The organism is Stenotrophomonas sp. GD03819 (assembly GCF_029841665.1).
Lineage (GTDB): Bacteria > Pseudomonadota > Gammaproteobacteria > Xanthomonadales > Xanthomonadaceae > Stenotrophomonas > Stenotrophomonas geniculata.
In genome coordinates this window covers 1-223,942 of the sequence record NZ_JAOCEW010000002.1, presented here as the reverse complement: position 1 = coordinate 223,942, position 223,942 = coordinate 1, and the positions used below count along the sequence as shown (strand labels likewise).

The 223,942-nt window shown below is 63.4% G+C and carries 224 protein-coding genes and 4 pseudogenes (1 of these 228 cut by a window edge); 99 read left to right on the top strand and 129 right to left on the bottom strand.

Annotated features, from left to right (window positions below; translation table 11 throughout):
- From N5D45_RS02305 to N5D45_RS02220, 18 genes are all read right to left on the bottom strand, one after another.
- Positions 1-488, bottom strand: the 5' portion of a protein-coding gene (locus tag N5D45_RS02305; protein ID WP_019336599.1) for a PilZ domain-containing protein. 91 nt of this gene lie to the left of the window's left edge; only the first 488 of its 579 coding nucleotides appear in the window; its start codon is at positions 486-488; its stop codon lies off the left edge, out of view.
- Positions 485-775, bottom strand: coding sequence for a hypothetical protein (locus N5D45_RS02300; RefSeq protein ID WP_125437034.1), 291 nt, complete (start codon positions 773-775; stop codon positions 485-487). The genes N5D45_RS02305 and N5D45_RS02300 overlap by 4 nt, the downstream gene beginning before the upstream one ends.
- Positions 772-1,191 (bottom strand): flagellar export chaperone FliS, encoded by a 420-nt coding sequence (gene fliS / locus N5D45_RS02295; protein WP_049398118.1) that lies wholly within the window; start codon positions 1,189-1,191, stop codon positions 772-774. The genes N5D45_RS02300 and fliS overlap by 4 nt, the downstream gene beginning before the upstream one ends.
- Positions 1,192-1,316: 125 nt before the next feature.
- On the bottom strand, positions 1,317-2,657 hold the full coding sequence (gene fliD / locus N5D45_RS02290; RefSeq protein WP_071229195.1) for a flagellar filament capping protein FliD: 1,341 nt from the start codon (positions 2,655-2,657) through the stop codon (positions 1,317-1,319).
- Positions 2,658-2,840: 183 nt separating this feature from the next.
- Positions 2,841-4,358 carry a flagellin gene (locus N5D45_RS02285; protein ID WP_228355311.1) on the bottom strand — a complete coding sequence of 506 codons (1,518 nt, stop codon included), beginning with the start codon at positions 4,356-4,358 and terminating at the stop codon, positions 2,841-2,843.
- 221 nt (positions 4,359-4,579) lie between these two features.
- Positions 4,580-6,133, bottom strand: coding sequence for a flagellin (locus tag N5D45_RS02280; RefSeq protein ID WP_197579707.1), 1,554 nt, complete (start codon positions 6,131-6,133; stop codon positions 4,580-4,582).
- An 87-nt stretch (positions 6,134-6,220) separates the two neighbouring features.
- Positions 6,221-7,429 carry a flagellar hook-associated protein FlgL gene (flgL, locus tag N5D45_RS02275; RefSeq protein ID WP_279938409.1) on the bottom strand — a complete coding sequence of 403 codons (1,209 nt, stop codon included), beginning with the start codon at positions 7,427-7,429 and terminating at the stop codon, positions 6,221-6,223.
- A complete protein-coding gene (flgK, locus tag N5D45_RS02270; RefSeq protein ID WP_049408898.1) occupies positions 7,426-9,306 on the bottom strand; it encodes a flagellar hook-associated protein FlgK in 1,881 nt (626 codons plus the stop codon). Before flgK ends, flgL begins: the two co-directional genes overlap by 4 nt.
- Positions 9,307-9,314: 8 nt before the next feature.
- Positions 9,315-10,514, bottom strand: coding sequence for a flagellar assembly peptidoglycan hydrolase FlgJ (gene flgJ, locus N5D45_RS02265; RefSeq protein ID WP_057503499.1), 1,200 nt, complete (start codon positions 10,512-10,514; stop codon positions 9,315-9,317).
- Between the two features lies 1 nt (position 10,515).
- Entirely contained in the window at positions 10,516-11,652 is a 1,137-nt protein-coding gene (locus N5D45_RS02260) for a flagellar basal body P-ring protein FlgI (protein WP_057503498.1), read from the bottom strand.
- 2 nt (positions 11,653-11,654) lie between these two features.
- On the bottom strand, positions 11,655-12,347 hold the full coding sequence (flgH, locus tag N5D45_RS02255; protein ID WP_071306150.1) for a flagellar basal body L-ring protein FlgH: 693 nt from the start codon (positions 12,345-12,347) through the stop codon (positions 11,655-11,657).
- A gap of 22 nt (positions 12,348-12,369) precedes the next feature.
- A complete protein-coding gene (gene flgG / locus N5D45_RS02250) occupies positions 12,370-13,155 on the bottom strand; it encodes a flagellar basal-body rod protein FlgG (RefSeq protein ID WP_005409571.1) in 786 nt (261 codons plus the stop codon).
- Between the two features lie 102 nt (positions 13,156-13,257).
- Positions 13,258-14,007: a flagellar basal body rod protein FlgF gene (locus N5D45_RS02245; protein ID WP_057503497.1), complete on the bottom strand. Its 750-nt coding sequence runs from the start codon at positions 14,005-14,007 to the stop codon at positions 13,258-13,260.
- A gap of 32 nt (positions 14,008-14,039) precedes the next feature.
- Positions 14,040-15,263 (bottom strand): flagellar hook protein FlgE, encoded by a 1,224-nt coding sequence (flgE, locus tag N5D45_RS02240; RefSeq protein WP_057503496.1) that lies wholly within the window; start codon positions 15,261-15,263, stop codon positions 14,040-14,042.
- Positions 15,264-15,295: 32 nt separating this feature from the next.
- On the bottom strand, positions 15,296-15,979 hold the full coding sequence (locus N5D45_RS02235) for a flagellar hook capping FlgD N-terminal domain-containing protein (protein ID WP_099560470.1): 684 nt from the start codon (positions 15,977-15,979) through the stop codon (positions 15,296-15,298).
- A 23-nt stretch (positions 15,980-16,002) separates the two neighbouring features.
- A complete protein-coding gene (gene flgC / locus N5D45_RS02230) occupies positions 16,003-16,410 on the bottom strand; it encodes a flagellar basal body rod protein FlgC (RefSeq protein ID WP_010485892.1) in 408 nt (135 codons plus the stop codon).
- Positions 16,411-16,413: 3 nt separating this feature from the next.
- Complete coding sequence (flgB, locus tag N5D45_RS02225; protein WP_010485889.1) at positions 16,414-16,809, bottom strand: flagellar basal body rod protein FlgB; 396 nt, start codon at positions 16,807-16,809, stop codon at positions 16,414-16,416.
- A 156-nt stretch (positions 16,810-16,965) separates the two neighbouring features.
- A complete protein-coding gene (locus tag N5D45_RS02220) occupies positions 16,966-17,910 on the bottom strand; it encodes a chemotaxis protein (RefSeq protein ID WP_010485887.1) in 945 nt (314 codons plus the stop codon).
- Between the two features lie 180 nt (positions 17,911-18,090).
- Here N5D45_RS02220 and flgA point away from each other — a divergent pair, with 180 nt between their 5' ends.
- The 4 genes from flgA to N5D45_RS02200 all read left to right on the top strand — a co-directional run bounded on the left by flgA (position 18,091) and on the right by N5D45_RS02200 (position 20,775).
- Complete coding sequence (gene flgA, locus N5D45_RS02215; RefSeq protein ID WP_010485884.1) at positions 18,091-18,747, top strand: flagellar basal body P-ring formation chaperone FlgA; 657 nt, start codon at positions 18,091-18,093, stop codon at positions 18,745-18,747.
- A gap of 75 nt (positions 18,748-18,822) precedes the next feature.
- On the top strand, positions 18,823-19,128 hold the full coding sequence (gene flgM, locus N5D45_RS02210; protein WP_049408901.1) for a flagellar biosynthesis anti-sigma factor FlgM: 306 nt from the start codon (positions 18,823-18,825) through the stop codon (positions 19,126-19,128).
- Complete coding sequence (locus N5D45_RS02205) at positions 19,125-19,463, top strand: flagella protein (protein ID WP_049408902.1); 339 nt, start codon at positions 19,125-19,127, stop codon at positions 19,461-19,463. The genes flgM and N5D45_RS02205 overlap by 4 nt, the downstream gene beginning before the upstream one ends.
- Positions 19,464-19,554: 91 nt before the next feature.
- A complete protein-coding gene (locus N5D45_RS02200) occupies positions 19,555-20,775 on the top strand; it encodes an ATP-binding protein (RefSeq protein WP_164192033.1) in 1,221 nt (406 codons plus the stop codon).
- 17 nt (positions 20,776-20,792) lie between these two features.
- Here the strand turns inward: N5D45_RS02200 and N5D45_RS02195 are convergent, their stop codons facing one another.
- Positions 20,793-22,565 (bottom strand): EAL domain-containing protein, encoded by a 1,773-nt coding sequence (locus N5D45_RS02195; protein ID WP_043395614.1) that lies wholly within the window; start codon positions 22,563-22,565, stop codon positions 20,793-20,795.
- A gap of 4 nt (positions 22,566-22,569) precedes the next feature.
- The gene (locus tag N5D45_RS02190) at positions 22,570-24,672 is read right to left on the bottom strand and encodes a PAS domain-containing sensor histidine kinase (protein ID WP_164192030.1); all 2,103 of its coding nucleotides are present in this window, start codon (positions 24,670-24,672) and stop codon (positions 22,570-22,572) included.
- 131 nt (positions 24,673-24,803) lie between these two features.
- Here N5D45_RS02190 and N5D45_RS02185 point away from each other — a divergent pair, with 131 nt between their 5' ends.
- Positions 24,804-27,563: an EAL domain-containing protein gene (locus tag N5D45_RS02185; RefSeq protein ID WP_279938408.1), complete on the top strand. Its 2,760-nt coding sequence runs from the start codon at positions 24,804-24,806 to the stop codon at positions 27,561-27,563.
- Between the two features lie 143 nt (positions 27,564-27,706).
- Here N5D45_RS02185 and N5D45_RS02180 read toward each other — a convergent pair whose 3' ends face one another.
- From N5D45_RS02180 to N5D45_RS02150, 7 genes are all read right to left on the bottom strand, one after another.
- Complete coding sequence (locus N5D45_RS02180; RefSeq protein WP_057503491.1) at positions 27,707-28,213, bottom strand: hypothetical protein; 507 nt, start codon at positions 28,211-28,213, stop codon at positions 27,707-27,709.
- 67 nt (positions 28,214-28,280) lie between these two features.
- The gene (locus tag N5D45_RS02175; protein ID WP_010485869.1) at positions 28,281-28,496 is read right to left on the bottom strand and encodes a hypothetical protein; all 216 of its coding nucleotides are present in this window, start codon (positions 28,494-28,496) and stop codon (positions 28,281-28,283) included.
- 98 nt (positions 28,497-28,594) lie between these two features.
- Entirely contained in the window at positions 28,595-29,785 is a 1,191-nt protein-coding gene (locus N5D45_RS02170; RefSeq protein ID WP_010485867.1) for a methyl-accepting chemotaxis protein, read from the bottom strand.
- A 163-nt stretch (positions 29,786-29,948) separates the two neighbouring features.
- Positions 29,949-30,563 (bottom strand): high frequency lysogenization protein HflD, encoded by a 615-nt coding sequence (gene hflD, locus N5D45_RS02165; RefSeq protein WP_228355313.1) that lies wholly within the window; start codon positions 30,561-30,563, stop codon positions 29,949-29,951.
- Entirely contained in the window at positions 30,560-31,702 is a 1,143-nt protein-coding gene (gene mnmA / locus N5D45_RS02160) for a tRNA 2-thiouridine(34) synthase MnmA (RefSeq protein ID WP_228355314.1), read from the bottom strand. Before mnmA ends, hflD begins: the two co-directional genes overlap by 4 nt.
- A complete protein-coding gene (locus N5D45_RS02155) occupies positions 31,699-32,160 on the bottom strand; it encodes an NUDIX hydrolase (RefSeq protein WP_005409590.1) in 462 nt (153 codons plus the stop codon). Before N5D45_RS02155 ends, mnmA begins: the two co-directional genes overlap by 4 nt.
- A 1-nt stretch (position 32,161) precedes the next feature.
- Positions 32,162-32,635, bottom strand: a complete 474-nt coding sequence (locus N5D45_RS02150) for a hypothetical protein (protein ID WP_010485859.1) — start codon at positions 32,633-32,635, stop codon at positions 32,162-32,164.
- Between the two features lie 112 nt (positions 32,636-32,747).
- On the opposite strand from N5D45_RS02150, the gene clpS reads away from it, so the two are divergent.
- Positions 32,748-33,074, top strand: coding sequence for an ATP-dependent Clp protease adapter ClpS (gene clpS / locus N5D45_RS02145; RefSeq protein WP_010485856.1), 327 nt, complete (start codon positions 32,748-32,750; stop codon positions 33,072-33,074).
- Between the two features lie 104 nt (positions 33,075-33,178).
- Here clpS and N5D45_RS02140 read toward each other — a convergent pair whose 3' ends face one another.
- Positions 33,179-33,991 carry an APH(6) family putative aminoglycoside O-phosphotransferase gene (locus N5D45_RS02140; protein ID WP_057502846.1) on the bottom strand — a complete coding sequence of 271 codons (813 nt, stop codon included), beginning with the start codon at positions 33,989-33,991 and terminating at the stop codon, positions 33,179-33,181.
- Between the two features lie 138 nt (positions 33,992-34,129).
- On the opposite strand from N5D45_RS02140, the gene clpA reads away from it, so the two are divergent.
- A complete protein-coding gene (gene clpA, locus N5D45_RS02135) occupies positions 34,130-36,415 on the top strand; it encodes an ATP-dependent Clp protease ATP-binding subunit ClpA (protein WP_010485852.1) in 2,286 nt (761 codons plus the stop codon).
- 68 nt (positions 36,416-36,483) lie between these two features.
- Here clpA and N5D45_RS02130 read toward each other — a convergent pair whose 3' ends face one another.
- From N5D45_RS02130 to aat, 4 genes are all read right to left on the bottom strand, one after another.
- Positions 36,484-36,861 (bottom strand): hypothetical protein, encoded by a 378-nt coding sequence (locus N5D45_RS02130; protein WP_010485850.1) that lies wholly within the window; start codon positions 36,859-36,861, stop codon positions 36,484-36,486.
- Between the two features lie 129 nt (positions 36,862-36,990).
- Positions 36,991-37,263, bottom strand: coding sequence for a hypothetical protein (locus tag N5D45_RS02125; protein WP_228355315.1), 273 nt, complete (start codon positions 37,261-37,263; stop codon positions 36,991-36,993).
- A 171-nt stretch (positions 37,264-37,434) separates the two neighbouring features.
- Positions 37,435-37,653, bottom strand: coding sequence for a translation initiation factor IF-1 (infA, locus tag N5D45_RS02120; protein ID WP_005409596.1), 219 nt, complete (start codon positions 37,651-37,653; stop codon positions 37,435-37,437).
- Positions 37,654-37,739: 86 nt separating this feature from the next.
- A complete protein-coding gene (aat, locus tag N5D45_RS02115; RefSeq protein ID WP_049409900.1) occupies positions 37,740-38,480 on the bottom strand; it encodes a leucyl/phenylalanyl-tRNA--protein transferase in 741 nt (246 codons plus the stop codon).
- 72 nt (positions 38,481-38,552) lie between these two features.
- Between aat and N5D45_RS02110 the strand changes: the two genes are divergently transcribed.
- A complete protein-coding gene (locus tag N5D45_RS02110) occupies positions 38,553-39,821 on the top strand; it encodes a hypothetical protein (protein ID WP_228355316.1) in 1,269 nt (422 codons plus the stop codon).
- A 123-nt stretch (positions 39,822-39,944) separates the two neighbouring features.
- Here N5D45_RS02110 and N5D45_RS02105 read toward each other — a convergent pair whose 3' ends face one another.
- Both N5D45_RS02105 and trxB read right to left on the bottom strand, forming a co-directional pair.
- A complete protein-coding gene (locus N5D45_RS02105) occupies positions 39,945-41,069 on the bottom strand; it encodes a GNAT family N-acetyltransferase (protein WP_134958109.1) in 1,125 nt (374 codons plus the stop codon).
- Between the two features lie 102 nt (positions 41,070-41,171).
- On the bottom strand, positions 41,172-42,143 hold the full coding sequence (gene trxB, locus N5D45_RS02100) for a thioredoxin-disulfide reductase (protein ID WP_014037154.1): 972 nt from the start codon (positions 42,141-42,143) through the stop codon (positions 41,172-41,174).
- Positions 42,144-42,376: 233 nt separating this feature from the next.
- Here trxB and N5D45_RS02095 point away from each other — a divergent pair, with 233 nt between their 5' ends.
- From N5D45_RS02095 to N5D45_RS02075, 5 genes are all read left to right on the top strand, one after another.
- Entirely contained in the window at positions 42,377-44,737 is a 2,361-nt protein-coding gene (locus tag N5D45_RS02095; protein WP_010485837.1) for a DNA translocase FtsK, read from the top strand.
- Between the two features lie 39 nt (positions 44,738-44,776).
- Entirely contained in the window at positions 44,777-46,720 is a 1,944-nt protein-coding gene (locus N5D45_RS02090) for a DUF3857 domain-containing protein (RefSeq protein ID WP_049409854.1), read from the top strand.
- 111 nt (positions 46,721-46,831) lie between these two features.
- Complete coding sequence (gene lolA / locus N5D45_RS02085) at positions 46,832-47,470, top strand: outer membrane lipoprotein chaperone LolA (protein ID WP_049448152.1); 639 nt, start codon at positions 46,832-46,834, stop codon at positions 47,468-47,470.
- 219 nt (positions 47,471-47,689) lie between these two features.
- Complete coding sequence (locus tag N5D45_RS02080; protein WP_228355318.1) at positions 47,690-48,988, top strand: replication-associated recombination protein A; 1,299 nt, start codon at positions 47,690-47,692, stop codon at positions 48,986-48,988.
- A 188-nt stretch (positions 48,989-49,176) separates the two neighbouring features.
- On the top strand, positions 49,177-49,566 hold the full coding sequence (locus N5D45_RS02075; protein WP_164192012.1) for a DUF805 domain-containing protein: 390 nt from the start codon (positions 49,177-49,179) through the stop codon (positions 49,564-49,566).
- 92 nt (positions 49,567-49,658) lie between these two features.
- On the opposite strand, the gene N5D45_RS02070 is transcribed toward N5D45_RS02075, so the two are convergent.
- A complete protein-coding gene (locus N5D45_RS02070) occupies positions 49,659-50,495 on the bottom strand; it encodes a methyltransferase domain-containing protein (RefSeq protein WP_164192009.1) in 837 nt (278 codons plus the stop codon).
- A gap of 306 nt (positions 50,496-50,801) precedes the next feature.
- Between N5D45_RS02070 and N5D45_RS02065 the strand changes: the two genes are divergently transcribed.
- The 10 genes from N5D45_RS02065 to N5D45_RS02020 all read left to right on the top strand — a co-directional run bounded on the left by N5D45_RS02065 (position 50,802) and on the right by N5D45_RS02020 (position 61,283).
- A complete protein-coding gene (locus N5D45_RS02065) occupies positions 50,802-51,029 on the top strand; it encodes a transposase (RefSeq protein ID WP_164192006.1) in 228 nt (75 codons plus the stop codon).
- A gap of 151 nt (positions 51,030-51,180) precedes the next feature.
- Positions 51,181-52,209: an alpha/beta hydrolase-fold protein gene (locus tag N5D45_RS02060; protein ID WP_164192003.1), complete on the top strand. Its 1,029-nt coding sequence runs from the start codon at positions 51,181-51,183 to the stop codon at positions 52,207-52,209.
- Positions 52,210-52,331: 122 nt separating this feature from the next.
- The gene (locus N5D45_RS02055; protein ID WP_164192000.1) at positions 52,332-53,708 is read left to right on the top strand and encodes a YncE family protein; all 1,377 of its coding nucleotides are present in this window, start codon (positions 52,332-52,334) and stop codon (positions 53,706-53,708) included.
- Positions 53,709-53,759: 51 nt separating this feature from the next.
- Positions 53,760-54,806, top strand: coding sequence for an ABC transporter substrate-binding protein (locus tag N5D45_RS02050; protein ID WP_228355319.1), 1,047 nt, complete (start codon positions 53,760-53,762; stop codon positions 54,804-54,806).
- A complete protein-coding gene (locus N5D45_RS02045; protein WP_228355320.1) occupies positions 54,803-55,846 on the top strand; it encodes an iron ABC transporter permease in 1,044 nt (347 codons plus the stop codon). Before N5D45_RS02050 ends, N5D45_RS02045 begins: the two co-directional genes overlap by 4 nt.
- The gene (locus N5D45_RS02040; protein WP_049409838.1) at positions 55,843-56,604 is read left to right on the top strand and encodes a heme ABC transporter ATP-binding protein; all 762 of its coding nucleotides are present in this window, start codon (positions 55,843-55,845) and stop codon (positions 56,602-56,604) included. Before N5D45_RS02045 ends, N5D45_RS02040 begins: the two co-directional genes overlap by 4 nt.
- Positions 56,605-56,667: 63 nt before the next feature.
- The gene (locus N5D45_RS02035) at positions 56,668-57,417 is read left to right on the top strand and encodes a hypothetical protein (RefSeq protein ID WP_228355321.1); all 750 of its coding nucleotides are present in this window, start codon (positions 56,668-56,670) and stop codon (positions 57,415-57,417) included.
- A 416-nt stretch (positions 57,418-57,833) separates the two neighbouring features.
- A complete protein-coding gene (gene fusA / locus N5D45_RS02030; RefSeq protein WP_228355322.1) occupies positions 57,834-59,870 on the top strand; it encodes an elongation factor G in 2,037 nt (678 codons plus the stop codon).
- A gap of 274 nt (positions 59,871-60,144) precedes the next feature.
- Entirely contained in the window at positions 60,145-60,417 is a 273-nt protein-coding gene (locus N5D45_RS02025) for a hypothetical protein (protein ID WP_228355323.1), read from the top strand.
- Between the two features lie 110 nt (positions 60,418-60,527).
- Positions 60,528-61,283, top strand: a complete 756-nt coding sequence (locus tag N5D45_RS02020; RefSeq protein WP_010485810.1) for a SapC family protein — start codon at positions 60,528-60,530, stop codon at positions 61,281-61,283.
- Here the strand turns inward: N5D45_RS02020 and N5D45_RS02015 are convergent, their stop codons facing one another.
- The 12 genes from N5D45_RS02015 to N5D45_RS01960 form a co-directional block, all read right to left on the bottom strand.
- Positions 61,284-63,608, bottom strand: coding sequence for an ATP-binding protein (locus N5D45_RS02015; protein WP_228355324.1), 2,325 nt, complete (start codon positions 63,606-63,608; stop codon positions 61,284-61,286).
- A complete protein-coding gene (locus N5D45_RS02010; RefSeq protein WP_010485807.1) occupies positions 63,605-64,231 on the bottom strand; it encodes a response regulator transcription factor in 627 nt (208 codons plus the stop codon). The genes N5D45_RS02015 and N5D45_RS02010 overlap by 4 nt, the downstream gene beginning before the upstream one ends.
- A 173-nt stretch (positions 64,232-64,404) precedes the next feature.
- Entirely contained in the window at positions 64,405-64,923 is a 519-nt protein-coding gene (locus N5D45_RS02005) for a GNAT family N-acetyltransferase (RefSeq protein ID WP_228355325.1), read from the bottom strand.
- Positions 64,924-65,058: 135 nt separating this feature from the next.
- Positions 65,059-65,592 carry a lipocalin family protein gene (locus N5D45_RS02000; RefSeq protein ID WP_279938406.1) on the bottom strand — a complete coding sequence of 178 codons (534 nt, stop codon included), beginning with the start codon at positions 65,590-65,592 and terminating at the stop codon, positions 65,059-65,061.
- 8 nt (positions 65,593-65,600) lie between these two features.
- Positions 65,601-66,674, bottom strand: coding sequence for a cyclopropane-fatty-acyl-phospholipid synthase family protein (locus tag N5D45_RS01995; protein WP_019337465.1), 1,074 nt, complete (start codon positions 66,672-66,674; stop codon positions 65,601-65,603).
- Complete coding sequence (locus N5D45_RS01990) at positions 66,671-67,456, bottom strand: DUF1295 domain-containing protein (protein ID WP_228355326.1); 786 nt, start codon at positions 67,454-67,456, stop codon at positions 66,671-66,673. The genes N5D45_RS01995 and N5D45_RS01990 overlap by 4 nt, the downstream gene beginning before the upstream one ends.
- Complete coding sequence (locus N5D45_RS01985) at positions 67,453-68,001, bottom strand: DUF2878 domain-containing protein (RefSeq protein ID WP_228355327.1); 549 nt, start codon at positions 67,999-68,001, stop codon at positions 67,453-67,455. The genes N5D45_RS01990 and N5D45_RS01985 overlap by 4 nt, the downstream gene beginning before the upstream one ends.
- 1 nt (position 68,002) lies before the next feature.
- Positions 68,003-69,262 carry a cyclopropane-fatty-acyl-phospholipid synthase family protein gene (locus N5D45_RS01980; protein ID WP_049409825.1) on the bottom strand — a complete coding sequence of 420 codons (1,260 nt, stop codon included), beginning with the start codon at positions 69,260-69,262 and terminating at the stop codon, positions 68,003-68,005.
- The gene (locus N5D45_RS01975; RefSeq protein WP_057502826.1) at positions 69,259-70,026 is read right to left on the bottom strand and encodes a DUF1365 domain-containing protein; all 768 of its coding nucleotides are present in this window, start codon (positions 70,024-70,026) and stop codon (positions 69,259-69,261) included. The genes N5D45_RS01980 and N5D45_RS01975 overlap by 4 nt, the downstream gene beginning before the upstream one ends.
- Entirely contained in the window at positions 70,023-71,300 is a 1,278-nt protein-coding gene (locus tag N5D45_RS01970; protein ID WP_228355328.1) for an FAD-dependent oxidoreductase, read from the bottom strand. Before N5D45_RS01970 ends, N5D45_RS01975 begins: the two co-directional genes overlap by 4 nt.
- Position 71,301: 1 nt before the next feature.
- The gene (locus N5D45_RS01965; RefSeq protein ID WP_228355329.1) at positions 71,302-72,252 is read right to left on the bottom strand and encodes an acyl-CoA desaturase; all 951 of its coding nucleotides are present in this window, start codon (positions 72,250-72,252) and stop codon (positions 71,302-71,304) included.
- Positions 72,253-72,332: 80 nt separating this feature from the next.
- Positions 72,333-73,100, bottom strand: a complete 768-nt coding sequence (locus tag N5D45_RS01960) for a hypothetical protein (RefSeq protein ID WP_019337471.1) — start codon at positions 73,098-73,100, stop codon at positions 72,333-72,335.
- A 133-nt stretch (positions 73,101-73,233) separates the two neighbouring features.
- Here N5D45_RS01960 and N5D45_RS01955 point away from each other — a divergent pair, with 133 nt between their 5' ends.
- Genes N5D45_RS01955 through N5D45_RS01945 form a run of 3 tightly spaced genes read left to right on the top strand, consistent with a single transcriptional unit; the run spans position 73,234 to position 75,232 of the window.
- Entirely contained in the window at positions 73,234-73,857 is a 624-nt protein-coding gene (locus N5D45_RS01955) for a sigma-70 family RNA polymerase sigma factor (protein ID WP_019337472.1), read from the top strand.
- A complete protein-coding gene (locus tag N5D45_RS01950; protein ID WP_019337473.1) occupies positions 73,854-74,528 on the top strand; it encodes a ChrR family anti-sigma-E factor in 675 nt (224 codons plus the stop codon). The genes N5D45_RS01955 and N5D45_RS01950 overlap by 4 nt, the downstream gene beginning before the upstream one ends.
- Positions 74,529-74,539: 11 nt before the next feature.
- Complete coding sequence (locus N5D45_RS01945) at positions 74,540-75,232, top strand: oxidoreductase (RefSeq protein ID WP_049455036.1); 693 nt, start codon at positions 74,540-74,542, stop codon at positions 75,230-75,232.
- 2 nt (positions 75,233-75,234) lie between these two features.
- On the opposite strand, the gene N5D45_RS01940 is transcribed toward N5D45_RS01945, so the two are convergent.
- Genes N5D45_RS01940 through N5D45_RS01930 form a run of 3 tightly spaced genes read right to left on the bottom strand, consistent with a single transcriptional unit; the run spans position 75,235 to position 80,328 of the window.
- Positions 75,235-77,634, bottom strand: a complete 2,400-nt coding sequence (locus N5D45_RS01940) for a hybrid sensor histidine kinase/response regulator (protein ID WP_197656294.1) — start codon at positions 77,632-77,634, stop codon at positions 75,235-75,237.
- On the bottom strand, positions 77,627-78,094 hold the full coding sequence (locus tag N5D45_RS01935) for a response regulator (protein WP_010485778.1): 468 nt from the start codon (positions 78,092-78,094) through the stop codon (positions 77,627-77,629). The genes N5D45_RS01940 and N5D45_RS01935 overlap by 8 nt, the downstream gene beginning before the upstream one ends.
- The gene (locus N5D45_RS01930) at positions 78,091-80,328 is read right to left on the bottom strand and encodes an ATP-binding protein (protein WP_057502821.1); all 2,238 of its coding nucleotides are present in this window, start codon (positions 80,326-80,328) and stop codon (positions 78,091-78,093) included. The genes N5D45_RS01935 and N5D45_RS01930 overlap by 4 nt, the downstream gene beginning before the upstream one ends.
- A gap of 251 nt (positions 80,329-80,579) precedes the next feature.
- Between N5D45_RS01930 and N5D45_RS01925 the strand changes: the two genes are divergently transcribed.
- Positions 80,580-80,873, top strand: coding sequence for a hypothetical protein (locus N5D45_RS01925; RefSeq protein ID WP_010485774.1), 294 nt, complete (start codon positions 80,580-80,582; stop codon positions 80,871-80,873).
- Between the two features lie 16 nt (positions 80,874-80,889).
- Here N5D45_RS01925 and N5D45_RS01920 read toward each other — a convergent pair whose 3' ends face one another.
- Positions 80,890-81,375 (bottom strand): TspO/MBR family protein, encoded by a 486-nt coding sequence (locus N5D45_RS01920; RefSeq protein WP_029550759.1) that lies wholly within the window; start codon positions 81,373-81,375, stop codon positions 80,890-80,892.
- 74 nt (positions 81,376-81,449) lie between these two features.
- Complete coding sequence (locus N5D45_RS01915) at positions 81,450-83,645, bottom strand: hypothetical protein (RefSeq protein ID WP_279938404.1); 2,196 nt, start codon at positions 83,643-83,645, stop codon at positions 81,450-81,452.
- A gap of 180 nt (positions 83,646-83,825) precedes the next feature.
- Here N5D45_RS01915 and nudI point away from each other — a divergent pair, with 180 nt between their 5' ends.
- Positions 83,826-84,257 carry a nucleoside triphosphatase NudI gene (nudI, locus tag N5D45_RS01910; protein WP_057502819.1) on the top strand — a complete coding sequence of 144 codons (432 nt, stop codon included), beginning with the start codon at positions 83,826-83,828 and terminating at the stop codon, positions 84,255-84,257.
- 238 nt (positions 84,258-84,495) lie between these two features.
- Here nudI and N5D45_RS01905 read toward each other — a convergent pair whose 3' ends face one another.
- Entirely contained in the window at positions 84,496-85,074 is a 579-nt protein-coding gene (locus tag N5D45_RS01905) for a DUF3693 domain-containing protein (RefSeq protein ID WP_279938403.1), read from the bottom strand.
- 139 nt (positions 85,075-85,213) lie between these two features.
- Here N5D45_RS01905 and N5D45_RS01900 point away from each other — a divergent pair, with 139 nt between their 5' ends.
- From N5D45_RS01900 to N5D45_RS01865, 8 genes are all read left to right on the top strand, one after another.
- A complete protein-coding gene (locus tag N5D45_RS01900; protein ID WP_279938402.1) occupies positions 85,214-85,378 on the top strand; it encodes a hypothetical protein in 165 nt (54 codons plus the stop codon).
- Positions 85,375-85,536 (top strand): hypothetical protein, encoded by a 162-nt coding sequence (locus tag N5D45_RS01895; RefSeq protein WP_279938401.1) that lies wholly within the window; start codon positions 85,375-85,377, stop codon positions 85,534-85,536. Before N5D45_RS01900 ends, N5D45_RS01895 begins: the two co-directional genes overlap by 4 nt.
- A 262-nt stretch (positions 85,537-85,798) precedes the next feature.
- Positions 85,799-86,677 (top strand): inovirus-type Gp2 protein, encoded by an 879-nt coding sequence (locus N5D45_RS01890; RefSeq protein ID WP_279938413.1) that lies wholly within the window; start codon positions 85,799-85,801, stop codon positions 86,675-86,677.
- On the top strand, positions 86,674-86,964 hold the full coding sequence (locus tag N5D45_RS01885; RefSeq protein ID WP_182267807.1) for a single-stranded DNA-binding protein: 291 nt from the start codon (positions 86,674-86,676) through the stop codon (positions 86,962-86,964). The genes N5D45_RS01890 and N5D45_RS01885 overlap by 4 nt, the downstream gene beginning before the upstream one ends.
- A gap of 243 nt (positions 86,965-87,207) precedes the next feature.
- Positions 87,208-87,462: a hypothetical protein gene (locus N5D45_RS01880; RefSeq protein WP_279938400.1), complete on the top strand. Its 255-nt coding sequence runs from the start codon at positions 87,208-87,210 to the stop codon at positions 87,460-87,462.
- Between the two features lie 156 nt (positions 87,463-87,618).
- On the top strand, positions 87,619-88,956 hold the full coding sequence (locus N5D45_RS01875; protein ID WP_279938399.1) for a hypothetical protein: 1,338 nt from the start codon (positions 87,619-87,621) through the stop codon (positions 88,954-88,956).
- Positions 88,956-89,285: a DUF2523 family protein gene (locus N5D45_RS01870; RefSeq protein WP_182267810.1), complete on the top strand. Its 330-nt coding sequence runs from the start codon at positions 88,956-88,958 to the stop codon at positions 89,283-89,285. Before N5D45_RS01875 ends, N5D45_RS01870 begins: the two co-directional genes overlap by 1 nt.
- A 3-nt stretch (positions 89,286-89,288) precedes the next feature.
- Positions 89,289-90,524, top strand: coding sequence for a zonular occludens toxin domain-containing protein (locus N5D45_RS01865; RefSeq protein WP_279938398.1), 1,236 nt, complete (start codon positions 89,289-89,291; stop codon positions 90,522-90,524).
- A 12-nt stretch (positions 90,525-90,536) separates the two neighbouring features.
- Here N5D45_RS01865 and N5D45_RS01860 read toward each other — a convergent pair whose 3' ends face one another.
- The gene (locus tag N5D45_RS01860) at positions 90,537-90,890 is read right to left on the bottom strand and encodes a hypothetical protein (RefSeq protein ID WP_279938397.1); all 354 of its coding nucleotides are present in this window, start codon (positions 90,888-90,890) and stop codon (positions 90,537-90,539) included.
- A gap of 70 nt (positions 90,891-90,960) precedes the next feature.
- Positions 90,961-91,299 (bottom strand): DUF3653 domain-containing protein, encoded by a 339-nt coding sequence (locus N5D45_RS01855; RefSeq protein ID WP_279938396.1) that lies wholly within the window; start codon positions 91,297-91,299, stop codon positions 90,961-90,963.
- Positions 91,300-91,503: 204 nt separating this feature from the next.
- Between N5D45_RS01855 and N5D45_RS01850 the strand changes: the two genes are divergently transcribed.
- Positions 91,504-91,884: a DUF3653 domain-containing protein gene (locus N5D45_RS01850; protein ID WP_279938395.1), complete on the top strand. Its 381-nt coding sequence runs from the start codon at positions 91,504-91,506 to the stop codon at positions 91,882-91,884.
- A 562-nt stretch (positions 91,885-92,446) separates the two neighbouring features.
- On the opposite strand, the gene N5D45_RS01845 is transcribed toward N5D45_RS01850, so the two are convergent.
- The 9 genes from N5D45_RS01845 to N5D45_RS01805 all read right to left on the bottom strand — a co-directional run bounded on the left by N5D45_RS01845 (position 92,447) and on the right by N5D45_RS01805 (position 98,124).
- Positions 92,447-93,133 (bottom strand): TraX family protein, encoded by a 687-nt coding sequence (locus tag N5D45_RS01845; RefSeq protein ID WP_279938394.1) that lies wholly within the window; start codon positions 93,131-93,133, stop codon positions 92,447-92,449.
- A complete protein-coding gene (locus N5D45_RS01840) occupies positions 93,130-94,314 on the bottom strand; it encodes a zonular occludens toxin domain-containing protein (RefSeq protein WP_279938393.1) in 1,185 nt (394 codons plus the stop codon). The genes N5D45_RS01845 and N5D45_RS01840 overlap by 4 nt, the downstream gene beginning before the upstream one ends.
- Complete coding sequence (locus tag N5D45_RS01835) at positions 94,311-94,631, bottom strand: DUF2523 family protein (protein ID WP_279938392.1); 321 nt, start codon at positions 94,629-94,631, stop codon at positions 94,311-94,313. Before N5D45_RS01835 ends, N5D45_RS01840 begins: the two co-directional genes overlap by 4 nt.
- Entirely contained in the window at positions 94,631-95,857 is a 1,227-nt protein-coding gene (locus N5D45_RS01830; protein WP_279938391.1) for a virulence factor TspB C-terminal domain-related protein, read from the bottom strand. Before N5D45_RS01830 ends, N5D45_RS01835 begins: the two co-directional genes overlap by 1 nt.
- Before the next feature lie 268 nt (positions 95,858-96,125).
- Positions 96,126-96,368, bottom strand: a complete 243-nt coding sequence (locus tag N5D45_RS01825; RefSeq protein ID WP_279938390.1) for a hypothetical protein — start codon at positions 96,366-96,368, stop codon at positions 96,126-96,128.
- A gap of 240 nt (positions 96,369-96,608) precedes the next feature.
- Positions 96,609-96,905, bottom strand: a complete 297-nt coding sequence (locus tag N5D45_RS01820) for a hypothetical protein (RefSeq protein WP_049447980.1) — start codon at positions 96,903-96,905, stop codon at positions 96,609-96,611.
- A gap of 73 nt (positions 96,906-96,978) precedes the next feature.
- The gene (locus tag N5D45_RS01815; protein ID WP_279938389.1) at positions 96,979-97,728 is read right to left on the bottom strand and encodes a hypothetical protein; all 750 of its coding nucleotides are present in this window, start codon (positions 97,726-97,728) and stop codon (positions 96,979-96,981) included.
- Entirely contained in the window at positions 97,718-97,888 is a 171-nt protein-coding gene (locus N5D45_RS01810) for a hypothetical protein (protein ID WP_158229538.1), read from the bottom strand. Before N5D45_RS01810 ends, N5D45_RS01815 begins: the two co-directional genes overlap by 11 nt.
- On the bottom strand, positions 97,885-98,124 hold the full coding sequence (locus N5D45_RS01805; RefSeq protein ID WP_082587821.1) for a hypothetical protein: 240 nt from the start codon (positions 98,122-98,124) through the stop codon (positions 97,885-97,887). The genes N5D45_RS01810 and N5D45_RS01805 overlap by 4 nt, the downstream gene beginning before the upstream one ends.
- A gap of 163 nt (positions 98,125-98,287) precedes the next feature.
- On the opposite strand from N5D45_RS01805, the gene N5D45_RS01800 reads away from it, so the two are divergent.
- Together N5D45_RS01800 and N5D45_RS22550 are read left to right on the top strand one after the other, a co-directional pair.
- Complete coding sequence (locus tag N5D45_RS01800; protein WP_279938388.1) at positions 98,288-98,710, top strand: DUF3693 domain-containing protein; 423 nt, start codon at positions 98,288-98,290, stop codon at positions 98,708-98,710.
- A gap of 237 nt (positions 98,711-98,947) precedes the next feature.
- A pseudogene (locus N5D45_RS22550) lies at positions 98,948-99,130 on the top strand (hypothetical protein); the annotation flags it as partial.
- 576 nt (positions 99,131-99,706) lie between these two features.
- Here N5D45_RS22550 and N5D45_RS01795 read toward each other — a convergent pair.
- A complete protein-coding gene (locus N5D45_RS01795; protein ID WP_032966761.1) occupies positions 99,707-100,483 on the bottom strand; it encodes a hypothetical protein in 777 nt (258 codons plus the stop codon).
- 2,171 nt (positions 100,484-102,654) lie between these two features.
- On the opposite strand from N5D45_RS01795, the gene N5D45_RS22545 reads away from it, so the two are divergent.
- Positions 102,655-102,783 carry a type VI secretion protein gene (locus tag N5D45_RS22545; protein WP_001260374.1) on the top strand — a complete coding sequence of 43 codons (129 nt, stop codon included), beginning with the start codon at positions 102,655-102,657 and terminating at the stop codon, positions 102,781-102,783.
- A 55-nt stretch (positions 102,784-102,838) separates the two neighbouring features.
- Here the strand turns inward: N5D45_RS22545 and tet(C) are convergent, their stop codons facing one another.
- A complete protein-coding gene (gene tet(C) / locus N5D45_RS01785) occupies positions 102,839-104,029 on the bottom strand; it encodes a tetracycline efflux MFS transporter Tet(C) (protein ID WP_001297013.1) in 1,191 nt (396 codons plus the stop codon).
- Between the two features lie 92 nt (positions 104,030-104,121).
- Here tet(C) and tetR(C) point away from each other — a divergent pair, with 92 nt between their 5' ends.
- Together tetR(C) and N5D45_RS01775 are read left to right on the top strand one after the other, a co-directional pair.
- The gene (gene tetR(C) / locus N5D45_RS01780) at positions 104,122-104,781 is read left to right on the top strand and encodes a tetracycline resistance transcriptional repressor TetR(C) (protein ID WP_001038045.1); all 660 of its coding nucleotides are present in this window, start codon (positions 104,122-104,124) and stop codon (positions 104,779-104,781) included.
- An 832-nt stretch (positions 104,782-105,613) separates the two neighbouring features.
- The gene (locus N5D45_RS01775; RefSeq protein ID WP_001067855.1) at positions 105,614-106,318 is read left to right on the top strand and encodes an IS6-like element IS26 family transposase; all 705 of its coding nucleotides are present in this window, start codon (positions 105,614-105,616) and stop codon (positions 106,316-106,318) included.
- A gap of 52 nt (positions 106,319-106,370) precedes the next feature.
- Here the strand turns inward: N5D45_RS01775 and intI1 are convergent.
- Positions 106,371-107,168, bottom strand: a pseudogene (gene intI1 / locus N5D45_RS01770) (class 1 integron integrase IntI1); the annotation flags it as partial.
- Between the two features lie 145 nt (positions 107,169-107,313).
- Here intI1 and N5D45_RS01765 point away from each other — a divergent pair.
- From N5D45_RS01765 to N5D45_RS01745, 5 genes and pseudogenes are all read left to right on the top strand, one after another.
- A pseudogene (locus N5D45_RS01765) lies at positions 107,314-108,152 on the top strand (AadA family aminoglycoside 3''-O-nucleotidyltransferase).
- A gap of 116 nt (positions 108,153-108,268) precedes the next feature.
- On the top strand, positions 108,269-108,616 hold the full coding sequence (locus N5D45_RS01760) for a quaternary ammonium compound efflux SMR transporter QacE delta 1 (RefSeq protein ID WP_000679427.1): 348 nt from the start codon (positions 108,269-108,271) through the stop codon (positions 108,614-108,616).
- The gene (sul1, locus tag N5D45_RS01755) at positions 108,610-109,449 is read left to right on the top strand and encodes a sulfonamide-resistant dihydropteroate synthase Sul1 (RefSeq protein WP_000259031.1); all 840 of its coding nucleotides are present in this window, start codon (positions 108,610-108,612) and stop codon (positions 109,447-109,449) included. Before N5D45_RS01760 ends, sul1 begins: the two co-directional genes overlap by 7 nt.
- Before the next feature lie 127 nt (positions 109,450-109,576).
- Positions 109,577-110,077, top strand: a complete 501-nt coding sequence (locus N5D45_RS01750) for a GNAT family N-acetyltransferase (protein ID WP_000376623.1) — start codon at positions 109,577-109,579, stop codon at positions 110,075-110,077.
- A gap of 506 nt (positions 110,078-110,583) precedes the next feature.
- A complete protein-coding gene (locus N5D45_RS01745; RefSeq protein WP_001389365.1) occupies positions 110,584-111,348 on the top strand; it encodes an IS6-like element IS6100 family transposase in 765 nt (254 codons plus the stop codon).
- A gap of 562 nt (positions 111,349-111,910) precedes the next feature.
- Here N5D45_RS01745 and merR read toward each other — a convergent pair.
- Complete coding sequence (gene merR / locus N5D45_RS01740; protein WP_005413387.1) at positions 111,911-112,345, bottom strand: Hg(II)-responsive transcriptional regulator; 435 nt, start codon at positions 112,343-112,345, stop codon at positions 111,911-111,913.
- A gap of 71 nt (positions 112,346-112,416) precedes the next feature.
- Here merR and merT point away from each other — a divergent pair, with 71 nt between their 5' ends.
- The 8 genes from merT to N5D45_RS01695 all read left to right on the top strand — a co-directional run bounded on the left by merT (position 112,417) and on the right by N5D45_RS01695 (position 120,120).
- The gene (merT, locus tag N5D45_RS01735; RefSeq protein WP_003131974.1) at positions 112,417-112,767 is read left to right on the top strand and encodes a mercuric ion transporter MerT; all 351 of its coding nucleotides are present in this window, start codon (positions 112,417-112,419) and stop codon (positions 112,765-112,767) included.
- Positions 112,768-112,779: 12 nt separating this feature from the next.
- On the top strand, positions 112,780-113,055 hold the full coding sequence (gene merP / locus N5D45_RS01730) for a mercury resistance system periplasmic binding protein MerP (protein ID WP_003131987.1): 276 nt from the start codon (positions 112,780-112,782) through the stop codon (positions 113,053-113,055).
- Between the two features lie 71 nt (positions 113,056-113,126).
- On the top strand, positions 113,127-114,812 hold the full coding sequence (gene merA / locus N5D45_RS01725) for a mercury(II) reductase (RefSeq protein ID WP_003156770.1): 1,686 nt from the start codon (positions 113,127-113,129) through the stop codon (positions 114,810-114,812).
- Positions 114,813-114,829: 17 nt separating this feature from the next.
- The gene (gene merD, locus N5D45_RS01720; RefSeq protein WP_000995360.1) at positions 114,830-115,195 is read left to right on the top strand and encodes a mercury resistance co-regulator MerD; all 366 of its coding nucleotides are present in this window, start codon (positions 114,830-114,832) and stop codon (positions 115,193-115,195) included.
- Positions 115,192-115,428: a broad-spectrum mercury transporter MerE gene (gene merE, locus N5D45_RS01715; protein ID WP_003132004.1), complete on the top strand. Its 237-nt coding sequence runs from the start codon at positions 115,192-115,194 to the stop codon at positions 115,426-115,428. The genes merD and merE overlap by 4 nt, the downstream gene beginning before the upstream one ends.
- On the top strand, positions 115,425-116,414 hold the full coding sequence (locus N5D45_RS01710; RefSeq protein ID WP_003132006.1) for a DUF3330 domain-containing protein: 990 nt from the start codon (positions 115,425-115,427) through the stop codon (positions 116,412-116,414). Before merE ends, N5D45_RS01710 begins: the two co-directional genes overlap by 4 nt.
- Before the next feature lie 175 nt (positions 116,415-116,589).
- On the top strand, positions 116,590-117,150 hold the full coding sequence (locus N5D45_RS01700; protein WP_010921730.1) for a recombinase family protein: 561 nt from the start codon (positions 116,590-116,592) through the stop codon (positions 117,148-117,150).
- A 3-nt stretch (positions 117,151-117,153) separates the two neighbouring features.
- Positions 117,154-120,120, top strand: a complete 2,967-nt coding sequence (locus N5D45_RS01695; RefSeq protein ID WP_005413400.1) for a Tn3-like element TnAs1 family transposase — start codon at positions 117,154-117,156, stop codon at positions 120,118-120,120.
- On the opposite strand, the gene N5D45_RS01690 is transcribed toward N5D45_RS01695, so the two are convergent.
- Complete coding sequence (locus N5D45_RS01690; RefSeq protein ID WP_032966765.1) at positions 120,117-120,317, bottom strand: hypothetical protein; 201 nt, start codon at positions 120,315-120,317, stop codon at positions 120,117-120,119. The genes N5D45_RS01695 and N5D45_RS01690 overlap by 4 nt on opposite strands.
- A gap of 61 nt (positions 120,318-120,378) precedes the next feature.
- Here N5D45_RS01690 and N5D45_RS01685 point away from each other — a divergent pair, with 61 nt between their 5' ends.
- Together N5D45_RS01685 and N5D45_RS01680 are read left to right on the top strand one after the other, a co-directional pair.
- A complete protein-coding gene (locus N5D45_RS01685) occupies positions 120,379-120,639 on the top strand; it encodes a hypothetical protein (RefSeq protein WP_049401600.1) in 261 nt (86 codons plus the stop codon).
- 1,206 nt (positions 120,640-121,845) lie between these two features.
- Positions 121,846-122,520 carry a helix-turn-helix transcriptional regulator gene (locus tag N5D45_RS01680; protein WP_005413401.1) on the top strand — a complete coding sequence of 225 codons (675 nt, stop codon included), beginning with the start codon at positions 121,846-121,848 and terminating at the stop codon, positions 122,518-122,520.
- 314 nt (positions 122,521-122,834) lie between these two features.
- On the opposite strand, the gene N5D45_RS01675 is transcribed toward N5D45_RS01680, so the two are convergent.
- From N5D45_RS01675 to N5D45_RS01655, 5 genes are all read right to left on the bottom strand, one after another.
- On the bottom strand, positions 122,835-123,293 hold the full coding sequence (locus tag N5D45_RS01675; RefSeq protein WP_021201830.1) for a cyclin-dependent kinase inhibitor 3 family protein: 459 nt from the start codon (positions 123,291-123,293) through the stop codon (positions 122,835-122,837).
- Positions 123,294-124,562: 1,269 nt separating this feature from the next.
- Positions 124,563-125,090 (bottom strand): NIF family HAD-type phosphatase, encoded by a 528-nt coding sequence (locus tag N5D45_RS01670; protein ID WP_021201831.1) that lies wholly within the window; start codon positions 125,088-125,090, stop codon positions 124,563-124,565.
- Between the two features lie 101 nt (positions 125,091-125,191).
- Positions 125,192-125,335 carry a hypothetical protein gene (locus N5D45_RS01665; protein ID WP_153855340.1) on the bottom strand — a complete coding sequence of 48 codons (144 nt, stop codon included), beginning with the start codon at positions 125,333-125,335 and terminating at the stop codon, positions 125,192-125,194.
- Positions 125,336-125,738: 403 nt separating this feature from the next.
- Positions 125,739-126,680 (bottom strand): SseB family protein, encoded by a 942-nt coding sequence (locus N5D45_RS01660; protein WP_049401588.1) that lies wholly within the window; start codon positions 126,678-126,680, stop codon positions 125,739-125,741.
- Positions 126,681-126,682: 2 nt separating this feature from the next.
- Entirely contained in the window at positions 126,683-126,976 is a 294-nt protein-coding gene (locus N5D45_RS01655) for a BPSL0761 family protein (protein ID WP_223224794.1), read from the bottom strand.
- Positions 126,977-127,270: 294 nt separating this feature from the next.
- Between N5D45_RS01655 and N5D45_RS01650 the strand changes: the two genes are divergently transcribed.
- The 5 genes from N5D45_RS01650 to N5D45_RS01630 all read left to right on the top strand — a co-directional run bounded on the left by N5D45_RS01650 (position 127,271) and on the right by N5D45_RS01630 (position 134,093).
- The gene (locus N5D45_RS01650; protein WP_021201833.1) at positions 127,271-127,534 is read left to right on the top strand and encodes a cation transporter; all 264 of its coding nucleotides are present in this window, start codon (positions 127,271-127,273) and stop codon (positions 127,532-127,534) included.
- A gap of 137 nt (positions 127,535-127,671) precedes the next feature.
- On the top strand, positions 127,672-128,067 hold the full coding sequence (locus N5D45_RS01645) for a hypothetical protein (RefSeq protein ID WP_005413404.1): 396 nt from the start codon (positions 127,672-127,674) through the stop codon (positions 128,065-128,067).
- A gap of 73 nt (positions 128,068-128,140) precedes the next feature.
- Positions 128,141-129,445, top strand: coding sequence for a TolC family protein (locus N5D45_RS01640; RefSeq protein WP_153855341.1), 1,305 nt, complete (start codon positions 128,141-128,143; stop codon positions 129,443-129,445).
- Complete coding sequence (locus N5D45_RS01635; protein WP_005413406.1) at positions 129,442-130,956, top strand: efflux RND transporter periplasmic adaptor subunit; 1,515 nt, start codon at positions 129,442-129,444, stop codon at positions 130,954-130,956. Before N5D45_RS01640 ends, N5D45_RS01635 begins: the two co-directional genes overlap by 4 nt.
- The gene (locus N5D45_RS01630) at positions 130,953-134,093 is read left to right on the top strand and encodes a CusA/CzcA family heavy metal efflux RND transporter (RefSeq protein WP_005413407.1); all 3,141 of its coding nucleotides are present in this window, start codon (positions 130,953-130,955) and stop codon (positions 134,091-134,093) included. The genes N5D45_RS01635 and N5D45_RS01630 overlap by 4 nt, the downstream gene beginning before the upstream one ends.
- Before the next feature lie 104 nt (positions 134,094-134,197).
- Here N5D45_RS01630 and N5D45_RS01625 read toward each other — a convergent pair whose 3' ends face one another.
- On the bottom strand, positions 134,198-135,028 hold the full coding sequence (locus N5D45_RS01625) for a DUF4198 domain-containing protein (RefSeq protein ID WP_005413408.1): 831 nt from the start codon (positions 135,026-135,028) through the stop codon (positions 134,198-134,200).
- A 26-nt stretch (positions 135,029-135,054) separates the two neighbouring features.
- Positions 135,055-135,384 carry a TonB-dependent receptor gene (locus N5D45_RS01620; protein WP_223025135.1) on the bottom strand — a complete coding sequence of 110 codons (330 nt, stop codon included), beginning with the start codon at positions 135,382-135,384 and terminating at the stop codon, positions 135,055-135,057.
- A gap of 46 nt (positions 135,385-135,430) precedes the next feature.
- Here N5D45_RS01620 and N5D45_RS01615 point away from each other — a divergent pair, with 46 nt between their 5' ends.
- Positions 135,431-135,619, top strand: a complete 189-nt coding sequence (locus N5D45_RS01615; RefSeq protein ID WP_187756563.1) for an arginase family protein — start codon at positions 135,431-135,433, stop codon at positions 135,617-135,619.
- A gap of 29 nt (positions 135,620-135,648) precedes the next feature.
- On the opposite strand, the gene N5D45_RS01610 is transcribed toward N5D45_RS01615, so the two are convergent.
- The 13 genes from N5D45_RS01610 to N5D45_RS01550 all read right to left on the bottom strand — a co-directional run bounded on the left by N5D45_RS01610 (position 135,649) and on the right by N5D45_RS01550 (position 146,927).
- Positions 135,649-136,200 carry a DUF305 domain-containing protein gene (locus N5D45_RS01610; protein WP_031269107.1) on the bottom strand — a complete coding sequence of 184 codons (552 nt, stop codon included), beginning with the start codon at positions 136,198-136,200 and terminating at the stop codon, positions 135,649-135,651.
- A 74-nt stretch (positions 136,201-136,274) separates the two neighbouring features.
- On the bottom strand, positions 136,275-136,550 hold the full coding sequence (locus tag N5D45_RS01605; RefSeq protein ID WP_005413412.1) for a hypothetical protein: 276 nt from the start codon (positions 136,548-136,550) through the stop codon (positions 136,275-136,277).
- A gap of 28 nt (positions 136,551-136,578) precedes the next feature.
- Complete coding sequence (locus N5D45_RS01600; RefSeq protein ID WP_219625521.1) at positions 136,579-138,900, bottom strand: copper-translocating P-type ATPase; 2,322 nt, start codon at positions 138,898-138,900, stop codon at positions 136,579-136,581.
- A gap of 61 nt (positions 138,901-138,961) precedes the next feature.
- Positions 138,962-139,891 carry a copper homeostasis membrane protein CopD gene (gene copD / locus N5D45_RS01595; protein ID WP_017354978.1) on the bottom strand — a complete coding sequence of 310 codons (930 nt, stop codon included), beginning with the start codon at positions 139,889-139,891 and terminating at the stop codon, positions 138,962-138,964.
- 10 nt (positions 139,892-139,901) lie between these two features.
- The gene (copC, locus tag N5D45_RS01590; protein WP_005413416.1) at positions 139,902-140,285 is read right to left on the bottom strand and encodes a copper homeostasis periplasmic binding protein CopC; all 384 of its coding nucleotides are present in this window, start codon (positions 140,283-140,285) and stop codon (positions 139,902-139,904) included.
- Positions 140,286-140,463: 178 nt separating this feature from the next.
- Positions 140,464-140,814, bottom strand: a complete 351-nt coding sequence (locus tag N5D45_RS01585) for a four-helix bundle copper-binding protein (RefSeq protein WP_012480213.1) — start codon at positions 140,812-140,814, stop codon at positions 140,464-140,466.
- Positions 140,815-140,884: 70 nt separating this feature from the next.
- On the bottom strand, positions 140,885-141,250 hold the full coding sequence (locus N5D45_RS01580) for a DUF411 domain-containing protein (protein WP_019184727.1): 366 nt from the start codon (positions 141,248-141,250) through the stop codon (positions 140,885-140,887).
- Between the two features lie 173 nt (positions 141,251-141,423).
- Entirely contained in the window at positions 141,424-141,969 is a 546-nt protein-coding gene (locus tag N5D45_RS01575; RefSeq protein ID WP_223224792.1) for a nuclear transport factor 2 family protein, read from the bottom strand.
- Positions 141,953-142,723, bottom strand: coding sequence for a cytochrome c (locus tag N5D45_RS01570; RefSeq protein WP_005413420.1), 771 nt, complete (start codon positions 142,721-142,723; stop codon positions 141,953-141,955). The genes N5D45_RS01575 and N5D45_RS01570 overlap by 17 nt, the downstream gene beginning before the upstream one ends.
- Positions 142,724-142,735: 12 nt before the next feature.
- The gene (locus N5D45_RS01565) at positions 142,736-144,004 is read right to left on the bottom strand and encodes a copper-binding protein CopB (RefSeq protein ID WP_005413421.1); all 1,269 of its coding nucleotides are present in this window, start codon (positions 144,002-144,004) and stop codon (positions 142,736-142,738) included.
- Positions 144,001-145,869, bottom strand: coding sequence for a copper resistance system multicopper oxidase (locus N5D45_RS01560; RefSeq protein WP_012480217.1), 1,869 nt, complete (start codon positions 145,867-145,869; stop codon positions 144,001-144,003). Before N5D45_RS01560 ends, N5D45_RS01565 begins: the two co-directional genes overlap by 4 nt.
- 113 nt (positions 145,870-145,982) lie before the next feature.
- Entirely contained in the window at positions 145,983-146,402 is a 420-nt protein-coding gene (gene copL, locus N5D45_RS01555) for a transcriptional regulator CopL (RefSeq protein WP_012480218.1), read from the bottom strand.
- Between the two features lie 174 nt (positions 146,403-146,576).
- Positions 146,577-146,927, bottom strand: a complete 351-nt coding sequence (locus N5D45_RS01550; RefSeq protein ID WP_043033515.1) for a helix-turn-helix transcriptional regulator — start codon at positions 146,925-146,927, stop codon at positions 146,577-146,579.
- A gap of 123 nt (positions 146,928-147,050) precedes the next feature.
- Here N5D45_RS01550 and N5D45_RS01545 point away from each other — a divergent pair, with 123 nt between their 5' ends.
- Positions 147,051-147,809, top strand: coding sequence for a hypothetical protein (locus N5D45_RS01545; protein ID WP_231298593.1), 759 nt, complete (start codon positions 147,051-147,053; stop codon positions 147,807-147,809).
- A gap of 20 nt (positions 147,810-147,829) precedes the next feature.
- Here the strand turns inward: N5D45_RS01545 and N5D45_RS01540 are convergent, their stop codons facing one another.
- On the bottom strand, positions 147,830-148,882 hold the full coding sequence (locus N5D45_RS01540; protein ID WP_021201903.1) for a DNA-binding protein: 1,053 nt from the start codon (positions 148,880-148,882) through the stop codon (positions 147,830-147,832).
- Between the two features lie 274 nt (positions 148,883-149,156).
- On the opposite strand from N5D45_RS01540, the gene N5D45_RS01535 reads away from it, so the two are divergent.
- Both N5D45_RS01535 and N5D45_RS01530 read left to right on the top strand, forming a co-directional pair.
- Positions 149,157-150,737, top strand: coding sequence for an AAA family ATPase (locus N5D45_RS01535; protein ID WP_026070029.1), 1,581 nt, complete (start codon positions 149,157-149,159; stop codon positions 150,735-150,737).
- Positions 150,715-151,812, top strand: coding sequence for a UvrD-helicase domain-containing protein (locus tag N5D45_RS01530; protein WP_043033512.1), 1,098 nt, complete (start codon positions 150,715-150,717; stop codon positions 151,810-151,812). Before N5D45_RS01535 ends, N5D45_RS01530 begins: the two co-directional genes overlap by 23 nt.
- A gap of 15 nt (positions 151,813-151,827) precedes the next feature.
- Here N5D45_RS01530 and N5D45_RS01525 read toward each other — a convergent pair whose 3' ends face one another.
- The 7 genes from N5D45_RS01525 to N5D45_RS01495 are packed head-to-tail and all read right to left on the bottom strand — an operon-like array spanning position 151,828 to position 160,533.
- On the bottom strand, positions 151,828-152,103 hold the full coding sequence (locus N5D45_RS01525) for a hypothetical protein (protein ID WP_019184735.1): 276 nt from the start codon (positions 152,101-152,103) through the stop codon (positions 151,828-151,830).
- Positions 152,100-155,291, bottom strand: coding sequence for a CusA/CzcA family heavy metal efflux RND transporter (locus N5D45_RS01520; RefSeq protein ID WP_235641836.1), 3,192 nt, complete (start codon positions 155,289-155,291; stop codon positions 152,100-152,102). The genes N5D45_RS01525 and N5D45_RS01520 overlap by 4 nt, the downstream gene beginning before the upstream one ends.
- 8 nt (positions 155,292-155,299) lie before the next feature.
- Positions 155,300-156,250 carry an efflux RND transporter periplasmic adaptor subunit gene (locus N5D45_RS01515; protein WP_021201906.1) on the bottom strand — a complete coding sequence of 317 codons (951 nt, stop codon included), beginning with the start codon at positions 156,248-156,250 and terminating at the stop codon, positions 155,300-155,302.
- A complete protein-coding gene (locus N5D45_RS01510; protein ID WP_279938387.1) occupies positions 156,247-157,524 on the bottom strand; it encodes a TolC family protein in 1,278 nt (425 codons plus the stop codon). Before N5D45_RS01510 ends, N5D45_RS01515 begins: the two co-directional genes overlap by 4 nt.
- Before the next feature lie 55 nt (positions 157,525-157,579).
- Positions 157,580-157,936, bottom strand: coding sequence for a hypothetical protein (locus N5D45_RS01505; RefSeq protein WP_012480228.1), 357 nt, complete (start codon positions 157,934-157,936; stop codon positions 157,580-157,582).
- Positions 157,933-158,550 (bottom strand): cation transporter, encoded by a 618-nt coding sequence (locus N5D45_RS01500; RefSeq protein WP_005413376.1) that lies wholly within the window; start codon positions 158,548-158,550, stop codon positions 157,933-157,935. The genes N5D45_RS01505 and N5D45_RS01500 overlap by 4 nt, the downstream gene beginning before the upstream one ends.
- Before the next feature lie 24 nt (positions 158,551-158,574).
- On the bottom strand, positions 158,575-160,533 hold the full coding sequence (locus tag N5D45_RS01495; protein WP_043033508.1) for a cytochrome c/FTR1 family iron permease: 1,959 nt from the start codon (positions 160,531-160,533) through the stop codon (positions 158,575-158,577).
- 90 nt (positions 160,534-160,623) lie between these two features.
- Between N5D45_RS01495 and N5D45_RS01490 the strand changes: the two genes are divergently transcribed.
- Genes N5D45_RS01490 through N5D45_RS01480 form a run of 3 tightly spaced genes read left to right on the top strand, consistent with a single transcriptional unit; the run spans position 160,624 to position 165,323 of the window.
- Positions 160,624-161,037 (top strand): helix-turn-helix domain-containing protein, encoded by a 414-nt coding sequence (locus N5D45_RS01490; RefSeq protein ID WP_012480230.1) that lies wholly within the window; start codon positions 160,624-160,626, stop codon positions 161,035-161,037.
- On the top strand, positions 161,034-162,305 hold the full coding sequence (locus tag N5D45_RS01485; RefSeq protein ID WP_005413373.1) for a site-specific integrase: 1,272 nt from the start codon (positions 161,034-161,036) through the stop codon (positions 162,303-162,305). The genes N5D45_RS01490 and N5D45_RS01485 overlap by 4 nt, the downstream gene beginning before the upstream one ends.
- Positions 162,306-162,329: 24 nt before the next feature.
- The gene (locus N5D45_RS01480) at positions 162,330-165,323 is read left to right on the top strand and encodes a Tn3 family transposase (protein WP_043033507.1); all 2,994 of its coding nucleotides are present in this window, start codon (positions 162,330-162,332) and stop codon (positions 165,321-165,323) included.
- Positions 165,324-165,366: 43 nt separating this feature from the next.
- Here the strand turns inward: N5D45_RS01480 and N5D45_RS01475 are convergent, their stop codons facing one another.
- Entirely contained in the window at positions 165,367-165,645 is a 279-nt protein-coding gene (locus tag N5D45_RS01475; RefSeq protein ID WP_033835997.1) for a hypothetical protein, read from the bottom strand.
- Positions 165,646-165,739: 94 nt separating this feature from the next.
- Here N5D45_RS01475 and N5D45_RS01470 point away from each other — a divergent pair, with 94 nt between their 5' ends.
- Positions 165,740-165,985 carry a helix-turn-helix transcriptional regulator gene (locus N5D45_RS01470; RefSeq protein ID WP_043033505.1) on the top strand — a complete coding sequence of 82 codons (246 nt, stop codon included), beginning with the start codon at positions 165,740-165,742 and terminating at the stop codon, positions 165,983-165,985.
- Between the two features lie 968 nt (positions 165,986-166,953).
- On the opposite strand, the gene N5D45_RS01465 is transcribed toward N5D45_RS01470, so the two are convergent.
- Entirely contained in the window at positions 166,954-167,862 is a 909-nt protein-coding gene (locus N5D45_RS01465; protein WP_043033504.1) for a DMT family transporter, read from the bottom strand.
- A gap of 97 nt (positions 167,863-167,959) precedes the next feature.
- Between N5D45_RS01465 and N5D45_RS01460 the strand changes: the two genes are divergently transcribed.
- The 5 genes from N5D45_RS01460 to N5D45_RS01440 all read left to right on the top strand — a co-directional run bounded on the left by N5D45_RS01460 (position 167,960) and on the right by N5D45_RS01440 (position 171,948).
- The gene (locus N5D45_RS01460; protein ID WP_043033503.1) at positions 167,960-168,763 is read left to right on the top strand and encodes a helix-turn-helix transcriptional regulator; all 804 of its coding nucleotides are present in this window, start codon (positions 167,960-167,962) and stop codon (positions 168,761-168,763) included.
- A 151-nt stretch (positions 168,764-168,914) separates the two neighbouring features.
- Entirely contained in the window at positions 168,915-169,205 is a 291-nt protein-coding gene (locus N5D45_RS01455; RefSeq protein WP_049402761.1) for a hypothetical protein, read from the top strand.
- Between the two features lie 519 nt (positions 169,206-169,724).
- On the top strand, positions 169,725-170,234 hold the full coding sequence (locus N5D45_RS01450) for a lactoylglutathione lyase family protein (RefSeq protein ID WP_033836000.1): 510 nt from the start codon (positions 169,725-169,727) through the stop codon (positions 170,232-170,234).
- Between the two features lie 177 nt (positions 170,235-170,411).
- Complete coding sequence (locus N5D45_RS01445) at positions 170,412-170,939, top strand: SRPBCC domain-containing protein (RefSeq protein WP_223224789.1); 528 nt, start codon at positions 170,412-170,414, stop codon at positions 170,937-170,939.
- 52 nt (positions 170,940-170,991) lie between these two features.
- Positions 170,992-171,948, top strand: a complete 957-nt coding sequence (locus N5D45_RS01440; RefSeq protein ID WP_279938386.1) for an NADH:flavin oxidoreductase/NADH oxidase — start codon at positions 170,992-170,994, stop codon at positions 171,946-171,948.
- Between the two features lie 377 nt (positions 171,949-172,325).
- On the opposite strand, the gene N5D45_RS01435 is transcribed toward N5D45_RS01440, so the two are convergent.
- Positions 172,326-172,679: a hypothetical protein gene (locus tag N5D45_RS01435; RefSeq protein ID WP_043033501.1), complete on the bottom strand. Its 354-nt coding sequence runs from the start codon at positions 172,677-172,679 to the stop codon at positions 172,326-172,328.
- Between the two features lie 26 nt (positions 172,680-172,705).
- Here N5D45_RS01435 and N5D45_RS01430 point away from each other — a divergent pair, with 26 nt between their 5' ends.
- Together N5D45_RS01430 and N5D45_RS01425 are read left to right on the top strand one after the other, a co-directional pair.
- Positions 172,706-173,041 (top strand): hypothetical protein, encoded by a 336-nt coding sequence (locus N5D45_RS01430; protein WP_043033500.1) that lies wholly within the window; start codon positions 172,706-172,708, stop codon positions 173,039-173,041.
- A 5-nt stretch (positions 173,042-173,046) separates the two neighbouring features.
- Positions 173,047-173,670 (top strand): TetR/AcrR family transcriptional regulator, encoded by a 624-nt coding sequence (locus tag N5D45_RS01425; RefSeq protein WP_043033616.1) that lies wholly within the window; start codon positions 173,047-173,049, stop codon positions 173,668-173,670.
- Between the two features lie 589 nt (positions 173,671-174,259).
- Here N5D45_RS01425 and N5D45_RS01420 read toward each other — a convergent pair.
- The 3 genes from N5D45_RS01420 to N5D45_RS01410 form a co-directional block, all read right to left on the bottom strand.
- Complete coding sequence (locus tag N5D45_RS01420; protein WP_049402763.1) at positions 174,260-175,288, bottom strand: hypothetical protein; 1,029 nt, start codon at positions 175,286-175,288, stop codon at positions 174,260-174,262.
- Between the two features lie 234 nt (positions 175,289-175,522).
- Entirely contained in the window at positions 175,523-176,128 is a 606-nt protein-coding gene (locus tag N5D45_RS01415; RefSeq protein WP_033836002.1) for a hypothetical protein, read from the bottom strand.
- 148 nt (positions 176,129-176,276) lie between these two features.
- On the bottom strand, positions 176,277-177,251 hold the full coding sequence (locus N5D45_RS01410) for a DNA-binding protein (protein ID WP_049402764.1): 975 nt from the start codon (positions 177,249-177,251) through the stop codon (positions 176,277-176,279).
- Positions 177,252-177,355: 104 nt separating this feature from the next.
- Here N5D45_RS01410 and N5D45_RS01405 point away from each other — a divergent pair, with 104 nt between their 5' ends.
- Together N5D45_RS01405 and N5D45_RS01400 are read left to right on the top strand one after the other, a co-directional pair.
- On the top strand, positions 177,356-178,432 hold the full coding sequence (locus N5D45_RS01405; RefSeq protein ID WP_043033496.1) for a site-specific integrase: 1,077 nt from the start codon (positions 177,356-177,358) through the stop codon (positions 178,430-178,432).
- Between the two features lie 101 nt (positions 178,433-178,533).
- Positions 178,534-180,498 (top strand): AAA family ATPase, encoded by a 1,965-nt coding sequence (locus tag N5D45_RS01400; RefSeq protein WP_024956865.1) that lies wholly within the window; start codon positions 178,534-178,536, stop codon positions 180,496-180,498.
- A 168-nt stretch (positions 180,499-180,666) separates the two neighbouring features.
- Here the strand turns inward: N5D45_RS01400 and N5D45_RS01395 are convergent, their stop codons facing one another.
- A complete protein-coding gene (locus tag N5D45_RS01395) occupies positions 180,667-181,368 on the bottom strand; it encodes an adenylate/guanylate cyclase domain-containing protein (protein WP_197621874.1) in 702 nt (233 codons plus the stop codon).
- Positions 181,369-181,370: 2 nt separating this feature from the next.
- Positions 181,371-182,291, bottom strand: coding sequence for a TIR domain-containing protein (locus N5D45_RS01390; protein ID WP_088428977.1), 921 nt, complete (start codon positions 182,289-182,291; stop codon positions 181,371-181,373).
- Between the two features lie 133 nt (positions 182,292-182,424).
- Between N5D45_RS01390 and N5D45_RS01385 the strand changes: the two genes are divergently transcribed.
- The 8 genes from N5D45_RS01385 to N5D45_RS01350 all read left to right on the top strand — a co-directional run bounded on the left by N5D45_RS01385 (position 182,425) and on the right by N5D45_RS01350 (position 192,877).
- A complete protein-coding gene (locus N5D45_RS01385) occupies positions 182,425-183,957 on the top strand; it encodes an adenylate/guanylate cyclase domain-containing protein (protein WP_043033494.1) in 1,533 nt (510 codons plus the stop codon).
- 597 nt (positions 183,958-184,554) lie between these two features.
- On the top strand, positions 184,555-185,301 hold the full coding sequence (locus N5D45_RS01380; RefSeq protein WP_128990601.1) for a Pycsar system effector family protein: 747 nt from the start codon (positions 184,555-184,557) through the stop codon (positions 185,299-185,301).
- Between the two features lie 916 nt (positions 185,302-186,217).
- On the top strand, positions 186,218-186,457 hold the full coding sequence (locus N5D45_RS01375; protein WP_126412177.1) for a hypothetical protein: 240 nt from the start codon (positions 186,218-186,220) through the stop codon (positions 186,455-186,457).
- 720 nt (positions 186,458-187,177) lie between these two features.
- The gene (locus tag N5D45_RS01370; RefSeq protein ID WP_024956858.1) at positions 187,178-187,501 is read left to right on the top strand and encodes a hypothetical protein; all 324 of its coding nucleotides are present in this window, start codon (positions 187,178-187,180) and stop codon (positions 187,499-187,501) included.
- A gap of 375 nt (positions 187,502-187,876) precedes the next feature.
- A complete protein-coding gene (locus tag N5D45_RS01365; RefSeq protein WP_049401583.1) occupies positions 187,877-188,593 on the top strand; it encodes a hypothetical protein in 717 nt (238 codons plus the stop codon).
- Complete coding sequence (locus tag N5D45_RS01360; protein ID WP_024956856.1) at positions 188,586-190,436, top strand: hypothetical protein; 1,851 nt, start codon at positions 188,586-188,588, stop codon at positions 190,434-190,436. Before N5D45_RS01365 ends, N5D45_RS01360 begins: the two co-directional genes overlap by 8 nt.
- A 22-nt stretch (positions 190,437-190,458) precedes the next feature.
- A complete protein-coding gene (locus N5D45_RS01355; RefSeq protein WP_072167141.1) occupies positions 190,459-191,505 on the top strand; it encodes an ATP-binding protein in 1,047 nt (348 codons plus the stop codon).
- A gap of 826 nt (positions 191,506-192,331) precedes the next feature.
- Positions 192,332-192,877, top strand: coding sequence for a hypothetical protein (locus tag N5D45_RS01350; protein ID WP_126412179.1), 546 nt, complete (start codon positions 192,332-192,334; stop codon positions 192,875-192,877).
- Positions 192,878-193,276: 399 nt separating this feature from the next.
- Here the strand turns inward: N5D45_RS01350 and N5D45_RS01345 are convergent, their stop codons facing one another.
- The 4 genes from N5D45_RS01345 to N5D45_RS01330 all read right to left on the bottom strand — a co-directional run bounded on the left by N5D45_RS01345 (position 193,277) and on the right by N5D45_RS01330 (position 197,746).
- The gene (locus tag N5D45_RS01345; protein ID WP_279938385.1) at positions 193,277-193,732 is read right to left on the bottom strand and encodes a hypothetical protein; all 456 of its coding nucleotides are present in this window, start codon (positions 193,730-193,732) and stop codon (positions 193,277-193,279) included.
- A gap of 46 nt (positions 193,733-193,778) precedes the next feature.
- Entirely contained in the window at positions 193,779-195,476 is a 1,698-nt protein-coding gene (locus tag N5D45_RS01340; RefSeq protein ID WP_279938384.1) for a hypothetical protein, read from the bottom strand.
- A gap of 38 nt (positions 195,477-195,514) precedes the next feature.
- Entirely contained in the window at positions 195,515-196,633 is a 1,119-nt protein-coding gene (locus N5D45_RS01335; RefSeq protein WP_279938383.1) for a DUF4297 domain-containing protein, read from the bottom strand.
- Positions 196,634-197,029: 396 nt separating this feature from the next.
- Positions 197,030-197,746: a hypothetical protein gene (locus N5D45_RS01330; protein ID WP_279938382.1), complete on the bottom strand. Its 717-nt coding sequence runs from the start codon at positions 197,744-197,746 to the stop codon at positions 197,030-197,032.
- A 168-nt stretch (positions 197,747-197,914) separates the two neighbouring features.
- Here N5D45_RS01330 and N5D45_RS01325 point away from each other — a divergent pair, with 168 nt between their 5' ends.
- The 3 genes from N5D45_RS01325 (at position 197,915) to N5D45_RS01315 (ending at position 199,955) form a co-directional block, all read left to right on the top strand.
- On the top strand, positions 197,915-198,670 hold the full coding sequence (locus tag N5D45_RS01325) for a tetratricopeptide repeat protein (protein ID WP_345782122.1): 756 nt from the start codon (positions 197,915-197,917) through the stop codon (positions 198,668-198,670).
- A 457-nt stretch (positions 198,671-199,127) separates the two neighbouring features.
- Positions 199,128-199,484: a hypothetical protein gene (locus N5D45_RS01320; protein ID WP_279938380.1), complete on the top strand. Its 357-nt coding sequence runs from the start codon at positions 199,128-199,130 to the stop codon at positions 199,482-199,484.
- Positions 199,485-199,955: a hypothetical protein gene (locus N5D45_RS01315; RefSeq protein WP_279938379.1), complete on the top strand. Its 471-nt coding sequence runs from the start codon at positions 199,485-199,487 to the stop codon at positions 199,953-199,955. It begins immediately after the preceding gene.
- Between the two features lie 104 nt (positions 199,956-200,059).
- Here the strand turns inward: N5D45_RS01315 and N5D45_RS01310 are convergent, their stop codons facing one another.
- The 8 genes from N5D45_RS01310 to N5D45_RS01275 all read right to left on the bottom strand — a co-directional run bounded on the left by N5D45_RS01310 (position 200,060) and on the right by N5D45_RS01275 (position 207,722).
- Positions 200,060-200,686, bottom strand: a complete 627-nt coding sequence (locus N5D45_RS01310; RefSeq protein ID WP_279938378.1) for a nucleotidyltransferase family protein — start codon at positions 200,684-200,686, stop codon at positions 200,060-200,062.
- Complete coding sequence (locus tag N5D45_RS01305; protein WP_279938377.1) at positions 200,662-201,723, bottom strand: XdhC/CoxI family protein; 1,062 nt, start codon at positions 201,721-201,723, stop codon at positions 200,662-200,664. The genes N5D45_RS01310 and N5D45_RS01305 overlap by 25 nt, the downstream gene beginning before the upstream one ends.
- A 9-nt stretch (positions 201,724-201,732) precedes the next feature.
- Positions 201,733-203,937: an aldehyde oxidoreductase molybdenum-binding subunit PaoC gene (paoC, locus tag N5D45_RS01300; RefSeq protein WP_279938376.1), complete on the bottom strand. Its 2,205-nt coding sequence runs from the start codon at positions 203,935-203,937 to the stop codon at positions 201,733-201,735.
- Complete coding sequence (locus N5D45_RS01295; protein WP_099560618.1) at positions 203,937-204,887, bottom strand: xanthine dehydrogenase family protein subunit M; 951 nt, start codon at positions 204,885-204,887, stop codon at positions 203,937-203,939. Before N5D45_RS01295 ends, paoC begins: the two co-directional genes overlap by 1 nt.
- Complete coding sequence (gene paoA / locus N5D45_RS01290) at positions 204,884-205,531, bottom strand: aldehyde dehydrogenase iron-sulfur subunit PaoA (protein ID WP_197656310.1); 648 nt, start codon at positions 205,529-205,531, stop codon at positions 204,884-204,886. Before paoA ends, N5D45_RS01295 begins: the two co-directional genes overlap by 4 nt.
- A gap of 269 nt (positions 205,532-205,800) precedes the next feature.
- Positions 205,801-206,532 (bottom strand): hypothetical protein, encoded by a 732-nt coding sequence (locus N5D45_RS01285; protein WP_197656311.1) that lies wholly within the window; start codon positions 206,530-206,532, stop codon positions 205,801-205,803.
- Between the two features lie 81 nt (positions 206,533-206,613).
- Positions 206,614-207,090, bottom strand: a complete 477-nt coding sequence (locus N5D45_RS01280) for a nuclear transport factor 2 family protein (RefSeq protein WP_197578904.1) — start codon at positions 207,088-207,090, stop codon at positions 206,614-206,616.
- A gap of 62 nt (positions 207,091-207,152) precedes the next feature.
- Positions 207,153-207,722: a TetR family transcriptional regulator gene (locus N5D45_RS01275; RefSeq protein ID WP_197656312.1), complete on the bottom strand. Its 570-nt coding sequence runs from the start codon at positions 207,720-207,722 to the stop codon at positions 207,153-207,155.
- A 169-nt stretch (positions 207,723-207,891) separates the two neighbouring features.
- On the opposite strand from N5D45_RS01275, the pseudogene N5D45_RS01270 reads away from it, so the two are divergent.
- Together N5D45_RS01270 and N5D45_RS01265 are read left to right on the top strand one after the other, a co-directional pair.
- A pseudogene (locus tag N5D45_RS01270) lies at positions 207,892-208,844 on the top strand (alpha/beta hydrolase).
- 237 nt (positions 208,845-209,081) lie between these two features.
- Entirely contained in the window at positions 209,082-209,393 is a 312-nt protein-coding gene (locus N5D45_RS01265; protein WP_010485735.1) for a hypothetical protein, read from the top strand.
- A gap of 45 nt (positions 209,394-209,438) precedes the next feature.
- Here N5D45_RS01265 and N5D45_RS01260 read toward each other — a convergent pair whose 3' ends face one another.
- The 3 genes from N5D45_RS01260 to N5D45_RS01250 form a co-directional block, all read right to left on the bottom strand.
- Positions 209,439-209,738: a hypothetical protein gene (locus tag N5D45_RS01260; protein ID WP_057504097.1), complete on the bottom strand. Its 300-nt coding sequence runs from the start codon at positions 209,736-209,738 to the stop codon at positions 209,439-209,441.
- 263 nt (positions 209,739-210,001) lie between these two features.
- Positions 210,002-210,271, bottom strand: coding sequence for a hypothetical protein (locus N5D45_RS01255; RefSeq protein ID WP_197656313.1), 270 nt, complete (start codon positions 210,269-210,271; stop codon positions 210,002-210,004).
- Between the two features lie 56 nt (positions 210,272-210,327).
- Positions 210,328-210,543 (bottom strand): hypothetical protein, encoded by a 216-nt coding sequence (locus tag N5D45_RS01250; protein ID WP_044570206.1) that lies wholly within the window; start codon positions 210,541-210,543, stop codon positions 210,328-210,330.
- Positions 210,544-210,696: 153 nt separating this feature from the next.
- On the opposite strand from N5D45_RS01250, the gene N5D45_RS01245 reads away from it, so the two are divergent.
- On the top strand, positions 210,697-210,978 hold the full coding sequence (locus N5D45_RS01245; RefSeq protein WP_010485730.1) for a hypothetical protein: 282 nt from the start codon (positions 210,697-210,699) through the stop codon (positions 210,976-210,978).
- Here N5D45_RS01245 and N5D45_RS01240 read toward each other — a convergent pair.
- Both N5D45_RS01240 and N5D45_RS01235 read right to left on the bottom strand, forming a co-directional pair.
- Complete coding sequence (locus tag N5D45_RS01240; protein ID WP_228355344.1) at positions 210,975-211,295, bottom strand: hypothetical protein; 321 nt, start codon at positions 211,293-211,295, stop codon at positions 210,975-210,977. The two genes, N5D45_RS01245 and N5D45_RS01240, sit on opposite strands and share 4 nt — an antisense overlap.
- A gap of 79 nt (positions 211,296-211,374) precedes the next feature.
- Positions 211,375-214,026 (bottom strand): excinuclease ABC subunit UvrA, encoded by a 2,652-nt coding sequence (locus tag N5D45_RS01235; protein WP_228355345.1) that lies wholly within the window; start codon positions 214,024-214,026, stop codon positions 211,375-211,377.
- Positions 214,027-214,297: 271 nt separating this feature from the next.
- Here N5D45_RS01235 and N5D45_RS01230 point away from each other — a divergent pair, with 271 nt between their 5' ends.
- Both N5D45_RS01230 and N5D45_RS01225 read left to right on the top strand, forming a co-directional pair.
- Complete coding sequence (locus N5D45_RS01230; protein ID WP_043395782.1) at positions 214,298-214,552, top strand: hypothetical protein; 255 nt, start codon at positions 214,298-214,300, stop codon at positions 214,550-214,552.
- Positions 214,549-214,971: a low affinity iron permease family protein gene (locus N5D45_RS01225; RefSeq protein ID WP_019336571.1), complete on the top strand. Its 423-nt coding sequence runs from the start codon at positions 214,549-214,551 to the stop codon at positions 214,969-214,971. Before N5D45_RS01230 ends, N5D45_RS01225 begins: the two co-directional genes overlap by 4 nt.
- Before the next feature lie 15 nt (positions 214,972-214,986).
- Here the strand turns inward: N5D45_RS01225 and N5D45_RS01220 are convergent, their stop codons facing one another.
- Positions 214,987-216,480: an FAD-dependent oxidoreductase gene (locus N5D45_RS01220; RefSeq protein ID WP_057504094.1), complete on the bottom strand. Its 1,494-nt coding sequence runs from the start codon at positions 216,478-216,480 to the stop codon at positions 214,987-214,989.
- 224 nt (positions 216,481-216,704) lie between these two features.
- On the opposite strand from N5D45_RS01220, the gene N5D45_RS01215 reads away from it, so the two are divergent.
- Complete coding sequence (locus N5D45_RS01215; RefSeq protein ID WP_057504093.1) at positions 216,705-216,935, top strand: hypothetical protein; 231 nt, start codon at positions 216,705-216,707, stop codon at positions 216,933-216,935.
- Positions 216,936-216,944: 9 nt separating this feature from the next.
- On the opposite strand, the gene N5D45_RS01210 is transcribed toward N5D45_RS01215, so the two are convergent.
- Positions 216,945-217,394, bottom strand: a complete 450-nt coding sequence (locus N5D45_RS01210; protein ID WP_043395790.1) for a BLUF domain-containing protein — start codon at positions 217,392-217,394, stop codon at positions 216,945-216,947.
- 189 nt (positions 217,395-217,583) lie between these two features.
- Between N5D45_RS01210 and N5D45_RS01205 the strand changes: the two genes are divergently transcribed.
- Entirely contained in the window at positions 217,584-217,844 is a 261-nt protein-coding gene (locus tag N5D45_RS01205; RefSeq protein ID WP_228355346.1) for a hypothetical protein, read from the top strand.
- 7 nt (positions 217,845-217,851) lie between these two features.
- Here the strand turns inward: N5D45_RS01205 and ligD are convergent, their stop codons facing one another.
- Together ligD and N5D45_RS01195 are read right to left on the bottom strand one after the other, a co-directional pair.
- Positions 217,852-220,401 (bottom strand): DNA ligase D, encoded by a 2,550-nt coding sequence (gene ligD / locus N5D45_RS01200; protein ID WP_228355347.1) that lies wholly within the window; start codon positions 220,399-220,401, stop codon positions 217,852-217,854.
- A 12-nt stretch (positions 220,402-220,413) separates the two neighbouring features.
- On the bottom strand, positions 220,414-220,590 hold the full coding sequence (locus N5D45_RS01195) for a DUF3606 domain-containing protein (RefSeq protein ID WP_228354498.1): 177 nt from the start codon (positions 220,588-220,590) through the stop codon (positions 220,414-220,416).
- A 251-nt stretch (positions 220,591-220,841) separates the two neighbouring features.
- Here N5D45_RS01195 and N5D45_RS01190 point away from each other — a divergent pair, with 251 nt between their 5' ends.
- Positions 220,842-221,339 (top strand): DUF892 family protein, encoded by a 498-nt coding sequence (locus tag N5D45_RS01190; protein ID WP_019659711.1) that lies wholly within the window; start codon positions 220,842-220,844, stop codon positions 221,337-221,339.
- Positions 221,340-221,378: 39 nt separating this feature from the next.
- Here N5D45_RS01190 and N5D45_RS01185 read toward each other — a convergent pair whose 3' ends face one another.
- The 3 genes from N5D45_RS01185 to N5D45_RS01175 are packed head-to-tail and all read right to left on the bottom strand — an operon-like array spanning position 221,379 to position 223,337.
- Positions 221,379-222,113, bottom strand: coding sequence for a DNA-formamidopyrimidine glycosylase family protein (locus N5D45_RS01185; RefSeq protein WP_228354499.1), 735 nt, complete (start codon positions 222,111-222,113; stop codon positions 221,379-221,381).
- Positions 222,106-222,873, bottom strand: coding sequence for a DUF72 domain-containing protein (locus tag N5D45_RS01180; protein ID WP_279938374.1), 768 nt, complete (start codon positions 222,871-222,873; stop codon positions 222,106-222,108). The genes N5D45_RS01185 and N5D45_RS01180 overlap by 8 nt, the downstream gene beginning before the upstream one ends.
- On the bottom strand, positions 222,870-223,337 hold the full coding sequence (locus N5D45_RS01175) for a BLUF domain-containing protein (protein WP_043395806.1): 468 nt from the start codon (positions 223,335-223,337) through the stop codon (positions 222,870-222,872). Before N5D45_RS01175 ends, N5D45_RS01180 begins: the two co-directional genes overlap by 4 nt.
- 303 nt (positions 223,338-223,640) lie before the next feature.
- Between N5D45_RS01175 and N5D45_RS01170 the strand changes: the two genes are divergently transcribed.
- On the top strand, positions 223,641-223,942 hold a 302-nt coding region (locus N5D45_RS01170; protein ID WP_279938373.1), incomplete at its 3' end, for a KGG domain-containing protein.

Below are 223,942 nucleotides of genomic sequence, written 5' to 3'. Positions count from 1 at the left end.
TGGAAACGTAGCCACAGGTAGTGACCGCCGCCACCGTCCGCCGCTTCGGCGATCACTTCCACGGGCAGGTCGATATGGTCGGGCAGCCAGTCGCTGGGCTGCAGGCGTACTACGCCGGCCTGGCCGGCACTGGCACCGCTGCGCGGACCCAGTTGCAGGCGGATGCCGCGGCGTGACCAGCGTACGGGGCGCAGGGTCAGTTCCTGGCCCTGCTGGCGTACCAGCCGGCCCAGCAGCACCATCGCCAGATCCAGCTTGGCTTCCAGCCGCTGCAGCTGCAGGCTGGACTCATTGCGGTCGTCGTGCTCGTCGACACGGCTGTCCTCGACCAGGGCCAGGCTGCGCAGCAGGCCTTCGGCACTGCTGGTACGACCAGCGGCGCTGCCTGCCTGGAACTCGGCCGGCAGGGCCAGCTCGCAGCTGAGCGTTTCGTCGAACAGCTCGCTTTCGGCCGGATGATGCAGCGACGTGGTCGGCAATTGGGTCATGCCAGCGATTCTGCCTGCAGGTAGGCATGTGCCGCGCGAAGGGAGCGCCCGGTGTGCTTCAGGTGCGCGGCGGCTTCGTCGCGCAGGGAGATCATGCGGGCCAGCACACGCTGCTGATGGTCACGCAGGGCGAGGATGGCGGCGTCGCTGGGGCGCTCGACAACCAGTGACAGGGCGGCCACGGCTTCCAGGTGTTCGGCCATCAGGCGCTCGCTGGTTTCGTGATCCTCGCCCGGGAGGCTGGCTTCCAGCGTATCAAGGGCATCGTGCATTGTTTGAAGGTTCATGGGGCCACCGCTTTGGTGACCTGACGCTGGTCTGCCGGAATCGCGTTCCAGGCCGAGTCGATCTCCACCATCAAGCCCAGGGCTTCTTTCAGTGCGGTCGGATCGTTGTGCAGGTTGCCCTCGGTCAGGCGCATGATGACGAAGTCGTACAGTGCCGACAGGTTGCCGGCAATCTCGCCGCCGGCTTCGTGATCGAGCGAGCCGTTGAGGTGGCCGACGATCGCACAGGCTTCGCCGATTGCTTTGCCCTTGCGCGCCTGGTCATTCTGTTGCAGAGAGGCTTCAGCGGTGCGGATGCGTTCGCAGGCACCGGCCAGCAGCAGCGCTACCAACTTGTGTGGATCGGCATCGACGACCGAGGTGGTCACGCCGACTTTTCGGTACTGCTCGGCGAACTGCCGATTGGAACCGTACATAGGGGAAGTCTCCTGGAATGCCTGCCCATCCGCGTGGGTGGAGGGGTTCGGCACGGGTCTAACGGGTTATCGGCGCAGCCAGGGCTCTACTTGAGCGCTGACTGCGCAGGAAAAATGCCTGGAAATCAGTTGCCGAGCTGCTGGATCAGCGAGCCGCCGGCCGATTGCATCTGTGTGACCATCTTTTCCATCGCGGTGAACTGCTTGGTGTAGCGGTCGGCCACCTTTTCCATGTTCTTGTCCAGCTCGTCCAGCTGCTTTTCGAGCGCCTTGATCTGCTTGTTCAAGGTCGCCGTGCGCTGGGTGATCGTGCCGGTGGTCGCGTCCAGGCTGCTCTTCAGCAGTTCGGTCATCGGTTTGCCCAGTGCGCCCTCTGCACCGAACAGTTTGGTGGCGGCCTCGGGGTTCTTGGCCAACGCCGTGTCGAGCTTGGCGCCATCAAGGCTCATGCTGCCATCGGCAGCAATGGTGATGCCCAGATCCTTGAGATCGTTGACGTTCGCACTCAGCTGGGCGCGCAGCTGCTGCTGCAGGCCGCGGACCATGGCATCTCCGGTCATGGTCGATGCAGTGCGCGTCTCGGCGTTGTAGGCGCTGGAGCTCTTCAGTGTCGCCTGAATGCCGTTGTAGGCGGTGATGAAGGCCGTGAGGTTGGTCTTCAGCGTGCTGTTGTCCGGAGTGACGGTCAGCGTCTGCGTCTCGCCTTCCTTCGCCTTGGTCAGGGTGAGGCTGATGCCGGGCACCAGATCGGTGATGGTGTTGGAGCTGCTGGTGCGGGTGAAGCCATCCACCACGACCACAGCGTCCTTGGCGGGCACCATCTCGGTCATCTTCGACGCCGATGTGCCGTCATAGGCCAGTTCGGAGAGTCCGCCATTGCCGCCACTGGCGCTGACCTTCAGCGCGCCCTTGCTGCCGGAATCGACAGCGGTCAATACCAGGTGCATGCCATCGTCGGCGGTAACCACGGCTGCGGTAACGCCCTTGCTCTCGGCGGCGGAATTGATCTCAGCTGCGATCTTCTCCATCGTCGCGCCGGGTTCGATGTTCACGCTGATGGACTTGTCGCCGTATGCGATCGTCAGCGTTCCGTCGCCAACCACGGCGTCCTTTGTATAAGCCTTGGAGCTGAGCTTCTGGTTCTGCGCCAGGGATTTGACTTCCACCTGGTGGCTGCCAGCAGCGGCCTTGCCGGCGGTCGTGCTGGTGTCCAGGGTTGCAGTGAAGTTTGACTCGGTCGGCGTGCTGACTTTCAGGCCGGGGGTGGCCACACCCTTGACCAGAGTCTTCAGTGCGCTCTGTAGGCTGGTCATTCCACTTTTGATGGTGCCAAGTGCCGACAGCTTGGCGCTGGCGGCAACGCCCGCGGAGTTGATCTGCTTTTCCCGGGGTTCGCGTTCCTTGGCGGTCAGCTGTGCAACCAGGCTGGGGATGTCGAGGCCGGAACCAATCGTGCCGATGGCCATGAGGGGAATCCTTTTTCTTGGACGGGCCGGGCGGGTGTCCTGCACCTGCTATCGGCCTGGGAGGGGCGAGCTTGAGCGTGGAAACGCTCTCCAGCCATCTGCAAGGCCCATGCCAATCCGCCTCCGGGCACGAAGAAGGGGGCTTTCGCCCCCTTCCCGTTGTTACCTTGTACTACCGCTGGATCAGCGCAGCAGGCTCAGCACGTTCTGGCTGGACTGGTTGGCCTGGGCCAGCATGGCGGTACCGGCCTGCTGCAGGATCTGGTTGCGGGTCAGCTCGGCGGTTTCCGAAGCGTAGTCCACGTCGCGGATGCGGCTGCGGGCAGCCGACATGTTCTCCGACGAGGTGTTCAGGTTCGCAACCACCGAGGTGAAGCGGTTCTGGATCGCACCCAGGTCGGCGCGGGCGGAGTTGATCGAGTTCAGGGCTGCGTCCATCGCCAGGATGGCGTTGTCGGCACCGTCCTTCGAGGAGATGTCCAGATCGGCAAAGCCTTCAGCGGCCTTGCCTGCCGTGAACTTGGCGGTGCCGGTGGCCAGGCCGGTAGCATCCTTCAGCTTGTCAGCGGTCAGGCTGCTCTTCACTTCGAAGTCTGCCTTTTCCGAGGTCAGCTGCAGCTTGCCTTCCACCAGCGAGGCGGTGACACCCGTCTCGTGAGTCTTCGCATTGATGGCGTTGACCAGTGCGGTGCTGCGCTCACCTGCGGTCTTTGCACCGCCGACGGTAATGTCGACGTAGCCAGAGCCATCGCTCTTGCTGATCTGAAGTTCGCCAGCGGCGACGCCAGTGGAGAAGTCTGCGGCCTTCGGCAGAACGGTAGCTGCAGCAACGGTCTTCGCTGCGGTCAGATTGCCGCCGGTCATGCTGAAGCCTGCACCGGCGTTCGAGATGACACCGGAAGTGCCATCCATGGTCACGCCAGAAGCGGCCAGAGTAGCGTTGCTATTGATCGCCGTAGCCATCTTCGAGATGAGGTCGGCAGCAGCAGCGTCATTGTCCGCGCCCGTTGCAGCAGCGACGGTGACGTTCACACCGTTCACATTCAGAGTGGACTCGGCATAGCTCGTAGCTGCCGCGAAATCACCCGCTGCGACGGTCGCCGCAGCTGCATTTGGGGTGCCTGCGGTTGCGCCACCCACCGGTACGGCGCCGGTTGCGGTCGCAGCTTTCGATGCGGTGGTCCAGTTGCCCAGCTTGCTGATGTTGGCGTTGGCGACCTGCGAGATGTTGATCGTCTGGCCCTGGTTGGCGCCGATCTGGAAGGCCTGGTTGGTGAAGGTGCCGTCCAGCAGGTTGGTGCCGTTGAAGTTGGTCTGTTCGGCGACGCGCTGGATTTCCTGCTTCAGCAGCTGCACTTCGGCGTTCAGGGCCTGGCGGTCGGAATCGGAGTTGGTGGCGCTGCGCGACTGCACGGCCAGCTCGCGGACGCGCTGCAGGTTGTTGCCGATCTCACCCAGCGCGCCTTCGGCGGTCTGGGCCAGCGAGATGCCATCGTTGGCGTTGCGGGCAGCCTGGTTGGCGCCGCGGATCTGGGTGCTGAAGCGCTCGGAGATCGCCAGGCCGGCGGCATCGTCCTTGGCGCTGTTGATGCGCATGCCCGAGGACAGGCGCTGAATGGTGGTGGCCAGGTTGGCGCCGCTGGTGCCCAGGTTGCGCTGGGCGTTCAGCGACATGGTGTTGGTGTTGATGACTTGTGCCATGGTGCGGTTTCCTTGTAGGCAGTGTGTCCGGCAGAGCAGCCTGACCGGTTTCGGGGGGCAGTGGCTGGCGTCCCCCCAAGGGGTGTGCTACCGCTGCTGAAATCAATAACGGCACTACCCCTCCGGCCTTTAGCGGAGTTTCGATCCTTTTTTCTCGGGTCAAACGAAAAGGCCCCGCCATCTGCATGGCGGGGCCTGGTTCCAGCTCGGTGGTGCGGGTATTACGACTGCAGCAGGCGCAGTACGTTCTGCGGCACCTGGTTGGCCTGGGCCAGCATGGCCGTGCCAGCCTGCTGCAGGATCTGCCCACGGGTCAGTTCGGCGGTTTCCTGTGCGTAGTCAACGTCGCGGATGCGGCTGCGCGCAGCCGACAGGTTTTCCGAATTGGTGTTCAGGTTGGCGATGGTCGAGGTGAAGCGGTTCTGGATCGCGCCGAGGTCGGCACGCGCCGAGTTGACGGACTGCAGCGCGGCATCCATCGCGAGGATGGCATTGTCGGCGTTGGCCTGGTTGGAGATGTCCAGTTCGGCAAAGCCGGTCTGCGCCGTGCCTGCAGCGAACGACGTGCCATTGGTGGCGCTGCTGCCTGCCGTCAGGCCAGTGGCATTGGCCAGCGCGGTGGCGCTCAGCGAGCCACCAATGGTGAAGTTGCCTTCCTTGTTTTCCAGCTGCACCTTCCCGTCGATCAGCGATGCGGTGACGCCGGTTTCGTGGGTCTTGGCGTTGATGGCGTTCACCAGCAGCGTGTTGCGCTCCGAGGCGTTCTTGGCAGCGCCCACGTTGATGTCGACCACGCCAGTGCCGTCGGCCTTGGTCAGCGTCAGCTGGCCGGCAGTGATGGCGGGGAAATCAGCAGCGACTGCAGGTTTGCCAGTGCTGTGATTACCAATGAATGGTGCATTTGCGAAGCCCTCGCCAGCACCCGCTCCCGTCATGATGATCTCAAGATCGTTTCCGTCGGCGCGCGAAAAGTACAACGGACCGCCGGTGCTTGAGACGCTACCTGTACGCGTAATTCCCGCTGCAGCGAGTGCATCTTGCTTCTGATCGAGCGCATTCGCGATGTTTGCAGCCGTGACTACTGCGCCAGCGGGTGCAGAGTAGATCTCGATTCCACCTACCGAGAAAGTGAACCCGGTTGATCCTGCAGTCACATCCGTGAAAGCACCCGACGGACCAACAGTCGTCGGAACCGCAGCCTCGGCGCCGCCGGTTGCTGTCTTTCCTGCCACGCTTGCCGGGGTCGAGGCGCTGGTCCAGTCGCCGAGCTTGTGCACATTCGCATTGGTGATCTGCGAGATGTTGATGGTCTGGCCCTGGTCCGCACCGATCTGGAAGGCCTGGTTGGTGAAGCTGCCGTCCAGGAGGCTGGTGCCGTTGAAGTTGGTCTGCTCGGCAACGCGCTGGATTTCCTGCTTCAGCAGCTGCACTTCGGCGTTCAGCGCCTGGCGGTCCGAGGCCGAGTTGGTGGCGCTGCGGGCCTGAACGGCCAGTTCGCGGATGCGCTGCAGGTTGTTGCCGACTTCGCCCAGTGCGCCTTCAGCGGTCTGTGCCAGCGAGATGCCATCATTGGCGTTGCGCGCGGCCTGGTTGATGCCACGGATCTGGGTGGTGAAACGCTCGGAGATCGCCAGGCCGGCGGCGTCGTCCTTGGCACTGTTGATGCGCATGCCCGAGGACAGGCGCTGGATCGAGGTGGCCAGCGAGCTGCTGCTGGTGGACAGGTTGCGCTGAGCATTCAGCGACATGGTGTTGGTGTTGATGATCTGTGCCATGGTGCTTCTCCGTGGTTGCTCGGTATGTTTCGTTGTGGAAGGCGCGGGGCGCGCCGTGCTGGAAGGCGGATGGAACGGGGAAAGGGACTAGCGGATCTTGTTGAACAGGGACATCGCCTGCATCTGGCTGAAGATCGTCTGGGCGGCTTGAAGTGCGGCGGTCTCCAGCTTGTATTGGCCGATGGCATCGGCGTAGTCGAGGTCCCGCATCGTCGAGAGCGTGCTCTTGACGGTGACGGCAGTGGCTTCGCGGGCGCTGGCTGCGGTATCGATGGCGGCCAGCTGGGCGCCGCCCTTGGCGCGGGCGTCGATCATCGTTTCCGAGGCCCGGTTGAGGTCGCGGATGCTGGACTGCAGGGTGTTCTGCAACGCCGTGCGCTGGCTTTCAGTGGACGGGTCGGATTCCAGTGCGGCGACCAGTTTGTCCAGGGTGGAGAAGATGTCGCGGCTACCCGCGTCGCTGACGTTGAATTGATCACCTGCGGCTGGCTTGCCTTCGATGCGCATGCGCACGCCGCCAACGACGATGTCTTCGCCGGGCTTGTGGGTGCCGCTGCTGACCACCGTGCCGCTGCCATCAACCACCTCATAGGCGCCTTCGGCAGTGCCGGTGAAGCGGACGTTGAGCGTGCCACCGGCCCAGCTGCCGCTGCCGTCACGGCTGACCGAGGTCAACAGGCCACTGCCGGTGTTGCCGGCAGCGGCGCTGGCATCCACACGGCCATCGCCGGTGGGGATGCGCATGAAGATCTCGCTGCCGGGCAGGGCGTCGGAGACCAGCTGGCCGGGCGCAACCTCCACCTGCCGCTGGTTCTGGTCGCCGCTGTAGGTCACGGTGCCGCCGCTCCGCTGGAACGGGGCGTCAGCATCGTTGCTGCCACCGAAGAGATAGCGGCCGCTGCCGTCCCGGGAGTTGGCCAGCGACAGCAGGCTTTCCTGGATGGTCTTCAGCTCGCTCACGATGGCCTTGAGGTCACTGGCCTTGGGCACCGGGCTGTTGGCCTGGATGCTCAGCTCCACGGCGCGCGACATCAGCTCATTGACCTGTGCCAGAGCGTTCTCCTGCAGGCCAAGTCGGTTCTGCACACTGCTGGCGTTCTTGCCGAGCTGCTCGAGCCCTGCCACGACGCGGTCCAGGCCGACGGCCGTACCCGCAGCAACCGGGTCGTCCTTGGCGGAGGTGATCTTGCTGCCAGTCGCGATCTGCTGTTCCAGGTTGCTGATTTTCGACTGCTTGGCGAGCATCAGTGACACCGACTGGTTGAACATCATCCCGGTGGAAATTCGGCTGCTCATCGACGGACGGCTCCCAGGATGGTCTGGAACATGTTGTCGGCGGTGGAGATCAGCTGTGAGGCGGCCTGATAGGCCTGTTGCAGACGCAGCATGTCAGCCGCTTCCTCATCCAGATTGACGCCGGAGATCTCGTCGCGCGCGGCCTGGGCTTTGTCCGTGATGACCTGCTGTGCGTCCAGCGAGTACTCGGCCGAGCGTGCAGCGGCACCCACCTGCGTTGTCAATCCACCAAGCGCTCCGTTGAGCGTGACGGTGCCCCCGTTGAATGCCTTGGCGTCCTCGACCTTGGCCAGCTTTGCCGCATTGCTGTTGTCCGACGAACCTGCAGGGGTAGGGCTGATGCTGAAGGTGTCGCCGACCTTCGGCGCACCGTCCAGCACGAAGCTCCAACCATTGGCGCTGATGGTCTGGCCTGGGGTATAGGTCTGCGGCGGCCCACCGTTGATGGTGTAGGTGGTCGCCGAGGTGAACACGATTGCGGCGGGGTCGCGCAGGTTCGGATTCGACGCGTCGTTGACGGTGACGCCCGTCAGCTTCCCGGTGCCCGTGTTGGCCAATGCAGCCGTGCCCTTGACCGCAGCAGCGGCAGCGATGCGGGAGGGATCGGTGATGGCGGTTTCGAGGCTCCCGGCCACGCCCGCCGTGGGCTGCAGCAGAAAACGATCATTGGCCGCCGGGGTGCCACCGACCACCAGCTTGACGCCATTGATCACCAGCGGATCGGCAGCGGTGCCAGTGCCCGTCAGTGCAACGGTGGCACCCGTGTCGGCGCGGGTGGCCTGCCACTGGGTTCCATCGAACTTGAGGACGATGTTCTGTGCCTCGAGCTTGGACAGGTCGCCGTAGGTCGCGCTGAGGCTGCCGGTTCCGGTATTGCCCGCGTTGGGCGTAACGCGCGGGTTGCCGATGTTGAAGAAGTCGCCCCCCATCTTGCCGTACAGGTCGACGCCCTGGTGGTGGGCCTGGTTGAAGGATTCGGCCAGGCCGACGGCGAGCTTGCCGAGTTCGGCTTGGGCCGGGGTCAGCACGGTGTCGCGGAACTCCAGCATGCCGCCGATCTTTCCGCCCACAGCCTTGGGGTCGAGCGTGATGGTATTGCCTTGTGTCTCCAGCGCCAGCTGCAGGCGCTCGGGCTGGTACGGATCGGTCACCGTGGTGACCTTGGACGCCGTCGTGCCCACCACCAGCGCATTGCCACCAGCGGTGTAGACGTTCATCACGCCACCGTCCTGGACAACGGCGGTGCCTCCGGTGTAGCCGATCAGCTGCGAGATCAGCTGATCGCGGCGATCAAGCAGGTCCGGCGCAGCATTGGCGATGTTGGTGCCGATGGCTCCGTTGATCTGCGCAATCTCCTGCGCCAGGCGATTGACTTCCGTGGCACCGGCGATGAGTCCGTTGTTGACCTCGCTGCCGAGGTTGTTCATCTGCGTGTTGAGCTGCACGAAGCGGCTTGCCAAGGCCTTGCCACCATCGAGCAGGCTCTGCCGATCGGCCGTGCCGGCCGCGTTCGACGAGAGGCCGCTGACGGCATCGAAGAAGTTGGACCAGGAGCCGGCGACATTCGTGGCCGGGTCCGAGAACAGGGCATTCACCCGGTCGGCCATGCCGGAGAGCTGCTTCAGGCGCGCCAGCTCACCGCTGCTGTCGAGCAGGCGCGAGATGGCCAGCTGGTCGGCAGCGCGGCGGATGTCGGTGATGCGGGTGCCGCTGCCAACGTCCCCAAAGCCGTAGTTCTGCGGATCAGACGTGGCGAAGTCGACCTTCTGCCGGCTGTAGCCGGGGGTGTTGATGTTGGCGACGTTGTGGCTGGTGGTCGCCAATGCACGCTGGAAGGCGAGCAGGGCACCGGTACCGGTGGAAAGTACGCTGGACATGGGGTTCCTCAACGACGAGTGATACCCAGCGCCGCAGTTGCGGTGCTGGCGAAGGTCTGGCCAAGGCGCGAGCCGGCATCGGCGACGGCGCTGACGGCGCGCTCGATGGTCGGTCCGCCGGCGATCGCGGCGATCTTGGCCGCATAGCGTGGATCGGTGGCATAGCCGGCGCGCTGCAGGCCGCGGGCGAAGCCCTGCACGTCGGTGCCGGCCTGCAGGGCCTGCTGGTAACGCGGGCTGGTCTTCAGCAGGCGCACGTAGTCGGCGAAGCTCTCGGCCGGCGAACTGTAGGCGCGGAAGCTGGCGGTCTCGTTGCGCCGCACGCCATCGACATATTCGTGGGTGCCGGCCGTGGCGCGCTGGCCGTTCCAGCCATTGGCCTTGATGCCGAACAGATTGTGCGAGGTGCTGCCGTCGGCATGCTTGATGTGGCGCTTGCCCCAGCCGGTTTCCAGCGCCGCCTGGGCGACCAGGGCGCGGGCATCCACGCCCAGCTCCTTGGCTGCGCTCTGTGCGTGCTGCCAGATGCTGGCAACGAAACCTTCCGGGGTGTGTTCGCCCAGCTGGGCGACGGCGGTGCGCGTGGCCATCGCATCGGCTGGGCTGATGGCCGTGCCGCGGTTGCTGGCGGTGGCCGACCACTGGTCGCTGCTGGCGGCCCAGTCCTCGCCCTGCAGGCTGCCGATGTACGGATCCTCGGTGCCCAGCGAGCGGTGCATGCTGCTGCTCTCACGGCCGGCGATCAGGTCCAGGGCCTGCTCCATCGGCGCGACAGCCGCCTGTGTACCCTGCTGTGCACCGGCGGCCAACTGCTGCAGCAGGCGCACGGCCTGGCTGCCATCTTCCAATGGCAGCGACGGTGCCGGCTTGGCCGGTGCATTGAGCTGGTAAGCACGGCTGGCCTTGGCCGGATCCACGCGGGTATCCAGCGCCGGACCCTCGGCGGCCTGCCCGGACAGCTGGCGGCTGATCATGCCGGACAGGCCCAGGCCCTTGCCGCGGGTCATCGCCTCGGCAATCTTCTGGTCGTACATGTCGCGGAACATCTTGTTTTCGCCGGGGAACAGCGAGTCGCCGAAGCTGGCGTCACGCATGCTCTTGACCAGCATCTGCGCGAACTGGCCTTCCAGCTGGCGCGCGACCTTGTCGATCTTGGCCGGATCGTTCTGTTGCGCCGGGTGCAGATCGAATGCGGGATTGATGCGCATATCAGATCACCTCGAGCTCGGCACTCAGGGCGCCGGCCTGCTTCAGGGCTTCCAGGATCGCGATGAGATCACCTGGTGCTGCGCCCACGGCGTTCACCGCGTGCACGATCTCGTCCAGGGTGGTGCCGCCGCTGAACTTGAACATGCGGCTGCCGTCGTTGGTGGCGGTAATGGTCGACTGCGGGCTGGCCACGGTGCGGCCGCCGGACAGCGCATTGGGCTGGCTGACGTTGGTGTTTTCCTGGATGGTCACGGTCAGCGAACCATGCGAGATCGCAGCCGGTCCCACGCGCACCTGCTGGCCGATGACCACGGTGCCGGTGCGCGAATTGACCACCACCTTGGCCGGGGCGCTGCCGGGGGTCAGTTCCAGGTTCTCGATGCGCGCCAGCAGGCCGATGCGTGCGCCCGGATCGGTCGGCGCGGTGACCGCCACGGTCACGCCGTCGACCGCACGCGCTGCGCCTTCGCCGAAGGCATTGTTGAGTGCAGCGACCATGCGCGAGACCGTGGTGAAGTCGTTGTTGTGCAGGTTCAGGGTGATGTCGCCGCCGTTGGCCAGTGGATCGGGCAGGGCGCGTTCAACCGTGGCACCGTTGGGGATGCGGCCGACGCTGGGCACGTTCACCGAGACACGGGAACCATCCTTGCCCTGCGCACCAAAGCCGCCGACGATCAGATTGCCCTGGGCGATGGCGTAGATCTGGCCGTCGGCACCACGCAGCGGCGCCATCAGCAGCGAGCCGCCACGCAGCGAGACCGCATTGCCGATGGAGGATACGGTGATGTCGATCGGCTGGCCCGGCTTGGCGAACGGCGGCAGTTCGGCGTGGATCGCCACGGCGGCCACGTTCTTCAGCTGCGGGTTGACGTTCGGCGGTACGTTGACGCCCAGCTCGCCGAGCAGGTTCTTCAGGCTCTGCACGGTGAAGGGAGCCTGGCTGGTGCGGTCGCCGCTGCCATCCAGGCCGACCACCAGGCCATAGCCCACCAGCGCGTTGCCGCGAACGCCGCCGACCTGGGCCAGGTCCTTGATGCGCTCGGCACTGGCGGGCGCCGTCACGGCCAGCAGCATCAGCGCGGCGAACGACGCCACGCAGCGCTGCCAGGAGGAAGTGAGAAAGAGTTTCATGGCCATACTCAGAACGGCGTCAGGCCGGAGTTGAAGAAGCGGCTCAGCCAGCCCATCGCGTTGGACTGCGCGACGGGGCCACGGCCGCCGTAGACGATGCGGGCCTCGGCCACTCGGCTGGACGGAATGGTGTTGTCCTGGCTGATGTCGCCTGGGCGGACGATGCCCTGCACCTGCACCAGTTCATCACCCTGGTTCAGCCGCAGGTTCTTCTGTCCCTGTACCACCAGGTTGCCGTTGGGCAGGCGTTGGACCACGGTGACCGTGACGCTGCCCTGCAGGCGGTTGCTCTGCGCGCTGTTGCCCTTGCCGGTGAAGTCACGCGCGCCCTTGGCCGTGGCACTCAGGATGTCCTTGCCGCCGAGGGTGACCGGCGCGCCGAGAATGGACGGCGTGCCCAGGCTCAGGTTCGATTCCTTGTTGGTTGCGGTATTCGCACTGGTTTGCGCGGTGGTGTTTTCCAGCAGGGTGATGGTCAGCAGGTCGCCAACATCGCGTGCGCGGCGGTCCGAATACAGCTGCAGGGTCGGGCCGGCGGCATAGATGGCACCCGCGGTCGGCTGGGCCTGCGGCGGCATGATCGGCTGGACCGGTGCCATCGTCGGGTAGGGACGCACGTCGCCGGCGATCACGCAGCCACCGAGCAGGGCGGCCACGGCGCAGGCGAGGGCAGTGCGGGCGAAGTTGGAAATGGGCGACATGGCAGTTTCCCGGTTGGGCCGGTCAGAGCTTGTTGTTGAGGTAGCCGAGCATCGAATCGGTGGTGGAGATCGCCTTGGCGTTCATTTCGTAGGCGCGCTGGGTTTCGATCATCGACACCAGCTCTTCCACCACGTTGACGTTGCTGCCTTCCAGCGCGCCCTGCACCACAGTGCCGAGGCCGTTGAGTCCGGGGTTGCCGTTCTGTGCCGGACCAGAAGCGGTGGTCTCCAGGAACAGGTTCTCGCCGCGGGCCTGCAGGCCAGCCGGATTGACGAAGTCGGTCAGGGTCAGCGCACCCACTTCCACCGACGCCGCACCGTCGGCCATCTTCACGCTGATGGTGCCGTCGGTACCGATGGTCACCGACTGCGCGCCTTCGGGAATCTGGATGCCGGGCTGCACCGGATAGCCGCTGTTGGTGACCAGCTCGCTGTCCTGGTTGATCTTGAACGAGCCATCACGGGTATAGGCCGAGCTGCCGTCGGGCATCTGCACTTCAAAGAAGCCACGGCCGTTGACCATCACGTCCAGCGCGCGGCCGGTCTGCTGCTGGCCCCCCTGTTCGAAGTTCTTGGCGGTGGCGACCACGCGCACGCCGGTACCCAGCTGCAGGCCAGTCGGCAGCTGCGTCTGTGCCGACGAAGAGCCGCCGGGCTGGCGCACCTGCTGGTACAGCAGGTCCTCAAAACTGGCACGGTCCTGCTTGAAGCCGGTGGTGTTGGTGTTGGCGAGGTTGTTGGAAACCACCGACATGCGCATCTGCTGCGCATCCAGTCCGGTTTTCGCGATCCACAATGCCTGGTTCATCTTCGGTGTCCTGTCTGGTGAAGCCGGCCGCGAGGTGCGGCCCTTGAATGCGGGTGTGCAAGCGGTGTGCCAGCGCCGGCATCAGCCGGCGCCGGAATTCCGTCAGCTGCCCAGGCGCAGCATGCTGTTGGCGCTGCGCGCGTTCTCGTCGCCGTGCTTGATCACCTGCACCTGCATTTCGTACTGGCGCTGCAGCTGGATCATCTGCACCAGCGCGCCGGCGGCATCCACGTTGCTGCCTTCCAGCTGGCCGCTGTGCACGGCCGTGCCCTGTGCCGGCGCAAACGGTTGGCGTGGATCGGTATTGCGGAACAAGCCATCCAGGCCACGCTCCAGGCGCTCGTCCGGTGCCTGCACCACTTTGATGCGCCCGATCTGCGCCATGGTCTGCGGGCCTTCGCCCTGCGGGATGATCGAGAGCGTGCCGTCGGCACCGATTTCCATCGCCTGGTAGGGCGGAATGGCGATCGGGTTGTTGTTGTCATCCAGTACCGGACGGCCGCTGGAGGTCACCAGCTGGCCGTTCGGCGTGACCGACAACGCCGCGCCGCGCGTGTACGCCTCGCTGCCATCGCTGGACTGCACCGCCAGCCAGGTGCCGGTCTGCAGGGACAGATCCAGCGGCTTGCCGGTGATGTGCTGCGCGCCAGGCGTGCGGTTGAATCCGGCGTCGACGTGCAGCGCATCCACCCGCGAGGCAAAGCCCGGCCCCTTGATCGGGAAGGCTTCGGTGTTGGCCAGCGCTTCCTTGAAGCCAGGGGTGTCCGAATTGGCGAGGTTGTGGCTGAGCGTACCCTGCGCCTGCAGGGAGGCGCGGGCACCGGTCATCGCCACGTAGAGGGCTTTATCCATGCGGGGAGTTCCGTGACAGGGTCAGCAGCTCATCAACGGATGTTGATGACGGTCTGGGTGATCTGGTCCTGCGTGGTGATCATCTGCGCGTTGGCCTGGAAGTTGCGCTGCGCGGTGATCATGTTGACCAGCTGCTCGGTGAGGTCGACGGTGGATGCTTCCAGCGAACCGGCCTGGATCTTGCCGAGGTTGGAGGTGTCCGGCATGCCGGTGCGCGGCGTACCCGACTCGAAGGTTTCCACCCACAGGTTGTTGCCCTTCTGCTCCAGGCCCTGCGTATTGTTGAAGGTGGTCAGTGCGACCTGGCCCAATGGCTTGTCGTCGCCGTTGGAATAGCGGGCATAGACGACGCCGGTTTCCGACACGGTGATTTCGTTGAGCTTGCCGGCGGCGTAGCCGTCCTGCTGGGTGTTGCGCAGGGCGAACTTCTCGCCGTACTGGGTCGAGCCGCTGATATCCAGCGTCATGTTGAGCTGACCGGCGCCGGTGGTCGGGGTGAACGTGCCCAGGCTGACCTTGCCGCTGGCCGGAGTGGTCAGCTTGCCGCTGTTATCGAAGGCGACCGTGGTCGGGGTGCCGGCCGGTTGGCCGTCCACGTAGTTGTGCACGGTCCACTCGTTTGGATTGGCGCCCTTCACGAAGTACGAGACCTGGATATGGCTGACGCCCAGCGAGTCGTACACGGTGATGCCACCGCTGGAATGGTTGTAGCTGTTGGAGTCGGTCGGATCGAAATTTGCGACCGTCGGCTGCTTGGCGTTGGCCGGCAGGGTGAAGCCGACCTTCACTTCGCTGGTCTGCTTCGGCGGGCTGTCGGTGGTCAGCAGCTGCAGGTCGACCAGACGGCCTGCATCGAAGTTTGTGCCATCGGCATTCGGCGCGAATACCTGCAGGCGCGCGCCCTGCGGGTTGATCACGTAACCGGCGGAATCGGTCTGGAAATTGCCGGCACGCGAGTACACGCGCGAGCCGTTCATGTTCATGGTGAAGAAGCCCTCACCGGAGATCGCCATGTCCAGGCTGCGGCCGGTCTGTTCATTGTGGCCCTGAATGAACTGCTGGGCGACATTGGAAACACGGACGCCCGAGCCGGTCTGGTTCTTCGACAGGCCGTAGCTGGTGGAGGCGAACAGGTCGGCGAATTCGGCGCGCGATTGCTTGAAGCCGGCGGTGTTGACGTTGGCGACGTTGTTGGCGGTGACGCTCAGGTCGGTGTTGGCGGCATTGATGCCGGACAGCGAGACATTGAAGCCCATGGGATGCTCCTGGTAAGTACGGGGTATGCGGCTCAGCTGACGCGGAGCACGTAGTCGATCGGGGCCGTGCCCAGGCCCTTGAGGTTCAGGTACAGGCCGTCGGAACCGACGGTCACGCTCTCCACCGGGGCCTGCACGAAGGTGGACAACTTGGTGCTCTTCCCTGTGGTGTCGACGTGGTTGGCGACGATGGAGTACTTGCCCGGTTCCATGCGCTTGCCGTTGGCGTCCTTGCCGTCCCACTGAAACGCGGTTTCACCAGCGGCCTTGGCTTCTACGCTCAGCGAGGTGACCTTGGTGCCGTTGGCGTCGGTGATGTCGACGGTTACGATGCCGGCCGAGGGTGCGGCCACCGTGCCTTCGACGCTGCCTTCCTTTTCCAATACCAGCTTTTCCGACGGCACCAGCACCTGGTGACCGACCAGCGCGGCACCGCGCAGTACCTGGTCGCTGGCCATCGATTCCTGGAAGCCCTTCACCGTCTTGTTCAGATCGGTGATGCCCTGCACGGTGGACATCTGCGCCATCTGCGCGACCATCTGCGTGTTGTCCATCGGCTTCAGCGGATCCTGATGCTGCAGCTGCTCGGTCATCAGGCGCAGGAAGTCGGCCTGGTCCAGCGTGTTCTTCTTCTTGGTGGCGTTGCTGTTCGGGGCGTTCAGGCCCAGCGCGGAATAGACGTCCTGGCTGGTCTGGTTGTTGACGGCGGTGGTCATGGCGGTATCCGGTGCTGCGGGGCTCAGCGGCCCATGGTCAGGGTGGCCAGGGCCAGTTCCTTGGCGGTGGTCAACATCTCCACGCCGGCCTGGTAATTGCGCGAGGTCGAGATCAGGTTGACCATCTGTGCCACCGGATCGACGTCGGGCTGGTAGATGTAGCCATCGCCATCGGCCAGCGGGTGGCCCGGCTCATAGCGCTTGATCGGCGCGGCCTCGCTCTGGGTGATTTCCTTGACCTTCACCGAGGTGATGTTCGGATCGTTCTTGCTGGTCACGGCCTGGAAGATCGGCTCCAGCGGCTTGTACACGGCGTCGGCGGAACCGGCGACGGTGTCGGCGTTGGAGAGGTTGGAGGCGATGGTGCTCATGCGCACCGACTGCGCCTGCAGCGCGGAGCCGGCGATATCGAAGATCGGCAGGTTGCTCATGGCTTATTGCCCCGTGATCGCGGTCAGCATGGAACGCACCTTGCTCTCGACGAAGCTGAGCGAAGCGCGGTATTCGAGTGCGGCGCGGCCATAGGCGGCACGCTCGGCATCGGGATCGACGGTGTTGCCGTCCAGGCTGGGCTGTACGCCGTCGCGCGCGATCTGGAACGGATTCAGGCCACTACTGATTTCGTAGTGCTGCTCGTTGGTGGTGGTCATCAGGCCGTTGGCATCCTGCCCCTGGGCATGGCGCAGGGCGGCATCGAAGTCCAGGTCCTGGGCCTTGTAGCCGGGCGTGTCGGCATTGCCGAGGTTGCTGGCGATCAGCTTCATCCGCTGTTCGCGCAACGGCATGGCCTGGGCGTGGACGCCCAGGTAGTCGGTAATCAGGTTGCGCACGGTGCACTCCCACGGGAACGTTGCCCGGGAAGCTGCAAGGGGTGTGCCAAAGCACGCGCGACATCGCGTCCGCCGGGCATGGTCCGGCGCTAGCCCTGGGGTCGGGGAGGTTGTGGTAGCGCCGGGTCATGCCCGGCGGAGACCCGTGACGCGGCCCTACGCCGCCATCGCGACCTTGCGCAGGCGGTCCAGCACGAAGTCAGCCAGTTCGTGAGGCGAGTATTTGGCGACGAAGGCGTTGGCGCCGACGCGCTCGACCATCGCATTGTTGAATACGCCCGACAGCGAGGTGTGCAGCAGCACGTACAGGCCGGCCAGGCCCGGATGGCGCCGGATTTCCGTCGTCAGCGTATAGCCGTCCATGGCCGGCATCTCGATGTCCGAGATGACCATGGCGTAGCGCTCGGCCGGGTTCTCGCCGGAGGCATGGATCTGCAACAGGTGGTCCAGTGCCTGCTTGCCATCGGAAAGCAGGGTGGCGCCCACCCCCAGCTGGTCCAGCACGCTGCGGATCTGCTGGCGGGCTACGCGCGAGTCGTCCACCACCAGCACCTGCAGCTGCGGGCCGTCGGCCGGCATTGCCATGGTCGGGTCCAGCACCGCTTCGCCACGGACCTGGGCGATGTCGGCCAGTACGCTTTCCACGTCGATCACCTGGATCAGCTCGCCCTGGAAGCGGGTCACCGCGGTCAGGTAGCTCGATTCGGCGCCCAGTTCTGGCGGCGGGTGGATGTCTTCCACCGCGATGTTGACGATGCGCTCCACGCCGCTGACCAGGAAGCCCTGGATCGAACGGTTGAATTCGGTGACGACCAGATAGCCGGGCGAGGTGTCCGCATCGGGCTCGCGCTCGGGATGGCCGATCGCCAGCCCGAGGTCCAGCACCGGCACCGAACGGCCGCGCACGTCGGCCACGCCGGAGAACTGGCTGGGCAGCCCGGGCACCTGGAACAGCTCCGGGCGCCGCAGGACCTCCTGCACCTTGAAGACATTGACGCCAAAAAGCTGACGTCCGCCGAGACGGAACAGCAGCAGCGCCAGGCGATTGTGGCCGGCCAGTCGGGTCCGCTGGTCGATCCGGTTGAGCAGGTCATGGGACATGGCTGCTGTATCGGCGCCGCAGTGGCGGAACTTGAGGGCGCTCTGCCGCCCGCGTGGTCCGCACCGCAATTGTGGCGTCGCGCCATGTTCGACCGAGGCTCGACTCTACAGAACGCAGCTCTGCCCCTCTGGCACACCCCTTGCACGCACCAGGGCCAGATCCCATCGACAGGAGGCGCCATGCGCCGGGTCACATCTCTCTTCGCCATCGCGTTGGCCTTGGCCTCGCCGTGGGCGGTTGCCGCCGACTGGCAGCCGGTGGCCAGCATTCGCGCCGCGGCGTTGTCGACGCTGCCGGCCGGCAGCGAGGGCGAGGCCCAGGTGGCCGATGCGCTGCGCCTGCCCAGGTGTGGTGGCGCGCTGCAGGTGCAGCCCACCGCCAACACCACGGTCGAAGTCAGCTGCCCGGATGCCGGTGGCTGGCGCCTGTTCGTGCCCGTAAAGGTGCGGCGCAACCAGACCGTGCTGGTGCTCAATCGTGGAATCGGCACTGGAGAAACCCTCACCGCCGCCGATATCACTACTGCCCAGCGTGACGCCGCCCGGATTGCCGGTGCAGTGCTGGCCGATCCCAACGCGGCGATCGGCCGCATCGCCCGCCGTCCGTTGCAGGCCGGAGCCCTGCTGTCGAACAACGATCTGGTGGTGCAGCGTCTCATCAAGCGGGGAGACAATGTGGCCCTGGTATCGCGTCGCGGCTCGGTCGAGGTCCGCATTGCCGGTCGCGCGATGGGCGATGCCGGTGAAAACGAACGGGTCTCGGTAGAGAACCTGTCCTCGCGGCGGATCGTGCAGGGCACGGTCGATGCCGCCGGTGACGTAATCGTGGCGCGTTGATTTACCGCGAAATATCCCTAAAGATCACGGCCCTGCGGCCGTTATCCCTTGTGAACGGCAACTCCAGGACACCCCATGAGCCAGAAAATCGACGGCAACCTGCAGGTCCCCCAGGCACTGCGCAGCGTGACGACCCCGGCCAACAAGCCCGGTGTCAGCACCGATGCGGCAGCACGTCCGGTCGAAGCGGCCGACAGCCTGCGCCTGACCGGCGAGGCCACCAATCTGCAGGCCATCGAGCGTGAGCTGGCCACCGCCCCGGCGATCGACGCCCAGCGCGTGGCCGCGGTGCGCGAGTCACTGCAGAACGGTACCTACAAGATCAATCCGGACGCGATCGCATCGCGCATGCTCGAGCTGGACCAGCAGCTGCACGGATGACCGCGCCGATGAGCGAACAACTGCAGCGGCTCGCCCAGGCTCTTGACGTTGAACGCCAGGCCCTGGTTGACCACGACGTGCACGCGCTGATCCGGGCCACCGGGGCAAAGCTGGATGCGCTGCGGGCGCTGGAAGGCACGCCACCGGTCGGGGAGGGCGAGCATCTCCAGGAGCTGGCTGAGCGCAACCGTGCCAATGGCGTACTGCTGTCACGCCGGCGTCGGGAAGTGGATTGGGCCCTACGCCAGCTTGGCCGTACCGAGGCATCTTCCTCTTACGATGCCAAGGGGCAGTCGCACACCGTCACTGCGCGCCGCCCACTCGCTGTCGCCTGACGCGACGGCGGTCGCACAACCCCATCAAGCGGGCTGAAGCCCGCTGCGTGACCGCGTATATTGGGCGCCTGTTCGAACGCCCCGAGTCGCCGTGTCCGCTGCCAACGCCCTGGTTACCGCCCCCCTTCCGCCACAGCCGGTGCTGCAGGCCCTGCTTGAGCGCCTGCGCGAAGGGCTGCTGCTGTTCACTGAAGACGGGCAGGTGGCGCTGGCCAATCCGGCCGCGCAGAACCTGCTGGCCAGCGGCGAGGGTGGCGGTCTGCCACCACCGCAGCGCCTGCGTGAACTGCTGCCGCCCGATGCGCTGGAACAGGCGCGCCAGCACGGCCACTGGAACGGCAGCCTGCCGCTGGGAGAGGGCGTGGTCATCGCCCATCTGTATCACCACGGCCCGGTGGGCCAGGGGCACTTCCTGGCGTTGTTCCGCCATATCGAGGGGCAGGAAGACTACGAGCGCGAGCTGCAGCAGCGCCATGCCGAGCTGCGCCAGGCCTACCTGCGCCTGAACGGCACCCAGGAAAAGCTGCTGCAGTCGGAAAAGATGGCCTCGATCGGCCAGCTTGCTGCCGGCGTCGCGCACGAGATCAACAACCCGATCGGTTACGTGCACTCCAACCTGGGCAGCCTGCAGGAGTACCTGCGCAGCCTGTTCACCGTGATCGAAGCCTACGAACGCGCATTGCGCGCGCCGGACCCGAAGGCGTTGATTCCGGAAATCGACGATATCCGTGACCGCCTGGACATCGATTTCATCAGCCGTGACCTGCCGCAGCTGATGGCTGAATCGCGCGAAGGCATCGAGCGGGTCACCCGCATCGTGCGTGACCTGAAGGACTTCTCGTATTCCGGCCGCGACGAATCGTGGAAGCTGGTCGACCTGCACGCAGGCCTGGAATCGACCATCAACATCATCTGGAACGAGCTGAAGTACAAGGTCACCCTGGTGCGGGAGTTCGGCCAGCTACCGCTGGTGGAATGCCTGCCGTCGGAGTTGAACCAGGTCTACATGAACCTGCTGCTCAACGCCGGCCATGCCATCGCCGAGCGCGGCACGATCACGGTGCGCACCGGCGTTGATGGCGATCACGTGTGGGTCGAATTCGAGGACACCGGCGGTGGCATCTCGCCGGAACTGCGCCAGCGCATCTTCGATCCGTTCTTCACCACCAAGCCCGTTGGCAGCGGCACCGGCCTGGGCCTGTCGATCTCCTACAGCATCATCAACAAGCACCACGGCCGCATCGACCTGGACAGCACCCCGGGCTTGGGCTCGCGCTTCCGCGTGGTGCTGCCGGTGAAGCAGCCGCGCTGACCGACTCTACATGTGGGTCACCGCAGCGGGCGATCCTCACCGCCATCTCCGTTCTCCACCGGCGCCGGACCGGCGTTGCTGCGGCGTTGCTCCTCATAGGTGCGGAACGCCTGGTGGATGTGCTTGCGCAGTTCGTCGTCGTTCCACGGCTTGGTCAGGAAGCGATAGATCGCACCGCGGTTGATCGCGTCGGTCACGGTGTTCAGATCGGTGTAACCGGACAGCACCAGGCGGATCGTGTCCGGGTACAGCATCTTCACCCGGCCCAGGAACTCGGTGCCGCTCATGTCACTCATGCGCTGGTCGGACAGGATCACCTGCACGTCGTTGATCGCCAGCAGGTCGAACGCATCGCGCACGTTGCCGGCCGCCAGGATGCGGTAGCCATCGCGACGGAACAGGCGCACCAGCGAGCGCAGCACGTTCTCCTCGTCGTCCAGCAACAGCAGCGTGCGGTCGGGACGGGTCTCGGCAAAGGCCTCCGGGCGCAGGTAGCGGCGGCGCAGGGTCATGCCGGCGGCATCGGCCGACATCGGTTCGCCGAACAGGTAGCCCTGGAACACGTCGCAGTCGTTGCGGCGCAGGAAGCCCAGCTGCGCCTGCGATTCCACGCCGTTGGCGATCACGGTCATGCCCAGCTGGTGGCCCATGGCGATGATCGCACGAGCGATGGCCGCTTCGCGGTTACCGGCCGGCGCACTCTTGATGAAGCTGCGGTCGATCTTCAGCTTGTCCACCGGGTAGCGCACCAGCGCACTCAGGCTGGAATCGCCGGTGCCGAAATTGTCCAGGCTCAGGCTGATGCCTTCGTTGCGCAGGTTGGCCAGCGTCTCGTGCACGAAGTTGACGTTGTTGGTCAGCGCGCTTTCGTTGATCTCCAGCGTCAGCATCTGCGCCGGCACGCCCGCCGCCTGGATCAGGCCCATGACTTCTGCGAAGAAGTTGGGCCGCAGCAACTGCAGGGTGGAGACGTTCACGGCGATGGTGAAGTCGTCGAAGCCCTGGTCGCGCCACAGGCGGGCCTGCTTCAGCGCGCCCTCCAGCACCCAGGTGCCGATCTGCACGATGATGCCCAGCCGTTCGGCGGTGCGCATGAAGCGCTCCGGCACCAGCATGCCCAGCGTCGGCGACTGCCAGCGCAGCAGCGCCTCCATGCCCACCACGTGGCCGTCGCGGGCACTGACCAGCGGCTGGTAGCGAAGCTTCAGCTCGCCATTGGGGATCGCGTCGACGATCTGGCGCGCGATGATGCTCTCGCTGTGCGCGCTCGGCGGCGTGTCCACGGCGTGGATGCGCACCGCGTTGCCGCCTTCGCGGGCCGCCTGGTACAGCGCATCCTCGGCATGATCGAGCAGGCGTGAGGCGCTGCTTGCATGGTCCGGGCACAGGCTCACGCCCAGCTTGCCGGTCATGAACAACGTATACGGCAGCACCGACAGGGGCAGCTCCATCTGCTGCCGGATCTCCTCGGCAAAGTCCTCCGGCAGCGGCACGTCGGCCGTGCGTGGCACGGCGATCAGGAACTCATCGCTGCCGTGGCGCCACAGCTTGCCGCGCCCGCGCAGGTAGGACTGCAACCGCTGCGCCACCAGCGCCAGGGCCTGGTCACCCACCTCGGCGCTCATGTTTTCGTTGACCGAAGCGAAGTGGTCGATGTCGACATGCATCAGCATCAGTGCGGTGCCGCCCGAGGCCGCCTCGGCGACCATTACCTGCAGCTCGGGGTTGCCGGCGCCAAGGCGATCAGGCGCATCATCGATGCTGACCGGGGGCTGGTTGGGATTCCACATAGGCTCAGTATTCCGGTGACTCAGCGGCGGCCATGCTGGCCGCCTGGTAGGGGAGGTGGACGTCGATCAGCGTGCCTTCGCCGTGCGCGGATTCGATCCGCACATGGCCACCGACGCTCTGCGCGCGCTCACGCATCACGATCAGGCCCAGCCCGCGCGGACCATCGGGGTCGAAACCCTCGCCATCGTCGCGGATCTGCAGGTGCAGGCCGCGCTGGCCGACATCGCGCAGCTGCAGCTGCACCTGGCTGGCACGGGCGTGGCGCAATACGTTGGTCAGGCTTTCCTGCGCGATACGGAAGCAGGCCTGCTCGATGCTGTTGTCGGGACGGTGCGGCAGGGGCTCGATCTCGGCCAGCAGTTCCACCGGCGACGAACGGAACAGTACCCGTGCCTGCCAGCTCAAGGCTGCTTCCAGGCCCAGCGCGTCGAGCTGCGGCGGGCGCAGCAGGGTAGAGATGTCGCGCAGCTTGGCCACCGTGGTATCGGCCAGACTGACGATCTGCGCCAGATCCTCGGCGCGGCGCTGCGGATCATCTTCGTCCTGTGCTGCGTAGGCGGACAACTTGATCGCCGTGATCGCCTGGCCGATGTCGTCGTGCAGATCGCGCGAGATCGCGCGGCGTTCATCCTCCTGCAGCGAGAACAGGCGGCCGGCCATCGCCTGCAGTTCACGGTTGCTGGTTTCCAACGCACTGCGGGTGCGCTCGGAATCGCTCAGGTCGCGCACGATCAGCAGCTTGCAGTCGCGTCCGCCATAACGCACTTCACCTACCGCCAGGCCGGCATGGAAGCTGCGGCCATCAGCGCGCTGCATCGCCACCACGCTGCTGTGACCGGGCCCCAGGTGGGGCTGGCCTGCACGCAGCTGGCTGCGCACGCGGGACAGATCGGCGTTGCCCACCAGTGCCGACAGCGGCTCGCCCAGCAGGGTGTGGCTGCCATAGCCGAACAGGCTGGCGGCCCAGGCATTGGCGTACAACACGTGTTCTTCGGAGAGAATCACCACGCCATCGGGCAGTACCCGTACCAGCTCGCGGAACTGCTCCTCACGCTCGCGCAGCAGGCGTCGCGACTGCTCACGCTCGGTCACGTCCTGCAGCGTGCCCAGCACGCGATTGCGGCCGGCCTCGTCGATGCCGCTGGCAGCACGCAGATGCACCATCAAGGCGCGGCCATCCATCGACAACAGCGGCAGCAGCACGTCCACGTGCACGGGATCGCCGGAGCAGAGTTCGGCCAGCAGCTGTTCGGTCTGGGTAGCGGTGGCCGGATCGGCCGGCACCAGCAGTTCGTCGAAGCGATGCCAGCGCCGGGCCTCGGGCGAGCGGCGACCCAGCAGGCGGTAGACCTGGTTGGAATAACGGCCGAGCCCCGTGGACGGGTCCAGCTCCCAGGCGCCGATGCGGGCCAGCTCGTGGGCTTCTTCCACCCGGGCCAGCGCCTGGTCGCGGCGCAGTTGCGCCAGATCCTCCGCAGTGCGGTCGATGGCAATCAACAAGCGGGCGTTGTGGCCGTCGTAGCTGATGGCGTTGGAGCGCAGCTCCATCTGCCGCAGCGAGCCGTCACGCAGCTGCAGCTGGGTACGCAGGATGCACAGTTCCTCTGGTGCCTCGCGGATCGCCTCCAGCTTGGTCTGCAGTGCCTGGTCCTGGCCTGGCGGCCACAACGCGTCGATGGTCTGCTCCAGCAGTTCGTCACGGTCCCAGCCGAAGGCGGTGCAGGCCGCCGGATTGGCATCGAGGATCGCCAGCGTATCGAGGTCATAGACCAGGATCGGGCCGGGGTTGCCTTCGAACATCTGCCGCAGGCGCAGCTCCGAGGCCTGCTGGCGTGCATGGGTGTGCAGCACGTGCTCGGCCAGCGGGCGCAGCAGCAGATACAGCAGGCCCGCACTGGCAAGGGCGAAGAACGAGCCCTTCAGGCCCTGCCACAAGGCCGCCTGCTGCGGGTCAGGCACCAGTGCCTGCACCGCACTGTCGGTGGAGATCATCCAGGCCAGCGCCATCGCCAGGTAGCTCAGCACCACCCGGCGCCGGTCGCGGCTCAGCGCCTGCGCCATCCGCGGGTCGGGAACTGGGGCGTTGCCGGTCGGTTCTGCGGGCATGGACAGGGCGGAAGAAAGGGGCGCCGGCCATCTTACCGCGCAGGTGCGCCCAGACCACTCAATTATCCGCCGCAGGCGCCGTTAACCACTGCGTGCCCCGCTGACGGGCGTGTCATCCGGAGCAAGATCGCGTGGACCAAGGGATCATCGCCAGCCTGCTGCAGCACCCGCTTGCGTCGGCGCTGGTCATCGTCGACCGCACGGGCCGCCCGCTGGCGGCCAATCCGGCTGCGCGCGACCACGGCTTGCCGGCTACCGTGGCTGCGTATGCGCCGATGCTGGAAGATCTGCGTCTGATGGCCGCCGATGGCGGCATCGTGGCCTGCACGCTGCCGGGTGGCCCGCACGGGCACTACGACGGCCACCTGCGGGCCGTGCACGATGGCGCCGGCAATCTGCTGGCCTTCACGCTGAGCATTCCCGAACCGGTGCCGCTTGGCGGCGGTGGGCGCTGGGAGCTGGCGCTGGACAGTGCCGGGCACAGCCTGTGGGACTGGGACATTCCCAGCGACCGTGTGGTGCGCACCCCGGCGCTGGGTGACGAAACCGCCACCGAGATCCTGGCCCGCGTGCACAGCGAGGATATCGCCCAGGTGCGGGTCGCACTGGACGAGCATCTGCGTGGCTTGAGCGAGCAGTACAGCGCACAGTTCCGCTTCCGCCAGGCCGATGGCCAGTGGCGTTGGGTACTGGACCGCGGGCGCGTGGTCGCGCGTACCGCCGATGGCCAGCCGCTGCGCATGGTCGGCACGCATACCGATATCGAACAACAGAAGCAGCTGGAAGGGCTGCTTCAGGAACAGCAGCTGCACCTGAGCGAGGCCCAGCGCATCGCCAGCATGGGCAGCTGGTCGTTCGACCCCAACAGCGGTCATTTCTGGTGGTCGCCGGAACTGCGCTCGATGCTGGCGCTGGAGCAGGGCAGCGCGCCCGGCCAGCGCCGCTGGCTGAAGCAGCTGCATCCGCGCTCGCGGGGTGCGTTGCGCGCGGCATGGCGGCGCCTGTGGCGTGATGGCCGGGCCGCCAACATCGAACTGGAATTGACCCGCGGCAACGAACCGTCGCAGCATCTGCGGCTGTGGATGCAGCCACTGCTGGACATGGACGGACAGCCCAAGCGGCTGCTCGGCCAGGTGCAGAACATCACCGAGCAGCACCAGACCGATGCGCTGATCCGCTGGCGGACCGAGCTGCTCAACCGCGTCTCCGCGCTGGGCCGCATCGGCGGCTGCGAGATCGAGGTGCAGACCCGGCACATGCAGTGGACCGAGGAGTGCTACCGCATCCACGGCCTGCGCAAGGAGCCGATCACCCTCGACCAGGCGCTGGCGCTGTACACCGAAGATTCGCGCAATGCCTTCGACGCCGCATTGGTCCGGATTGCCGGCGGCGGACTGCCCGAACAGCTGGACCTGTGCTTCTACCGTCAGTCCGGCCTGCGCGTGTGGGTGCAGGTGCTGATCGAGCTGGACCGCCGTGATGGCCTGCCGCCGCGCTTCGTGGTGCTGTTCCGTGACATCACCCGCGAGCGCGAGGCCAACGAGCGCATCGAGCTGCTGGCCCACTACGATCTGCTCACCGGCCTGCCCAATCGCGTGCTGCTCGGCGAACAGACGGCAGAAGCCATCGAGGAAGCGCGCGACCGTGGCACCTCGCTGGCGATGCTGTTCATCGATCTGGACGGTTTCAAGACCATCAACGACAGCTTCGGTCATGCCACCGGTGATGCGCTGCTGAAGGCCGCTGCGACGCGCCTGCACCAGAACCTGCGCAACAACGACCTGTTTGGCCGCTTCAGTGGTGACGAGTTCATCGTGGTGCTGCGCGATCTGGCCGAGCCGGAAGACGCCGGCCACGTGGCGCGCAAGCTGATCGCCTCGTTGGCCGAGCCGCTGCGCCGTGGCGAGACCACCTTGAAGGTCGGCGCCAGTGTCGGCATCGCGATGCTGGGCGACGCGCAGACCGACTTTGATTCCCTGCTGCGTGCTGCCGACGCCGCGATGTACGCGGCCAAGGAAGCCGGGCGCAATACCTACCAGTACTACAGTCAGGACGCGCTGGCCCGCATCCAGCGCAAGCTGGAGCTTGAGCACGCCCTGCACGGCGCCATCGAGCGCGAAGAGTTCAGCCTGGCCTACCAGCCGCTGCTGCATGCCCACCACGGCGAGCCGCCTGCAATCGAGGCGCTGCTGCGCTGGCACCGGCCCGGGATCGGCTACTGCAGCCCGGCCGAGTTCATCCCCATTGCCGAAAAATGCGGCGAGATCGTGCGGATCGGCGACTGGGTGCTGAATGAAGCCTGCCGCCAGGCCACCGCCTGGGACCGCGCCGGCCTGCGCTTCGACCGCATTGCGGTGAATGTCTCTGCGGTGCAGCTGCGTGACCGTGGTTTCGCCGAGCGCGTGATCGAGATCTGCCACGCCCATGGTTGGCCGCCGCAGCGACTGGAACTGGAACTGACCGAGTCGGCACTGATCCGTGACACCGACATCCTGCGCCATTGCTTCGATGTGCTGGAACGGCACGGCGTGCCGCTGGCGGTGGATGACTTCGGCACCGGCTTCTCCAACCTCAATTACCTCAACCGCTTCCCGGTGGGCCGCCTGAAGATCGACCGCAGTTTCGTGCAGGGCATGCTGCACGATTCGGGCACGGCCGAAGTAACCCAGGCCATCGTGCACCTGGGTCACGCGTTGGGCATGAAGGTGGTGGCCGAGGGCGTGGAAACGCACCAGGAAGAAGACATGTTGCGCCGGCAGGGCTGCGACGAGATCCAGGGTTACCTGTACTCGCGCCCGCTCAGCCCGCGCGACCTGGCGCAGTGGTTACGTCAGCCACAGCCGGTTTCGCTGCGTACCGATGCCAGCGGGGAAGTGGTGCTGGTGCGCTGATCAGCTGCGCTGGTGGGAATTGACCTTGGCTGCTGTGTCTATCCACGCATGGCGTGGATCTACCGCAACCCGTTTTGTTGGGTGCTGACCTTGGTCGGCACGAATGCCTCCTGCACGCGCGACCATCCACGCATGGGGTGGATCTACCTTGGGAACTCCGCCTTCAACTGCATGCGCAGCGCTTCGACGATGGCCGCATAGCGCCGCTTCTGGACCAGATAGCTGGCCAGGAACAGCGGCAGCACCAGCAGCATGGGCGCCACCATCGGGCGCATCACCACCAGCGGCAACAGCAACAGCGACAGGATGGCCACGAACCAGCTGCACAGTCCGATCACCCGCACCTCGTGCCGTCGCGTGTTGAGTACGATGCGACCGCGCATCACGGGGAAGTAGCGCAGGCCGAAGCTCGGCGCGAAGCTCTCGCGGAACGCCATGCTGCCATCGGGCAGCGCATGGAAGGCCAGTCGCAGCCACTTGTCCCGCGGCAGGTCACGTTCCAGGCTGCCCAGCGAGAGCCGGGCCTGCATGGCGGGCGACGCTGTGATGCGTTCGTTGAACAGGGGGACGCCCCAGCTGAAATAGCTGGCCGCCCAGGCCATCATAAGGACGGTCTCGATCAGCAGAAGTGCAATCAGGGCGATGGCCATCGGTCTTCCATGAAGGGGACCGGCGGATCATGCCATGCGCGACGGCCTATCCACGCATGGCGTGGATCTACCTCAAGGCTTCGCCATCCAGCCCCAGGTCCCACGCCAGTCCCAGCAGCGCCTCGTCCGCCCGCGACGGGGCGGGGCGCGCGTCCGCCAGCTGCTGCAGTTCGCGGATCTCCTCGCGGGCGACCTCTTCCAGTTGCTGCAGCTGCTCACGCACGCTCGCGTTGCGCGGGCGCTCGGTGTTGGTGAGGGAGGGCAGGGCGTGGATCAGGGTCATGGTGCGCGTACAGGATGCATCCAACGGCGGGTCACAGGCAAAGGCCCCGGAGGAACCGGGGCCTTGCGGGCTGCCGGCGAGGGCAGCGGACATCAGGATCAGAACAGCTCGACGGTGCCGGCGCCCATGCTCTGCTGGGCAACCGGCTTGTGCGGCGGGCGTTCCCATTCGCTGCGCAGTTCGCGCAGGCGGCTGCCGGTGCGCTGCAGGGCGGTCGCGATCTCTTCGTCGAACACGCCGCCGTTGCGGTGCAGCAGTTCCTGCAGGGCGACTGCTTCGCGGTTGATCGCGGTCAGGCGGTCCAGGTGGGTGTGCACGCCGCCCAGCGCCTGGGTGGCGATGTCTTCGAACTGCAGGGCGCGCACGGCTTCGGCCACGCTGCCATCAATCGAACGGGCGCACTCGGAGACTTCGCGCATGCCATCGCCCAGCGAGGCATTGATCTGGGCCACGTTGTCGAGCATCGCGGCCGCTTCCTGGCGCGCTTCACGGGAGCGATCCATGTCACGCGACGCCATGTGCGAGACCGTCTCGCGCACCTTGGCAATGGCGTCCTTGGAGCTGTGCGCCAGCTTGCGGATCTGCTCGTTGAAGGTGGTCGAGCGCTCGGACAGGTTGCGCACTTCGTCAGCGACCACGGCGAAGCCACGACCGGCTTCACCGGCACGCGCCGCTTCAATGGCAGCGTTCAGGGCCAGCAGGTTGGTCTGGTCGGCGATCGATTTGACGTCTTCCAGCAGCGCGAAGATGCCATCCAGGTGCTGCGCCATCTGGTCGATGTGCTGCACGGTGGTGCTGCTCTGGCCGCTCACCTGCTCCAGCGCTTCGACCAGCTGTTCCATGCGGTGGCTGGCGTGCTGGGCGAAACGGGCAACGTCGAGGCCGGCATTGCCTTCATCACCGGCGCGGTCGACGATACGCGACAGGGCCTGGCTCTGCTGGCGCGACTTGCGGTTCATGGCATCGAAGCTGCCCCCCAGGCTGGAGACGGCCTGGCGGATCAGGTCACGGGCACGTTCCACTTCGCCGCGCGAACCGTCGATCTCGTTGCCGACGAAGTTGCGCAGTTCGGTCAGCAGCTGGTCCTGCTCACGCAGGACACGGGCATGTTCCGGGGAACGGTGCGCCTGGGCGCGGGTGGTCCACCACGCAAAGCCGAGCCAGCTCAGCGTCATCGTGGTCAGGATCGCCCAGCGCAGGGCGGCCGGCCATTCGAAACCGATGGCGAAGGGGAGCAGCAGGGTCAGAGCCAGGGGGGCGGCCAGACGGATGAAAATGCGTGAGTACATGGACGTTCTCGGGAGGTGCACGGAGGATGTATCGGCCGTACCCCCTTTCTCTTTAACGTCGATGTGCCCGGAAGTGCATTCTGAATGCGCCGGTTTTCCGGCGCCTTGGCGGCTTCAGGGTCAGAGCCCTTTCCGTGCCGGAAAGGGATCCGACCCCATGGCCTCAGGCCAACTGCCGGTCCACGGCCTCGATCATCGCCTTGCGGCTGAACAGGAAGTCCCAGTAGCTGCCGCCCAGCTGGCGCCACAGCACCGCCGAGCGCACCGCGGCCAGCAGCAGGGCGCGGATCTCGGCCACCACGCCAGCCTGGCCCAGATAGTGCGGGTTGCCCTGCACCATCACCCGCGGCTTGAGGTGGCTGATGGTGTCGGCGTACAGGCCGCCGAGATTGGCCAGCACGTCCGGATGGCCGCTGTCGCCCAGCTCGGTGGCCTGGCGCTGGGCGCGCTCGATGCCCGAGGCGACCTTGTTCACGGTGGCGCCGTCCTGCACGAAGCGGCGCTCCAGTTGAAGCACCGACAGGGCCAGCTTGGGCAGGATCGGGTCCTGGCCCTGGTTGCGGAAGTAGTTGTGCAGCAGGCGCAGGCCGGCCTTCAGTGCATGGCGGTCACCGAACACCTCCTGCGGCGAGGACGCATCGACACGGAACACGCTGTCCACGGCGGTGCGCACGGCGGCGGCGTCGGAATGGCCGGTATCGGCGATACGGCGTACCTGCTGCAGGGCCTGGGCTATGCCGGCCAGGGCCAGGACGCGGTCGTCGACAGTGAAACTCATGCAGCGATTACCTCAAAAGGGGAGGGGGTGGTGCGCAGGCGCTGTTCCAGCGGCGCATCGGTGGCGGCGATCACCGCGCCACCCAGGCACACGTCACCGTCATACAGCACCAGTGATTGACCGGGGGTAACGGCGCGCTGCGGGCGCGCGAAGTTGACCAGCACGCTGCCATCGTCCAGCACCTCGACCGTACACGGCTCGTCGGGCTGGCGGTAGCGGGTCTGGGCGGTGCATTCAAAGCGCCGTGCCGGCGGCGCGCCGGCGATCCAGTGCGCGGTTTCCGAGCGCAGGCGATCGGACAGCATCCACTTGCTGTCGCGGTCCTGATCCACGTACAGCACGTTGCTGGCCACATCCTTGCCGACCACGTACCACGGCGCGGCCGGGCGGCCACGCACGCCGCCGATGTTCAGGCCTTCGCGCTGGCCCAGGGTGAAATAGAACACGCCCGGATGTTCGGCGATGACGCTGCCGTCGGCCGGGTCGAGGATCTGGCCGGGCTTGGCCGGCAGGTAACGGCCGAGGAATTCACGGAAGTCGCGCTCACCAATGAAGCAGATGCCGGTGGAGTCCTTCTTGGCGTGGGTCGGCAGGCTGACGTCACGTGCGATCCGCCGCAGGTCGGTCTTTTCCAGGTCGCCGATCGGGAACAGGGTGGCCGCCAGCTGTTCCTGGCCCAGCTGGTGCAGGAAGTAGCTCTGGTCCTTGGAGCGGTCGGCGCCGCGCAGCAGCAGCCACTGGTGGCCGCGCTGGGTCACACGTGCGTAATGGCCGGTGGCGATGCGTTCGGCGCCCAGCTCGCGGGCGGCATCCAGGAAGTGCTTGAACTTCACTTCGCGGTTGCACAGCACGTCCGGGTTCGGCGTACGGCCGGCCGCGTACTCGGCCAGGAAGTGCTCGAACACGCCCTGCCAGTATTCGCTGGAGAAATCGCGGAAGTGGAACGGAATGCCGAGCAGGCCGCAGACGGCCACCGCATCGCGGCGGTCGTCCTCGGCACGGCAGTCGCCGCTGCCGTCGTCGGCCCAGTTCTGCATGAACAGACCGGCTACGGCCTCACCCTGCTGTACCAGGCGCCAGGCGGCGACCGAGGAGTCGACGCCACCGGAGACGCCCACCATCACGCGCGGAGTGCTCATGCGACCTCCCGGACCAGGGAAAGTGGATGGCGCTGGCCACCGAGGTAATCAGCCACCACCTGCCAGACCAGCGGGCTGCGCTGGCGCTCGCCGGCGGCCTGCAGTTCGGCCGGGGTCAGCCAGAGTGCGCGGTCGATGCCGGTGTCCAGTGGCTGCGCCGGGTCGTGCGAGACCGGGCGCGCTGCGTAGCAGAAGCGCAGAAAGGCGGTGCCGTCGCCGGCAGTCCACTGGTAGCAGCCGATGAAATGGGTCAGCTGCACCGTCCAGCCGGTTTCCTCGCGGGTCTCGCGCAGGGCTGCCTCGGCCAGGCTTTCGCCCGGCTCGAGGTGGCCGGCCGGCTGGTTCAGCACCTGGCGGCCGTCGATGGTCTCTTCAACCAGCAACACGCGGCCGCCGTCGACCACCACGGTGGCGACGGTGGCGTGCGGTGCCCAGCGCGGGTCCGGCGTAGCGTTCAACTCAGAACTCGTCCTTCTTGGTCAGTTCCAGCTCCATGGCGTCGGCGGTGCGGATGGCCGCATCGATGGCGTCGCTGAGCTGGTCGGCCGTGGCATCGGCGTCGATCTTCACCACGAACATGGCGGTGGTGTCCTGCTTCACCCAGCCGCCCATCTTGGCGTCCTGCGAATCTTCCAGCAGGCGGTTGGCCACGGCCACCGGGAACTGCTTGGTCTTGGCGTTGTAGGCCGGCGACCAGATCTCGCGGATGTTGTGGGTGCCGAAATCTTCCACCGACGAGCGCACGTAGACCATCTGGGTGCGGTCACCTTCGACGTCGAACACCATGCGGTAGTCGCCGTCCTCGTCGACCTCGTAGGTGTAGCCCAGCTTGTCCAGGTGGCGGGCCACGGCCTTGTCGGCCTGGGTCTCGGCGGCGGCGGAGCCGGCGGCGGCCAAGGCGATCAGCAGGGCGGAGAGAAGGGTCCTTTTCATGAAGATCCTGTGAAACAGTGTTGAGAGAGGATGCAATTGTGACGGCGGCCGTGCGTGCCGTCCAATCTGCGGCGGGCCGACGCAGGCCCGCTCGAGCCTCTATAATGAGCAGATGCCCCGCGAGTCTTCCCCCGATTCCCATCACGAGCACGGCGTTGCCGTGGAACCCGCGCGCCCGGAAGTGGCGCCGCCGCCGTTCTACCAGGTGATGCTGCTCAACGACGACTACACCCCGATGGATTTCGTGGTGGACGTACTGCAGCAGTTCTTCAGCATGGACCTGGACAAGGCCACGCAGGTGATGCTGCACGTCCATACCCGCGGCCGCGGCGTGTGCGGGGTGTTCACCCGCGAAGTGGCCGAGACCAAGGTTGCCCAGGTCAACGAGTATTCGCGGATGAACCAGCACCCGCTGCTGTGCACGATGGAAAAGGCCTGACCGCCCCCGACCTGTAGAGCCGAGCCGATGCTCGGCTGCTGTTCACCCAGGCATCCAGATCTCTGCCAGCAGCAGCCGAGCGCAGGCTCGGCTCTACAGGTGGATCACCCCTCCGCCAACGCCTCCAGCGCCATACGCGCCACGGCCTCGTCGACCTCGGCGGGGGCGCCGTCATCGCGGAACCAGACTGCCGACAGCCCCGCGCTGGCTGCGATCCAGCGCAGCAGGCGCGTGCGCTCCAGGCCCGCCAGTGCACTGACTTGTTCCAGCCGGGCGGCAAACCGCTCCGGCTGCGTCGCAACGTGGATGCCCGGACCGCACAGGTCCGGGTTGCTGAACAGTGTCGTGTAATCAAAGGCACGATCACCCAGCAACCGCTTCGGGTCGATCGCCAGCCAGCCGCGCGTGCCGAAATCGAGCACGTTGTCGTGGTGCAGGTCGCCATGCAGCGGCCGGATCTCGCGCTCTTCCTGCAGCAACCCCTCCGCCAGTGATCTGCACTGTTCCAGCAGTGGCGGCAGCGCAGCCCTTGGCTGCAGCAGGTCGGCGAACCATCTACGGAGGCAGACCAGTTCCGCTGGCGGCGCGCTCCGTGGCCGGTGCAGCCGCTGCAGGACCTGGCACAGGATCGTGGTGCAGGCGTCATCGTCGCCCTTGATCGAGCGTTGCCGCAGCGAGTCGCCGCCGGCACGCTCGATCAGGATCGCCGGTCCCTCGTGGGCCAGCAGGCGGGCGGCGCCATCGCCCTCCCACCAGCGCAGCAGGCGATGGCTGTTCTGCTCTTCGGTTTCGCTGCTGATCTTCAGCATGGCCGGCTCGCCGGCGATGGTCAGCACCGGCCAGAGCTGGGCATGGGGCGTTTCGATGGCTGCCCCATCACGCCGCAATCGCCAGCGGCTCAGGTAGGGTTCGCTCATGCTGGGCGGGCTGTCCTGGAGTGAATGAAGATCAAGCGATGTGTACTGCTAACGCCATCTGAACGCAGCAATCCGCTAGGGTGATGGAAATCGCGTAGTCAGGCCGCATATTGTCCCCATCTGCCGCCGGAGTAATCCATGTTCAGCAAAGACCTCGAACACACCATCGGCCAGTGCTACAAGCGCGCCCGTGAGGCCCGGCATGAGTTCATGACGGTCGAACACCTGCTGTTGGCACTGCTCGACAACCCGTCCGCCCAGGCCGTACTGAAGGCGTGTGGCGCCGACGCCGAACGCCTGCGCCAGGAGCTGGAGCAGGCCATCGAGGCCTCCGTGTCCCGCCTGGCCGAAGATGACGGCCGCGATACCCAGCCGACCCTGGGCTTCCAGCGCGTGCTGCAGCGGGCCGTGTACCACGTGCAGTCCTCGGGCAAGAAGGAGGTCACCGGCGCCAATGTGCTGGTCGCCATCTTCGGCGAAAAGGACTCCCACGCCGTCTATTACCTCAACCAGCAGGACGTCACCCGGCTGGACGTGGTCAATTACCTGTCCCATGGCATCGCCAAGCTGGGCGAAGAAGGCGAGCAGCCGTCCTCCTCCTCCGAGGGCGAAGGCCGCATTGAAGGCGGGGAGGGCGAGCCGAAGGGCGATGCCCTGACCGAGTTCGCCAGCAACCTCAACGAACAGGCCCGGGCCGGTCGCATCGACCCGCTGGTCGGTCGTGCCGACGAAATCGAGCGCACCATCCAGGTCCTGTGCCGCCGCCGCAAGAACAACCCGCTGTACGTGGGCGAGGCCGGCGTGGGCAAGACCGCGATCGCCGAGGGCCTGGCCCGCCGCATCGTCGAGGGTTCGGTGCCTGAGGTGCTGGCCGATGCGGTGATCTATTCGCTCGACCTGGGCGCACTGGTGGCTGGTACCAAGTACCGTGGCGACTTCGAGAAGCGCCTGAAGAGCGTGCTGACGGCACTGAAGAAGGTGCCCAACGCGGTGCTGTTCATCGACGAGATCCACACCATCATCGGTGCTGGCTCGGCGTCGGGCGGCACCATGGATGCCTCCAACCTGATCAAGCCGGCGCTGGCGTCGGGCGAGCTGCGCTGCATCGGCTCGACCACCTTCCAGGAATATCGTGGCATCTTCGAGAAGGACCGGGCGCTGGCCCGTCGCTTCCAGAAGATCGATATCGTCGAGCCGACGGTGGGCGAGACCTACGAGATCCTGCAGGGCCTGAAGTCCAAGTACGAGCTGCACCACGGCGTCACCTATTCCGACGAGGCGCTGCAGGCCGCGGTGGACCTGTCGGTGAAGCACATCGGCGACCGCCTGCTGCCGGACAAGGCCATCGACGTGATCGACGAGGCTGGCGCCCGCCAGCGCCTGCTGCCGGAAGGCCAGCGCAAGGAGCTGATCGACGTCGAGGAAGTGGAGGCGATCGTCGCCAAGATGGCGCGCATCCCGACCAAGCAGGTCAGCGCCACCGACAAGGATGTGCTGCAGCACCTGGAGCGCAACCTGAAGATGGTGATCTTTGGCCAGGATCCGGCCATCGAGACGCTGTCCTCGGCGATCAAGCTGGCCCGCTCGGGCCTGGGCAATCCGGAAAAGCCGATCGGCAATTTCCTGTTCGCCGGTCCGACCGGTGTCGGCAAGACCGAGGTGACCAAGCAGCTCGCGCTGCAGCTGGGCATCGAGCTGGTCCGCTTCGACATGTCCGAGTACATGGAGCCGCATTCGATCAGCCGCCTGATCGGTGCCCCTCCGGGCTACGTCGGCTTCGACCAGGGGGGCCTGTTGACCGAGAAGATCGTCAAGACGCCGCACTGCGTGCTGCTGCTGGACGAAATCGAGAAGGCGCACCCGGACATCTTCAACATCCTGTTGCAGGTGATGGACCGCGGCGTGCTGACCGATACCAATGGTCGTGAGGCGAACTTCAAGAACGTGGTGCTGGTGATGACCACCAATGCCGGCGCGGCGCAGGCCTCGCGGCGTTCGATCGGCTTCACCAAGCAGGACCATGCCACCGACGCGATGGAGACCATCCGCCGCAGCTTCACCCCGGAATTCCGCAACCGCCTCGACGCGGTGGTGCAGTTCCAGGCGTTGGGCTTCGAGCACATCCTGCGCGTGGTCGACAAGTTCCTGATCGAGCTGGAGATGCTGCTGCAGGACAAGCACGTCAGCCTGTCGGCCACCCCGACCGCGCGCGACTGGCTGGCTCACCACGGCTTCGACCCACTGATGGGTGCGCGCCCGATGGCCCGCGTGATCCAGGACAAGATCAAGCGCCCGCTGGCCGACGAGCTGCTGTTCGGCAAGCTGGTCAACGGTGGCAAGGTCAGCATCGATGTCCGCGACGACGAGCTGGTGGTCGAGACCCAGGCTGAGCCGGAGCGGCTGCTGCCGGTTACGGTGGAGTGAGCTGAAGGCTTGGCGTGAAAGACTGGAAACAACAAGGGCGGCTTCGGCCGCCCTTGTCCTGTCCGGGGTCAGCGGCTGCGGCGGCGTGCTTCGCGCTTGAACCGCTCGGCATCGATCGGCTCGATGCGCGCAACCTCGCAGCTGCCGCGACCGGTGTCCAGAGCGCTTCGGCCCTCGCTGCACAGCTCGCCAGCCTCCTTGCCGTCGGTCCTGAAGCCGAGGCGGGTGGCCAGCACGGCAGAAGGGCAGCTGTTGCGGAAATGCACGACATAGTGGTCTTCGCCGGAGCGAAGCAGGATGTTCTTGTCGGCGCCGGCACGAACGATCTGCTGTTCGCCGGTCAGTGGTACGCACTGCGCCGGCGGGGTGTCGGCGGCATGGGCGGGCGATGCCAGCAGGGTGGCGGCAGACAAAGCCAGGGGGATGAGCAGGGAAGACAGATTCATGGCGGGGCAGGGGGCGGCGATCCGGACTGGATCGGATCCCAGGATGCCGCCGCCGCTGCAAATGCGAATCTGCCGCAAGCAGGGCTGACCGACGTCACGGTGAGATCGGTCACGATGACCTTTGGCGCATCAGGCGGCGATCGAACGGAATCCCTGCTGGCGCCCCTGGTTGCCGCCATCCTCGATGACGAATGCGACCGCTTCATGCGGAATGTGCAGTCGCTGCTTGAGTGTGCTGCCCATGTGTGGGACCTCGCGCTGCACGGCCAGATACTGTGGGTGGGATGCGTCCATGCTGGTACAGGCCAGGCAGGGCTGGCCGAACCAGGTGCCGTCCGGGCCCTTGTTGGCGTAGCAGCGGCTGGTGACGGACTGCGGGTCCAGGACGATCAGGTAGGTCATGCGCGCAGCGCCTTCTGTGAAGAACGCGTTGAGTCTAGAGTCCCGGCGCGATGCTGGATTTCAGACAAGGACGAAAATCGAACGATCTCGGTGCCGCGCATTTTCTTCCGCGCACGACAAAGGGCCAGCAGCGAGGCCGGCCCTGTCGGAGTGGCGCACTGCGCCGACCGCTTACTTCATGCGGTAGGTGATACGGCCCTTGGTCAGGTCGTACGGGGTCATTTCAACCTTGACCCGGTCACCGGTGAGGATGCGGATGTAGTTCTTGCGCATGCGGCCGGAGATGTGGGCGATGATTTCGTGCCCATTTTCCAGACGAACGCGGAAAGTGGTGTTCGGCAGCGTCTCGCTGACGGTGCCCTCGAACTCGATGGAATCGTCTTTCGACATGTAGTCCTGTGCGGTTCAGAAAACGGCCACGCTGGGCCTAAGGCGCGGTATTTTACGCGTGATGGGCCCGGCTTGCAAAGTTTGTGTTAACCCCCGGCCAAACGCCGTGCTGGCAAGCGTCCGACCGCCTGGGTCCAGGGGCCTTCACGGCCGTCACGGTGTACGGCCTGACGGACGTGCTCCAGAAAGTCCGCGCGCGGCAGGTGTTCGGCGCCCATCCGCAGCAGGTGCGGATTCTCCACCTGGGCATCGATCAGTTCCCAGCCCCAGTCACGCAGGGTGGATGCGAGGGCGGCCAGGGCGATTTTGGAGCCGCCGCTGGCGCCACTGAACATGCTTTCGCCGAAAAACATCGATCCGATCGCCACCCCATAGATGCCGCCGACCAGCGTCTGCCGGTCCCAGACCTCGAAGGAGTGGGCAAACCCCAGGTCGTGCAGCTGGCTGTAAGCCTCGACCATCGCCGGGCTGATCCACGTACCGTCCTGGCCCGGTCGCGGCGCCGCGGCGCAGGCACGCATCACACGACTGAAAGCGGTGTCGGCGGTGATCTCCCACGTGCTGCCGCGCAATTGGCGGCGGAAGCGGCTGGACAGGTGCACGCCCTCGGTACGGAATACCATGCGCGGGTCCGGCGACCACCACAGGATTGGCTCGCCCTCGCTGAACCAAGGAAAGATACCGCCGGCGTAGGCATTGAGCAGGCGCACCGGATGCAGGTCGCCGCCCACCGCGAGCAGGCCGTCGGGCTGGCGCAGTGCGGTTTCAGCCGGAGGGAAGGGAGCGTCCGGCGCATCGGCCAGGCGCCAGGGCAACTGGCGGGTCATGCCGTCATTGTATTCGTCGTGGCGGTCGCTGATGTCTGTCACCATCAGCGTCCTACGGCAAGGAGCCCACGCATGAGTGACGCCATCACCGCCATCCTCGACGTGCACGACACCGCGCGCTCGCGCAACGACAGCCAGAGCATGCTGCTGGCGCTGGCCACTGAGCAGCCGGGCCAGCTTGGTGCGCTGATGCTGCTGGCCCTTGCCCGGCGTTCACCCAGCTCGGCCTTTCTCGACATGGCGCTGGATCTGCTGCCCGATGAAGCGATTGTGCCGGTCTGTGCCGAGGCCTGGCGCCGCTATCGGGATGGCGAGCGCGGCGAACTGCTGGCCAGCGTGATCGAATTCACCAGCTACCAGGCGCCGCAGGTGCTGCAGGACGACTGGGAGGCCTTGCTGGCGCTGGCCACCGAAGACGAGCTGCAGCTGGCTTCGCAGGTATGGCAGGGCCTGCCCTCCGTCATTGCCGTGCAGTGGGCGCAGATTCTGGTTGAGGCCGACGACGATCGCGAGATGGCGCGGGCCAGGGCGCTGCTGCTGGCGGCGCAGCCCGAGAGCTATGCCGTTGCCCGCGGCTACCTCGCTGACTGGGGCGCGCTGGATGCTGAGGTCTGGGCGCACTGGGCCGGCGTCGCGGACGGACCGCAGCCGCGGCGCCTGCATGGGGAGCGGCCGCTGCACATCCGCTTCGGCCGCGAGCAGCATCGCGCGCAGCAGGCGGACGAACCGAGCTGGCGCAAGCGCATCTGGCGCCTGCACCCGACCTGGAATGGCGGGCAGGTACAGTACGCCGGGCAGATGGGAGGGCCGCTGAAATCGTTGTGTGGCAGCTGCCATGCACCGCTGCAGCGCCTGCTGCGAACCGACGCTGCCGCGCTGCAGCCGGGCGCGGCGGGTGAGATCACGCTGGGCCTGTGCCTGGACTGCTGCGGCTGGGAAGATCCGCCCGTGCGTTTCTATCGCCACGATGCCAGCGGCCTGCCCAGCTGCCACCCCAGCCAGCGTCTGGAGGTGCCGGCGACGCCGACCGACAGCGGTGACCTGATGCAGGCCGAGGTCGGCCTGGTCGCCATGGACACCATGCGGTGGGAGCAGCAGGACTGGGGCCAGTCAAACCACCGGCAGAACCTGTCGCGCGTGGGCGGCGCACCGAGCTGGGTGCAGAGTGCCTGGTATCCGGCGTGCATCGATTGCGGTGAGGAGATGCCCTTCGTGATGCAGCTGGATTCGACGCTGCCGACCACCGGTGGGGGCGCGCTGCTATGGGGTGGCGGCGGCATGCTCTACACGTTCTGGTGCGCGAAGTGCCGGGTGAGTGGACATTTCTGGCAGTGCACCTGAGCGCAGCACCCTCGACATCGCTCTGATAAGCGCCAACCTTGGTTGGCAGGCCTCATTGCTCTGGTAGGTGCCAACCTTGGTTGGCACGCTTCTCGGCACCGCGCCAGTCGAGCAAGCTCGACTCTACAGCCCTACGCGGAACGGCCCATGCCCCTGCAATTCCTGCTGGTACCGCCGCACACTCTGCCGCTCCTGCCGGCACCAGTCCTGCAGTGCCTCTGCGAAATCCGGATCGGCCACCCAGTGTCGGCTGCGCACCAGCGTCGGCAGGAACCCGCGCGCCAGCTTGTGCTCGCCCTGTGCGCCGGGCTCGAAACGGCTCAGGCCTTCGCGCAGGCAGTACTCGATGCCCTGGTAGTAACAGGCTTCGAAATGCAGGCCGGGCAGGGTGGCGCCGCCCCAGTAGCGGCCGTACAGCGTATCGCCACCGCGCAGGCACAGCGCGCCGGCAATCGGCTCGCCGTCCTGTTCGGCCAGAAACAGCACCAGCCCGCGTCCCAGTGAAATGGCCAGATGGCGCAGGAAGGCCTCGGTCAGCGCCGGGGCGTTGCCGTATTCGAGGAAGGTCTGCAGATAGAAGCGGTACATCGCCTGCAGGTCTGCGCGGCTGGCTTCATCGCCGTGCACCACGCGGAAGGTGATGCCCTGGCGGGTGACCTTGGCCCGTTCCTGGCGGATGTTCTTGCGATGCTTGTGGTCCATCGCAGCGAGGAACTGGTCGAACGTCGCCCAGTCACCCGGATTCTGCCATTGGAACTGCACGTCCTCGCGCAGCAGCCAGTCGTCATCGAACAGAGCCTCATCGCTGGCGGTGTGGAAGTTGATATGGGCCGAGGATACGTGCAGCGCGGGCAGCGCCTCGCGCAATGCCGACAGTAGCGCGATGCGCCCTGAATCGTGACGGGCCAGCAACCGCGGGCCGGTGACCGGCGAGTACGGCACCGCGCCCAGCCACTTCGGATAGTAGTCGCGGCCGTGGCGGGCATACGCGTTGGCCCAGGCATGGTCGAACACGAACTCGCCATGCGAATTGGTCTTCAGGTAACCCGGAATGGCGCCGACCAGCGTGCCGCCCTCCCACAGGGTGAAGTGCCGGGGTTGCCAGCCCCAGTCCTCACGCAGGCAGCCGTGCTGTTCAAGCCCGGAAAGGAAGGCGTGGCTGACGAAGGGGTTGCGGCCGTCGTGCAGGGCATCCCAGTCGGTCGCGGCAATGGACTGCAGGGAGTCGAGGAAGCGGGGGGAAGACATGGGGGAAGGATAGGGCAGATGAAACAGAAAGGCCGACGCACTGGCGTCGGCCTATCATCCGGAGTCGGGCCTGGCTCGACCCTACAGGAGCGGGTCAGCCTCTCAGCTGGCCTTGCCCTGGGCGTCCAGGTAGCGCTCGGCATCCAGTGCGGCCATGCAGCCGAAGCCGGCCGAGGTGATCGCCTGGCGGTAGTGCTGGTCGGCCACGTCGCCGGCGGCGAACACGCCTTCCACCGACGTCTGCGTGGCATTGCCACCCAGGCCCGAGCGGATCTCCAGGTAGCCGTTGTTCATCGCCAGCTGGCCGTCGAACAGGGTGGTGTTCGGGTGATGGCCGATGGCCACGAAAAAGCCGTGGGCATCGATGTCGCGGGTGCTGCCGTCCAGGGTGGACTTCACGCGCACACCGGTCACGCCGGCGTCGTTGCCCAGCACTTCCTCCACCTGGTGGTGCCAGACGGTCTCGATCTTGCCTTCGGCCACCTTCTTGAACAGCTTGTCCTGCATGATCTTTTCCGCCTTCAGGGTGTCGCGGCGGTGGACCAGGTAGACCTTGCGGGCGATGTTGGACAGGTACAGGGCCTCTTCCACGGCGGTGTTGCCGCCGCCGACCACGACCACGTCCTGGTCGCGGTAGAAGAAGCCGTCACAGGTGGCGCAGGCGGACACGCCGCGGCCCTTGAACTCGTCCTCGGTCGGGATGCCCAGGTACTTGGCGGTGGCGCCGGTGGCGATGATCAGCGCATCGCAGGTGTACTCGTGGCTGTCGCCGATCAGCTTGAACGGGCGCTGCGACACGTCGGCGGTGTGGATATGGTCGAAGATGACCTCGGTTTCGAAGCGCTCGGCGTGCGCCTGCATGCGCGCCATCAGGTCCGGGCCCATCAAGCCGTGGGCATCACCCGGCCAGTTGTCCACCTCGGTGGTGGTCATCAGCTGGCCGCCCTGCTGCAGGCCGGTGATGACGACCGGCTTCAGGTTGGCGCGGGCGGCGTAGACGGCGGCGGTCCAGCCGGCCGGGCCGGAACCGAGGATGACGAGGCGCTGGTGGCGGGAGGGCAGGCTGGTGCTCATGTAAACTCGCGAAAAGGTAGATGGGACAAGGCGCTGGCGATATTTGCGCAGCATCCGTGGCAGGTCATAGAGTGGCGGCTGGGGCAGGGCGATTCAAGCCGATGAACAGAACGCCGTCATCCGGCGATGGTTCCGGCGCTCTGAACGCCCTGTCGGATGTCGCATAACTGAAAACTGACGCCGTCTCATTTATTATCAATCACTAACAGCGCATTCCAAAGGTATGGTCTAAGGTGGCGAAGCAGGTCCCCGAACGCTCCAAGTCCGACGACAGCAAGGCGTCACGTCGCACGGCCGCGGCGGCGACGACCGACAATCCACGCCGCCAGCGCCTCTGGCGCGATCTTGGCCTGATCGCCATCGCGCCGGCCTTGCTGTACCTGGCGGCCAGTCTTTTCACCTATTCAGCGACGGACCCGGGCTGGTCGCATACCGGCAGCGTGGTCGCGCCGGTGCACAACCTCGGCGGTCGCGCCGGCGCCTGGATCGCCGACGTGCTGCTGCAGCTGTTCGGCTACATCGCCTTCCTGCTGCCGGTGGTGCTGGGCGCGCTGGCGTGGATCGCCATGTTCGGCCTCAAGCGCGAGAGCAAGGGCGAGAACGACCTGGACCCGGCGCTGCGCCTGGTCGGCCTGGTCGGCTTCCTGATCGCCGGGACCGGCTTCCTGCACGTGCGCCTGTTCAGTGGCGATGTCTCCAGTGCCGGCGGCATCCTCGGCAAACTGGTGGGCAACTCGCTTACGGTGGGCTTCGGGGCGCTGGGCGCGAATCTGTTCGTGCTGGTACTGCTGTTGGCTTCGATCACGCTGGCCACCGGGCTGTCCTGGTTCACGGTGATGGAGAAGATCGGCCGCGGGGTGATGTCGCTGGCGCCGCTGCTGGCGCGCAAGAAGGAAGAAGTCACCGAGTGGCAGCAGACGCGGGTGATGCGCGAGGAGCGCCAGGAAGTGCGCAAGGCCGACGCCGAGGTGCGTGCCAAGCGCGAGCCGGTGAAGATCGAGCCGCGCCCGGAACCGGTGATCGAGAAGAGTGATCGGGCCAAGCGCGACACGCAGATCCCGATGTTCCGTGGCGTCAACGGCGACGGCTCGGACCTGCCGCCGTTGGCCCTGCTGGACGACCCCAAGCCGCAGCCGGTGGGCTACGACAAGGAAACCCTGGACGCGCTGTCGCGGCAGATCGAGTTCAAGCTGAAGGACTTCCGCATCGACGCTCAGGTGGTCGGCGCCAACCCTGGCCCGGTCATTACCCGCTTCGAGATCGAGCCCGCGCCGGGCATCAAGGTCAGCCAGATCAGTTCGCTCGACAAGGACATCGCGCGTGGCCTGTCGGTGAAGTCGGTGCGCGTGGTGGACGTGATTCCGGGCAAGTCGGTGATCGGCCTGGAAATTCCCAACGTCACCCGCGAGATGATCTACCTCTCCGAGCTGCTGCGTTCCAAGGAATACGACAAGTCGGCCAGCGTGCTGACCTTGGCGCTGGGCAAGGACATCGCTGGCCGCTCGACTGTGGCAGACCTGGCGCGCATGCCGCACCTGCTGGTGGCCGGTACCACCGGTTCGGGCAAGTCGGTGGCGGTCAACGCGATGGTGCTGAGCCTGCTGTTCAAGGCCTCGCCGAAAGACCTGCGGATGCTGATGATCGACCCGAAGATGCTCGAACTGAGCGTCTACCAGGGCATTCCGCACCTGCTGGCGCCGGTGGTCACCGACATGAAGGAGGCCGCCAACGGCCTGCGCTGGTGCGTGGCCGAGATGGAGCGCCGCTACAAGCTGATGAGCGCGGTCGGCGTGCGCAACCTGGCCGGCTTCAACAAGAAGGTGAAGGAAGCCCAGGACGCCGGCCAGCCGCTGATGGACCCGCTGTTCAAGCCGAACCCCGAGCTGGGCGAGGCGCCGCGCCCGCTGGAGACGCTGCCGTTCATCGTCATCTTCATCGACGAATTCGCCGACATGATGATGATCGTCGGCAAGAAGGTGGAAGAGCTGATCGCGCGCCTGGCACAGAAGGCGCGTGCGGCCGGCATCCACCTGATCCTGGCCACGCAGCGCCCGTCGGTGGACGTGATCACCGGCCTGATCAAGGCCAACATCCCGACGCGCATCGCCTTCCAGGTCAGCTCCAAGATCGACTCGCGCACCATCCTCGACCAGTCCGGCGCGGAAACCCTGCTCGGCCACGGCGACATGCTGTACCTGCCGCCGGGCACCGCGCTGCCCGAGCGCGTGCATGGTGCGTTCGTGTCCGACGATGAAGTGCATCGCGTGGTCGAGCACCTCAAGGCGATGGGCCCGGCCGACTATGTCGACGGCGTGCTGGACGAAGTGCAGACAATGGGCGACGGCGTGGTCGTCGGCGCCACCGGACTGCCGGAGAACAGTTCGTCCGGCGACGAGTCCGACCCGTTGTATGACGAGGCCCTGCGGGTGGTCACCGAGACCCGCCGCGCCTCGATCTCCGGCGTGCAGCGCCGGCTGAAGATCGGCTACAACCGTGCAGCGCGACTGATCGAGGCCATGGAAGCGGCCGGCGTGGTCAGTTCGCCCGAGCACAACGGCGACCGCACGGTGCTGGCTCCGCCGCCGCCGAAGTAAGACCCGACGTATCCCCCACGACGTCCAAGGAACCGACGCATGCTTCACCCCGTACCAAGCGCGCTGGCACTGGCGCTGGCAGCCTTCCTGGCTGCCGGCCCGGCACTGGCAGACACCGCCACCTCCGCGCCCGCCACGGCGCCGCCTTCCACCAGCGGCGATACCGAAGCCAGCAATAATTTCAGCATTGTCCGTTACCGCGCCGACTACCAGGTGCGGCCGGATGCGGGCAATGTGCAGACCGAAACCTACGAAGTCCTGCTCAAGACCAAGGCATCCGTCGAGCAGTTCAGCCAGGTGCGGCTGAGCTACAGCGAGAAGATGGAGACGCTGGAAGTACTCGGCGCCTACACCATCACCGCCGACGGCCAGCGCCGCGACGTGCCGGCCGACCGCATCTACACCCAGGAGAGCTACTCCAGCGCCTCGGCGGCAATGTATGCCGACCGCAAGGTGCGGGTGATCGTATTCCCGAACCTGGCCCCGGGCACGCGCCTGTACTACCAGGTGCGCCGCACCCAGGTCACGCCGTACTTCCCGGGCTACTTTGGCCTGTGGGAAACCTTCAACGTCTTCACCGAGTACGAGGACGCTGAGGTCACCCTGAGTGCGCCGGCCAACCTGCCGATGTTCGTCGACAGTCGCGGCGTGCAGGGCAGCGATCGCCCGACAGTGAAGAATGGCCAAGCGCAATGGCGCTGGCGCTACCAGCGTCGCGAAGCCATGCCGGCACAGAACTGGTCGGCGGCGGGCTGGGAGTTCGGTCCGAACATCATGGCCAGCACGTATCGTGACTGGTCGCAGATGGGGCGCGCCTACCAGCTCAAGGCTGGCCCAGCGGCGCAGGTCACGCCGGAACTGCAGGCGCTGGCAGACGAAATCACGACGGGCATCAGCGACCGTCGCGAGCAGGCTGATGCGCTGTACCGCTGGGTGGCGCAGAACATCCGCTATGTGGCGGTGTACCTGGGCAATGGTGGCCTGGAACCGAACAGCGCGCAGAGCATCCTCGACAACCACTACGGCGACTGCAAGGATCACGTGACGATCCTCGAGGCGCTGCTGGCGGCCAAGGGCATCGCCAGCTCGCCGGTGCTGATCGGTGCGGGCGGCGGCCCGACGCTGCCGAAGATCCCGGTGCTGGGCCGCTTCAACCACGCCATCACCTACATCCCCGAATTCGATCTGTACCTCGATTCGACCACCGCGTGGGCGCGCTTCGGCCAGCTGCCGGAGGGTGACCTGGGTGCGCCGGTGATGCGCACACGCGACGCCACGCTGGCACGCACCCCGGCCAACACGCCGGAGCGCAACGCCACCTCGATGGAAGTGCGCTTCACCTTCGACGCCAACGGCAACCTGCGCGGCGAGACGATCCCGAAGCTGGGCGAGAACGCCGAGATCGGCATGCGCGCCCAGTTCTCCCAGCTCAACGCGCAGAACCGTGCGCGCGCTGAAGAGCAGATCATGGCCGCCTCCGGTTTCGACGGGCGAGGGCAGCTGCAGATCCAGGGTGTGCCGGTCGACCTGACCCGGCCGTTCGGCTACCGCATGGCGTTCCAGGCCGAGGATTACGCCGACTTCAGCGTGGCCGGCGGCATGGCCGTGCCGGACCCGCCGGGTGGCGAGTCGGTGCGTGGCTTGTACGCCACCGCCTCGGCGCCGGCCAACGAGACGCCGTTCTACTGCAATGCCAGCCTGCGCGAGGAGACCTACCGCCTGCAGTTCCCGGCCAACGCGCCGATCATCGCCATCCCGGCCAGCCAGCGATTCGCCAACGCCGCCGGCGAGTACCGCGTGGACTGGAGCCGCGAAGGGCAGGAGGTGATCGTGCACCACCGGTTGCAGCAGAATGCGGTGCGCGGCCCGGAGGCATTGTGCCAGCCGCGGGATTATCCGGCGTTCCGCGCGCTGTATCGCGAAGTGCGGCGCGGCTTCCGTGGCCAGGTGCTGTACGGCAAGCTGCCGGCATCCGGCGGCTGAATCGCCGATGGACGTTCAGGGCGGCATAATGTCGCCCTGATCGCCCATTCATCTTTGTCCGGGCACACTGGCAACCACCTTTCCTGGCGCCCGCGCCCACAGGATTCCCGCATGAACTTCCGCTTCCGCCGTTTCCTTGCCACCACCACCTTGGCCGTGGCCTGCGCCGCCGCCGGCAGTGCCTGGGCTGGCGCCCGCGATGACCTGAAGACCTTCACCAGTGGCCTGAAGGGACTGGATGGCCAGTTCAGCCAGCAGGTGTTCGACAGTCGTGGCAAGGTGAAGGAATCGACCAGTGGCCGCGTGGCCCTGTCGGCGCCGCGCCTGTTCCGCTGGGAGTACGTGCGCCCGCACGAACAGCTGATCGTGGCCGACGGCAAGAAGGTCTGGATGTACGAGCCGGACCTGGAACAGGCCACCGTGCGCGAGCAGGGCAAGGAAGAGCAGAACAGCCCGCTGACCGCGCTGATCAACCCCGCGCTGCTGGAGCAGCAGTACGACGTCAGCGAAGAGGCCGCGCAGCGTGACGGCCTGCAGTGGCTGTCACTGTCGCCGAAGCGCGAGACCGAAGCCAGCTTCCAGTACGCCGCGCTGGGCTTCAATGCCCAGGGCCTGGCCAGGATGGAAATCACCGACGCCGTCGGCCAGCGCACTGTGATCAGCTTCAGCGGCTGGAAGCGCAACCCGGGCTTCGCCGCCGGCACCTTCAGCTTCACCCCGCCGAAGGGCACCGACGTCATCGGTAACTGAGGGCGGCCGCCGGGCATGGCCCGGCGCTACCTGCTCTGGTGGGTATCAACCGGTACCGCCTTGGTGGGTGTCAACCTTGGTTGACACGCTCTTGAGCTGCCGGCCAGCGGCCGGCACTAACGGAATCGTGGTCACCCGGCGCGGTACAATGGCCGCGTGCCAAGACATCGCTCCACTTCCTTCCCTAGCCCCGATCTACTGAGCGTCGATCGGGAACACATGCGCCCGCTGGCCGAGCGCATGCGCCCGCGCACCCTCGACGAAATGGTCGGGCAGAAACGCCTGCTGGCGCCGGACAGTGCGCTGCGCCGCGCCGTCGAATCCGGGCGCGTGCATTCGATGATCCTGTGGGGGCCGCCGGGCTGCGGCAAGACCACGCTGGCGCTGCTGCTGGCCGAGTACTCCGACGCTGAATTCCGTGCCATCTCCGCGGTGCTGTCCGGCCTGCCGGAGGTGCGCCAGGTGCTGGCCGAGGCCGCTCAGCGCTTCGCCGAAGGCCGTCGCACCGTGCTGTTCGTGGACGAGGTGCATCGCTTCAACAAGGCGCAGCAGGATGCGTTCCTGCCGCACATTGAACGCGGCACGATCCTGTTCGTCGGTGCCACCACCGAGAATCCGTCGTTCGAACTGAACTCCGCGCTGCTGTCGCGTTGCCGCGTGCATGTGCTGGAAGCGGTTTCGCCAACCGATATCGTCGAGGCGCTGGAACGTGCACTGGGTGACCGCGAGCGGGGCTTGGGCGAAGAGGGCATCGAGGTCGCGCCGGAACTGCTGCTGGAAATCGCTACCGCTGCCGATGGTGATGTGCGCCGTGCGCTGACGTTGCTGGAAATTGCCGCCGAGCTGGCGGGCGGGGAGGGTGGCCGCATCACGCCGCAGACCCTGACCCAGGTGCTGGCCGACCGCACCCGCCGTTTCGACAAGGGCGGGGAGCAGTTCTATGACCAGATCTCGGCGCTGCACAAGTCGGTACGCAGCTCCAATCCTGATGCCGCGCTGTACTGGCTGACCCGCATGCTCGATGGAGGCTGCGATCCGTCTTACCTGGCGCGTCGGCTGACCCGCATGGCCATCGAGGACATCGGCCTGGCCGATCCGCGCGCACAGAGCATGGCGCTGGAGGCCTGGGACATCTACGAACGCTTGGGCAGCCCGGAAGGCGAGCTCGCCTTCGCCCAGCTGGTGCTGTACCTGGCCAGCACCGCCAAGTCGAATGCGGGCTACGCCGCGTTCAACCAGGCCAAGGCCGACGTGCGCGAAAGCGGCACCGAAGAAGTGCCACTGCACCTGCGCAATGCGCCGACCAAGCTGATGAAGGAGCTCGGCTACGGCGCCGAGTACCAGTACGACCACGACGCCGAAGGCGGCATCGCGCTGGACCAGACCGGTTTCCCGGATGCGATGGGCGAGCGCGTGTACTACAACCCGGTGCCGCGTGGCCTGGAAATCAAGCTGAAGGAAAAGCTGGACCGGTTGCGCGCCGAGCGCGAGGCCGCGCGGGCCGCGAAGGGCCGCTGACCCGGCTTCTGTAGAGTCGAGCCATGCTCGACTTCGCTCCTGCGCCGGTTACGGGTGCCATCTGGAACAGCAGCCGAGCATGGCTCGGCTCTACAGGAGTAATGGCAGCCGAGCATGGTTCGTCGCCACATTGTCCTGCGCGCGTGCATTTGGCACACTGCGCGGCTACTTTTTCAAGGATCGATGCCGTGCAGGAAATGATTCTGCCGTTGAAGCGCTACGCACAGTTCGAGGGCCGCGCCAATCGCCGCGAGTACTGGATGTACCAGTTGTTCCTGTTCCTGGTCGCAACGGCAGTGATGCTGCTGACCGGTGTGCTGGCGATCCTCCTGCGCAACAGTGCCGATGCGCTGGCCGGCATCCTGATCGGCATGGTGGTGCTGCTGTGTGTGATGTGGCTGGTCACGATCGTGCCACTGATCGCGGTGACCGTGCGCCGCCTGCATGACTGCAACCAGTCGGGCTGGCTGTTCCTGCTGGCGCTGGTGCCGGGCGGCGGGATCGTGATCATGATCTTCTCGCTGCTGCCGGGCACGCCGCAGGAGAATGTGTATGGTCCGGTGCCGTCCGGGCCCTGACACTGCGTGAGTCGCACACGGCCCGACGCTACGGAACAGGTGAACGAAGCCGGCATAGCGCCGGCTTCGTTGTTTTCGAGCTGCTGCCAGCGCTATGCCGCGCGCGCCGTTATGGGCAGCCCCAGCGGGCTCTCGTGGATGATGCCCCATTGCGGGTACTGGCTGTGGTGCAGCTTGACGTCGACAAAGCCTGCTTCCTCCAGCAGTCGCACCAGATGGGGATACGAAAAGATCCTCAGTTCCAGGGTCGAGCCGTCACCGCCATGGAAGCACAAGTTGGAGAATCGCTGTTCCCTGCCGTCCAGGGTGATGTTCACAAGGGTCCGATCCGCACCCTTGCCTTCGATCCGGTAGTCGTTGAGCTCCGGGAAGTGCTCGATCGTGACGTCGTGAAAGCCGTACGGAACGGAAAGTACGAGAAGCCCGCCCGGCTTCAGCAATGCCCGCAGGTTTCCGAGCGTGCGCTCGCAGGGCCCATCCACGTGTTCCAGCACATCGGAGCTGACAACAAAGTCATATTTTCCCAGGTAGTGTGCGGCCGGGTGCCGGATGTCCAGCATGGGGCGCTTGTGGAAGTAGGTGTTGATGTAATCGAACTTGCGCCGCAGGGCATTGGCGTAGATATGGGCGTCGGTCATGCCGATTCCCTTGATCTGTCCGCGCCTGGGGATCCGCTCAAGCGGGCGGATCTCCTGCCCTTCGTCCGTTTCCGACTGCAGGGCTGCCATGAGGGCACGGAAGCGCAGGGTGGATCCGCAGCCAATACAACTGCGGGTTTCCCTCTCGGCGATGGCCTCGCGGGATGCTCGCAGGCGGAAGCCGCAGATGTTGCAGGCTGGCCTCTCGCTGGTCGGGATGCTGACGGGGAAGACGTGCGGGCGAATCGTGTCGAGCCCTTTTCGGGCAAGGCTGCGGCAAATGGCGTACACGCTGTGACAGTCCCTGTTGTCTTGATACCGCCTAGCTTGCCGTATGCCTGTGGCGCGAATCCAGCCTGCCTTTTGCGCCGAGGCCCCTCAGTTGGCTGCAGGGGCGCCAAATGCGACTCCCGAAGGGGGCCAACAGATCCGGGCAGCTGCCAGATTGAGAATAAATGAGACGGGCGCAATTGAGCCTTACCGCGATCTTCACATAGGGTGACCCGCCGCAAAGCGCACGCACTGCCGGCCGTGGGGCCGCTGCAGTCCTTCCTGCCTGTCCCAATCATGAAACTACAGCCGCTTGCGAGCAGCCGCATGAGCGAACTGCAATGGAGCGAGGTCAAACGCCTCCTGCCGCACGCGTTGCGCGCACGCGTGGACAACCGGGGCGACGCCTATCGGCAATTCATCGAGGCCGTATTCTGGGTCGCGAGAGGGAATGCACCCTGGGCCAGCATCCCCGAAGAAGCGGGGCCGTGGTGGCCGATCCACGTCCGTTATGTCCGCTGCGGGCAGCGTTGTCCGTATCCGCCGCGGGACTGATGCTATTACCGAGAGAGACATGCGCTGACGGCCCCGATCTCCCGCGCATGATACACAGTGTGACGTTCGATCGATGTGATAATCATTCGCGTTTAAGGTAGACTGCGGTCCCTTGTGAACCGGCGGCCCTGGGCCGCTTCTGCCGCCGCTGATGAAGCATTTCGTCCCGCCTTCGCGCCGTGGTCTGCTGGCCCGCGGCTTGGCCGCCTTGATGATGGGTCTGCTCCTGGCTACCCCGTATGCCTATGCACAGCAGCGCAATCCGCTGCAGAAGATCGGCCACACCGTGCTCGACGAGCCGGCGGCCAGCTACCGCTTCGAGCATTTCGTGGTGGACAGCCCGGACCGGCAGCGCCGTTGGCGGGTGAACCTGGCAATCCCGGCCAAGGCCGGCAAGACACCCTCCCCGGTGTTGTACGCACTGGACGGCAACGCCGTGGCCATGATCCTGGATCAGCCGTTGCTGGCCGAGCTGGCCGCGCGCAAGGCGCCGCCGGTGCTGGTGCTGATCGGCTACGACAACGACCTGCGCATCGATTCCAAGGCGCGCACCCGCGACTACACCGCGTGGATCGACCGTGCCGACGACGAGAGCGGTACAACCCAGGCGGTCGGTGGTGGTGCCGCGGCCTTCCTGGATGTGATCGAGCGCCGCATCAAGCCGGAAGTCGAGCGCCGCGCACGCATCGATGCGCAGCAGCAAGCGCTGTGGGGTCACTCGCTGGGCGGCCTGTTCGTGCTCAATGCGCTGTACACCCGTCCCGCCGCCTTCCAGTCCTACCTGGCGGCCAGCCCGTCGCTGTGGTGGAGCCAGGGCGCGGCGCTGGGTGATCCGGAACAGCAGTTCGTGCAGAACGTGCACGGCCAGCCGGCAAAGCTCTGGCTGATGCTGGGCGGCGCCGAGCGCGTCGGTGATCGTGGCAAGCGCGACATGAACAATCCGCGCGTGGTCGCGCACCTGCGCCGCATCGGTGGCGCCACCCCGGATGCGGCGATGCAGTTGTCCGAACGGTTGACCAAGGTGCCGGGCCTGAGCGTGCAGTACCGCGAGTTCCCGGGGCTGGGACACGGCCCGATGCTGCCGGCCTCGTTCCATGCCGCGCTGCATGAACTGTATGGCGTGACCGACCGCAGCGCCGGTGACGGTGTCCCCACGGGTGGTGACAACGCCGCCGAGTGAATCCCTTCGCACGCGATGCCGTGCGACCCCACTACCCAGGCGAGGCTGCCGATGTGCAGCGGCCCAGGCAACCGATGAATCCCGCGCCACGTGGCGCGGCCTACGTGTGCAAGGAGCCTTCCATGTCGTTCCGTCCGTCTTTCCGTCTCACCTCTCTCGCCGCCGGCCTTTTGCTCGCGGTGACCGCCACCGCGCAGCCGGTGTTCGATCAGCCGGCCAACGCCACCTTCAAGGGTGAGGTCGTCTCGCGCGGTGAGAACGTGGTTCCCGGCAGCACCGCCGACGTGGTCGGCCGTGGCTTCGTGCCGGGCCAGAAGGTCAGCCTGCTGCGTGGCGACAGCGTGCTCAACGCACAGCCGGTGGTGGTCGATGCTGATGGCAACTTCAAGACCCAGCTGAGCATTCCGGCCGATGCGGTGCCGGGCACCCACCCGGTGGTGGTGCGCGCCAGTCAGCCGGCTGCGGCCACGGTACTGAAGCTGCGCGTGTCGCCGCAGCTGCCGCTGTCCGGCCAGGCGCAGTTCGCCACCCAGTCCAACAAGCTGGTGCCGGGCCTGTACCAGTCCGCCTACAGCGCCGCCAGCAACGCGGTGTTCGTCACCTCGGCCGTGGGCCGTCCGCCGGTGACCCAGTCGCAGCTGCTGAAGCTGGACCCGAAGACCCTGAAGGTGACCAAGGCGATCACCCCGGCGCAGGTGCCGGGCAGCACCAATGGCGCGGTCTATGCGGTCTACGGTGTGGGCGTGGATGACACCAACGGCAATGTGTGGGTGACCAATACCCGCCAGAACTCGATCGCGGTCTACCGCCAGAAGGACCTGTCGCTGGTCCACCAGTTCCCGGTCGACACCGTGCCGCACGCGCGCGACGTAGTGGTCGACGGCACCCACGGCAAGGTGTTCGCGTCGGCCACGGGTGAGGACCATTTGTCGGTGTTCGATGCGAAGACGTTCAAGGAGCTGCCGCAGGTGACGCTGGAATCCGGCGTGGATGACGGCAAGTTCACCCCGATGAGCCTGGTGCTGGACGAGAAGGCCGGCAAGCTGTTCACCGTCAGTATCGGCACCCCGGAAGCGGCAGTGATCGATGTGGCCAGCGGCAAGGTCGACAAGGTCATCGACCTGGGCAATTCGATCAGTGCCTCGGGCGTGGCCTTCGACGCGGCACGCAACCGCCTGTACGTGGCCTCGCAGGGCACTGACAACCTGCTGATCGTCGACGTGGCTGCCGGCAAGGTACTGCATGACGTGCCGGTCGGCGCCGGCGCGCTGAACGTCGCCTTCGATGATGCCTCCGGCCTGGCCTACGTCAGCAACCGTGGCGCTGGCACGGTCACCGTGGTGAACGGCCACGGCAAGGTGGTCGCCAACCTCGATGGCGGTACGCTGCCGAACCACGTCCGTGCCGATGGCAAGGGCAACGTGTTCGCGGTGAACAAGTCGCGTGGCGCTGAAGACCCGAAGGGTGACCGCATCACCCGTATCACCCCGAAGCAGTAAGTCACAGGGCAGGGCGGCGTGCGCGTCGCCCTGCCAGCAAGGAGAACGTCCATGAACATCGCGTCCCGTCTGCGCCTGTGTGCGCTTCCGTTGGCTGTTTCGCTGGCGCTGGCCGCCTGTGGCGGTGCGTCGACGCCGCCTGATGGCCAGAAGGCCGCCGAGCCGCCCACTGCAACGGCCGCTGCGGCAACCGCGTTGCCGGCAGGCTGGCAGCGCGTGGCCGGCGCCGAGATGCCGACGGTGCATGACCAGAAGGCGGTGCTGCCGGCCAAGGTGCATTCCGATGACGGCGCCGATATCGAGGTGGCCGATACCAGCCGCGTCATTGCCGGTGGCGACGACGTCATCGCGGTGATCGAGGCACTGGGCCTGGGCACGCAGGTGTTCGCGGCACCGACCAACACCACCACCCAGGCCGGCCTGGCCGCCCCGCATCAGTTCCTGTTCAACCGCACTACCGGCGTGGAGGGCGTGCTGAGCCTGCAGGGCTCGCTGTTCCTCGGCAACAGCCTGCGCCGCCACACCGAGCTGGCCAGGAAGCTGCGCGAAGTGGGCGAGCCGGCCGTGGTCATCGATGACCTGCAGCCGGCCCCGGATAAGGTGCGCAAGGTTGCCGCCGCACTAGGGCTGGCCGAGGCAGGGCAGGCGCTTGCCACGCAGGTGCAGCGCCAGCTCGACGAGGCTGCAGCGATTGGCAAGGGCCTGGGACATGCGCCACGAGTGATCCACGTGTCGGCCACCGGTGCCGGTGGCTCGCCAACTGTTGCCGGTGCCGACAGCGCATCGGCGCAGCTGATCGCACTGGCTGGCGGCGTCAACATCGGCACCGAGGCCGGGGTGAAGAACTACTCGCAGCTGAGCAATGAAGGCGTGGTTGCCGCGGCACCGGAGGTGATCCTGGTGACCGAGCATGACCTGCAGTTGTTCGGTGGTGCCGAAGGCCTGTGGAAGGCGTACCCGACGCTGAGGCAGACCCCGGCCGGGCAGGCCAATCGGGTCTGGGTGATGCCGGATGTGCAGCTGAAGTACACCAGTGTCGGTTCCGGTGCTGGCGCGCTGGCGCTGGCCAAGGCCCTGGCGGCGATGCCGAAGGCATGAGTCCGGCGGATCGGCGCCGCCGTCGCGGGCGGACGATGTTGCTGGTGGCGTTGCTGGCACTGCTGGGGGCAGTGCTGGCGTCGTTCGCTGTGGGCCCGCTGCGGCTGCCGCCGCTGGAGGTGATGCAGGCGCTGGCGGTGAAGCTGGGCCTGCTGGATCCGCTGGCAGTCAGCAGCCGTGATCTGGCGGTGGTCTGGCAGCTGCGTATTCCGCGTGCCCTGCTGGGCGCGATGGTCGGTGCGTCGCTGGCGATGGCCGGTGCCAGCCTGCAGGGCCTGTTCGGTAACCCGCTGGCCGACCCCGGCATCGTCGGTGTCAGCCAGGGTGCTGCACTGGGTGCGGTGGCCGCCATCGTGCTGGGCGCCGCCGGTGCGGCGGGCTGGCTGGTGCCGGTGGCCGCGTTCGTCGGCGGTGCGCTGGCGATCGGCCTGACGTATGCGTTGGCCCGGCCTGGCAAGGGCACGGGTAACGCCACGCTGCTGCTGGTCGGTATCGCGATGGCCGCGTTCTGCTCGGCGCTGATTGGTTTCCTCACTTACATCGCCAGCGAAAGCGAACTGCAGTCGCTGGTGTTCTGGCAGATGGGCTCGCTCGCGCGCGCCAACTGGGCCGACGTGGCTGCGGTGGTGCCGTTGTTTGCGATTGGCGTGTTCGCATTGCAGCGACTGGCCACGCCGCTGGACATGCTGGCGCTGGGGGAGCGCCAGGCACAGCACCTCGGGCTGGATGTCACCCGCACGCGGCGTCGCCTGGTGGCGTTCAGTGCGCTGCTGGTGGGCGCGGCGGTGGCCTTTGCCGGCTCGATCAGCTTCGTTGGCCTGGTGGTGCCGCACGTGGCGCGCCTGTTGGTCGGCCCCGGGCATCGCTGGCTGCTGCCGTTGTCCGGCCTGCTCGGTGCGCTGCTGATCGTGGTGGCCGACACCGCCGCACGCACGCTCGATCCGCCCGCGGAGATTCCGCTGGGCTTGTTCTCGGCCGCGCTGGGCGCACCGTTCTTCCTCTGGCTGGTGCTGCAGCAGCGCCGCAAGGCGGCCCCATGAGCGTGCTGCTGAAACTGCACGAGGTGGTGGTGCGCCGCCAGCAGCGCGAGATCCTGCATGGCATCTCGCTGGCGTTCGAGCCGGGTACGGTGACCGCCCTGGTTGGACCGAATGGCGCGGGCAAATCCACGCTGTTGGCGGTGGCTGCCGGTGACCTGCGCGCCGATGCGGGCGAGGTGAGCCTGTTGGGCAATCCGCTGGCCAGCTACAAGGCCGGACCACTGGCGCGCGAGCGCGCGGTGATGCCACAGGAGCACGGCGTGCGCTTTGCCTTCAGCGTGGAAGAAGTGGTGGCGATGGGGCGTTTGCCGCATCCGCCGGACCCGGTCACGGACGATGCCCGGGTGGAAGCGGCGATCGATGCAGCCGAACTGCAGGCGCTGCGCCTGCGCGAGGTGCAGCAGCTGTCCGGTGGCGAATCGGCTCGCACCACGTTCGCGCGCGTGCTGGCGCAGGACACGCCGCTGTTGTTGCTTGATGAGCCGACGGCCGCGCTGGATCTGCGCCACCAGGAGCGCACGCTGCGCAGTGTGCGTGCCTGTGCCGAAGCCGGTGCGTGCGTGATCGTGGTGCTGCACGACCTCAATCTGGCCGCGGGCTATGCCGATCGCATCGTGCTGCTGGAACAGGGCAGGGTGGCGGCCGATGGCACGCCATTGCAGGTGCTGACCGAAGACAATCTTCAGCGCGTGTACCAGCAGGATGTGGTGGTGCTGGAGCATCCACGACGTGGGGTGCCGCTGGTGGTGGTGACCTGAGCGAAGGCCGTCAGGTTGCTCCGGGTATCATGGTTGCTTCATTTTCTTCAATGGACTGATGCCATGATCCGTACCGTTACGCGCGGCATGCTGCTTGCCGCGATGGTTGCTTCGGTGTGCGCTGCCAATGCAGCGTCGACCTCCCAGGTTTCGCTGGCCAATGCGGCCGAGCACGCCTCGCTGATCGAGACCCGGCATTCCAGTGGCGACGGTGCCGCTGTGACGTCGATGAAGACGCAGTACTTCGCCAACGAGGAAATGTCCGTGAGCTGGGACGACCAGCAGGTGCTGGTACTGTGCAGGGAGACGGCTTACCTGAAGATTCCTGCCGCCAAGCTCAAGGCCGGAGCGTTGACCGCCGAGCAGCGGCAGATGATCGTCTATCAGGCGCTGATGTCCGGCCTGGGGGCTGTCGCGGGCGTTGTCGGGCCGGCAGGCGAACTGGTATCCGTGGCCGGTGACGGTAGCGAGACCCGCAGCGTTGGCGAAAACAGCTGGGCCTATGGTGTTGAGCGATACGAGGTGATCACCCAGCGGTTGCCGGACGGTGCACTTCGGGTCCGGACCCGCAAGACAGAAACCGTGAATACCACGCCTCCGGCGGGCCCGGACGATATGTTCAGCACCGAGGACGACCAGGCGGCACGCTTGTCCGAACTGGCGCCGGTGGGCAGCTGGACCGAAGTGGTGGTGCGCGGTGGCGCGCGCCAGCCGCATGTGGATCCGGCGATGTCGCTGCAGGGCTGGATCTCGATGGGCGATGACCGGGCTGCGACGGTGGCCGAGGCGCGCAAGCTGCACGGCTGCAAGTAAGGGCCGCCAGGGGTCAGATCCCTTTGCCAGGGGCAAAGGGATCTGACCCCTATCGTTGCCGGCCTCATCGTTCCATTTATGTGCTCAATATTCACTTGCGCGCCAGATTGGTAGGTCTAGAATGCGCCCCATGAACCCGATGCCGCTCCTGAAGTTTTTCACCCTGACCCGCGCAAGCGCGGAACGGGCGTGTCTGCCTGGAGCCCCACGAGGCCGTTGAGACGGCCATCGCTGGACCTTCGACAGAGCGCCCTTCGGGGCGCTCTTTTCGTTTCCGCAGTTCCATTTCCCGTAACCCGATGTACCGCAAGGAGAACGTGCCATGCACCAGATCGCCGAGACCGAACGCTAGCCGCGCACCCTGTCGCCAACCGGGGTGCGCGGCCCCCGAAGTTGGCTTTGCAGGAACCTTTCTCATGAACACCCAAGTCCTTTCCCGCCGTCGCAACCTCGGCATCATTGCCCACATCGATGCCGGCAAAACCACGCTGACCGAACGCCTGCTGTGGAAAAGCGGCGAGATCCACCGCGTCGGCGAAGTGCACGACGGCAATGCGACCACCGACTTTTCGGCGATCGAGCGCGAGCGTGGCATCACCATCGGCGCTGCCGCCGTGCAGGCGCAATGGGCACCGCGTGACCTGCCGCCGCATCGGCTGACCCTGATCGACACCCCCGGTCACATCGATTTCGCGATCGAAGTCGAACGTTCACTGCGCGTGCTCGACGGTGCCGTGGCCGTGTTCTCGGCCGTGGACGGCGTGCAGCCGCAGTCCGAGACGGTGTGGCGCCAGGCGCGCCGCCATCGCGTGCCGCTGATCGCTTTCGTCAACAAGATGGACCGCGTTGGCGCTTCGTTCGAGCGCGTGCTGGAGCAACTGCAGGACAAGCTGCGGGCGCGGCCGTGGGCACTGGGCGTGCCGTTGGGCAGCGAAAGCGGCTTCAACGGCTGGGTCGATCTGGTCGATGAGCGCGTGCTGCAGTGGCAGGATGGCGCCGCAACCACGATGACCCCGTGGGACGACGCGGTGCGCGCCCAGTGGCAGGCACAGCGCGATGCGCTGGTCGAAGCCGTGGCTGATCACGACGAGCAACTGGCCGATGCCTGGCTGGAAGGGCGCGTGATCGATGCCGGGACGCTGCGTGCGGCGATCCGTCGGGCGACGCTGGCAGGTGCGGGCGTGCCTGTGCTGGCCGGTGCTGCGTTCAAGGACAAGGGCATCGAAACGCTGCTGGACGCCGTGGTCGATTACCTGCCGTCGCCGCTGGATCGCCCTGCGGTGAGCACCGAGAGCGAAGGTGGCGAGGTGGTGCTGCCGCCGGATCCGGACGGTCCGCTGGCGGGCCTGCTGTTCAAGATCACCCACCAGCAGCACGGCGCGCTGAGCTTCGTGCGGCTGTACTCGGGCACCTTGAAGGTGGGCGACGCCGTGGCCAGTTCGCAGCATCCGCAAGGGCGGCGCGTCAGCCGCCTGGTTCGCGTGCAGGCCGACCAGACCCACGACATCGAACAGGCCGTGGCCGGTGACATCGTCGCGGTACTGGGCTGGAAGGATGCGGTCAGTGGCGAGACGCTGAGCGGCCGTGCGCAGCCGCTGCGCCTGGAGAACATCCAGGCACAGGCGCCGGTGCTGGCCTGGCGGCTGGAGCCGGCGCGTGCGGCTGACCTGATCCGGATGGCGCAGGGACTGGCCAGCCTGGCCCAGGAAGATCCGTCGTTCCGCGTCGAAACCGATCGCGATACGGCGGAAACCCTGGTCTGGGGCATGGGCGAGCTGCACCTGGAGGTGATGGTCGAACGCCTGCGCAGCGAATGGAAGGTGGACGTGGGCGTGGGCTCGCCGCGCGTGGCCTACCAGGAGACGCCGATGCGTGCGATGACGGGCGTCGTCGGGCGGCTGGTCAAGCAGACCGGCGGCCAGGGCCAGTTCGCGCACGTGGTGCTGGACGTGGCGCCGCGTGAGGACGACCAGATCGTGTTCAACGATCGCATCGTCGGTGGCGTGGTGCCGCGCAGCTTCATCGCGGCGGTGGAAAAGGGCGTGCGTGCCGCACTGTCGGAAGGGCCGCAGGGTCATCCGGTGGTCGGTATCGAGGTCAGTCTTGTCGATGGCCAGACCCATGCCAAGGACTCGTCGGAGATGGCGTTCCATCGTGCGGGTGCCGAGGCGATCAAGGCGGCGCTGGCCGAGGGTGGCACGCAGCTGCTGGAACCGGTGATGGCGGTGACGGTGCATTCGCCATCAGCGTCGGTGGGTGATGTGGTGGGCGACCTCAACCGTCGCCATGGTCGCATTGCCCGCATCGACGACCAGGACGGTCGCGCCGAGGTCAGTGGCTTTGCGCCGCTGGCGCAGCTGGTGGGTTACACCACGTCGCTGCGTTCGCTCAGCCAGGGGCGGGCGAGCAGCGAGGCGCACCTGCACGGCTATGAGCCGGTACGCGCTGCATGAGGAAGGTGAGGGGAGCCCGTTCGCGGGCTCCCTTTTTTTTGTGGTCGGGAACGCGCATCCACGCATGGCGCGGATCTACTGGGAGTTGGCGGGTTTCCGTATCCACACAAGGCGCGGCGATTCCGCAGTAGATCCACGCCATGCGTGGATGGAGCCCTCGGCATGCGATTTTTTGCATTGCATCGCAACAAAACTGCAGAAAAGGCTGGATTAAAGTGATGCCTCACGATAAATTGCGCACCCCCCGTTGCTCGCCGCCGCCCGCACCCCTCTCATGCGTGATGACAAAGACCCCGGAACCCTGGAGCTGACCCTGCCGCGAAAGCGCGGTCGTCCGCCCAAGTTCGGGTACGCCATGAGTGATGCGCAGCGGGCCGCGCGCTACCGCGCGCGCCGGGCAGGGCAGGCCAACTACGCCGATGTGCGCTCCTGCTCGGACATGGTGCTGCTGGACAAGATCCGCGCCGCAGTCAGCGCGCGCGACACCGAGCTGGCCGGTTTCCTGGTCCACGTGCTCTGGCAGCGCTACCCCCTGCAACTGAAATAGGCCGTCGGTAGGGTGGCCGTTGTCATCGAGCTTGTTGATAATGCGGGATTCAGGTTGTTCCCGCTGGCGCGCCCGGGATGGCAGGCGCGCATGATCGAACGGTTCCCAAGATGACGACCACCAGCGACACCACCACCGAAGCGGCGCCGAGCAGCGCCCCCCTGTTCTACACCCGCCCGGTGCCGCTGCAGGCCGATGTGCATGCCGATCTGCGCATCCTGCCGGGCAAGCTCGAGTTTGCCGCCGGCAACAACGCCATTCCGCTGGTGCTGGGCGAGTTCTCGCTGGCCCTGCACCACTTCCCGATCCTGTTCGCTGGCCCGACCGCCGTGCCGATGGCCGCCGTTGGTGTTTCCGACCAGAACCTGTTCATCAAGGACGGCCTGTGGGAAGACGAGGCCTATATTCCGGCCTATCTGCGTCGCCACCCCTTCATCTTCATCGACACCGGTGCGGACAACGACTTCCTGCTGGGCATCGACGAAGAGAGCTCGCGCGTGGTCAAGGGCGGTGACGAAGGCCAGCCGCTGTTCGTGGACGGCAAGGCCACCGACATGGTGCAGCAGGCGCTGGAGTTCTGCGGCCAGTACACCCGCGAGCATGAACAGACCCAGGCCTTCTCCAAGGCCCTGATCGACAACGGCCTGCTGGTCGAGCGCAATGCCACCGTGCGTACCCCGGATGGCCGCGAGTTCAATCTCAACGGCTTCCTGGTGGTGGACGTGGAGAAGTTCGTGGCGCTGCCGGAAGCGACCGTGGTCGAGTGGCACCGCAGCGGCTGGTTGGCGCTGATCCATCAGCACCTGATGTCGCTGGGGCGCTTCAATGACCTGACCCGTCGCCAGGTCGAGCGCCTGGCGGCCTGATCAGGCCGATGGTGCGGCTTCCGCCCTGCGGGAGCCGTGCCACTGCTGCAATCCCTGCAGCAGCCGCCGCGCCTGGACCCAGTCGGGCGCGGCCTCATGCCCCATCTCCCACAGAGCGGCCGCCATGCCGGCCTGATCCATTGCCCGGCACATCTGCAGCGTGCCCTGCAGGCGGTGCGCATGGTGGCGTAGTGTCGCAGCATCGACGTCGTGCACGGCCTGTTCGATCCTGGCCAGCTCATAGGCAATGTCCGCAGCGTAATCCGGCTCGACGCCAGGGGCGTCATCGGGCGCAGTACGGTGCGCCGGGGGCGGAAGGCCCAGCGCCTGCAGCAAGCTCGCAACCTGCAATGGCTTGACCAGGATGGCGTCGAATCCGGCTCTTCGGCAGCGCGCCGCATGGCGGCGCCCCATGCGGGCGGACAAGGCAATCACTCGCAGGGGGGACTCTGCCTGCGCGCGCAGCTGCTGCGCCAGAGCGTAGCCATCCGAGTCGCGAAGCCCGATGTCCAGCATGACCGTGGCGCGCGGTCGTAGCGCGTGCTCGGCCAATGCGGTGTCGGCATCGGCAACCGCGCGTACATCCGCACCCAGCCGGCGCAGCTGCTCTGCGACGATGTGCCGGCTGAGTGCATGATCTTCGACCAGGAGCAGGTCGATGCCGGCCAGTGGTGTCTGCTGCAGCGGCTCGATGGGTGGCGGATCGCCGTGGACGGCGCGGACCGGTAATCGCAGGGTGAAGCGGCTGCCGCGCCCATGCACGCTGTGTGCGGTCAGGTTGCCGCCCATGGCAACGGCCAGTTCGCGCGCGATCGTCAGGCCCAGCCCGGTGCCGCCACGTCTCTGGCCATCCTCGCTCTGCTGGAATGGCCGGAACAGAAGCGCCAGTTGAGCGGGCGCAATGCCGATGCCGCTGTCGATCACATCCAGCAACAGCTCCCGGGGAGACAGGGCGGGCGATAGTTGCAGGCGCATTTCGATACCACCGACGTCCGTGAATTTCAATGCATTGCCCAGCAGGTTGTCGACAATCTGTCGCAGTCCATCAGCATCCAGCGCGACCACCGGCGCTGGATCAGGCGTGCGATCGAGCTGGAGTGACAGGCCTCTCCGTAGTGCCTCCGGCCGGATGGCTTCCAGTGCACGGGCACAGAGTTGACCGACGTCACAGGGCACGGGATGCGGCCTGAAGCTGCCGCTGGCAAGGCGCGAGAACGCCAGTGAGCGATCGAGCAGCCTGCGCAGCGACTGGCCGGCAGCAAGCGCTGCCGCGAGCAGTTCGCGCTGCCCCTTGGGCAGGTGTGACTGGCTCAGCAGGTCGATCGAAGCCAGAATCGTCTGCGCGGAATTGCGCACCTCATGGCTGATCATCCCCGCCGCGCGCCCCAGGCGGCGTTCCGTGCGGCCGATTCGCCAACGTAGCGCCTGCCAGAGCACGGGCAGGCCGATGAGTGCCGTGGCCAGACACAGCAGCCATCGCAGGAGCGGGAGGCGCATCTGGTCAAGTGTGCTCTCGATGGATGCGGGCAGCATCTGCTGTGCCCACAACTCCAGCAGGCCTGCGTGCTCTTCGAGCGTGATGGCGCGCAGCGCCTGATCGATGCGCGCCAGCAGCTGCTGGTCCTCGCGGCGGACAAACAGGTGCAGATCGGTGGAAAAATCGCTGTCGAACGGGTGCAGTTGCAGGTTGCCCGCGAAGTGCTGCCGGATCATCGACTGCAGCGTTGCTTCCAGGCCGATGGCCGCATCGGCGATACCGCTCTCCACGGCGGCCAGCGCCGCATGGCGGTCGTGAAGGTGCAGCAGGTGGATTTGAGGATGGTGGGTCGCCAGCCAGTCGGCATAGGGGCCACCGTCAACGACGGCCAGCACCTCCGCCCTCACCCCGGTGACGTCACGGGGTGGGCGCTCGCCTTTACGCGAGGCCATCACCGTCCTGCCGCCATGGAAAGCGCCCGATGCCATCAGGTCGGGACAAGGAAGCGGGCGATGCGAAGGATTGCCCATGACCAGCACCAGGTCAGCCTCGTGCCGGCAGACGGCAGCGACCGCCGCGCTCGTGCTGGTGTAGGTGAGATCGCGGAAGCGCAGGCCGGAATGCTGAGCGACAAGGTCGGCATAACCATGGGCGAGGGTAGGGGGCGTGCGTGAATCCTCCAGCGCTGCAGGTAGCGGGCGCAGTGATGGCGCGGTGGCAACCCGCACTTCGCGGCCGGCGGACCATTCCTGCAGTTGCGCATCCTCGGCGGAGGCTGCGGGCAGCAGGATCAGGGCCAGCAGCAAGGTGCACGAAGTGCGCAGACGGAGACGAACGCGGCGCCTCATCGCACCCCCAGCTGCCGCCGCAGTGCATAGATCTCCACGTCATTGCGCAACCCGAGCTTGCGCAGGGCGGCGACCTTCTGGGTGCTGACCGTCTTGACGCTGCGGTGGCGGTGCAGCGCGATCTCGGAGACGGTCAGGCCTGCCAGAAGCAGGTCCAGCACTTCGCGTTCGTTGCGACTGAGTTCCTCGCGGTTGGCCGGGAACAGGCAATCGGCGGGCAGGCGGCACAGTCCCTGCGATATGCGCACGATGGCTTCAGACAGCATCTCCAGGGGCTCGGACTTGCTGACCACGCCGCTGATGCCGGCCGTCAGCAGGTGGTCGATGCGGGTGGTTGGCGTCAGCGTGGCGAAGGCGAGCAGGGGGACATGAGGAAAGCACTCGCGCAGGAGAGAAACCAGTTCATCACTGCTGCGGTCGCCGGGCGCCAGGGTGAGATCGATGATGGCGACATCCACTGCCAGCCGGCGCAGGCTGCCAACGAGCTCATCGCTGCGGGTGTGGCTGGCGACGATGTCGAAGCGGCTGTCGCGGGACAAGTGCAGGACGGTGCCGCGGCGGACGACTTCGTGATCGTCGAGGAGTGCCAGCCGCAGTCGGCGCGGTGCAGGGTATCCATTCATGCGCTGGGAGGTGATCGGCGCCCGAAGGGCGTGGCGATCATTCTGGCGCTGCTGTCGCGTCGAGCATCGAATTTATTGGATTTTTGCGATTATTCCTAAGGGTCGATGTGCAAGATCCATCAATCCAGTGTTGCCGATTGATGCAGTGGATCGTCAGGCCACAGTCAGGCCCTTCAGGGCACGTCGCCCCCGCTGCGCAGGTCGCGGGCCATTTCGCTGGTCGCAGCCCATCCGAGATCGGCATACAGAGGCTTCCCTTGGGCGGTAGCGTGCAGCACCGCGTAGGCCACCCCTCGCCCGGCGAACGCGTGGTCGGCCAGCTTCATCAGCTGGCGGGCGATGCCGCGACGCCGGTAGCCGGGCTCCACGTAGACATTGAGTACGTAGCCGCGCGAGTCCTGCTCTGGATGGGCGGGGTGGGGCGGCCAGTCGATCAGCATCAGGCCGATGCCTGCGATGGGTTGTCCATTGTCGGAAAGGACATGGCCGAAGTAGTCGCCCGACATCAGGCGCGGCTCCAGCCATCTACGGAACGGGGCTACCATCTGCTGCAGGACCTCTTCGCTCCGGCCGCTTTCACGGAACATCGCTTCACGGTGGGCACAGATGAGGTCGAGATCGCACGGAAGGATCTGCCGGACGACGAAGCCATTCCAGGAGGCTGTGATGGTATTGTCCGGAGTGCTGTCCATCGATCGTGTATCCGTTCAGACCCTGCTGGCTTGCCCAGCATCGCATCTGAAGGGCGCATGGTGAAAGCACCACGTTGCAATGATTGATGATCGATTGTTGCTCCAGGACGATCCACCGGGGACGAGGGTGCGGTGTCATCGCACCGACTGCGGCACCCGCCTCAGCGTGCGGGTGTCGTAACCCATCGCCGCAATCCGCTCGGCTGCCTGCTGGTAGTCTCTGTCCGACACCTGCGGGGTGCGGGCCATATACCAGACGTAATCACGCTTGCTTCGCGCCACGATGGTCTGGCGGTAGCCTTCGTCGAGCCAGGCGATCACGTACTCAGCCTGGATCGGCCAGATGAACTGCATGCCCCAGATCGCGCCATTGCCTTCCTTCTCGACACGGCCGATGGGGTGCATCGACTTCTGTGGCGCATCAAAACTGCCCTTGCGATAGGTGAAGGTGGTCTGGATGCGCCCATCGGAGCGCAGGGCATAGCTCTCCACGGCGTCGAAGGCCTCGCGTTCAGGGCGCGATGGGATATGCGCGATCACGTACCAGTCACCCATGAAACGCGGCACATCCACCGATGACGGACGCGGCAGTGGGCGCGTGTCGCTGGAGCTGCAGCCGGAACCGAACAGGCCGATCGCGATCAGGGGAAGCAGTGGAAACTTTCGCATGTCACACCTCAGCGGGGCCGGAACAGGTAGTGGGCCACCAGCCACTGCTGGCCGTCGTCGTAGCCGAACAGCTCGGCACACGCCATCCAGAACATCCGCCAGCGTTGCCACCAGATGCGCGCAGCCGCCGGCCCATAGGTCGCCGCCAGTATCGGCATCACCCGGTCGCGTGCCGCATCCTGATTGGCCAGCCAGTGCTCGGCGGTGCGTTGGTAGTGGGTGCCGTCCAGCAACCAGCGCTGATCCAGCCGCAGGTCGCGCTGGAAATGCAGAAGGGTATCGGCGGCCGGCATCAGTCCGCCGGTGAAGAAATGGCGGCCCATCCAGTTGTCGCCACCCTCGGTTTCGAACGGGTACATCAGCGTGCGATGGGCAAAGATATGCACGAACAACGCACCGTCTGGCTTCAGCCACTGCGCGATGCGCGCCAGCAGGCGCTCGTAGTTGCGCACGTGTTCGAACATCTCGACCGACACGCAGCGGTCGAAGCGTGCCGTGGGTAGCTCAAGCTGGTTGACATCGCGGGTGATCACCTCGACGTTGCGCAGCCCCCTGGCTTCACACTGCGCCATGATGTGCTGGCGTTGGCTGTGCGAATTCGAAACGGCGGTGATGCTGGCCTGCGGGTAGCGTTCTGCCATCCACAGGGTCAGTGAGCCCCAGCCGCATCCCAGTTCGAGAATCTGCTGGCCATCGGCCAGGCCTGCGCGCTGGCCGTACAGTTCCAGCATCGCGTCCTCCGCCTGGTCCAGCGTTTCGCGCCCGGTGGGGTAGTAGCAGCTGCTGTACTTCAGTCGCTTGCCCAGGCAGGCCTGGAAAAAGGCTGCTGGCACTTCATAGTGCTGTCGGTTGGCTGCATCGGTGTGTAATGCGAGTGGGCTGTCGGCCAGCTCGGCGATGCGCCGGCTGAAGCGCGCCGACTGGCCTTCGATGCCACCCTCGCTTTCCTCATGCAGGCGTCGCGCGCACAAGCGGCGGATGCCCGCACGCAGCGCCGCATCGGGGACCAGCCCGCGTTCGGCCCAGGCGATCAGCCCGGTTTCCGCGTCTTCGGCAGGATTCAGTGAGGGGATCGCGTTCATGCGGAATGCTCCTTGGAAGGGCGGGGGAACCAGGGAAAGAACATCGGCGTGCTGCGCTGATAGGACTGGTAGTCGTCGCCGCGGCTGCGCAGGGCCTGCTTCTCGGTGAACGGGATGCCGCTGAGATAGCGCAGGAACACATACATCAGCACGGGGCCGAGCCAGGCCAGCCACCACAGCGGGGAGCCGACGGCCAGCAGCACGTAGGTGAACCAGTGCAGCCACTCGAAGAAGTAGTTGGGGTGGCGGGAATACCGCCAGAGTCCATCACGGCAGGTGCGGCCCTTGTTCGCCGGGTTGGCGCGGAACCGGGCCAGCTGCTGGTCGGCCAGCGATTCTCCGCCCACGCTCAGCAGCCAGACGAGCGCAGCCGCTATCACCCAGGGTGCCGTGCCTGCGGTTTGATTGGCGGCGACCGCGACGAAGGGCAGGGCAAACAGCACCACCAGCAGTGCCTGTGCCATGAAGAACCCGAAGATCTTTCCCTGGTGTCCCTGCCAGTGCTCACGAAGGTAGCGATAGCGCCCGTCCTCTTCTTCGTGCCGGACCCGGTGCCAGAGATGAAGGGCCAGGCGACCGCCCCACAGGCCACCGAACACAGCCAGCGCCACCCGTGGCGTGACCGCACCCTCGCCCATCAACGCCAGTAGCAGCGCGGCGGCGCCCACGCCCTTGGCCCAAAGTACGTCCACAACGCCGATGTTGTGGTGGCGGCGCTGCCAGGCCCAGCCCCAGCTCATCACCAGTACCGTGTAGAGCAGCACCCAGAGCAGGTTGATCATGATGACGCTCCTACCATAGGTGGTTGTGGCGTGGTACGCGGGCAGCCACGGGCGGCGCGGCACAAGAGGGAAAGCGCAATGGCCCAGCCTGCGCCCAGCACCAGGACGCCATGCCACATCGGGCTGTTGAACTGCACTGCATCGAATCCACGCGCGGCCGACAGGTAGGCCAGTGGCGCCAGCAGCAGGCCGAACAGAGGCGGCAGGGCAGGGTGTCGCTGAAGGAAGCGCATCGAGGTGGTCAGGGTCATGGCGAATGCCGCCCACAAGGCCATGATCCAGAGCGGTGGCGCCCACCCCGGCGGGGCAGCGGCGTAGCGCACGGTGCCGCTGGCGGCCGCAGTGGCATCGACCAGCCAGGCGCAGGCCAGCGCAAGCACCAGCAGCCGCAGGTCCAGTCGCGGATGCGCCGACGCCAGCAGCTGGCTGCCGATGTAGAGCGATGCGGCCAGCAACGCAGGCCACTGCCAGCCGCGGCCCGCGCCGGCTACCGCGCACAGCCATACCAGCTGGTTGCCAAGCAGATTGGGCCAGAACCGGCGCATTTCAGTTGCCTTCACCCGGTGCGCCCGCGGGCCGATGGCCCGGGCGCGCCAACAACAGATGCGAGACGCCGATCGAACGCTCCAGGAAGCCGCCTTCGCAGTAGGCCAGGTAGAAATCCCACAGGCGGCAGAAGCGGGCATCGAACCCCTGCGCCTGCACGGCAGGCAGCTGCGCAAGGAAGCGTTGGCGCCAGGCGCGCAGGGTCAGCGCGTAGGAATGGCCGAAGTCCTGCTGGGCGATCAGCTGCAGGTCGCTGGAACGCGTCTTGGCGGCCATGATCGCGTTGATCGATGGGATGAAGCTGCCCGGGAACACATAGCGCTTGATGTAGTCGACGCTGCGCCGGGCCTGCTCGTAGCGATGATCCTCTATGGTGATGGCCTGCAGCAGGGCAACACCATCAGGCTTCAGCAGTCGCTGCAGCGTGCCCATGTAGGTGTCCAGGTATTCCGCGCCGATGGCTTCGATCATCTCGATCGATACCAGCTTGTCGAACTGGCCCTGCAGGTCGCGGTAGTCCTGCATCAGCAGCGTGACATGGTCCTGCAGGCCCGCTGCCTGCACGCGCTGGGCAGCCAGCGCGTGCTGCTCGGCGGAGATGGTGGTGGTGGTGACGTGGCAGCCGTAGTGCTGCGCGGCGTGCAGCGCAAAACCACCCCAGCCGGTGCCGATCTCCACCACGCGATCGCCCGGCTTGAGCTGGAGCTGCTGGCAGATGCGGTCCAGCTTGCGGCGCGAGGCGGACTCCAGCGATTCGGATTCGCCGGTGAACAGCGCCGACGAATACATCAGGTCAGGCGACAGGAACAGGGCGAAGAAATCGTTGCCCAGGTCGTAGTGGGCGGCGATGTTGCGCCGGCTGCCCTCACGGCTGTTGCGGTGCAGCCGGTTCCATCCGCGCAGCAGCCAGCCAGCCACACGGGCCGGGCCCTGCTCCATGCCGTCCAGCAGTTCGCGGTTGCGTACCAGCAGTTGTATCAGGGCAACCAGATCATCGCAGTGCCACTCGCCCTGGATATAGCTCTCACCTGCGCCCACACTGCCTTGGGCAGCAACCTTGCGATAGAACGCGGGGTCATTGATGGTGACAGTGACATGCAGTTCGCCACGGGCGTCGCCCAGCCAGACTTCGCCGAGTGCATCGCGCACGCATAGGCGGCCGTCGCGCAGGGGGGCAAGCTGCGCCAGCAGGCGGCGGCGCAGGAAGGCGTCCAGCGCACCGGGGCGCGGCAGGGCCACCGAAGGTGTCATCGAGTTCATCGCGGTTTCCCGGCAAGGGTGGGGTGGTCGTGTACGGGGTTGCGCTTCAGCCATAGCCGCAGTGCGTGCCAGTGGATGGCGGCCACCACCTGGGTGGTCATCAGGGGATAGCAGGCCAGAACCCGGGCCAGTCCGCGGCCATCCAGGGCACGTCGCTGCATGGCCTGGGTGGCATCGAACTGGCGCACGCCGTCGCGCCAGACCTGCATGTGCACGCGCAGGTCCTGGTCCGGGCGGTTGAACCGCCAGTCGTAGCGGCAGTCCATCGGCATGAACGGCGAGACATGGAAGCACTTGTCGAACTGCCACCGCAGTGAACTGCCTTCGTGCGTGGCGGTAGTGACCGGCAGCACATAGGTGTGTCGTTCCTTCCAGGGCGTGTTGGTGATCTCGGCGACGATGCAGTCCAGCGTGCGGCCGTCGGCCTGGTAGCAGTAGTAGAAGCTGACCGGGTTGAAGACATGCCCGGCGAAGCGGAGATGGGTGAGCAGGCGCACCGGCCCGGTCGGCCGGTAGCCGAGCGTGCCTGCAGCGTGGTCGCGCACCGCGTCGGCCAGTGGCCGGGCGGGGTCGCCGAAGTAGTCGCTGCGGCGGAATTCGGCCAGATTGCGGCGATTGACCGACCACAGCCAGCGACCGACAAACACGGTCTCCAGTTCATCCAGGTCGAGCAGCAGTTGTGCAACCGGGTAACGGAACGCATGCGGATGCGGATGATGCCGGCGATGCATCACCTGCCCGATGTAGAGTGCGCTGGCACTCATGCCGCCACCTCATCCGAGGCGGATGCCAGCCGATGTGGAGCGCAGGCTTGCAGGGCCTCGACCACGCGGCGGGCACTGCGGATGCCATCCTCATGGAAGCCCCAGCCCCAATAGGCGCCCGCAAACCATGTATGGCGGCGGCCCTGCAGTTCCGCCCAGCGCTGCTGTGCGCGCACTGCAGCGTGGTCGTGTACCGGGTGCGCGTACTGCAGGGTCCGCAGCACCTTGGCCGGATCGATCGCCTCTCTGCGGTTGAGGGTCACTACCAGGGGGATGTCGCCCGGCAGGCCCTGCAGCAGGTTCATGCAGTAGCTGACCGTGCAGGGCGCCGCGCGATCCTGTGGCACGTGCGCGTTCCAGGCCGCCCACGCTTTGCGGTTGCGCGGCAGCAATGATGCATCGGTATGCAGCACCGCCTCGTTGGACTGATAGCGGATGGCGCCGAGGACCTCACGCTCGATGGCATCTGCGTCGGCAAGCAACGCCAGTGCCTGGTCGCTGTGGCAGGCCAGGATCACTTCGTCGAAGGCCTCCACGCCGGCGCTGCTGTGCACGCGTGCACCCCAGGGCATGCGCTCGACCCTGCTGACCGGGCATTGCAGCCGCTCATGCACACGCCAGCGGCGACGCAGCGCATCCACGTAGCGCGTCGATCCCCCGCTGACCACCCGCCAGCTTGGCCGCCCGGTCATCTGCAGCATCTGGTGATTGGCCATGAACTGGGCCAGGTAGCGCGCCGGGAACGCCTGCACGGTAGCCGTCGGCGAGGACCACAGCGCCGAGGCCATCGGCAGCAGGTGCTCGTCGATGAACGCCTCGCCATAGCGCTGGCTGCGCAGGTATTCGCCGAGCGTGGGACCGTCTTCTTCGGCCAGCAGCAACGGCGCGTCGCGATAGAACCGGCGCAGGTCGGCCAGCATGCCCCAGAAGCGCGGCGATACCAGATTGCGGCGCTGGCAGAACAGCCCATCCAGCGAGGTGGCGTTGTACTCCACACCGCTGCGCTCACTGTGCATGGAGAAACTCATCGTGGTCGGTTGCGAGGCCACGCCCAACTCGTCGAACAGCGCCGTCAGCAAGGGATAGTGCTGGGGGTTGAAGACGATGAAACCGGTATCCACCGCCATGCCTCTGCCCGCCACCTGCACGTCGTGGGTATGGGTGTGCCCGCCGAGGTAATCGTTGGCCTCGAACAGCGTGACGTCGTGCTGGCCATCCAGCCACCAGGCACTGGCCAGCCCCGCGATACCCGAGCCGATGACCGCGATGCGCATCTCAGTACCTCGCCTTGGCCAGAACCCACTCGGGGATGGGCTTGAGCCCTTTGACCAGGCCCAGCGCCGCCATCGCGCGCAGCCCGTACCAGGTCAGGTCCACTTCCCACCAGCGGAAGCCCTGGCGCACAGTGCCGGGAAAGAAATGATGGTTGTTGTGCCAGCCCTCACCGAAGGTGAGCAGCGCCAGCCACAGGTTGTTGCGGCTGTCGTCGCGGGTCTCGAAGCGGCGGCGGCCAAAGCGGTGCGCCAGCGAATTGATGGTGACGGTGGCATGGAACAGCACGATGGTGGAAATGAAGAAGCCCCACACCAGCAGCTGCGGGCCATTGGTCTGCAGGTCGGGCGCCCAGCGTTCCAGTCCAGCACCCAGCGCGTACAGCGCTGCGGCCAGCAGTACCGGCACTGCCGTATCGAAGCGGTCGAGCCAGCGCAGTTCGGGGAAGCGCGCCAGGTCAGGTACCCGCGACAGATCGGTGGCGAAGGCCTCGCGGGTGAGGAACCAGCCCATGTGGCTGCGCCAGAAGCCGCCTTCGCGCGGTGAATGCGGGTCCAGCCGCTGGTCGGCATGCCGATGGTGGTGGCGATGATGGGCAGCCCACCACAGCGGCCCGCGCTGCACGCTGGAGGCGCCGATGACTGCGAACACGAACTGCACCGGACGCGATGCCTGGAAGGTGCGGTGCGAGAAGTAGCGGTGATAGAACGCCGTGATGGCGAACATGCGCACTGCGTAAAGCACCGTGGCCATGACGACCGCCGTCCATGACACGCCTACCCAGATCACCGCGATGCAGGCCAGGTGCATCAGTGCAAAGGGTACCGCGCGCATCCAGTCGATGCGTCCTGGCTGTTCGCCGGTGCTCTCTGTGGCATTGCTGGTATCGACCCACCGCTGCAACGTACGCAGCAGGCGCCAGCGTCGACGGGGGAGGGGCGCTACAGAGGCCATGGCGGATCTCGGCGGGTGTCGTGTCCTGCTTTACGCAGCAGGGCGCGCAATGGATGCGCCACTTCGAACTAAATTTCGCTTCACCTGGGCGTCACGGTGCAACGCTCGACCAGGGGCTGCGCCCACGCCTGTTGCCAGTCACCTGCCGGTCGCTCGGCAGCTGGCGAGCTGAAGCGCACCGTCACCTGCGGGTAGCTGCCGCGGGCATCGCGCAGGTTGCTGGTGCCGCGGAATTCCAGCAGGCGGCGGTCGGCGCTGGCATAGACCAGCGACAGGCGCGGCACGATGCCGCCGTACCAGGTGTCCAGACTGACCTCGATCGCCTGGGCGTCGATGCCTTGCCAGCGAATGGAGCCCGACCGCCGCACCTGCACCGGGAAGTAGCGCTGCCGCCCTGGCACCAGGAACGGCAGGCTGACGCGTTCGCCGCGCAGCAGCGCCGGCCAGTGCAGGCGGACCGCGGCATCAAACCCCGCATCGATCACCGCATCCGGCGGCAGTTCAAGCTGGCGCCGACGCAGCTCACTGGCGGCATCCTCCTTCCATGCAATCGACACTGAGTCGCCAGTGGCGTCTACCTCGGCGGTCTGGCCGCTGCGGCGGTCCTCCAGCGAATAGCCCCGTGCCTGCGGCCGGGCGCTGGCGGGCAGATGCTTGCGGGCGAAGGGTTGACCGCCCGGGCACTGGTACAGCACCCAGCGCTCGGCGCCCTCCGTTGCCTCGCGCCGCCAGTGCACTTCACGGTAGAGGATGCCGCCCTGCGCGGAGGTGGCCACGCCCTCGCTTCGCAGCCAGGGTGCCGCCAGCGCGGCGTGAGGCAGGCACAGCAGCAGCCAGGCAGTGCGCATGGGTCGTGATCCGGAAGGGAGGGCTCAGGGCGTACGGCAGCGGCGGCCGGTTGGATGCACAGCGCCGGCTGCATCCAGTTGCTGCCCCTGCGCGTACAGAGGACAGACCTTCACCCGCCCGCCGCGAACCCAGATGTACCCTGACGCCGCCAGCACACTCCTCAACTTCGATAGCGCACGCACCGTGTCCAGTTCCCAGCAGCCGAGCAGCGAGCCGACGAACTGGGCCGGTGACATGGACGGCGTGGCGCGGCTGCGCGACCGCGACTGTTTCATGCGGATCTACGACTACTTCATGCCGCGATTGTGCGTGTACCTGCGCGGCCTGGGTGCACCGGATGCGGTTGCCGAGGAACTGGCGCAGGAATGCCTGCTGCGCCTGTGGCTGCGAGCGGCCGACTACGATGCGGCCCAGGGCGCGCTGAGTACGTGGCTGTACCGGATTGCGCGGAACCTGCATATCGATCGCATCCGTCGCGAGCGAAGCTGGATGCAGGTGCAGTCAGCGGTGGAGGATGCTGCCACACTTGACGTGATCGAGCGCAGCAGCGCCGAGCAGTTCGCAGACCAGGCACGGCTGCGCCAGCGCATCAACGAGTTGCCCGCGGTGCAGGCGCGGCTGGTGCGGATGTCCTATTTCGAGGCCAAGAGCCACAGCGAGATCTCAGAGGCGCTGGGCATGCCGCTGGGGACGGTCAAATCACACCTGCGCCGCGCGTTTCTGCAACTGCAGGCCAAAGTGGGAGGTGCGTCGTGAACCCGCATCACCACTTGCATGAATCCACCCTGATGAGCTATGCCGCCGGCGCGCTGCCGGCGCCATTGAGCATCGTGGCCGGTGCTCATCTGGAGCAGTGCCCGCATTGCCGTCACCGCCTGCGCGACGCAGAGGCGATCGGCTCGGTGCTGCTGGAGCAGACCCAGCCACCCGCAGCCGACACGCGACGCGAACAGCTGCGTGAGGCGATGCTGATGCAACTGGCCGCGGAAGCGCCGATGGCCATGGCTGGGGTCGCACGCCCCGTGCCGAAGGAGCGACCCGAGGCCGATCCGGACCATCTTCCTGCTTCGCTTCACCCGTATTTCGGTGCGTCGCTCAGTGGCCTGCGCTGGCGCTGGATGGCGCCGGGTGTGCACTGCATCCGTGCAGAGCAGATGCCTTCGCTGATCATGCTGAAGATCGCCCCTGGCAAGTGCCTGCCGATGCACAGCCACGGCCGCAGCGAGCTGACCCAGATCCTGCGGGGCTCGTACAACGATGCGCTGGGGCTGTTCGCGCCCGGCGACGTGGCGGATCTGGATGAAGACGTGGAGCATCAGCCGGTGACTGCGCCCGGGGTTCCCTGCATCTGCGTGTCCGCGTTGGATGCGCCGTTGGTGTTCAGTGGCTGGCTGGCGCGGAAGATCCAGCGTTTCGTGAAACTCTAGCGGGGGCGACGATGGCCGGGACGGGCGCATTACGGATTCTGTTGACCGGTGCCGCAGGCCTGGTCGGGCAGGGTGTGGCGTTGGCTTGCCAACGCTCACCACATGTGTCCCGCCTGACAGCGCTGGTCCGCCACCCGGGAAGTCTGAGCGGTGCTGGCAGCGAACTGATCGTTCCGGACTTCCTGCGTATCCAGGGGCGGTTGGAAGAACTGGCCGGGTTCGATGCCTGCTTCTATTGCGCCGGCGCACCACCGGTCGGCACCACTGAGGCCGAATACCGGCGCGTGACCTTGGACACGACATTGGCGGTGGCCCGTGCCTGGGCGGCTGCGAATCCCGAAGGGTTTTTTTTGTATGTATCCGGTGCCGGTGCGGACCCTCGGAGTCGGCTGATGCCGTTGAGGATCAAGGGCGAGACCGAGGTCGCACTGCAGGCCCTGCCGGTGCGTACCGTGATGCTGCGCCCGGGCGGCGTGCGGCCGGTATCGGGAACCGGCACGCGCCACGCGGTGCTCAAGCCCTTGTACTGGGGTGGCGCGCCGTTGATGAAACTGGCTGGCGCACTCGTCCCTTCACTGGTCACCAGCAATCTGGCGGTGGGCCAGGCGATGATCGCACTGGCCGGAAGAGAGCATCCGCCTGCGACGGTGGAGTGCGCGGACATCAACCGGATCGCGGCAGGCATGCGTGATCCGGCCGCGTGAGCTCAGTGCGCGGCAGCGTCCAGCGCGGTGCGTACCGCCTGCGCAAGGTCACTGCGGGTAAACGGTTTCGGCAGCAGCGCTGGGAACCGCCCCTGACTGCCCACCGCTTCGTGGTCGCGTGGATAGCCCGATGTGAAAAGCACGGCAACTTCTGGCCAGCGCTCGCGGACCTCGCGGACCAGCTCCCAGCCCGACATGCCGGGCATCACCACGTCGGAGAACAGCAGGTCGACCCTGGTGTCCGGCCGCTCCAGCAACCTCAGTGCGGATGGTCCGTCATGCGCTTCCAGTACGCGGTAGCCCAGCAGGCGCAGTGAATCGACCGTGTGCGCGCGCACATCGTCGTTGTCCTCGGCCACCAGGACGGTTTCCTCGCGCGGCGCGTAACCGGCCAGGCCAACCTGCGGCGCACGTGCTTCGCAGGGCAGGGCCAGCGGTGAGCGCGGGAACATCATGGTGATACTGGTGCCGCCGCCTTCCACCGAATCGATCAGCACGTGGCCGCCGGACTGCTTGACGAAGCCATGCACCATCGACAGACCAAGCCCGGTGCCGCGGCCGACCTGCTTGGTAGTGAAGAACGGTTCGAACACGCGCGCCAGGGTAGCCGCGTCCATGCCGTGGCCGTTGTCGCGCACCCGCAGCATCACGTACTCGCCCGGCGTTGCATCCGGGAACAGGGCGGCGTAATCGTGGTCGAGGTGGCTGTTGTCGACCTCGATCACCAGCCGGCCGCCATGTGGCATCGCATCGCGGGCATTGACCGCCAGGTTCAGTACGGAGGCCTCCAGCTGGCTCACGTCGATCTCCACGCACCAGATGTCCTGGGCGCTGCGGATCTCCAGCTGCACCAGCTCGCCCAGCGCACGCTGCAGCATGTCGTGCATGTCCAGCAGGCGCTCGTTGAGGTTGGCGGCCTGGCTGTGCAGCGGCTGGCGTCGGGCAAAGGCCAGCAGGCGCTGGGTCAGGCTGGCGGCACGGCCCACGCCCTTCAGCGCATTGTCCAGCGCACGGCTGACCATCGCACCGGGTTCGCCTGCACGCTCGTTGAGCAGCATGGCGTGCTCAACATTGCCGGAAATGACCGTGAGGATGTTGTTGAAATCATGCGCGATGCCGCCGGTGAGCTGGCCGACCGCCTCGATCTTCTGTGACTGGCGCAGCGCATGTTCAGCCTGCAGCCGCGCGGTGGTTTCCACCGCCTCGGAAACCACGGCTGTGACCACGCCTTCGGTATCCAGCAGCGGACGGAACGAGAAATCGAAGCTGCGCCGGCCGGTCGGGAGCTCCAGCTCCAGTGCATGCAACGAACTCCGGCCCTGTACGGCTGCGGCGACGGCCCGGTCGATCAGCGCGCCGATGCCATCGGTTGTGCCGAACCAGATCGATTCGCCAAAGCGCTGGCCAATGACGTCCCCCTTGTCTGCCAGCACCGCGGCCAGTGACGCGTCATTGGCATCAACCACGCGTCCGGACAGATCCAGCAGCACCTGATGCTGGAAGCTGGATTCGAAGATCGCCTGCAGGCGCCGCTTGCTGGCCCTCAGTTCGGTGGTGCGCGCCTGCACCTGTCGTTCGAGTACCTGGTTGTCCTCGCGCAGCGCCAGTTCGGCCTTCTTCAACAGTGAAACATCGCTGCCCATGCAGATGTAGCCGACCACGCTGCCATCGGTGGCTTGCTCAGGCACGCAGTCCATCTGCACGAACCGTGATTCGCCGCTGCGGTGGATCAGTTCGACCTGGAAGCTGGTGCGTTCGCCCCGCAATACCCGCTCCAGGCTGGGCAGGGCGTGCTCGAAGGCAGAAGTCCCGCTGACATCCCGTGCCGCGCGACCCAACAGTTCTGCAAGGCTGAATCCGTGCCAGTCCAGGAACGCCTTGTTGGCAAACCGGTAGCGATGGTCCTTGTCCAACTGGGCGATCAGCGCCGGGACGGCATCGGTTACCTGCTGCAGCTGGGCCTGGCTTTCGTTCAGCGCGGCCTGCGCATTGGCCAGCTGGGTACGCTCGTGCGCCTCCTGGCGGGCGCGGCGGATCGCATCGGGCAAGCGTTGCAGGCGTTGCTTCACCACGTAGTCGCGCGCACCGCGCGTGAGTGCCTGTACCGCCAGTTCCTCGGTCAGCGTGCCGGAAACAAAGATGAAAGGCGTCTGCGGCACGCGTTCGCGTGCCAGGGCAAGTGCTGCGTCACCATCGAAGCCTGGCAGGACATGATCGGCGAGGATCACGTCAAACGCACGGTTGTCGATGGCCTCGATGAACGCATTGCGGGTCCACAGGCGCTCGGCCTCGAAGTCGAGGCCGGCGCGCTGCAACTGTGCGCTGATCAGCTCCGCATCAAGCGCGCTGTCCTCCAGCATGAGGATGCGCAGGCGCTCGCTGCGGCGCGATCCATCACGCATTGTGCTGCCCCGAGCCGTTGGGCCGATGCGGCGGCGGCTGGTTGGTGATGCCCCAGAACATGCCCAGCCCCTGGATGGCGTCGAAGAACTCCTTGAAGTCGACCGGCTTGACCACGAATGCGTTGACGCCCAGTTCGTAACTGCGAACCAGGTCCTGCTCTTCACGCGAAGAGGTCAGCATCACCACCGGCGTGCTGCTCAGATCCGGGTCGCTACGCACCTGTTCCAGCACCTCCAGGCCGTTGACCTTGGGCAGCTTCAGGTCCAGCAGCACCACCACCGGGCCGCCGTGCATGGCGCCGGCAAACTTGCCTTCGCAGCGCAGGTAGTCCAGCGCTTCGGCGCCGTCGCGTACATGGATGACATCGTTCAGCAACTGGCAGCGCGACAATGCGGCCAGAGTCAGCTCTGCATCCTTGGGGCTGTCCTCAACCAGGAGGATCGGCCGCAGGTCCCTCATGGGTGATCTCCTGTGGAACGGGGTAGGGTGAAGTGAATGGTGGCGCCCTTGCCGGGCTCGCCCTCGGCCCAGGTACGGCCGCCATGGCGGCTGATGATGCGGCGTACATTGGCCAGGCCGATGCCCGTGCCTTCGAACTCTTCGACGTGATGCAGGCGTTGGAACACGCCGAACAGCTTGTCCACGTAGCGCATGTCGAAGCCGCAGCCGTTGTCGCGCACGAAGAAGTGGTCTTCGTCGTCGCTGCGTTCGTGACCGACCTCGATAACAGCCTGGTCGCGCTCGCGGGTGAACTTGATCGCGTTGGCCAGCAGGTTCTGCCAGACCAGGCGCAGCATCGTCGGATCGGCTTCGACCTCCGGCAGCGGTGCGAGCGTCCACTGTACGTCGCGGCCGGCGTAGTCCAGGGCCAGGCTCCGGCGCACATCCTCCGCCAGCGCGGTCATGTCCATCCGCACACGCCCCAGGGTGGAGCGCCCCATCTGCGAGAAGCTGAGCAGGTCATCCACCAGTGTTCCGGCGGACTTGGCCGATTCCACGATCGTGTCCAGGAAGCGGCGCTCGGTATCGTTCAGGCGCTCGCCCGCCGAGCTGCCCAGCAGTTCGGAATAGCCGACAATGTGACGGAACGGAGCGCGCAGGTCGTGGCTGACCGAGTAGGAGAAGGCTTCCAGTTCCTTGTTGCTGCGGAGCAGCTGCTCGTTCAGTTCGGCCATTTCCTCGGCCTTGCGCAACACGATATCGACGATGGCCGTGCGCATCTCGTGTGCCGCGTCGCAGTCAGCATCGCTCCACGGCAGGCTGCGCTGCTGCACGGTCTCCTTCCAGGCCTCGAACGAGTTGCGCGGAGACAGCGCCACGCCCGGTGCTGCTTCCTTGCGGGGATCGCCACCCCAGCGCACGGTGCGCACCACTTCCGGCCGGAACCACATCAGGTAACTGTCATGCAACTGCGAAATGGACACCGCCAGCACGCCGCTGGCTACGTCGGCCAGGTGCGCGGCAGGTGACCAGTCGGCTGCCAGGTGATCGGTGCAGTAGGTTTCCTGGCCGGCCTGCTGCGTGGCCAGCCAATTCGCCAGGGCCAGCACGTCGCTGGCAGAAGGGCACTGGCCGACACGCAGGCAATCGCCCTTGTGCACGATCACCGCGCCGGCCGCGCCAGTCAGCGACAGCAGGCTGGCCTCGTCGTCGCGCAGCGCGGCCATGAAGTCCTCATCACCGGCCATGCGTGCCAGCAGCTTGACCAGCACAGAACGCCGGGCCACGCGCTCTTCGATCGCACGCGCACGCTCCTTCAACGCAATCTGCAGCGACAGGATCTGGCCCATGAACTCGCAGGCAGTACGCACGTGGTAGGGCAGGCGGCGCGGCTGCACGGTGTGACAGGACACCAGGCCCCACAGCCGGCCTTCATGCACCAACGATACCGACATCGACGCACCGGTTCCCATGTTGCGCATGTAGTGCAGGTGTACCGGCGAGACGCTGCGCAGCACGGCCAGGCTCAGGTCGGTGGGCGGCGCGTCGCGATGGTCCTCGGCCCGCATCAGCGGGGCAGGGGTGTAGTTGTTGTCCGCAATCAGGCGGACCCGGTTGCGCCGATACAGTTCGCGGGCCTGCGCGGGAATGTCCGACTCAGGGAAGCGCAGGTCCAGGTAGGACGGCAACAGGCCGTTGCCATCCTCAGCCACCACGATGCCGTTCCAGCCGGCATCGAACTGATAGACCAAGGTGCGGTCAAAGCCGGTGAGCCGCCGCATGTGCGCGGCCGCAAGCCTGCACAGGTCTTCCACGGTCGCCGCCGATTCAATGCCGGTCATCAGCTCGCGGATGGCCGGATACAGTTCTTCCAGTGAGCCCGGTTGGCCGGGAACCGGTGCTTCCAGTTCGACCAGCAGATCGTTGGCGGAACGGTGCACCAGCAACTGATGCCGGCCGTGGCCATCCAGATGCACGGCACCGACATGGGCACTGCTGCCGATCACGGCCTGCTGGAACAGGCCCTGGAACGGCGCCAGCACGCCGCCAAACACCTCGCTGACATGCTGCGTCAACGGTTCGCCGAACTGCTGCAGCAGGCCGGGATGGCTGATGGCGCGCTCGCGCACCTGCAGGGACTGCGGTTCAACGACCAGGAGCACACCATAGGGCTGGATCGCGCCGGGGGTGTGGATCGGTTCGCGCGCGCAACTGGACAAGGCAGTGTCGTGCGCGGACTCAGCAGAAGGCATCAAGGGCGGGACTCATCATTCGTGGATGGCTGGAAAGGCCCAGTGGTACATCCGGTACCCCTCAATGGTGAAGCAAAATCATGCATTCGCCTACCAGTGTATGCGTGTGAAGCGTGCTTCTGTCCAAGCTGAATTCTTCATGTGGGGACGAGGTTGAGCACTTGCAGTTTTCGCGAAGAATACATCTCCGCTGCACATCAGCTCGACAGGTCATTGCCTAGAGTGGATCCACTTCCCTGAGCGACCGCCCCGTGAACCTGCAGCCCGCACCCCTGTCCCCGTACCGCATGCTGGCTGACAGCTGCCAGTTTGAACTGCTGGATGTGGATGCGCTGCAGGACCCGGCCAGTGGCCGGCTGCTGCACCTGTATTCGCTGGTTGCCCGCTGCCTGTCCTGCGAGACGATCTTCAAGGCGGAAGAAGGGCGGGGCCTGGTCAGCCATACTGCGGCGCGGGTGGTGCGGTGCCCCACCGGCTGCGGCCAGCAGGCGTTCAAGCCGGCCCTGCTGCGGACCTGGCGCCCGCAGGCCATTGCCCAGGCGTGAGCGGCGGGCGACCTTGTCACAGCAGTCCGGGATTGGCTCGCCATACCGCAAAGTTGAGCGCCGAGGCGAACGAAATCCAGGCCAGGTAAGGAAGCAGCAGCACCCCCGCAATCGGGCGGGTGCGCGCGAACGTCACGATCGTCGCGCACACCAGCACAATCAATACAAGAATGTCGGCGAAGGCAAGCGCGCCCAGCCTCCAGCCGAAGAAGAGCCAGCTCCACAGTGCGTTGACGGCCAGCTGCACCAGATAGAGCACCAGCGCGGGTCGTGCCCCACGCCAGCCACGTTCGCGCCAGGCCAGCCACGCGGCAATCGCCATCATGGCGTAAAGCAGCGTCCACACCGGGCCAAAGACGCTGGCCGGTGGTGCCCACCCGGGGAGGGCAAGGGTGGCGTAGAAGGTGGCCGCCGATGTGGATGCCCACGCGCCCAGGGCGGCCGCCGCGAAGGTGATCGTCACCCATCCCAGAAGACCGGAAATCTGTGAACTCCGCTTCATACCGTACAGCTCCCTGATGCGCATGCTCCCGTATACGCACAGAGGCCGCGAATGGATGCGGGCTGCGGGCCTTCTCAGTCTGAAGAGCCGGCGGCGCTCGTGCCCTGGCTTGCTGGCAGCAGGGAAGGCTGTTGATCAAACCACTCACGTGCCTTGGACAGATGCCATTGGCGCCGGTCACCGTCCAGCTCGATGCCCGCACCCAGCAGTCCCCAGCGCAGGTAGAGATCGCCGCGTTTGCGCTGTTCCAGAAGATCCAGCCGCGCGCGTACCGACAGGCGATCATTCTCGGCCTGCAGTCCATCGATGACCAGATGGCCAGGGCGCCAGCGCAGCGTCGCCTGTGCCTGCACCTGGCCGGAATCGAGGAGGGACAGCGTCCAGCGTGGGTAGTCGGTGCGCTCTGCGAACAGCGCGAGCAACGGACGGGCATCGCTGAGATCCAGATCCGTGGTGGCATCCACCTGGAATGGCGACTGCGCATCGATACGGCCGCGTTTGAAGGCCGCGCGGCCTTTCCAGGCGGTTGCGCGCTCCGTACCCGCCACCTGCACGTTGCGTAGCTCGACCGTGGTGCCGGACAGGTCGAAATGACGCTGGTTGAAGTCGCCCCGGCGCAGCGTTGCGTTCACGTCCACATCGCCGCCCATGTCCAGGCCGGCGACCTTGGCGCTGGTGTTGCGCCCCTGCAGGCGGGCCGTGCCATGGCCAACGCGGCCATCGGTATCGAGGGTGGCATCACCGCTGAGTGAGCCGGTGCCGCGCAGCAGGCGCACCTGTTTTGAACCGAGATAACGGTTGTAGGCCGACAGATCTGGAATGGTGGCTTCGCTGAAGCTCAGGTGCGCGCGCACGCCCTTGCGCAGCTCCTGCAGGCGACCGTCGCCGGTCAGATCCAGCGCCAGATCACGACCATCGAACAGCCGAACGTCCTTGGCATCGGTGGGACGCGCGGTGAAGCGGGGCAGGCGGACGGCAAGCAGGGCCAGATTTGGAGCGCCTGACTTCAGTTCCCCGTGCGCGCTGGCGGCACCGGCAAGCCGGACGCCGGCGACCTCGGCAACTGCTTCGGCAGAGGGAATGTCCACCGTGCTGCCTTCGCTCAGCTCGCCGTTGCGCAGCCGCAGGTCGGCCTTCAGTGTGCCGCCGCCGTCCAGTTGCAGCCACGGCTTGCGGACGAACAGGGCAGGGATCCAGTTGAGTGAGGTGAACGTCCATTCGCCGCGCACCGTGCCGGAACTGCGCTCCAACAACTGAGCGAGGTCCTGGAAGGGGATATCACGGCCTGTGATGTGCAGGTCCGCGTCCACTTCGCTGCCTGAGCCGGGCTTTGGCGGCAGGCGGGCCTGCAGGCGCAGGTCGTTGGCCACGTTGAGCTGCAGGGCCAGCACGCCGCGATCGGGGGCGCCGTCACCCAGATAGAGCGGCACCTGCCACAGCGCGTGGTCCTTGGGCTGCAGTTGGCCGTCGATCAGGTGCAGCGCCAGCTGCAGGCGGCCGGGCACGGGCGCGCTGGAGATCTTCGGCTTTGTGACATCCGTATCCATGCGCAGTCCCTGGCTGCGTGCATCAACGTCCAGCTGGGCATGCAGGATCTTCAGTTTGGCGAGCCCCGGAGCCTGGTCCCGGTAATGACGCGGATAGCTGAAGCGTGCGGCAAGGTTCATGTCATCCAGCACCTGCACGCCATCGAAGCTGGTGTCCGCACCCTTGAACGTGACGGTTGAATCGAGCAGTTCCGAGGGGCCACCGCGCAGCTGCTTGATGAAGCCGACCGTGCCCTGGCCCTTGCCGATGATCAGCAGCTTGCCGAAACGGGCGCTGCGGATGCTGTCGCTGTGGATGGCATCGAAACGCAGCGTCCAGCCCTGGTCGCTGCGCGGGGGCGGCGGAATGGCCTCGTCAACGCGGCTGATCTCGGCCGATACGCCCGTGGCCTGCAGGCGCGGAACCCGTACTTCGCGCCGGAACAGCGGCAGGACTGCCAGCCTGGCGCTTGCCCGGTCGGCATGCAGCACGTAGACGGTGTGGTTGACGTGGCCGCGCATGTGCACGTTCCAGGCGATCACGTGGCCGGGCAGCAGGGTGATGGCCGGGCCCGTGGTCATCACGAACTTGTGCGGCTTGCGGTTGGTGACCTGGTCGAACAGTGGCGTGTTGAGGAAGATGTTGCCGGCCAGGAGGTAGGCAACATACAAGCCCAGCAGGATGTAGATGGCAATGCGCCGTCGCCGGGGCAGGTGATGTACGGGCGCAGGAGGAGGGGACATGAACCACTCGAACAACGAGGACCCCCGCACTATTGCGAAGTGACCGGCGGCAGCATGTGAAGCCGGCGCGCCGCTCAGATTCGTTGTGGCCTGCCACACTAAATCAATTGCAACCCATCGGGATGCCGCCGGGTTTCATACAATCCTTCCGGCATCTGCCCAACATCCAAGGAAGACCCTGTGAGACAACGCGTCATCGTATGCCCGCTGATCCAGAACCAGGGCGCCTATCTGCTGTGCCGCATGCCGTTGGATCGTGGTGCATTTCCGGGCCAATGGGCACTGTCCGGCGGTGGGCTGGAGCCCGACGAACGCATCGAGGAAGGCCTGCGCCGGGAGATCCGCGAAGAGCTGGGGCACGCGCTGCAGATCGGTGCCGTTCAACCATGGACCTTCCGCGACGACATCCGCACCAAGCTCTATCCGGACGGTTCCAGCGAGCAGATTCACATGATCTACCTGATCTTCGACTGCGAAGCACTGAACCGTGACGTTACGATCAACGAAGAGTTTGATGCCCATGCCTGGGTGGAACCGAAGGATCTGGGTGCGTACGACCTCAATGCGGCAACCCGGATCACGCTTCTGGCGAAGGGGCTGCTTTCGAGCTAGTGCAGAAAGGGGCGCCAGGTTGAGATGGAGGGCCTGCGGCAGCGGACTGCCATAGACCATTAACGTGACGTGTCACGCCGGACGGAAATCACGTTCCTGTCATGGCACGTGACCGGCCGATGCAATTGGAGGCGGGAGAACGATGAAGGTCCTGCTTTGGGCGCCTACAGCTTTGTTTGCCTTGCTGTCATTGAGAGCGTTGGCTTTCGTTGCCTATCAAGGACTGAATGGAGCCGCCTTAGAGGAAGAGATCATTGTCGCGGGGGGCGGCTTGGTCTGCGGCTGGATCGCTTGGGTCATGTACAAGACCCTGATCGGACGATGGAGAAAGCCGTAGCTGCCAGGCAGCGAGGGGCACGCTGGCTTCTTGGCTTGGCATAGCAAGGCCGGTGATTGAGGCCAGCGGTACGCGAGCGTCCTCGGAGAGGCTTCGAACATAATATACAGAATGCGGCTGATCGGAGCCGGAAAAGCCTTCTGAATCAACGGCTTTAGCGCGGGCGGCGCCTGGCGCTGCGAACACTGCCAGCACCAACACTGCGGCGACCGCGCTCAACCTGTCCAACGCGAGACGCCACATTTTCCGTTCTGCCGGGGAAGTGGCGCGTTCGGCGTGCAGCCGTGCCGTCCACATTGGGCCGTCGAGCTTTGCGATCTCGCAAATCTGCGCAATTCGCTCATCCGGTACCGGGTAGAGGCCATTTCGCCATGCGCTGATGACGGCCCTCGTAATCCCGAGCTTCTGGCTCAAAACATTGTCCGACGGGACTCCGGCGCCCTTTTTGGCGGCGTCGAGCATTTCCTGAACGGCGGTCATGTCTTAGGTTCCCTTGACAGGCTTGTATTAGGGCAACTATACATGCCGCGTGTCATAGCTTGCCTAGACACCCCGCCACCGGCACCCCAAGGCCGCTGGCGGGCTCCCTTGGGGCGGGGCTTGGGGATGGGGTAGGGCAATGGATGCGTTTGTCGGGGTCGTTCTTGCTGGCTGCATTGCGGCCGTCTCCTTCGGGCTGGCGCTGATTCCGCGCCGTCTGTCTGTCGCACTGGCTGCGACTCGTTCCAACCCGCCCGCTGAGGCTGCGCTCGTCGCCCAGGCACTGGCCGAGGTGCGTCGATGATCCCGGCCCCGCCCACCTTCATCACTGCACCGGTCGTCCAGGTGGTAGGCGATCCGCTCGATCTGTTCCTGCGCATCAACGTGATCGCGTTCGGCGTGTTCGTTCTCTGCGCCTGCGTCGCTATGTGGGTTGCCGACGACCGCGAGGGTGGCCGATGAGTGATTTCGAACACTTCGCTGGGATTGTGGGCGGCTGGATTCTTGTCTGCGCCTTCGTGGCATGGCTGAACGCCAACGGGAGGCGCAAGAAGTGAGCGCCGTCCAGCATCTGCAATGCGCCTTCTGCGGCAACGTCGCGACCTACCTGTTCAAGGGCGGTTGCTGCTTTGAATGCACCGAGTCGGACGGTCGCATTGAAATCCCGCCGACTCCTGTTGACCCGCGCTCGCCAGAGTTGCGGGCATTCGACCTGTCCGTGGCTATGGACAGGGCAGGGCAGCGCAGCGTCGAAATCGCCAACGAAGATATGCGCCGTTCGCAGCGCGCTTCTGGCACGTCCCTGCAAGAGTATTTCCGTGTCGGGGAACTGCTTAAGGGCGACGGCCGCGCAGCGGCCGACGCCCTTGGGCTTGTCTATTACAAAACAAGTGACACGCCGGTCCGTCTTGGCCGGGTCACCATCGAAATTGATCCCCTTCTTGCGAAGGCGCAACGGCTGCGAAAGTCCGTCATTACTGGAGCACGGCTTCATGACCAAGAGGCGCAAAAAGGTTCGCGCCGTGGCGCGTGGTATTTCCTCACGCTCACCTACCGAGACGGAAGCGATAGCAGCCCTCGTGACGTTAGCGAGCTACTTAAGCGCATGCGCGGCTTCTTCAATCGAACTCGAGATCGGCGAGAACGGTGGAAAGGTGAAGTGTTCCGTTACGTATGGGTCGGTGAACTCACTCAGCGCCTTCGCCCCCATTACCACGTAATGGTGTGGGTGCCTAAAGGCATGTACTTCGGCAAGGTCGATCAGCGCGGCTGGTGGCCTCATGGCTCCAGCCAGATCGAGAAAGCCCGCAACTGCGTTGGGTATCTCGCGAAGTACGCCAGCAAGTTCACCAGCGTCGTGGCAGGCGCATTTCCCAAAGGATTCCGAACCAGTGGCGTCGGTGGACTCAATGAAGAGTCCAGGCGCGAACTGCGTTGGTGGAAAGCACCGAAAGAGGCCCGCGAGGCGCTCGGCGGTGAGGCGGACATCCGCAAGATCAAAGGCGGGTGGTTCGACAAGGCTACCGGGGTGTTCTGGCCGTCCCCGTGGAAAGTCACATTCGCATTCGGCCGGACAATAGCTTGGAAGGTGATCCCAATATGAAAGTTGAAGTCATGACCGATCAGGTCGAAACCCGTTCGTTCCCCGCTCGCGACGGCAAGGCTGCCGTCCATTTCCGTGAGCAGAAAGCTGCCGTGCTTCGTCCCGGAGATTTCCCGCTCCCGTTCAAGCTGACGCTGGATGACGACCAGCAGCCGTATAAGCCCGGCACCTACGACTTGTGCCCGACCTCGCTGGAAAGCAACAAGTATGGCGGCCTCGATTTCGGTCGTCGGATCCGCCTGCTGACACCGTCGCCCACTCCGGGCGCGGCCCAGCCGAGGGCGTAACCCATGAATGGGCCCACGCTCTACCTCGCATGCGACTCGTCCGACTACGACGTGGCGACGGGGCAGTGTGCCCAGCCGTACTACGCCTTACCGCCCAGCTTCATTCCATACCTCAGCTACACAGATGGCATTCAGATTGCTGGCGCCATCGCCGGGGTGTGGGCGGTGGGTGTAGCAGCCCGCGTGTTTATCCGCGTCGCGGATCACGCAACCCCGTAGCAGTACCCAACCAGAGAGAGATCTATGAACCGCAGTGATATTTCGTTCCGCAATCTGCCCGTCGCCGTGAAGAAGGCGCGTTCCGCCATTGCCAAGGGTGCAACCGCCGTTGGCGGTCTCGCGATGTCTGGCATCGCCTTCGCCCAGGACTCCGGGCTCGGCGCCGCTGCTACCGCTGAAGTCGGCGGCATCAAGACCGATGTGACCGGCGTACTCAAGGTACTGATCGGCGTTTGCTTCCTGCTCGTCGCCTTTACCTACCTCAAGCGCGCGAAGTGATCCACCGGGGGGCTTCGGCCCCCCATTCTTTGGAGGTTTCATGGACGGTTACTGGATCATTATTGCCGCTCTCGGTGCCTTCTGGCTTGGGTTCTCAAAGGTATGATCCGCTGCGGCTTTCAGTACGGCACAGCTTCCGTGCCAGTCAGCTTGTCGATGCTCGTCGTCGTCATGATCTGTCTTGGGTTTTCAGTCGTTCCGAACTTGGCAATGGCTCAGGCACAGCAGTGTTCAAGCACTTCTTCAGGTTGCGATCAAGGCGTGGCGTATGCGGCATGCATGTCGGAATTGAAGTCGTATATCGGTTCTCGCGAGTCGTTGGGCGAAGTTTTTCGCAACGTGCAGTGCACCGTTGGTTCTCCTACTACGTTTCAAGCTCGTTTCGAGAATCGCCTAAATAGTGGCAGTTGGAGTCCAGGCATCTACCGCACGTACACGTGGGGCGGGGGCAATTGCTCTGCGCGTCTTGACGGTGACGTGGGGATGATCAACGGAACAATGTACAGCGGTGGTGTTTGCGATCGAGGATGCAAGGTTCAGCCCAATCTGTCCGGTGGAAGTGACTTTTCTTTGCGTGAGAGCGGGAACCCTAACGTCATTAGCATCAAGTCAGGCACGTGGCGTGCGACTGGTGAGCTTTGCAGTGTTGACAGCACCCCGCCGAAGCCTGAAAGGAAGGACGAATACTGTCATCAGACCGGTAACTACACCGTTTGCAAGTCGAAGGAAAAGACGTGTATCAGCACCGCAAGCGGCTTTCGTACCTGTGCGAGTGACACGGCGAACGAGAAAGGCCACACCGCGACGAACAACCCGCGCACTGAGGCAGCAAGCATCAGTTCGCCGAACACGCCTCCCAATCCGCCTACGAATCGCCCAGGTGAGGATTGGAAGCCTAGTGGGCCGTCCACCAGTGTGACCAACAACAGCACAGGTAGCACCACCAACACTCAGAACTACAACAACCAAGGCACGCCCAATGGCAACCAGCCCACTCCCGGTGACGGTTCCGGACCCGGTAGCGGGGGCAGCAACGGCAATGGCGATGGTGATGACGGCGGTAGCAAGCCGGACTATGGCTCGGTTGGCGGGGATGGCAAGTGCACCGGCAGCTTTACATGCAGTGGTGGTGATCCGGTTCTTTGCGCCATTGCGCAGCAAACGTACAACCAGCGTTGTGAGGCTGAAGCCCGCTGGGGCGATGGCGAGGGTGGCGGAACGTTCCCCGGTGATGGCGACGGCGGAGCAGGGCAGGACCCAGACCCTAAGAAGTCCCTTCGCACTGCCACACCTTCTCTCAGCATGATCGATAAGGGTGGCTTCTTCGGTGGCGGTAGCTGCCCACAGTTCGCTGTGGCCGACACCAGCTTCGGCCCGTTTTCGTTCAATGACGTTGATTTCTGCAAGTTGATCGTTCTGGCGCGCAATTGCTTGATGTTTCTCGGCGCGTTCATTGCGCTCGGAATTCTGATGGGCTGGCAGGGGAAAGACTGATGTTTGAGAAGCTGACAACCACTCTCGTTGGTTTTGCCGCCCATCTTCTAGGTGCGCTGAAGGTTGCCGCAAGCTTCATCTTTGCTCGCGTCCTGGCTGCAGCTGGTTTGACGTTCGTCAACTACAAATACGTTCTGCCTGACGTCAAGCAGTTCGTTGCCGAACAGGCAGGTGGAATGGATGGCTCAGTCGTGCAGCTGGCGGGTGCGATGGGAGTTGATGTGTTCATGACAATGATTCTGTCCGCATTGGTTGCCCGCGTCGGCATGCGGGCATTCATTGCGGGCATTGAGCAGATTCAGGGCATGATCAACGACGCAGGGGGTTAAACGATGCTCTACCAATACACGGGACAGCCGGGGCACGGAAAGACCGTCCTTGCGATTGAATCCGCACTCGAAATGAAGGCCAAGGCTGATAAGCAGCATGAGTCTGACCCGAAGAAGCATCCGCTTCGGGAGCTTTACGTCTGCAACGTTCGCGACTTCAATCATGGCGCCTGTGGCGCGCTTGATCTGACGCCGCAAGAGCTTATGAACTGGCACGATGATGCTCGTTTCGACAATTCCATCATCCTTGTCGATGAGGCATACGAGCACGGCATGTTCTCTCGTCGTCCACCTGGGCGACCTGTTCCCGAGCACGTCAAGCAGGTCGCCAAGCACCGGCATCGCGGTATTGACTTCATCATGATCTGCCAGTCGCCCAAAAAGCAGATGGACGACTTCTTACATGATCTGATTGAAGAGCACTACCACATTCGGCGTCGTTTCGGCCTTCCCTTTGTTCACGTAAAGCGATGGGACAAGTTCGAGGAAAAGCCCGATAAGGCAGTGCCACTGACCACCAAGCGTCGCGGCTACCCGAAGCACGTCTTCAAGCTCTACACCTCGACCAAGTACGACACGAGCGAAAAGCGAGTGCCGTGGTTCTATTGGGCTGCCATTGCCATCGCTGTTTTCACCGCGTTTAGCGTCTGGCAGTCGTACGGGCAGATGCGTAATCGGTTCTTCGGCAGTCCAGAACCACAAGAGGAAGCCGTTAAGCGGGTGCGAGCGGACGGAGTGCCAGCGACGGCCGCGAAGCCAGCCGCGCAGGCGGCGTCACGTCCTAAGGATCGAGGCACCACTTCTGACTATGTTGAAAGCCTGATGCCTCGTGTTGCTGCCCAGCCTTGGTCAGCGCCAATCTACGATGCGGCGTTGTCGGTTCCCGCCGAACCCCCACGCTTGTTCTGCATGGCGGCGGGCGAGGGCACTGATGCCATGGGCGAGCGTCAGGGGGAGTCGTGTACCTGCGTGACGGAGCAGGGCACGCGCTACACCGTCACTTTCGATACCTGCACGATGATTGCGAGGCACGGTCAATATGAGCCGTACCGCAAGCCTGACCGGTCTTCCGGCGCGCTTGGTCAACCGTCCGCGCCTCAGCAGCCGGCCGCTCCGCCCCCTGGCATCGCCGGCACTGCGATTAACCGCGGGAATCGGTCCATGGGAACTTTTCCTGAGTCCCCAGCGTTTGAGTCGGGCACATCAATGACTATCGGCACCGTGCCCACGCAGCTTTGATTTCGTGATGTGTTACGGGCACGAACCGGATTGCACCCAGCCGTTGTCTACTCGTTGTAGGCGTGTTTTTCCGACACAGCGTTCATCTGGCTTCAGGGGCGCTGGACGGTTTGCAGCTTCGAACTGACGCTGCTGTTCTGCGCTTACGCGCCTGTGTTCCTCAGCCTTCGCTGCGAAGCCAAATGGATCTGGATCGTTCGCCGATTTGATGAACTCGGCCACGGCCTGATTGGCTTGTTCCTCGCGTTGCTGCTCGATGGCATAGCCCATAGTTCCCAGCACCGTGCACGTGACCAGCCCGCATGCGCTCAGGCCCAGGAACACGCCAAGTGCAATCTTCCATACCAATCCGTTGTTCGCTGCCATCGTGGCCCCCTGTGTGCGTCCTGCGCGCATTCTAGCCGGGGTGTAGGGGCAGCGCCCCTACGAAAGCGCCTCACACGCGCTGGCGGCGCTTCGGCCCCGGTACCGGCAGGACTGCTGCTGGCGGCTCGGCGTCGGGGCCAGCCATCGCGCCGGATGACCGCTTTTCCCGGCGCTGTGCCAAGGCATCTGAGAGGTTCACCACGCTGGCGGCGTTGAAGGACAAGGGTTTCCTTGGCTTGCCGATCGCGCGGCCGCTCTCCATCATTCGACGCCATTCCTGCGCTTGCGCAGCGGTGAGCGACAGCCAGGCCAGATCCTGCGGCTCAAGCTCGCGACCCTCGGGCGTGACCAGTCGGCCACCCTTAAACGAAAAACCGGCCCAAGGGCCGGTCAGTTTCCGATCACGCACGATCAGGCTCCATGCCAGAGTAGGTGCCGGGGCAGCGGCAAGAGACGTGCCAGCCACCCCAAGATGATCTGAACATAATATACATTATGCGAAATCATGGATCGGCCGAATCCGAGCCTTCGTCTCTTCCGCTTGGCAATGGCTGGGCCTCTGGCTCGGCTCTTGCCTGCGGCCTGGGACCCCGGCCAAGGATGAGATCGCGGCATGATTGAGTTCGACCCGCACCACCGTATTGACTTGACCGGCCCTTGGGCCGGTTTTTCTTTCCTGGGCGACCGTCTGATTACGCCCGAAGGCCGCGAGCTGTTGCCTGAGGACCTAGCCTGGCTGTCGCTCACTGCCTGCCAGGCGCAGGAATGGCGTCGGATGATGGAGGCTGCCCGCTCGGCACCGTCGATCGACAGTTCCAGAAATGTGCGCAATCGGAACGCCGGCATTCGCCATCATCCTGCCACTGTCGTCAATCTCCGGGATGTGGTGAGTAGACGCAAAGAGCGTTCGGCGGTGGCGATGGCTGGCCCTGACGCCGAGCCGCCAGCAGCAATCCTGCCGGTATCGGGGCCGAAACGTCGCGAGCGCGTGTAAGGCGTTTACGTAGGGGCGCGGCCCCTACACCCCGGTCACTGCTCGCGGCAGCGCTGCCAGCCGCCTGCGGGCGAAGACACCTGTTCCCATCCGTTGGGGAGCTTTCGGAAGGCCTGGCCGCCAATACAGGCGAGTCCAGAGCGCTTGGAAGCTTCGGACCCGAGCGAAGGAAGCCCGACGACGCTATCGGAAGGACCAGGGCGACCGGCGCGGCGCGCCTCATCTGAAAGCACGCGGGCTTCGAGATGCTCGCAGTACGCCTTTACGCCAGGATGCGGATGGTTCGGCCAGGCCAATTCGTGACAATTAAGCGGCGTGGTGGTCTTTGACATCGAGTTATAAGCAGGCTTTGGGGCCGCAGGAAGAGGCTTCGGCCTGGGGCCGGTAGCCGACTGCAGCTGCGCTGCGGCGGGGAAAGCGAATGCCAGTAGCACGAAAAGGAAGCCAGCGCGGATATCCATACCCTACCCCTGTCAGGTTTGATTACTCCGACAAGGCTAGCGTCGCTTGAACGCCCGGTCCATCCATCGGGCAAACCAGTAATGCAGGTCGAAGAATCTGCTCATGCGCCGACTATAGCCGCAAGCACGACCAAAAGCGCCAGGTGGCCCACGTAATACGCGTAGAAGGCCCGGCCTGATCGTGGAATCCGTGCCGGTAGTTCGCCCAGGACGATGACAGGCAGGGCCAACAACGCCCAGCCGTTGCCGTTGTAGAGGCAGAGCAGACCCATGCAAGCCCATACCCAGATCGGCAGCACCAGGTAGAGGCGTTGGCGACGCCAGTCCCAAGAGCCGAGCAGAGAGTGCGTGCGCCTTCCATGATTTTTGAACCACGCCCAGGCCGCCAGAACGAGCCATACGCCGGGCCAAGCGTAGTCAAGGACAACGGGAGCCGCGATACACAGCAGCACAGCCAGCGCCCACTGGTGGCGTTCCAGAGCCCAAATGCAGCCGGCCGCGGCGGCGAACGTCAGCAGCACGTTGAACGGCAGCGCCTGGCCGAATGCCAGTACAGCCGCGGGAGTGGCAATCAACCCCCAAAGCGCAAGGCGCCGAGCAGACTTCCCCGCATCGGCGCCAGGTTGCGCCAGGTTGTAGGCCATGACCAGGGCGAACACAGGGAACGCAACACGACCGAGCTGGAACACGACTGGGACGTGACCAAGGCCGAACACGGTCACGATGTGATCGCCGGTCATCAGTACCAGGGCGAGCCATTTGAGCAATTCACGCCCGCCACTGGTCATAGCCGATTCTCCCCAGGTGGCGTGGTGAGGTAGGTGCCTGACTGTGGCTGAGGTGATTCAGGGAAAGTGCCCATGGCACGAGGCTGGCGCTCCACAGCGACGCCCTGCCCGCGCTGCTCGATCTGATCGAGAGCACGATTAATCTGCGTCTGACCATCCACAAGCCTGTTCTCACGCCGAGGCAGATAGGGCTCGTACTGGCCGCGTCGCGCGACGTAACGGCACGTCGGTTCGTCGAGGTCGTAACGGCTACCCTGCTCCGTCACGCAATTGCAGCTGGGTTCGTCGTGACCACCGAGACCATTCTCGCCACCGAGCGACGACATGCAAAAAACGCGCGGCGGCTCGCTGGGGACGCTGAGCGCATCGTCATACACGGGTGCGCTCCAGGGCTGAGATGGGACACGCGGTAGGAACTTGTCGACGTAATCCTTTAGCGGTTGTGCCGACTTTGCCGCCACCGCTCCGCCCGCCGTCGCTGACGCTCCGTCGCGCGGAGCGCTGACGCCACTGGCACCACCTGGTGCGGGAAGGTCGCCGGCGCTCATGCGCTTATCCATTCGCCCGAACGCGACGTAAAGCATCACCACCGCAGCCACAATCAAGATCGGAAGCGCGATGTAGTACCAGGGAATCTTGCGCTCGGTGGTGTCAAGTTCGGTGGACTTGTACATGCCCATCGGACGCTTCGGGAGCGTCTTGCGCTTGATCGTCAAGGGCGTGGCTTTCTCTGCCCGCGCCTCGAACTTGTCGAACTCGCGGAGGTGCACAAACTTCGTTCCGAAGCGGCGGCGAACATGTACGTGACGTTCAATCAGGTCGTGTACGAACTGATCGCACTGCTTGTCGGGGGATTGACTGACGAAGATGAAGTCCAAGCCCCTATGCCGATGCTTGGCAAGCTGCTCCACGTGATGCGGCACCTTCGCACCGGCTGGCCGCTTGGGGAGCATGCCATGCTCATAAGCCTCATCGACCAGGGCGACAGCGCCATCAGGAAGGAAGTTCGGCCAGTCGCGGAACTGATCCGGCGTCATTTCCAGAACGCCAGTCTTGGCGTAGTCGAACTCGCGAATGTTGCACGCGTAGACGATTCGGCCCTGATCCTTGAACTCAAGTAGGCGCTCGATGGCGTGGAGTGTCTTTCCGTGCCCAGGCTGGCCGGTATACCAATAGATCATGAGCCCGCTCCCAGCTGGTCAGCGACAGCCTTCGGCACGATGAAGACCTTCCACGCCATGCGGACCGTCAAGGCGGAGAGGATCATTGAGAACGAAATGCCGACGCCCAGGTAATTGAGCATCTGCATTGCAGGCCCATCCAAGCCGCCGACAAACTGCATGACGAACTCTTTGAGTTTGGGAAGCAGTCCATTGAACGTGACCGTAGTCAGTCCGAACGTTGCAAGCCCCTTGCCAATCAGGCCAGCCGCAGCGTCTTTCAGCTTGCCGACCAGCGACGTTGTCGCGTCAACGATCCAGTCAGAAACCATGCCCATCAGAAAGCCGCTCCCATAAGAATGCGAATTGCGGTGTATGCACCGAAGATCAAGATCAAGGCGCGCAAGATCGCCGCGATGCGGCAGAAGTATGGAAAATCAGCGGAATTAACAGTCTTGCCCATGATCGTGATTGCGGGAGGCTCAGGACACGTGCCGCCACCACCGAACATGTTGCTCGTATCGAGATTGCTGGTTGAAAGCCCGATGCCCCACTTCTTGGCGCTGGCAACGTCGGCCGCACCGTCACCAATCGGCGTCACGTCCCCCCTCCCCTCCAGCACATCGGCCACGCCATTGCCGTTGGCGTCCCCGTTCGTACCGCCTTGCCCAGGGGTGTCCTGCTTTGAGGCGAGTTTCTCCACGGCGCAGGCAGAGCGCCACTGCATCAGGAGCTGCGTGTACTCCATTGCATTGCACTTCTCGCCGGTGCAGGTAGGCATGCCCGACTGGGAGCAATGGCCGCCGCTAATGTTGTTGTTGCGTCGGGTGTTGCAGTCGATTCGCCACTGAATTCGTGCCTGACCACACATGATGGGCGACCCGCTACATGACGGGGGTGAGTCGCATGTGTCACCGCCGGAAAAGCTCTCAGGATCGTCAGTATCCGGCTGGCCGTCGTTGTCCTTATCCCTCTTGCACGTCCCATCGGCGCCGCGCACCTCACCCTGGGCGCACTGACCATCACCAGGAATGCAGTTACCGAGCGGGCTGCGGATCATTCCCGCTGGACACTCTTCGTCCTTTTTCTTGCATGAGCCAGCGACAAGCGCCATGCCATCCGGGCAGGGCTTCTCATCAGTGCAAGCATTGCCGACCTTGACCTTGCCCTCCGGGCACTCGGGCTCAACGGGTTGGCAGACACCAAGCATGGCGTTCCAAACCATGTTCTTGCCTTGGGCACCACAATCGGGTTTCTTTTCGCACATCTTGCCGTTGGGCGAATATGTGGTGGTGTCGTCACCGTTATCACGATAAGAGACCTCACAACCATCAATACAACGCACAGATCCAGACGGTGGAAAGAACTTGGTCACCTTACTTGGCTCAGTTGAACATCCGCGAGTCCAAGTGTAGTAACGATAGAGACCGCTCATCCATGAGTCAGACGGTCGCGACTTGTACTGAAAACTAGACTCGTAACTAGCGGCGCCAACAACCTTGCAAGTTAAATTCTGGCTGGAATAGTCGGCGCGAAGCGCAACATAGTTAGCCAGTTCGGACATGCAAACTGAGTACGCCTTACCCTGAGTACAGGCATCACTCTGGCGCGCGCACTGCTGTGCAGACTGCGCCATGGCAGGCATCGGTACAGCGAGACCTGACAACAGGTAGCTGACCAGGGCGAGCAGGTAACGGTGCATCACACGCCCTCGAAGGCAATCCAGCATGCCCCGCAGAATGCAACGATCACGAAGTACCCCATGACACTTCTCCCTAATAAAAAGGGGGCGAGCGTTTCCGCGCACCCCCGTGAGTGAACTTGCGCCCCGATCAACCCTTGGCGGCGCGCTTGGTGAAGGCCCACACCACCAGGATGCCCAACAGCAGGGCGATCGCACCGATCACGATTGCCATGTCTGCATTGCCCTTCGAGACCTCGGCAGCGATGGCGGCACCGGGGGACGTGCTGCCCGAGGCCAGGGCTGCGCCCGATGCAACCAGGGCAGAGGTGCCGGCGCCGATCTTGGTGAAGGTGGAGGCGCCAAAACGGCGCAGGGTGTTCATGTGCTTCATTGCGGTTTCCTCGTCATCAGTAGACCCCTATGCGCGCAGCGCGGAATACGAGGCGCGCCTTCAACCCAATCGCCCAGGACAGAACAATCGCTCCTGCAACGAGGGTTCCATCGGCCAAATCCAGGGGAGGCAGAATTGGCTGGTGGTATGGCATCCAGACCGGCACCGAGCACGTGCCGTCCTGCTGCACATTCTCAGCAGCGCAACCGACCACGTAGAGAGGTGCCGGGCCGGACATGATCAGGCCGCCTTGTTAGCCGGCTGCGGCTTAGCGCCTGCCGGATCAACCAGGGTCATGCGGCGAGCGAGTTCGACACCGAAACGGCCCGGTACCAGGTCCGTGGTCAAGTCCCATTCCTTCACCGCGCCAACCGGATAGCCCTTGTCCAGGCCATCGACTTCGACTTCGATTTGGATGCGCATGGCTTCGGTTTCGAGCGTTGCACGCTGGCTGTAAATCGGCTTCTGCATGCCCTTGCTGGTGGTCACGGTGCGGGTTTCGACGGCGGTATTGATCGTGATCTTCGGAGCGTTCATGGGTTCGATTCCTTGGTCTGTTGGATTGGCGTTGTCGTTTCGTCGCTAGCAAATTTCGGGCGGTACTGTGGGGTCAAGCTAAGTCCCCCCCTACCCCCCCGCAGGGAGACGTGGTGGACCGCTTGTTGCCCCGTTGCGCGATGCTTGCATCAGTCCGCCCGGTGACCAGGTGTCGCCCTGGCCTGTCGGATCGCGTGTTGCTGTCGCCTGCGATCAAGGCGTCTTGCTCTGGGCGGCGCGTGTAGTCGATGGGCGGCGGGTTCCATGCCCCGAAGTTCCGCGAGAAATCGACCACACCACCTTTCGTGACGTACTTGCTTACGTAGCCTGTAATGTCTGCCTGGCTGCGCGGCGCTTCGATCCGATTACGACCGAACTCCCGGTACCACCATTCGTGCCACTCGTAACGGCTGGCGAGACGGTTGAGGTCATCGGTAGGTGCAGCTGCAACGGCGTGGAAATGGAGGCGGCCATCGCGGTGGAACTCCTGCCCGCGTGCCCACTGAATGCCGCCGTGCCAGCGCGATGCCCACTTGGGGCCGTAGATGCTGCGGTTGAGGCAACTGACGAAGTAGCGGAACGCTTTATCAGCCGCTTCCTCGTGCATGCCGCCTGTTCGACTGGTCTTACTGAGCTTGAACGTGAGCGTCCAAAACTGTTGCCAGGGAACGCGCTGGAGTAGCTCGGCGTATCCCTGCGCTTGGTAATCAACGTGCCGCAGCTGGTGCAGCAGTTCAGCGTCGCATCCGTTGCCCGGAGGGTCTGTAGGCTGCCCCCGCACAGGTAGCACGGACTGTTGGGGAAATGACTGTTCATCGGACATTGCCCTTCCGCCGCTTGAACCAGTGACGAAGTGCCAGCCACGCCTGCTCAATCACGATGGAGAGCAATGCCACTCCCAGCCAAACGGCGATGAGCGCGGCACACCCCGCAAGACCCATATCGAACTCCGCCAGTTCGGCGAATGAGGGAAACCTGCTCATGCGGCGCGCTCCTGCTCTTCAGCGAGTTCAGCAGCGGCGAGCAGGTTGCCGCGTTTGGTGGCTTCGATTTCCATGCGGCGAAGGTCAACTACCGCCTGGGCAACAAACTGGCTTTCGCGTGCAGTGCGACCAGCGGACAACGCACGCCGATCAACACACCACGTCACGAATTTGGCTAACCCCAACGACACGGCTGCGATACACCCCAGCAGCACGGCGAGAACAAGTGCGTCCATGTGCCCTACCCCTCCCCAAGCCCCAAGGGGCCCCCGGGCGGCCTTGGGGTGCCGACCGGGGGTATCGGCTACAGGCGTAGTCGATGGGGCGCACCATAACCGGCTACACCTGTAGCCGTCAACACCTGTAGTCTTCGCCCGTAGTCAACGGGTGGAGACGGTCATGGACTGGGTAGAGTTTTTCGAGAAGACGCGACAAGCAGCAGGCGTTGAGAGCTTTGCGAAGCTCGCGCCGAAGCTCGGAATTTCTGACGGCGCCATTTCTCATTACCGCACCGGGAAGCGTGTTCCACAAGTATGGGTTGTCGCGGAATGCTTGAAGATTCAAGGGCATCCGCAGCCGGAGAAAGCGGCAATCCAGATCATGAAGTCAGAGGCCCAAACCTCGCCGGAGCGACACTTCTGGAAGAGACTGGCGGCGACCGCAATGGCGGTGATGCTGGCAGTTGGGTTCGCCCTACCCCATGACGTCCAGGCAATGCCGCAGCCCGGTAACGCCTTGCACGATATACATTATGCGAAATGGCGTGCCCATCGAATCTCGAGCCTTGTTGGCTCCGCCCGGCATTCCGACGCGCGAGCCTGAAGACACTGAAGGCGCCTGACTGCCACAACGGAAACGCCCCAGATCCCACAGCTGTCCGCCCGTATTTCCCCACAAGGACGCCCGCGATTTCCAGATCTCCCCCAAAGATGCCCTTGATTCCTGGATCCGCACCTAAGACGCCCTCGATTTCTGGCTCCACATCCAGCTCGCCCTTGAGTTCCCAACTGCGCACCTGATCGGTCAGAGCTTGTCGCCTGCACTTCCCAGTTCCGCCAGTCGCGACATTGGTCGCAAGAACAATTAGACGAGATCTCGGGCCTGAACGTGCGAACAGTTCAGCGGGTTGAGCAGGACTACAACACCGCGACTTCCCTGGGTGACGCGCCACGCCCCGCTCCACCTGCTCAAGCGCGTCGCTCGCCCCCTGACCAAGCTTTGACCTTAACTGGGCGTCGGTGACTCCCTCCCGTTCTGGTCGGCATCTGGGCCTTGTAGCGGCTCAAGCGCTGAGCTATAACGCCTTAGCCAGTCGCTATAAAGCGCCGGTGTTGTGCCCGCATAGCCAATAGGCTCCGGGTGCCCGAGGTCCACCCAATGGGGGCACGGGAATCCTTCGATTCCGGAGCCATCCATGACCGCCAAACGCCGCAGATCCCTTCGCACTTCTGCCTTCTACGCCCAATCGGGCCGTTGCTTCTATTGCGGCCTGCCGATGTGGCTCACTGCACCCTCAGAGCTCGGGCTGAAGGCCAGTAAGGCCCGAGCCTTTCAATGCACCGCCGAGCACCTGGTGGCCCAACAGGACGGGGGCAGAGACGTGTCCGGGAACGTGGTGGCCGCGCATAGCCGGTGCAACCAGGGCAGGCACCAGCGGAAGGGACCAGCCCCTTCCGCTGAAGCGTTCCGGGCGCTGGTTCAGACGCGGCTGGCAATGGGGAGATGGTGGTCCCGACTGCCATCAGGGATTGCACGTGCTTCCGTATGGCCAATTGAATTGAATCTTTGCAAGGAATCGGCAGCTGCTTGCCTGATTCGCTAGTCCACACTAGTGGCGCCCGGTTGCGGTGCTAGAACGGCGAGTCTGCTGCGAAATGGTCGCGCATTGGGCCTAACAAGGTCTGCGACCCTGTCAACACGTCCGAGAATTCCACCTGTCGCCACCTTCTCGTTCCAATATCGTTCCATCCACTCGGCTTTATCCAGGATCTTACCCGGAGCGCCTAGCAGCCTCTTGGCGATGAAATGCCGGATGAGAGCGGCCTGGCTATCGAGAATCACGACGCCCGCCCTTGGATTAGAGTCATAAGCGCTGTACGAGATCAGATAGTGGACATAGTGGCGGTCTGGCTCTTCGTCATCCCACGTCAACAGGTTGCTTAACCCCGCAGCGCGAGCATCCGATCGCACCTCTTCGCTCACGAGCACCATGGGATTGCGTGCTTCCTTACATTCCATGCGATAGGCGTCCAGCATCGCCGGTCCGAAGATCATCTGAGAATCATGATGAATGCTTCCAACTGTGAGCCCTCCACGTATCAATATATCAACCACTAGCAGGTTCTCGGCCAACATTCTGATGCAGCTCAGGATGTCGGCAAGGCCAGCAGGAGAGCGGCTGCTTGATATGACGATGCAGTCGCTGAAGTAAGTGAACAAAAGTCCTGTTGCTGGGTTGCAGCACGCTGTGTTCTTTAGTCTGTCGATGGCCTCTGCTATTTCATCAAGCTTGCTCATGTCGGCTGCCGACTCTTGGACAAGTGCGGAGAACCCGAGCATGTCGATGAAGGCGACGTACTTATCTTGGTAGAGCATGAAGAACTCCTTAGATGGTCGTGCCCATGGTGCCGAGGGCGGTTCCATTTGACCAGCGGGTGCGGGGCACGTCATAGGCCATGGAGCAATGTCAGCGACCTGGCTCGCGCACTAGTCTCGCAGAGGCTTGTTACGGCGCATCTTCGCATCGGATAGAAGCGAGCGAACGAGAGAGTTGAAGTCCATCCTGGCCCTAAAAGTTTCCTTCACCCTTGGTTAAACGAATGTCCGCTTTCGGTCAGAAGCGGACCAAAGTAGCCGGTGCTCTTCGCAGCCCGTACGCGACTTGGAGTCATATCATCAATCTGTATCAGGGCTCAGACCTAAGTGCCTGATGGTCCAATTCAGCGACACTATCCAGCTTCGGCGTCATCGCACACTTCGGGATACAGCCAGCGCGATCCGCTTATGGAACCAAACCGCACTGTGCCTTACTCTTAAGGAACATTGCCAACGGCAACCTTCGGCAATTGAATTTAGAGAATCCGGGCGGTTCATCCCGCGCGGCCCGTTAATGTCTACAGCTGTGGAGTTGTGAATGGCAGAAGATCAAGGTGGTGAAGAGGTAATTAGGGAGATAGGGAAGGCGCTAGCCCTTGCGTCTGAGCTTGATCCACAAATTGTTAGATCGCTTCGCTCCGCGATTGTTCAGGCGATGTCTGATTACGAGGACGACACGAATGCACAAGCTGCAGCCGCACTTGCGGCGGTTCTCGATTTTAGACCTGTGACGACCCAAGACGCCCTCTCGCAAACCTTGGGTGAGATCGGGAAGCTGGTCCAAGGTCTCACCGGACTGGAGGACGTTCATTACACTGTTGAGACACCAGAAGGTCGCCGAGTTCGCTCAATCCGGTCACATCTACCAACTGTATCACCCCAGCGTTTGACGGATCACGAGCAGGCAGATCTTGAGGCCTATATCGCTCGATATCTGCCACCGGACGACCCTCGCGAGGAACACGCGCCACGAGGACCGCGACTGTGACGATCAGTAAGTTAGCAATCCTCAACGCTGTGAAAGCAGCCATTTCGCGTGCTAAGGCGAGCGGGTCTCCCTACGCGCAAGGAAAGGCTTACGAACTTCGGGTGCTGCTTAGGCTTCTGCGAATCATCGATAGTGCGGGCTACAAGCTCACGTGTACCCCCAAGATGGCAGGCGTCCTGACGTTTGGAGGATCTCCATGCAAAGCAAACCATCCGGATCACGATTACATCAGTGGATCTACGTCTACTGAGAAGCTCGAGATTAGGATTTCAGTGCAGGTCACCACACTAAGCCATAGCTGGAAAGGCACGACGGTGGTCAAAGCGGCTGACCGTCACGAGATTGACGTCGGTGTATATCGTCCGATTAAGACCCGTCGCTATCCCGCATTTACGGAGTTACTTCTTGGGGTCTCGTGCAAGACTGGCGGCTGGAACAAGGCGTACGTCCGCGAGGCGCTAGGTATGCGTAGGGAGCTAGGATTCCTCACATCACCTAGGACGAGCTTGACGAGCTCAGCTCCGTGGTTCATCGCAACAGTTCCCTGCGATCCTCCGGTTCCCTTTGCCTTGTACGCGACCAACGCTGGGTCCGCCGTGTATGCGTCGTTGGCAGCTTTGGGGCTCTACGTCGAGCACTACAAGGGGTAGCGGAAACAGGCTTTGGAGTACGGATCAACTCAGGTGTGTCGAGAACGATGCCCGCTTTGGGTCGAAGGCGGATGCCATCACCGGGCCGGTCGCCGCCCAATGTCCGCTTCCGGCCAGAAGCGGACATCCACCCTGCCCTCGATAAACATCCCAAATCCACGGACGACCTTGGTCTGCTTTGGCCTTCTGCCTTAGGGCCAGACCTGAACTTCGATTTCAGCCCCTAGCGTATTTGACTCCCGCGACCTAGATCTCTCCTAGATCCTTGAGCAGGGCTTGCCCCTTCTGCAGAAACCCAACTAGCAGTCGACCTCCCTCTCTGTTGCGGGCAACTTCAGCAGCACGTAGGGGACTTCCGCGTTTCCAGACTTTACGAAACACGGAAACCGAAGACCATTCATGTTGTTGCTCAGGTCGCAGACGTTTTGCAGCAGCAGTCGCTTCACGTTCGCTCGCGTATCGGTGATTCATTCTGCTAACCAGTAAGGCAACCCCGCCAGCCTAGCCGGGTCCTCAACGACAGGAGCACGATCATGCGCACCCGTGGCCAGGACCCAACGCTGCCCGAGATGCGCCGCGTGCGGCTGCTGGAGATGGCGGACGCGATGGATATGTTCTGCCAAGGGTTGGTTTGCGCATTCACAGTTCTCCGCAAGAATTGATTGGCTCCAATTCTTGGAGTGGTGAATCCGTTAGCGAGGTGCCGCCGGCTTCCATTCAGGTCGAGGTGGCCCGGCTCCATGCACCGCGACGCAACGCGGGGAGGCAGACAAGGTATAGGGCGGCGCCTACAATCCATGCCAACCCGTTCCATGTGCTCGCCGAGGCGGCATAAATCGCCGTGACGATCAGCGGTCCAATGATCGAAGTTAGGCTGGTAAGAGCCGCGAGCGATCCTTGAAGCTGTCCCTGATGGTCGTCATCTACCTGCCTGGACAGCATGGCCTGCAACGCGGGCATCCCGATGCCGCCGGAAGCGAGAAGAATCATAATGGGGAAGGCCATCCAGCCTCGCGTCGCGAACGCCAGCAAGACGTAGCCCAGCGCGTCGGCCGCCATGCCGGCGATAATGGCCTGCTTCTCGCCGAAACGTTTGGTGGCGGGACCAGTGACGAAGGCTTGAGCGAGGGCGTGCAAGATTCCGAATACCGCAAGCGACAGGCCGATCATCGTCGCGCTCCAGCGAAAGCGGTCCTCGCCGAAAATGACCCAGAGCGCTGCCGGCACCTGTCCTACGAGTTGCATGATAAAGAAGACAGTCATAAGTGCGGCGACGATAGTCATGCCCCGCGCCCACCGGAAGGAGCTGACTGGGTTGAAGGCTCTCAAGGGCATCGGTCGACGCTCTCCCTTATGCGACTCCTGCATTAGGAAGCAGCCCAGTAGTAGGTTGAGGCCGTTGAGCACCGCCGCCGCAAGGAATGGTGCATGCAAGGAGATGGCGCCCAACAGTCCCCCGGCCACGGGGCCTGCCACCATACCCACGCCGAAACAAGCGCTCATGAGCCCGAAGTGGCGAGCCCGATCTTCCCCATCGGTGATGTCGGCGATATAGGCGCCAGCAACCGCACCTGTGGCGCCGGTGATGCCGGCCACGATGCGTCCGGCGTAGAGGATCCACAGGACGGGTGTGGTCGCCATGATCGCGTAGTCGATAGTGGCTCCAAGTAGCGAAGCGAGCAGGACTGGGCGGCGGCCAAAGCGGTCGGACAGTGCTCCGAGAACGGGTGCGCATAGAAATTGCATCAACGCATATAGCGCTAGCAGCACGCCATAGTGACTGGCGATGCTGTCGGAATGGACGATATCCCGCAAGAGGCCCGGCAGTACCGGCATAACCAAGCCTATGCCTACAGCATCCAGGGTGACGGTGCCGAGGATGACGATGAGCGCATTGTTAGATTTCATACACGGTGCCTGACTGCGTTAGCAATTTAACTGTGATAAACTACCGCATTAAAGCTTATCGATGATAAGCTGTCAAACATGAGAATTCGCGAATGAACAAGCTCCAACGCGAGGCCGTGATCCGAACCGCGCTCGAACTGCTTAACGACGTGGGCATGGAAGGTCTAACGACGCGCCGACTGGCTGAGCGCCTCGGGGTGCAACAGCCAGCGCTCTACTGGCATTTCAAGAACAAGCGTGCGTTGCTCGACGCACTTGCCGAAGCCATGCTGACGATAAATCACACGCATTCGACGCCAAGGGATGACGACGACTGGCGTTCGTTCCTGAAGGGCAATGCATGCAGTTTTCGACGGGCGTTGCTCGCTTATCGCGATGGCGCGCGTATTCATGCCGGGACGCGGCCAGCCGCGCCGCAGATGGAAAAAGCCGACGCGCAGCTTCGCTTCCTTTGCGATGCTGGCTTTTCGGCAGGTGACGCGACCTATGCGTTGATGGCAATCAGCTACTTCACCGTCGGCGCTGTTCTTGAGCAGCAAGCTAGCGAGGCAGACGCCGAGGAGCGGGGCGAAGATCAGTTGACCACCTCAGCGTCTACGATGCCGGCGCGCCTACAGAGCGCGATGAAAATCGTCTACGAAGGCGGTCCGGACGCGGCATTCGAGCGAGGCCTGGCTCTCATCATCGGCGGTCTTGAAAAAATGAGGCTCACTACGAACGACATTGAGGTGCTGAAGAATGTTGACGAATGACAGGGGGCGGCAGGTGCGGAGGGCGCGGTTGCTTCGTCATATGAAGCAAAGTCACCTAGCTGAATTAATGGGTGTGGATCAGGCAACCGTGTCGCGCTGGGAGCGGGGCACCCTTGCATTGTCGGATGGGAGGTGGTCAGCGGTTCTTCAATTGCTTACCGGGCCTTCCGATTCATCGTACGACGCTGCGCTGAAGCGTCTGGTGCAATCCTCCGCCCACAAAGTCCATCTGGTAGCGACCGGACACATTGTTTGCTCGCGGCATCTCCGGCCAGGCAAAGGGAATTGCGGATTGACCTAGCCGAACTCCTTGGTAAATCGCTGCGTGTTTATGCGTCCCCGAGATAGTTGCGGCCGACTCTGCGCTTAATGGGCTCGGTTGGCATGAGGGGCGGCTGGGGTCACTCGAGGTGGATACCGGCCCGAACTGGAGCGAGGAACTTCCATACTGCCAAGGCGAATGCTGTGGGAGCGCATCATGCTCGCTGATGGTAGCCCGGCACTACTTGTTACCACCACAGCTTAATGCGAAGGGTGCTCCTGTTCTTGTGCATATTTTATGCGCTGCTGATTGTGCATCGAACTGATAACCTCAACGGGTCTGCTTTGTAGTTCACCACACCCCTGACGCGCGCGTGCCGGATAAGCAGAACTATGGTGCCGATGGATGTCAGGAACACTCGGCCTGGTTCGTAACTAGGTCGTCCTGCGCGATCCTGCGGCTAGGGCCGGAATCGTGCTCGCCAGTCAGGCGCTGATGAAGCCTATGGGCACTGTTGCAAATAGTCGGTGGTGATAAACTTATCATCCCCTTTTGCTGATGGAGCTGCACATGAACCCATTCAAAGGCCGGCATTTTCAGCGTGACATCATTCTGTGGGCCGTACGCTGGTACTGCAAATACGGCATCAGTTACCGTGAGCTGCAGGAGATGCTGGCTGAACGCGGAGTGAATGTCGATCACTCCACGATTTACCGCTGGGTTCAGCGTTATGCGCCTGAAATGGAAAAACGGCTGCGCTGGTACTGGCGTAACCCTTCCGATCTTTGCCCGTGGCACATGGATGAAACCTACGTGAAGGTCAATGGCCGCTGGGCGTATCTGTACCGGGCCGTCGACAGCCGGGGCCGCACTGTCGATTTTTATCTCTCCTCCCGTCGTAACAGCAAAGCTGCATACCGGTTTCTGGGTAAAATCCTCAACAACGTGAAGAAGTGGCAGATCCCGCGATTCATCAACACGGATAAAGCGCCCGCCTATGGTCGCGCGCTTGCTCTGCTCAAACGCGAAGGCCGGTGCCCGTCTGACGTTGAACACCGACAGATTAAGTACCGGAACAACGTGATTGAATGCGATCATGGCAAACTGAAACGGATAATCGGCGCCACGCTGGGATTTAAATCCATGAAGACGGCTTACGCCACCATCAAAGGTATTGAGGTGATGCGTGCACTACGCAAAGGCCAGGCCTCAGCATTTTATTATGGTGATCCCCTGGGCGAAATGCGCCTGGTAAGCAGAGTTTTTGAAATGTAAGGCCTTTGAATAAGACAAAAGGCTGCCTCATCGCTAACTTTGCAACAGTGCCTTCTACGGCACGTTTGAAGGCGCGCTGAAAGGTCTGGTCATACATGTGATGGCGACGCACGACACCGCTCCGTGGATCGGTCGAATGCGTGTGCTGCGCAAAAACCCAGAACCACGGCCAGGAATGCCCGGCGCGCGGATACTTCCGCTCAAGGGCGTCGGGAAGCGCAACGCCGCTGCGGCCCTCGGCCTGGTCCTTCAGCCACCATGCCCGTGCACGCGACAGCTGCTCGCGCAGGCTGGGTGCCAAGCTCTCGGGTAACATCAAGGCCCGATCCTTGGAGCCCTTGCCCTCCCGCACGATGATCGTGCCGTGATCGAAATCCAGATCCTTGACCCGCAGTTGCAAACCCTCACTGATCCGCATGCCCGTTCCATACAGAAGCTGGGCGAACAAACGATGCTCGCCTTCCAGAAAACCGAGGATGCGAACCACTTCATCCGGGGTCAGCACCACCGGCAAGCGCCGCGACGGCCGAGGTCTTCCGATCTCCTGAAGCCAGGGCAGATCCGTGCACAGCACCTTGCCGTAGAAGAACAGCAAGGCCGCCAATGCCTGACGATGCGTGGAGACCGAAACCTTGCGCTCGTTCGCCAGCCAGGACAGAAATGCCTCGACTTCGCTGCTGCCCAAGGTTGCCGGGTGACGCACACCGTGGAAACGGATGAAGGCACGAACCCAGTGGACATAAGCCTGTTCGGTTCGTAAACTGTAATGCAAGTAGCGTATGCGCTCACGCAACTGGTCCAGAACCTTGACCGAACGCAGCGGTGGTAACGGCGCAGTGGCGGTTTTCATGGCTTGTTATGACTGTTTTTTTGTACAGTCTATGCCTCGGGCATCCAAGCAGCAAGCGCGTTACGCCGTGGGTCGATGTTTGATGTTATGGAGCAGCAACGATGTTACGCAGCAGGGCAGTCGCCCTAAAACAAAGTTAGACATCATGAGGGTAGCGGTGACCATCGAAATTTCGAACCAACTATCAGAGGTGCTAAGCGTCATTGAGCGCCATCTGGAATCAACGTTGCTGGCCGTGCATTTGTACGGCTCCGCAGTGGATGGCGGCCTGAAGCCATACAGCGATATTGATTTGTTGGTTACTGTGGCCGTAAAGCTTGATGAAACGACGCGGCGAGCATTGCTCAATGACCTTATGGAGGCTTCGGCTTTCCCTGGCGAGAGCGAGACGCTCCGCGCTATAGAAGTCACCCTTGTCGTGCATGACGACATCATCCCGTGGCGTTATCCGGCTAAGCGCGAGCTGCAATTTGGAGAATGGCAGCGCAATGACATTCTTGCGGGTATCTTCGAGCCAGCCATGATCGACATTGATCTAGCTATCCTGCTTACAAAAGCAAGAGAACATAGCGTTGCCTTGGTAGGTCCGGCAGCGGAGGAATTCTTTGACCCGGTTCCTGAACAGGATCTATTCGAGGCGCTGAGGGAAACCTTGAAGCTATGGAACTCGCAGCCCGACTGGGCCGGCGATGAGCGAAATGTAGTGCTTACGTTGTCCCGCATTTGGTACAGCGCAATAACCGGCAAAATCGCGCCGAAGGATGTCGCTGCCGACTGGGCAATAAAACGCCTACCTGCCCAGTATCAGCCCGTCTTACTTGAAGCTAAGCAAGCTTATCTGGGACAAAAAGAAGATCACTTGGCCTCACGCGCAGATCACTTGGAAGAATTTATTCGCTTTGTGAAAGGCGAGATCATCAAGTCAGTTGGTAAATGATGTCTAACAATTCGTTCAAGCCGACCGCGCTACGCGCGGCGGCTTAACTCCGGCGTTAGATGCACTAAGCACATAATTGCTCACAGCCAAACTATCAGGTCAAGTCTGCTTTTATTATTTTTAAGCGTGCATAATAAGCCCTACACAAATTGGGAGATATATCATGAAAGGCTGGCTTTTTCTTGTTATCGCAATAGTTGGCGAAGTAATCGCAACATCCGCATTAAAATCTAGCGAGGGCTTTACTAAGCTTGCCCCTTCCGCCGTTGTCATAATCGGTTATGGCATCGCATTTTATTTTCTTTCTCTGGTTCTGAAATCCATCCCTGTCGGTGTTGCTTATGCAGTCTGGTCGGGACTCGGCGTCGTCATAATTACAGCCATTGCCTGGTTGCTTCATGGGCAAAAGCTTGATGCGTGGGGCTTTGTAGGTATGGGGCTCATAATTGCTGCCTTTTTGCTCGCCCGATCCCCATCGTGGAAGTCGCTGCGGAGGCCGACGCCATGGTGACGGTGTTCGGCATTCTGAATCTCACCGAGGACTCCTTCTTCGATGAGAGCCGGCGGCTAGACCCCGCCGGCGCTGTCACCGCGGCGATCGAAATGCTGCGAGTCGGATCAGACGTCGTGGATGTCGGACCGGCCGCCAGCCATCCGGACGCGAGGCCTGTATCGCCGGCCGATGAGATCAGACGTATTGCGCCGCTCTTAGACGCCCTGTCCGATCAGATGCACCGTGTTTCAATCGACAGCTTCCAACCGGAAACCCAGCGCTATGCGCTCAAGCGCGGCGTGGGCTACCTGAACGATATCCAAGGATTTCCTGACCCTGCGCTCTATCCCGATATTGCTGAGGCGGACTGCAGGCTGGTGGTTATGCACTCAGCGCAGCGGGATGGCATCGCCACCCGCACCGGTCACCTTCGACCCGAAGACGCGCTCGACGAGATTGTGCGGTTCTTCGAGGCGCGGGTTTCCGCCTTGCGACGGAGCGGGGTCGCTGCCGACCGGCTCATCCTCGATCCGGGGATGGGATTTTTCTTGAGCCCCGCACCGGAAACATCGCTGCACGTGCTGTCGAACCTTCAAAAGCTGAAGTCGGCGTTGGGGCTTCCGCTATTGGTCTCGGTGTCGCGGAAATCCTTCTTGGGCGCCACCGTTGGCCTTCCTGTAAAGGATCTGGGTCCAGCGAGCCTTGCGGCGGAACTTCACGCGATCGGCAATGGCGCTGACTACGTCCGCACCCACGCGCCTGGAGATCTGCGAAGCGCAATCACCTTCTCGGAAACCCTCGCGAAATTTCGCAGTCGCGACGCCAGAGACCGAGGGTTAGATCATGCCTAGCATTCACCTTCCGGCCGCCCGCTAGCGGACCCTGGTCAGGTTCCGCGAAGGTGGGCGCAGACATGCTGGGCTCGTCAGGATCAAACTGCACTATGAGGCGGCGGTTCATACCGCGCCAGGGGAGCGAATGGACAGCGAGGAGCCTCCGAACGTTCGGGTCGCCTGCTCGGGTGATATCGACGAGGTTGTGCGGCTGATGCACGACGCTGCGGCGTGGATGTCCGCCAAGGGAACGCCCGCCTGGGACGTCGCGCGGATCGACCGGACATTCGCGGAGACCTTCGTCCTGAGATCCGAGCTCCTAGTCGCGAGTTGCAGCGACGGCATCGTCGGCTGTTGCACCTTGTCGGCCGAGGATCCCGAGTTCTGGCCCGACGCCCTCAAGGGGGAGGCCGCATATCTGCACAAGCTCGCGGTGCGACGGACACATGCGGGCCGGGGTGTCAGCTCCGCGCTGATCGAGGCTTGCCGCCATGCCGCGCGAACGCAGGGGTGCGCCAAGCTGCGGCTCGACTGCCACCCGAACCTGCGTGGCCTATACGAGCGGCTCGGATTCACCCACGTCGACACTTTCAATCCCGGCTGGGATCCAACCTTCATCGCAGAACGCCTAGAACTCGAAATCTAACGTCCGTTCGGGCATCGAGGTCCATGTCGGGGTGGGACGGGCCCGTGGCTTCAAGATCACTTGCAGTCCGACCGCGATGTCTTGGTTGCGCGAGAGGTTGTCGATATCCTCCACTTCCATCATCAACCCTGGATAATGCCGCCGCCGTCATCGCCGCCGACGCCCGTGCCGGGCTTTTCGGGCCTGTCAGGCTTGCTCGGCCTTCAGCCTGCCTGGGCGAGATCTCCGGCGGACGGATTAACGGCGGAGCTTCGCCGCCTTTCGTGCGTGTGAAGGCCGAAGATAGTTCTCTCAAAAACATCCGTTTATGAGAGATACCAAATGTCATTTTCAGAAGACGACTGCACCAGTTGATTGGGCGTAATGGCTGTTGTGCAGCCAGCTCCTGACAGTTCAATATCAGAAGTGATCTGCACCAATCTCGACTATGCTCAATACTCGTGTGGGCTCTGTTGCAAAAATCGTGAAGCTTGAGCATGCTTGGCGGAGATTGGACGGACGGAACGATGACGGATTTCAAGTGGCGCCATTTCCAGGGTGATGTGATCCTGTGGGCGGTGCGCTGGTATTGTCGCTATCCGATCAGCTATCGCGACCTTGAGGAAATGCTGGCGGAACGCGGCATTTCGGTCGACCATACGACGATCTATCGCTGGGTCCAGTGCTACGCCCCGGAGATGGAGAAGCGGCTGCGCTGGTTCTGGCGGCGTGGCTTTGATCCGAGCTGGCGCCTGGATGAAACCTACGTCAAGGTGCGGGGCAAGTGGACCTACCTGTACCGGGCAGTCGACAAGCGGGGCGACACGATCGATTTCTACCTGTCGCCGACCCGCAGCGCCAAGGCAGCGAAGCGGTTCCTGGGCAAGGCCCTGCGAGGCCTGAAGCACTGGGAAAAGCCTGCCACGCTCAATACCGACAAAGCGCCGAGCTATGGTGCAGCGATCACCGAATTGAAGCGCGAAGGAAAGCTGGACCGGGAGACGGCCCACCGGCAGGTGAAGTATCTCAATAACGTGATCGAGGCCGATCACGGAAAGCTCAAGATACTGATCAAGCCGGTGCGCGGTTTCAAATCGATCCCCACGGCCTATGCCACGATCAAGGGATTCGAAGTCATGCGAGCCCTGCGCAAAGGACAGGCTCGCCCCTGGTGCCTGCAGCCCGGCATCAGGGGCGAGGTGCGCCTTGTGGAGAGAGCTTTTGGCATTGGGCCCTCGGCGCTGACGGAGGCCATGGGCATGCTCAACCACCATTTCGCAGCAGCCGCCTGATCGGCGCAGAGCGACAGCCTACCTCTGACTGCCGCCAATCTTTGCAACAGAGCCCGACCTCCTGCTACTTTCCGGCCCAATTGCCCATTGAGGTAGCTGACCTGGAGACGCGCATGGGCCAGCAGATCCACCTGGGCCATGCTAGGGGTCGCGGCCTGGAGCGGTTCGCCCGGCGACGCCATCTGCCCCCCGATCGGCTGGACAACGCAAGGGCGCCGGCTGTCACTCTTCGCATACGCCGTGGCCATCATCCGGCCGTTCTTCAACGACCATCCACCAAGCACCAACTCGGTCCCGAGTTGCTCGATCGGCAATCCCGCTTCGCTAACCGCTTTCTCAAAGTTCGGCCAGAGTTGGTCCACCACCAGCCCTAGCTCGGCAGATAGCTGTTCTATTGTGAAATCTGCGCGGAAGCTGGCCTGCAGTGCAAGCTCGTAGATGCGGAGGAAGGGGGAACCGCAGAATTCGGAAAAAATCGTACGCTAAGCTAACGGTGTTCTCGTGACAGCTCTTTGACTAGGCTTTCTAAGGGGTCGTCTCAGAAAACGGAAAATAAAGCACGCTAAGGCATAGCCGAACCTGCCAAGCTTGCTCCACCCTGTAGTGACGCGATCAGCGGGCAGGAAACGTTCCCCCTTCGCGCATGGCAGGCGCGCACCAACTCAGACAGCACGGCCTCCATGCGCGCCAGGTCAGCCATTTTCTCGCGCACGTCCTTGAGCTTGTGCTCGGCCAGACTGCTGGCTTCCTCGCAATGGGTGCCATCCTCCAGCCGCAGCAGCTCGGCGATCTCATCCAGGCTGAAGCCCAGCCGCTGGGCTGATTTCACGAAGCGCACCCGCGTTACATTCGCCTCGCCATAGCGGCGGATGCTGCCATAGGGCTTGTCAGGCTCCAGCAACAAGCCCTTGCGCTGATAGAAACGGATGGTCTCCACATTGACCCCGGCCGCCTTGGCGAAAACGCCAATGGTCAGGTTCTCCAAATTGTTTTCCATATCGCTTGACTCCGTACATGAGTACGGAAGTAAGGTTACGCTATCCAATTTCAATTCGAAAGGACAAGCGCATGTCTGAACCAAAAACCGGGCGCGGCGCGCTCTTCACTGGAGGGCTTGCCGCCATCCTCGCCTCGGCTTGCTGCCTCGGGCCGTTGGTTCTGATCGCCTTGGGGTTCAGCGGCGCTTGGATCGGCAACTTGGCGGTGTTGGAACCCTATCGCCCCATCTTTATCGGCGTGGCGCTGGTGGCGTTGTTCTTCGCCTGGCGGCGCATCTACCGGCAGGCAGCGGCCTGCAAACCGGGTGAGGTCTGCGCGATTCCCCAAGTGCGAGCTACTTACAAGCTCATTTTCTGGATCGTGGCCGCGCTGGTTCTGGTCGCGCTCGGATTTCCCTACGTCATGCCATTTTTCTACTGATCGGAGTTCACCATGAAGAAACTGTTTGCCTCCCTCGCCCTCGCCGCCGTTGTTGCCCCCGTCTGGGCCGCCACCCAGACCGTCACGCTGTCCGTACCGGGCATGACCTGCTCCGCCTGCCCGATCACTGTCAAGAAGGCGATTTCCAAGGTCGAAGGCGTCAGCAAAGTTGACGTGACTTTCGAGACACGCCAAGCGGTCGTCACCTTCGACGATGCCAAGACCAGCGTGCAGAAGCTGACCAAGGCAACCGCAGACGCGGGCTATCCGTCCAGCGTCAAGCAGTGAGTCACTGAAAACGGCACCGCAGCACAACGGACGTCATTGTCTGGCGCCACAAACGATAAAGGATCTGTTGCATGACCCATCTAAAAATCACCGGCATGACTTGCGACTCGTGCGCGGCGCACGTCAAGGAAGCGCTGGAAAAAGTGCCAGGCGTGCAGTCGGCGCTGGTGTCCTATCCGAAGGGCACAGCGCAACTCGCCATCGTGCCGGGCACATCGCCGGACGCGCTGACTGCCGCCGTGGCCGGACTGGGCTACAAGGCAACGCTAGCCGATGCGCCACTGGCGGACAACCGCGTCGGACTGCTCGACAAGGTGCGGGGATGGATGGCCGCCGCCGAAAAGCACAGTGGCAACGAGCCCCCGGTGCAGGTAGCGGTCATTGGCAGCGGTGGAGCCGCGATGGCGGCGGCGCTGAAGGCCGTCGAGCAAGGCGCGCAGGTCACGCTGATCGAGCGCGGCACCATCGGCGGCACCTGCGTCAATGTCGGCTGTGTGCCGTCCAAGATCATGATCCGCGCCGCCCACATCGCCCATCTGCGCCGGGAAAGCCCGTTCGATGGCGGTATTGCGGCAACTGTGCCTACGATTGACCGCAGTAAGCTGCTGGCCCAGCAGCAGGCCCGCGTCGACGAACTGCGGCACGCCAAGTACGAAGGCATCCTGGGCGGTAATCCGGCCATCACCGTTGTGCACGGTGAGGCGCGCTTCAAGGACGACCAGAGCCTTACCGTCCGTTTGAACGAGGGTGGCGAGCGCGTCGTGATGTTCGACCGCTGCCTGGTCGCCACGGGTGCCAGCCCGGCGGTCCCGCCGATTCCGGGCTTGAAAGAGTCACCCTACTGGACTTCCACCGAGGCCCTGGCGAGCGACACCATTCCCGAACGCCTTGCCGTAATCGGCTCGTCGGTGGTGGCGCTGGAGCTGGCGCAAGCCTTTGCCCGGCTGGGCAGCAAGGTCACGGTCCTGGCGCGCAATACCTTGTTCTTCCGTGAAGACCCGGCCATCGGCGAGGCGGTGACAGCCGCTTTCCGTGCCGAGGGCATCGAGGTGCTGGAGCACACGCAAGCCAGCCAGGTCGCCCATATGGACGGTGAATTCGTGCTGACCACCACGCACGGTGAATTGCGCGCCGACAAACTGCTGGTTGCCACCGGTCGGACACCGAACACGCGCAGCCTCGCGCTGGACGCAGCGGGGGTCACTGTCAATGCGCAAGGTGCCATCGTCATCGACCAAGGCATGCGCACGAGCAACCCGAACATCTACGCGGCCGGCGACTGCACCGACCAGCCGCAGTTCGTCTATGTGGCGGCAGCGGCCGGCACCCGTGCCGCGATCAACATGACCGGCGGCGATGCGGCGCTCGACCTGACCGCAATGCCGGCCGTGGTGTTCACCGATCCGCAAGTGGCGACCGTGGGCTACAGCGAGGCGGAAGCCCACCACGACGGGATCGAGACCGACAGCCGCACCTTGACCTTGGACAACGTGCCGCGTGCGCTCGCCAACTTCGACACACGCGGCTTCATCAAGTTGGTTATCGAGGAAGGCAGCCATCGGCTGATCGGCGTACAGGCGGTCGCGCCGGAAGCGGGTGAACTGATCCAGACGGCGGCTCTGGCCATTCGCAACCGCATGACGGTGCAGGAACTGGCCGACCAGTTGTTCCCCTACCTGACGATGGTCGAGGGGTTGAAGCTCGCGGCGCAGACCTTCAACAAGGATGTGAAGCAGCTTTCCTGCTGCGCCGGGTGAGAAAAAGGAGGTGTTCAATGAACGCCTACACGGTGTCCCGGCTGGCTCTTGATGCCGGGGTGAGCGTGCATATCGTGCGCGACTACCTGCTGCGCGGATTGCTGCGCCCGGTGGCGTGCACACCAGGCGGCTACGGCTTGTTCGATGACGCCGCCTTGCAACGGCTGTGCTTCGTGCGGGCGGCCTTCGAGGCGGGCATCGGCCTCGACGCGCTGGCGCGGCTGTGCCGGGCGCTGGATGCGGCGGACGGCGACGAAGCGGCCGCGCAGCTTGCCCTGCTGCGTCAGTTCGTCGAGCGTCGGCGCGAAGCGTTGGCCGATCTGGAAGTGCAGTTGGCCACCCTGCCGACCGAGCCGGCACAGCACGCGGAGAGTCTGCCATGAACAACCCCGAGCGCTTGCCGTCCGAGACGCACAAACCGATCACCGGCTACCTGTGGGGCGGACTGGCTGTGCTGACTTGCCCCTGCCACCTGCCCATCCTCGCTGTCGTGCTGGCCGGCACAACCGCCGGTGCTTTCCTCGGCGAGCATTGGGTCATCGCGGCGCTCGGTTTGACCGGCCTGTTCCTTCTGTCCCTGTCGCGGGCGTTGCGGGCATTCAGGGAAAGAGAATGAGCGCTTTCCGGCCGGATGGATGGACGACGCCGGAACTGGCCCAAGCGGTCGAGCGCGGGCAGCTTGAACTGCACTACCAGCCCGTCGTCGATCTGCGCAGTGGTGGGATTGTCGGCGCGGAAGCCCTGTTGCGCTGGCGTCATCCGACGCTTGGACTATTGCCACCGGGCCAGTTCCTGCCCGTGGTCGAATCGTCCGGCCTGATGCCTGAAATCGGCGCTTGGGTGCTGGGCGAAGCCTGCCGCCAGATGCGTGACTGGCGAATGCTGGCATGGCGACCGTTCCGGCTGGCCGTCAATGTTTCGGCGAGCCAAGTGGGACCGGACTTCGACGGGTGGGTAAAGGGCGTGCTGGCTGATGCCGAGTTGCCCGCCGAGTATCTCGAAATCGAGCTGACCGAATCGGTCGCGTTTGGTGATCCGGCGATCTTCCCCGCCCTGGACGCCTTGCGGCAGATCGGTGTGCGCTTCGCCGCCGATGACTTCGGGACGGGGTATTCCTGTCTGCAACATCTGAAGTGCTGCCCAATCAGCACGCTCAAGATCGACCAATCGTTTGTCGCCGGGCTCGCCAACGACCGCCGCGACCAAACCATCGTGCACACCGTGATTCAGCTTGCGCACGGGCTGGGCATGGATGTGGTGGCTGAAGGCGTGGAAACATCGGCGAGTCTTGATCTATTGCGACAAGCGGACTGCGACACAGGACAAGGCTTCCTGTTCGCGAAGCCAATGCCGGCGGCGGCATTCGCCGTCTTCGTCAGTCAATGGAGGGGTGCCACCATGAATGCAAGTGACTCGACCACCACCAGTTGCTGCGTGTGCTGCAAGGAAATCCCGCTCGATGCCGCCTTCACCCCGGAAGGCGCGGAATACGTCGAGCACTTCTGCGGGTTGGAGTGTTATCAACGCTTCGAAGCGCGTGCCAAGACAGGGAACGAAACCGATGCCGATCCGAACGCCTGCGACTCGCTACCGTCAGATTGAGGCATACCCTAACTGGATGTCAGGCAGGGCCGCGCCGCTTAGTCAGAATAGAGTCATCTTTCGCATTTTTTGACACATGCCTGCGAAGGTCATAGATTTCAGCCTGACAGAAACGGGGTTTGAGGCACAACGGAACAGAAGGAGCACTTAAGCCGCCTTCAACCAAGGAGACATCGTGCAGGGGCACCGCATCGGCTACGTCCGGGTCAGCAGCTTCGACCAGAACCCGGAACGCCAGCTGGAACAGACACAGGTGAGCAAGGTGTTCACCGACAAGGCATCGGGCAAGGACACCCAGCGCCCCCAGCTCGAAGCGCTGCTGAGCTTCGTCCGCGAAGGCGATACAGTGGTGGTGCACAGCATGGACCGGCTGGCCCGCAACCTCGATGACCTGCGTCGCTTGGTACAGAAGCTGACTCAACGCGGCGTGCGCATCGAGTTCCTGAAGGAGGGCCTGGTGTTCACTGGCGAGGACTCGCCGATGGCCAACCTGATGCTGTCGGTGATGGGGGCCTTCGCTGAGTTCGAGCGCGCCCTGATCCGCGAGCGGCAGCGTGAGGGCATCACCTTGGCCAAGCAGCGTGGCGCGTACCGGGGCCGCAAGAAAGCCCTGTCCGATGAGCAGGCTGCTACCCTGCGGCAGCGAGCGACGGCCGGCGAGCCCAAGGCGCAGCTTGCCCGCGAGTTCAACATCAGCCGGGAAACCCTCTACCAGTACCTCCGCACGGACGACTGACACATGCCGCGTCGCTTGATCCTCTCGGCCACGGAGCGGGGCACCCTGCTCGCGTTGCCAGAAAGCCAGGATGACCTGATCCGCTACTACACCTTCAACGACTCCGACCTGTCGCTGATCCGTCAGCGGCGCGGCGACGCCAACCGCCTCGGCTTCGCCGTGCAACTCTGCCTGCTGCGCTACCCCGGCTATGCGTTGGGCACTGACAGCGAGCTGCCCGAACCGGTCATCCTGTGGGTGGCCAAGCAAGTCCAGACCGATCCGGCGAGTTGGACGAAGTACGGCGAGCGCGATGTGACCCGTCGCGAGCACGCCCAGGAACTGCGCACCTACCTTCAACTGGCCCCGTTCGGCCTGTCCGACTTCCGCGCCCTGGTGCGCGAGCTGACCGAACTGGCCCAGCAGACCGACAAGGGCTTGCTGCTGGCCGGCCAGGCGCTGGAGAGCCTGCGGCAGAAGCGACGCATCCTGCCGGCGTTGAGCGTGATCGACCGGGCTTGCTCGGAGGCCATTGCACGGGCCAATCGGCGGGTCTACCGCGCCCTGGTTGAACCGCTCACGGACTCGCATCGGGCCAAGCTGGACGAGCTGTTGAAGCTCAAGGCCGGCAGCAGCATCACCTGGTTGACCTGGCTGCGCCAGGCACCGCTGAAACCCAACTCTCGGCACATGCTTGAGCACATCGAGCGGCTGAAGACATTTCAGCTGGTGGACTTGCCCGAAGTCCTGGGCCGGCACATCCACCAGAACCGCCTGCTCAAGCTGGCCCGCGAGGGTGGGCAGATGACGCCCAAAGACCTCGGCAAGTTCGAGCCGCAGCGGCGCTATGCGACCCTGGCCGCCGTGGTGCTGGAGAGCACTGCAACCGTGATTGATGAGCTGGTGGATCTGCACGACCGCATCCTAGTCAAGCTGTTCAGCGGCGCGAAGCACAAGCATCAGCAGCAGTTCCAGAAGCAGGGCAAGGCGATCAACGACAAGGTGCGCCTGTACTCCAAGATCGGCCAGGCGCTGCTGGAGGCCAAGGAAGCCGGCAGCGACCCCTATGCCGCCATCGAGGCGGTGATCCCCTGGGACGAGTTCACCGAGAGCGTCAGCGAAGCCGAGCTGCTGGCCCGGCCGGAGGGCTTCGACCACCTGCACCTGGTCGGCGAGAACTTCGCCACCCTGCGCCGCTACACGCCGGCTCTGCTGGAGGTATTGGAGCTGCGCGCCGCCCCGGCCGCGCAGGGCGTGCTGGCAGCCGTGCAGACGCTGCGCGAGATGAACGCCGACAACCTGCGCAAGGTGCCGGCCGATGCTCCCACCGCCTTCATCAAGCCGCGCTGGAAGCCACTGGTGATCACCCCGGAAGGCCTCGACCGGCGCTTCTACGAAATCTGCGCCCTGTCCGAGCTGAAGAACGCCCTGCGCTCCGGCGACATCTGGGTCAAGGGCTCGCGGCAGTTCCGCGACTTCGACGACTACCTGCTGCCGGCCGAGAAGTTCGCCGCGCTCAAGCGGGAACAGGCCCTGCCGCTGGCGATCAACCCGAACAGCGACCAGTATCTGGAAGAGCGCTTGCAGCTGCTGGACGAGCAGTTGGCCACTGTCGCCCGCCTGGCCAAGGACAACGAGCTGCCCGATGCCATCCTCACCGAGTCCGGGTTGAAGATCACCCCGCTGGATGCGGCGGTGCCGGATCGGGCGCAGGCGCTGATCGACCAGACCAGTCAGTTACTGCCGCGCATCAAGATCACCGAACTGCTGATGGACGTGGACGACTGGACGGGCTTCAGCCGCCACTTCACCCACCTGAAGGACGGGGCCGAGGCCAAAGACCGGACGTTGCTGCTGTCCGCGATCCTCGGTGATGCGATCAACCTCGGGCTGACCAAGATGGCCGAGTCGAGCCCCGGTCTGACCTACGCCAAGCTGTCCTGGCTGCAAGCCTGGCACATCCGCGACGAGACCTATTCGGCGGCCCTGGCCGAGCTGGTCAACCACCAGTACCAGCATGCCTTCGCCGCCCACTGGGGCGACGGCACCACCTCATCCTCCGATGGCCAGCGTTTCCGGGCTGGCGGCCGGGGCGAGAGCACCAGACACGTCAACCCGAAGTACGGCAGTGAGCCGGGACGGCTGTTCTACACCCATATCTCCGACCAGTACGCGCCGTTCAGCACCCGCGTGGTGAATGTCGGCGTGCGCGATTCCACCTATGTGCTCGACGGCCTGCTGTACCACGAGTCCGACCTGCGGATCGAGGAGCACTACACCGACACGGCCGGCTTCACCGATCACGTCTTCGCCCTGATGCACCTGCTGGGCTTCCGTTTCGCGCCGCGCATCCGCGACCTCGGCGAAACCAAGCTGTACGTGCCGCAGGGCGTGCAGACCTACCCGACGCTGCGGCCGCTGATCGGCGGCACCCTGAACATCAAGCACGTCCGCGCCCATTGGGACGACATCCTGCGCCTGGCCAGCTCGATCAAACAGGGCACCGTCACTGCCTCGCTGATGCTGCGCAAGCTCGGCAGCTATCCGCGCCAGAACGGCCTGGCCGTGGCCCTGCGCGAGCTGGGCCGGATCGAACGCACGCTGTTCATCCTAGACTGGCTGCAAAGTGTTGAGCTGCGCCGCCGCGTGCATGCCGGCCTGAACAAAGGTGAGGCGCGCAACTCGCTGGCCAGGGCGGTGTTCTTCAACCGCCTTGGGGAAATCAGGGATCGGAGCTTCGAGCAGCAGCGCTACCGGGCCAGCGGCCTCAACCTGGTGACGGCGGCTATCGTGCTGTGGAACACGGTGTACCTGGAGCGCGCCACCCAGGGGTTGGTCGAGGCCGGCAAGCCGGTGGACGGCGAGCTGCTGCAATTCCTGTCGCCGCTGGGCTGGGAGCACATCAACCTCACCGGCGATTACGTCTGGCGGCAGAGCCGCAGACTGGAAGACGGGAAGTTTCGGCCCCTACGGATGCCCGGAAAACCTTAGCGTACGATTTTTTCCGAATTCTGCGAGCCCCCCAGGAAGAATTGCGTAGACCCGCGCGCAGCAAGCACTACGTTGTGCTGAGGGATCAGCAGCAGCTTTGCCCCCGCGGAATACGCCCCTGTGAGAGCATCCTCTGCCAGGGTATCCGCTGCGACGACGAGGTGGTCACGAGTGAGGAGAACGTTGAGGATGCTCATTGCGGGATCGTCTAGACGTTTGCAGACTATCGCCTTCCCCTCCCCTCCTGTCCAGACTGCTATGGCCTCCGCGATCACACAAATTCTTGGTCGCCCCAATGCTTGCGAGAACGCACTTGAGATACGCCGCGGCTACCTCAAGGCGATGGAAGATGCGCTGCGGGTTTCGCTTCTGATCCACCAAGATCCAAGGCTTCTGTTCGACACGTGGGCCAGACTGCTCCCCTTGATCGCTCAAAGCCACGAGAGTGACGGCAGCCAGCCATTTGCGACCGGGATCGTCCGCTCGCGCGATCATGGATCCCGGCGGTTGGCTGGCTGAGCGTATGGTTGCAATATAGGAAGCAATCGCGCGCGGACCAGAACGCTGTTCATCGCAGACATTCTTAGGGTGCCATTGCAGAGATTTCAGCTTTTGAGGAATAAAATTTCAGTGCAAGACGGTCCATTGCAGAAAAATTTGACTTGCGACTGACGCAACGCAGAAATTGCTGATGCACGGATGATGCAATGCAGAGATTACCGGCTAACAGATGCTGCAGCCCAGCCGGCCAACTGAGGGCTTTGCCCGATGGACGAGCCGTTACTCTTGCCTGCAGATCACGATTCTAGGATGACTTGTGCCTCAATCGGCTGACCAGGATCGGGCGTCTGTGCTGGAGGGCTCCTTAGAGCTCTTGGGTGAAATTCGAGCCGCTTGGATGGAGATAGAGCATGGACGTGACCGAAGATCGACGGCGGTGGCGGCACTTTGCCAGATGTCCCTTGATCACGCCGTGGCAGTACAGTCCCTGATCGCTACTCTGCCCCAGTCAGCAATCTCGCTGGTCCGGCCCCAGTATGAGGCCCTCGTGCGTGCAACCTGGGCATGTTATGCAGCTACCGACACCGACATCGAGAAGCTTCTTGCGCCCCTGACTCTGGAGAGTCAGCAAGCGGCAAAGAGGCTCCCTGGCGTTCAGGACATGCTCGTAAAGCTTGAGTCCTCTGGGCCCCGAGGAGCATCACAGTTGTTGGGCAGAGCCAGACAATGCCTTTATGTCGGCTTGAACTCCTATCTCCATGCCGGGATTCACCCCTTGGCAAGGCAGTTAAATGGCTACCCGGGCGCGCTTCTGGCGGGGGTGGCCATGAACAGCAATGCGCTTGCCATGCTAACCCTTCTGAATCTGGCGCACCTGTGGCCAGGCGAACCAGTTCTGGCATGGATGAATGCACTGCATCATCAATTTGGGGGTGTTTTGCCAGAGTTGGAGCCATTGACCCCCCATCAGCCCTCGCCATAGAGCTGTCCCGGATCGCCTGCGCGTCTAGGGTGGGGTCTGTGGTGAGTGACTAGGCAGTTGGGCCTCGCCCCCCTCTGGGGGCACGGGGAGAACATCACGGGCGCATAAGCAGTTGCCCCGGATTTCTCGTTGGGGCAAGTCCTGGCAGTTGATCTGTGTCGGGGGCCTGTCGGGCGACTGTCATGTTTCCAAGTTCGGCACCCTCCTAATCTGGGCTCCCTACCCCTCCGGAGTTATCTTCTATGACCACCAAGACCCCGCCTCGCCTGCTTACCGCTGCTGAGGTTGGCGCCTGCATTCGCCAGTTCCGCCAGTTGCGTCATTGGTCGCAAGAACAATTGGCCGAGATCTCGGGCCTGAACGTGCGAACAGTTCAGCGGGTTGAGCAGGGTGACTCGGCCAGTTTCGACACCCGTCGCGCACTGGCGCGCGCCTTCGATTTCAATGACATCGATGCACTCAACAAGCCTTTCTCGCTGCCGACAGACGAGGAACTGCAGGCGGCGCAAGCGCAGTTTGAGCGCGACTACATCACCCTGGCGGTGTCCCCGCTTGCTGCTGGGCGCGAGCTGGCCAGCCTGATCGTTTCGTGCGACATGGATCTGTCCGAACCGGCTTTCGAGCTGTCGCGCGAGGCGGCGAGCGAGTTTGCTGCACTGGTCGACTACTACCGTGAGTATCGCGACTGCCAAGACCTGTATTCAGAAGTCGACAAGCTAGACATCTACGACGGGCTGCAGCAGCGCATTGAGGTCCTGCGGGAACTGGGAGTATCACTGTCGCACGGTCAGCGTAAGGTCGTCATTCGGATGGGCTCAGGTATGCCGATGGATGCCACGGTCCTGTACGTCGTGGCGTTTCGCCTCGGCCACGAGTGCAGTCAGATCGTAACTCCTAAGGCAGCACGCATCGGCTGAGTCAGCATTCATTAGATCGATAGTGGTGGCGATACATCTGACAGATGTCTATTGATCGCGCCGTCGCAGTACAGTCCCTGGAGGTTGCCCTGCCTTAGTCAGCGATAGCGCTGGTCCGGCCCCAGCACAAGACCCTGATTCGTGCGACAGCAAGGTTCTTAGCTTTCGAGGCAGCGAATTTTTGATGTGCCCTGAACCCTCGCGAAGATCCACTATGGAGACGCCGTCGATTTCTGGATCCAGACCTAAGAAGCCCTCGAGTTCTGGATCCACAGGCAACTCGTCCTTGAGTTCCTGACTGCGCACCTGAGTGGTCAAGCTCCGCCCGGGTGAAGGCTCTGCGCCCAGTACTCTAGGAACTCCTCTTGAGCAATCGTTTCGATTGCGCCTGGCCTGGCATGCCGCACCATGTGGATGGCATCCGATGCCCGCTTGGCCTCGCCAGACTGCAGCAAAAGCATGGCAGCGACCGTTCCCGCGCGTCCCAACCCCCCCTTGCAGTGGACCACGATCCTTTGACCGCTCAGCATGTCAGCGACGAGCTCAGCACTTAGCTGTAGCCAATCTTTGAGGAGTCTGTCGTCTGGTGCGGCTCCATCAGTGATTGGCAGTCCATGCCAAGAGATGCCCTTCCCCGCCACTATCGCCGGTAAGCTCTCGATTCGAAGGTCCTTGAGCTCCCAAGGCTCAAGCAAGGTGACTAGGTGAGTGGCACCCCAGTCCTGAATAGCCGAGACGTCCACATCTAGGTCTCTCGCCCATGCTCCAGTCATGGCGACTTCCTGGTACTTGCCTGGCGCAAATGTCACCCCTATGCCGCCTCCATGGGCTCCAACAGGCAACTCTGCAATCAGTAACGGGTGGCTAGCGCTGGTGCGCATCATTTCGGCTCTCCCAACATGCGGTAACGTTCTGCGTCGTGCGCCGGGGCGCTCCCCGCTCATTCGCTGCACGGCTAGGATATCGGATGTTCAGATATCGTTGAACTGGAGAGAACACCTAAGGGTCAATATCGGAAAGTCAGATAGACAGTCTGTGGGCAGGTTGATATCCTGACAACTGGTATCGCGATTTGAGGGCTGTGTGGCCTATGTCGTTAGCCAACCGACCCTCATCGCGCCCTGGCCAGAACTGGACAATTTCGTTCGTTCAATAGGTCCCTTTCTTGCGTGCGCGTGGTGCGCGCTAGAGCGCTCAAGAACGGCTAGTTCGCCGGTAGCTGCTGAGGGGTTGGCCTCGCAGGCACTTGACACGCTTGCGACGCTGCGCGTCCTCCATCGCGAACCAGTCGAATGTTCTCGGCTTGCCGCAAGATCTCTGTATGAGCCCCTGGCTTGGTCCTACAAATCTCCGTGGTCTCGCAGTGACTTGAACCTTGAGTCGGCATTGACCCGGTCGCTCACCCAGTGGGCGGCTGAGTGCACGCCCAGTGCGAGGCGGAATCTCGGAATTTCACTGGCATCCACCGAAGCTCGAGCGTACTTGGCAAACCTTCTGCGGAAGCATCGGTTGGACCCGAAGCTAGGCGACGGGCTTCAGTCGATTGGATCGCCTGAATGGAATGCGCTCAGCTTGGGGCGTAAGCGCTACGTGCTGTGGGCGAGCATGCGAAATTCTGCCTCGGAGTTCATACAAAGCGGTTTGGATGAGCATGCCGCGAGGCGAGCACTTGATCGCGAGATAAAACGCAGATGCATCTGGTTAGCTGGACGCGAGCAAGCTGGAACCCTCGCCCGGAAGGATTTTTGCTTCTTGCCTGGTCAGGGTTGGCGTCAGCCGTTGATCCTGGACGTTGCAATGGAGACTTTCCTGCCGCTGGGCATGGCGTACTGGCTGGAACCTAGCGGCAGTTGGCAGCTTTAGCTTCTAGTCTGAGTAGACCGACCAGCTGCCACGGGTCCATGAGATGGTTTGAGGGGGCTCAGGACTCTATCGCGGTAAACGCCCCCCCAGGTCTATATCGACGGTTCTCCAACGAAGCGCTGGACCTTGGTTGACCGGCGAGCCTGTGGCCCATTGGACGCTGGCCAAGAGATGGCCCTCTAGTACTCGTTCAGTCGCTTACGGATTGCCTCGATGGCATCGTCCAGTCCCGCGTCGTCCTCGGGGTAAGGAGAACAAAACAGTTGAACCGGGACCCAGCAATGTTCCTGTCCCGGTTGTACATAGGGGGCGTAATCATCTAGTAGCCATGCAGAGCCGATGGGCTGGGAAACGTTGGCAAGATCCTTCGTCGGCCCAGTCCAGTCTATGTATGGCAAGCGGGCAAACCAACCCGGGGCCGCTCCTTCGCAAGCCAATAGGTCGGCAATCTCGCGAAATCTAGGCTCCGGAACTGTGGTGAAGATGACTAGACCCTCAAAGAGCGACTTTGCCGACTCCAGAAATTCGTAGAGGCCCGGGCGCGGGATCTGGCTTACAGCGTTGGAAATCAGCGTTCCTTCTAAGTCCAAGGCGAGGATGGACGGGCGCATTGTGTAATGGTCCTCTTTGGCGGGGGTGAACGTCGGTACCGCTACCAAGCCCCGCCGGAGGGTGATCCGCCGGCGGGGCTTGGTAGCATCAGACATCTTCGAACTCGCTCGCTTGCTTGAGTTGGTTCTCAAGGAAATCAATGCGCTTCTGAAGATCGGCACTTAGATAGGCTTTGTCCGTAAAGTCCATTGCTGTCTCAGGGATCATCTCCAGCTCGACGCGTGTGGATGTAGCTGATGTACAGCGCCGCATTCCAGCTCGCTTCGCTCAATGGCAGTGTTGAGCGGTTGATGATGCGGGCGGTGATGACTGGCTTGGGCCCAAAGAAGCTGTTTTCCATCCGGAACTCTGGATCAACCGCACTGACCCTCTTTAGCTCGGCGATAGTAGGAAGTTGATCGTTGGCCTCCTGTCATAGCGCTTCTATCTCCTTGGGATTGCTATCCCTGATGTGCTTAACCTGCCCTCTCACCACCTGCCTTACGGAAGCGTTTGGGTAGGTCTGGTTCAGTTTTTCAAGAAGGTCGGCAGGGATTCGTGAGAAAAACAGCCGAATCGTCTCTAACACCATGATTCAACGAGGAAACACCCCTCGACGTCAGGCAGTTCGTGGATTACAGACCTAGGCTTGATTGAACCAGAAGCCGCGTGACACAGGCATTCCTGGAGTACTGCTCAGGCACGCGTGCCCTTCTTGAATATTGGATTCAAGAGTTTCCACGCTCCTGACCCAACGGAAACCTTCAAGAAGGCTCTGACCGTCGCCTGATCCATTGCAGTAGTTCCTCGTGCGGGATCGTACGTCCAGCGTCGACGTCGGCCATACCCTCGCGGGTCCGCCGTTCCTTCTCTTCCTCGGTCAATCCCGGAAGGAGTGCTAGTAGCTTATCTTCAGGGCTCATAGGCCGATGAGCTGTGCTCAAGTTGGCTTGATTCTCGTGAAAAAATATGGGCAGGATCTGGGGATCATCCAAGCCCGCCGGCAAAGGCAGCGATACGTCGTGGACCGCCAAGTCGATGATGACGTCCAAATCTGAGCATAAGGGCTGTATGGCGGTGGTCACCAGACGAGCCGCCCGCTCGGCGAAAGCCAGGTCCACCACCAGCCAGATCAACAGACCGGGAGGCTGTTCGACGCCCCCTGACGAGTGAGTTTCCAGGAGATAGGCCGACGAGACGAAGTCGGCGTGCTCAAGGCTGCCGCTGATGGCCGGAGCGAGCCAAGCCGGCGCGGCCTGGGCAGGTCTCACCGCGAACTCCGCCGGCGCCAGACGTTCCACCCTGGCCAGAAAGCCCGTATCCAACAATGTCGCAACCTCTTCCGGGTACAGGACAACGCCGCCGTAGTTGGGATTGAGCATCAACGTCGCGCCGCGAGTACCGGTTAGCAGCTCACGGCCTGAAACTCCCAGAATTCTGACAGCAGACGAGCTGGCCGCCTGCGCCTTGTCGAGCGAGGTAAAGAAAGGGATCGCATCGAAACCGTCAGGATGGCGGAACTGGACCAGCCGCAGTGTCTGCGCGTCGTCCGAGATGGGCGCATGCACGTACACGATCGCATCCATCAGTCGCTTGAAGAATGCGCGTTCCTCGGCCGCACTGTCGCGGGCCCGTTCAAAGGAAGCCTCCAGCGCTGTCTCCGCAGACGTAGTCCCTCTTCCACGCGGCCTGCTCGGTTGCTTCATGGTCAGATGCGATGAGGGCCGAGCGGGTACCCGGAGAACCAATCCGCCTCGATCTCGCTGCTCAGGTAGGGTCGTACGAAGGCCGACTGGGTCAGCGCTCGCAGCCGCTCTTCGTGCTCAGCAATCGCCTCGATGTCGCTGACGGTTGGATAGTGCCGCAGCAGTCGATATGCCTCTTGCCGCACCTCTTTAGGCACGGCTTGGCTGGCCGCTAGCTGCCTGAGGAACGCGCCCGCCTGCAGCACATTGCGGGTGCGCTCAGATGGCATCGTCATGACATCAAGAATGACTAGCACTAAGGAATGCTTAGCTTATCGCGTTTGTGGCCGGCCAGGGCACGGTGCAACTACAGACCTTGCGATTCCTGTATTAATGTAATATAATCAATAACTTAATTCGCATAAGTGAGCGTTATGTCCATGGAGTGAGGGCCAATAGGAACGAGCAGGTAGCCTGAGCCTTCCCATGATGGGAAGGTCAACAACGCGGGACGGATTACCACTCAACTTGCCTGTCGTTTGACCTTCCCACCGTGGGAAGGCTCATCGTCACGCCGTCGGCAAACCGCCGATGCTTTTGGAGGGTTGTCCATGAATCTCGTTGTTGAAGGTATGACCTGTGGTCACTGTGTCCGAACGGTCACCCAAGCCATTCAGGCCCTTGACCCCCACGCCCAGGTGGACGTCGATCTGGGCAGTGGCGTGGTCAAGATCGAGGGCCTGCTTGCCGTAGAACAGGCGGTTGAGGCTATCCAGCGGCAAGGCTATGTGATCGCTGCGGTGCTCCCTTCTGAGGCTGGTACGCCGGCCGCCCCGGCCGTCGCATCCTCCTGCTGCGGCGGATGCCACCGCTGAGTCCGCGCGAGGGCTTGATCCTGATCAATGACAGTCGGCCCCAAGAGGGCTAGACTGGCCATCATGAGAGCTCGCACGTCCCCTGCCCTGATCTGCCCAGCGTCCGCAGGCGCTGCTTCGGGCGTGCGGGAGCTGTCATGGTGAGGCTGCTGAGGCGGTGGCGGCGACCCCGTTCTCGTGCCCGACTGGCATGGCTGGGACTGTGGGCGCTGCTGCTGCAGCAACTCGCGCTGGTGGCTTACGCCTGTCCGCTGGAATCGGTGGAAGCTGGACAAGCGACCCTGATGGTCGGTTGCGAAGAGATGTCCACGCCGGATCCCGATGCTCCGGCGTTGTGCGACCAGCATTGCCAGCGCGATCACATCGCCACGGCCGATGCGAAGGCCCCTCAAGTGCCTTACCAGCCCGCGCTGGCCGCCTTCGCGCTGGTGCAGGCTCTGTTGCCACCGGTACACGCGCAGTTGTATCGGGATGTTCCGGTGTGCGTGTCCGATCCGCCTCCCCTGCAGCGCTTCTGTAGCCTGCTGATTTAAGCCCCCTCCTGGATTGACCCGTGCTCGTGCTGCATGCGTTGCAGCGCGCTCGTTGTCGTTTCCCGGAGGTCTTATGGAGATGTCTTTCTTCTTGCGTGCAAGGCGCAAGATGGCGTGTGGGTTCGTGTTTGCCCTGGCGCTCAGTGGTCCTGTGCTGGCGGCATCGCCCGCTATCCCGATCAGCTACACAGAAGCCCTACAACGGGCGCTTGCTAACGCCCCAACCCTGCACGTGCGCCGATCGCAGATCGATGCCAGTACCGAAGAAGCCGCGCGTGCTGGCGCGCTTCCCGACCCACGTTTGATCGTGGGGCTGGCGAACTGGCCCGTCAGCGGACCCGATGCCTTCAGCTTGCGGGCCGATGAGATGACCACCCAGCAAATCGGTCTGATGCAGGAGTTTCCTGCGCGTGCGAAACGACGTGCCGAGCACGCGTTGGCGCAAGCGACGCTGGCGCAAGCGCGCTCACTGTCGATGGCCGAACAGCAGATGGTGGCCCAAGCGGCCGCGCTGGCCTGGATCGAGCTGTGGAGTACGCAGCAAGCCGTAGATGCGTTGGAAGGTCTGCGCGAGCCGGCCCGTATAGCCGAGCGTGCGGCGCGTGCTCGCTTGGCAGGCGGCACGGCCGGGGCCAGTGATGTGCTTGCCGCCCAGGCCGCCCTACTGCAGTTGGACAATCGCCTGGAGCAGGTACATGCGGAGCACGCCGCCGCGCAGGCCGGCCTGGCGCGGTGGTTGGGTATTGCACCAGAGGCGATCTTGGCCAGTGGTGCGGCACCGGATTTTTCGCAGTTGCCATTGGAGCCCACCCAACTGCTGGCCAAACTGGACCAACACACGCCACTACTGGGCTGGGAGGCACGCGAGAGCTTAGCCCAGGCCCAGGTGGATGCGGCCGTGGCCGAAACCCGCCCGGATTGGAGTGTGGAGCTCACCTACGGACGTCGCGAGCGCGCACCCGACGGCATGGCGCGCAGCGACATGCTCATGGTGGAAGTGGGTGTGGGCCTGCCGCTGTTCCAGAAGAACCGCCAAGCACGAGGCATCGCGGCACGGCGGGCCGAGCTGGAGGCGGTGTCCGCAGAGCGCGATGAGGCCCGGCGCATCCAAGCCGAGTCGGTGCAACGCGCGATAGCGCGATGGCGCGGGTTAACCGGCCAGTTGGAGCGCCAGAACACGCAGAGCCTGCCTTTGGCGCGCGATCGTGCACGCACGGCGTTGGCCGCCTACGGCGCCGGTGCCGACCTGCAGCCGTGGCTGGAAGCGCGGCGCGATGAGATCGAATTGCACCTGGAGAACGCCCGTCTGCTGGGCGAACAGGGCCGTGCCTGGGCGGCACTGGCCTATCTGCTACCCCATGAGGAGAACACGCCATGAGCCCGACCAAGACGCGTCTCACACAGCTCGCCGTGGCCCTCGGGTTGCTGGCGCTCGGCTTTGCCGGCGGCTACGCCTGGATGACTCGAACCTCTGATACCACCCCGCCCCCCGGCACGAGCGTCGCAGATCAAGCACGCAAGGTGCTGTACTGGTACGACCCCATGGCGCCGGAGCAGCGATTCGACAAGCCGGGCAAATCTCCGTTCATGGATATGGAGTTGCTGCCCAAATACGCAGATGAGGCCATAGGGGGCGGAACGCAGATCGATCCGCGCCTGCAGCAGAACGTGGGCATACGCACTCAGGAAGTGACGGTAGAGTTACTAGGGACTGCCGTACGCGTGCCGGGCACACTGACGTGGGATCTGACCCAGGAAAGCGTGATCAGTGCGCGCATGGAAGGCTTGATCACCCACGTGCAGGTAAAGGCGCCGTTTACCGAGGTTCGTCGTGGTCAAACGCTGGCCACCGTGCAGGCCCCGGCATGGAACGCGGCCATCGCCGAAGCACATGCCCTGAGCCAAGCTCAGTCCGCGGGCGCGCGTGAGCTGCAGGGTGCGGCGCAACAACGGTTGCGTTCGTTGGGTGTTCCTTCTGGCGCCTCGGCCAGAAGTGGCGTCGTGCTTAGCGCAGACCACAGTGGTGTCGTGACCGAGATCCTGGCACGCGAGGGACAGACGGTGATGCCCGGTACGCCACTGTTCAAGATCAATGGGCTGGACACGTTGTGGCTGGAGGCCTCGGTACCCCAGGCAGCGCTGGGCACCTTGCGGCCGGGGACCTCAGTGCAGGCCACGGTCAGTGCCTGGCCGGCAGAGCGCTTTGCCGGACAGATCCAGGCGTTGCTTCCCCAGGTCGACATGGCTAGTCGCACGCAGCGGGCGCGAATTGTGCTGCGCAACCCGCAGCGTCGGCTGGTGCCGGGCATGTTCGCCGAGGTTCTGGTGCAGCCCGACGCCGAGCAGGCCCTGCCAGTCGTTCCCACGGAGGCGCTGATCGCCACCGGGCGGGACAGCCGGGTCATCGTGCAGGATCCGGACGGGAGCTTCCGGCCAGTGCGGGTGAGTGTGGGACGTAGCGTGCAAGGGCGCACGCAGATCGTGGCAGGCTTGGCCGGTGGTGAACGCGTGGTCGTCTCGGGTCAGTTCTTGCTCGACTCCGAAGCCAGTCTCTCCGGTGCGTTGGAGCGCCTGGGTGCTGCACAACCGACACGCCCTGCCAGCGCATCAGGTGTGCACGAGCGCCATGACGCCGGGCACGAACCACGCACTGTCGTGCCGTCACCGTCCAGACAGCCGGCGCCTGTCGCGCCAGACACCTCCACCTCTACGCCGCCGCGCTGCCCGGTGCAGTACTGGTATGACCCGATGGTGCCGGAGAAGCATTTCGACAAGCCGGGCAAGTCACCGTTCATGGATATGCAGTTGGTACCCAAGTTCGGCCCCGCCGCAGCCGCTGATTGCCAGGCAAGCGAGGTCATGTCCGAAGCGATGGAGGGCACACCATGATCGCGCGCCTGATCCATGCTTGCATCGCCAATCGCGTGCTGGTGCTGGTTGCCGCCGCGCTGCTGGCGGTGGTCGGTATCTGGTCGGTAAAGAACACGCCGCTGGATGCGCTGCCGGACCTGTCCGATACCCAGGTCATCATCCGCACGCAATGGGCGGGGCAAACCCCGCGCATCATCGAAGACCAGGTCACCTACCCGTTGGCCACCACGATGTTGTCCGTGCCGGGCGTGAAGGCGGTACGCGGCTTCTCCTTCTTCGGTGATTCATTCGTCTACATCCTGTTTGACGATGCCACTGATCTTTACTGGGCGCGCTCTCGAGTGCTCGAGTACTTGAGCCAGGTACGCGATCGACTTCCGCCGAATGTGAATCCGGCGCTGGGTCCTGATGCGACAGGACTGGGCTGGATCTACCAGTACGCCTTGGTGGATCGGACAGGTCAACGTGATGTGGGGCAGCTGCGTGCGTTGCAGGACTGGTTTCTTCGTTATGAGCTAAAAACCGTGCCGGACGTGGCTGAAGTAGCCAGTGTGGGCGGTGCGGTGCGCGCCTGGCAGATCCAGCCCGATCCGCAGGCGTTGGCGGCCCGTGGACTGACGGTGGCCGAGCTCATCGAGGCGGTGGATGCGGCCAACGGCGCTACCGGGGGCTCGGTGATCGAACAAGGCGAAGCCGAACTGATGGTGCGCAGCGAAGGCTACCTGCGCACACAGGAGGCGTTCGAACAGGTGCCGGTAACCGGCAACGACGGCATCCCCGTCCTGCTCGGCGAGGTGGCCACGATCAGTCGCGGGCCGGTCTTCCGTCGTGGTATCGCAGAGTTGGATGGTCAAGGTGAGGTGGCCGGCGGCGTGATCGTCCTGCGGACCGGCAAGGATGCCTTGGGGGCCATTCGGAACGTCAAAGCGCGACTGCAGGCGTTGCAATCCAGCTTGCCCGAGGGCGTGGAAGTGGTGCCGGTGTACGACCGCTCCGAGCTGATCCAGGATGCGGTACGCAACCTCACCCACAAGCTTGGCGAAGAGTTTCTGGTCGTAGCGCTGGTATGCCTGCTGTTCCTGTGGCACCTACGCTCGGCGTTGGTGGCCGTCATCACCCTGCCTTTGGGTATCCTGGCGGCCTTCATCGTGATGCACGCCCAGGGGATCTCCGCCAACTTGCTGTCATTAGGCGGCATCGCCATCGCCATTGGTGCGATGGTCGATGCAGCGGTGGTGATGATCGAAAATGCACACAAGCATCTGGAGCACTGGCGGGAGGCGCACGGCCGGGAACCTCAGGGTGAGGAGCGCTGGCAGCTGATGGCCCGCTCGGCGGCCGAGGTCGGACCGGCCCTGTTCGCCAGCTTGCTGGTCATCACCCTGTCTTTCGTGCCGGTTTTTGCCCTGCAGGCGCAGGAAGGGCGATTGTTCTCGCCTCTGGCCTACACCAAGACCTACGCGATGGCCGCCGCAGCAGGGTTGTCGGTGACCTTGATCCCCGTCTTGATGGGCTACCTGATCCGCGGCCGCATCCGCCCGGAACAGCAGAACCCCATCAATCGCATCCTGATCGCTGGCTATCGGCCCATCCTGCTGTGGGTCCTCAAACATCCCGGTGTCACCTTGCTGCTCAGCGGCCTGCTGCTAGTGCTCACCTTGATCCCCTTTAGCCGGTTGGGCAGTGAGTTCATGCCGCCCTTGGAAGAAGGCAGCCTGTTGTACATGCCCACGGCCCTGCCCGGCCTGTCCGCCGACAAGGCCCGTCAGTTGCTCCAGCTCTCGGGCCGGATGATCAAGACCGTACCGGAGGTTGAGCACGTGTTCGGCAAGGCGGGCCGTGCCGAAAGTGCGACCGATCCGGCACCGATCGAAATGTTTGAGACCACCGTGACCTTCAAGCCGCGGGATCAATGGCGCCCGGGCATGACCCCCCAGAAGCTACGCCAGGAGTTGGACGCAGCGGTCAAGATTCCCGGTCTGACCAACCTATGGGTCCCGCCCATTCGCAATCGCATCGATATGTTGGCCACCGGCATCAAGAGCCCGATTGGGATCAAGGTCTCCGGACCCGATGTGGAGCAGATCGAGCGCCTGAGCCAGCAGATCGAGCAGGTGGCCAAGACTGTGCCCGGCGTGAGTTCGGCACTGGCCGAACGCGTCACGGGTGGGCGCTATGTCGATGTACAGGTGCGCCCGGAAATCGCTGCACGTTACGGATTCACTCAAGGCCAACTCCAGCAACTGATTGCCACGGTCGTTGGCGGTGATCCAATCGGGGAAACGATCGAGGGGCGCGAACGCTATCCCATCGTCTTGCGCTACCCCCGTGGCCAGCGTGACTCGTTGCAGGCCTTGCAGGATCTGCCGCTGATCGCGCCAGGCGGTGTGCAACTGACCTTGAGCCAGGTGGCGGAGCTGTCAATCAGCCCAGGCCCGCCGATGCTCAAGAGCGATAACGGCCGGTTGGTGGGCTACATCTACGTGGATGTGGCCGATCGCGACTTGGGATCGGTGGTCCAGGACCTGCAAGCCGCGGTGCAGACCCAGGTGAGTTTGCCTGCCGGCTATGGTCTGGCGTGGTCGGGGCAGTACGAGTATCTGCAACGGGCTTTGGCACGCCTGCAATGGGTGGTGCCCGCGGCGTTGGCGATCATCTTCCTGGTCATCTGGATGGTGTTTCGCCGGCTTAGCGATGTATCCATCATCCTGCTCAGCTTGCCCTTGGCGTTGGTGGGCGGTTTCTGGTTGATCTGGGGGCTGGGCCATGCGATTTCGGTGGCCAGCATGATCGGATTCATCGCCCTGGGCGGCGTTGCGGCTGAGTTCGGCGTCATCATGCTGCTGTACCTGCGTCATGCCTGGGAGCAGCGCTTGGCCAGCGGTGCGCCGGAAGATGTGTCTACCCTGCAAGAGGCTATCTACGAAGGCGCCGTGCAACGGGTGCGCCCGAAGGCGATGACGGTAGCCGTCATCCTGGCCGGGTTGTTTCCGCTTTTCGTCGGTGCCGGTGCCGGCTCGGAGGTCATGCAACGTATCGCCGCGCCGATGCTGGGTGGCATGCTCACCGCACCGGTGCTCTCTATGGTGGTGATTCCCGCAGCGTTCTATCTAGTGCGGCGACGTGGATTGCGCGCGGCGCGGGGCGACCAATGAGAGACAGACTGAGCACTTGAGGTAAGTCCCCACAAAAAGACGCCAGTCATGGAAGAAGTCATGACTGGCGTCAAAGGGGAGAGTACCGCCTACATGCTTACTTATCAGTGCCCGGCGTGCGGGGAAATCTCAAAGCTCAGCGACGCCCGATCCGACACAAAATCCAAACCCTTTTGTGTAGAGGGCACAATGTGATTGGTGTGGATGTACCAGGTCTTGGCGGTGGTCACCTGGAAACTGGCTTGGCCTTGGGCATCGGTGCGCAGGAGCGTAGCGCTACCGTGCCCACCCTTGACCGGTGCGTCAGCACGATGACCGACGTACACGCGTAGGTTGGGCACTGGCGTGCCCTGCTGCAGCACCTGGAACGACAGCTGTTCGCCGACCTTCACGCTTCCAGGATTGCGGGCCAAGCGGATCTCCAGCGGATAGCCCAGCGAGGCAGCGAAATCGTCGGTCAGTTTTGTGCCCACCTGTCCAATGGTACGAGCATGCTTGGTATAGCTATAGGTGACCCCTTTGGGAAACTTGCTCGCATCATAGGTGGCCAGGGTATCGGGCAAGTCTTCCAACTCCAGGTACTTGCCGAACTCGCTGGCCGTACGCGTGCTGGTGGAGGCCATCGTCGAGACCCCCAGCAGATAGGTGCCCTCGCCCGCCGGATGCACGGTGAGCTGGCTCTGCTTGCCGACCTCTTTCCAACTGGCCAAGTCCGGTGCAGCCTTAGCGCCGCCCTGACTCAGCGAAACGTCCTGTAGACGCGCTCGGGTGACTGCACCTGCACTTTCATCGAAGGTGCCATTGTTCACCAACGCTGTGTTCGCCTCGCCCGCTGCGGTGCCAGGCTTGGAGAAAGCGACAAACAGGTCGTGCGCACCGGCACTGCCGGCCACAGCGAACAGCAGTAGTGTGGCGGATAGTTGCGTGTTTCTCATGATGTGTAGCTCCTCGTGATCGTGGCTTACCAGTGGTAACCAAAGCGGACATTCCAGCGACGACCCAGCAAGTCGTACGTCATGGTGTCGGTGTCGGTGTTGGGGTTGTTCTTCACGAACGGCGCCTTCTTATCGAGCACTTTTTCAACGCCGGCGGAGATATCCCACTTCTTCTTGATGCCGTAGCTCAGTTGCAGGCTGTGGTACACCACGCTGGACACATGCGAGCCGATCGTGTCGGGCACGGCGATGATGTCGTCCGCGCTGCCGATGTACTGCGCCGAATAGACGCCGGTCCAACGGTTCTTGCCCATACGCAGTGAGCCCAAGCCACGCCACTGGGTGTAGCTACCCAAGCCGCTGGTGATCTTGCCGGCGTACTCAATGGTGGTGGCCCCGGGCGTGAGCGCCCCCAACCCACGCGGGGTGAGTCTGGAGGTCCTGGAAGCCCTGCTGGATCTGGTCATGGCCTCGGGCAAGGTACGTGTGGTCGACGTGGCGGAACTGTGTCCGCCCCTGGATCCGGATCAAGCCACCGCACGTGTGGCCGCGCGTTTGATCCACCGAATGGTCAGTGCGCAGGCTCAGTGAAGTGATATCGGCTGGCAAAAGGCAGTGAGCTAATGGGAACGCTCAGCCAGCAACTGCTTCATTTGCGCGATCTCCTGTGTCTGCGAGGTAATAATGTCCTGGCAGAGCTTCACCAACTCAGGATCCTTCAGACGATTCTCCTCACACATCAGGATGGCGCCAGCGTGGTGGGGAATCATCGAACGGATGAACTGTTTGTCAGTGACCGCTGCTTGAGTGCGAATGCCCCACCAGCAGAACAGCATGAACGCCACCGTCAGACCAGCCAGAATCAGATTGCGTCGGCGATCGGGGTACATGCTGGACATTAGCCACAGCTCGATCAGCAGCATGGGAGCGGCCATCAGGCCCGCCATGTAGAACTGGTTCACGTTGTTATAGACGTTAGCCCACTGATCGACCATTGCGTACATCAATGCGTACATGGCCACGAAAGACAGGCCCATCATCAACAACAGGCGGCCGTAATGGCCTTGATGCCCTTGTTGTGCCTGGTGGGCAGGTTGGTGTGAGGCGTGCGGTTTTGCGTGCTGGGACTGCGGGTCTTGCGCGTTTTCGTGCGTACCGTGCGAAGAGGACATAACAATCTCCGTGGGAATGGCAGAACGGCGGAAGAACCCGCGAACTGTTGGAACAGCTCCCGGGCTGAGAACACTTACATACCCTTGCCGGCAGCGAATTCCTGCGGGCTCAGCTTGCCATCTTTGTTGCTATCGAGCATGCCAAAGTGCGGCGCCAGCTTGTGCTTGGCCAGTTCTTCCTTGGACAGCGAGCCGTCCTTGTTGGCATCGAGCTTGGTGAAATCGGCATCGGCCGCCGCCGGCTTGTGCTGACCGTGGTCGGTGGTGGGCGTGGTGGTCTGGCCGCCGGCGAAGGCCGCGCCCGCCATCAGGAACAAGGCCATCATCGAGAGGGAGGCATAACGCTTCATTGCAGTACTCCTTGTGGGATATGAGCCATCAGTGACAGGAATGGCCGCGCGCAGGCTCATCGGCGCGGTCAGGGTGGGGGGTGGCAACAACGGTGGAGCCGGACAAACGCAGGGCATTGGTGACCACCGAAACCGAGCTCAGGCTCATGGCCAGGGCCGCCATCATCGGACTGAGCAAAAGGCCGAAGCTGGGATACAGCAAGCCGGCGGCGATAGGCACGCCGATGGCGTTGTAGACGAAGGCGAAGCCCAGGTTCTGCTTCATATTGGCCACCGTCAAAGACGAGATGGCACGGGCTTGCACGATGCGCCTCAAATCACCCTTGACCAGGGTGAGCTGGGCGCTGGACATGGCCACATCCGTGCCCGTCCCCATCGCGATGCCCACATCGGCTGCCGCCAGGGCCGGCGCATCGTTGATGCCATCGCCAGCCATGGCCACGCGACGACCCTGGGCTTTGAGTTGCTGGACCAGGTCGGCCTTGTCCTGCGGCTTGACGCCACCACGCACATCCTCGATGCCCAGCGTGCGCCCCACGGCCTCGGCCGTCGCCTGTGCGTCACCGGAGGCCATCACCACGTGCAGGCCATCGGCACGTAGCAGGTTCAAGGCAGGCAAGGTCGTGGCTTTGATGGGATCAGCCACCGCAATGGCGCCGGCCAACCGACCATTGACCGCCAGGAACATCACGCTAGCGCCTTCTTTCCGAAGACGCTCGGCGCTGCTTTGCAAAGGTGCTACATCGGCGCCAACCGACGCCATCAGGCTTTGGTTGCCGAGCACGACATCCTGATCGGACACGCGCCCGCGGACGCCTTGGCCGGTGAGCGAATCAAAATCTTGGGCGGCCACCAGGTTCAAGCCACGTCGCTGGGCTTCAGCCACGATGGCCTCGGCCAAGGGGTGCTCACTGCCCTGCTCCAAGCTGCCGGCCAAACAAAGGATCTGATCGGCGTCGAAGCCGGCGTTGGAGAGCGTGTCGCGAAAGGCTGGACGCCCCTCGGTCAACGTACCGGTCTTGTCCACGATCAACGTGTCGATCAGACGTAGCTGCTCGATCGCCTGAGCATCGCGGAACAGGACCCCGACCTGCGCAGCGCGGCCAGTGGCGACCATGATCGACATGGGGGTAGCCAAACCCAAGGCACACGGGCAAGCAATGATCAGAACCGATACGGCATTGAGGACGGCAAAGGTCCAGGACGGTTCGGGTCCAAACAGACCCCATCCGAAGAACGTGAGCACCGCCGTGGCCAGCACGGCCAGGACAAACCAGTACGCCACCTTGTCCGCCATACGCTGCATCGGCGCGCGGGAGCGCTGGGCTTGGGCTACCAACTGCACAATCTGCGCCAGTACCGTCCCGGATCCGACTTTGTCCGCCCGGATGACTAAGGCGCCCGTCCCGTTGAGCGTGGCGCCTATAACGTGATCACCGACAGCCTTCTCCACCGGAATGGGTTCACCGGTCAGCATCGACTCATCGACACTGGCGCGGCCTTCGATGACTTCCCCATCGACCGGCACCTTCTCGCCCGGTCGTACGCGAAGCAGATCACCCACGTGCACGTGATCCAGCGCAACGTCCTCTTCGCCCCCATCGGGTTTGACGCGGCGAGCCGTCTTGGGCGCCAATCCCAGCAGGGACTTGATGGCCGCCGAGGTTTTGGAACGCGCCCGCAGTTCCAGCAGCTGTCCGAGCAGGGTGAGCGAGACGATGACCGCTGCCGCCTCGAAGTAGACCCCTACCCGTCCATGCTCGCGGAAAGAGTCCGGAAACAGGTCCGGTGCCACGGTGGCCACCACGCTGTAGCCAAACGCGGCGGCCACGCCGATGCCGATCAGCGTCCACATGTTGGGGCTGCGATTGCCGATGGACTGTAGGCAGCGCTCAAAGAAAGGCCACCCCGCCCAGAGCACCACCGGGGCGCTCAGCACGAGCTCAATCCAGGTGCGCGCCTGCGTGGACAAGCCGGGCAGACGGTGTCCCAGCATGGCCAAGACCAGGACGATCAACGTCAAAGGCAACGTCCACCAGAACCTTCGGGTGAAATCGCGTAACTCTGGATTGTCGTCCTCCTCCAGCGAGGGCATCTCCGGCTCCAGCGCCATGCCGCAGATCGGACAGGTGCCGGGACCTGGCTGACGAATCTGCGGATGCATCGGGCAGGTGTAGACCGTGGCGTGGGTACCGCTGGGTTGGGCCACCGCTGCTGGGGCGGTCACTTCAACTTGCTGGGGAGCATCGTCCGTATAGCGGACGGGATTGGTGATGACCCGTCCATCCGCAGCCTCGACAGGGGCTGCGCCTGCAGAATGGTGATGGTCATGGGACGACGGTGAGTTCATGCCGATGCTCGCTTTAGTGGGGATGGACTGCCAAGGCAGTGTGCCATTGCGGGTTACACAGCTATTCGGGGCTGAGCGTCCCGAGCACTGAAACAACAATCAGGATCAAGATGGCCAGCGCGGCCTCAGCCGTAACACTCTGCCGCAAAGCCCGCACCTCCTGCGCGGGATCTCCGCTGGTCAGCGCTCGTTCCAAGCGCGGCACCAGCGTCCATCGGTGCAGCGCTCCCAAACCCAGCATTCCAGCGAACAGGGCCAGTTTGAAAAGCAGCAACTTCCCGTAGGTGCTCTGGAACAGGGCCGAAAACGACCACGCGGTGAGATCCCCGTAGTGCGCGATGCCGGACACGATGAGCGCACCAACGAAGATCGTTCCCAGCGTCGAAAAACCATGCAGAAAGTCATGCGTTGATCGCAGACGCCCGCTGCCGTTCGTCTCTTTGCCGCGCAGCAGCATGGCAAGGAACATCAGGACCGCTGCGATCCAGCCGCCTGCCGCGAGAAGATGGACGATGCCTGCAGCAAGCCGGACCGCGCCTGCCAAGCCCTCGCCAGCGGCGGCGTGGCCGTTCCATGCCAGCGAAGCGAGTGCGCCGCCCGCCAGCATCGCCCCCAGCGGGAAGGCGGTCTCCACCTTCCCGCGGCGACGATGCCATCCGAGCACGAACATCAGGGCGACCAGCAGCGCGCCTCTCGCCATGGCTGCCCGGCCCGCGGACGTCTCGAGCAGATACCAGCCAAGCGATGCGCGATCAACCTCGGCAAGCGGCATTCCCATGATGCCCGCGGTCTTGAAGACGACATCGAGCCCGGTGAGCACGAGACCGGCTACGGCACCCGCCAATAGAACGCCCATGAGTGACCACCCGGCCAAGGCGTCGGCGAGTGCCGATCGACGCGACCCGTACCAACCGAAGAGTGGAACCCCGAAAAGAACCATGATGACAAGGTATTCCAAGAATCTCAGTGCATAAGCCGACAGGTCGAACATTCGCGACTCCTCAGCGCACCGTGAAGCTGAAGCTGCCCGGCATGGGGTGGTTGTCACCACCGACGGCGCGGTATTCCACGGTATAGACGCCCGGAGCCAGCGGTCCAGGCAACTTGGCACGCAGGGTCTTGCCGTTGTTGACGATCTCGGTCGTGAAATTCTCGATCGGCATGGTGGAACTGCCGTGCTTCATGAGCAACTTGAGACGCGACGCCCGCGGAATCAATGTCTCGTTGAACACGAGATCGATCTGGCCTGGCGAGGCCACCACCGCATTTGCCGCCGGTGTGGACTGCTGCAGCGCGGCGTGGGCGTGCGCGACCTGCAGCGAAAACTGCCCGGCCGCGATTGCGAGGACGAGCGCGAAGGAGCGAATGACGTTGGACGACTTCATATGGATAAATCCTCATTGGAATGTGATGCAAAGCCCGTTCGGGAGGGGCCGCGCTGTGTTCGATGCGACAAGCGTTAGATGTCGGACTGTCACTGAAACCACGATTTGTCGGATTTTCTTGATACTTCCGCTTTCGCGAGACGAGGATCCCACCGGCTCAGGCGGGATCCTCGACGCATTACGCTGCCATGGCGCTGCAGCTTTCCGCGCAGCGGCGACAAACTTCGGCGCAGCGCGTCATCTCAGGGTCGTTCATGGCGTCGCATGCATCGGCGCACTGGCGGCAGATCTCCGCGCAGGCACCGCAAACCACGTCGTGAACGCTGGCACCGCGCAGCATCGCGTCGGCACTGGTTGCGCAGGTATCGGCACACGTCGCCAACAGCGCGATGTGCTCCGGGGCCGCGTGAACACCTCCTTTGGTCAGGCAGTAGTTGATGGTCTCCAGGCAGATCGCATGGCATTGCGTGCAGTTGTCGATGCACTCGTTCATGGCCTGGGGCCGGTGTGCTGCGGAATGGTGAGTCATGTAGTTCTCCTTCTTCCTCGCGGGCGAGAATCGGCGCGCCCGCAACACCGTCCCCTGTTGCTGCGACGGATCAGTGCTGTGCGAACGGTTCAGTGGTTCCGTCGCGATGTATCAGCTCGACCGTGAACGGCTGCTGGCGTCCCTCCGGGACCTCCATGCCCGGAGAACCAAGCGGCATCCCTGGGAGGACCAGGCCGCGTGCGTTCGGCTTTTCTTCGAGGAGACGCTTGATGTCCGCGGCCGGAACGTGGCCTTCGATGACGTATCCGCCGATCTCGGCCGTGTGGCAGGAGCCCTTTGCATAGGGGACACCCAACCGCTCCTTGACCAGACCCAGGTCATCCATGTCGTGCACATCCACGGTGAATCCCGCCTTCTGCACGTGGTCGATCCAGACACCGCAGCACCCGCAGGTCGGGGTCTTGTGGACGGTCATGCGTGGCAGGGCTGCTGGAGTCGCGTCGGCTGATTGGACGACAACCTGTGCGGAGGGCGAGGTTGTGGGTTGCGCGGATGAAGCATCCTGGGTGCAAGCACCCAGACCAGCCACGGCAAGGACCACAAAAGTCAGACGGTGCAATGTGAGCGTAGTCATTTCAATCTCTCGACTCAGCGCTTGGTCCGCGAGGACCAGTGGATGTGGACGATCCGCCAGCCGTCCGCGGTCTCCTTCAGCACCATCGTCTCGTCGCTCTGGACGGTCAGTGGCTGGCCGTCCTTCTGGGCATGCAACTCGCTTTCGGTTCCGACCCACGCGAACTCGCCAGCGGCTCGTGCGCGCTGACGGAGCAGCTGGCGATGGGCGCCCTTGAGGAACGCCGCATCGCTGACTGCGTGATGGCCCATGTATTCCTCGCGGCTGCGTTCGGCGCCCCCGGACTCGAGGATGAGAACGTCGGCAGCGAGCAGGGCTTCGACCGTGGCCAGATCGCCGCTAGACAGGGCCCTGTTGAAACGCTCCGCTACGGCGACCGCGGCCTCTGCAGTGACTGGGACGTCGACGTCCGCAGATGCCGCGGCAGCGGGGTGATGTGCGTGCGGCTGTGTCGCCTGCGCCATTGCGGGGGACACGACGGCCAGTGCCAGTGCGAGGGTGAACGAGATTGCTGTTGCGTTCATTGCGTGGGCTCCAAGAAGATCAATGGGGGTGCGCATGGCCGTCATCGGCCACGGGCGTGTGTGGTGCAGGGTGCGACTCCACCTTGCCGTCGGGATGGCCGTGGCTCACCAACCCGACTTCCGTGTCGCTGGGTGTCGGGCCGTGGTGATCGTCGTCCACGCCCGGCGGGTGCGCATGCGGCATGGAGTTGTTGCCCGGCTCGAATAAGGCAGGGTGATCCTCGGCCTTTTCGTCGTCATGGTGGCCTTGCGTCTCGCCGCCGCCATGCGAATGGCCCTCGCTGCTGTCGACAAGTTCCTTGTACGCAGTCGCGTCCAGCGTGGGCAACTTCTGCAGGAAGGCCGACATGTTCCATATGAACTCATCGTCCATGCTGCCGCCCCAAGCGGGCATGCCGCTGGCCTTGATGCCGTGCTTGATCACCCAGAACGCCTCAGCTGGAGCGACCGGCTGTTTGCTTAGGTTCGGTGGCGCGGGGTACAGGCCCTTGCTCATCTCGGTGGCCGCCGCGTCTGGTGAAAGATGGCAGGTCACGCACATGGCGTTGTAGTTGCCCGCACCCTGGCGGATACGCTCAGGATCATCAAGGTTCGTGGGTAGCTGAAGCTTGGCGGCGCGCACCTCAATGGAACGCTCGCGCGCCGTTTCAAGTAGCGCATACACCGGGCGACTATGCGGATCGTCGGCGGCCACGTTGTACACGCCCAGAGAGAGCGTGGCGGTTGCGACCACCGCAACCAATGCCACGCCGGCACCGAGCCATACCCACATCTTTTTGTTGGATTTCATTGTCAGTTCCCCTTAGAACCAGGTACGAAGGCCGATGACCAAGCGCGTGTCTTCAAAGGACTCGCCATGCTCGCGTCGCATGTCTGCGGTATTGCCAAACGCGCGCTCGTACACCACGCCGATGTAGGGAGCGAACTTTCGGGTGAACTCATAGCGAAGTCGTAGCCCCGCCTCAGCGGCACTCAGACCCGAACCTATCCCGCGCAATGGATCGTTCTTGCCATAGGCGGTGACTTCCACCAGCGGCTGCAAGATCAGCCGGTTGGTTAGCAGCAATTCGTACTCGGCCTCGACATTGGCGGCAGTCTGGCCCCCTTCGCCGAGATAGGCTGTGGCGGACACTTCGAACTTCATCGGCGCCAAGCCCTGTACACCGATAGCGGCGAAGTTCTGCGATGCCCCAGGCTTGAAGTCATGACGCACACCGGCCACCACATCCCACCACGTGGAGATACTGCGGCCGTAAAGCACTTCCAGATCAGCCGACTCGGTCTGACCATCCGTGCGTTCGCCTTCACTGCGGAGCCAGACGCGATTGAGGTCCGTACCGATCCAGCCCTGGCCCTCCCAGCCCAGCCCGGTGCCCGGATCGGCATCCCAGGTTTCCAGGCGATTGAGCAGCACGTAGCTCTTGATCGAGTTGTCATGCACCGGATGCGCGTGTTCCGGCGCGATGGCCGCCTTGCGATCCGCGTCCGTCACCGCGGGAATCGGGGTGCGCGGCTGCGTTGGCGCTGCAGGCCCGTGTCCCATCTGACTGTGGTCCATGCCCTCCATCGATTGCATTCCCGCTTCTGGTGTAGCGGGCGCGGGCGAATCATGGCCCATCTGCGAATGGTCCATCCCCTGCATCGCAGGCGTGGCCGTGCCGGAGGTGTCGGCTGCAGCGGGCTGTGCCATCTGACTGTGATCCATGCCCTGCATCGACTGCGCCTGCGCTGTGGGCGCCGCAGGTGTGCTCGCGGGCGAGCCGTGCCCCATCTGCGAATGGTCCATGCCCTGCATGGCAGGCTCGGCTGCGTTAGCCTGCGGCTCGGCGTGGCCCATCGCCGCATGATCGATCGTCGCTTCGCTCGTCTTGGCCGGTGTTGCAGGCTTTTGGGCTGGCGCAGGTTTTGATGTCGGTGCCTGATGTGCAGAGTGATCCTGAGTCTGGGTCTGCGCGCCCTGCTCCATCTGCATGGAGCCGTGCTGCATAGATTGGGCGCTGGCCGCATTGGCCAGGGCCAGCGAGATAGCCGTCAGCGCAGTCAGGGTGGTATCGCGTCTATTGATGTTCATTCGTCGACCCTCACCGTGCGCATCATTCCGGCTTCCATGTGATAAAGCAGGTGGCAATGGAACGCCCAGCTGCCCAACGCATCGGCACGCACGCGATACGTGCGTCGGCTACCTGGCGGCATATCCACCGTGTGCTTGCGCACCATGAAGTTGCCGTTGTCGTCCTCCACGTCACTCCACATGCCGTGCAAATGGATGGGATGGGTCATCATCGTGTCGTTAACCAATACGATGCGCATACGCTCGCCGTAGTTCAGCCGCAGCGGCTCGACATCGGAAAACTTCTGACCGTTGAAGCCCCAGGAGAATTTCTCCATGTGTCCGGTCAGATGCAGCTCGATCTCGCGACCGGGGTCGCGTCCGTCAGGGTCTTCAAAGGTGCTCTTGAGCATGGAATACGTCAGCACATGACGGCCGTTATCGCGCAGGCCATTGCCCGGATCATCCAAGCGCGAACTCACGCTCATGGCTTGGTTGTCCAACAGGGGATTGTTGGTCTCGCTAGCAGGGTGTGATTGCATGCCCCCGTGCTGCATGCCTGCCATGGCACCATCGCCGGCGGCGGGCATCGCATGGCCTGCATGGGCCGAGGTCGCGTTACCGCTGACAGGTGGGGTCATGCCAGGCATGCCCATGGCCGCACCACAGCCGCCTTCCATGCCCTTGCTGCCGCCAGACATATCCATCGACCCATGATCCATGCCCATGTCTGCCATCGTCAGCAGCGGCCGGGGATCCACAGACGGAACGGGCGCGCGTAATCCTTCGCGCACAGCGAGCGTGCCGCTGATGTAGCCGGTGCGACCGGAGTCTTGGGCAAAGATGGTGAATGCGTCCTGCCCGGAGGGCTCCACGATCACATCGAAGGTTTCTGCTACCGCGATGCGGAACTCGTCGACGGAAACCGGATGGACATACAAGCCATCTGCCGCCACCACGGTCATCTTCAGCCCCGGAATACGCACATCGAAGTACGTCATGGCAGAGCCATTGATGAAACGCAGGCGCACCTTCTCGCCACTGCGGAACAAACCGGTCCAGTTGCCCAGTGAGGTCGTGCCGTTCATCAGGTAGGTGTAGGTGTTGGCGTTGACGTCGGACAGGTCCGTGGGCGTCATCCGCATCACGCCCCACATCTTGCGATCTTCCAACGTGGCCGACAGGCCGTTGCGCTTCACATCGCGCGCAAAATCGCCGACCGTGCGCTTGTAGTAATTGTCATGGCCCGGCATCTTCTTCAAACGATCGAACAGGGCCGTCGGGTCCAGGTCTGTCCAATCGCTCAGCATCACGACGTAGTCGCGATCGAAACTGAAGGGCTCCGGCTCCAATGGGTCGATGACGATCGGGCCATAGAGCCCGGCTTGTTCCTGGAACCCTGAGTGGCTGTGGTACCAGTAGGTTCCGCCCTGATGCAGGGTGAACCGGTAGTGGTAGGTCTCACCACGTCCGATACCGTCAAAGCTCAGACCCGGCACGCCGTCCATGTTGGCCGGCAAAATGATGCCGTGCCAATGGATGGAGGTGTCCGCGCCATGGATGGAGTTAGCGGGCAATGCATTAGAGACGCGCAAGTTGACCGTGGTGCCTTCCCGCCACCGCAGCAACGGCGCCGGAACGGACCCGTTGACCGTGATCGCGGTGCGGGTCTTGCCGGTGAAGTTCATCGGCGTCTCGCCAATGGTCAGGTCAAACTCAGTGCCCGATAGTACGTTGGGTTGTCCCGGCCCCTTGAGCGCCCAACTGGCTTTGGGCCAGAAACCTAATCCTGCGACTGCGCCTCCCAAGGCCAAGCCTTGGACAAATCGCCGCCGCGAAGGCAGCAGCGGTCCACCGCGTGGACCACGAAAATCATCATGCGACATGAAAATGCTCCAAGCGTCGTGTTGCCACCGGCGGGCGGTGGTACAGAGCGGGCGGCTGGCCTAAACAGGCATGCAAGCCACACCAACGGCGCCATTGCGGCGCCTAGGGACGCTTAGCCGATCGGTGGTCGGATCAGATGAGGCAAGGCAGGTGCCGCATGCCCTAGGGGCAGCGGCATGACATCCAGGCCCAAGGCCAGTTGCACCGAAACATGCAGGCGCGCAGGAAGTGCGCTCGCGCAAGCGTGTACGCAGGCGCACCGGCACGCAGAAGACTTGCAACAGTCGGGACCGGCATGGTCGCCATGCCCAGTGCCAGCCTTTTCAATCGATGTGGCATCGGGATGATGCTCAGCACTGTGATGGGCGAAGCAGTCTTCGTCGACTTGCACCGCGGCAGCCACTTCGCTGGCCTGCTCTTCCATGACCGGGTTCATACTGACGGACGCAAACGCCGACCACGCGCCGTTAAGCACGAGCATGGCGATCAGGAACAGTCGCAGTAGAAGTGAGGAGGCTGACACGGGCGACATGGTATATCACTTTAGACAAGGCGCGTGTGTATCGGTCGTGAACAAAATCTCAAGTAAGCCTGAGATGTCGCGACTTGTCAGTCGCACTAGCCGCGGACACTGCAGCTCCCTCCAGAAGCGCCCAAAGGGCGGGTTGAGGCGAAGAGTTGCCCATAGGGCGAGCGCTTGTTCGGTTTACTTCTCGGGCGTGGCCTCGATCAGCTTCACCAACTCGCGCTTCTGCTGCTTGCTTAGCGAGCCCCAGCGCAGGAGCAACTTGGCCAGCAGATCATCGTCGGTGTAAAGGAAGGCGGCGGGGATCCCCAACGCTTGGGCCAACCGCTCAGCAATCTCCAGCATGGGCTCGTGCTTGCCACGCTCGTACTGGTTGATTCGGGGGCTGGCCACGTGAGGATCCAGACCGGCCCGGATGCCCAACTCCTTCTGCGACAAACCCGTGTGCAGGCGGGCTTGTTTGAGGCGTCGAGCGAAGGTCGGTGTTGAGTCGACGGACAAAGTCACGCGCGCACCCCATGGAGACCCCATAAGGATGGCGGATGTACCCAGCCTTGCATACTAAGATACTCTTAGCTTTGAGGCAACCGGCGACACCGGTAGCGCCGCCCCCCCCCCCAGGAGCCACGCCGCTCCCTCATCCCCGGAAACCGCATGCCCGGAACCTCGTCAATGACGCCATCTGGGGTCGCCAGCATCGAGGAGTTGGGCCTTCGTGGCACCCTTTTCCTAGCCGCACTGTTAGCCGCGCAGCTACGACGCCTACCGGTGGCGCCCACACGCCGCTCCACCTTGCTGGTGCTGGACACGCTGCGAGACTTGGCCTTGATCCAAGTTCCCTGGCCAGCGGATCGATGGCAGATCCGCCCCGATGCCGAGGTCACGCCCATCGAAGATCCGCAATGTGCTTTCGCCTGGTCTACCCACGAGCGCAGGCACCTGCTCCCGGTGCTGGAAGACCAACTCGGCGATATGGCACACGATGTAGACTTGGCGGACGCGAAACTGGAGCTGTGGGATGAACTTGCACTCTGGGAGACCGAGCAGTTTCTGGAGCAGCAATTGCTCAAACATCACTTCGACCCAGGCTGGGCACGTGATGTGGGGTTCGTCTTTCAATCCGGACCGCGGGGCTTGCCGATCGCGCGGTGGCGTTACTGCTGCTGGGCGGCGGTACGCCAAGGTGCCTCGGTGGCGATGCGTCTTGGCGTGCACGACAGCGCCCATGTGCGGGAAGCCATCTTTCAGGAGGTCCAGAAGCGCCTGCGCTACCTGATGACCAGTTCGCCCGAGCAAGGCATGTTCAAGCCCTATCATTTGGCACCGGAGTCCTCAGTAGCCAAACTGTTTGTAGATTGGGTCGTCCCTATGGAATGGGCGTACTGGACAGGTGAGCGCCACCCCAGCCGCTAGCAGACAAACGAGCAGCCTCGTCAGTCGGCTCCCCCATCTTGCGCATGGCCGCGCCGAGTTTTCTTCACCGCATTTTGTGCTGGCGTCAGTTGATTCAGTAGAGGCTCTAGCGCTTCAAGACGTGCATTGGCACGCAACGCATCGGCTTCAGCGCTCTCGCGGCGCTCACGCTCCCGCGCAAGGGTGTCTTGAACTTGAGCTAGCTCGTTGCGCATGGTATCCAAGGTCTTGGCGTCAGTCTTCCAGCGCTCCTGCAGTGCCAAATAGTCCGTCGCGGTCTGGCGCAACGCCACGACCTCGCTGTGTTGGCCTTCGTGGGCCTGTCGTAGCTGGGCAAGCTCACGCTCAATCCGCCCGTGGCGCTCCAGCCATTGACCATTGTCGCGGTTCAGCACCAACAGCTCCTGATTCTTCGCGCCCAAGGCTTCATTGGCCTGACGTAAGGCTACTTGCAGCTCTTGGACCTGATGCTCGTGACGGCGAAGCTCTTGCTCACGCTGCTCTTTGGTTGAAGTGCGGTAGTGCTCAAGCGCTTCCCGGGCATGGGCATGCTTGTCCTCCAGAGAACGCGTATGCGCCTCATGATCAGCCAGCCGCACCGTCATGCCAGCGATGCGCTCGTTCAACTGGGCGATTTCCGCGATCCTGTCACCTAGATTCTGTTGAAGGAGGGCGTGAGCAGCTTGCTCTTGGTGCAGGCTTGCTTCGGTGCGCTGCAGCCGACTGCTCAAGGCGGCAGCCTCCTCTTGGGCACCGGAAAGCGCCTGTTGCCGACTGTGGAGCTCAGCCTGATGGCGCTCACGCTCCTGGGTGAGGATGGCCTCTGCTTCCTCCTGGAGCCGCGAGGCCAAGCGCGCAACCAAGTCCTGCAAAGCATCACTAACGGCTACCGTCCTCGCCGGACCGCCGCCTTCCTCTCCTTCCAGTTCACGCAAGTAGCGGTGGATCGTGGTCTTGGAGCCCGTGTTGCCCAAGGCCACTCGCACCGCGTCGACTGACGGCTTCTTGCGTTGGGCCAGCAGCGCGTCGCGCGCCTTCTGAACGTCACTCTTATAGAGTCCTGCGCGCGCCATCGTGCCACCTCACTTTATTTCGTAATGTATTACATACCATGTAATTACATACTATTAAAGCAGGTAGACGACCGCTCGTCGGCGAAAATAGTTATACGGGATAATATTGAATTATCCCGCGTAAGGCGGATTCTGACCCTTCCCGGCGTCCCAAGCAGTACGAAACCGCCCAGGGCCGGCGATCGCTGGGTAGTATGGCCCAGAGCGGAAAGGAGGCCAGCCAGGGTGCAGGCAGGCTCCGCCACCGAGCCCGTTGGCCATCATAGGACTGTGCATGCCGATCGAACGTATCGTCATCGACAACTTCAAGTCGTTTCGCCATCTGGACCTGCCCCTCAATGCCCACATGAACCTGGTGGTGGGCGACAACGAGGTCGGTAAATCCACCCTGCTGGAGGCCATCCACGCGGTGGTCACCGGCCAGCTGCATGGGCGCAATCTTGCCTACGAGCTCACGCCCTACCTGTTCCACCAGCCCACGGTGCAGGAGTACTTGGGAGCGCTTGCCACGGGCACGCCGGCCTCGCCGCCACGGATCTCCATCGAAGCCTATCTGGGCGCCGACGCCGCGCTGGCGTCGTTACGCGGCACCAACAACTCCCTGCGTCTGGATACCGCCGGCATCCGGCTGCTGGTCGAGCTCAACGACGACTACCGCGAGGAGTTCAACGCCTACCTGCAGCAGCACCAGGGCGCGGTCAGCCTGCCGGTGGAGTACTACACGGTGCGCTGGTACTCCTTCGCCAACAATGGCGTCACCGCCCGTAGTATTCCGTTCGACTCGACCATCATCGACACGCACGGCATCAAGACCTTGTCCGGTGCCGATCGCTATATCGCCGGCATCATCGAGCAGGCACTGACGCCTGCGCAGCGCGTCTCGCTGTCGCTGAGCTTCCGCCGCATGCGGCAGAGCTTTTCCGAAGAAGCGGATGTGGCAGCGATCAATGCCTACTTGACCGAGCACACCGGGGACATCAGCCACAGGGCATTGACGGTAGGCGTGGACACATCGCCGCGCTCAACGTGGGAAACCAGCCTGTCACCCTACCTGGATGAGCTCCCGTTCACCCAGGCCGGCAAGGGCGAGCAAAGCGCGGTGAAGATGAAGCTGGCGATGCACGCGGCCGGCGCGGCTCACGTGCTGCTGATCGAGGAGCCGGAGAACCATCTGTCCTATTCCAGCATGACCCAGCTGATCGACAAGATTGCGGCCCTCTCCACCGCCCAGCAGGTGATCATCGCCACCCACAGCAGCTTCGTGTTGAACAAGCTGGGCGTGGACAACGTGATCCTGTTCAGCGCGCAAGGCCAGATGAAGCTGGACCAGCTGCCCAGCGATACCCACGACTATTTCATGAAGCTGCCGGGCCACGACACGCTGCGGTTGATCCTGGCCAAGCAGGCGATCCTGGTGGAAGGCCCTTCCGACGAACTGATCGTGCAGCGTGCCTACAGTGACCATCACGGCGTGGCGCCGATGGCTCACGGCGTAGACATCATTTCGGTCAAGTCGTTGGCATTCAAACGCTTCTTGCAGATTGCCGATCGACTGAGGATTCAGGCCAAGGTGATCACCGACAACGACGGTGATATCGCAGTTGTGCAAGAGCGCTATGCCGAGCACATCAACGCGATCTATTACGATTCCGACGAGAGCGCCCCTTCGCTGGAAGAGCAGCTGATCAAAGCCAACTCGCTGGCCGAACTCAATACCGTGCTGGGCAAGGCCTTTGCCGATGAGGTGGCGCTGCTCAAGTACATGAAGGGCCATAAGACCGATACGGCCTTGGCGATTTTCAATAGCCCGCACTCGATCAGGTTCCCGGACTATGTCCAGCGTGCCATCACCTAACCGGGTCCTGCTCTCGGCAGCCGGCTCGGGCAAGACCACGTTGCTGGTCCGGCAGGCCTTGGAGCGACCTGAGCGCCGCATCGCGATTGTCACCTACACGCTGGAAAACCTGGAAGAGATCCGGCGCTCGTTTGAGGCCCACGCAGGCGCGGTCCCCGCGCATGTCACCTTGCACAGCTGGTATGGCTTTCTGCTGCGCCAGTGCATTCGCCCGTACCAGGCTGCGCTTTGCCCTGAGCCTCGCATCGAGACCATCCTGTTCGTAGAAGGTGTCACCAACAACCGCGCCCCACGCACCCAGGTGGCGCGCCACTACCTGGCGGGCAACCGGATGTATTCGGACCGAGCGGCCGATTTCGCTGTGCGCTGCGATGAGCTGACCCAAGGCCAGGTCGTGGCGCGATTGGCGGCGATGTACGACGAGCTCTACATCGACGAAGTCCAGGATCTGGCCGGCTTTGATCTGGATCTGGTCGAACGGCTGTTGAAGAGCGAGATTGCCATCACGTTGGTAGGCGATACGCGCCAAGCCACGTATGCGACCAACTATGCGCAAAGGTACAGCCAATACCGTGGTCCGAATCTGGCAGCGCTGTTTCAGATTTGGGAGGCCGACGGCTTATGCCGGCTGGATCACCGCCTCACCAGTCTGCGCTGCGTCCAGGCCCTGTGCGATATGGCTGACACGCTCTATCCGCAGATGCCGCGGACCCAATCAGGCAATGGCGAGGTCACCGGACACGATGGCATCTACCTCGTCGCTCCAGGGGATGTGGCCGCGTACATGCAGGAGTTCGCCCCCACCGTGCTCCGGCATGACCGGCGGCAGGCGTGCGACGGACTGCCGGCGGTGAACTTTGGGCAGTGCAAGGGCCGCACCTACAGTCGGGTCCTCATCTTTCCGAACGGGCCGTTGACGCAGTACCTGCGCACGGCCGATGCAGCGCGTATCACCGCGCCGCCGAAATACTACGTGGCCTTCACCCGGGCGCGGCAAAGCGTGGCCTTTGTGTATGCCGGCGCGTGCGCGTTGCCGGGTCATCAGCTCTATGCGCCTGCCAGCGCAGACGCATAGAGCCAGGGGCTGCGATCACATCTTCTTTAACGGCGCCGCGGTGGGCGGCGGCGGTACCGGGCCCGGGTCGTTGAAACACAGCATGATCTGATCGATGCCGAATTGATCGGCCAGGACCTGGGCAATCACAGCATGCACCAGGTCCAGGTCGACCGAGGGCGCCGCGACCGTGATGGTGGCCGCGATCGCACGGCCATGCTCACCGGCGACCAGGCGCAGGTCGTCCACCGCTTTCACGCCCGGGTCGGTAAACATCGCCGCACGGACCTGTTCCAGGTTGAGCTCGTTCATGGGGACTCCAAAGCAGTGCTACCGGCGCGGGGAGCTCGGTCGCGATGCAGCCAACGATAGAGCACCGGCAGCACCAACAAGGTCAATGCGGTGGATGAGACGATGCCGCCGATGACGACAGTGGCCAGCGGCCGCTGCACTTCCGAGCCAGCACCGACATTCAAGGCCATGGGTAGGAAGCCCAGCGAGGCTACCAGGGCGGTCATCAACACCGGTCGCAGGCGTCCAAGGGCGCCGTCGCGCACAGCGTCGTCTAGCGGATCGCCCTGTTCGCGCAGACGGCGGATGAAGGCGATCATGACCAGCCCGTTGAGTACGGCCACGCCCGACAGCGCGATGAAGCCCACGCCGGCAGAGATCGACAACGGAATCCCGCGCAGAGCCAGTGCCAGCACACCGCCGGTCAGCGCCAGCGGCACGCCACTGAACACAATGGCCGCATCCTTGGCCGAGCCGAAGGCCATGAATAGCAGAGCGAAGATCAACGCCAGTGTCACCGGAACGACCACGCCCAGGCGTTGGGTGGCCGAGATCAGCTGCTCGAAGGTGCCGCCGTAATCGATCCAGTAGCCCTCTGGAAGCGCGACATCCTGGCCGATGCGTGTGCGCAACTCGCCGACGAACCCGCCCAGATCGCGCTCGCGCACGTTGGCGGTGATCACCACGCGGCGCTTGCCGTTCTCGCGGTTGATCTGATTGGGCCCGCGCTCTACCTGGATCTTCGCCACTTCCCGCAGCGGCACCGTGCGAGGCCCCCCATTGGCGCCGGCGGCCAGACGGTTGGACTCATCGACACTGGTGCTTGCCGGCAGCGGAATGGGCAGATCTGCCAGCACAGCGGGGTCTTGGCGCTGCGCTTCGGGCAGGCGCACGACCAGGTCGAAGCGGCGGTCGCCCTCGATCAACTGGCCGGCAACACTGCCCCCAATGGCGGTGGCCACCGTTTCCTGCACATCGCCCGGGTTCAGGCCATACCGTGCCAATGCCGCCGGATCTGGCGTGATGGTCAGCAGCGGCAGGCCGGAGACCTGCTCGGCCTTGACGTCTTCGGCGCCGGGGACGCTACGCATGACCCGCTCGACCCGGCTGGCCAGGCGCGTCAACTGGTCAAGGTTGTCGCCGTAGACCTTGACCGCCACGTCCGAACGGACGCCGGAGATCAACTCGTTGGTGCGCATCTGGATGGGCTGGGTGAACTCGTAGTTGCTGCCCGGGATTTCCTTGGCCGCCGCCTCCAGCTCTTCCACCAGCTCGGCCTTGGGCTTGCGCGGGTCGGGCCACTGGTCGCGGGGCTTGAGCATCAGGAAGGTGTCGGCCATCGACGGCGGCATAGGATCGGTGGCCACCTCGGCGGTGCCGATCTTTGAGAAGATGTTGGCCACCTCCGGGAACTGGGCCAGGCGCTTCTCCAGCGTTTCCTGCATGGCCACCGACTGCTCCAAGCTGGTGCCGGGAATACGCATGGGCTGCAAGGTGATGTCGCCCTCATCCAGGCTCGGCACGAACTCCGAACCCAAGCGGGTGGCCAGCACGCCACAGCCCACCACCAGCACGGCCGCGCCGGCCAGCACCACCACGCGCCGACGCAGGGCCCAATCCAGCAGCGGCGTATAACGGGCACGCGACCAGCGCATCAGGCGGTTGTCGTGCTCAGCCACACGGCCGCGCAGGAAGCTGGCGATCGCCGCCGGCACGAAGGTCAGCGACAACACCATGGCGCCGGTCAGGGCCAGCACCACCGTGATCGCCATCGGGTGGAACATTTTTCCTTCTACCCCGGACAGCGAGAAGATCGGCAGGTAGACCGCGGCGATGATGCCCAGGCCAAACAGGCTGGGACGGATCACCTCGGCGGTGGCCGAGGCGGTCAGGTCATAGCGCTCTTCATCGTTGAGCTGGCGGCCTAGCGCGTGCTGCGCCTCGCCGAACCGGCGCAGACAGTTCTCGATGATGATCACCGCCCCGTCCACGATCAGGCCGAAGTCCAGCGCGCCCAGGCTCATCAGGTTGCCCGACACGCCGCCACGCACCATGCCGATGATGGTGAACAGCATCGCCAACGGGATCACCGCCGCGGTGATCAACGAGGCGCGCACATTGCCCAGCAGCAGGAACAGCACCACCACCACCAGCAGCGCGCCCTCGATCAGGTTCTTGGACACCGTGCCGATGGTGCGATCCACCAGCGCGGTGCGGTCATAGACGGCCTTGGCATGGACGCCGGCAGGCAGGCTGGCGTTGGCGGCATCCAGCTTGGCCGCGGCCGCCTGGGAGACTTCCCGGCTGTTGGCGCCGAACAACATGAAGGCGGTACCGACCACGACCTCGTGGCCATTCTGGGTGGCCGCGCCCGTGCGCAGCTCCTTGCCTTCGCCCACGCTAGCGACGTCGCGCACCCGAATGGGCACGCCATCGCGCCGGTCCAGCACGATGTTGCCGATTGCCTCCAGATTGGCTAGCTGGCCCGGCACGCGCACCAGGAACTGCTGTCCGTTGCGCTCGATGTAGCCGGCGCCGATGTTCTGGTTGTTGCGCATGACCGCGGCGACCACGTCGTTCAACGTGAAGCCCAGCGCCACCAACTGAGCTGGATCGGGAGTGATGTGGATCTGCCGCTCGAAGCCGCCGATGGTGTTGACCTCGGTGACGCCGGGCGTGGTGCGCAGCTGCGGCCGGATCACCCAGTCCTGCAGGGTGCGCAGGTCCGTGGCCGTGTACGGGGTGCCGTCGGGCTTGCGAGCGTTGGGCTCGGCCTCCACGGTGTACATGAAGATCTCGCCCAACCCGGTGGAGATCGGCCCCATTTCCGGGTCCAACCCTTCGGGAAGCTGGGAGGCGATCTGCTGCAGGCGCTCGGCGACCTGCTGGCGGGCAAAGTACAGGTCGGTGCCGTCCTTGAAGACGACGGTGACCTGCGAAAGCCCGTAGCGCGACAGCGAGCGGCTGTAGTCCAGCTTGGGCAGACCGGCCATGGCCGTTTCGATGGCAAAGGTGACCCGTTGTTCGGCCTCCAGCGGCGAGTAACCCGGGGCCTGGGTGTTGATCTGGACCTGGACGTTGGTGATGTCGGGTGTGGCGTCAATGGAAAGGTGACGGTAGCTCCACACGCCCAGCGCAACCAGCGCAGCGGTGAGCACTAGCGTCAGCCAGCGATGGCGGATGGACAGCCCAATGAGGCGTTCGAGCATGGCGGGCCTCATTCTTCTTCCACGGTGGACTTTTCGATGTCGGCCTTGATCAGGAAGCTTTGGGCCACCACCACCTGTTCACCGGCCTTGAGGCCTTCCAGCACTTCGGCGCGTTCGGCGTCGCGGCGCCCCAGCTTCACCGGCCGGGTGTGGTAGGTTTCGCCCTGCTGCACGTAGACCACGTCCTGGTCTTCTGCGGTCTGCAGCGCCGTGATCGGCACCACCAACGCTGCCGATTGGCGATCCACGGTGACCCGCGCCTTGACCGCCGACCCCGGCCGCCACAGGCCATCGGTGTTGGCCACCGTGCCGCGCGCAATGGTGCTTTGGCTGGCGGTGGCGGTGCCGGGCAGGACGCGCTCCAAGGTGGTCTGTGCGGTGACGCCATCGCTCAAGCGGGTAACCGTCACCGGCACGCCAGCACCGATGTGCTGGGCGTCGGCGCCGAAGATGTGCAGGTCCACCCACAGCGTGGACAGGTCGGCGACCTCAAACAGCGGCGCGCCCTCAGCGGCGGCCATGCCTACGGCGGCCGTGCGCGCCATGACCACGCCACTGATCGGCGCGGTGACGGTATAGGTGGTCAGGCTCAGGTTGCTCTCTACCGTGGCCAGTGCCTGGCCGGCCCGTACCTGATCACCCACGCCCGCACGCACGGAGCGGACCGGTCCGGGGAAGCGTGCCGTGACCTGCGCGATGCGACCGTCAATCGGGGTCAACAGCCCTTGCACCTCATGCTCGTCAGCAATCTCACCGGGGCCTGCCGGTGCGACCTGGATACCCGCTGCCTGCGCAGCTTTGGCGGCAATCTTGGTTTCCAGCGGCGCTTCCTCGTGCTCGCCGTGCTCTTCGCCCTCAGCGGCGGCGCCGCCTTCGGACGCTTCGTTGGGGGCCGACGCGTTGCAGGCGGCCAGCATCATCAGGGCCATGCCCAGTGCGGTCCAAGAAAAGCGATTCATGGGGTCTCTCCGGTGGAAGCAGCCGCCGGCGGCGCGACAAGCGCTTGGCCGGTCAGGCGTTGAATTTCGATCAGGGCGCGCTGCGCATCGAGCGCCACGTCCAGCTGCTGCTGGGCCATGGCCGTGCGTTCGGACTGCAGCTGTGCCCATTCCAGGTAGCTGATCGCGCCGGCGCGATAGGCGCGCTCGGCGGCCTTCTCAGCCCGGGCCAACTTCGGCAGCACCTCGCCTTGCAGCCGTGCCACCTCGGCCTGCGCCACGGTGTAGCGACCATGGGCTTCGACCAGCGTGGAATACAGCGACAGGCCCTTGGCCTCGCGCTCGATCGTCAGAACCTCCAGCTCGGCTTCGCCGGCGCGGATCTCCGGCTGCGCGCGGCTGCGGCTGCCCAGTGGCATGGACAGGCTGGCCACCAGCGCGGTGTCGTCAGTCTCCTGCAGGCGGCGCACGCCCAGCTGCCACGACAAGTCCGGCGAGGCCGCCGAACGCGCCAGCTGCAGTCGTGCCTGCGCGATCCGGCGGGCATCGGCAAACTGCGCCAACTCGGGAGTGCGCTCCAATTCCTCGGCCAGCGACTGCATGGACGCGATCGCCGGCAGGGTCATGGGATCCGCCGCGGCCACCTCGAAGCTCGGAGCACGTTCGCCCCAGAGGGCAGCAAGGTGCTGCCGGGCGGCAATGCGCTGCTGCTCGGCCCGATCACGGGTCAACTCTGCTCTCGCCAGTGCTGCTTGTGCGGTGAGCATCACCGATTCGGGAGACGCGCCAGCCTGCAGGCGCTGCCGGGCAGCGGCGACGGTCCGCTGGCGCTGGCCGACATCCATGTTCGTCAGGCTGCGTTGCCGGTCGGCACCGACAACGGCCAAATAGCGCTGCGCCGTCTCGGCGAGCAGGTCCAGCCCCCTGGTCTCGCGCTGCACGGCCAGTGCATCAATCCGGCTTTGGGCCAAGGTGCGGCGGGCGTCGAGCTTGCCGCCGCGCTCCAGGACCGAGCTCAGGCTCAAGGTCAACTCCGCGCTGTCCAGGCCACGGGCCGCGCCCGTGCCCAGCGCATTTTCAACCTCCGCCCCCAACGTCCACGGTGGCCGCTGCACGGCCTGGTCGCGCTCGGCAGCGAGCACCGTGGCTCGCGCATCGACCAGGCGCAGCTCGGGGTGGGTTTGGGCCACGCGTGCAAACGCGTCGTCCAAGGTCATCAGCTCTTCTGCTGTCGCCGGCGTTGCCGCCGCGCTCAACAGTAGCCACGCGGCCAGGGCCGCCAATCGCACATGCATGAAGTACTCCAGAATTTTCGATAGCCAACAGGGATCCGGCGCACGCCGGCGCGCATCACCCTGCGATCGGCGGCCGGAACGGCGCGAGCAGGTGCTCATGCCGATATCTGTCCGCATGGGCTGTCGCCGACGGCCAATGCCGGCCGATATGAGCAATGGCCAACACTATTTCTGGAGCCGGCGCGGCCTGGCTACAGCACAGCACCAGCTGCTGTAGCCGGTGCAGCGCGGCGTCTACGCCACGCTCGGAAGCTGGTGATGCCACTGCCGGGTCATGGTCGGCCGCGGCCAGATGGGTTTGAGCATGGAGCTCGCCAACCACTGCCAGCACCGGCTGCGTCACAAGGCCCACGGCCAAGTGCGCCAGCAGCAGCCAGCGCAGGCCACAGCTCAGCCGGCCAAGCGCTGTCATGCAGGCGTTTTGCGCGCGTCGGCACGCGCCCGGCGAGCATCACCCAAGATCTCGAAAGCCTCCTTGATCACATACAGGCCGATCAGGGCGCCGATCACGAAATCCGGGTAGGGGCTGGCCAGCCACCACACCAACAGGCCGGCCAGAATCACCCCAACGTTGGCCACCACATCGGCGCGGGTAAACAGCCAGGTCGCTCGCAGATGCACTTCGCCAGACTTCAAGGGGGCGAGCATACGGAGCACCTTCAGGTTCACGGCCAGCGAGACCAGAGCGGTACCGATCATCCAACCGCTGACCGGCTCGGCGCCGTACATCACCCGGCGGCCGACTTCGACCAGCACGCCTACGCCCAGCACCAGCAGCACGCTGCCACTGACCCACGCGGCGTTGGCCTTGAAGCGCGCCGTGCGCCCGATAGCGACCAGGCCAATGGCATAGGCGGTGGCGTCAGACAGCATGTCCAGCGCGTCAGCCAGCAGCCCGGTGGAATGGGCAATCCAGCCGGCAATGCCGCCGATCACGGCCATCGCTGCATTCAGGACCAAGGCGATCCAGAGGATGCGTCGCTCCTCCTTGTTCTTGGCTTCGTGGTGGCACCCGCAATCACTCATGTCTTGGTCCTCTGCTGTGTTGTTTCATTGCTTGTTTGCGCCTGGCTGTCTACGCACACCGGAACGGGCATTGGCGAGGAACCCCACGATGGCGGCGGTGCCTACCAATACCTGCGCCAGCAGCGACTGCCAGGTGGGATACAGGCCGATCCACTCGATGCGCGGCAACGCGAGCGGTGTTTGAGAGATCCAGCCCGCTTCCTGCAACGCGGCCACGCCTTTACCGATCAGGATGACCGCCATCACCGCGATGAGAATCGAGCTGATCGAAAAGAACCGGCCAATCGGCAGCCGCCTGCTCATGCGCAGCATCCAGTACGCCACCGCAGCCAACACCGCGATTCCCGCCGCCAGGCCTGCGAGGATGGCGGTGGACGCCTGATCGCTCCACATCGCGATGTAGAACAAGATCGTCTCAAACACCTCGCGGTACACCGCGACAAAGGCCAGCATGAACAGGAAAACAGCCGAGCGCCGTGTCAGCGCAGTCGTCAGCTTGGCGTGCAGGTACTCCTGCCACCGCCCTGCAAGGCTCTTTTGGTGCATCCAGATGCCTACGCTGAGCAGGACAGCGGCAGCGAACAAGGCCGAGACGCCCTCAGTGACTTCCCGGTTCGCACCGCTGATATCAACAAAGTAAGTGGCCACCGCCCAGGTAGCTGCGCCTGCCAACAACGCGCAGATCCAACCCGCATGCACATACGGCAACACATCAGACCGCTCGGCTTTACGCAAGAACGCCACGATACCAATCACGATCAGCAGCGCTTCCAGTCCTTCGCGTACCAAGATGGTAAAGCTGCCTAGAAACGCGGTGCTGGCGCCTATTCGGGTGTCCTGCAGCGCCACGTCCGCGCGATCAAACAGCTGGGCAATTTGCGCTGCCTGCCCGGCAACGTCAGCCGCGGGCGCATGCTGATCCAGCTGCGCGCGGTAGCCTGCCATGGCCGTCTCGATCTCTCGCAGCAATGACGGATTGCGCGTGGCCAGCGTGGGTTCAAGCGGCTCTACACCATCCAGATAGGACGAGAGCGCAAGCTTTTTGGCTTGAGCCAGGTCCTCATCAGCGTAAGCGCGCTGGCTGGCGGCCAGTCGCTGCCGCGCCACCGCAAAGCGATCGGCTCCTGGTACCGCTTCGTTTACTACCTGTGGCTGCGAACGCAGGTAGGCGATGATCGCGTTTGCCTGATCGGCGGGCATCGTGGTGGCAAGATCGGCCTCTCGCGTGCGTGTCAGCGCTTCGAGCGAGGGAATGTGCGTATGGGCCTCGGCACTGGTGCGCCATAACGCCTCACCTTGAGCCTTGGCTTGCGAGGAGTACCCCAAGCTGCCCACATAGAATGCCAACGCCCAGCGATCACTTTCTGACAGCCCAGAGAAGCTGACCATGCCGGTACCCGGCACACCCTGGGAAATGACCTCGTACAACGACAGCGGCGTTCGCTGCGCGGCGCGAGTGGCATCGGTGAACGCGATCGGCGGCGGACTTAACGCTTGCGCGGCGGGGCCATCACCGTGACCTGTGGGGCCGTGACAGGCCGCGCACTGCTGGCTGTAGATGGACGCGGCCTGGGAGGTCTTCGGCGCGCTCGCCGGAACAGCGCCGATCGGGTAGCGGGCCAACAGCGTCGTGCCGAGCCCGCGCGCCAACGTTGCCACTTGCGCCGGGTCGGCCTTCTCTGCCACCGCCTGGACCAGGCGGTCGGCCTGGGCCGTCAGCTCCTGCTGGTTCTGGCCACTGGGCAATGCTGCCAGCTGACTGCGCACGGCGCCGGCAAACTCGCTCATTTCGGCGTATTCGTTGGGGGCAATTACGCGACCGGCCTGGACCGCGCCGGGGTAGTCGACCGCGATGTAATCGAGCATCTGCCAGGTTTGGCGCAGGTCTGCTGCGGCAGGCTCCGCCTGAGCAGAAGCGGGCAGAACCCAGCCGATCAGCAAGGCAATCAGGCAGTAGCGAATCAAGGCGATGGGCAGTGGCATGGTCGTCACATGCAGCGCCGCGGCCGGAGTGGCGGCGGATACGGGTTCAGCGTAAAGTCCGTAGCTACTACGGAGTCAAGCGTACTACGAATGAAAATCAGTGAGGCTGCCGACGCCAGCGGATGCCACTTGGAGACGATTCGCTATTACGAGCGGATCGGGTTGCTGCCGCGCCCGGGGCGCACGGGCAACGGCTACCGGGTCTATGGCCCGGCCGACATCGAGCGGCTGCGCTTCATTGCGCGTGGCCGGGACCTGGGCTTCAGCCTGGAGGAGGTCCGCAGCCTGCTGCAGCTGGCCGGCGATGAGGAGCTTTCGTGCGGGGACGTGGACCGGTTGGCCCGCAGCCATCTGGCCGACGTGCGCGCCCGCATGGCCGACCTGCAGCGCATGGCCAGCGAGCTGGAACGGGTGATTGCCAGTTGCCATGGCGGGCAGCGGGCGGAATGCACCATCCTGTCGACGCTGCGCCAGACGACCTCGGTGGAGGCCACGCGCCAGTGACCGAACTGGACCGCTACCTCGATGCGGCCACGCGCCAGAACACGGTGCGCAGCTATGCGTCGGCGCTGCGGCACTTCGAGGTTGAATGGCAAGGCCACCTCCCAGCGACACCTGACAGCGTGGCCCGGTACCTGGCCGCTTATGCGCAGACCTTGGCGACCAGCACCCTCCGCCAACGTCTGGCGGCCATCGCCTCTTGGCACCGCGACCACGGCTTTGTCGACCCGACCCGATCGCCGCTGGTGCGCAAGGTGCTCAAAGGCATCCAGACCCTGCACCCGGGCCAGGTCAAGCAAGCCGCGCCGCTCCAGATTCGGCGGCTGGTCGAGCTCGATGACTGGCTGGCCGCGGCGATCGCTGCGGCACATGCCCGGGGCGATGGGCCGGCGGCGCTGCGCCATCAACGAGACCGAGCGCTGGTGCTGCTCGGGTTCTGGCGGGGATTCCGTGGCGATGAACTGCTGCGTCTGGACGTGGCCCATCTCACGCTGGTGCCGGGACAGGGGATGACCTGCTTCTTGCCACGCAGCAAGGGTGATCGCCAAGCAGCCGGCGTCACCTACAAGGTGCCGGCGCTGTCGCGGTTATGTCCGGTGGAGGCGACCCAGGCGTGGCTGCAGGCGGCCGACCTGCAAGAAGGGCCGGTGTTTCGGGCAGTCAACCAATGGGGCCAGGTGAGCGCCGAAGGCCTGCATCCCAACAGCTTGGTGCGCCTGCTGCGCGAGTTGCTGACCAGTGCAGGCTTTGCCGATGCGGGGCTCCACAGCAGCCATTCGTTGCGCCGCGGCTTTGCCAGCTGGGCCAACGACCAAGGCTGGGACATGAAGGCCTTGATGGAGTACGTGGGCTGGCGCGATGTGCAGTCGGCCATGCGTTACCTGGACGGGCGTGACCCGTTTGCCCGGGACCGCATTGAAGCAAGCCTGCCCAGTCCAACCGTGCCGGTACCGGCGATGGCACTGCCGGCGCCGGAGGGCAAATCGGCCCTGCAGCTGCGCCTGCGCATGGTGCTGACCCCGTTTGCCCGCACGGGCCGCGGCGCGGCCAAGGCCCGAGGCCGAATTGAAGAGATCTGCTTGGCCCCGTTCCAGGCTGTGCGCCTGAACACCGCCAGCAGCGAGTACCAGTTGACTGCTCCCACCGATCCCGAAAGGGATCTGGATGAAATCCTGGCCACGTTGCTCGATGACATGCACCGCATGGCCGATACGCACCAGTGCTTCCTGGAAGCGTCGCTCAGTACAGACGACGGCCGGCACTGGGACTGATCCCCCTCACACCCTCCGGATCCAATGGCTACCCTTCACGAGACCGCCTACCCGCGACTGAAGCCTGATCCCACCGCCAAGGAACTGGAGGAGATCTATACCCCGACCGCCGCTGAGATTGCATTCGCCAAGCAGCTGACCACCCAGCCGGGTCCGCAGCTGGCGGTACTGATTCATCTCAAGCTCTTCCAACGCTTGGGCTACTTCACGCTGTTGGCCGACGTACCCGAGCGGATCCGGAAGCACATCGCCAAGGCCGCCCGACTCGGGCGCGTATTGGACACCGACCAGCTCGAACGCTACGACGCTTCCGGCAGCCAGCGCCGGCATATGCCGCAGCTTCGGCAATTCATCGGGGTACGTCCCCTGGATAAATCGGGCTTGGCTTGGCTGGACACAGTGGCCACCGGAGCAGCCCAGACCAAGCACACCATCCCGGACATCGTGAACGTCCTGCTCGAAGAGCTGGTGCACCATCGCTACGAACTGCCCGGTTTCCGCACTCTGGAGCTGGCCGCCATCGGCGCCCGTGAGCGGGTCAATCTGGGCTACTACCGCAGCATCAGCCACGCGCTGACGCCTGCCACGCGCACGCTCATCGACGAACTGCTGCGCGCACCGGAAGGGTCCAGGTTCACCGGCTGGCAATCACTCAAGCGCGAGCCCGGCCGGCCCACCAACAAGGAAGTTCGGTTCTACCTGCAGCACATCCGCATGCTGCAGCAGTTGGCCGACCAGCTGCCTCCCATCGATGTGCCGGTGCCCAAGCTCAAGCAGTTCCGTGCAATGGCTCGGGCCTATGACGCCAGCGAGCTGGCCGAACTGGCTCCGGACAAGCGCTATGCGCTGGCCACCATCTTCATTCGCGCCCAGCATGCCAAGACACTGGATGATGCAGCCGAGTTGTTCATCAAGCAGGTGCGCGGGCTGGAGAACACGGCCCAGCAGAAATTGCTGGCCTACCAGCTCGAACATGCCAAACGGGCCGACTTCCTCATCGGCCAGCTCAAGGAAATCCTGCAGGCCTATCAGCTAGACGGCAGCGATAGTCAGCGCGTGGATGCCATCGACAACAGCCTGGAAGCGGAAGTGTCGACCTTGCTGGCCGAATGCGAAGAACATATGGCCTACGCCGGGAAGAACTACCTGCCTTTCATGCTGCAGCCCTATGGCGCGGTCAGGCCGCTGCTGTTCAATGGGCTGGAGCTGATGAAACTTCGGGCGACCAGCCACGACGCCGGCATGGAGCCGCTGATCGCAGCGGTGCTCTCGCTGCGCAACCAGCGCCGTGAGCTGATCGAGGTCGCCTCCCTCGGTTTGGACCCGGAAAAGGACTTTGACTGGATGTCCAAGCTCTGGTGTCAGCACGTGTTCGGCAAGCGGGCCAGTGCAGCCGGCGCCGGCTGGATGCACCGTAAGTACTTCGAGCTGGCCGTGCTGGTGCAGGTCAAGGACGAACTGAAGTCCGGAGATCTCTTCATTCCCAGCAGCGAACGGTTTGATGACTACCGTGAGCAGCTGGTCGATGAAGCCACCTTGGCCCAGGAACTGGAAGCCTACGGCCAGGTGTCAGGCCTGCCCACCGACGCCGAGTCTTTCGTGGCGGGATTACGTGCACAACTGACCTCCCTGGCCGATGAGGTCGACGCGCGTTTCCCGGAGAACGTACATGCGGACATCCTGGATGGGCGCCTGGTGCTGCGGAAGGGGCAACGCGCCGAAGTCTCCAGCGCGATTACCACGGTGGATCGCCTCATCGCCGAACGGCTTCCAGAATCCAGCATCGTCGATGTCCTGATCGATGCCAGCCAATGGCTGGATCTGCACCGTTTCTTCCGCCCGATCGCCGGCACCGAGAGCCAGGTCGAAGATCTGCCCCGACGTGTGATCACCACGCTATTCTGCTATGGCTGCAACCTGGGGCCGACGCAGACGGCGCGGTCGATCAAGGGCTTCAGCCGGCGCCAAGTCGCTTGGCTCAACCTGAAATACGTGACCGAGGATGTGCTTGAGAAGGCCATCGTGGAGGTCATCAATACCTACAACAGATTCGACCTGCCTGGCTATTGGGGCAGCGGCAAGAGCGCATCAGCTGATGGCACGAAGTGGAGCGTCTACGAGGACAACCTGCTGTCGGAGTATCACATCCGCTACGGCGGCTACGGTGGCATCGGCTACTGCCACGTGTCCGACAAATACGTAGCGCCGTTCAGCCACTTCATTCCCTGTGGCGTGCACGAGGGCATCTACATCCTCGACGGTCTGTTGGCCAACACTTCCGACATCCAGCCTGAGATCGTCCATGGCGACACGCAGGCCCAAAGCTATCCGGTCTTCGGCCTGGCCCACATGCTGGGCATCCAGCTGATGCCCCGGATCCGGAACATCAAGGACCTGACATTCTTTCGGCCCGAACCGGGTAGGGCTTATAAGAACATCCAGGCACTGTTCGGGGACAGCATCGACTGGCAACTGATCGCCACCCATCTCCACGACATGCTGCGGGTGGTGATCTCAATCCGATTGGGCAAGATCACCGCGTCCTCGATCCTGCGCCGGCTGGGCACCTACAGCCGGAAGAACAAGCTGTACTTCGCCTTCCGGGAACTTGGCAAGGCCGTTCGAACGCTGTTCTTGCTGCGCTACATTGATGACAATGAGATCCGCAAAACGATCCATGCTGCCACCAACAAGAGCGAGGAATACAACGGCTTCGTGAAATGGGTGTTCTTTGGCAGCCAGGGGATCATTGCTGAGAACGTCCAACACGAGCAGCGCAAGATCATCAAGTACAGCCAGCTGGTGGCCAACATGATCATCCTCCACAACGTGGAAGGCATGAGCCGGACCTTGGCCGAGATGAGGAAGGAGGGGATTGAACTGACGCCCGAGATCCTGGCCGGCCTGTCGCCTTATCGGACCAGCCACATCAATCGCTTCGGCGACTACCACCTGGATCTTGAAAGGGAAGTGGCGCCGCTGAGCTACACAGCCAAGGTGCTTGAACAGACCCCATAGATGGGGAGAACCTGATCGAGAGACGAGCAATCAACTTTGAAATTCAGTCGCTTAGGCAGCTTTTGGCCCTGTACGTAATGATTCCCTGCCGACCCTCTTCAAGGTTCATCCCAGCGACTGCCCAGTTGAAGGCCGCTCTTTCGTGGGCATTGAGTTCCGCGTCGATAGCGTCAATTGACTGCCGGTATTGCTGCTGGGTTCCATTCGTAACCATCTTCTTGTCTGTCGGACCGCTGCAGGCAGCTAGCAGTGCTGATGCTGCCAGGATCAATGTTGCTCTGCTTCTGGCCGCGGTGATGAAGCGGTATGGCTGTTCGCTCATGCGTCCCCCTGTCAATGAAGAAGACAGAATATCTGGTTTTTAGATATCGGAGAACTGGATATAGCTTTCTAGGCCGCTCAGCCAAGGCGCGGTCGTGTCGAAGTCCATCCATCGAAAAGAGTACGCTGCCCTCATTGAGGCTGTTCGCGAGGCGCGGCTAGCTGCCGGTCTGACCCAGGCCCAGGTGTCCAGCATGCTGGGCCGCAGCCAGTCATTCATCAGCGACGTCGAAACAGGCAAGAGAAGGGTTGATGTGGTGGAGCTGAGAGATATCGCCCGCCTGACAGGCCTTTCGCTGGGCAAGTTGATCACAAACTTTGAGAAGCGAATCAAAGACTAAAGCCCCTTAGGGTGTAGCGGTAGGTTCGCGCTTCTTGCCGGCCGGTCGGGACCAGGCGCACACGCCAGTGACAGACGGCCAACCGGATGGAAGGGGCACGCCCTGCCGGAAATCCGTGACGTAGATCGGCCTCGGCGTGCCGGGTCGAAACTTTAGGCTGTTTTGTGGAACCGTGGGGTCTGAACCCTCGTGTAGATCCGGGTGAAGCGACGTCTTTACAGTTGTTGATGTGAAGACATTTCTCCGGCCCACTCCACAGCAGCTCCACAGGTCGCTAAAGCGAACCCCTAAATGCCTCCGATGGGCTTGTCGCGGGGCCTATACCCTTTCGGCGCGACTGTCTGACGTGGAGGATTGCGCCCTACACAAGCTTCGAGACGCAAAGGCTATCGCTTGGCGGCGGCAGCGCAAGATGCGCAGCTGGGCCGCGAAGCATCCCCGGTTCCTACTGTTAGCCTTTCCGCTTTGGGGTGATCCCCGGTCATTCGCTGAGTTACCGGAACAGAAGCTTTGGCCGCGCATTCTTGGCGTTTTCGCGCTTGTTAGCCCCCATCATCGATGCGCTACAAGCCGATCCAGGAAGTGGCCAGTCACTAGTTCAATGGGCAGAAGTTGCTGGCGTATCCTCTCGGACTCCTGCAAGACGCTGGGTTGCCGCTACTGGCCTGGGATGTTGTGAGTGGCGCCAGAGGCTGAAGCTTGCTGCGTCCCTCCCTCTCCTCCAGAGCGACTGCAAAGTTGGTGATGTTGCCAAGCGGCTGGGCTATAGCGGCCCCTCCCCTTTTATTGCAATGTTTCGCCGACTAACCGGCATGTGCCCAACTCAGCTGAAGAGCGCTGTCTAGATGCAACTTCACCTTGAGGAGAGGGCCCTTTGAACCTGGCTAGCCGAAGAAGCGTTCCCCGAACAAGGAGAACGGGCCTCAAGCGGCCCGTTTTCATTTGAACTGCAGCTATGCAATTGTCTTTCAGCGCTTGGTCGAGGTGTCATCCACGACCATGACCTCGTCAGGCTTCTTGCGAGCTGCGTACTCCGCCAGTACCACACCAAATACTGCCATCAAACCGCCACCCACGACCCAGGTGCTCAGAGACTCTTTGAGGACCACCACCGCAAGCAATGCAGTGACGATCGGGACGAGATTGAAGAACCCGGCCACGCGAGCAGAGCCCAGCCGATGCAGGCCGGTCATCCATGCCAACGGTGCCATGATCGAAGCGCCGATTGCTGCGAATGCAATGCAGCCGATGGCTGCGCCACCCTGGACGCCAGTGCCTGCGACAAGGAAAAGAGGTAGCAGCAGGATCGTTGCAGACATGGCTTGAAGAAACAGGGATTCGATCAGCGTTACGGGAATGCGCCACTTGTGCATCAGCAAATTGTAGGTGGCAAAAGCCAAAGCGCCCAGCAGCATCAGGGCGTCACCTTTGTTGATTCCATGGGAAACCAAGGCTTCAAAGTCACCATGGGACACTACCGCTATCACCCCAACCAAGGAGATGATCGAACCAATCACTGCGCCACCGCGGACTGCGTGACCCATGAAGATGCGCGACAAGGCAAGAGCGATCAACGGGATGAGTGCCTGGATAACGCCCATGTTGGTCGCAGAAGTGAAATGTGCGGCGTAGTACGCCAGGCATTGGAACATGACACCGCCCAAAGCACCGAGCACGAGGAAGCGTGCCCAATTGGCTTTCAGGACCGCTAGGTTCGACTTCAGGCGCGGCAGGGCGAATGGGAGCAAGATGATGGCCGCAGCAAGCCATCGCCAGAAGCTAATATCGACCGGGCCGACGGTCCCTGCAGCGAGCTTTGTAACGATGGTGTTGGCGCCCCAGAGAAGGCAGGCCAGGAGGGGGAGCAGGTAGTACATGGCATCCTCAGATACTGGATATCAACAGCCAGTAGCGTAGACTTGGCGGAATTTCGTTACATCCATAATTTGCGCCAATCTTCATCTTGAATGCGACATGGCAATGGACCCCGTCCCCTCGTTCAGCTCCATCCCTGGAGACATCTACGTTCGGCAAGGGACTTTGCCTCCCTCCGACTGGGATGCTCGTGTGCATCCGTGGGGGCAGTTCAACTATGTTGCGCAGGGTGTCATGGAGTTACAGGTAGGCGAGGACTGGATGGTGTCCCCTACCCACTATGCGATATGGATTCCGCCTGGTGTTCACCACTCATCCCGAAACCGTGGTGCGGTTGCTTATCGATCCGCATACCTTTCGGTCGGCGCGTCGGCGCAGATGCCCAGCATTCCGACTGCGTTAGCGGTTAGCTCGTTGCTTAGGGAGATCTTGGACGAACTGGCCCGTCGTGACATCGGCGAGGCCGTTAAGCCAGAAGACCGGCGACTCTCCGCGGTCGCCCTTGACCTGATTCTGGCCGCGCCGGTGATGTCGAGCTTCCTGCCGCTGGCCAGCGGTGACGTGCTAAAGCGGATTCTGAGCTATGCCGAGACCTCCCTTCAGGACTCTCCGTCGGCACTTGAGGTCGCAGAGCGCCACCACATTAGTGTTCGATCACTTGAGCGCTTGGCAAAGCGCGAGCTAGGGATGGGGTTCGGAGAGTGGCGCAGTCGGCTTCGTTTTCTGAGGGCAATTGATGCCTTGGGTTCAGACCGATCAATTACGCAGATTGCAGACGATCTGGGCTATGCAAACTCAACGTCTTTCAGTGAGATGTTCAAGCGACACTCTGGCCGGACCCCAGACCAGTATAGAAGGGGCCTCAGTCCGCTCCAGCGAGAGGTGGAGCCCTCCTCCCGCTGAATCGAGGCAGGCCTCGAAGCTGTTGGGTCAACCATTTAGCTGGCCCAGACAGTGGCCATTCGGATCGATGGATCATCCAGAGGGTGTCAACCACCGGAGATCCACAGTCAACCACCTCAATTGCGTCTTGCCGAGCGAAGGATTCACGGGCGTGTCGCGGAATGACAGTGAATCCCAGCCCGAGCGATACCGGCTCAAGGATGAGCGCAACCTGATTGGTGAAGCCGTGTATAGGAAGCGCGCGTACGCCTGGATTTCCTGGGAACTTGCGGGCGAGAAGGCGGGTGGCCATAGCCTGGCCATCTGGATGATCAACGAAACCCAACTTTTGAAGATCCGCCCAGCTGTCCGCGCAGGCACCTCTCGGAACTACCAGCTCAAGCGCCTCCTCGGTGAAGGGCTCAGCCCGCAGCCGAGGGTCATCCGGCCGAAGTGCAAGTAGACCCACCTCGTACTTCTTCTCCAGTACCGCCGATAGGATTTCTGGGTCCGGCGAGAAGCGATGACGAATGATCAAGCCGGGATGGGTGCGCTGGAAGTCCAGCAACACCGGGTAAAGAGCAAGGCCAACACTCCCGGGGGTTATCAGCGCAAACTCCCCCTGATCGCTGTCCGCGCTCGCGAGCTTGGCTTGAAGCCGGCGATCGGCCGAATCCATCTCTTGGCAGTACTGCAATAGAGCCATTCCCGCCGGCGTCAGCTCAATAAATCGTGGTCTGCGCAGAAACAGGGCACCCAGCTGTTGCTCAAGATGACGTACATGCTGACTGACCGCAGCCTGGGTGAGCTGCAGCTGGCCTGCGGCCCTGGTAAAGCTCCCGACCTCTGCGATAGCCCGAAAGGATCGGAGCCAATGCTCATTCAGCATAAGAATATTTTATCAATCTGATAAAAATGGATCAGATCATGGTTGAGTTGCAGGGTCTAATCTTGCGGCTACCCCTCTCTTCAGTGGTGTGCCGTGCCTGCCCTACCCCCTCCCTACCCTCGCGCCTTCTCCCACATCGGCCTGTCTGTTACCGATCTCGATGCCGCGGTTTCCTTCTATACAGAAGTCTTGGGCTGGTACCTCGTCATGCCGCCGACCAGGATTGCTGAAGACGAAAGCGCAATTGGCGTGATGTGCACGGATGTGTTTGGGCCTGGATGGGGCAGCTTCCGCATTGCACATCTATCCACTGGTGACCGGGTTGGAGTCGAAATCTTCCAGTTCAATAACGCCGAGCGTCCCGCGAACAACTTCGAGTACTGGAAGTCGGGCGTCTTCCACTTCTGTATTCAGGATCCGGACGTTGAAGGCCTGGCCGCTCGGATTGTGGCAGCTGGTGGAAAGCAGCGAATGCCGGTTCGAGAGTACTTCCCAGGGGAGAAGCCCTATCGGATGGTTTACATGGAGGATCCGCTGGGCAACATCCTGGAGATCTACAGCCACAGCTACGAGCTTACGTATTCAGCTGGCGCGTACGTCTAGCTCCACGCACACCCTCAGCCAGCTTTCGACTGCCAGGCAGTCCTCGCCAAACTGAGACACGACGGTACGGAGCAAGTGTCTCGGCTGTAGAAGTCAGAGGTCTGCAAGTTAGAAGCTGGCGAACGTAATTTTAACGATTCATCGGCGAGCCGCGCCGCTAGCCCTAAGGAGCATATGATGAAAATGAACGGCATTCGTTGGCCGGAAGGCTACCTTCCTGGTTACACCGAAAACTTTGTCTCGAATGAGCTGATCGTCCTCGGCCTTGCCGCAGCTGATGTTTGGCCGTTGCTTGAAGAGCCACGTCTGTGGCCGACCTACTACGGAAATTCAGCCAATGTGCGCTTCCACGATGGCGCCGGCCCTCTGTTGCGAAACGGGGATCGATTCTACTTTGAAACCTTTGGCTTCCCCGTGGAGGCTCAATGCGTCGAGCATGAGGCTCCTACCTCCGAGGGTCCGGGCCGGATCGCTTGGCATGGCTGGGCCGGTGAGCCCGGGTCTGCCGATCGACTTGACGTTCATCATGCGTGGATTGTCGAAGACCTTGATGGTGGCCGAGTGCGGATCCTCACGCAGGAGACGCAGAAGGGACAGCCTGCAGAAGCCCTGCGTCTGGCCAAGCCGAATCCAATGATCAATGGTCACCAGGATTGGCTGGACGGCCTGGTGGAAGCAGCTCGAGCCGCCAAGTCAACGTCCTAAGCCGGAGTAAATCCCCGTGCTTGCTCCTCTTGCTCTCCCCAAAGCCCCGTTTATGTCTGCCCTGTTTAGCCCATTCGAGCTCAAAGGTGTCACTCTTAAGAATCGTATCGCGGTGCCGCCCATGTGCCAGTACAGTGCGGAGGACGGCCGTATCAACGATTGGCATCTCAGCCACTATGCCGCGCTTGCGCGCGGAGGCGCTGGGCTCGTGATTGTCGAGGCTACCGCCGTGTCTCCGGAAGGACGCATCACCCCGGGATGTGCTGGCCTGTGGGGTGATGAGCAAATTCCAGGAATGGCAGCCATCGCTTCTGCCATCAAGCAAGGCGGTGCCGTAGCTGGCATCCAGATCGGCCACGCAGGGCGCAAGGCTAGTGCAAATCGGCCATGGCAAGGCGATGACCACATCGCAGCCGATGATCCCGCAGGATGGGCGATCCTTGGTCCCTCGCCGATCGCCTTTGGCGGCTCGCTCGATAGAGTTCCCAACGAGATGACGGTTGAGGACATTCATCGCGTTCAAGCGGATTTCGTCGCTGCAGCCAAGCGTGCGCTTGCTGCAGGATTTGAATGGCTGGAGCTTCACTTCGCTCATGGCTATCTGGCGCAGAGCTTCTTCAGCCCCGACAGCAACAAGCGGGAGGATCGCTACGGTGGCAGTGCGGAGAACAGAGCACGCTTCCTGCTGGAGACATTGGCGGCCGTCCGTAAGGTTTGGCCCGAGCATCTGCCGCTGACCGCGCGCTTTGGAGTTGTGGAGTACAACTCGCGCGATGGCCAAGCACTGGTCGACTCCATTGAGATTGGCAAAGAAATGCGAGAGTTGGGGCTTGATCTGCTCAACGTGAGCATTGGCTTCAGTGCTCTTGGTGGCCGCGTCCCATGGGGTACACAGGCGTTCCTGGCACCCCTTGCTGAGCGATTTGCTAATGAAACTGGGCTTCCGGTGGCCACAGGTTGGTGCATCGATGATCCACAGACTACCGAGCGCGTTGTAGCGGACTGTTAGGTTGACCTAGTGATGATCGGGCGGGCCCACCTATCCAATCCGCACTATCCGTACCAAATGGCCATTGCGCTTGGCCAGGAGCTCCCAGCCAGCGTGCTACCCACGCCTTACAGCTATTGGCTGAGCAGATACAAAGGCCCGGGCAAGGCGTCGGCTCAATAGGAGCGAGCCAGCCCCCTCCTCCATCGAGCAATAGGGGCAAATGATCTGGCTCCCATCGAGAATCCCTAACGCCATTGCAAGCTGCTACCCCGCCTCAACACAGGCGGGGACAGGCACCATTAAAGTTGCTCCGCCTTGTCCGCCAGGGGTCACCGAAGCGGCTGCGTGAGCGAGACGGGATGGGAGGTCTGACTAGGCGCCGAAGAAGACTCGAGCTAGCGAGAGGCACTTGGCCGACGCTGCCTTGCCGGCATGCTCAAGCGCGAGCGCTCCGCCGCCGACAAGATGACCATCAGCACAAAGGGGTTGGCTACCTGAATCATGACTACGGACGTCTCTGAGATTGCACCTTGCAGCAGGAGAATCATCGGAATAGTGAGTAGGGCATGGAACAACACTCCCGCACCAACCAAAAGGGCTAGTGCTCGATAGCTCATACGACCCGCGCCAAAGGATGTGTAGATCATCCAAGCGCAGAGGGGGATGAAGATGATGATCGCAGTTAGCGTTCCCGCGCCGTAGCCGACCCCGAGAATCAGCGGGATCACGTGGAAGACAACGTTGATCATGATGATGCTGTAGATCGCATAGCCCCTTGAGCCAGGGCAAGGCTGGAAAGATTGAAGGCGGCGATCGCCTGCCCTGGGTGAAGACGCGTGGTGAGGACAACTACGCGATCTCAGAGCAAATCGGCTGGCAGGTCCATGTCTATGGACGAGCCAGTACTGAACTAAAGGGCTGGTGCGACAGCCGCGGCATGGCTCTTCGCGAGTTTACCTGGCACGAAGAACATGGCCGCGCTGGACGTCAGCAGGACGCTGTCTACGTTCTGCGGCCTGACACTTGGGTGGGATTGGCACAGCCAACGCAGTCCCTAGACGAGCTGCAGCGCTATTGGGATTCCCGCATGGGCAAGAGATTGAGCACGTGAGCGAGATGCAACCTAAGTGGAGTCGTCGCAAGGAGGCGCGGCCGCTCGAGATTGTAGACGCTGCGGTAGATGTTTTCCTTGAGAACGGCTTTGCTGCCGCAAAGCTCTCTGATATCGCGAAGCGCGCACGAGTCGCGAAGGGCACGATCTACCTCTACTTTGAAACCAAGGAAGAGCTGTTTCGAGCCGCAGCGCGCCAGTTGATCTCCACAAATCTGGAAGGCCTTGAGACGGCACAGGCGACCTTCGACGGGTCGATTGAGGAGCTAATCCCGACGCTCCTCCAGCGAGCGGTCTCATCAGGTGGCGATGCCCGCTTGTCTGCAGCATTGCGAATGGTGCTATCGGAGAGCCGAATGTTTCCTGAGCTTGCGAGGATCTGGCATGACGAAGTTGCATCTCGCATGATCCGGCTGGTGGCAAGCGCTGTCGAGCGGGCGCAGGCCAAGGGGACCGTCCGCGCCGGCGACTCAAATCTCATGGCCTTTTCAATCATGGCTCCGATCGTAATGGGTGTGCTGTTCCACGAGCTGTTCGGGACCTCGAGTCCGCATGCACCTGCGCTGGACAAACTTGCGTCCCAGCATGCTTCAATGATCCTTCATGGCATCACTGTGGATGCGATGTAAGCCGCCCTCACGGAGTTGTTAAGGGTTAGGCCACATCTATCCCTCCATGATTGAGATCAGTTGTCCTAGCCCTGCGACTTCGAGGGTGATCGTCTGCCGGCCAGAAGCAGATTCAGCGCGGCACAATCCTAGCCAGCGCATGCGCCCAAGGCATTGCTACTTGAAGGATGGGCAGCCATTGGCAAGCCACCAGCAGGCTACCGTCCTTCGTCGCCCCATGCGCACCGTCACGCAGTTCGAGCAGGGCATCCGGCCCGGGTTAGTCGTCCATCCCGCTGCAGACGATCAGGTCGAAACGACCCGTCGGCCACTCCTGCAGTTTCTGGGCGCAGGCCGCCGGAAGCGATAGAACGTTGAGTGTCGGTCCGAGGGCTGGCGCACCTCGTAGCCGCTGCCTCGATATCCCCCCGAGAACCGCTGGCCGAACGCAAGCGTCAGCGCCTCCACGCTCAGCACCACGTTCCAGATCCTTCGTGGCCCCACTTGCCGCTTCGCTTCCTGCGTTACGACGGCCAGCGCAACGGCCCCGATGACCGCGGACTGGTACCGGAGTTCAGGCACCACTCGCCGAGCTCCCGCGCGCCTGCGATCAGACGAAGACCTCATCGAGCAGGTCCCGCAGCGCGCCGTTCAGCCTCGGGTCGCCCTGTCCCTGCAAGGACAGGTACAGCGACAACGGGTCCACGACGGTGCCCGCGCCACCCAGGCGGGTGGAGTACGCCCAATGCTGCACGTCTGCATAGCCCTCGCCGGCCACGGGAAACCATTCCGGCTCCGGATGCCGACGGAAGCAGTCTCGTCCGATCGCAGCGATCGGACGCGATGGCGCCGCCAGTTCGGTGAGAACGGACAGGCCGGTTTCTCCCGCAGCACGACAATGATCGGCCAGCAGCATGTCCAAGCCACTTTTGCCGATGCAAGTGGTGCGCAGCACCGGCGAGCGCAGCCGCGGCAGCGCGACCGCCCACAAGGAGCGGCGCGCTTTCAAGAACCGTAGCTTCGTCTCCCGCCCCTCGCGCTGGGCGCTGACGAGGTTAGCCGCCACCAGTTCACGGGCGACCCGCGAGGCAGTCATGCGTGAGTAGCCTGCCTCGCGCGCCAGGTCGAGCGGCACCCACGGGACGCTGCCAGGGATGCCGCGCTCCTCCAAGTCGGGCCGCAACAGGGCCGCGATCAGAACCGCTTGTGCCGGATGGCTCAACCGCTCCCCAGCGGATGTGAGCACCCTTGGAGACGAATCGCGCTCGCGTAAGCTCATCAGGAAGCTCGGAGCGAACAGTTGGCTACCAGGCACAACGAAATCCACCCGAGACTCGATGAGCTTGGAGCGAATGTAGGGCGAAACGCCGGAGAGCACGAGAATGACCCTCAAGCCGGCCTTTTCCGCCAATCGATGCACCTGCGCGATCAGCCGCAAAGGTGGCAACGGTTCCGTCTGCGCCGGGACGGTGGCCAGCAGCACCCTGTGGCCGAGCAGGTCAAGCTCGGCCAGGCCGAATAGGGTGGCGAGGAAGTGGGGTAAGCCGCGCGTCTTGGAGCTGGGCCAGGGCTCGAGCTCACCGACCATGTCGGGTAGTAGACCCTGAAGATAGCGGGCTGCGGCGTCGAGGTCGTTCATAGCAGCGAATGTAACGGAGGTTCTTTACCGTAACAAGGCGCGGTGACAGTGAAACTGCTCTGTTACAGTCCAGTGCACCAGGCCCCTGCTACATCGCCAGGCGAGTTCCCCCGTTCAGACGCCAGCTACTCCCTCCGACTCCGCACGATTTGCCGGATAGCCCTCGGCAGTGGATTACTAGAGAGAGGTTTGTGACTATTACCGCGTAGTTGTAACGAACAGCATTTGCATGGGCTATTCATTAGGCAGCACGATTGTGTCGTAGTTGAAGTCTCGAGGCCGCTGACCGGTTGCCTTGATTGCTTCTTCGACGGCTCTATCGAGCATGAGCAGGTACTTTTTAACGATCTCGCTCCCCCGCCCCTTTTTCATCTCTTCTTTTCTCAGAAAGAGTTCCTGGATCTCCTTAAGTGCACTCACAGCCGTTGCTGATTGCTGCAGCGCAATCGCCAAGGATCGGTTCGGCACGTCAACATAGTTGACTGAATCGAAAGCCTTATGAAGCTGGGTCAGATGCGCCAAGATCAGCCGGGGGCCGCCGAATCCTCCCTCGAACTGCGCCAGCATCAGTGTCGCTGGAAATCGCGCATAGGAAATCAGCTCTATGAGGGACTGTGTGACCTCCCGTCTCCTGACTCTGGCGTGCCAAAGGGGGATCAGTCCCGCGGCGATGATGGCTGCGATGCTGCCGATCGCTTGCACCCACGCCGGCCAGTCAAGCGCTAACGTGGCGGATTTGGGACTCGGCTTGCTCATGAGTGCCCAAGTCAAGACGGCTCCTGCGGCAAAGGTCATCACAGCGACCACCGCCCAATCTCTGTCAGTTCTTCCCTGCTTCATGGCGTTCCTCCTCCGGCGTGCTGGTTTCTACCGTTCGTACGGGGCCTGTCGCGCCGTGCTCTCGGGCGCGGTCGAGGATGAACTTTGGGGGGGGCGTGTACGTCCTCCAAGTCTTTCGGGGAAAGAAGCCTTGATCGAATGGATGGCCTCAAGTCTTAGATTTCCTGCTATTGGGTTCTTGTGTCGGCTCGCCCACTCTTCTGGGCGCGGTGCGGCGTGGCTTGCTTTGCCTGCTTGGCGTTGCCGTGTTCGCTCTCCCTTGTCGGAGTGCCTCGGTAACTTGCCGAGTGGTTTCCTTCAGTGACGTCAGCTGCGCCTCCAAGCCATCAGCCCGCGCGTTCACGCCTTCCAGTCGGCGCAATGCCTGTTGCTCGCGGTTGGCAGCAGCAATGGCTTGTTGCTCGCTCTCTCGCAATGAGGTGGCCAAGGCCATGCGCTCCCGCCCCCACTCCTGCTCGGCTGACCGCAACGCCTGGCGATGCCGGTCAACCTCCGTATGGGCACGATCCTCCACTGCCCTGACGTGCGCCTGGAGCGCCCTCCTCTCTTCTTCGTGAGCGGCCGCGGCCTCGCCCAGACTGCGGCGTACGGCATCCAGTTCCTGCTCGAGTCGCTCCGCCCGTCCATAGGCTCCATCGCGTTGGCGCAGCAGGTCTTGTACTTGTGCCGTCATCTGGGAGACCTGTGCCGCCAACTGCTCCGCGGTGGTGGCGGCGGCCTGAGTCTGGACCTGAGCCTCCCTTTCGCGCTTCTGGCTGGCCTCAATCGCCAGCGTCAGGGCCACCCGGTCCTCCTCCAGCAGGCGCTCGCGTTCCTCCAGTGCGTGCCTGGTCGACTCCAGCTGGGTCTGAGCGAGCTCGCCGGCATCCTGCAGCGCGGCCTGCCACAAACGCTGGCTCAGGTGAGCTACCCGCTCTGGGATGCCTGGAACCGCCGCCTCAATGGCGCGCTGGCGCAGGCGAAAGCCTACGGTCTGCCACCAGGTCTCCAGCCAACGCGTGACGGTGTTGGGCGAGCCGGTGCCCAAGTGGGCTCGGATTCGCTCGACGGTGGGACGTTCGCCGGCGGCGATGATGTCGTCCGCTGCCTGGTGCACATCCAGTTCGCTGATGCCCTTGGCCATTGGGTGTCCTTCTGCGGAACGGTGAGAATTGGCAGGCCATGTCTGATAAGGCATATTTATCAGATGTAGCTCAACCTAATCATAGTGCACAATACATAGTACATATGAATAATATCACTGCTGCGTCAGGGGAACTCGTTTCGGGGCTGGTTCCGGAGCGGCTGGCCACTTCCGCCGCAGAAGCGGTGCGAGACATCCTGCAGGAGGCCGAAGCGCCTAACACCATTCGCAGCTACGCCGGCGCCCTGCGCTATTGGGCGGGCTGGTTCGAAGGGCGCTATGGCAGGCCCATCGCCCTACCCGTCCCCCCGGCGGCAGTGGTTCAGTTCATCGTGGATCACATGGGGCGCTCAGGCGATTTGGGGCTTCGTTGGGATCTGCCTGCAGACTTGGATAGTGCCTTGGTGCATGCGGGCCTGAAGAAGAAGCCTGGGCCGCTGGCGTTCTCCAGCCTGGTCCACCGGGTGGCGGTCTTGTCGGCGGCCCACAAGCAGGCCCGCCAAGACAACCCTTGCGAGAATCGCGCCGTGAGGACCCTACTGTCCAAGGGGCGCAGGGCTTCTCACAAACGAGGCGAGCGCCCGGCCAAGAAGACCGCGCTGTCAGCCGCAGATCTGCGCGCAATGGCGGCCACCTGCGACACCTCGCTCAAGGGGAAGCGCGATCGCGCCCTGCTCTACTTTGCCTTTGCTAGCGGCGGGCGCCGCCGCAGCGAAGTCGCCGAGGCGACGGTGAATCACCTCACCCGACTGCCCGAAGGCGGCTACACCTATCGCTTGGATCACGGAAAAACCTTGCAGTCCGGGCCAGTGGTTGGCAGCAGCCCCGACAAGCCCATCCTGGGAGAGGCAGCCACCGCACTGCAGGACTGGCTGGACGTGGCCGAGATTACCGACGGCCCCCTGTTCCGGCGCGTCTGGCCACGGTCATTGGGCGGCGCGCTCAGCGGCAAGGCGGTCGCCGCCATCGTTAAGGACCGGGCGCGGTTGGCCGGTCTGGACGGGGACTTTGCCGGCCACAGCCTGCGCTCGGGCTTTGTTACCGAAGGTGCGCGGCGTGGGGTGGCCCTGCCGGCGCTGATGGCGATGACCGATCACCGCTCCGTGGCCAGCGTGATCGGATATTTCCAGCAGGGCGGCGTCGGCAGCAACCCCGCCGCGCGCCTGATGGATGAGGACTGAGCCTCCGGCCCGAGCGGCCAGCAGTGCGCGTTGAATGTGCCCCGCTCGGGCCCTATCCTGCACAAGACGCGCACCATCCACGGCAGGAATCAGGGGGCAGCATGAAGCTAGTCAAGGCACGGATCCGAAACTTCCGTTCTGCAGAGGATTCCGGAACGTTCGATGTCGGAGAGCTGACCTGCTTGGTCGGTAAGAACGAGGCGGGCAAGACTGCAATTCTGACGGCGTTGTTTGGTACCCGTCCCATCGCCGACCAGTTTGCTTACGACACGGTGCGCGATTACCCCCGCCGCTTCCTCACGCGGTATGAGGAACGCCACGACGACGAACCCGCACCGGTTGCCACCCTGACCTGGGAGCTCAGCCACGAAGACCAAAAGGCGGTCGCCGACGTCCTGGGTGCCGGCGCGTTAAGTAGTACGACCGTTGACGTAACGACAGATTACAGTGGCCACAGCACTTGGAGCATTCACGTCGATCCCAACGTGGTGCGCGCGTTTCTGCTCGACCAGCACGGTGTGGCAGGCGAAGAGCGGGAGAAGTTTTCCAAGATATTGCTGGATCGACTCGTGGTCGAGATAGATGCGCACCCCGAGCCGTCTGACCAATTGCAGGCGGTCAAGCGGTCCATCAGCGGCTTCCGCAAGGGGAAACCAGTGCTGGCGGCCATCGATATCCTGCAGAAAAGGATGCCGGCGTTCTTCTATACCTCTCACTTTGATCGCATGTCCGGGGAGATATCGCTGGACAAGCTGTCTCGTGACACCCAAAGCGGCGCGACGATCTCCCCGGGTGACCAGATTTTCCTCGACTTCCTCGAGTACGCCGGGACGTCGGTCAGCGAATTGCAGTCCAGCACACGCCTGGAAGAGCTCAACGCACGTTGCCAAGCCGCCTCCAATGAAATTACCGATGAGATCTTCGAGTTTTGGAGTCAGAACGACGCGCTCAGTGTAGAGATAGCGCTTGCCCAAGGCCTCTCCGAGGATCCCGCCCCCTTCAATAGCGGGACTGTTGCCAAAATCCGCATTCGGAATGACAACCACAAGGTTTCGGTGCCCCTGTCTGAGCGCAGCGCCGGATTCGTCTGGTTCTTCTCCTTCCTGTCGCAGTTCAAGCAGATGCGAAAGAGGAACCCCGGTGCGATCATCCTTCTGGATGAGCCTGGATTGACGCTACATGGAAAGGCGCAAGCTGATCTGCTCCGCTACATCATTGAGCGTCTACTCCCCGACCACCAGGTCATCTACAGCACCCACTCGCCCTTTATGGTGCCGGCCGATCGTCTTGCGGACGTTCGCGTCGTCGAGGACGTTGTCACCTACGACCAGCGTCGCCGCCCCACCGTTAAGGGCACACAGGTCTCCGCGGACGTCCTGAGCGTCGATCAGGACACGCTGTTCCCCCTTCAGGCCCATCTCGGTTACGAGGTTACCCAAAGCCTGTTTGTGGGAGCGCATACCCTGTTGGTCGAAGGACCTTCGGATGTGCTCTATCTTCAGGCGGCATCGCACGCGCTCAAGCAACGCAAGCGCCAAGGCTTGGACAGCCGGTGGGTGATCTGCCCCACAGGCGGCATAGACAAAGTGCAATCGTTCGCCTCGCTCTTCTCTGGCAAGGGCATCCACATGGTCGCCTTGTGTGACTACGGCAATGGCGATAAAGGCAAGGTGCAGCGGCTGAGGGAGTCTCAGATCATGAAGACTTCCGGCGTCTTGGTAGCCACGGATTTCACCGGAAAGGCGGAGAGCGACATTGAGGACTTCTTCGCACCCGCCGTCTTCGCCGACATCCTCAACGGTGCCTACGGTCTGAAGGGAAAAGGGCAAATTTCCGCCCGGCAGTTCAGCCAAGACGGTGCCCTGACGCGCCAGGTCAAACAGGCCGAAGCACTGTTTAATGTCATGGGGGCTTCCGTTCCGCCCCTGGATCATTTCACTCCCGCCAACTGGCTCATCCAGAATCAGCACGTGCTGGCCGCGGAAACTACGGCCATCAATGAAACGCTGGAGCGCTTTGAGAAGGCCTTCGCTGAGATCAATGCGGCGCTAGGGGCCGGTGCGTAGATGAACCTCTGCCAGAGCTCCGCAATGGCAGCGGGTTCCTCTCCCGGCGCGCACTCATCGGAGGGCAGGACTCGGCTGCCTGACTCCCGCGCCATGAAATCGGCCTCTAACAGTGCGCCCTTTCCCTGCCATGCTGGCCCTGCGAATGCCGGGTCCGCAGAGGGCGCTTTAGACGCGCCAAGCCCAGTCTGATCCGTGAATGCGGCGACCACCCTGCCGGTTCCAGCGGAACGCCTCCCACATCAGAGTCGGCGGCGTTCCACCGTACTTCAACTCATCAGCCAACCGGATGAACACCTCATCGGTAATCCAGGTTGACGGGGCAAGGTCCAGGTCCGTGAGCTTGGCCGCATGATTGGCCGCGCGTCCAACCCAGACGATGTCGTTGCCGCCTCGAATACCCGTGCGAGCAGCTCGGATTGGGCTGCTGTCGATTCCGACGACATGCCTCACGGTACCTGTCCAGTCGGGGTACTGCTTTTTCAACGCTGGCATGACGATCATCTTGACCGCATAGTTGATTTTCAACCCGGCCTTAGCCGCCGGCGTGGCTTGCCGGTCACCCACCCAGATGCCCATGACACGATCTCCGTCGTAGGAGGTGATCTTGCCGCCCTCTTTCCTGATGATCGTCGCTGCACAGTGCAGGAACGCTTTGTAGATCTCTGCACTCAACTGCCAGGCTTCGGTGTCGACCATATTCGTTGAGCCGTTCAGGTCCGCGTACAAAACAGTGGCACGATCAAACTCCACTGCGTCATTGCCCAATCGCAGATCTTCTGGATCGGGTACAACTTGACCTCTCCGTGTAGACCATCGGGTTTGTGCTATCGCCTGCACGGCGGCCGTCATCTCTTCCAGCAGTGCCACCGTCAGTCCCTCGGCCCAGCTTCGAGAATGCGGGAGCGAATTTGTTCGCATGCCGGTGCAATCAAAGCCCGGGCGTCCGGGCCAGGGGTGTATCGGTAGGGGACGGTCGTGAGCCCCGTGAGATCACTGGGAAGCTTCAGCTTGTCTTCGCGCGGCTCCATCAAGAAGGCGCGCCGACGCCCCAGGAATCCAATGAACATACCCAGTTCAAAGACGACGTTGTCGCGCATGACAGGCCACTCGTCACCGCGGCTGATGACCATGTCATCCGCGTGGGCCACGGCAATGGCAAAGTCTGCCTGTTCCAGCTGGCGCTCGAGCTCGTCAAGTGTGTAGTTGGCGGCGCGGAACACCCCGTGGTCCCATACCACCGTCAGGAACGGGTCGTGCTCGAAGTGCTGTACCAGCAACCGCGTGACAGGGAGCGCCTCCACCGACGACATCACAAAGACCCGGACCTGTCCGCGAGGTTGGGTAATCATGTGATTGCGCTCTTTTAGACGGCGCGAAAGGGTCGCGGCCAGCCGCCGCCAGATGACGGGGTGTGAATCCGCAATCCTGCTGAAATCGATTTCCGGCACCTTTAGCACTACGGTCGGCTCGCGTGCAGTAACAGTTGCCGCCCGCAGTTGCGCCGGTTCGATGGCTGCCATTTCGCCGACGTGGTCCCCAGCCCTTCGGGTATTAACCACTTTGCCGTTGACCAGCACGTCCACGGAGCCGGAGACAATGAAGAAAACGTCGGTCTCTGGGGCGCCCTGAGTGATAAAGGCCTGCCCTGTCCCCACGTCGAGCAATTCCCCGGCCTGTGCCAGCTGGGCTGCGGCCGCGTCCAAGCCGGCCAGCAGGCGGAACTCAGCCAAGGCGGCGATCAGTCGCCTGCCATCATCCGCCGCGAGGCGCTCGACGATCCCAGTCCCCATACTGCCCCCTTGAAAGTGTGAACTGGGTCCCAATATACGCCCAAAGGAGCTGGAATGAATCCGGCTGCCAGCCACGCCGTAGGCGACGCGACCCGCCCGGCCTGGCCTCCTCTTGGGCGCAGGGAGTAGCACGATGGGACACAGCTGGAAAAAAGATCGCACCAAGAAGCGCATTGCCACCCGTTACGCCGAAGTCCGCGACGTGGACATCCGCGATTACAAGCGGGAAACCTCGCTGGTGGATATTCCAGTCAATCGCGCCTATCGCGTCCAAGGGGCGCATGTCTACATCGACATCGTCAATCTGGCGGACATGCTTAGCTGCACTGACATCGAAGGCGAAACCTGCCACAAGCGGGCCCTTCGATTCCTGAATCAGCACTACCGCGCCGTCCATCGCATCCTCGTTGAAAGTGATGCCATCCGTGTGGACTTTCACAACCAGCGGCTGCATGCGGTTGTGACCAAGCCGTACGGCGATGCCAACGAACGCGCCCGGATCGAGCGCGCGGTTGCGATCGCCCAGCTCGCCATCGATGTGCTGGCTGAAACGGGCGACTCGGACGCGCACATCCCCAATGCCCAGGTTCGTGTCGGCATTGACAGCGGGATGGCGTTGGCCGTCAACAATGGTCGTCGCGCCAGCCGAGAACCTCTTTTCTTAGGCTCCCCAGCCAATCAGGCGGCCAAGTGTGCCGGGCATGGAGGGGCTGAAGGCATCTACCTGACGCACGGCGCACGTGCCGTGCTTGAACTGCCTACCTTGACCGGCAACAAGGACCGCACCACTTCGCTGACCGATGCTCAGATTTCCGCATGCGTCGAGGCCGCTGCACTCGGCATTTCCAAGTCGCGCATCATCGAACTCTGGAAAGATGAACAGGCCGAGCTCCCTATCGGCGAATTCAAGTTCAGTCGACCGACGCCTCCGCTTTCTGATCTGGACTTCTCCCTGCTCAGCGCGGCGAACTCAAGGCGATTTGATGGCGTTTCGATCTATGCCGACATTGACGGATTCACCGACTTCGTGGACAAGCACTTAGAGGAGGATCCCGAACATCTGGTTCGAACACTGCACGTATTGCGCTCTGAGCTGGATGCGGTCGTACACGAGGATTTTGGAGGGCGTCGTGTCCGTTTTATTGGCGACTGCCTTCATGGGGTGCTGCTGGAGGGCACGTCACAGACGACAGATGCGCAGGACACGGTCAGCACCGCTGCCCAGTGCGCGGGTGCATTGCGCAGCAGTTTCTCCACTGCCCTGGAGCAACTGAGCGCCGAAGGCGCGGAAGTGGCAGAGCTGGGATTGGCCATTGGCTTCGAACTTGGCCCCCTTGCCATTTCCCGCCTGGGCATGAAGGGGAGCCTTCTGCGGTGTGCCACGGGGCGAGCGGTGTTGGAATCTGAAGCCCAACAACGACTCTGCGACGGTGTGGAGACGGCCATTGGTGAAAATGCCTACAAGGCCGCCAGCGCCGCGATACGGACCGTCTTTACCGACAAGCGAAAGGCGGCGAACCTAGACTATGCCGCAGCGGTGGAGGAACTCGCCGCATCCGGGGACCGCGTGGCGAAGGCAACACTGGAGGCACACTACGCTGAAGTGGCACCCGCAGTGGCTCCTGCGCTCGCGCAGCCGATCCGTCCTCATGTGGCCGCGACGTGACGCCAAGGCCTTTGGAGCTGCTGCAGCGCGTGGCACCGGACTACGGTGCCACGTTGATCGTAGACCCTGTCGGGGGGCTGGTTGGGATCACAGTGGTTCGGGCCGGCGGAGCCGAGTACGCATTTAGATTGCTCGTCTCCGTTGCAGGCGAGCACGTCTCAGTGCGCGAGATCGCCGACCCCGGCATGCTGCCGGGGTTCTGTCCCGATCGGCATATCAACGGTGACCGTAGCTTCTGCCTCGGCTGGGGAGAAGACAATCCGAGCCGGATCCAAGACGAAGCAGCAGCGAGGCATTGGTGGGCCACGGTCTACCAGTACCTGACCTACCAGATCGGCGCGAACGCCCGCCGGGTCTTTCCTGGAGCGGAGAACGGCCGCGCGCACGGTCGTGCTGCGCAGCATCAGGCCAATGCTGAGCAGGCAGCCGAACGACTGGGTCCGGCATTCAAGGCAGATGTGCTCGCGGGGCAGTTCATGGTCCGCAAGGATTCGCGCCCTCAGAAGCGGAGGCTCGAGCTCTGGCACGGCAAACTACTCCTTGCTCGGGTGTCGACGCGCACTGAAACCTTGGTCGGGAGACCCCCAGTCTGCCCATGTGGCCGCGATCCTGACGGTGCGATCACTGCATGTGGCGACCACGCTGCGGCCCTGGTCACTTTCATCTTGGAACAGCACCGATGTGCGCTGGCCGACACAGCTTTCCTTGAGGATTGTGCGGCTGCAGGAGCGCGCTGCTGCGGAACGCTGGACATCTGCGGTCTTCGATCTGCCATCAAACGAACACAAACCGTATCCCTCAAGACAGAGAACTCACCCCGTGCAAGAACCTCAAAATTCTGGCGGCCACCCGCCAAATCAAAGCGACCGCGTTAGTGCCGCTTGGCAGCAGCTGAATTTGGTCTTGGGCTTCTTCTCCCGTGTAGACACAAAACTCTCGGTCGGCCTGGGTATCAACCTGGGCATGCTTGCCATGATCGCGACGCGGCTGCCGAAACTTGATGAACTAACGGCCCTGATCTCGGTTGTGGGCGTTTTGTTCCTTACACCGCTTACTGTTAGCTTCTGGCACCTGTGGTACGGATATTTTCCGGAACTGCGAGGCGGGTCAAATTCGCTCATCTTCTTTGAACGGGTGTCGAGCATGGCCGAGCACGAGTTCTTGCAGAAGTGCGCGGAGCGTACGCTGATGGAGTTCGAGGAAGACCTCCTGGGTCAATGTTGGCGCAATTCCAAGATTCTCTCGTCAAAATTCAGCTGTTTGAAGTACGCGTACATTGCCACTGTTCTGGCAATCGCCCCATGGATGGCACTCATCGTTGTGCTGCCTCCGCCGGCAAAGTGACACACAAGTGGCTTCTGCTCATCCAGTTGTTGAGCCGGAGCCCCGGGCAGCGCTGACAGGGCCGGGCCTTCCGGCCCAAGTCGGCCCAAGGTGAGAAACGGTGCTGGCCATTGCCGGAGTTTGGCCATCGGCTATCACACGCACGTCGCAGTTAGCTCCCTTTCGGAAGGGGATGCCAGCCTAGACGTGCAGCAAACTCACGACGATAGACGGTGTCAATCTGGGGCGGGGCTCGCCGGACGTACTCTTCTGCGAGCGTCGCAGTTTGCCCTGAGAGGCTTGCGAGGTAGGCAACTGCTTCTTCCACTGATGGGACGCGTTGATTTTCCCCGTTGAACTTCGGTGGCAGCGCCGTCCATAGCACAGTGGTAATCCCGCGAGCAGCGGCCCAGTCAGCGAGCCCAGGAATACTCGCCGGTGCTGGACAGCCATGTGTCCAGACCCCCAAGTGTCGCTCCATGTTCTTTGAGGGAATGGCTTCCCGCTCACGCAAGGCTCGCTTGGCGTCGCCCTCGTCGTCGGTACCAGCCTCAACCCAGAAGGAGGTGACAGCAGACGCGGCCGCATGCATGACCAACGTAAGCCGTCCATTGCCGGATTGCCTTAAAAACTCTACGCAAACCGTTGGCCCGTCTGCCAGCCACTGTCCACGAACCGGTAGACCGTCGGGTTGCCATACCAGCGACCCCCAACCAAGATAGGCAATCATCTTGAGCCTCTACTCGACTGCGACAGCCGTGCCGCCCACCACAAGCGGCTCATTTCGTAATCGGTCGAGCCTTTAGTCTCTGCGCTCACCATCCTGGATGCCTCCTCGTCTCAACAAGACTCTGTATTGATAGCGCTACCGCGCCATCTGCCGCGATGTTGCGCTGCAGGGTCCGACGCCGGGCGAGAAGAAGCGCAAAGACGGAGCATGCTGCTGATTGCGGACTACCCGCAAGAGCGGGTGACGCATGCCTGGGAGATAGTCGAACCCGCTGTCTTCAAGCTCAAGTACGAGGCGGGAGAGAACCTCATGCTGCAGGAGCAAGCGGCGTCGCGACGATGCAATCCGAACACCCCGGCACCCTGTGAAAGGAAGCACGAAATGGCTGAAGTACCAGAACAGCTCTTCGGCAATAAGCTGGATGGGACTATCCTGCCCCACCAGTAGCAGGCAATCGTGCAGTGCACGCCCCAAGGCAAAGCAGTCATGCCGTCTGCCCTGCTCATGGGCGACCCTCAACATCACCACTAGTGCCGCCAGGCTATCCAGAGTGCCCAGCCCGCACAAGCCCTCGGTGATCTCTCGTAACCGACGGTCTCGGCGGACAAACATGCCGGCTCGCAAGCTCGCTCCGCTGAACACTTCCAGTTGCACAGGTGCACTGAGCGACATGAGTATTGATTCTCCACAACCGCCAAGTGCCTCGTGGACATTCAGAGCGGCCCAGACCGGTGAACATAGAACCATGCGGGAGCCGGGATAGCGCGCCTCGGCTGCTGCCTGCGTCGCCTGGGACGGGACGTGTTCCGCATGGGCATATTTCACCCACACATTGGAGTGGCAGCCGGGACGCTCCGGGGATATCGACTGTCCGAGCGCGTATGCGCTGGATAGGCCCATTCGGCTTCGCAAGCATTCAAACCACAATCCGACACTGAGTGATCGCAGGCAGTACGGCACGGCTCGGTTGGCGGGAAGTATGCTCGTGCTTGCACGCATGCGGGCAAGTCGCGCCTCGCCGTAAAAGGGTATCTCTTTGAGCGCCATGGCCGTGCCCCTCCCCATTCACCTTTGATGGGTAACGAAACGCGAGTTTGTTACTCCTTCCACCATCCGTATTAGAGGGGCAGAATCAGGAGGACACAAGCGACGGGGTGTGACCACGCCATGACGGAGCGGACCAACGAATCAATCCTGGCCCCGGAACGCCGTGAGATCGAAAGAGAATTGACCTTTCATTTCGGGCCTCTCATCGGCTATGAAAACTTGCCGCGAGCTCTTGGCTATCGCTCCAGCCACGCGCTCCGCCAAGCAGAGGCACGCGGAACCTTGCCCGTGAAGATATTCAAAGTGCCCGGCCGCCGCGGCAAATTTGCCTTTGCGATGGACATCGCCGACTGGATGGTTGGGCTGAGGGCCGCAATCAGTCCGCCGGCAGTATCTGGCACCCCGCAAGATGAAGCGGCTGCTCTGAAGCCCAACCAGGAATGACGCCCCACAACCCAAACTCAAGGGGCCGGGCTTGTAGCGTTTCAAGAACAGACTCAAGACGTCCCCGAAGATGCGCTCGCCGAGCGCCGAGGAGAGTACCAAGAGCCGGAAACTAACATCTCCGAACCCTGGAAATGACTTGCCCCCGTTGGCGCGGGGGCAAGTGACATCTGTTGGAGCAGATGGTGGTGAAACTCAGCCTGTACCCTGAGGCTCACCCTTTTCCTTGACAAAGTCAAGCGACTTCCCGTTCGCGCGGAGGGGTGCGCCCATTTCCTCCCCATCTCATATGGCGGAGGCGAACCTGAATGGGCACCTTGTTCCAATCTCGAGACCGGGCAGACGTTCGCAAGCCGACGGCTGAGGAGCAGGATGATGACCGCAGGAAAAAGCGCGACCGCCAAACCGACGGACGAAGACCGCCGTGAGGGGCATCTGCCCCATTCCCCTCTCGAGCTAGCACGCGGCAAGCGCGACCGCCGCGAAATCTTTGTATTTCAGTCCCCGAAGAATGGGCGGACCGTAACGGTGGCCGACCTGGTCAACTTTTGCCAGGCGCTGATGCTCGAATTTGACCCCCAGGTGGAGATGTATGTTGAGAGGCCGCGTCGAATCACGGTAGGCGAGAAGCGCGACCTTGAGTTGAGCTTCTGGGTCGGGCGGAGGGATGGCACCCAGCACTACCAGTTTGTAATCCCTACAAAACGGGTGGCTTCACTGAGCGTTGGCTTAGTCAAGCTTCCCGCAGATGACGAGCTCATCCACATGGCCTTGAATCAAGGGCTCGTATTGCGACTTGTCCACGAAAACTCTCTGGCATCTCGCGCCAGCGAGGTCGCTGTTGCCTACGAACTACTTCCGCTTGTCTGGGCCAATGCAAAGATCGCGGGGGCCAGGCAGTTGGAAGTGAGGATTGAGGACATGCTCCAGAACGTTGAGCGCCTCACCATGAGCGCATTACAACTGCAGACGGGCCAGGCCCGGTTCGCAGTGGCTTGCGCAGTGGCAAGCCTCGTCTACACCGGCCGCGTACAACTCGTGGACTATCGCCCAGGGGATCCGGATGCCCTCGTGGAGGTGCGTCATGGCTAGGTACGAAATCTATGATCAGGCGACACTCGACGAGTGGTACTCCCCACATCCGGTTGATATTGCACCAGATCATCTCTCCAAGTTCCGCGTGGCCAAGGAAGCACTCACCGCCTTGCTTCTGGGCCGTTCCACCATCACCGCTATATCCCGGAGATATGGAATCTGCCACAAACGCCTGAAGCGCATGGCAATGAAAGCGCCCACGATAGCCCACGATGGCATGCCGCACGGATTTCGCGTATGCATTCCATGGGGCAGTTACTCGACTGAGCTTTCCTTCGAACCCGCGGAATTGCCGCTGGTTCCAGGAAGATTTGCGTGGCACAAAGTCTCCGAAGCTGTGCCGAGTGTTAAAGCCTTGATCGATGGCTTTGCAACCCATCTGCCGCCGGGCCGCCCTCCAAGCGCGTTCGTAAAATTGCACCAACGAGTCCTTGCGGAGCTGAAGCAGCACAACCTGGAGGACAAATTCCCCCTGAACGATCCTGGCAAGGGGAAGCGCTCGCTGCTTGCTTTGCTCAAGCGGCGGCAGTCGGCAGTAGCCGACGTGGACCTTTATGAACCTCAATCGGCATCGAACGCTCCTGTCGCTTTGGAGCAAGCAGTACGGATGGGCCTGTTCGCCAGAACGGAGTTTGACGCGCACCAAATCGATGTTGAATGCAAGATCTCCATCGATATGCCCAATGGCGCGCGTGTTACGCGCAAAGTGTCACGGCTATGGCTTCTCATCGAAATAGAGACTGAATCCAGGGCGGTAACGGGATGGCTTCTCTGTGTCGGCCAGAGCTATGACAATCTTGATGTAGCGCTCTGCTTGTCCAAGTCAATGGAACCCTGGGCTCCCAGGGACCTGACGATCCCGGACCTCTTCTACGCACCTGGCGCTGGAATGCCCGTCTATCAGGCAGCAACGCCGATAGTCACGCGCTCGGCCGCTGTCGCACTGGACAACTTCCTTGCGCACTCGGCCCATGCACTCGAAGCAGCATTCTGCAGGGCTCGGGGAGGTGTGATGATCTTCGGAAAGTCGCACACACCGCGCTCACGACCCATTGTAGAGCAATTCTTCTCGCGCTTGGAACGTGGTGCGCTGCGTAAGATCCCCGGCGGTTTTGAGCCCGCCAAACGGCTGGGGGAAAACAAGATCAGGATCAGCAACTTCTCTCCGGATGCCCATCCCATCCAGATGCACCTTCTCGAGGAGCTCCTGGACGTCATCATAGCCAACTACAACGCGACGCCTCACTCCGCACTCGGACAGATGACGCCGCTAGCGTATCTCACGAATCGCAAAGAGTCAGCGTTTGCGTTTGCGCCGGAAACCTGTGGCCTGGATGCTGCAGATATGGCTTCGACAATCGTAAGCCTGCCCGTAAAAGGCAACAAGGATAATGGGGAGTTGCCCCATGTCACCTACTTGTATGCGGACTACCGATCCCCTTCCCTTAACGATAAATGGGGACTGATTGGCACCAGGATTCTTGCGCGCGTGAATAGGCGCGATCTTCGTTCAATCGTGCTACTTCAAAGTGCCACCGTGCCATTCGGAGTGGCTACCGCGCGAGCGCCTTGGTCGCGCGCGCCGCATGACGAGAGGACGCGAAGGATCATCTGTCGTTGGTCCAAACAGCGCAGTGATTTCTCAATCGCTGGCGTGGAGTGTGCAATTGAAGCCTTCATAGCGCATCTTCGATCTACTGCAGACACGTCCCAACCCGCAGTCGACCAACTTGCGCGCTTGCAGCAGTTGCACTTCGGCCGTCTGCCCGACATTCGGTCCCAGCCAGCTCACATCCCGGTAAGAGTCCCCCGGGGAGGCAAGGTGAATCTTGATGACTAGATCGGACCTTGCGGAGGCCATCATGGCCGTCCGTCGCCTTGACCCCGACCATCCACTTTTCATTGAGTCTGGCTACCGTATCAACACGAAGCCTGTCGAACGCATGGCGGATTTCGTTCTGTACAACATTCAGCAGGGTCATCATGGGTGCTCTCTTTACTCAGAGAGCGGGGTTGGCAAATCCACGGCGCAAGACTATCTAGTCGAAACCGACTGGCGCTGGCTCGTGGAGGACGGACGCCGCGCAGGTGTGGCCAGGGCAATCGTCGCAACCTCAGATGCATGCAGGAGCCCGCTGAGCTTCTGGCACGCGCTTTCACATCAACTGGGAATGCCGCGCTGGTCATCGGCCAGGCCTCACGAGCTGAGGGCACGAATACACAATCACATGCGCGCCGCGTGTGGGCACGCCGACGTACGCAGGTACGTATTGTTCATCGACAGTGCTCAACGGCTCACCAATCTTGAGTTTCAGTGCTTAGAAGATCTTGATAACTTGATGAGCAAGGACAGGCTTACTCTCTTTTTGGTCTTTGTGTACCAAAGTGACCAGCAGGGCATCGAGCTTGGCGACATGTGGCAGCACCATCCGTCACATGTTGTTCGCCGGTGGTTTCTGGACTCAGCCCCATTTCTTCCTCTTGCGGCGCGAGATGAGGTCAGGCATGCCCTGTCGCGCTACGACGGCGCAGCATGGTGGCCGACAGAGGACATGCCATTTTCTAGATACTTCGCCACCGACGCATTTGATCGCGGATGGCGGCTGGAATCTGAAACGGAGATGATTTGCGATGCTGTGTCCGCCCTCCGGAGGGAGGTGGGACTTCCCGAACATAGTGGCTGGCCGATGTGCTCCTTCACATCGACCGTGCGGAATCTGCTAACGAACGCTTGGTTTCAGCAGAGTTTCGAACGCTTCACTCCATCTGACGTCCGTGCTGCGCTTGTGCATGTCGGGTACCTGCGAACCGAGTTCATTCGCATGCGCGAGAAGATGTCCGACAAGGCAATCGCCATCATTGAGAAGATACAGAATACGGCAAACCAGGTAGGGGGAAGCAATGAATAGCTCTCGCGCCGTAAATCCTTCTACGCCTCGGATTGTCGGCGCAGAGCATGAGTTCTATCCATACATATCGGGCTACGGCGTGCTGCAGCGGATCGTTGCACTGGGCATGCCAACAAGTGAGCAACTCATGATCATGGGGGTGAGGCGTAAGACTGGGCGCTCCATGCTCCGCCCTTTGCTTCTGCCGGGCCGGGTGCAGGATACTTTTGCGTCAGCCATCGAAGTCCGTGACGTCACAACGAAGAATCTATGGAATCCGGCCGCGTGGCTTCCAGTTCAATCACTTCGACTTCTCGCGGGTAGTGAGCTTCCATATATGCGGTGCCCCGCATGCGCACTTCACGGCTACCATTGTTCACTATTTCTCCTTCCTTCCATCTCTGCGTGCCCTTGGCATGGCGAGAAGCTCATCAGCCACTGCGAGGCATGCGGAAGGACGCTGGGCACCAGTTTTGACCACTCCGGTGGTCTCGGGACTTGTACTTGTGGATTTCAGCCAATCGACGCCCACACAGCGCTACTGGACGTCAGGCAATTTCCCGCTCGTGAAGTGTCGCAGTGGGTGGATGACTACCTTCATTGGGCATCACGCCAGCGGGCAGGCCGAGTGATTCACTTCCCCAGTGATGCGCAAAGCTGGCCTTCAGCTCTGGCGCGCCTGATTGATAGAACGACTCCTATGCCGCCCGTCCACCAGGACGATGGCAATGCTCACGTAAGGTATGAGGCTTTCCAGCCATCCGCTGACGATCCGGAGCCAGGGGCGTTCTGGGGCTGGGCAATGATTGGCGGCAACTCGGGCCTCATGTGCGCTCCGCTCCCATTGATGGCCTACGATGCTTTGACGCGGGCCACTGCAGCGGCATGCGCCAGGGTCGGACTTGAAGGCCTATCTGTCCTGAGCTTCCGCTCAACGCACTACGACACCCAAGGACCCACTGAGGTAGAGCGGCACGAGTCGTTCCTAGCTCCCTATGGTGTTTCTGCCAGCGGCGCGACTTGGCTCAATCTCTCGGTTGTCGACCCGATGGTAACGTTAGCGTGCGGCACAGCGCTGGAGCTGGCCGCTGCGGCCTTTGGTATCGCGAACGACAAGCCGGATAGGTCCCCTTCCGTAATCGTCGCTTCGGTATTGGACAGCATTAAGGGAAGATCCGCCTTGGTCGACGCGCTTGTGTGGGTTCTGGCAACCGCTTATGAGGAAGGCTTGGCGTTGACGCTTGCAAGGGTGTTCAAGCTGAATCCGAAGGATGTACTGCCTTCAGGTGGGTATCCGGTCATCGAGCTTCAGGGTTCCGCCCGTTCCTTGAGAGAAGTCCGGGTCGCCTGGGTGACACCTCGAAAAACAGCTAGAATCCAGCAGAAATCCTAAGGCAGGCAGTTCTTAGCAATTTTTGCCATCATTGGGGCAACGGCACTGTCTCGTGCCGGACTGCGAACGGCAGTAGCCTTCATGCGAGTACGCAACACAAGGGGAGGCTTTGCCGCCGCGTGGGCTAATTGGCAATTCTAATGAACCCCCGGCAGTCGTGGGCGTGTTTTATGGGCTTCCGGAACTGTTGGGCGTTATTTATGTACTTCTGGAAATGCCGGGCGTCTTTGGTGAACTTCCGGGAATATCGGGCATCTTTGGTGGACTTCCGGAAATATCGGGCATCTTTGGTGGACGGAAGCTGCCAGGAAGAGGCTAAGCTCACCCCATCCATATCTTCTAAAATCAATGCGTTAGAGGCCGGGCGTTTTCGGTGCGGCAGACAGCGCCATAAGTGGCCTATAGCGCCTCGCTCGTAGCGGCCGGGGCTCGAACACCTGATACCTTTAGCTTCGCGAGTTCGACTGCGGTCGAAAATGCAAACAAGGTTGCGCACATGACGACCAAATACTGGGCAACACGCCAGACTCGTTCGCCCACTGATAGACCGCTCAAATTGAGCCGATTCCGGAAGTACACGAGTACGCCGCACACCCCAATCCAGACGCCAAGCGTCATGCAGGTCATCGCGCCGACGATGCGAGTCAACACAGCCAGCTCGCTTGCCGCTAACACGTATGCGGCTGTACACATGCCGGTTCCAAGCGCAAGTACCTTCATTAGTTCGATCTGATCTTTAAAGTTCGCGAAGGTTGCTTCGTTCTTCGCTGTTGCAGCTTGTGCATCTTGCGGGGTATCCGGCCGCTGAGATTTTCTCTTCGCCGCCGTGGACCTGATCTTTGCTCGGGAGTTCATGAGTGCATCCGCTCTCTGTGTTTGAATCTCAGCTTCCGGCTGCGGCTCAATTCAGGGCGGCCTCTCGAAGAGCCTGCCAAGTCCGAATCAATGCCGACGTATCATCGTATTCACTCGCAGAAAGCAGCGAATACTTTTGATCAAGAACCAATGGCTCACGGCCGAAATCAACGCCAGCATCATCCACGAGCAATAGAATCAGCTGGGAGTCTGCCGGGCGCTCGTCCCGAATGAATTCGAGCAGCTTGACGTGATTGATGTCATCTTGATCCTGTTGCTTGGGCGAGTCAAAGACGATCGGACACCTCACAGCATCCTCAGCCTTCCATGCTAAACGCAAGATAGCGTAGACATAAGCGAGGATGGCCCTAGGGCGATCACTTCCTGTCTCATGCAGTTTCGCCGTGAGGGACTCAAGGAACTGATCCGGAAATTGCACGCTCAACGCCTGGGAAAAGCTCTTGAGCAACCCAGCGTACGTGTCGATTACTTCCCGCTTCCGCGCAGTAGAGCGCGCGTTTCGCAGCCTCTCGCCCGCCTGCTTAATCTGATAGTCCAAGTCGGCGATCACTCGAACCAGGTCGGCAACTTGTTCATCCAACTGCGAAGAGAACCTCTTCTGCCCTGCCCGCTCGAGAAGTCTGGCGAATGTGACCTGTCCTCTACGCTGGGTCAGCAATTCATTGAATTTTTGCTCATCTTCTGTGGCATCTTTCAAGCGTTGATGACTTATGGCGATCTGTCCTGAAACATCGGCGAGGCTGTTCATAACCTCAACTAGCACATCATCTGCTCGCGCTTCGTCTTGCGCCAATGCAAATCTCTGTGCAAAGGAATTCTCGTGGAGCTGACCGCACGTCGGGCACTCCAGTTCATCGTCTTCGTGCTTCGCTGCAAACATGTAGTCGGCGTGAAGCTCTTTGCGGACTCTATCCAGAATTTCTCTCTGCGCTTCAAGCTCGAGACGGCGTTGAGTTAGCTTAGACAGCTTTGCACGTTCAACCTCGCGAACTTCGACTAGGCCCTGTAGCAAGCCAACGACCCTCTCAATCTCTTTCGCGAAGACTGCAGGATCGATTTCCACGTCAATGTCCTGCAGGGCCGTTTCTTGGGCGCGCTTCTGAAGCGATTTCAGGCCTTCCAGCTGCTTGGCTGGTTCAACGCGAGCAGCTGCAGCTTCCGCCTGAGCCTCCATCGCCTCGAAATATTCAGCACCGGTCACTCCGACATGGAAATTCACAACGTCTTCTCGCCAGCGGGTGAACTGTTCCAAACGCGCAAAAGACGTCCACGGCTGATTCCAACCAGCATCTTGGTCTACGTAAAATGGAATAAAGAGGAACGCTGGGGGCGGCACGACCACTTTGTCAGAGCGATTCTTCAGCCTCAACTTCGCCCCCAAAAGGCCGTACAGGGCTGGCGCCAAGCCCTCCGAGATGCTCGTGTAGCAACCCGCGATAGTGCCCGCATGGATCAAGGTGAAGGTCTTGCCTTCCTTTAGCAGAACGTAAGGTTCGGTGTCTACAGTGAACTCCAATGCGGAGATCACGCTCGCGTTCTTCCAGTCGGGATGAACCTCGGCAGCCTCGGCGCCAAGGGTGGCGTAGATGGATTTGGCGAGCGATGACTTACCTACGTCATTTAGGCCCTTGATCACCGTCACGTCGGGATGGAACTCGACTGACCTTGCTTTTCGTTCCCGATGAGATACGAGATGAAGCCTTTGAAAGGCTAAGTTTTTCATGTGTCCTGGTCCTTAGACTGCGTACCAGCATCCGAAAGTTAGTGGGTGTCGGTTTCATAGAAGGCCATCATCACAACGATGAGTTCCTGTTCGGCGGACATGCCGGCAGCGCCATAGCTTGGGTCCTTACGTGCGATTTTCGCCGCAGCTTCGGCGAGCTCCAGCAGCGTTTGATCTTCTGACATCGCGCTCTCACTGGCTGCGACGAGAAGGCGTCGATCCCTGCGGAACGCCGCATCAAGCGGGCTCTGCATTCTTGAGAAGTAGCCAGGATAAGCATCTTTAAGCCTTCGCCTTATGAGAAGCGAGACGCCATCCGAGTGAAGCTCTGCTTGGATATGACTCCAGGCGGCAGTGGCTGGGGCAACGGAACGAGCACTGGCAAGCATCGCGTCGAGCCCCTCCCTATCGATCCCTTTCGCCTTGCACACGTCAGAGATGGCACCAATAGGCCTTTGGGCGACCGTCTTTCGCCGCAACTCATCGAACAACGTCCGGTAAAACGTTTTCGGTTGAATGTGAGCATTGGGCGCATGCTCTTCCAGGAAGTTTGCCACGAGTCCTACGGTCGTCTCGTTGTGCTTGCTTAGGTGAATCTGGGCAACCGATACCGTCAGCTGATTCTGTAAAGCAACACTGAAATCCTGTCCTAACTCATCAGCCAAGCACTGCTTGAGCGTCGCCCACTCAGTCGAACTCAGCGCTTCGAAGAGGCGCTGGCCGGAGGAGCCAGCCGCTTTTGCCGCGTCTAGGCCCTTGAAGCTGAAACCGCTTCCCTCGTTGGTGACGAATTGGAACGTCACCTTCTGGTCCTTCAGTTCCTCGGCCTTCGCGCACAGGCGGCCCAAGATGGACGGCAGAGCATTCCCGGCGTTACCCTTCTTGCGGTTCGTCAACTTCTTCAAAGTCCAAGCGCCAGCGGCGCTGGTCTTGATCTGATAGAACGCAGCCGTCGTGGGATGTTCGGGGCAGTTAAGAACAGCAATGTCCTCGTGAAGCTCGCAAAGCAGCGCGTAGTTGCCGTCGGCCTGATGCAAGCTTAGCAAGCGTGCCAGCGCCCAATTCTTCTGATAGTCGAACCGATCGGCCGAGATAGCGCCGCCTTCCTCTGCTAACGGAGCAGCGGACATAAAGTCAGCAATGACGTTGGAACTCATTCCCTGCCCCTTGCGCCGGAACTCCTAGCCCGACGCCCCTGAGTCGGATTAGAGGGAAATTGATCATTTAAGTCAACAATCTGGTCCGCCACTGGTGGTGGCGCCGCCGGACGAGTCGAACGTGGCTTCCCATGATACGTCGTGTTTGCCTGGCTTCCCGCCGTATCCGGGTATCGATAGATCCAGAAGAATGCTCATTTGAGGTTTCCTCTTGGTGCCAAGGTTGCACGCGGCGTTCGCCGCAGAGCTGGATGACGCCTCCAAATTCAATGTGGAGTCGGGCTGGTCGAGTTTGGGTGCTCTCTCGATCTGAAGCCAATTTGCGATTCAATACATGGCGTTCACGAATGTCCGTCTCTGATCGGAAGTCGCTCTCCCACCGTCAATAGATCATTCTCATCGCGACTGGACTGACTTGACAGACAAAACGGTTTTTTGCGCAATCTCCAGCCTACGCACGTCGTTCGCTGGCACAAGAACTGCAGCCTTCTGCGCCGGGTTCCAAAGCACATAGCTATCACCCAAACGCCCCACTAGTCCCAGGCTGCCTTGCGCCTTCTCATCAATGGTCACATTGACCACGTACTCGCTGCTGCCAGAAGTAATCGCCTTGGCGCGTTCGAAGCCAAGCCAGTTTGACGAGATCGGAACATAGACAATCATTACGAGCGCATAGGCCAGCCACGGCGAATCCTTCACGGCGGCCGGCAACACTGGGGACAGGCGTACTGCCATTGCACATATACCCGTCAGCCCCACACCTATCAAAACGGGCCAGCCATTGGACCACCAAATCAAAGCGCCCATTCCGACAATACAAAGAGCCAGGGTCAGCCACATCAGCAGGTTGGCTTGGGACGGACTCGCCGTCACCTTCCCTTCGACCCACCCTCCAAGCAGCAGCGCAATCAGTATGAAGAACAACACCATGCCGATCCCCGCAAGCCCTGCCAGCGCAAGCTCACTCACCGCAACAAACTGAAAGGGATCCAGGCCGAAATGCCCCCAATACGCCTTCAGATAGAAGGCTCCTTGAATCAATCCGAACGTGACGAGCGCCGAACCCCATCCAGCAACATCAGCCATCGTTAGCGTCTTCTGCGTACGTTCCATGTATCCCCTTCCATCAATGCAGCCCCGCTGCATAGTGACATGTAGCGCTCCACCTCGCAGGATCCAACCCCATTAACGTGACGCGTCACACCCAGTCGCTCCCACCCCATTGGCGCCCCACCCCTCCCCCACTATAGTTCCACCCCTCACAAGGACGAGGCGGCGCACATGCCCTATATAGGAATCGGACTCCACGTACTGGCAGCCATCTACTTCGCGGTGCACGCCATCCGCTCGGGCCAGAGCCTCTACTGGCTCATTCTGCTGTTCTCGTTCCCGCTGCTCGGCAGCGTCGTCTACTTCCTGGCGATCTACTTCCCTGAAGTCCGTCACTCACGCGGCGCCCGGCAGGTCGTCCGTTCCGCCAAGCAGCTCATGGACCCGGGCCAGGACCTTCGCAACGCCCGTGCCGAGCTGGCCCGCACGCCCACCGTGCAGAATCGGGTTCGCCTGGGTATGACGCTGCTGGATGCCGGCCAGGCCGAGGAAGCCAGAGCCCTGCTTGAGCAGGCAGCCAGCTCGCCACTGGGCGACGATCCCTACATCCTGACCGGCCTGGCGCGTGCCCGCCTCGATTCCGGGCAGCCCGCGCTTGCGGCGGAGACACTGGACGGCCTGTTCGCCCGCCACCCGGATGTGCGCCGCAAGCCGGAACAAACCCTGCTTTACGCGCAGGCATTGGCAACCGCCCAAGCCCCCGGCGCCCGCGCCGCATTCGAGCGCGCCGTGGAATGCGGAAACGATGCGGCCGCTCGCTGCCTCTACGCCGAATGGCTGATGGCGCAGCCGCAACCCGACGATCGCGAGCAAGCCCGCAGCCTGTTCGCCAGCATCATCGACGATGCTCAGCACTGGTCGCGCCACGCACGCAGCCACAACGCCGCATGGCTGGAGCGGACCAAGGCCGCGTTGAAGGGCTACTGACGCCTGACGGCCTTTGACAAACCTGTCGCATTCGCCTCGCTCACGGCCTCGCCGGGCGGATGCCGACACTCGCTAGGCTTGCACCACCGGCATCGCCGATAGCGTTGTAGCGCAAGGCTCCAGCTTGGTTGCGTCGTATGCAACGATTCTGAAAATGTTGAAAGTAGTGACGTCATCAGCCCTACTGCATTGGCATCACGCATAGGTCCGCGTATTCCTTGCCCTGCCACCGTGCATCGGTGGTCGGGATTCGAAACCCCGGTTGTGTGGATGTTGCTCGCACTTGCCAGCCGGCACTGCTTCGCGCGGTGCCGGCTGGCAATCCGTCAGTCGGCTATGGCGGGCGGTGCGTGGAGGCCTTGCGCCTGCCCGGTCATCCACACACGGGGTTTCGAACCACGCATCGTCCGCCACCTTTATCGGTGGCGGCTTCTGCATGCACGCAAGGAGCCCCGCCATGACCCAGCCCCACTCCCCTGCCCCGCACCCCATCCACGACGCGCCTGCCAATAGCCCTGCGCTGGACCCGAACACCCTCATCGCCCTGCTGCACAGCATCGGCACCGGCGCCGCCTCCGATGGCCAGCCGTGGCCGGAACGCCATCAGATGCCCGGCCGGCGCATCGCCTTGGCGGATACCGATTGCTCGCTGGCGGGTCTTCGGGTGGTGCTGGAGATCCTGCTGGCCGCGCAGCGCGCCCGCGAGAACGGTGAGCTGGAGCAGTACGTTGGCCCGCGCGTGATGGAGGGGCTGATCATGGCCGGAATCGGCCTTACCGCACACGCCAGTACCCGACTGCATCCGGACGGTTGAGTGGCCTGGTGGCGCTGGGCGGCCACCGCGCTCTGTCTTGTGGTGGTGGTTGCGGCACAGACGCTGTGGCCGGCGCCGCCGGTGCACTCGCCTGCCGCGTTCCAAAGCATCACCGACCATCGATTCTCACAACTGCGGCGCCAAGCCGTGCAGTTCGTGGAGGCTCGGCCACGACAGGGCTTCCAGTTCGTCGAGCGGCATCAAAACGCCGGATTCCAGATTCACTGTGGAGGCGTTCCAGTGTTGTGGCTGGAGAGGCGCTCGCACCATCTGCTGTTGCAGGCCTCACTGGACGCGAAGCAGCGGGCGCCCGCCGTTGTGCGGTTGCGGGCGCTCCTCCAATGGCAGTTGGAGCCGTTGGATTACCTGGAGCAGGTACTGGCTGGCGTGCCGGAACCTGTTCTGTTGGATCGGGTGCTGCAGATTCTTGCTGGTGATGTGCCTGATGGGGCGCGATGTGGCGTGCCGTAGTCGAGCATGGCTCGACTCTACAGGGCTGAGGGCAGCGAGGGTCCGGGCTCCAGCCCTGCCGCTCGTCACCTGCGCGACAGGCATTGGCCCAGTGATCATGCGGGTCACCTCCCTGCATCGATCCAGCCCGCATCGCGCGCATGCGCTAGATCCTCTGGCGTATCGACATCCAGGCCCAGCTCCGGCGCTTGAAGGGCATACACCGTATCGACAGGGAGCTGCCTCAAGCGCGCTCCGAAGCCGCGGTCACCGCTTGCACCCGCAGAGTTGAACCATGCACGCGGCACTACCGCGGGAATGCCAAGCGCATCTCCATGACGGGTGCCTGCGCACCCTGACGCCGAGGCGCGGGCACCGGAAAGCAGCGCCTGCAGATGCGAGCGCTCGATTGCGGGCTGGTCGCATGCCACGACCATCACAGCGGCCACCGTGGGCAGCAGGTGTGCGCCGGCAACCTGCAGGCTGCTCGCCAGGCCGCGTTCCCAGTGGTGGTTGGTTACCGGAGTGGCGTCCAGCCCGGCAATGCTGGATGTCACGGCCTGTGCGTTCGCGCCCACCACGACCAGGACCTGCGCTGGCGCGAGCTCCCGCGCCAACCGCACCACGCGATGTACTAGGGTCTCGCCCTGCCGGGTCAGAAGCTGCTTGGGCTGGCCAAGTCGGGTGCTCCCGCCGGCAGCCAGCACGACGACCGCATGCGCGTCAGTCACCTGCCGTGCGCGCTTCGCCATTGCTGCAGCTGCGCGGCGATGCTGAGCGAAATCGCCTCGGGCCCTCGGCCGCCGATGTCCAGGCCGACCGGTGATTGAAGTCTCGGGGACAGGCGGTGGCGCTGATCCGGTGTCAGCAGCTTGAACAGGTCCTCGCGCCTTCGCCGCGGACCCAGCAGTCCAATGAACGCAACGTTGGTATCAGCCAGGGCCACCAGCGCCTCCCGGTCCAGTTCGAAATCGTGATGCATCACCAGTGCCGCGTCGCACGGGTCGCCATGAAGGGCCTCGGCCGGGCTGGTCTGAAGATGCGCATCCGCGCACTGCCCGGCTGAGGCCCAGCGCGCTCGTCGTTCGGCCACGCTGACCCGCCACCCCAGGCCCCGCAGCAACGGAACGAGGAAGGGCGTTTCGGGACCGCCCCCCAACACCAGGGCCCGCGGAAGCCGAGGCAACGGCAAACGCCACGCACCCTCGCCAAAGGGCTGCGTACCCTCCATCGGATGCAGCTGCCACGCCTGCTCGCGATGGCCGGCGCGGAAAACGACCTGGCCCGACGTACGAAGGTCGCGCTGGAGTGGCACACCCTCGCGCAACCAAGCCTCGATGACGTCGTCGATGCCGACCATGGCACGCAATGGCAGGAGCGCAATCCGCAGCCGGCCGCGGCACCCGAGCGCGGACCCACTCAACAGGTCGTCGTCACTGCGGGTGTCGATCTCGATCCAGTCGACCCGCCCTGCCGCGCTCACCTGCTCCGCGCGTCGCGCGAGCTCGGGCTCCAGACATCCGCCGCTCAGCCAGCCGACCTGGTCGCCGTTGCAGAACAGCACCATGTCGCCGGCACCGGCGTAAGTGGAGCCATCGGTTTCCAGCACCAGCGCGAGCACGGCGTGCTCCCCCGCGCGCACGCGCGTCAAGGCCGTCTCGAGCACGCCGCGCGGGCTGCCTTCGGCGAGGAAGCCCGGCGCTGCCGACAGGTGCTCGGCAAGATCGCAGGGCTCCCCTCCGCCTGCGGCGGAGGCCTCCAGAGTGGGCGAGGCTGCGGGTCGGTCCATGCGCAAGGGTCAGCCCACGTCGGGCAAGCCGGGCAGCAGCTTGTCCAGGGTAATGGGATAGTTGCGCACGCGCACGCCGGTTGCGTTGTAGACCGCATTGGCGATCGCGGCGCCGACCCCGCAGATGCCCATTTCACCCACGCCCTTGGCCTTCATCGGCGAGATCACCGGATCCAGCGTGTCGAGGAAGACCACTTCCTGGTACGGAATGTCGGCGTGCACGGGAACCTCGTAGCCGGCCAGGTCGTGGTTGATGAACAAGCCAAGCCGTTTGTCGACCACCAGCTCCTCCATCAGGGTCGCGCCCGCACCCATCACCATCCCGCCGATGACCTGGCTGCGTGCGGAGAGCGGATTGAGGATCCGGCCGCCATCGCATACGGCAAGCATGCGGCGGATGCGCGTCTCTCCCGTGTAGGCATGCACGGCGACCTCGCAGAAATGCCCTGCATAGGTGCCGACGTCGTAGCCTTGCTTGAAGTCACCGAAGGCAATGCCGTCCTCTGCCGACAGTGTCCCCGCCTCCGCCAGCTTGATCGTCCGTCCACCCGCCTGGATGCGGCCATTGGCGAAGTCTGCGGTGTCGCCGTCGAAGCCGAGCTTCTCGCCCACCTTGCGGCGCAGGCTGACGCACGCCGCGTACACGCCTGCGGTGGAGCTCGCCGCGCCCCACTGGCCGCCGGAACCGGCGGAGGCGGGATGACGGGAGTCGCCGAGGGTCACCTGGACCCGGTCCAGAGGCACGCCCATGGTCTCGGCTGCCGTCTGCGCGATGATCGTGTAGGAGCCGGTGCCGATGTCGGTCATGTCGGTCTCGACAATCACCCCGCCTTGGCCGTCAAGCCGGACCCGCGCCGCCGACTTCATCGTCGGTGCGCCGCGATAGCCCGCGGACACGCCCATGCCGACCAGCCAGTCCCCTTCCCTGACCTGCGCAGGCCTGGGGTTGCGCTTGTTCCAGTTGAAGCGCTCCGCGCCTTCGCGCAGGCAGCGCACCAGGTTGCGGTCGGAGAACTTCTTGGACGGATCGCCGGGCACGACCTCGGGCTCGTTGAGGATGCGGAACGCGATCGGGTCGAGGCCCAGCTTCTCGGCCATTTCGTCCATCGCCACCTCCAGCGCCATGTGGCCCGGTGCTTCGCCCGGTGCGCGCATCGCATTGCCTTCGGGCATGTCGAGCGTGGCGATGTAGTTGGCCACCAGGCGGTTGGCGCCCGCATAGAGCTTGGGCGTCTGCAGGGTGCCGTTCTCGCCGTCCTCGCCGTTGATGTTGCCCGACCAGTTCTCATGGGCGATGGCGGAGATCCGGCCATCCTTGCCGCAGCCGATCCGCACGCGCTGGAGGGTGGCGTGCCGGTGCGTGGTGTTGTTGGGCATCAATGGGCGTTGCAGCGCGATCTTCACTGGTCGCCCGACCTGCTTGGCCGCCAGCGCGGCCAGCACCGCGTCGGCACGGATGAACAGCTTGCCGCCAAAGCCGCCGCCGATATAGGGCGAGTCCACGCGCACCTTGGCAGGATCGATGCCGAGGATCGCCGCCATGCCCTGCCTGGCCCAGTCGATCATCTGGTTCGCCGTCCACAACGTGAGCGTGTCACCCTCCCAAGCGGCGATGGTGGCGTGCGGCTCCATCATCGAATGACTTTCGTCGGAGGTGTGGTAAGTCTCGTCGAGCTTGACCGCCGCGCTCGCGTAAGCGGTGTCGAAATCGCCGAGCGTCTGCCGGTCGGGCTTGCCACCGCGCCCCTTTGCCAGCGGCGCGGACGGTGCCAGGGCCGGGAAATCGAAGCGGCCCTTGTCGCGCTCGTAGCGGGTGCGGATCAGCGCCGCGGCGGCGCGGGCCTGCTCGAAGGTCTCTGCCACCACGCAGGCGATGGCCTGGTGGTAGTGGGCCACCTCGGCTCCGCCGAACAACGGTGCATTGTTCCAGTTCGATGTGCCGACCGGCTTGGTTTCCGGTGCGGTGATGACCGCCAGTACGCCGGGCGCGGCACGCGCGCGGGAGGCATCCATCGAAATAATGCGCCCCTTGCCGATGCCCGCGCCGACGATGTAGCCGTAGGCCTGGTTCGGCGCCACGTCATGGCGCTCGTAGGCATAGAGGGCGGTGCCGGTGGTCTTGCGTGGACCGTCGATGCGCGGCGTCGACTTGCCGACGACCTTGGCCTTGTCGAACAGGTTGTCGCCGGCGGGGGCGTTGAATTCAAGGGGCATCAGCGCTCTCCTTCCACCAGCACGGCTGCGAGAGTGCGCTCGGCGAGCGCGATCTTGAACGCGTTCTCCCGCGTCGGGCGGGCACCGGCGAACACCTGCCGGGTCGCGGCCTTCACGCCGTCGCGCAGCAGGGGTTCGGCTGCCTCGACGCGCCACGGCTTCGGCGCGACCCCACCGAAGGCGAACCGCGCCGAGCCGTCACGCTGCACGACCGCGGCGACCGACACCAGTGCGAACGCATAGGACGCGCGGTCCCGTACCTTGTGGTACACGTGCCGACCGCCCAGGGGTTCTGGCAGCGTGACGTGGGTGATCAGCTCACCGCGCTGCAGCACGTTGTCCTGCTGCGGCCTGTCGCCGGGGGAACGATGGAAATCGGCAATCGGGATGCTGCGCGTACTGCCGTCACCCCTGACGGTCTGGATCGAGGCGTCCAGCACCCGCAGGGCCACCGCCATGTCGCCCGGATAGGTCGCGATGCAGCTGTCCGACGTGCCGATCACGCCCATCTGCCGGGAGAACCCCTCGAGTGCGCCGCAGCCGGATCCGGGCAGGCGCTTGTTGCAGGGCAGATTGGGGTCGTAGAAATACGGGCAGCGCGTGCGCTGCAGCAGGTTGCCGCCGGTGGTGGCTTTGTTGCGCAACTGCCCGGAGGCACCTGCCACGATCGCGCGGGTCAGCACCGCATAGTCGCGGCGCACGCGCTCATGCGAGGCCAGTGCGGTATTGGTGACCAGCGTGCCGATGCGCAGGCCGCCCTCGTCGGTGGGTTCGATTCTGTCCAGGCCGATGTCCTGCACATCGACCAGGTGCGCTGGCGTCTCGACCTCCAGCTTCATCAGGTCGAGCAGATTGGTCCCTCCGGCCAGGAACTTCGCGCCCTCGGTGCCGGCGACGGCCCTGGCGGCCTCGGCCGGGGATTTCGCGCGTTCGTAACTGAAGGCCCTCATGCGCGCCTCCCTGCGGAGGTTACGCCAGCGACCTCTGCCATCGCCTCGGCAATGTTGGAATAGGCGCCGCAGCGGCAGAGGTTGCCGCTCATGCGTTCGCGCATTTCCATGTTGGTGGCCCGGGGCCGTGCGCTGACATCCGCCTGCACATGGCTGGGGACACCCCGCTTGATCTCTTCCAGTACCGCCACCGCCGAACAGATCTGCCCCGGCGTGCAATACCCGCACTGGTAGCCATCATGCTTGATGAAAGCGGCCTGCATCGGATGCAGGTCATCGGGAGTTCCGAGGCCTTCAATGGTGGTGATGGCATCGCCCTGGTGCTGCACCGCCAAGCTGAGGCAGGCATTGATGCGCTCACCGTTGACGAGCACGGTACAGGCACCGCATTGACCGTGGTCGCAGCCCTTTTTCGTTCCAGTCAGCTTCAGATGTTCGCGCAGGGCATCGAGCAGCGTGGTCCGGGTGTCCAGTTCAAGTTCCCGCCGCTCGCCGTTGACGGTCAAGGCCACCGTGCTGATGACCGGGGGCCTGGGCGGCGGGGGCGCCGCCAGTTCGGCGGCGAGCGAGGAGGCCCCCGGTGCGGCGGACATTGCCACGGTCGTGACGCCGCCGGCGATCACCTGGCGACGCGTCAACTTCATTCCTTCATCACAACTTGGCACAGTGACCTCCTGGCGTTCGGGGAAACCCCCGTGGCTGGATGGACGCGCTCACACTACCGAAGGGCCACTATGCCCCTCTGCGGGGTACAGACCTGTGAAGTCGGCGAAATGTACGAACATGATGCAGCAAGCCGGAAGAAATCGGCTGCATCCAGCCGCAGCGCGGCACTCTTGAGCCATGCGTATGCCTCACTGGATGACTCACAGTCCTGTTTGTCCCTCAGCATGAGGAACATGATGGCCCGACGCTACAAAGGCGTTGGCTGGGAGGGCTCGGGTTCGTGGATGGAGCCCTCCAACAAGGCAACGTAGGTATCGAGCCTGGTGCGAAGACCGATCAGCATCCAGCCCAGCAGGTACAGCAGCACCATGGCGAAGATCAGTAGTGCACCCAGCGGGCCAACATCGAAAGCGCCCGCCCAGTCGCCCCATTTCCATCCGCGGAACTGCAGGTAGAGGGCAATCAACAGCGGGAATGGTCCCAGCCGCTGCAGGCCGCCATACATCATGCCCATGCGCTCAATCATGTTTGTGCGCAAGGTGCTGACGAACTTGAGTCGCCGCTCGCGCTGGACGCGCGGGAATCCGCGAAGCTCGGTCACCACCGCTTGCCAGTGAGCGAAGTCTTCATCCATCTCCCGGGCGTGCGAGAGCCGCGGCTGGCTGAACTGGCGAATGCCCCTGCGGGCGGCCAGTACGCCACCGACAATGAACCCTCCGATTTCGATTGCCAGGCAGGCAACAACCACCTGGAGCACTACGCCAAGAGGCAGCCATCGATCCGGAAGCTGACCCATGAGAATGCCGAAGATCGCCGCACCCACGCCGATGCGAAACGCCCACGTCTCCACCCTGCCCGCCTTGGGGTAGATGCTGTGCTCAACCAGTCCCTGCACCCGCTGGTAGAGCCAGTGGAATGTCAGTTCCTGCGAATCGGTCTTTGCCGACGGATCGAATCCGCCCCTTGCCTGCATGTCCATTGCGCCCCCTTCCCCCGGCCGGCGCAGACGCCGGCCACCCCATCGTACCCGAGCGCGCTTCTCCTGGCGCCTCAGCGGGAATCACATACCCAGCTCGGACAACCCCGGGTGATCATCCGGGCGAGGCCCCAGCGGCCAATGGAACTTGCGGTCGCTTTCCTTGATCGGCATGTCGTTGATGCACGAGAAGCGGCGCTGCATCAGGCCATCCTCTCCGAATTCCCAGTTTTCATTGCCATAGGAACGGAACCAGTTGCCGGAGTCGTCGTGCCATTCGTACGCGTAGCGGACCGCAATGCGGTTCTCGGTAAAGGCCCAGAGCTCCTTGATCAGGCGGTACTCGAGCTCCTTGTTCCATTTGCGTGCCAGGAACTGCCGGGCTTCTTCCCGGCCGTTGGTGAACTCGGCGCGGTTACGCCACTGGGTGTCGAGCGAATAGGCAAGCGACACCTTGTCGGCATCGCGGGAATTCCAGCCATCCTCGGCAAGACGCACTTTCTGGGTGGCCGATTCAAGGGTGAACGGAGGAAGCGGCGGACGGGGTTGTTCTGCGGACACGGGGAGACCTCCAATCGAAATGGATACACGGGTTGCTTCAAAGGATCTGGCGTACCCAGGCGCTAACGCTTGGCCTGTTCCAACAACAGCTTCGCGACATCCTTCGCGGTGTCTGCGGCGTCGTAATCACCCATCACGCGCGACAGGGTGATGGCGCCTTCCATCAGGACCAGCAGCTGACGGGCCAGGTCCGCCGGCTGCTCCACATCCAGTTGTTCGGTAAGTTCCAGCGTGTAATCGAGCAACTTCTGCTTGTGATTCCGCGCGATCTCCCGGATCGGATCGGCAGGGTCGCCGACCTCGCCCGCGGTATTGATGAACGCACAACCACGATAGCCCTCGGACTGGAACCAACCCTTGAGCACGGTGAACATGCCGAGGATGCGTGCTTCCGGGGTATCAGCCTTGTCGCACTCCTGCCGGAACCAGGCCAGCCAGCGCACATCGCGCGCACTCAGCGCGGCAGCGGCCACGTCGTCCTTGTTCTCGAAGTGGCGGTAAATGCTCTTCCGCGCCACGCCGGAGGTTTTCACCAGCAGGTCCATGCCGGTGGCGTGGATCCCGTTCTGGTAGATCAGCGCCTCGGCCGTGGCCAGGATCTTCTGGTGGGTGTCGGTGGTGGCCTTGCTCATGGCTGCAAGGTGGAACGATCGTTCTACCCTGTCAACAGTCGATGGCGAGTGGTCCGTTCGCGCACATCCATGCAAGACGATCTATCAAGAAATCCGGACAGTTCATCACCCGAACGCCTGATTGCAGGCGCAAAGTACGTCTCACCACCCACCCATGAGAGTTCCCCGCATGAACACCTTCACCCGTGCCCTGGCCGTTGCCGCCCTCGCCCTCTCGGTCCAGGCCGGCCTGTCCGCGCAGGCCGCCGAACCGGCCACGCCGGCGGCAGTCACCAGCATCGCGCGCACCGCCAGCTACATCACCACCGCCGATGGCGTGCAGCTGTACTACAAGGACTGGGGCCCGAAGGACGGCCCGGTCGTGACCTTCAGCCACGGCTGGCCGTTGAACTCGGACAGCTGGGAATCCCAGATGATCTTCCTGGCCGATCATGGCTACCGTGTCATCGCGCATGACCGTCGCGGCCACGGGCGTTCCAGCCAGCCGTGGGACGGCAACGACATGGATCACTACGCCGATGACCTGGCCACGGTGATCAATACGCTGGACCTGCACGATGTCACCCTGGTGGGCTTCTCCACCGGTGGTGGCGAAGTGGCGCGCTACATCGGCCGGCATGGCACCGGGCGAGTGAAGAAGGCGGTGCTGATCAGCTCGGTACCGCCGTTCATGCTGAAGACCGCCGACAACCCGAACGGCCTGCCGATCGAAGTGTTCGATGGCATCCGCAAGGCACAGATGGATAACCGCGCGCAGCTCTACAAGGACATCCCGTCGGGCCCGTTCTACGGCTTCAACCGTCCGGGCGCGAAGGTCTCGCAGGGGCTGATCGATGCGTGGTGGGCGCAGGGCATGCAGGGCGGCCACAAGACACCTACGATTCGATCGCTGCGTTCTCCGCCACCGATTTCCGCGCCGATCTGAAGAAGTTTGATGTGCCCACCCTGGTCATCCACGGCGACGACGACCAGATCGTGCCGATCGATATCTCAGGCCGCCAATCGGCAAGGCTCATCAAGGGCGCCAGGCTGATTGTCTACCCGGGTGCGCCGCACGGCCTGACCGACACCCACAAGGACAAGGTCAACCAGGATCTGCTGGCGTTCTTGCAGGAAAAGTGAGTGACCGGGGCTCTGTTGTGATGGCAGAGCCCTTCCTTCCCAGAAGCAGGGCTGGCACCGGAGAAGCGCCGGGTGCCGCGTCAGTGCACGATTGCGGGCGTAGGATTTCAGCCCAACGATGGAGCGTTTTCCGCACTTTGATGAAGGGTTAACCTGCAACGGAGGACACTGCGCCCTCACGGCTCTTCTCCGGCGCAGAATCCTTTGCTCCCGTGTCCAGCCCAAGACGACACGGCCATGCACCCTCCCAATGCCTTCCGGATCCATGCGATCCAGCCCCTTCTTGCGCGCAATGGCGCCATCGTTCGCCTCGATCAGTTGCGATCCACCTGCAAGAGCTGCGGCTTGCGCTCATCAATGACGCAGGACGAGGGCATCAAGACGAGTCCATCGGGCACGACGCTCACGTGCCCCGCGTGCGGTGCCACGGGGCTGATGGACGAGGTGGAGATATGGCACCACTGGCTCGAACAGTGCCGGCGTGAGCGGATGCTGGCGCTCTTCGATCCCGCGCCTGACGAACCACTGGAGCCTGGTGTCCCCGAATGAGAGCGGCTGTCATGGACTGTTCGGCCGGCGCCTCAGCGCCGCGCCTCAACCGTCGCCGGGGTGACGCCCTGCCAGGCCACCCATCGTGAAGGCGTAGCCCGCCTCCTCCAGCAGCGCTCTCATGCGCAGCTCCACGCGCCGAGGGGAAAGCAGGCTGTTGGGTGCGTACAGGGCATAGACGTAGCCGGCGCCGTCGATGATCTCGCGGCGCACGGCGCAGTCGTTGGATTCCGCCGCCTCGGACCAGACAGACATCAGCCTGGCCGGACTGATGGACTGCCCGTTGCGAAGGCGAAAGAACAGCCAGCGCACTCCCAGGGAATGGGCTGGATTCAACCTGACCACTGAGAGCCTCCAATGCGCCGGAAGAGATCCCTGAGAACCTCAGGATCCAATCGTGGATGCTCGTCTTTTGAGGATCGCGGAAGGTCGATGCGCGTGGGACCCTTCACCAGTGCAGGCAGATCGGACTGAAGGTCGATCCACCATCCCGCAGGCAGCCGGAGCCCTGTGCCCGTTCTATCGTAGATGCAGATCGGAAAAGTCATCGCATTGCTCCTGAATGACTCGAGCATACGCCTGCGCGATGTCAGGTCCGGATGCGACGCCTAGGAAGATGCCGCATCGGCGCGCTTTGCGCATTCGAATACGTGTGCTTCGTCCTGCTGGACCCTGCGGAACGATTCCAGCCAGCCGAACGCTGCACCACGATTGTGAATCGTATCGCCGAGCCTGCCGGTCAGGCACCGTGCGCACTCCATCCCGCCAGGGCTGGGCGCGTGGCAGCAACGGCATTGCGCCATTGTTGTGATTTTCTCCGGGCGACACCGGTACATGATCTTGGTCATCAGGCTGATCGCCTGGCTTTGTGCGGACATGCACGCTCCCTGTCTGCTGCGGAAGCAGCCGCGCGGCGCGCGGCTCCTCCTGTTCCTCAGCGGCGGGTATCGCCGCCGAGACCGCCCTTCTTTTCATCCGCTGGCTTCGGGCTCTCGCGATCCTTGTTGTCCTGCTGCTGTTGCTGTCCTTGCTTGCCGGGCTCCTCCCCGCCGGGTTCGCCCCCCTCGCCCTGCCCCTGCTGTGCAGGCTGTTCTGCTTCAGCGGACGCGTTGGAGCGGTCATTCCTGTTCTGTTCGGGGACGCTGTTCATTTCGATTCTCCGCCGCAGCAAGTCTGCTGCCGATTGACTGTGGGCGTGTCGCCGTTACGGGAGCGTACGGGGACGCGTCCCATATGAACAAGGGTCATGAACAGGCCCGCAGCAACAAGCGTGTACAGTGGAATTTCGAAAAGGGGTAACGCCATGATCCATGGAAGAAGCAAGCACGTTGTCGACGTCGAGCGCGAGCTGGCCCACTGGAAAATCGCGTTCAACCTGGGCGCCCTGCCCGCGATGAGCTTCCGATATGAAGTGGCGCCCGTTATCCGGCTTGCCTGCGATATATATGTGAGAGATCCGCATGGCACCCGGTCGGCATGGATCGACGATCTCCAGGGCAGGCTTGCGAAGCGATCGAGCCTGCGCGGTCATCCTGGCGCAGCGGAGATTGCGGATCGGTGCTGGTCCCTGCTTGGCTGCGCCTAGGCGCGGCTGGCTGCGTGATTCCGCTCGCGCATCAACTCATCATTCAGTACGTGGACAATGGACATCACCGCGTCGGCAAGTCCACGAGAATCGCTGATGGATCCGTAGAAGTAGATCCTGGCGCCTTCAACGCGAACATCCGCCAGCTGGAGCTGGGACGCCAGGGCCCTGCACTTGATGAGGAACATCTCTGTCCAGCGAGCGCCCGGCGCCAGATCCAGCAGCGCGGTGATGGCTTCGTCGGTGGATGCGTCTACACGCTCATGCAACAACGGGACATCGAAGCCGACGATTCTTGGGAGCATGGAAGCGTTCACCTGACCATCCTCTCGCTGATGGGCGCTGCGAGTACTCCCACAGTACAACAGAATGCATGCAGCCCCGGACGAGATGGCGTCAGCTTGCCTGCCCCAGCTCGCGCGCAAGGAACGGCGCAGTCCTGCTTCCCTTGGCGCGGGCCACCTGTTGCGGCGTGCCCTTCGCCACGATGGTGCCACCCGCGCCTCCTGCACCTGGCCCGACATCAATCACCCAGTCCGCCTGTGCGACAGAACGCATGTCGTGCTCGATCATCACCACGGTGTTGCCAGCCTCCACCAGCCGTTGCAGCTGCGCCAGCAGCCTGTCCGCGTCAGATGCATGAAGGCCGGTGGTGGGCTCATCCAGCACATACAGCGTGCGCCCGCGCTGGCTGCGCTGCAGCTCGGTCGCCAGCTTGATGCGCTGTGCCTCACCGCCTGAAAGCTCGGTGGCCGGCTGGCCCAGCCGCAGGTAGCCCAGACCGATTTCCTGCAGCAACTGCAGCGGGCGGGCAATGGCGTCTTCTTCGGCGAAGAACGCCTGCGCCTGGTCCACCGTCATCTGCAGGACCTCGGCGATGGTACGACCATTCCACAGCACCTTCAGGGTGGCCTCGTTGTAGCGGGCGCCATGGCAGGTGGGGCACGGCGCATAGACGCTCGGCATGAACAGCAGTTCGACGCTGACGAAGCCCTCGCCTTCGCAGGTTTCGCATCGGCCCTTGGCCACGTTGAACGAAAAGCGGCCCGCGTCGAATCGGCGGCGGCGCGCGTCGGGTGTCGCGGCGAAGAGCTTGCGCACGTGATCGAACAGGCCGGTGTAGGTGGCCAGATTGGATCGTGGCGTGCGGCCGATGGGCTTCTGGTCTACCTGCACCACGCGCTGGATGGCGTCCACGTCGCCGGCCAGCTGGCCCCGCGTGGCTTCGATCACGGTCGGCCCATCCGCGGGTGTGCTGTCGGCGCTGTCGTCCACCGGCTCATGCCCCAGGTGCAGCAGTATCAGCTCGGGCAGCGCTTGTGCCATCAGGCTGGACTTGCCCGATCCGGAAATACCGGTCACTGCGGTCAGAAGCCCCAGCGGCACCTGCGCGTCCACGCCATGCAGGTTATGGCGATGGATACCCTTCAGCTCCAGCCAGCTGATGACACTGCGCTGCCGGCTGGCGGGCGCAGGCACCTGGTCGAACAGGTACTGCGCCGTGCGCGAATCCTGAACGTCGCGCAGGCCATCGGGCTCGCCACTGTAGAGAACGCGTCCGCCATGCTCCCCTGCCTGCGGGCCCACATCGACCAGCCACTGCGCGCGGCGCATCAGCTCCAGATCATGTTCAACAACGAACACCGAGTTACCGCCGTCGCGCAGCCGTTCCAGTGCGTCGTACAGCGCCTGGCTGTCGGCCGGATGCAGGCCGGCCGAGGGTTCGTCGAGCACGTACAGCACGCCAAACAGCAACGAGCTGAGCTGCGTGGCCAGCCGCAGGCGCTGCAGTTCGCCGGCCGACAGCGTGGGCGTGGCGCGATCAAGTGATAGATAGCCCAGGCCGAGCTCGCGCAGTTGCCGTACACGCGCCATGACCCCGCCCGCCAGGCGTTGTGCCGCCAGGCGCTTTTCCTCAGACAAGGCTGAGGTCAGGCGCACGTCGGGTGCGCCTTCGTGGGTCGCGCGGCCACTTGCTGCCCGCTTGGCGCGATCGCGGGGCGTTGCACGCCTGCTGGAACGCGCGCCGTGGCTGTGTGCACTGAAGTCGCCCCGCGCGATGGGCTCGAGCAACGCCGCCAGCTGGTCCAATGGCAGCCGCATGAACTCGCCGATATCCACACCGGCAAAGGTGACCGAAAGCGCCTCCGGCTTCAGGCGCTTTCCGTGGCAGGCGGGGCACAGCTTGCCTTCCATGTAGCGCGAAACACGCTTGCGCATCAAGGCGCTCTGGGTGTTGGCAAAGGTGTGCAGCACGTAACGGCGCGCGCCGGTATAGGTGCCCATGTAGCTGGGCTCCTGCTTGCGCTTGAGTGCGGTACGGGTCTCGGCCGGCGTGAAGCCGGCATAGACCGGCACGGTGGGCGTCTCCTCGGTGAACAGGATCCACTCACGGTCCTTCTTCGGCAGTTTCTTCCACGGCACATCGATGTCGTAGCCCAGCGTGACCAGGATGTCGCGCAGATTCTGGCCATGCCATGCCGGTGGCCAGGACGCGATGGCGCGCTCGCGGATGCTCAGCGACGGGTCCGGAACCATCAGTGCTTCAGTCACTTCGTAGACATACCCCAGGCCATGGCAGGTGCTGCAGGCGCCCTGTGGGGTGTTGGGCGAGAAGTCTTCGGCGTACAGCATGGGCTGGTGGGCCGGGTAGGCTCCCGCCCGCGAAAACATCATGCGCACCAGGCTGGACAGCGTGGTCACGCTGCCCACCGAGGAGCGCGCATTGCTGGCGCCGCGCTGCTGCTGCAGGGCGACCGCCGGGGGCAGCCCGTCGATGGCATCCACATCGGGCACGCCCGCCTGGTCGATCAGGCGGCGCGCATAGGGTGCGACGGATTCGAAGTAGCGCCGCTGCGCCTCGGCGAAAACCGTGCCGAAGGCCAACGAGGACTTGCCGGATCCCGACACGCCGGAGAACACCACCAGTGCATTGCGTGGAATGGAGACATCGACATTCTTCAGGTTGTGCTCGCGCGCACCGCGGACTTCGATGCAACCGCTGGCTGCGGCAGCACATGACGACTCGCCAAAGGGGGTGTTGGACATCTCAGCATTCCTGCAATCGTTGGGCGGCTCGCGCATGGTGCGCCCTGTAGGCCATTCTCGCTGTTGCGGGGTGAATGGCGTGAGGGGGTGCGCAACCACGTGCCGCATCAGAACGCCATGGCCGACGCAGACCGCGCCGCCACGCTGATTGTTAACGCGCGTTGCCTGAAGGATTGACGCCACGTTGCCCCGCCCTTGATGAGGCCGCTCACAGTGCATTCCTATGCTGGGCCCGCCACCTGCGAGGTGGTGATCAACCTGGAGATGCACCATGCAACGCGACCAGAAAGACCTTCCCCATCCGGACACGGAGGCGCAGCGCCCCGATCCTGTCAGTCCGCTGCAGGCGACGCTGCACAACCGCCGCAATCATGACGAAGCGCTGCAGGAAACCTTCCCCGCCAGTGACCCGATCTCCCCCTTCGTCGCTGCGCCAACGCCGGACGAGCAGGCCAAGCGCCTCGGGGAGCGGGTCAAGCTGCCGGACCGCCACACGGATGAGGAGGCCGCGGGAGGTGACCAGTGATCCGGCGCGGTTTCGCCCGTGTCGCGGCGGCGACGGCGCGATTGTCCGGCAGCCTGGGGGCATTCGTCGCAGCGCTGGGGGTGATCATCACCTGGGCTGCCAGCGGGCCGGCCTTCCACTTCAATGACACGTGGCAGTTGGTGGTGAATACAGGAACCACCATCGTGACCTTCCTGATGGTGTTCCTGATCCAGCATACGCAGAACGCTGATACCGCTGCGCTGCACATCAAGCTGGATGAACTGATCCGGGTGAGCAAGGACGCCAACCAGGAGTTGTTGAACCTGGAGTCGATGGAGCCGGCCCATCTTGAAGAGATACGCCAGCGTTACGAGGCACTGGCGAAGACCGCTGCAGACATCAAGTCCAAGAAGGAGCGCTGCATGCCCTGCGATGCGGATGCAGCCGCCGAAGCCTGAGGTGGATGCCTGCGCCTACAGCTGTTCTGGTGTGAGGCCCTGTCTGGCAGGGCCTTCCAGCAGCGCTCCGGTGGCGGAAAAGCGGCTGCCGTGGCAGGGGCAGTCCCAGGTGCGCTCATGGCCATTCCATTGGACAACGCACTTCAGGTGCGGGCAGAGCGCCGACATCATGTGCAGGCGCCCGCCCTCGTCGCGGTAGACCGCAGTGCGCTTTCCGTCCACGTCCAGCAGTGCGCCGCAACCAGGGGCGAGCTCACTGGGTGAGTGCGACGGCGCCGTGGCAAGGCGATCTCCCACCATGTGCCGCGCCACCGTGGCGTTGGTGCGAGCCCAGCCGGCCGCCGAGCGCACCGGGGTGAAGCGCATGGGGCTGAGCAACTGCTCGATCTCGCTGGTCGTGCCCATGATTCCCTCGGTGATCGCGCACGCGGCCACGCCCGCCCAGGTCAAACCGTCCGGCCCATAGCCGGTAGCGACCCACACATTATCGTGGGCGCTGCTGCCGATGTAGGGCAGCTGGTCGGCGGGCCGGAATTGCTGCGCCGACCAGGACAGCGGCTCGCGCTGCACGTTGAAGTTGCGGCGCGCGTCGGCTAGCAGATGCTGGGCCGGATCCACCGCTGGCGTTTCGCCGGTGCGGTGTGTTTCGCCAACCAGCACAAGCCAGTCGCGGCCATCAGCGCCGTGCACCCCGCGCAATGAGCGGTGCCGGTCGGCGATCCAGTGAATGCCTGCCGCAGGTAGGTTGGCAACCGGCACCGCCACCCCGTACTCGCGGTACACCTCCATCTCGGCCTGCACCAGGTTGAAGCCTGCGGGCGAATGCGTAGCCAGCACGAACTGCCTGGCCTGTATGCGGGCGCCATCGGCTGTCGCAACGCCGGCGGATGCCTCGATGCGGTTGATCCGGGTCCAGTCGTGGATGCGCACGCGACCTGCCAGATGACGTGCCAGTTGCCTGCAGAACGCCGCAGGATCCAACTGCGCCTGATCGGGAACGCGGAAGGCGTGGCCCAATGCAAACGGCAGCCCGGACTGCCGGTGTTCGCACTGCAGGCCGACGCGCTGATAGGCCTGCAGCTCACGCTCGAACTGCGCGTTGACCTCGCGGGTGCGATCCTGCACACCGTACTGCATGCCCACGCGTTGGAAGCCACAGCGCAGATCGTAGCGATGAACCAGTGTTTCGATGGACCGCAGCGCCTGCTGCCGCCACTGCACGACACGGCTGGCCGTGTCACCGCCCCAACGGGAGATCAGATCGGCCAGCCGGGAGACGGGCGCGTAAAGATTGCCGGTGGACATCACCGTATTGCGCCCGCCGATGGGCCCCGCATCAACCACCAGCACATCCAGGCCGCTATCGGCCAGGCGGGCCGCTGTCAGCAGGCCGGTCATGCCGGCGCCCACCACCAGCACGTCCGCGCGCGTCGTGCCGGCAAGGGGGCGGAAGCTGTGCGACTCGGTGTCAGCTGACCATAAGCTGGCGCGCGGGAACGGTTCGGACATGAAAGAGATCCTTGCAGCTTCAGCTGGGAGGCCTCTCTGATACGCCTTGCCGGGTGAAACGACGGTGGCGTGGTCGTGCAGATGATGCTCACGCGCTGCCGCGATCAACGCCATGGTCAAGGCCAGGTGAGCGTTGCGTGGGCAACACGCCTGTGTCGCCTCTGCGAACCGCAACTCCTTGCTTGCAGCGTGGTCGCTAACGTGCCTGGAAGGAGGATCAGGCAGTGAGCACGCACTTGGAAATCGATCTGATGATCGCGCAACTGGAGGAATTGCTGCCGGAATGGGCAGCGTTCTACCCCGAGCCGCAGTTCATCCGCATGCTCGCCGAGGCACTGGACTATATCGCTGCCAGTGCGGACCCGGAGGCGCGGCTTTATTGCGTGATGCGCACCGGGCACCTCCATGTGTGCAGCGGCGAGATTCCGTGGGCCGAACGCTATGGAGGTCGCTAGGCCGGTGGATCACGCCGCGACGGCATAGGGTTCCACCAACCTGGCCAGGACATCCATCGCCGTCTCGGTTGGCGCTTCGTCACCGCTGTGCTGGGCGAACCCCGACCAGTCCGCGCAGGCAAGAATTTTCAACTGCTCGGGTTGCGTCGGCAGCCAACGCATCGGCCAGAACGGGAGTCGCCGGTTGCCCACCCTGCCCCGCTGCAACTCGATGAGCCCTGCGTGGCTCGAAGCACCTACGACTCGCGAGTACGCCACGCTCAAGCCGTCCTCGGGTCCCTCCATGTACTGCAGGAAGCGGGCGCCATCGAACAGCAGAACTCCTGTAACGCCGGCATTTCGGTTGAAGCGGGCGGCATCATCGACCAGATCGTCCAGCTTCCCGCTGCGCAGGCCCAACGGGTCACCGGCAACGGCTGGGCCCGCTTCGCTGACGTATGCGACTGCCCTGATCGGCATTGACTGCTCCTGTAGTGAATCCCCCCAGATTCCGTGCCGCTAGGATAGGCCACCTGCGCCCCGCAGTTGTTCCCATCCTGTGCATTTTGTGAATCAGTTGGGATCCAGCCGACAAACGGCATGCAGGACGCCTCCCCGCCCAATGCCATGGATCGTTTACGCTTGGGGCAGATGACTCGGGAGCACCCCATGCCCAATACCGGCCTTTTCCATGTTCTGGAGCTGGACGCCGCTTCCGGCGTGCAGGGTATTGAGCGCGTCAGGTCTATTCGCGTGCGCTGCAACACCTGCGGCGGGATTACGCAGTTGTCGGGGGACGCGTTGGGGGCGGTACCCGGTGGAACGACGCTGGTGTGCGGTGCTTGTCCGTCGCGCCAGACGGTCAGCAACGCGCGGCTGGTCGAATGCGATCATGTATTGCCCGGTAGCATGCAGGCGCCCGAAGCGTAGGCGCGGGCTAAGGGTCTGCCTGCGCCCATCGCGCGAGATTCTGTTTCACTTTCCCGATACCGGCCCAAGGGTCTTTGCGCTGCCGTTTCAGCTTTGCTGGCACGTCCTTGATCGTGAACGCGTCTCCGCGCTTGAGTTTCGTCAGATCGCCCCAGGCGATCGGCAGTGCTACCGGTGCCCCCGGCCTGGCCCGCAGCGAGTAGGACGCAACCGCCGTCGCACCGCGCCCATTGCGCAGATAGTCCACGAAGATCCGCTTGTTGCGCAGGCTTTTGGTAGCCGTTGCCAGGAATCGCTGGGGCTCGGATTGCGCCAGCGCATCGGCGAAACCCTTCGCAAAGCGCTTGGTCAGGTCCCAATCGCATCCCGGATTGAGCGGCACGACCACGTGCAGGCCCTTGCCGCCGGATACACGCAGGAACGATTCCAGCTCCAGCTGCGCCAGCAGTTTCCGGATGTCGGTTGCCGCTTTCTTGACCTCGGCAAAGGGTACGTCCGGTCCTGGATCCAGGTCGAACACCACGCGGTCGGCCTTGTCGGGCGCTTCGGCGTGGCTGCCCCAGGGGTGGAACTCCAACGCGTTGAACTGCACCAGTTCAAGCAGGCTGGCTGCGTCCCGCACCACCAGGTAATGGGCGTTTATACCGCTTTCTTCTTTGAGCTTTACTGCGTCGACCAACTCCAGCCCGGCTGTATGGTGTTTCTGGAAGAAGCAGGGTTTTGCGGTGCCACTGGGGCATCGGATGATCGACAGCGGACGATCAACCACCTCGGGCAGGAGATGTTCCATCACTGCTGCGTAGTAGTCCCATACCTCCTGCTTGGTGTAGCCATCGCCAGGAAACAGAATCTTGCCGGGAGACGACAGCGCGGGCGGTGTGCGGTCGGTAGCGGGTGACGTTTTCGCATCGCGCGCAGGACGCGCCGTTGCGGACTTCCCACCAGAGACCGTGACCGGCCCGGCGCGATCGGAATCTGCGAGATCGGCGATGTCCTTGTCCGCCCGTACCGCCTTCAGTGACGCCTGACGCAACAGCTTCTGCCCGCCAATCCCGCGATAGAAGACCTCCACCACGAAACGCGGCGGGAACCAGGTCGCGGCGCGCACGTCGGTGTCCTGGGTGGGCACATGCGCCGTCGGCTTGCGGCTGCCGCCGCCTTCGATGCGCTTGCTGACTTCGCCGATCAGTTCGTCCGAGAACCCGGATCCGACGCGGCCGACGTAGAGCCAGCCATGTTTCGGGTCTGGCCGCGCCAGCAGCAGCGAGCCGAACCCGGTGCGGCTGCCTTTCGGCGTGGTGTATCCGACCACCGCAAACTCGTCGCTGGCCAGCTGTTTGGTCTTGCGCCAATCCTCACTGCGGCCACTGTAGTAGCTGCGATCGGCGCGCTTGGAAATGATGCCTTCGAAGTGCTGCTCACCGGCCAGGCGATAGGCCTCGTCGCCATCCCCCTGTACATGCGAACTGAACGCCAATGGCCTGCCCTGCCCCTCCAGCACGGATTGCAGCAGGGCCTTGCGTTCCAGCAAGGGCGCATCGGCGACGTCCACGCCATCAAGGTGCAGCAGATCGAACAATGCATACGTCAGCACGCCCTGCCGCTCGCCGGAGAGCGTGGCCTGCAGCAGGTTGAAGTCTTCCTTGGTGCCGGCGCCGGCGATGAGCTCACCGTCCAGTGCCGCCGAGGTGAGGCCCAGTGCTTTGATCGCGTCACGTATTTCAGGGAGCTTGCCGGTCCATTCCAATGCGTTCCGCGACCACAGCTGCACGTTGCCCTCAGCCACCGTAGCAAGGATGCGGTACCCATCCCATTTGATCTCATGGACCCACTGCTCGCCCTGGGGCGGCGCTTCGCCCAGCTTGGCCAACTGCGGTTCGAAGGGACCGGACGGCGCTGCGGCCTTTCTTGCCTTGCTGAGCGCCAGCGCCTTCTTCGCCCAGTTCGTTCGTCGGGTGCGCTTGGCGGGTACCCCGGTGAGCCGCCTCTTCGCGGCCTTGCCGGCCCCGGCCCGCTTCAGATCCTCCGCTGGCGCTACAGCAACATCCGCCAGCAGATCGTCTGCCTCGATGTCGCTGGCGAATTCATCGTCGTCCTTGAACAGCAGCCACTGCGGTTGGCGCGCCGGCTTCCCGGAGCGGACCAGATGCCATCCGCCCTTCAGTTTGGCGCCGAACAGTTCGAAGCGCAGATGGCCCTTGGCGAGCTGGGCTTCAGGGTCGCCCTGCGTAGCCCACACGCCATGGTCGAACTGGGCCACATGGCCGCCGCCATACTGGCCTTTGGGAATCTCGCCTTCAAAAGCGGCGTAGTCGACGGGATGATCTTCCACCTCCACCGCCATGCGCTTGACCTTCGGGTCATAGCTGGGCCCCTTGGGAACCGCCCAGCTCTTCAGGGCGTCACCCACCTGCAAGCGGAAGTCGTAGTGCCTGCGGCTGGCATGATGCAGCTGCACCACGAAAATGGCGCGTTGGCCCTTTGGCAGCGCCTTGCCCGGTTCGGGCTCCTTGGTCTGGTCAAAACGACGCTTGCGGCGGTACTCGACCAGGGACATGGCAGCTCCGCGCTACTTTCCCAGGTGCTTGCGTACAGCAACGGCGGTGGGCCCGACTTTGGCGACTGCGGCACGAAGTTCCTCGGCGGACACGCCCAGCGCCGTGGTCCAGTACTGCAGTTCATAGTCTTCGTTGACGTTGATACGATCCCGGTCCGGGCGGCCGGTGTTCTTCTTGTCATCGCTCATGGGAGTCTCCACGCGTGATCGGGCGTGAAGTGACCGTACCGGCCGACCCATGGGCACCAGGCGATGCCACCGTGAAGCCATGGCGAAGGCCTGCCGGCATCGGGACTGCGGCAGGCAGACGACAGACGCCACCTCGTGAAGACAACGCGCAGGGTTCGCGCTGGCGTTCACATGCCGCCTTCACCTGGCCCCCGCCTGATCGCAACCGGGCGGGACCTACTCTGAGTGCTCCATTCACAGCGGAGCCCAGTATGGCTATCAAGACGGCGGAAGACCTGTTCATCCACGAACTCTCGGACATCTACAGCGCCGAGAAGCAGCTCACCAAGGCCCTCCCGCGCCTGGCCCGTGCGGCCGAGAACCCGGACCTGGCCACGGCGTTTGAAACACACCTGGAAGAAACCCAGGGCCAGATCGAGCGCATCGACCAGGTTGTGGAGATCCTGGGCATTCGCCTGAAGCGCATCAAGTGCGCGGCGATGGAGGGCCTGGTGGAGGAAGGCAAGGAAGTGATCGACAGCATCGACAAGGGCCCTGTGCGCGATGCCGCCCTGATCGGTGGCGCACAGAAGGTCGAGCATTACGAGATTGCGTCCTACGGCACCATCGCCGCGCTGGCCAAGCAACTGGGCTACAAGGACGCCCTGCCGTTGCTGCTCGAGACGCTTGAGGAAGAGAAGGCCACCGACGAGAAGCTCACCCTGCTGGCCAAGGGCGGCGGCAATGCCAAGGCAGCGCAGGCCGCCTGATCGACGCGCCCCGGAGCCCGGCTGCCACGGACGGCAGCCTCAGGGCCCGTACAGCACTTGATCATTGGGGCAGAAGAACGTGCGTCGCCGCGTGGTCCCCATGTAGAGCTTGCTGATCGGGCCACCGCACACGGGACAGACCTTCTTCGTGTGCACCTGCCAATGCTTCTTCAGCTCAAAGCGGCGCTTCCATTCCAGGAAATCGAAGCTGTAGGTGCGGGCCTGCTCGATCAGCGCGGTAAGCCTGCGTGGCGGCAGGTCGCCCAATCGGGTGGCGGGATGCACGCCTATCCGGAACAGCACCTCGTTCTTGATGATGTTGCCGACGCCGGCGAAGACCGTCTGGTCCAGAAGCGCATCGCAGGCAAGGACGTCCGGCATGGTTTTCAGCTTGCGCCTGGCCAGCTTCGGATCCCAGGCATCGTTCATCACGTCCGCCCGCCAATCGTAGATGTCGTCCAGAGGCTGGTCGATCAGGCGCACGGAACACGCATAGAAGTTCAGCTCACCGTTGTCGAACACCAGCGATACCCGCGCCGGGGCTGGCTTCCGCTCGTCGATGCGCCAGCTGCCGAACATCATCAGGTGGATGCGCAGCGTGTGATGGCTGAATTCCAGCAGGAAGTGCTTGCCCCAACTGCGGACCGCCTTGACCCTTCGGCCCTGCAGCGGCGACAGGTCGATGCGGCTGTTCCCGGAGACGGTGCGGACCACGTGTCCCTTGAAATGGCTCGCTGCTTCGCGCAGCAGGACGATCGAAGGGCCTTCAGGCATGTTCGTTCTCCTGCAGCATCGCCTGCAGGTGCAGGGCATTGCCGGTGGCGTGACCCAGCGCGGTATTGTCCAGTACGAACCAGGCGGGTCGTTGCGCGTCGGCCTCGGCCAGCAGCTGCCGCGCAAGGTGGGCAAGGGTCGGCTCGTCGTAGGCACTGCGATAGATCTGCGGCTGGCCGTGCCAGCGCCAGTAGCTCCACGTGCGATCACCGCCGGGAATCGCTGCCGCCGGCACACGTGCCGGATCTGCGGCAACCCGTGCAATGCCATGCGCGCTCAGCAGCCCATCCACGTCCGCCGTAAACCAACTCGGATGGCGCGGCTCGCACGCTACATCGGCCTGCGCGCGCGCGCGGAGGCCCCGCAGGAAGGCTTCGACCGTGACCGTGTCGTACACCAGGCTGGGCGGCAACTGCAGCAGCAACGGACCGAGCTTTCCACCCAGCTCCAGCGCGCCTTCAAGGAACCGCTCGAGCGGTTGCATTGCATCACGCAGCCGACGCTCATGGCTGATCTCGCGCGGGAGTTTCACCGCGAACCGGAAGCCCTCCGGCACGCTCGCCGCCCATCGCGCATAGGTCTTGGCCTGGTGCGGTCGATAGAAGGATGAGTTGATCTGCACCATCGGCAGGCGTGCGGCGTAGCGCTGCAGAGCGCTGTCGCCCGCGCCGAACGCCTCCTGATCCGACCGCGACAGCGACCACCCCGCACAGCCGACGCGTAGCAGCTCAGGCACCACCGGGGCGGCTGACGACATCATCGTGCCAGCTGCCCGTCTGGTTCCATGATGCCGCCCGCGCCTGCTTCCGTCTGCGATTGCGAAACCGACAGTAGTCGATCCAGGGCGCTGGTGCCCGATTCCAGCGCCGACGCGCTGCGCACGAAGCCGGTCCAGTCGGATATGGCGATCTTCCCCAGTGCGAGCTCATCCACCCGCACGCTGCGCATCCGCCAGTGCGGAAACTGCCGGCGCCCCACCCTGCCCCGGTTCAGTTCGACGATCCCACTGTGGCTGCCCGCCGCGAGAATGCGTGCGTAAGCCGCATTGATCCCGGCCTCCGGGCCCTCCAGATACTGCAGGAAGCGCGAGCCGTCGAACAGCAATGTGCCGGTGACATCGGCGGACTCATTGAACTGCACCGCCTCCGCCACAAGTTCCTGCAGCCGCTGTTCCGTCAGGTTGCGGGAGGCTTCACTTACATAGGCAATCGCTCTGAAGGGCATGGCACCACCGGTTGTTGCAGACCGCTCTACCTTAGCCACACCGATCGTACGCGTGGTGAGACCGGTGTGGAGGCTGCGTCGAACTGTGGCGTGTACCTTCCGCATCGCGTTGACGCGCGGTCGGGCCGCTGAACGTGTGCCTGCCCTTGTGCGCACGCGCGCACGAATGTTCGTGGAGGTCGGATGAGGAATCAGAGCCCTCGGGATGACACGACGTTGGCAGTCGTGCCACCGCCGTCTAGCGCCGAATCTGGAAGATGGTCGCTGCCGCCAATGAGGCGGCTGAACCCAAGGAGACTTTCCATGGCCAACCAGAACCAGAAACAGGGCACCAGCAACCGCGGTTTCGCTTCGATGGACGAGGACAAGCAGCGCGAGATCGCCGCCGAGGGTGGACGCGCCGCGCATGAGTCAGGCAACGCCCATGAATTCAGCTCGGAAGAAGCACGCGAAGCCGGCCGCAAGGGTGGCGAAGCGGTGAGCCAGGACCGCCAGCACATGGCTGACATCGGCCGCGAAGGCGGCCAGAACAGCCGTGGCGGTGGTAACCAGGGCGGCAACCAGGGGGGCGGGCAGCAACAGCAGCAACGCGGCGGCAACAACCG

What these genes read in the sequence shown, in the direction of transcription:
- N5D45_RS02300 (WP_125437034.1), bottom strand. Translation starts at nt 775, where the DNA reads ATGAACCTTCAAACAATGCACGATGCCCTTGATACGCTGGAAGCCAGC.
- fliS (WP_049398118.1), bottom strand. Translation starts at nt 1,191, where the DNA reads ATGTACGGTTCCAATCGGCAGTTCGCCGAGCAGTACCGAAAAGTCGGC.
- fliD (WP_071229195.1), bottom strand. Translation starts at nt 2,657, where the DNA reads ATGGCCATCGGCACGATTGGTTCCGGCCTCGACATCCCCAGCCTGGTT.
- N5D45_RS02285 (WP_228355311.1), bottom strand. Translation starts at nt 4,358, where the DNA reads ATGGCACAAGTCATCAACACCAACACCATGTCGCTGAACGCCCAGCGC.
- N5D45_RS02280 (WP_197579707.1), bottom strand. Translation starts at nt 6,133, where the DNA reads ATGGCACAGATCATCAACACCAACACCATGTCGCTGAATGCTCAGCGC.
- flgL (WP_279938409.1), bottom strand. Translation starts at nt 7,429, where the DNA reads ATGAGCAGCCGAATTTCCACCGGGATGATGTTCAACCAGTCGGTGTCA.
- flgK (WP_049408898.1), bottom strand. Translation starts at nt 9,306, where the DNA reads ATGTCCAGCGTACTTTCCACCGGTACCGGTGCCCTGCTCGCCTTCCAG.
- flgJ (WP_057503499.1), bottom strand. Translation starts at nt 10,514, where the DNA reads ATGCGCATCAATCCCGCATTCGATCTGCACCCGGCGCAACAGAACGAT.
- N5D45_RS02260 (WP_057503498.1), bottom strand. Translation starts at nt 11,652, where the DNA reads ATGGCCATGAAACTCTTTCTCACTTCCTCCTGGCAGCGCTGCGTGGCG.
- flgH (WP_071306150.1), bottom strand. Translation starts at nt 12,347, where the DNA reads ATGTCGCCCATTTCCAACTTCGCCCGCACTGCCCTCGCCTGCGCCGTG.
- flgG (WP_005409571.1), bottom strand. Translation starts at nt 13,155, where the DNA reads ATGAACCAGGCATTGTGGATCGCGAAAACCGGACTGGATGCGCAGCAG.
- N5D45_RS02245 (WP_057503497.1), bottom strand. Translation starts at nt 14,007, where the DNA reads ATGGATAAAGCCCTCTACGTGGCGATGACCGGTGCCCGCGCCTCCCTG.
- flgE (WP_057503496.1), bottom strand. Translation starts at nt 15,263, where the DNA reads ATGGGCTTCAATGTCTCGCTGTCCGGCATCAATGCCGCCAACACCGAC.
- N5D45_RS02235 (WP_099560470.1), bottom strand. Translation starts at nt 15,979, where the DNA reads ATGACCACCGCCGTCAACAACCAGACCAGCCAGGACGTCTATTCCGCG.
- flgC (WP_010485892.1), bottom strand. Translation starts at nt 16,410, where the DNA reads ATGAGCAACCTGCCGATCTTCGATATCGCCGGCTCCGCGCTGCAGGCG.
- N5D45_RS02220 (WP_010485887.1), bottom strand. Translation starts at nt 17,910, where the DNA reads ATGTCCCATGACCTGCTCAACCGGATCGACCAGCGGACCCGACTGGCC.
- flgA (WP_010485884.1), top strand. Translation starts at nt 18,091, where the DNA reads ATGCGCCGGGTCACATCTCTCTTCGCCATCGCGTTGGCCTTGGCCTCG.
- flgM (WP_049408901.1), top strand. Translation starts at nt 18,823, where the DNA reads ATGAGCCAGAAAATCGACGGCAACCTGCAGGTCCCCCAGGCACTGCGC.
- N5D45_RS02205 (WP_049408902.1), top strand. Translation starts at nt 19,125, where the DNA reads ATGACCGCGCCGATGAGCGAACAACTGCAGCGGCTCGCCCAGGCTCTT.
- N5D45_RS02195 (WP_043395614.1), bottom strand. Translation starts at nt 22,565, where the DNA reads ATGTGGAATCCCAACCAGCCCCCGGTCAGCATCGATGATGCGCCTGAT.
- N5D45_RS02190 (WP_164192030.1), bottom strand. Translation starts at nt 24,672, where the DNA reads ATGCCCGCAGAACCGACCGGCAACGCCCCAGTTCCCGACCCGCGGATG.
- N5D45_RS02180 (WP_057503491.1), bottom strand. Translation starts at nt 28,213, where the DNA reads ATGGCCATCGCCCTGATTGCACTTCTGCTGATCGAGACCGTCCTTATG.
- N5D45_RS02175 (WP_010485869.1), bottom strand. Translation starts at nt 28,496, where the DNA reads ATGACCCTGATCCACGCCCTGCCCTCCCTCACCAACACCGAGCGCCCG.
- N5D45_RS02170 (WP_010485867.1), bottom strand. Translation starts at nt 29,785, where the DNA reads ATGTACTCACGCATTTTCATCCGTCTGGCCGCCCCCCTGGCTCTGACC.
- hflD (WP_228355313.1), bottom strand. Translation starts at nt 30,563, where the DNA reads ATGAGTTTCACTGTCGACGACCGCGTCCTGGCCCTGGCCGGCATAGCC.
- mnmA (WP_228355314.1), bottom strand. Translation starts at nt 31,702, where the DNA reads ATGAGCACTCCGCGCGTGATGGTGGGCGTCTCCGGTGGCGTCGACTCC.
- N5D45_RS02150 (WP_010485859.1), bottom strand. Translation starts at nt 32,635, where the DNA reads ATGAAAAGGACCCTTCTCTCCGCCCTGCTGATCGCCTTGGCCGCCGCC.
- clpS (WP_010485856.1), top strand. Translation starts at nt 32,748, where the DNA reads ATGCCCCGCGAGTCTTCCCCCGATTCCCATCACGAGCACGGCGTTGCC.
- N5D45_RS02140 (WP_057502846.1), bottom strand. Translation starts at nt 33,991, where the DNA reads ATGAGCGAACCCTACCTGAGCCGCTGGCGATTGCGGCGTGATGGGGCA.
- clpA (WP_010485852.1), top strand. Translation starts at nt 34,130, where the DNA reads ATGTTCAGCAAAGACCTCGAACACACCATCGGCCAGTGCTACAAGCGC.
- N5D45_RS02130 (WP_010485850.1), bottom strand. Translation starts at nt 36,861, where the DNA reads ATGAATCTGTCTTCCCTGCTCATCCCCCTGGCTTTGTCTGCCGCCACC.
- N5D45_RS02125 (WP_228355315.1), bottom strand. Translation starts at nt 37,263, where the DNA reads ATGACCTACCTGATCGTCCTGGACCCGCAGTCCGTCACCAGCCGCTGC.
- infA (WP_005409596.1), bottom strand. Translation starts at nt 37,653, where the DNA reads ATGTCGAAAGACGATTCCATCGAGTTCGAGGGCACCGTCAGCGAGACG.
- aat (WP_049409900.1), bottom strand. Translation starts at nt 38,480, where the DNA reads ATGACCCGCCAGTTGCCCTGGCGCCTGGCCGATGCGCCGGACGCTCCC.
- N5D45_RS02110 (WP_228355316.1), top strand. Translation starts at nt 38,553, where the DNA reads ATGAGTGACGCCATCACCGCCATCCTCGACGTGCACGACACCGCGCGC.
- N5D45_RS02105 (WP_134958109.1), bottom strand. Translation starts at nt 41,069, where the DNA reads ATGTCTTCCCCCCGCTTCCTCGACTCCCTGCAGTCCATTGCCGCGACC.
- trxB (WP_014037154.1), bottom strand. Translation starts at nt 42,143, where the DNA reads ATGAGCACCAGCCTGCCCTCCCGCCACCAGCGCCTCGTCATCCTCGGT.
- N5D45_RS02090 (WP_049409854.1), top strand. Translation starts at nt 44,777, where the DNA reads ATGCTTCACCCCGTACCAAGCGCGCTGGCACTGGCGCTGGCAGCCTTC.
- lolA (WP_049448152.1), top strand. Translation starts at nt 46,832, where the DNA reads ATGAACTTCCGCTTCCGCCGTTTCCTTGCCACCACCACCTTGGCCGTG.
- N5D45_RS02080 (WP_228355318.1), top strand. Translation starts at nt 47,690, where the DNA reads ATGCGCCCGCTGGCCGAGCGCATGCGCCCGCGCACCCTCGACGAAATG.
- N5D45_RS02065 (WP_164192006.1), top strand. Translation starts at nt 50,802, where the DNA reads ATGAGCGAACTGCAATGGAGCGAGGTCAAACGCCTCCTGCCGCACGCG.
- N5D45_RS02060 (WP_164192003.1), top strand. Translation starts at nt 51,181, where the DNA reads ATGAAGCATTTCGTCCCGCCTTCGCGCCGTGGTCTGCTGGCCCGCGGC.
- N5D45_RS02055 (WP_164192000.1), top strand. Translation starts at nt 52,332, where the DNA reads ATGTCGTTCCGTCCGTCTTTCCGTCTCACCTCTCTCGCCGCCGGCCTT.
- N5D45_RS02050 (WP_228355319.1), top strand. Translation starts at nt 53,760, where the DNA reads ATGAACATCGCGTCCCGTCTGCGCCTGTGTGCGCTTCCGTTGGCTGTT.
- N5D45_RS02045 (WP_228355320.1), top strand. Translation starts at nt 54,803, where the DNA reads ATGAGTCCGGCGGATCGGCGCCGCCGTCGCGGGCGGACGATGTTGCTG.
- N5D45_RS02040 (WP_049409838.1), top strand. Translation starts at nt 55,843, where the DNA reads ATGAGCGTGCTGCTGAAACTGCACGAGGTGGTGGTGCGCCGCCAGCAG.
- N5D45_RS02035 (WP_228355321.1), top strand. Translation starts at nt 56,668, where the DNA reads ATGATCCGTACCGTTACGCGCGGCATGCTGCTTGCCGCGATGGTTGCT.
- fusA (WP_228355322.1), top strand. Translation starts at nt 57,834, where the DNA reads ATGAACACCCAAGTCCTTTCCCGCCGTCGCAACCTCGGCATCATTGCC.
- N5D45_RS02025 (WP_228355323.1), top strand. Translation starts at nt 60,145, where the DNA reads ATGCGTGATGACAAAGACCCCGGAACCCTGGAGCTGACCCTGCCGCGA.
- N5D45_RS02020 (WP_010485810.1), top strand. Translation starts at nt 60,528, where the DNA reads ATGACGACCACCAGCGACACCACCACCGAAGCGGCGCCGAGCAGCGCC.
- N5D45_RS02015 (WP_228355324.1), bottom strand. Translation starts at nt 63,608, where the DNA reads ATGAGGCGCCGCGTTCGTCTCCGTCTGCGCACTTCGTGCACCTTGCTG.
- N5D45_RS02010 (WP_010485807.1), bottom strand. Translation starts at nt 64,231, where the DNA reads ATGAATGGATACCCTGCACCGCGCCGACTGCGGCTGGCACTCCTCGAC.
- N5D45_RS02005 (WP_228355325.1), bottom strand. Translation starts at nt 64,923, where the DNA reads ATGGACAGCACTCCGGACAATACCATCACAGCCTCCTGGAATGGCTTC.
- N5D45_RS02000 (WP_279938406.1), bottom strand. Translation starts at nt 65,592, where the DNA reads ATGCGAAAGTTTCCACTGCTTCCCCTGATCGCGATCGGCCTGTTCGGT.
- N5D45_RS01995 (WP_019337465.1), bottom strand. Translation starts at nt 66,674, where the DNA reads ATGAACGCGATCCCCTCACTGAATCCTGCCGAAGACGCGGAAACCGGG.
- N5D45_RS01990 (WP_228355326.1), bottom strand. Translation starts at nt 67,456, where the DNA reads ATGATCAACCTGCTCTGGGTGCTGCTCTACACGGTACTGGTGATGAGC.
- N5D45_RS01985 (WP_228355327.1), bottom strand. Translation starts at nt 68,001, where the DNA reads ATGCGCCGGTTCTGGCCCAATCTGCTTGGCAACCAGCTGGTATGGCTG.
- N5D45_RS01980 (WP_049409825.1), bottom strand. Translation starts at nt 69,262, where the DNA reads ATGAACTCGATGACACCTTCGGTGGCCCTGCCGCGCCCCGGTGCGCTG.
- N5D45_RS01975 (WP_057502826.1), bottom strand. Translation starts at nt 70,026, where the DNA reads ATGAGTGCCAGCGCACTCTACATCGGGCAGGTGATGCATCGCCGGCAT.
- N5D45_RS01970 (WP_228355328.1), bottom strand. Translation starts at nt 71,300, where the DNA reads ATGCGCATCGCGGTCATCGGCTCGGGTATCGCGGGGCTGGCCAGTGCC.
- N5D45_RS01965 (WP_228355329.1), bottom strand. Translation starts at nt 72,252, where the DNA reads ATGGCCTCTGTAGCGCCCCTCCCCCGTCGACGCTGGCGCCTGCTGCGT.
- N5D45_RS01960 (WP_019337471.1), bottom strand. Translation starts at nt 73,100, where the DNA reads ATGCGCACTGCCTGGCTGCTGCTGTGCCTGCCTCACGCCGCGCTGGCG.
- N5D45_RS01955 (WP_019337472.1), top strand. Translation starts at nt 73,234, where the DNA reads ATGTACCCTGACGCCGCCAGCACACTCCTCAACTTCGATAGCGCACGC.
- N5D45_RS01945 (WP_049455036.1), top strand. Translation starts at nt 74,540, where the DNA reads ATGGCCGGGACGGGCGCATTACGGATTCTGTTGACCGGTGCCGCAGGC.
- N5D45_RS01940 (WP_197656294.1), bottom strand. Translation starts at nt 77,634, where the DNA reads ATGCGTGATGGATCGCGCCGCAGCGAGCGCCTGCGCATCCTCATGCTG.
- N5D45_RS01935 (WP_010485778.1), bottom strand. Translation starts at nt 78,094, where the DNA reads ATGAGGGACCTGCGGCCGATCCTCCTGGTTGAGGACAGCCCCAAGGAT.
- N5D45_RS01930 (WP_057502821.1), bottom strand. Translation starts at nt 80,328, where the DNA reads ATGCCTTCTGCTGAGTCCGCGCACGACACTGCCTTGTCCAGTTGCGCG.
- N5D45_RS01920 (WP_029550759.1), bottom strand. Translation starts at nt 81,375, where the DNA reads ATGAAGCGGAGTTCACAGATTTCCGGTCTTCTGGGATGGGTGACGATC.
- N5D45_RS01915 (WP_279938404.1), bottom strand. Translation starts at nt 83,645, where the DNA reads ATGTCCCCTCCTCCTGCGCCCGTACATCACCTGCCCCGGCGACGGCGC.
- N5D45_RS01905 (WP_279938403.1), bottom strand. Translation starts at nt 85,074, where the DNA reads ATGACCGCCGTTCAGGAAATGCTCGACGCCGCCAAAAAGGGCGCCGGA.
- N5D45_RS01900 (WP_279938402.1), top strand. Translation starts at nt 85,214, where the DNA reads ATGGATGCGTTTGTCGGGGTCGTTCTTGCTGGCTGCATTGCGGCCGTC.
- N5D45_RS01895 (WP_279938401.1), top strand. Translation starts at nt 85,375, where the DNA reads ATGATCCCGGCCCCGCCCACCTTCATCACTGCACCGGTCGTCCAGGTG.
- N5D45_RS01890 (WP_279938413.1), top strand. Translation starts at nt 85,799, where the DNA reads ATGGACAGGGCAGGGCAGCGCAGCGTCGAAATCGCCAACGAAGATATG.
- N5D45_RS01885 (WP_182267807.1), top strand. Translation starts at nt 86,674, where the DNA reads ATGAAAGTTGAAGTCATGACCGATCAGGTCGAAACCCGTTCGTTCCCC.
- N5D45_RS01880 (WP_279938400.1), top strand. Translation starts at nt 87,208, where the DNA reads ATGAACCGCAGTGATATTTCGTTCCGCAATCTGCCCGTCGCCGTGAAG.
- N5D45_RS01875 (WP_279938399.1), top strand. Translation starts at nt 87,619, where the DNA reads ATGCTCGTCGTCGTCATGATCTGTCTTGGGTTTTCAGTCGTTCCGAAC.
- N5D45_RS01870 (WP_182267810.1), top strand. Translation starts at nt 88,956, where the DNA reads ATGTTTGAGAAGCTGACAACCACTCTCGTTGGTTTTGCCGCCCATCTT.
- N5D45_RS01865 (WP_279938398.1), top strand. Translation starts at nt 89,289, where the DNA reads ATGCTCTACCAATACACGGGACAGCCGGGGCACGGAAAGACCGTCCTT.
- N5D45_RS01860 (WP_279938397.1), bottom strand. Translation starts at nt 90,890, where the DNA reads ATGGCAGCGAACAACGGATTGGTATGGAAGATTGCACTTGGCGTGTTC.
- N5D45_RS01850 (WP_279938395.1), top strand. Translation starts at nt 91,504, where the DNA reads ATGATTGAGTTCGACCCGCACCACCGTATTGACTTGACCGGCCCTTGG.
- N5D45_RS01845 (WP_279938394.1), bottom strand. Translation starts at nt 93,133, where the DNA reads ATGACCAGTGGCGGGCGTGAATTGCTCAAATGGCTCGCCCTGGTACTG.
- N5D45_RS01840 (WP_279938393.1), bottom strand. Translation starts at nt 94,314, where the DNA reads ATGATCTATTGGTATACCGGCCAGCCTGGGCACGGAAAGACACTCCAC.
- N5D45_RS01835 (WP_279938392.1), bottom strand. Translation starts at nt 94,631, where the DNA reads ATGGGCATGGTTTCTGACTGGATCGTTGACGCGACAACGTCGCTGGTC.
- N5D45_RS01830 (WP_279938391.1), bottom strand. Translation starts at nt 95,857, where the DNA reads ATGTCCGAACTGGCTAACTATGTTGCGCTTCGCGCCGACTATTCCAGC.
- N5D45_RS01825 (WP_279938390.1), bottom strand. Translation starts at nt 96,368, where the DNA reads ATGAAGCACATGAACACCCTGCGCCGTTTTGGCGCCTCCACCTTCACC.
- N5D45_RS01820 (WP_049447980.1), bottom strand. Translation starts at nt 96,905, where the DNA reads ATGAACGCTCCGAAGATCACGATCAATACCGCCGTCGAAACCCGCACC.
- N5D45_RS01815 (WP_279938389.1), bottom strand. Translation starts at nt 97,728, where the DNA reads ATGTCCGATGAACAGTCATTTCCCCAACAGTCCGTGCTACCTGTGCGG.
- N5D45_RS01810 (WP_158229538.1), bottom strand. Translation starts at nt 97,888, where the DNA reads ATGAGCAGGTTTCCCTCATTCGCCGAACTGGCGGAGTTCGATATGGGT.
- N5D45_RS01805 (WP_082587821.1), bottom strand. Translation starts at nt 98,124, where the DNA reads ATGGACGCACTTGTTCTCGCCGTGCTGCTGGGGTGTATCGCAGCCGTG.
- N5D45_RS01800 (WP_279938388.1), top strand. Translation starts at nt 98,288, where the DNA reads ATGGACTGGGTAGAGTTTTTCGAGAAGACGCGACAAGCAGCAGGCGTT.
- N5D45_RS01795 (WP_032966761.1), bottom strand. Translation starts at nt 100,483, where the DNA reads ATGCTCTACCAAGATAAGTACGTCGCCTTCATCGACATGCTCGGGTTC.
- N5D45_RS22545 (WP_001260374.1), top strand. Translation starts at nt 102,655, where the DNA reads ATGCGCACCCGTGGCCAGGACCCAACGCTGCCCGAGATGCGCCGCGTG.
- N5D45_RS01775 (WP_001067855.1), top strand. Translation starts at nt 105,614, where the DNA reads ATGAACCCATTCAAAGGCCGGCATTTTCAGCGTGACATCATTCTGTGG.
- N5D45_RS01760 (WP_000679427.1), top strand. Translation starts at nt 108,269, where the DNA reads ATGAAAGGCTGGCTTTTTCTTGTTATCGCAATAGTTGGCGAAGTAATC.
- sul1 (WP_000259031.1), top strand. Translation starts at nt 108,610, where the DNA reads ATGGTGACGGTGTTCGGCATTCTGAATCTCACCGAGGACTCCTTCTTC.
- N5D45_RS01750 (WP_000376623.1), top strand. Translation starts at nt 109,577, where the DNA reads ATGGACAGCGAGGAGCCTCCGAACGTTCGGGTCGCCTGCTCGGGTGAT.
- N5D45_RS01745 (WP_001389365.1), top strand. Translation starts at nt 110,584, where the DNA reads ATGACGGATTTCAAGTGGCGCCATTTCCAGGGTGATGTGATCCTGTGG.
- merR (WP_005413387.1), bottom strand. Translation starts at nt 112,345, where the DNA reads ATGGAAAACAATTTGGAGAACCTGACCATTGGCGTTTTCGCCAAGGCG.
- merT (WP_003131974.1), top strand. Translation starts at nt 112,417, where the DNA reads ATGTCTGAACCAAAAACCGGGCGCGGCGCGCTCTTCACTGGAGGGCTT.
- merP (WP_003131987.1), top strand. Translation starts at nt 112,780, where the DNA reads ATGAAGAAACTGTTTGCCTCCCTCGCCCTCGCCGCCGTTGTTGCCCCC.
- merA (WP_003156770.1), top strand. Translation starts at nt 113,127, where the DNA reads ATGACCCATCTAAAAATCACCGGCATGACTTGCGACTCGTGCGCGGCG.
- merD (WP_000995360.1), top strand. Translation starts at nt 114,830, where the DNA reads ATGAACGCCTACACGGTGTCCCGGCTGGCTCTTGATGCCGGGGTGAGC.
- merE (WP_003132004.1), top strand. Translation starts at nt 115,192, where the DNA reads ATGAACAACCCCGAGCGCTTGCCGTCCGAGACGCACAAACCGATCACC.
- N5D45_RS01710 (WP_003132006.1), top strand. Translation starts at nt 115,425, where the DNA reads ATGAGCGCTTTCCGGCCGGATGGATGGACGACGCCGGAACTGGCCCAA.
- N5D45_RS01695 (WP_005413400.1), top strand. Translation starts at nt 117,154, where the DNA reads ATGCCGCGTCGCTTGATCCTCTCGGCCACGGAGCGGGGCACCCTGCTC.
- N5D45_RS01690 (WP_032966765.1), bottom strand. Translation starts at nt 120,317, where the DNA reads ATGAGCATCCTCAACGTTCTCCTCACTCGTGACCACCTCGTCGTCGCA.
- N5D45_RS01685 (WP_049401600.1), top strand. Translation starts at nt 120,379, where the DNA reads ATGGCCTCCGCGATCACACAAATTCTTGGTCGCCCCAATGCTTGCGAG.
- N5D45_RS01680 (WP_005413401.1), top strand. Translation starts at nt 121,846, where the DNA reads ATGACCACCAAGACCCCGCCTCGCCTGCTTACCGCTGCTGAGGTTGGC.
- N5D45_RS01675 (WP_021201830.1), bottom strand. Translation starts at nt 123,293, where the DNA reads ATGACTGGAGCATGGGCGAGAGACCTAGATGTGGACGTCTCGGCTATT.
- N5D45_RS01670 (WP_021201831.1), bottom strand. Translation starts at nt 125,090, where the DNA reads ATGTCTGATGCTACCAAGCCCCGCCGGCGGATCACCCTCCGGCGGGGC.
- N5D45_RS01665 (WP_153855340.1), bottom strand. Translation starts at nt 125,335, where the DNA reads ATGGAAAACAGCTTCTTTGGGCCCAAGCCAGTCATCACCGCCCGCATC.
- N5D45_RS01660 (WP_049401588.1), bottom strand. Translation starts at nt 126,680, where the DNA reads ATGAAGCAACCGAGCAGGCCGCGTGGAAGAGGGACTACGTCTGCGGAG.
- N5D45_RS01650 (WP_021201833.1), top strand. Translation starts at nt 127,271, where the DNA reads ATGAATCTCGTTGTTGAAGGTATGACCTGTGGTCACTGTGTCCGAACG.
- N5D45_RS01645 (WP_005413404.1), top strand. Translation starts at nt 127,672, where the DNA reads ATGGTGAGGCTGCTGAGGCGGTGGCGGCGACCCCGTTCTCGTGCCCGA.
- N5D45_RS01640 (WP_153855341.1), top strand. Translation starts at nt 128,141, where the DNA reads ATGGAGATGTCTTTCTTCTTGCGTGCAAGGCGCAAGATGGCGTGTGGG.
- N5D45_RS01635 (WP_005413406.1), top strand. Translation starts at nt 129,442, where the DNA reads ATGAGCCCGACCAAGACGCGTCTCACACAGCTCGCCGTGGCCCTCGGG.
- N5D45_RS01630 (WP_005413407.1), top strand. Translation starts at nt 130,953, where the DNA reads ATGATCGCGCGCCTGATCCATGCTTGCATCGCCAATCGCGTGCTGGTG.
- N5D45_RS01625 (WP_005413408.1), bottom strand. Translation starts at nt 135,028, where the DNA reads ATGAGAAACACGCAACTATCCGCCACACTACTGCTGTTCGCTGTGGCC.
- N5D45_RS01610 (WP_031269107.1), bottom strand. Translation starts at nt 136,200, where the DNA reads ATGTCCTCTTCGCACGGTACGCACGAAAACGCGCAAGACCCGCAGTCC.
- N5D45_RS01605 (WP_005413412.1), bottom strand. Translation starts at nt 136,550, where the DNA reads ATGAAGCGTTATGCCTCCCTCTCGATGATGGCCTTGTTCCTGATGGCG.
- N5D45_RS01600 (WP_219625521.1), bottom strand. Translation starts at nt 138,900, where the DNA reads ATGAACTCACCGTCGTCCCATGACCATCACCATTCTGCAGGCGCAGCC.
- copD (WP_017354978.1), bottom strand. Translation starts at nt 139,891, where the DNA reads ATGTTCGACCTGTCGGCTTATGCACTGAGATTCTTGGAATACCTTGTC.
- copC (WP_005413416.1), bottom strand. Translation starts at nt 140,285, where the DNA reads ATGAAGTCGTCCAACGTCATTCGCTCCTTCGCGCTCGTCCTCGCAATC.
- N5D45_RS01585 (WP_012480213.1), bottom strand. Translation starts at nt 140,814, where the DNA reads ATGACTCACCATTCCGCAGCACACCGGCCCCAGGCCATGAACGAGTGC.
- N5D45_RS01580 (WP_019184727.1), bottom strand. Translation starts at nt 141,250, where the DNA reads ATGACCGTCCACAAGACCCCGACCTGCGGGTGCTGCGGTGTCTGGATC.
- N5D45_RS01575 (WP_223224792.1), bottom strand. Translation starts at nt 141,969, where the DNA reads ATGCGCACCCCCATTGATCTTCTTGGAGCCCACGCAATGAACGCAACA.
- N5D45_RS01570 (WP_005413420.1), bottom strand. Translation starts at nt 142,723, where the DNA reads ATGAAATCCAACAAAAAGATGTGGGTATGGCTCGGTGCCGGCGTGGCA.
- N5D45_RS01565 (WP_005413421.1), bottom strand. Translation starts at nt 144,004, where the DNA reads ATGAACATCAATAGACGCGATACCACCCTGACTGCGCTGACGGCTATC.
- N5D45_RS01560 (WP_012480217.1), bottom strand. Translation starts at nt 145,869, where the DNA reads ATGTCGCATGATGATTTTCGTGGTCCACGCGGTGGACCGCTGCTGCCT.
- copL (WP_012480218.1), bottom strand. Translation starts at nt 146,402, where the DNA reads ATGTCGCCCGTGTCAGCCTCCTCACTTCTACTGCGACTGTTCCTGATC.
- N5D45_RS01550 (WP_043033515.1), bottom strand. Translation starts at nt 146,927, where the DNA reads ATGGGGTCTCCATGGGGTGCGCGCGTGACTTTGTCCGTCGACTCAACA.
- N5D45_RS01545 (WP_231298593.1), top strand. Translation starts at nt 147,051, where the DNA reads ATGCCCGGAACCTCGTCAATGACGCCATCTGGGGTCGCCAGCATCGAG.
- N5D45_RS01540 (WP_021201903.1), bottom strand. Translation starts at nt 148,882, where the DNA reads ATGGCGCGCGCAGGACTCTATAAGAGTGACGTTCAGAAGGCGCGCGAC.
- N5D45_RS01535 (WP_026070029.1), top strand. Translation starts at nt 149,157, where the DNA reads ATGCCGATCGAACGTATCGTCATCGACAACTTCAAGTCGTTTCGCCAT.
- N5D45_RS01530 (WP_043033512.1), top strand. Translation starts at nt 150,715, where the DNA reads ATGTCCAGCGTGCCATCACCTAACCGGGTCCTGCTCTCGGCAGCCGGC.
- N5D45_RS01525 (WP_019184735.1), bottom strand. Translation starts at nt 152,103, where the DNA reads ATGAACGAGCTCAACCTGGAACAGGTCCGTGCGGCGATGTTTACCGAC.
- N5D45_RS01520 (WP_235641836.1), bottom strand. Translation starts at nt 155,291, where the DNA reads ATGCTCGAACGCCTCATTGGGCTGTCCATCCGCCATCGCTGGCTGACG.
- N5D45_RS01515 (WP_021201906.1), bottom strand. Translation starts at nt 156,250, where the DNA reads ATGAATCGCTTTTCTTGGACCGCACTGGGCATGGCCCTGATGATGCTG.
- N5D45_RS01510 (WP_279938387.1), bottom strand. Translation starts at nt 157,524, where the DNA reads ATGCATGTGCGATTGGCGGCCCTGGCCGCGTGGCTACTGTTGAGCGCG.
- N5D45_RS01505 (WP_012480228.1), bottom strand. Translation starts at nt 157,936, where the DNA reads ATGACAGCGCTTGGCCGGCTGAGCTGTGGCCTGCGCTGGCTGCTGCTG.
- N5D45_RS01500 (WP_005413376.1), bottom strand. Translation starts at nt 158,550, where the DNA reads ATGAGTGATTGCGGGTGCCACCACGAAGCCAAGAACAAGGAGGAGCGA.
- N5D45_RS01495 (WP_043033508.1), bottom strand. Translation starts at nt 160,533, where the DNA reads ATGCCACTGCCCATCGCCTTGATTCGCTACTGCCTGATTGCCTTGCTG.
- N5D45_RS01490 (WP_012480230.1), top strand. Translation starts at nt 160,624, where the DNA reads ATGAAAATCAGTGAGGCTGCCGACGCCAGCGGATGCCACTTGGAGACG.
- N5D45_RS01480 (WP_043033507.1), top strand. Translation starts at nt 162,330, where the DNA reads ATGGCTACCCTTCACGAGACCGCCTACCCGCGACTGAAGCCTGATCCC.
- N5D45_RS01475 (WP_033835997.1), bottom strand. Translation starts at nt 165,645, where the DNA reads ATGAGCGAACAGCCATACCGCTTCATCACCGCGGCCAGAAGCAGAGCA.
- N5D45_RS01465 (WP_043033504.1), bottom strand. Translation starts at nt 167,862, where the DNA reads ATGTACTACCTGCTCCCCCTCCTGGCCTGCCTTCTCTGGGGCGCCAAC.
- N5D45_RS01460 (WP_043033503.1), top strand. Translation starts at nt 167,960, where the DNA reads ATGGCAATGGACCCCGTCCCCTCGTTCAGCTCCATCCCTGGAGACATC.
- N5D45_RS01445 (WP_223224789.1), top strand. Translation starts at nt 170,412, where the DNA reads ATGAAAATGAACGGCATTCGTTGGCCGGAAGGCTACCTTCCTGGTTAC.
- N5D45_RS01440 (WP_279938386.1), top strand. Translation starts at nt 170,992, where the DNA reads ATGTCTGCCCTGTTTAGCCCATTCGAGCTCAAAGGTGTCACTCTTAAG.
- N5D45_RS01435 (WP_043033501.1), bottom strand. Translation starts at nt 172,679, where the DNA reads ATGATCAACGTTGTCTTCCACGTGATCCCGCTGATTCTCGGGGTCGGC.
- N5D45_RS01425 (WP_043033616.1), top strand. Translation starts at nt 173,047, where the DNA reads ATGCAACCTAAGTGGAGTCGTCGCAAGGAGGCGCGGCCGCTCGAGATT.
- N5D45_RS01420 (WP_049402763.1), bottom strand. Translation starts at nt 175,288, where the DNA reads ATGAACGACCTCGACGCCGCAGCCCGCTATCTTCAGGGTCTACTACCC.
- N5D45_RS01415 (WP_033836002.1), bottom strand. Translation starts at nt 176,128, where the DNA reads ATGAAGCAGGGAAGAACTGACAGAGATTGGGCGGTGGTCGCTGTGATG.
- N5D45_RS01410 (WP_049402764.1), bottom strand. Translation starts at nt 177,251, where the DNA reads ATGGCCAAGGGCATCAGCGAACTGGATGTGCACCAGGCAGCGGACGAC.
- N5D45_RS01405 (WP_043033496.1), top strand. Translation starts at nt 177,356, where the DNA reads ATGAATAATATCACTGCTGCGTCAGGGGAACTCGTTTCGGGGCTGGTT.
- N5D45_RS01400 (WP_024956865.1), top strand. Translation starts at nt 178,534, where the DNA reads ATGAAGCTAGTCAAGGCACGGATCCGAAACTTCCGTTCTGCAGAGGAT.
- N5D45_RS01390 (WP_088428977.1), bottom strand. Translation starts at nt 182,291, where the DNA reads ATGGGGACTGGGATCGTCGAGCGCCTCGCGGCGGATGATGGCAGGCGA.
- N5D45_RS01385 (WP_043033494.1), top strand. Translation starts at nt 182,425, where the DNA reads ATGGGACACAGCTGGAAAAAAGATCGCACCAAGAAGCGCATTGCCACC.
- N5D45_RS01375 (WP_126412177.1), top strand. Translation starts at nt 186,218, where the DNA reads ATGCTGCTGATTGCGGACTACCCGCAAGAGCGGGTGACGCATGCCTGG.
- N5D45_RS01370 (WP_024956858.1), top strand. Translation starts at nt 187,178, where the DNA reads ATGACGGAGCGGACCAACGAATCAATCCTGGCCCCGGAACGCCGTGAG.
- N5D45_RS01365 (WP_049401583.1), top strand. Translation starts at nt 187,877, where the DNA reads ATGACCGCAGGAAAAAGCGCGACCGCCAAACCGACGGACGAAGACCGC.
- N5D45_RS01360 (WP_024956856.1), top strand. Translation starts at nt 188,586, where the DNA reads ATGGCTAGGTACGAAATCTATGATCAGGCGACACTCGACGAGTGGTAC.
- N5D45_RS01355 (WP_072167141.1), top strand. Translation starts at nt 190,459, where the DNA reads ATGGCCGTCCGTCGCCTTGACCCCGACCATCCACTTTTCATTGAGTCT.
- N5D45_RS01350 (WP_126412179.1), top strand. Translation starts at nt 192,332, where the DNA reads ATGGCCTACGATGCTTTGACGCGGGCCACTGCAGCGGCATGCGCCAGG.
- N5D45_RS01345 (WP_279938385.1), bottom strand. Translation starts at nt 193,732, where the DNA reads ATGAACTCCCGAGCAAAGATCAGGTCCACGGCGGCGAAGAGAAAATCT.
- N5D45_RS01340 (WP_279938384.1), bottom strand. Translation starts at nt 195,476, where the DNA reads ATGAAAAACTTAGCCTTTCAAAGGCTTCATCTCGTATCTCATCGGGAA.
- N5D45_RS01335 (WP_279938383.1), bottom strand. Translation starts at nt 196,633, where the DNA reads ATGAGTTCCAACGTCATTGCTGACTTTATGTCCGCTGCTCCGTTAGCA.
- N5D45_RS01330 (WP_279938382.1), bottom strand. Translation starts at nt 197,746, where the DNA reads ATGGAACGTACGCAGAAGACGCTAACGATGGCTGATGTTGCTGGATGG.
- N5D45_RS01325 (WP_345782122.1), top strand. Translation starts at nt 197,915, where the DNA reads ATGCCCTATATAGGAATCGGACTCCACGTACTGGCAGCCATCTACTTC.
- N5D45_RS01320 (WP_279938380.1), top strand. Translation starts at nt 199,128, where the DNA reads ATGACCCAGCCCCACTCCCCTGCCCCGCACCCCATCCACGACGCGCCT.
- N5D45_RS01310 (WP_279938378.1), bottom strand. Translation starts at nt 200,686, where the DNA reads ATGGCGAAGCGCGCACGGCAGGTGACTGACGCGCATGCGGTCGTCGTG.
- N5D45_RS01305 (WP_279938377.1), bottom strand. Translation starts at nt 201,723, where the DNA reads ATGGACCGACCCGCAGCCTCGCCCACTCTGGAGGCCTCCGCCGCAGGC.
- paoC (WP_279938376.1), bottom strand. Translation starts at nt 203,937, where the DNA reads ATGCCCCTTGAATTCAACGCCCCCGCCGGCGACAACCTGTTCGACAAG.
- N5D45_RS01295 (WP_099560618.1), bottom strand. Translation starts at nt 204,887, where the DNA reads ATGAGGGCCTTCAGTTACGAACGCGCGAAATCCCCGGCCGAGGCCGCC.
- paoA (WP_197656310.1), bottom strand. Translation starts at nt 205,531, where the DNA reads ATGAAGTTGACGCGTCGCCAGGTGATCGCCGGCGGCGTCACGACCGTG.
- N5D45_RS01285 (WP_197656311.1), bottom strand. Translation starts at nt 206,532, where the DNA reads ATGGACATGCAGGCAAGGGGCGGATTCGATCCGTCGGCAAAGACCGAT.
- N5D45_RS01275 (WP_197656312.1), bottom strand. Translation starts at nt 207,722, where the DNA reads ATGAGCAAGGCCACCACCGACACCCACCAGAAGATCCTGGCCACGGCC.
- N5D45_RS01265 (WP_010485735.1), top strand. Translation starts at nt 209,082, where the DNA reads ATGCACCCTCCCAATGCCTTCCGGATCCATGCGATCCAGCCCCTTCTT.
- N5D45_RS01255 (WP_197656313.1), bottom strand. Translation starts at nt 210,271, where the DNA reads ATGTCCGCACAAAGCCAGGCGATCAGCCTGATGACCAAGATCATGTAC.
- N5D45_RS01250 (WP_044570206.1), bottom strand. Translation starts at nt 210,543, where the DNA reads ATGAACAGCGTCCCCGAACAGAACAGGAATGACCGCTCCAACGCGTCC.
- N5D45_RS01245 (WP_010485730.1), top strand. Translation starts at nt 210,697, where the DNA reads ATGATCCATGGAAGAAGCAAGCACGTTGTCGACGTCGAGCGCGAGCTG.
- N5D45_RS01235 (WP_228355345.1), bottom strand. Translation starts at nt 214,026, where the DNA reads ATGTCCAACACCCCCTTTGGCGAGTCGTCATGTGCTGCCGCAGCCAGC.
- N5D45_RS01230 (WP_043395782.1), top strand. Translation starts at nt 214,298, where the DNA reads ATGCAACGCGACCAGAAAGACCTTCCCCATCCGGACACGGAGGCGCAG.
- N5D45_RS01220 (WP_057504094.1), bottom strand. Translation starts at nt 216,480, where the DNA reads ATGTCCGAACCGTTCCCGCGCGCCAGCTTATGGTCAGCTGACACCGAG.
- N5D45_RS01210 (WP_043395790.1), bottom strand. Translation starts at nt 217,394, where the DNA reads ATGCCGATCAGGGCAGTCGCATACGTCAGCGAAGCGGGCCCAGCCGTT.
- N5D45_RS01205 (WP_228355346.1), top strand. Translation starts at nt 217,584, where the DNA reads ATGCCCAATACCGGCCTTTTCCATGTTCTGGAGCTGGACGCCGCTTCC.
- ligD (WP_228355347.1), bottom strand. Translation starts at nt 220,401, where the DNA reads ATGTCCCTGGTCGAGTACCGCCGCAAGCGTCGTTTTGACCAGACCAAG.
- N5D45_RS01195 (WP_228354498.1), bottom strand. Translation starts at nt 220,590, where the DNA reads ATGAGCGATGACAAGAAGAACACCGGCCGCCCGGACCGGGATCGTATC.
- N5D45_RS01190 (WP_019659711.1), top strand. Translation starts at nt 220,842, where the DNA reads ATGGCTATCAAGACGGCGGAAGACCTGTTCATCCACGAACTCTCGGAC.
- N5D45_RS01185 (WP_228354499.1), bottom strand. Translation starts at nt 222,113, where the DNA reads ATGCCTGAAGGCCCTTCGATCGTCCTGCTGCGCGAAGCAGCGAGCCAT.
- N5D45_RS01180 (WP_279938374.1), bottom strand. Translation starts at nt 222,873, where the DNA reads ATGATGTCGTCAGCCGCCCCGGTGGTGCCTGAGCTGCTACGCGTCGGC.
- N5D45_RS01175 (WP_043395806.1), bottom strand. Translation starts at nt 223,337, where the DNA reads ATGCCCTTCAGAGCGATTGCCTATGTAAGTGAAGCCTCCCGCAACCTG.